The 225,313-nt window shown below is 67.9% G+C and carries 200 protein-coding genes, 1 other RNA gene and 9 pseudogenes (2 of these 210 cut by a window edge); 89 read left to right on the top strand and 121 right to left on the bottom strand.

Going from position 1 to position 225,313, the window contains the following annotated elements:
* The 5 genes from AC1RRV_RS01320 to AC1RRV_RS01300 all read right to left on the bottom strand — a co-directional run.
* Window positions 1-1,160, bottom strand: partial view of a hypothetical protein gene (locus AC1RRV_RS01320; protein ID WP_492857774.1) — the 5' portion only. The gene continues 232 nt to the left of window position 1, outside the view; 1,160 of the gene's 1,392 nt are visible here — the first part of the coding sequence; its start codon is at window positions 1,158-1,160; the stop codon falls past the left edge of the window.
* Between the two features lie 200 nt (window positions 1,161-1,360).
* A complete protein-coding gene (locus AC1RRV_RS01315; RefSeq protein ID WP_492857773.1) occupies window positions 1,361-4,306 on the bottom strand; it encodes a TonB-dependent receptor in 2,946 nt (981 codons plus the stop codon).
* A 581-nt stretch (window positions 4,307-4,887) separates the two neighbouring features.
* Window positions 4,888-5,991, bottom strand: coding sequence for a hypothetical protein (locus tag AC1RRV_RS01310; RefSeq protein ID WP_492857772.1), 1,104 nt, complete (start codon window positions 5,989-5,991; stop codon window positions 4,888-4,890).
* A gap of 197 nt (window positions 5,992-6,188) precedes the next feature.
* On the bottom strand, window positions 6,189-6,614 hold the full coding sequence (locus tag AC1RRV_RS01305) for a response regulator transcription factor (protein WP_492857771.1): 426 nt from the start codon (window positions 6,612-6,614) through the stop codon (window positions 6,189-6,191).
* Between the two features lie 13 nt (window positions 6,615-6,627).
* Window positions 6,628-9,483, bottom strand: a complete 2,856-nt coding sequence (locus AC1RRV_RS01300) for a PAS domain S-box protein (protein WP_492857770.1) — start codon at window positions 9,481-9,483, stop codon at window positions 6,628-6,630.
* A gap of 165 nt (window positions 9,484-9,648) precedes the next feature.
* Here AC1RRV_RS01300 and AC1RRV_RS01295 point away from each other — a divergent pair, with 165 nt between their 5' ends.
* A complete protein-coding gene (locus AC1RRV_RS01295) occupies window positions 9,649-10,029 on the top strand; it encodes a response regulator transcription factor (protein WP_492857769.1) in 381 nt (126 codons plus the stop codon).
* A gap of 9 nt (window positions 10,030-10,038) precedes the next feature.
* On the opposite strand, the gene nagE is transcribed toward AC1RRV_RS01295, so the two are convergent.
* The 4 genes from nagE to AC1RRV_RS01275 form a co-directional block, all read right to left on the bottom strand.
* Window positions 10,039-11,814 (bottom strand): N-acetylglucosamine-specific PTS transporter subunit IIBC, encoded by a 1,776-nt coding sequence (nagE, locus tag AC1RRV_RS01290; RefSeq protein WP_492857768.1) that lies wholly within the window; start codon window positions 11,812-11,814, stop codon window positions 10,039-10,041.
* A gap of 5 nt (window positions 11,815-11,819) precedes the next feature.
* A complete protein-coding gene (gene ptsP, locus AC1RRV_RS01285; protein ID WP_492857767.1) occupies window positions 11,820-14,354 on the bottom strand; it encodes a phosphoenolpyruvate--protein phosphotransferase in 2,535 nt (844 codons plus the stop codon).
* A gap of 25 nt (window positions 14,355-14,379) precedes the next feature.
* Window positions 14,380-16,680, bottom strand: a complete 2,301-nt coding sequence (locus tag AC1RRV_RS01280; RefSeq protein ID WP_492857766.1) for a family 20 glycosylhydrolase — start codon at window positions 16,678-16,680, stop codon at window positions 14,380-14,382.
* A gap of 223 nt (window positions 16,681-16,903) precedes the next feature.
* On the bottom strand, window positions 16,904-19,570 hold the full coding sequence (locus AC1RRV_RS01275) for a TonB-dependent receptor (protein ID WP_492857765.1): 2,667 nt from the start codon (window positions 19,568-19,570) through the stop codon (window positions 16,904-16,906).
* 268 nt (window positions 19,571-19,838) lie between these two features.
* Here AC1RRV_RS01275 and AC1RRV_RS01270 point away from each other — a divergent pair, with 268 nt between their 5' ends.
* The 3 genes from AC1RRV_RS01270 to nagA are packed head-to-tail and all read left to right on the top strand — an operon-like array spanning window position 19,839 to window position 22,814.
* Window positions 19,839-20,582, top strand: a complete 744-nt coding sequence (locus tag AC1RRV_RS01270; protein WP_492857764.1) for a GntR family transcriptional regulator — start codon at window positions 19,839-19,841, stop codon at window positions 20,580-20,582.
* A gap of 19 nt (window positions 20,583-20,601) precedes the next feature.
* Window positions 20,602-21,678: an SIS domain-containing protein gene (locus AC1RRV_RS01265; RefSeq protein WP_492857763.1), complete on the top strand. Its 1,077-nt coding sequence runs from the start codon at window positions 20,602-20,604 to the stop codon at window positions 21,676-21,678.
* A complete protein-coding gene (gene nagA, locus AC1RRV_RS01260; RefSeq protein ID WP_492857762.1) occupies window positions 21,678-22,814 on the top strand; it encodes an N-acetylglucosamine-6-phosphate deacetylase in 1,137 nt (378 codons plus the stop codon). Before AC1RRV_RS01265 ends, nagA begins: the two co-directional genes overlap by 1 nt.
* Window positions 22,815-22,899: 85 nt before the next feature.
* On the opposite strand, the gene AC1RRV_RS01255 is transcribed toward nagA, so the two are convergent.
* The 13 genes and pseudogenes from AC1RRV_RS01255 to AC1RRV_RS01195 form a co-directional block, all read right to left on the bottom strand.
* Complete coding sequence (locus tag AC1RRV_RS01255; protein WP_492857761.1) at window positions 22,900-25,947, bottom strand: TonB-dependent receptor; 3,048 nt, start codon at window positions 25,945-25,947, stop codon at window positions 22,900-22,902.
* Window positions 25,948-26,220: 273 nt separating this feature from the next.
* Window positions 26,221-26,691 (bottom strand): chemotaxis protein CheE, encoded by a 471-nt coding sequence (locus AC1RRV_RS01250; RefSeq protein ID WP_492857760.1) that lies wholly within the window; start codon window positions 26,689-26,691, stop codon window positions 26,221-26,223.
* Complete coding sequence (locus AC1RRV_RS01245; RefSeq protein ID WP_492857759.1) at window positions 26,688-27,290, bottom strand: response regulator; 603 nt, start codon at window positions 27,288-27,290, stop codon at window positions 26,688-26,690. The genes AC1RRV_RS01250 and AC1RRV_RS01245 overlap by 4 nt, the downstream gene beginning before the upstream one ends.
* A gap of 7 nt (window positions 27,291-27,297) precedes the next feature.
* Entirely contained in the window at window positions 27,298-27,681 is a 384-nt protein-coding gene (locus tag AC1RRV_RS01240; protein ID WP_492857758.1) for a DUF8776 family protein, read from the bottom strand.
* A 5-nt stretch (window positions 27,682-27,686) separates the two neighbouring features.
* Entirely contained in the window at window positions 27,687-28,253 is a 567-nt protein-coding gene (locus AC1RRV_RS01235) for a chemotaxis protein CheD (RefSeq protein ID WP_492857757.1), read from the bottom strand.
* Window positions 28,250-28,639, bottom strand: coding sequence for a response regulator (locus tag AC1RRV_RS01230; RefSeq protein WP_047403396.1), 390 nt, complete (start codon window positions 28,637-28,639; stop codon window positions 28,250-28,252). Before AC1RRV_RS01230 ends, AC1RRV_RS01235 begins: the two co-directional genes overlap by 4 nt.
* A 4-nt stretch (window positions 28,640-28,643) precedes the next feature.
* The gene (locus tag AC1RRV_RS01225; protein ID WP_492857756.1) at window positions 28,644-29,678 is read right to left on the bottom strand and encodes a protein-glutamate methylesterase/protein-glutamine glutaminase; all 1,035 of its coding nucleotides are present in this window, start codon (window positions 29,676-29,678) and stop codon (window positions 28,644-28,646) included.
* A complete protein-coding gene (locus AC1RRV_RS01220; protein ID WP_492857755.1) occupies window positions 29,678-30,559 on the bottom strand; it encodes a CheR family methyltransferase in 882 nt (293 codons plus the stop codon). The genes AC1RRV_RS01225 and AC1RRV_RS01220 overlap by 1 nt, the downstream gene beginning before the upstream one ends.
* The gene (locus tag AC1RRV_RS01215; RefSeq protein ID WP_492857754.1) at window positions 30,559-31,026 is read right to left on the bottom strand and encodes a chemotaxis protein CheW; all 468 of its coding nucleotides are present in this window, start codon (window positions 31,024-31,026) and stop codon (window positions 30,559-30,561) included. Before AC1RRV_RS01215 ends, AC1RRV_RS01220 begins: the two co-directional genes overlap by 1 nt.
* A gap of 3 nt (window positions 31,027-31,029) precedes the next feature.
* Complete coding sequence (locus AC1RRV_RS01210; protein WP_492857753.1) at window positions 31,030-33,282, bottom strand: chemotaxis protein CheA; 2,253 nt, start codon at window positions 33,280-33,282, stop codon at window positions 31,030-31,032.
* Window positions 33,283-33,346: 64 nt separating this feature from the next.
* Window positions 33,347-33,712: a response regulator gene (locus tag AC1RRV_RS01205; protein ID WP_099581620.1), complete on the bottom strand. Its 366-nt coding sequence runs from the start codon at window positions 33,710-33,712 to the stop codon at window positions 33,347-33,349.
* Window positions 33,709-33,996: an STAS domain-containing protein gene (locus AC1RRV_RS01200; protein WP_492858095.1), complete on the bottom strand. Its 288-nt coding sequence runs from the start codon at window positions 33,994-33,996 to the stop codon at window positions 33,709-33,711. Before AC1RRV_RS01200 ends, AC1RRV_RS01205 begins: the two co-directional genes overlap by 4 nt.
* Window positions 33,996-36,016, bottom strand: a pseudogene (locus AC1RRV_RS01195) (methyl-accepting chemotaxis protein). The gene AC1RRV_RS01200 and the pseudogene AC1RRV_RS01195 overlap by 1 nt, the downstream one beginning before the upstream one ends.
* A gap of 296 nt (window positions 36,017-36,312) precedes the next feature.
* Here AC1RRV_RS01195 and AC1RRV_RS01190 point away from each other — a divergent pair.
* Window positions 36,313-36,624 carry a hypothetical protein gene (locus AC1RRV_RS01190; RefSeq protein ID WP_492857752.1) on the top strand — a complete coding sequence of 104 codons (312 nt, stop codon included), beginning with the start codon at window positions 36,313-36,315 and terminating at the stop codon, window positions 36,622-36,624.
* An 88-nt stretch (window positions 36,625-36,712) separates the two neighbouring features.
* Here AC1RRV_RS01190 and AC1RRV_RS01185 read toward each other — a convergent pair whose 3' ends face one another.
* From AC1RRV_RS01185 to AC1RRV_RS01170, 4 genes are all read right to left on the bottom strand, one after another.
* Window positions 36,713-37,861: an acyl-CoA dehydrogenase family protein gene (locus tag AC1RRV_RS01185; protein WP_492857751.1), complete on the bottom strand. Its 1,149-nt coding sequence runs from the start codon at window positions 37,859-37,861 to the stop codon at window positions 36,713-36,715.
* Window positions 37,862-37,931: 70 nt separating this feature from the next.
* Window positions 37,932-39,401: an amino acid permease gene (locus tag AC1RRV_RS01180; RefSeq protein WP_492857750.1), complete on the bottom strand. Its 1,470-nt coding sequence runs from the start codon at window positions 39,399-39,401 to the stop codon at window positions 37,932-37,934.
* A gap of 33 nt (window positions 39,402-39,434) precedes the next feature.
* Window positions 39,435-40,436, bottom strand: coding sequence for a putative sulfate exporter family transporter (locus tag AC1RRV_RS01175; RefSeq protein WP_492857749.1), 1,002 nt, complete (start codon window positions 40,434-40,436; stop codon window positions 39,435-39,437).
* Window positions 40,433-40,690: a DUF6356 family protein gene (locus AC1RRV_RS01170; protein WP_492857748.1), complete on the bottom strand. Its 258-nt coding sequence runs from the start codon at window positions 40,688-40,690 to the stop codon at window positions 40,433-40,435. Before AC1RRV_RS01170 ends, AC1RRV_RS01175 begins: the two co-directional genes overlap by 4 nt.
* 122 nt (window positions 40,691-40,812) lie before the next feature.
* Here AC1RRV_RS01170 and AC1RRV_RS01165 point away from each other — a divergent pair, with 122 nt between their 5' ends.
* From AC1RRV_RS01165 to AC1RRV_RS01155, 3 genes are all read left to right on the top strand, one after another.
* Complete coding sequence (locus AC1RRV_RS01165; RefSeq protein WP_492857747.1) at window positions 40,813-41,280, top strand: Lrp/AsnC family transcriptional regulator; 468 nt, start codon at window positions 40,813-40,815, stop codon at window positions 41,278-41,280.
* Between the two features lie 114 nt (window positions 41,281-41,394).
* Window positions 41,395-42,339 (top strand): hypothetical protein, encoded by a 945-nt coding sequence (locus AC1RRV_RS01160; RefSeq protein ID WP_492857746.1) that lies wholly within the window; start codon window positions 41,395-41,397, stop codon window positions 42,337-42,339.
* A gap of 724 nt (window positions 42,340-43,063) precedes the next feature.
* Window positions 43,064-45,040: a putative bifunctional diguanylate cyclase/phosphodiesterase gene (locus AC1RRV_RS01155; protein ID WP_492857745.1), complete on the top strand. Its 1,977-nt coding sequence runs from the start codon at window positions 43,064-43,066 to the stop codon at window positions 45,038-45,040.
* A gap of 82 nt (window positions 45,041-45,122) precedes the next feature.
* Here AC1RRV_RS01155 and AC1RRV_RS01150 read toward each other — a convergent pair whose 3' ends face one another.
* The gene (locus tag AC1RRV_RS01150) at window positions 45,123-45,752 is read right to left on the bottom strand and encodes a TetR/AcrR family transcriptional regulator (protein ID WP_492857744.1); all 630 of its coding nucleotides are present in this window, start codon (window positions 45,750-45,752) and stop codon (window positions 45,123-45,125) included.
* 262 nt (window positions 45,753-46,014) lie between these two features.
* On the opposite strand from AC1RRV_RS01150, the gene AC1RRV_RS01145 reads away from it, so the two are divergent.
* Window positions 46,015-46,857, top strand: a complete 843-nt coding sequence (locus AC1RRV_RS01145) for a UDP-2,3-diacylglucosamine diphosphatase (protein ID WP_492857743.1) — start codon at window positions 46,015-46,017, stop codon at window positions 46,855-46,857.
* On the top strand, window positions 46,857-47,948 hold the full coding sequence (locus AC1RRV_RS01140; RefSeq protein WP_492857742.1) for a glycosyltransferase family 4 protein: 1,092 nt from the start codon (window positions 46,857-46,859) through the stop codon (window positions 47,946-47,948). The genes AC1RRV_RS01145 and AC1RRV_RS01140 overlap by 1 nt, the downstream gene beginning before the upstream one ends.
* Here AC1RRV_RS01140 and AC1RRV_RS01135 read toward each other — a convergent pair.
* The 5 genes from AC1RRV_RS01135 to AC1RRV_RS01115 all read right to left on the bottom strand — a co-directional run bounded on the left by AC1RRV_RS01135 (window position 47,945) and on the right by AC1RRV_RS01115 (window position 53,162).
* On the bottom strand, window positions 47,945-48,625 hold the full coding sequence (locus tag AC1RRV_RS01135) for an HTTM domain-containing protein (protein WP_492857741.1): 681 nt from the start codon (window positions 48,623-48,625) through the stop codon (window positions 47,945-47,947). The two genes, AC1RRV_RS01140 and AC1RRV_RS01135, sit on opposite strands and share 4 nt — an antisense overlap.
* On the bottom strand, window positions 48,622-49,086 hold the full coding sequence (locus AC1RRV_RS01130) for a hypothetical protein (protein ID WP_492857740.1): 465 nt from the start codon (window positions 49,084-49,086) through the stop codon (window positions 48,622-48,624). Before AC1RRV_RS01130 ends, AC1RRV_RS01135 begins: the two co-directional genes overlap by 4 nt.
* 231 nt (window positions 49,087-49,317) lie before the next feature.
* Entirely contained in the window at window positions 49,318-50,631 is a 1,314-nt protein-coding gene (locus AC1RRV_RS01125) for a hemolysin family protein (RefSeq protein WP_492857739.1), read from the bottom strand.
* A gap of 153 nt (window positions 50,632-50,784) precedes the next feature.
* Window positions 50,785-51,828 carry a substrate-binding domain-containing protein gene (locus AC1RRV_RS01120; protein WP_492857738.1) on the bottom strand — a complete coding sequence of 348 codons (1,044 nt, stop codon included), beginning with the start codon at window positions 51,826-51,828 and terminating at the stop codon, window positions 50,785-50,787.
* 77 nt (window positions 51,829-51,905) lie between these two features.
* Complete coding sequence (locus tag AC1RRV_RS01115; protein WP_492857737.1) at window positions 51,906-53,162, bottom strand: OprO/OprP family phosphate-selective porin; 1,257 nt, start codon at window positions 53,160-53,162, stop codon at window positions 51,906-51,908.
* Between the two features lie 271 nt (window positions 53,163-53,433).
* Between AC1RRV_RS01115 and AC1RRV_RS01110 the strand changes: the two are divergent.
* Window positions 53,434-53,505 (top strand): annotated as a pseudogene (locus tag AC1RRV_RS01110) (hypothetical protein); the annotation flags it as partial.
* A 73-nt stretch (window positions 53,506-53,578) separates the two neighbouring features.
* Here AC1RRV_RS01110 and phnE read toward each other — a convergent pair.
* From phnE to phnC, 3 genes are read right to left on the bottom strand one after another with little or no spacing between them, the layout of a single operon-like run.
* Window positions 53,579-54,409 carry a phosphonate ABC transporter, permease protein PhnE gene (gene phnE / locus AC1RRV_RS01105; protein ID WP_492857736.1) on the bottom strand — a complete coding sequence of 277 codons (831 nt, stop codon included), beginning with the start codon at window positions 54,407-54,409 and terminating at the stop codon, window positions 53,579-53,581.
* Window positions 54,410-54,417: 8 nt separating this feature from the next.
* Window positions 54,418-55,449, bottom strand: coding sequence for a phosphate/phosphite/phosphonate ABC transporter substrate-binding protein (gene phnD, locus AC1RRV_RS01100; protein WP_492857735.1), 1,032 nt, complete (start codon window positions 55,447-55,449; stop codon window positions 54,418-54,420).
* Window positions 55,446-56,240, bottom strand: a complete 795-nt coding sequence (gene phnC / locus AC1RRV_RS01095; RefSeq protein WP_492857734.1) for a phosphonate ABC transporter ATP-binding protein — start codon at window positions 56,238-56,240, stop codon at window positions 55,446-55,448. Before phnC ends, phnD begins: the two co-directional genes overlap by 4 nt.
* Window positions 56,241-56,465: 225 nt before the next feature.
* On the opposite strand from phnC, the gene AC1RRV_RS01090 reads away from it, so the two are divergent.
* From AC1RRV_RS01090 to AC1RRV_RS01065, 6 genes are all read left to right on the top strand, one after another.
* Window positions 56,466-57,725: a type III PLP-dependent enzyme gene (locus tag AC1RRV_RS01090; RefSeq protein WP_492857733.1), complete on the top strand. Its 1,260-nt coding sequence runs from the start codon at window positions 56,466-56,468 to the stop codon at window positions 57,723-57,725.
* A gap of 164 nt (window positions 57,726-57,889) precedes the next feature.
* Window positions 57,890-58,942 (top strand): 1,9-bis(guanidino)-5-aza-nonane synthase, encoded by a 1,053-nt coding sequence (locus tag AC1RRV_RS01085; protein ID WP_492857732.1) that lies wholly within the window; start codon window positions 57,890-57,892, stop codon window positions 58,940-58,942.
* A 76-nt stretch (window positions 58,943-59,018) separates the two neighbouring features.
* Window positions 59,019-59,795: an acid phosphatase gene (locus AC1RRV_RS01080; RefSeq protein ID WP_492857731.1), complete on the top strand. Its 777-nt coding sequence runs from the start codon at window positions 59,019-59,021 to the stop codon at window positions 59,793-59,795.
* 36 nt (window positions 59,796-59,831) lie between these two features.
* The gene (locus AC1RRV_RS01075; protein ID WP_492857730.1) at window positions 59,832-60,320 is read left to right on the top strand and encodes a transcriptional repressor; all 489 of its coding nucleotides are present in this window, start codon (window positions 59,832-59,834) and stop codon (window positions 60,318-60,320) included.
* A gap of 52 nt (window positions 60,321-60,372) precedes the next feature.
* The gene (locus AC1RRV_RS01070; protein ID WP_492857729.1) at window positions 60,373-60,546 is read left to right on the top strand and encodes a hypothetical protein; all 174 of its coding nucleotides are present in this window, start codon (window positions 60,373-60,375) and stop codon (window positions 60,544-60,546) included.
* A gap of 71 nt (window positions 60,547-60,617) precedes the next feature.
* A complete protein-coding gene (locus AC1RRV_RS01065; protein WP_492857728.1) occupies window positions 60,618-61,565 on the top strand; it encodes a thioesterase family protein in 948 nt (315 codons plus the stop codon).
* Here the strand turns inward: AC1RRV_RS01065 and AC1RRV_RS01060 are convergent.
* The gene (locus AC1RRV_RS01060) at window positions 61,554-61,682 is read right to left on the bottom strand and encodes a hypothetical protein (RefSeq protein ID WP_492858094.1); all 129 of its coding nucleotides are present in this window, start codon (window positions 61,680-61,682) and stop codon (window positions 61,554-61,556) included. The two genes, AC1RRV_RS01065 and AC1RRV_RS01060, sit on opposite strands and share 12 nt — an antisense overlap.
* Before the next feature lie 8 nt (window positions 61,683-61,690).
* A complete protein-coding gene (locus AC1RRV_RS01055; RefSeq protein WP_492857727.1) occupies window positions 61,691-62,584 on the bottom strand; it encodes an alpha/beta fold hydrolase in 894 nt (297 codons plus the stop codon).
* Window positions 62,585-62,664: 80 nt separating this feature from the next.
* Here AC1RRV_RS01055 and AC1RRV_RS01050 point away from each other — a divergent pair, with 80 nt between their 5' ends.
* Entirely contained in the window at window positions 62,665-63,099 is a 435-nt protein-coding gene (locus AC1RRV_RS01050; protein WP_492857726.1) for a DUF488 domain-containing protein, read from the top strand.
* Between the two features lie 85 nt (window positions 63,100-63,184).
* Here the strand turns inward: AC1RRV_RS01050 and AC1RRV_RS01045 are convergent, their stop codons facing one another.
* Window positions 63,185-63,502 (bottom strand): antibiotic biosynthesis monooxygenase family protein, encoded by a 318-nt coding sequence (locus AC1RRV_RS01045; protein ID WP_492857725.1) that lies wholly within the window; start codon window positions 63,500-63,502, stop codon window positions 63,185-63,187.
* A gap of 53 nt (window positions 63,503-63,555) precedes the next feature.
* Window positions 63,556-64,344 (bottom strand): SH3 domain-containing protein, encoded by a 789-nt coding sequence (locus tag AC1RRV_RS01040; RefSeq protein ID WP_492857724.1) that lies wholly within the window; start codon window positions 64,342-64,344, stop codon window positions 63,556-63,558.
* Between the two features lie 88 nt (window positions 64,345-64,432).
* Here AC1RRV_RS01040 and AC1RRV_RS01035 point away from each other — a divergent pair, with 88 nt between their 5' ends.
* Window positions 64,433-65,293 (top strand): crotonase/enoyl-CoA hydratase family protein, encoded by an 861-nt coding sequence (locus AC1RRV_RS01035; protein WP_492857723.1) that lies wholly within the window; start codon window positions 64,433-64,435, stop codon window positions 65,291-65,293.
* 37 nt (window positions 65,294-65,330) lie between these two features.
* Here AC1RRV_RS01035 and AC1RRV_RS01030 read toward each other — a convergent pair whose 3' ends face one another.
* From AC1RRV_RS01030 to AC1RRV_RS01010, 5 genes are all read right to left on the bottom strand, one after another.
* Complete coding sequence (locus AC1RRV_RS01030; protein ID WP_492857722.1) at window positions 65,331-66,770, bottom strand: alpha/beta hydrolase; 1,440 nt, start codon at window positions 66,768-66,770, stop codon at window positions 65,331-65,333.
* 76 nt (window positions 66,771-66,846) lie between these two features.
* Complete coding sequence (locus AC1RRV_RS01025) at window positions 66,847-68,082, bottom strand: pentapeptide repeat-containing protein (RefSeq protein WP_492857721.1); 1,236 nt, start codon at window positions 68,080-68,082, stop codon at window positions 66,847-66,849.
* Between the two features lie 135 nt (window positions 68,083-68,217).
* Complete coding sequence (locus AC1RRV_RS01020) at window positions 68,218-69,177, bottom strand: magnesium transporter CorA family protein (RefSeq protein WP_492857720.1); 960 nt, start codon at window positions 69,175-69,177, stop codon at window positions 68,218-68,220.
* Window positions 69,178-69,239: 62 nt separating this feature from the next.
* On the bottom strand, window positions 69,240-69,947 hold the full coding sequence (locus AC1RRV_RS01015; RefSeq protein WP_492857719.1) for a CHAP domain-containing protein: 708 nt from the start codon (window positions 69,945-69,947) through the stop codon (window positions 69,240-69,242).
* A 69-nt stretch (window positions 69,948-70,016) separates the two neighbouring features.
* Window positions 70,017-71,111: an acyltransferase family protein gene (locus AC1RRV_RS01010; protein ID WP_492857718.1), complete on the bottom strand. Its 1,095-nt coding sequence runs from the start codon at window positions 71,109-71,111 to the stop codon at window positions 70,017-70,019.
* 124 nt (window positions 71,112-71,235) lie between these two features.
* On the opposite strand from AC1RRV_RS01010, the gene AC1RRV_RS01005 reads away from it, so the two are divergent.
* The gene (locus tag AC1RRV_RS01005) at window positions 71,236-72,024 is read left to right on the top strand and encodes a TerC family protein (protein WP_492857717.1); all 789 of its coding nucleotides are present in this window, start codon (window positions 71,236-71,238) and stop codon (window positions 72,022-72,024) included.
* Window positions 72,025-72,103: 79 nt separating this feature from the next.
* Here AC1RRV_RS01005 and AC1RRV_RS01000 read toward each other — a convergent pair.
* Window positions 72,104-72,178 (bottom strand): annotated as a pseudogene (locus AC1RRV_RS01000) (hypothetical protein); the annotation flags it as partial.
* A gap of 111 nt (window positions 72,179-72,289) precedes the next feature.
* Here AC1RRV_RS01000 and AC1RRV_RS00995 point away from each other — a divergent pair.
* Window positions 72,290-73,873: an MDR family MFS transporter gene (locus AC1RRV_RS00995; protein WP_492857716.1), complete on the top strand. Its 1,584-nt coding sequence runs from the start codon at window positions 72,290-72,292 to the stop codon at window positions 73,871-73,873.
* Between the two features lie 10 nt (window positions 73,874-73,883).
* On the opposite strand, the gene AC1RRV_RS00990 is transcribed toward AC1RRV_RS00995, so the two are convergent.
* Window positions 73,884-76,043, bottom strand: a complete 2,160-nt coding sequence (locus tag AC1RRV_RS00990; RefSeq protein WP_492857715.1) for a primosomal protein N' — start codon at window positions 76,041-76,043, stop codon at window positions 73,884-73,886.
* 125 nt (window positions 76,044-76,168) lie between these two features.
* Between AC1RRV_RS00990 and AC1RRV_RS00985 the strand changes: the two genes are divergently transcribed.
* The 4 genes from AC1RRV_RS00985 to AC1RRV_RS00970 all read left to right on the top strand — a co-directional run bounded on the left by AC1RRV_RS00985 (window position 76,169) and on the right by AC1RRV_RS00970 (window position 80,283).
* Complete coding sequence (locus AC1RRV_RS00985) at window positions 76,169-76,846, top strand: DUF484 family protein (RefSeq protein ID WP_492857714.1); 678 nt, start codon at window positions 76,169-76,171, stop codon at window positions 76,844-76,846.
* Complete coding sequence (locus AC1RRV_RS00980; RefSeq protein WP_492857713.1) at window positions 76,843-77,757, top strand: tyrosine recombinase XerC; 915 nt, start codon at window positions 76,843-76,845, stop codon at window positions 77,755-77,757. The genes AC1RRV_RS00985 and AC1RRV_RS00980 overlap by 4 nt, the downstream gene beginning before the upstream one ends.
* Window positions 77,758-77,912: 155 nt before the next feature.
* Window positions 77,913-79,904 (top strand): methyl-accepting chemotaxis protein, encoded by a 1,992-nt coding sequence (locus AC1RRV_RS00975; RefSeq protein ID WP_492857712.1) that lies wholly within the window; start codon window positions 77,913-77,915, stop codon window positions 79,902-79,904.
* Window positions 79,905-80,085: 181 nt separating this feature from the next.
* A complete protein-coding gene (locus AC1RRV_RS00970; protein WP_492857711.1) occupies window positions 80,086-80,283 on the top strand; it encodes a hypothetical protein in 198 nt (65 codons plus the stop codon).
* A 205-nt stretch (window positions 80,284-80,488) separates the two neighbouring features.
* On the opposite strand, the gene AC1RRV_RS00965 is transcribed toward AC1RRV_RS00970, so the two are convergent.
* Together AC1RRV_RS00965 and lpdA are read right to left on the bottom strand one after the other, a co-directional pair.
* Window positions 80,489-80,926, bottom strand: a complete 438-nt coding sequence (locus tag AC1RRV_RS00965; RefSeq protein WP_492857710.1) for a hypothetical protein — start codon at window positions 80,924-80,926, stop codon at window positions 80,489-80,491.
* A gap of 91 nt (window positions 80,927-81,017) precedes the next feature.
* Window positions 81,018-82,418, bottom strand: coding sequence for a dihydrolipoyl dehydrogenase (gene lpdA, locus AC1RRV_RS00960; RefSeq protein WP_492857709.1), 1,401 nt, complete (start codon window positions 82,416-82,418; stop codon window positions 81,018-81,020).
* 242 nt (window positions 82,419-82,660) lie between these two features.
* On the opposite strand from lpdA, the gene AC1RRV_RS00955 reads away from it, so the two are divergent.
* Window positions 82,661-83,497, top strand: a complete 837-nt coding sequence (locus tag AC1RRV_RS00955; protein ID WP_492857708.1) for an alpha/beta hydrolase — start codon at window positions 82,661-82,663, stop codon at window positions 83,495-83,497.
* 36 nt (window positions 83,498-83,533) lie between these two features.
* Window positions 83,534-84,238, top strand: coding sequence for an AcvB/VirJ family lysyl-phosphatidylglycerol hydrolase (locus tag AC1RRV_RS00950; RefSeq protein ID WP_492857707.1), 705 nt, complete (start codon window positions 83,534-83,536; stop codon window positions 84,236-84,238).
* Here the strand turns inward: AC1RRV_RS00950 and AC1RRV_RS00945 are convergent, their stop codons facing one another.
* The 13 genes from AC1RRV_RS00945 to AC1RRV_RS00885 form a co-directional block, all read right to left on the bottom strand.
* Window positions 84,239-84,586, bottom strand: a complete 348-nt coding sequence (locus AC1RRV_RS00945; protein WP_492857706.1) for a DUF3088 family protein — start codon at window positions 84,584-84,586, stop codon at window positions 84,239-84,241.
* 97 nt (window positions 84,587-84,683) lie between these two features.
* Window positions 84,684-85,910 (bottom strand): 2-oxoglutarate dehydrogenase complex dihydrolipoyllysine-residue succinyltransferase, encoded by a 1,227-nt coding sequence (odhB, locus tag AC1RRV_RS00940; protein ID WP_492857705.1) that lies wholly within the window; start codon window positions 85,908-85,910, stop codon window positions 84,684-84,686.
* 56 nt (window positions 85,911-85,966) lie between these two features.
* Complete coding sequence (locus tag AC1RRV_RS00935) at window positions 85,967-88,930, bottom strand: 2-oxoglutarate dehydrogenase E1 component (protein ID WP_492857704.1); 2,964 nt, start codon at window positions 88,928-88,930, stop codon at window positions 85,967-85,969.
* A 175-nt stretch (window positions 88,931-89,105) separates the two neighbouring features.
* On the bottom strand, window positions 89,106-89,990 hold the full coding sequence (sucD, locus tag AC1RRV_RS00930) for a succinate--CoA ligase subunit alpha (protein WP_492857703.1): 885 nt from the start codon (window positions 89,988-89,990) through the stop codon (window positions 89,106-89,108).
* Window positions 89,991-91,190, bottom strand: a complete 1,200-nt coding sequence (gene sucC, locus AC1RRV_RS00925; protein ID WP_492857702.1) for an ADP-forming succinate--CoA ligase subunit beta — start codon at window positions 91,188-91,190, stop codon at window positions 89,991-89,993.
* Window positions 91,191-91,435: 245 nt separating this feature from the next.
* The gene (locus AC1RRV_RS00920) at window positions 91,436-92,143 is read right to left on the bottom strand and encodes a hypothetical protein (RefSeq protein WP_492857701.1); all 708 of its coding nucleotides are present in this window, start codon (window positions 92,141-92,143) and stop codon (window positions 91,436-91,438) included.
* A 56-nt stretch (window positions 92,144-92,199) separates the two neighbouring features.
* Window positions 92,200-95,556 (bottom strand): glycosyltransferase, encoded by a 3,357-nt coding sequence (locus AC1RRV_RS00915; protein ID WP_492857700.1) that lies wholly within the window; start codon window positions 95,554-95,556, stop codon window positions 92,200-92,202.
* Window positions 95,557-95,653: 97 nt separating this feature from the next.
* On the bottom strand, window positions 95,654-96,994 hold the full coding sequence (locus tag AC1RRV_RS00910) for a spinster family MFS transporter (protein WP_492857699.1): 1,341 nt from the start codon (window positions 96,992-96,994) through the stop codon (window positions 95,654-95,656).
* Window positions 96,995-97,082: 88 nt separating this feature from the next.
* A complete protein-coding gene (locus AC1RRV_RS00905) occupies window positions 97,083-99,323 on the bottom strand; it encodes a TonB-dependent receptor (RefSeq protein WP_492857698.1) in 2,241 nt (746 codons plus the stop codon).
* Window positions 99,324-99,495: 172 nt separating this feature from the next.
* Window positions 99,496-100,206 carry a TetR/AcrR family transcriptional regulator gene (locus AC1RRV_RS00900; RefSeq protein ID WP_492857697.1) on the bottom strand — a complete coding sequence of 237 codons (711 nt, stop codon included), beginning with the start codon at window positions 100,204-100,206 and terminating at the stop codon, window positions 99,496-99,498.
* An 89-nt stretch (window positions 100,207-100,295) separates the two neighbouring features.
* A complete protein-coding gene (locus AC1RRV_RS00895; protein WP_492857696.1) occupies window positions 100,296-101,759 on the bottom strand; it encodes a carotenoid oxygenase family protein in 1,464 nt (487 codons plus the stop codon).
* An 11-nt stretch (window positions 101,760-101,770) separates the two neighbouring features.
* Window positions 101,771-102,208 (bottom strand): DUF2141 domain-containing protein, encoded by a 438-nt coding sequence (locus AC1RRV_RS00890; protein WP_492857695.1) that lies wholly within the window; start codon window positions 102,206-102,208, stop codon window positions 101,771-101,773.
* A 38-nt stretch (window positions 102,209-102,246) separates the two neighbouring features.
* On the bottom strand, window positions 102,247-102,810 hold the full coding sequence (locus AC1RRV_RS00885) for a DUF2306 domain-containing protein (protein ID WP_492857694.1): 564 nt from the start codon (window positions 102,808-102,810) through the stop codon (window positions 102,247-102,249).
* Between the two features lie 61 nt (window positions 102,811-102,871).
* Here AC1RRV_RS00885 and AC1RRV_RS00880 point away from each other — a divergent pair, with 61 nt between their 5' ends.
* On the top strand, window positions 102,872-103,699 hold the full coding sequence (locus AC1RRV_RS00880; protein WP_492858093.1) for a LytTR family DNA-binding domain-containing protein: 828 nt from the start codon (window positions 102,872-102,874) through the stop codon (window positions 103,697-103,699).
* A 358-nt stretch (window positions 103,700-104,057) separates the two neighbouring features.
* Here AC1RRV_RS00880 and AC1RRV_RS00875 read toward each other — a convergent pair.
* The 5 genes and pseudogenes from AC1RRV_RS00875 to AC1RRV_RS00855 all read right to left on the bottom strand — a co-directional run.
* Window positions 104,058-104,678, bottom strand: a pseudogene (locus AC1RRV_RS00875) (methyl-accepting chemotaxis protein); the annotation flags it as partial.
* Window positions 104,679-105,071: 393 nt separating this feature from the next.
* Window positions 105,072-105,824 (bottom strand): annotated as a pseudogene (locus AC1RRV_RS00870) (MCP four helix bundle domain-containing protein); the annotation flags it as partial.
* A gap of 309 nt (window positions 105,825-106,133) precedes the next feature.
* On the bottom strand, window positions 106,134-107,543 hold the full coding sequence (locus tag AC1RRV_RS00865) for an efflux transporter outer membrane subunit (protein WP_492857693.1): 1,410 nt from the start codon (window positions 107,541-107,543) through the stop codon (window positions 106,134-106,136).
* Window positions 107,543-110,725: an efflux RND transporter permease subunit gene (locus AC1RRV_RS00860; RefSeq protein WP_492857692.1), complete on the bottom strand. Its 3,183-nt coding sequence runs from the start codon at window positions 110,723-110,725 to the stop codon at window positions 107,543-107,545. The genes AC1RRV_RS00865 and AC1RRV_RS00860 overlap by 1 nt, the downstream gene beginning before the upstream one ends.
* A gap of 155 nt (window positions 110,726-110,880) precedes the next feature.
* Entirely contained in the window at window positions 110,881-112,062 is a 1,182-nt protein-coding gene (locus AC1RRV_RS00855; RefSeq protein ID WP_492857690.1) for an efflux RND transporter periplasmic adaptor subunit, read from the bottom strand.
* A 408-nt stretch (window positions 112,063-112,470) separates the two neighbouring features.
* Here AC1RRV_RS00855 and AC1RRV_RS00850 point away from each other — a divergent pair, with 408 nt between their 5' ends.
* Window positions 112,471-113,106, top strand: coding sequence for a TetR/AcrR family transcriptional regulator (locus AC1RRV_RS00850; RefSeq protein ID WP_492857689.1), 636 nt, complete (start codon window positions 112,471-112,473; stop codon window positions 113,104-113,106).
* Between the two features lie 49 nt (window positions 113,107-113,155).
* Here AC1RRV_RS00850 and AC1RRV_RS00845 read toward each other — a convergent pair.
* Window positions 113,156-113,243 (bottom strand): annotated as a pseudogene (locus AC1RRV_RS00845) (hypothetical protein); the annotation flags it as partial.
* A gap of 21 nt (window positions 113,244-113,264) precedes the next feature.
* Entirely contained in the window at window positions 113,265-114,011 is a 747-nt protein-coding gene (locus AC1RRV_RS00840) for a helix-turn-helix transcriptional regulator (RefSeq protein WP_492857687.1), read from the bottom strand.
* A 93-nt stretch (window positions 114,012-114,104) separates the two neighbouring features.
* Here AC1RRV_RS00840 and AC1RRV_RS00835 point away from each other — a divergent pair, with 93 nt between their 5' ends.
* Window positions 114,105-115,289 carry an acyl-CoA dehydrogenase family protein gene (locus AC1RRV_RS00835; protein ID WP_492857686.1) on the top strand — a complete coding sequence of 395 codons (1,185 nt, stop codon included), beginning with the start codon at window positions 114,105-114,107 and terminating at the stop codon, window positions 115,287-115,289.
* 108 nt (window positions 115,290-115,397) lie between these two features.
* A complete protein-coding gene (locus tag AC1RRV_RS00830) occupies window positions 115,398-117,833 on the top strand; it encodes a TonB-dependent receptor (RefSeq protein WP_492857685.1) in 2,436 nt (811 codons plus the stop codon).
* A 71-nt stretch (window positions 117,834-117,904) separates the two neighbouring features.
* On the opposite strand, the gene modB is transcribed toward AC1RRV_RS00830, so the two are convergent.
* Window positions 117,905-118,579, bottom strand: coding sequence for a molybdate ABC transporter permease subunit (gene modB / locus AC1RRV_RS00825; protein ID WP_492857684.1), 675 nt, complete (start codon window positions 118,577-118,579; stop codon window positions 117,905-117,907).
* Window positions 118,580-118,581: 2 nt separating this feature from the next.
* Window positions 118,582-119,337 (bottom strand): molybdate ABC transporter substrate-binding protein, encoded by a 756-nt coding sequence (gene modA / locus AC1RRV_RS00820; RefSeq protein ID WP_492857683.1) that lies wholly within the window; start codon window positions 119,335-119,337, stop codon window positions 118,582-118,584.
* Window positions 119,338-119,406: 69 nt separating this feature from the next.
* Here modA and AC1RRV_RS00815 point away from each other — a divergent pair, with 69 nt between their 5' ends.
* Together AC1RRV_RS00815 and AC1RRV_RS00810 are read left to right on the top strand one after the other, a co-directional pair.
* A complete protein-coding gene (locus AC1RRV_RS00815; RefSeq protein WP_492857682.1) occupies window positions 119,407-120,177 on the top strand; it encodes a TOBE domain-containing protein in 771 nt (256 codons plus the stop codon).
* 21 nt (window positions 120,178-120,198) lie between these two features.
* Window positions 120,199-120,270 (top strand): annotated as a pseudogene (locus tag AC1RRV_RS00810) (hypothetical protein); the annotation flags it as partial.
* 61 nt (window positions 120,271-120,331) lie between these two features.
* Here AC1RRV_RS00810 and AC1RRV_RS00805 read toward each other — a convergent pair.
* Window positions 120,332-120,775: a MarR family winged helix-turn-helix transcriptional regulator gene (locus AC1RRV_RS00805; RefSeq protein WP_492857681.1), complete on the bottom strand. Its 444-nt coding sequence runs from the start codon at window positions 120,773-120,775 to the stop codon at window positions 120,332-120,334.
* Window positions 120,776-120,840: 65 nt separating this feature from the next.
* On the opposite strand from AC1RRV_RS00805, the gene AC1RRV_RS00800 reads away from it, so the two are divergent.
* The gene (locus tag AC1RRV_RS00800) at window positions 120,841-121,593 is read left to right on the top strand and encodes a DUF899 domain-containing protein (RefSeq protein ID WP_492857680.1); all 753 of its coding nucleotides are present in this window, start codon (window positions 120,841-120,843) and stop codon (window positions 121,591-121,593) included.
* A 106-nt stretch (window positions 121,594-121,699) separates the two neighbouring features.
* On the top strand, window positions 121,700-122,446 hold the full coding sequence (locus AC1RRV_RS00795) for a VOC family protein (protein WP_492857679.1): 747 nt from the start codon (window positions 121,700-121,702) through the stop codon (window positions 122,444-122,446).
* Here AC1RRV_RS00795 and AC1RRV_RS00790 read toward each other — a convergent pair.
* The 3 genes from AC1RRV_RS00790 to mtgA form a co-directional block, all read right to left on the bottom strand.
* Complete coding sequence (locus tag AC1RRV_RS00790) at window positions 122,443-122,853, bottom strand: Ros/MucR family transcriptional regulator (protein ID WP_492857677.1); 411 nt, start codon at window positions 122,851-122,853, stop codon at window positions 122,443-122,445. The two genes, AC1RRV_RS00795 and AC1RRV_RS00790, sit on opposite strands and share 4 nt — an antisense overlap.
* 105 nt (window positions 122,854-122,958) lie before the next feature.
* Window positions 122,959-123,507, bottom strand: coding sequence for a GNAT family N-acetyltransferase (locus tag AC1RRV_RS00785; RefSeq protein WP_492857676.1), 549 nt, complete (start codon window positions 123,505-123,507; stop codon window positions 122,959-122,961).
* 24 nt (window positions 123,508-123,531) lie between these two features.
* Window positions 123,532-124,221 carry a monofunctional biosynthetic peptidoglycan transglycosylase gene (gene mtgA, locus AC1RRV_RS00780; RefSeq protein ID WP_492858092.1) on the bottom strand — a complete coding sequence of 230 codons (690 nt, stop codon included), beginning with the start codon at window positions 124,219-124,221 and terminating at the stop codon, window positions 123,532-123,534.
* A 92-nt stretch (window positions 124,222-124,313) separates the two neighbouring features.
* Between mtgA and AC1RRV_RS00775 the strand changes: the two genes are divergently transcribed.
* The gene (locus tag AC1RRV_RS00775; RefSeq protein WP_492857675.1) at window positions 124,314-124,976 is read left to right on the top strand and encodes a nitroreductase; all 663 of its coding nucleotides are present in this window, start codon (window positions 124,314-124,316) and stop codon (window positions 124,974-124,976) included.
* On the opposite strand, the gene AC1RRV_RS00770 is transcribed toward AC1RRV_RS00775, so the two are convergent.
* Window positions 124,973-125,452, bottom strand: a complete 480-nt coding sequence (locus AC1RRV_RS00770; protein WP_492857673.1) for an SRPBCC domain-containing protein — start codon at window positions 125,450-125,452, stop codon at window positions 124,973-124,975. The two genes, AC1RRV_RS00775 and AC1RRV_RS00770, sit on opposite strands and share 4 nt — an antisense overlap.
* Before the next feature lie 13 nt (window positions 125,453-125,465).
* The gene (locus tag AC1RRV_RS00765) at window positions 125,466-126,497 is read right to left on the bottom strand and encodes a WD40 repeat domain-containing protein (protein ID WP_492857672.1); all 1,032 of its coding nucleotides are present in this window, start codon (window positions 126,495-126,497) and stop codon (window positions 125,466-125,468) included.
* A 262-nt stretch (window positions 126,498-126,759) separates the two neighbouring features.
* Here AC1RRV_RS00765 and AC1RRV_RS00760 point away from each other — a divergent pair, with 262 nt between their 5' ends.
* The gene (locus AC1RRV_RS00760; protein WP_492857671.1) at window positions 126,760-127,209 is read left to right on the top strand and encodes a biopolymer transporter ExbD; all 450 of its coding nucleotides are present in this window, start codon (window positions 126,760-126,762) and stop codon (window positions 127,207-127,209) included.
* A gap of 144 nt (window positions 127,210-127,353) precedes the next feature.
* The gene (locus AC1RRV_RS00755) at window positions 127,354-127,788 is read left to right on the top strand and encodes an ExbD/TolR family protein (protein ID WP_492857670.1); all 435 of its coding nucleotides are present in this window, start codon (window positions 127,354-127,356) and stop codon (window positions 127,786-127,788) included.
* Between the two features lie 104 nt (window positions 127,789-127,892).
* On the opposite strand, the gene AC1RRV_RS00750 is transcribed toward AC1RRV_RS00755, so the two are convergent.
* Window positions 127,893-129,014 (bottom strand): CobW family GTP-binding protein, encoded by a 1,122-nt coding sequence (locus AC1RRV_RS00750; protein WP_492857669.1) that lies wholly within the window; start codon window positions 129,012-129,014, stop codon window positions 127,893-127,895.
* Between the two features lie 46 nt (window positions 129,015-129,060).
* A complete protein-coding gene (locus tag AC1RRV_RS00745) occupies window positions 129,061-129,690 on the bottom strand; it encodes a hypothetical protein (RefSeq protein ID WP_492857668.1) in 630 nt (209 codons plus the stop codon).
* Between the two features lie 202 nt (window positions 129,691-129,892).
* Here AC1RRV_RS00745 and rplU point away from each other — a divergent pair, with 202 nt between their 5' ends.
* The 4 genes from rplU (at window position 129,893) to AC1RRV_RS00725 (ending at window position 132,545) form a co-directional block, all read left to right on the top strand.
* Window positions 129,893-130,459 carry a 50S ribosomal protein L21 gene (gene rplU / locus AC1RRV_RS00740; RefSeq protein ID WP_492857667.1) on the top strand — a complete coding sequence of 189 codons (567 nt, stop codon included), beginning with the start codon at window positions 129,893-129,895 and terminating at the stop codon, window positions 130,457-130,459.
* Window positions 130,460-130,490: 31 nt separating this feature from the next.
* Entirely contained in the window at window positions 130,491-130,760 is a 270-nt protein-coding gene (gene rpmA / locus AC1RRV_RS00735; protein WP_492857665.1) for a 50S ribosomal protein L27, read from the top strand.
* 190 nt (window positions 130,761-130,950) lie between these two features.
* Window positions 130,951-131,484 carry a GNAT family N-acetyltransferase gene (locus tag AC1RRV_RS00730; protein WP_492857663.1) on the top strand — a complete coding sequence of 178 codons (534 nt, stop codon included), beginning with the start codon at window positions 130,951-130,953 and terminating at the stop codon, window positions 131,482-131,484.
* A gap of 65 nt (window positions 131,485-131,549) precedes the next feature.
* Window positions 131,550-132,545: a glycoside hydrolase family 43 gene (locus AC1RRV_RS00725; protein ID WP_492857662.1), complete on the top strand. Its 996-nt coding sequence runs from the start codon at window positions 131,550-131,552 to the stop codon at window positions 132,543-132,545.
* 6 nt (window positions 132,546-132,551) lie between these two features.
* Here AC1RRV_RS00725 and AC1RRV_RS00720 read toward each other — a convergent pair whose 3' ends face one another.
* Window positions 132,552-133,454: a hypothetical protein gene (locus AC1RRV_RS00720; protein ID WP_492857661.1), complete on the bottom strand. Its 903-nt coding sequence runs from the start codon at window positions 133,452-133,454 to the stop codon at window positions 132,552-132,554.
* 311 nt (window positions 133,455-133,765) lie between these two features.
* On the opposite strand from AC1RRV_RS00720, the gene obgE reads away from it, so the two are divergent.
* The 10 genes from obgE (at window position 133,766) to AC1RRV_RS00670 (ending at window position 143,737) form a co-directional block, all read left to right on the top strand.
* Window positions 133,766-134,830, top strand: coding sequence for a GTPase ObgE (obgE, locus tag AC1RRV_RS00715; RefSeq protein ID WP_492857660.1), 1,065 nt, complete (start codon window positions 133,766-133,768; stop codon window positions 134,828-134,830).
* 2 nt (window positions 134,831-134,832) lie between these two features.
* Entirely contained in the window at window positions 134,833-135,975 is a 1,143-nt protein-coding gene (gene proB / locus AC1RRV_RS00710) for a glutamate 5-kinase (protein WP_492858091.1), read from the top strand.
* Between the two features lie 19 nt (window positions 135,976-135,994).
* Complete coding sequence (locus tag AC1RRV_RS00705) at window positions 135,995-137,524, top strand: UbiD family decarboxylase (RefSeq protein WP_492857659.1); 1,530 nt, start codon at window positions 135,995-135,997, stop codon at window positions 137,522-137,524.
* Window positions 137,525-137,542: 18 nt separating this feature from the next.
* Window positions 137,543-138,253: a S1 family peptidase gene (locus tag AC1RRV_RS00700; protein ID WP_492857658.1), complete on the top strand. Its 711-nt coding sequence runs from the start codon at window positions 137,543-137,545 to the stop codon at window positions 138,251-138,253.
* A gap of 131 nt (window positions 138,254-138,384) precedes the next feature.
* Window positions 138,385-138,951, top strand: coding sequence for a hypothetical protein (locus tag AC1RRV_RS00695; protein WP_492857657.1), 567 nt, complete (start codon window positions 138,385-138,387; stop codon window positions 138,949-138,951).
* 107 nt (window positions 138,952-139,058) lie between these two features.
* Window positions 139,059-140,843, top strand: a complete 1,785-nt coding sequence (locus tag AC1RRV_RS00690; protein WP_492857656.1) for a M14 family metallopeptidase — start codon at window positions 139,059-139,061, stop codon at window positions 140,841-140,843.
* A gap of 82 nt (window positions 140,844-140,925) precedes the next feature.
* Complete coding sequence (locus tag AC1RRV_RS00685) at window positions 140,926-141,327, top strand: MAPEG family protein (protein ID WP_492857655.1); 402 nt, start codon at window positions 140,926-140,928, stop codon at window positions 141,325-141,327.
* Between the two features lie 45 nt (window positions 141,328-141,372).
* Window positions 141,373-142,704, top strand: coding sequence for a TldD/PmbA family protein (locus AC1RRV_RS00680; protein ID WP_492857654.1), 1,332 nt, complete (start codon window positions 141,373-141,375; stop codon window positions 142,702-142,704).
* Entirely contained in the window at window positions 142,701-143,480 is a 780-nt protein-coding gene (locus AC1RRV_RS00675; RefSeq protein WP_492857653.1) for a 3'(2'),5'-bisphosphate nucleotidase CysQ, read from the top strand. The genes AC1RRV_RS00680 and AC1RRV_RS00675 overlap by 4 nt, the downstream gene beginning before the upstream one ends.
* Window positions 143,481-143,500: 20 nt before the next feature.
* Complete coding sequence (locus AC1RRV_RS00670) at window positions 143,501-143,737, top strand: DUF4170 domain-containing protein (RefSeq protein WP_492857652.1); 237 nt, start codon at window positions 143,501-143,503, stop codon at window positions 143,735-143,737.
* 130 nt (window positions 143,738-143,867) lie between these two features.
* Here the strand turns inward: AC1RRV_RS00670 and AC1RRV_RS00665 are convergent, their stop codons facing one another.
* Window positions 143,868-144,533 carry a fused DSP-PTPase phosphatase/NAD kinase-like protein gene (locus AC1RRV_RS00665; protein WP_492857651.1) on the bottom strand — a complete coding sequence of 222 codons (666 nt, stop codon included), beginning with the start codon at window positions 144,531-144,533 and terminating at the stop codon, window positions 143,868-143,870.
* A gap of 155 nt (window positions 144,534-144,688) precedes the next feature.
* Between AC1RRV_RS00665 and AC1RRV_RS00660 the strand changes: the two genes are divergently transcribed.
* The 5 genes from AC1RRV_RS00660 to lpxK are packed head-to-tail and all read left to right on the top strand — an operon-like array spanning window position 144,689 to window position 150,503.
* On the top strand, window positions 144,689-146,512 hold the full coding sequence (locus AC1RRV_RS00660) for an ABC transporter ATP-binding protein (RefSeq protein ID WP_492857650.1): 1,824 nt from the start codon (window positions 144,689-144,691) through the stop codon (window positions 146,510-146,512).
* Window positions 146,509-147,222 (top strand): lysophospholipid acyltransferase family protein, encoded by a 714-nt coding sequence (locus tag AC1RRV_RS00655; RefSeq protein ID WP_492857649.1) that lies wholly within the window; start codon window positions 146,509-146,511, stop codon window positions 147,220-147,222. Before AC1RRV_RS00660 ends, AC1RRV_RS00655 begins: the two co-directional genes overlap by 4 nt.
* Window positions 147,223-147,253: 31 nt before the next feature.
* Window positions 147,254-148,243 (top strand): cation diffusion facilitator family transporter, encoded by a 990-nt coding sequence (locus AC1RRV_RS00650; protein WP_492857648.1) that lies wholly within the window; start codon window positions 147,254-147,256, stop codon window positions 148,241-148,243.
* Window positions 148,240-149,499: a 3-deoxy-D-manno-octulosonic acid transferase gene (locus AC1RRV_RS00645; RefSeq protein ID WP_492857647.1), complete on the top strand. Its 1,260-nt coding sequence runs from the start codon at window positions 148,240-148,242 to the stop codon at window positions 149,497-149,499. Before AC1RRV_RS00650 ends, AC1RRV_RS00645 begins: the two co-directional genes overlap by 4 nt.
* Window positions 149,496-150,503 (top strand): tetraacyldisaccharide 4'-kinase, encoded by a 1,008-nt coding sequence (gene lpxK, locus AC1RRV_RS00640; protein WP_492857646.1) that lies wholly within the window; start codon window positions 149,496-149,498, stop codon window positions 150,501-150,503. The genes AC1RRV_RS00645 and lpxK overlap by 4 nt, the downstream gene beginning before the upstream one ends.
* A gap of 138 nt (window positions 150,504-150,641) precedes the next feature.
* Here the strand turns inward: lpxK and AC1RRV_RS00635 are convergent, their stop codons facing one another.
* The 3 genes from AC1RRV_RS00635 to purD form a co-directional block, all read right to left on the bottom strand.
* On the bottom strand, window positions 150,642-151,928 hold the full coding sequence (locus AC1RRV_RS00635; RefSeq protein WP_492857645.1) for a metal-dependent hydrolase family protein: 1,287 nt from the start codon (window positions 151,926-151,928) through the stop codon (window positions 150,642-150,644).
* An 8-nt stretch (window positions 151,929-151,936) separates the two neighbouring features.
* Window positions 151,937-153,019: a phosphotransferase family protein gene (locus tag AC1RRV_RS00630; protein ID WP_492857644.1), complete on the bottom strand. Its 1,083-nt coding sequence runs from the start codon at window positions 153,017-153,019 to the stop codon at window positions 151,937-151,939.
* A 69-nt stretch (window positions 153,020-153,088) separates the two neighbouring features.
* The gene (gene purD, locus AC1RRV_RS00625; protein ID WP_492857643.1) at window positions 153,089-154,372 is read right to left on the bottom strand and encodes a phosphoribosylamine--glycine ligase; all 1,284 of its coding nucleotides are present in this window, start codon (window positions 154,370-154,372) and stop codon (window positions 153,089-153,091) included.
* 116 nt (window positions 154,373-154,488) lie between these two features.
* Between purD and AC1RRV_RS00620 the strand changes: the two genes are divergently transcribed.
* The 3 genes from AC1RRV_RS00620 to AC1RRV_RS00610 all read left to right on the top strand — a co-directional run bounded on the left by AC1RRV_RS00620 (window position 154,489) and on the right by AC1RRV_RS00610 (window position 157,813).
* Window positions 154,489-155,169 carry a DUF2306 domain-containing protein gene (locus AC1RRV_RS00620; RefSeq protein ID WP_492857641.1) on the top strand — a complete coding sequence of 227 codons (681 nt, stop codon included), beginning with the start codon at window positions 154,489-154,491 and terminating at the stop codon, window positions 155,167-155,169.
* A gap of 119 nt (window positions 155,170-155,288) precedes the next feature.
* Window positions 155,289-155,999, top strand: coding sequence for a LytTR family DNA-binding domain-containing protein (locus tag AC1RRV_RS00615; protein ID WP_492857640.1), 711 nt, complete (start codon window positions 155,289-155,291; stop codon window positions 155,997-155,999).
* A 161-nt stretch (window positions 156,000-156,160) separates the two neighbouring features.
* The gene (locus AC1RRV_RS00610; protein ID WP_492857639.1) at window positions 156,161-157,813 is read left to right on the top strand and encodes a PAS domain-containing sensor histidine kinase; all 1,653 of its coding nucleotides are present in this window, start codon (window positions 156,161-156,163) and stop codon (window positions 157,811-157,813) included.
* A 3-nt stretch (window positions 157,814-157,816) separates the two neighbouring features.
* Here the strand turns inward: AC1RRV_RS00610 and phoB are convergent, their stop codons facing one another.
* From phoB to AC1RRV_RS00580, 6 genes are all read right to left on the bottom strand, one after another.
* On the bottom strand, window positions 157,817-158,509 hold the full coding sequence (phoB, locus tag AC1RRV_RS00605; protein ID WP_492857637.1) for a phosphate regulon transcriptional regulator PhoB: 693 nt from the start codon (window positions 158,507-158,509) through the stop codon (window positions 157,817-157,819).
* 19 nt (window positions 158,510-158,528) lie between these two features.
* A complete protein-coding gene (gene phoU / locus AC1RRV_RS00600) occupies window positions 158,529-159,221 on the bottom strand; it encodes a phosphate signaling complex protein PhoU (protein WP_492857635.1) in 693 nt (230 codons plus the stop codon).
* A 22-nt stretch (window positions 159,222-159,243) separates the two neighbouring features.
* A complete protein-coding gene (pstB, locus tag AC1RRV_RS00595) occupies window positions 159,244-160,086 on the bottom strand; it encodes a phosphate ABC transporter ATP-binding protein PstB (RefSeq protein ID WP_492857634.1) in 843 nt (280 codons plus the stop codon).
* Window positions 160,087-160,144: 58 nt separating this feature from the next.
* On the bottom strand, window positions 160,145-161,443 hold the full coding sequence (pstA, locus tag AC1RRV_RS00590) for a phosphate ABC transporter permease PstA (protein WP_492857633.1): 1,299 nt from the start codon (window positions 161,441-161,443) through the stop codon (window positions 160,145-160,147).
* Window positions 161,436-162,869, bottom strand: a complete 1,434-nt coding sequence (gene pstC, locus AC1RRV_RS00585) for a phosphate ABC transporter permease subunit PstC (protein WP_492857632.1) — start codon at window positions 162,867-162,869, stop codon at window positions 161,436-161,438. Before pstC ends, pstA begins: the two co-directional genes overlap by 8 nt.
* A gap of 154 nt (window positions 162,870-163,023) precedes the next feature.
* Entirely contained in the window at window positions 163,024-164,439 is a 1,416-nt protein-coding gene (locus tag AC1RRV_RS00580; RefSeq protein WP_492857631.1) for a sensor histidine kinase, read from the bottom strand.
* 163 nt (window positions 164,440-164,602) lie between these two features.
* Between AC1RRV_RS00580 and AC1RRV_RS00575 the strand changes: the two genes are divergently transcribed.
* The 11 genes from AC1RRV_RS00575 (at window position 164,603) to AC1RRV_RS00525 (ending at window position 176,332) form a co-directional block, all read left to right on the top strand.
* A complete protein-coding gene (locus AC1RRV_RS00575; protein WP_492858090.1) occupies window positions 164,603-167,860 on the top strand; it encodes an autotransporter family protein in 3,258 nt (1,085 codons plus the stop codon).
* A gap of 261 nt (window positions 167,861-168,121) precedes the next feature.
* Window positions 168,122-169,582 carry an OprO/OprP family phosphate-selective porin gene (locus tag AC1RRV_RS00570; RefSeq protein ID WP_492857630.1) on the top strand — a complete coding sequence of 487 codons (1,461 nt, stop codon included), beginning with the start codon at window positions 168,122-168,124 and terminating at the stop codon, window positions 169,580-169,582.
* A 128-nt stretch (window positions 169,583-169,710) separates the two neighbouring features.
* Complete coding sequence (locus tag AC1RRV_RS00565; RefSeq protein ID WP_492857629.1) at window positions 169,711-170,760, top strand: sulfate ABC transporter substrate-binding protein; 1,050 nt, start codon at window positions 169,711-169,713, stop codon at window positions 170,758-170,760.
* A 221-nt stretch (window positions 170,761-170,981) separates the two neighbouring features.
* On the top strand, window positions 170,982-172,088 hold the full coding sequence (lovK, locus tag AC1RRV_RS00560) for a photosensory histidine protein kinase LovK (RefSeq protein ID WP_492857628.1): 1,107 nt from the start codon (window positions 170,982-170,984) through the stop codon (window positions 172,086-172,088).
* Between the two features lie 19 nt (window positions 172,089-172,107).
* The gene (locus AC1RRV_RS00555; RefSeq protein ID WP_492857627.1) at window positions 172,108-172,575 is read left to right on the top strand and encodes a response regulator; all 468 of its coding nucleotides are present in this window, start codon (window positions 172,108-172,110) and stop codon (window positions 172,573-172,575) included.
* The gene (locus AC1RRV_RS00550; protein WP_492857626.1) at window positions 172,575-172,850 is read left to right on the top strand and encodes a SemiSWEET family sugar transporter; all 276 of its coding nucleotides are present in this window, start codon (window positions 172,575-172,577) and stop codon (window positions 172,848-172,850) included. The genes AC1RRV_RS00555 and AC1RRV_RS00550 overlap by 1 nt, the downstream gene beginning before the upstream one ends.
* 105 nt (window positions 172,851-172,955) lie before the next feature.
* On the top strand, window positions 172,956-173,312 hold the full coding sequence (locus AC1RRV_RS00545; RefSeq protein ID WP_492857625.1) for a hypothetical protein: 357 nt from the start codon (window positions 172,956-172,958) through the stop codon (window positions 173,310-173,312).
* Window positions 173,313-173,403: 91 nt separating this feature from the next.
* Entirely contained in the window at window positions 173,404-174,318 is a 915-nt protein-coding gene (gene argB / locus AC1RRV_RS00540) for an acetylglutamate kinase (RefSeq protein ID WP_492857624.1), read from the top strand.
* Window positions 174,315-174,980, top strand: a complete 666-nt coding sequence (locus AC1RRV_RS00535; protein WP_492857623.1) for a pyrimidine 5'-nucleotidase — start codon at window positions 174,315-174,317, stop codon at window positions 174,978-174,980. Before argB ends, AC1RRV_RS00535 begins: the two co-directional genes overlap by 4 nt.
* On the top strand, window positions 174,977-175,837 hold the full coding sequence (gene dapD, locus AC1RRV_RS00530) for a 2,3,4,5-tetrahydropyridine-2,6-dicarboxylate N-succinyltransferase (protein WP_492857622.1): 861 nt from the start codon (window positions 174,977-174,979) through the stop codon (window positions 175,835-175,837). The genes AC1RRV_RS00535 and dapD overlap by 4 nt, the downstream gene beginning before the upstream one ends.
* Before the next feature lie 51 nt (window positions 175,838-175,888).
* Window positions 175,889-176,332: a DUF805 domain-containing protein gene (locus AC1RRV_RS00525; protein ID WP_492857620.1), complete on the top strand. Its 444-nt coding sequence runs from the start codon at window positions 175,889-175,891 to the stop codon at window positions 176,330-176,332.
* Window positions 176,333-176,336: 4 nt separating this feature from the next.
* Here AC1RRV_RS00525 and AC1RRV_RS00520 read toward each other — a convergent pair whose 3' ends face one another.
* Window positions 176,337-176,693, bottom strand: coding sequence for a cell surface protein (locus AC1RRV_RS00520; protein ID WP_492857618.1), 357 nt, complete (start codon window positions 176,691-176,693; stop codon window positions 176,337-176,339).
* Window positions 176,694-176,800: 107 nt separating this feature from the next.
* On the opposite strand from AC1RRV_RS00520, the gene fmt reads away from it, so the two are divergent.
* Complete coding sequence (fmt, locus tag AC1RRV_RS00515; RefSeq protein WP_492857617.1) at window positions 176,801-177,739, top strand: methionyl-tRNA formyltransferase; 939 nt, start codon at window positions 176,801-176,803, stop codon at window positions 177,737-177,739.
* The gene (truA, locus tag AC1RRV_RS00510; RefSeq protein ID WP_492857616.1) at window positions 177,739-178,482 is read left to right on the top strand and encodes a tRNA pseudouridine(38-40) synthase TruA; all 744 of its coding nucleotides are present in this window, start codon (window positions 177,739-177,741) and stop codon (window positions 178,480-178,482) included. The genes fmt and truA overlap by 1 nt, the downstream gene beginning before the upstream one ends.
* Here truA and AC1RRV_RS00505 read toward each other — a convergent pair.
* The 3 genes from AC1RRV_RS00505 to dapE are packed head-to-tail and all read right to left on the bottom strand — an operon-like array spanning window position 178,479 to window position 181,026.
* Window positions 178,479-178,871, bottom strand: coding sequence for a DUF3597 domain-containing protein (locus AC1RRV_RS00505; protein WP_492857615.1), 393 nt, complete (start codon window positions 178,869-178,871; stop codon window positions 178,479-178,481). The genes truA and AC1RRV_RS00505 overlap by 4 nt on opposite strands.
* A 55-nt stretch (window positions 178,872-178,926) precedes the next feature.
* Window positions 178,927-179,847 carry a glutaminase gene (locus AC1RRV_RS00500; protein WP_492857614.1) on the bottom strand — a complete coding sequence of 307 codons (921 nt, stop codon included), beginning with the start codon at window positions 179,845-179,847 and terminating at the stop codon, window positions 178,927-178,929.
* Window positions 179,848-179,865: 18 nt separating this feature from the next.
* Complete coding sequence (dapE, locus tag AC1RRV_RS00495; RefSeq protein WP_492857613.1) at window positions 179,866-181,026, bottom strand: succinyl-diaminopimelate desuccinylase; 1,161 nt, start codon at window positions 181,024-181,026, stop codon at window positions 179,866-179,868.
* Window positions 181,027-181,090: 64 nt separating this feature from the next.
* Here dapE and AC1RRV_RS00490 point away from each other — a divergent pair, with 64 nt between their 5' ends.
* Together AC1RRV_RS00490 and AC1RRV_RS00485 are read left to right on the top strand one after the other, a co-directional pair.
* Window positions 181,091-181,570, top strand: a complete 480-nt coding sequence (locus AC1RRV_RS00490) for a cupin domain-containing protein (RefSeq protein ID WP_492857612.1) — start codon at window positions 181,091-181,093, stop codon at window positions 181,568-181,570.
* Window positions 181,567-181,956, top strand: coding sequence for a bleomycin resistance protein (locus AC1RRV_RS00485; RefSeq protein ID WP_492857610.1), 390 nt, complete (start codon window positions 181,567-181,569; stop codon window positions 181,954-181,956). The genes AC1RRV_RS00490 and AC1RRV_RS00485 overlap by 4 nt, the downstream gene beginning before the upstream one ends.
* On the opposite strand, the gene def is transcribed toward AC1RRV_RS00485, so the two are convergent.
* From def to ffs, 8 genes are all read right to left on the bottom strand, one after another.
* On the bottom strand, window positions 181,953-182,474 hold the full coding sequence (gene def, locus AC1RRV_RS00480) for a peptide deformylase (protein ID WP_492857608.1): 522 nt from the start codon (window positions 182,472-182,474) through the stop codon (window positions 181,953-181,955). The two genes, AC1RRV_RS00485 and def, sit on opposite strands and share 4 nt — an antisense overlap.
* An 8-nt stretch (window positions 182,475-182,482) precedes the next feature.
* The gene (locus tag AC1RRV_RS00475; RefSeq protein ID WP_492857606.1) at window positions 182,483-183,784 is read right to left on the bottom strand and encodes a DNA recombination protein RmuC; all 1,302 of its coding nucleotides are present in this window, start codon (window positions 183,782-183,784) and stop codon (window positions 182,483-182,485) included.
* A gap of 171 nt (window positions 183,785-183,955) precedes the next feature.
* Window positions 183,956-184,105 carry a hypothetical protein gene (locus AC1RRV_RS00470; RefSeq protein WP_492857605.1) on the bottom strand — a complete coding sequence of 50 codons (150 nt, stop codon included), beginning with the start codon at window positions 184,103-184,105 and terminating at the stop codon, window positions 183,956-183,958.
* A 112-nt stretch (window positions 184,106-184,217) separates the two neighbouring features.
* A complete protein-coding gene (gene recR, locus AC1RRV_RS00465; protein WP_492857604.1) occupies window positions 184,218-184,820 on the bottom strand; it encodes a recombination mediator RecR in 603 nt (200 codons plus the stop codon).
* Window positions 184,820-185,263, bottom strand: coding sequence for a nuclear transport factor 2 family protein (locus tag AC1RRV_RS00460; RefSeq protein WP_492857603.1), 444 nt, complete (start codon window positions 185,261-185,263; stop codon window positions 184,820-184,822). Before AC1RRV_RS00460 ends, recR begins: the two co-directional genes overlap by 1 nt.
* Before the next feature lie 35 nt (window positions 185,264-185,298).
* Entirely contained in the window at window positions 185,299-185,628 is a 330-nt protein-coding gene (locus tag AC1RRV_RS00455; protein ID WP_492857602.1) for a YbaB/EbfC family nucleoid-associated protein, read from the bottom strand.
* A 33-nt stretch (window positions 185,629-185,661) separates the two neighbouring features.
* Window positions 185,662-187,509, bottom strand: coding sequence for a DNA polymerase III subunit gamma/tau (locus tag AC1RRV_RS00450; protein ID WP_492858089.1), 1,848 nt, complete (start codon window positions 187,507-187,509; stop codon window positions 185,662-185,664).
* Window positions 187,510-187,596: 87 nt separating this feature from the next.
* An RNA gene (gene ffs, locus AC1RRV_RS00445) (signal recognition particle sRNA small type) lies at window positions 187,597-187,697 on the bottom strand.
* A gap of 91 nt (window positions 187,698-187,788) precedes the next feature.
* On the opposite strand from ffs, the gene nudC reads away from it, so the two are divergent.
* On the top strand, window positions 187,789-188,727 hold the full coding sequence (gene nudC, locus AC1RRV_RS00440; protein ID WP_492857601.1) for an NAD(+) diphosphatase: 939 nt from the start codon (window positions 187,789-187,791) through the stop codon (window positions 188,725-188,727).
* 139 nt (window positions 188,728-188,866) lie between these two features.
* Here the strand turns inward: nudC and AC1RRV_RS00435 are convergent, their stop codons facing one another.
* Entirely contained in the window at window positions 188,867-190,321 is a 1,455-nt protein-coding gene (locus AC1RRV_RS00435) for an AMP nucleosidase (RefSeq protein ID WP_492857599.1), read from the bottom strand.
* A 162-nt stretch (window positions 190,322-190,483) separates the two neighbouring features.
* On the opposite strand from AC1RRV_RS00435, the gene AC1RRV_RS00430 reads away from it, so the two are divergent.
* The 3 genes from AC1RRV_RS00430 (at window position 190,484) to AC1RRV_RS00420 (ending at window position 194,440) form a co-directional block, all read left to right on the top strand.
* Entirely contained in the window at window positions 190,484-192,382 is a 1,899-nt protein-coding gene (locus AC1RRV_RS00430; RefSeq protein WP_492857598.1) for a hypothetical protein, read from the top strand.
* A 193-nt stretch (window positions 192,383-192,575) separates the two neighbouring features.
* Window positions 192,576-193,835 carry a dicarboxylate/amino acid:cation symporter gene (locus AC1RRV_RS00425; protein WP_492857597.1) on the top strand — a complete coding sequence of 420 codons (1,260 nt, stop codon included), beginning with the start codon at window positions 192,576-192,578 and terminating at the stop codon, window positions 193,833-193,835.
* Between the two features lie 158 nt (window positions 193,836-193,993).
* A complete protein-coding gene (locus AC1RRV_RS00420; RefSeq protein WP_492857596.1) occupies window positions 193,994-194,440 on the top strand; it encodes a DUF6491 family protein in 447 nt (148 codons plus the stop codon).
* Window positions 194,441-194,498: 58 nt separating this feature from the next.
* On the opposite strand, the gene AC1RRV_RS00415 is transcribed toward AC1RRV_RS00420, so the two are convergent.
* The 4 genes from AC1RRV_RS00415 to AC1RRV_RS00400 form a co-directional block, all read right to left on the bottom strand.
* Complete coding sequence (locus AC1RRV_RS00415) at window positions 194,499-195,371, bottom strand: 2-dehydropantoate 2-reductase (RefSeq protein WP_492857595.1); 873 nt, start codon at window positions 195,369-195,371, stop codon at window positions 194,499-194,501.
* A gap of 112 nt (window positions 195,372-195,483) precedes the next feature.
* Entirely contained in the window at window positions 195,484-196,233 is a 750-nt protein-coding gene (locus AC1RRV_RS00410; protein WP_492857593.1) for an EF-hand domain-containing protein, read from the bottom strand.
* Between the two features lie 138 nt (window positions 196,234-196,371).
* Entirely contained in the window at window positions 196,372-197,091 is a 720-nt protein-coding gene (locus tag AC1RRV_RS00405) for a hypothetical protein (protein ID WP_492857591.1), read from the bottom strand.
* 159 nt (window positions 197,092-197,250) lie between these two features.
* Complete coding sequence (locus tag AC1RRV_RS00400) at window positions 197,251-198,288, bottom strand: ribonucleotide-diphosphate reductase subunit beta (RefSeq protein ID WP_492857590.1); 1,038 nt, start codon at window positions 198,286-198,288, stop codon at window positions 197,251-197,253.
* 155 nt (window positions 198,289-198,443) lie between these two features.
* On the opposite strand from AC1RRV_RS00400, the gene AC1RRV_RS00395 reads away from it, so the two are divergent.
* The 3 genes from AC1RRV_RS00395 (at window position 198,444) to AC1RRV_RS00385 (ending at window position 201,690) form a co-directional block, all read left to right on the top strand.
* Entirely contained in the window at window positions 198,444-199,112 is a 669-nt protein-coding gene (locus tag AC1RRV_RS00395) for a glutathione S-transferase family protein (protein WP_492858088.1), read from the top strand.
* Window positions 199,113-199,123: 11 nt separating this feature from the next.
* Window positions 199,124-200,314 (top strand): sialidase family protein, encoded by a 1,191-nt coding sequence (locus tag AC1RRV_RS00390; RefSeq protein WP_492857589.1) that lies wholly within the window; start codon window positions 199,124-199,126, stop codon window positions 200,312-200,314.
* 329 nt (window positions 200,315-200,643) lie between these two features.
* Entirely contained in the window at window positions 200,644-201,690 is a 1,047-nt protein-coding gene (locus tag AC1RRV_RS00385; RefSeq protein WP_492857588.1) for an aspartate-semialdehyde dehydrogenase, read from the top strand.
* Window positions 201,691-201,707: 17 nt separating this feature from the next.
* On the opposite strand, the gene AC1RRV_RS00380 is transcribed toward AC1RRV_RS00385, so the two are convergent.
* Window positions 201,708-202,634, bottom strand: a complete 927-nt coding sequence (locus AC1RRV_RS00380) for a LysR family transcriptional regulator (protein WP_492857587.1) — start codon at window positions 202,632-202,634, stop codon at window positions 201,708-201,710.
* A 107-nt stretch (window positions 202,635-202,741) separates the two neighbouring features.
* On the opposite strand from AC1RRV_RS00380, the pseudogene AC1RRV_RS00375 reads away from it, so the two are divergent.
* Together AC1RRV_RS00375 and AC1RRV_RS00370 are read left to right on the top strand one after the other, a co-directional pair.
* Window positions 202,742-203,910, top strand: a pseudogene (locus AC1RRV_RS00375) (MFS transporter).
* 26 nt (window positions 203,911-203,936) lie between these two features.
* On the top strand, window positions 203,937-204,971 hold the full coding sequence (locus AC1RRV_RS00370; RefSeq protein WP_492857585.1) for an aldo/keto reductase: 1,035 nt from the start codon (window positions 203,937-203,939) through the stop codon (window positions 204,969-204,971).
* On the opposite strand, the pseudogene AC1RRV_RS00365 reads toward AC1RRV_RS00370, so the two are convergent.
* Window positions 204,968-205,081, bottom strand: a pseudogene (locus AC1RRV_RS00365) (hypothetical protein); the annotation flags it as partial. The gene AC1RRV_RS00370 and the pseudogene AC1RRV_RS00365 overlap by 4 nt on opposite strands.
* A gap of 72 nt (window positions 205,082-205,153) precedes the next feature.
* Between AC1RRV_RS00365 and AC1RRV_RS00360 the strand changes: the two are divergent.
* The 3 genes from AC1RRV_RS00360 to AC1RRV_RS00350 all read left to right on the top strand — a co-directional run bounded on the left by AC1RRV_RS00360 (window position 205,154) and on the right by AC1RRV_RS00350 (window position 208,011).
* Window positions 205,154-205,924, top strand: a complete 771-nt coding sequence (locus tag AC1RRV_RS00360; RefSeq protein ID WP_492858087.1) for a sulfite exporter TauE/SafE family protein — start codon at window positions 205,154-205,156, stop codon at window positions 205,922-205,924.
* Window positions 205,925-206,039: 115 nt separating this feature from the next.
* Entirely contained in the window at window positions 206,040-206,726 is a 687-nt protein-coding gene (gene trhA, locus AC1RRV_RS00355) for a PAQR family membrane homeostasis protein TrhA (protein WP_492857584.1), read from the top strand.
* A 13-nt stretch (window positions 206,727-206,739) separates the two neighbouring features.
* Window positions 206,740-208,011, top strand: a complete 1,272-nt coding sequence (locus tag AC1RRV_RS00350) for a patatin-like phospholipase family protein (protein WP_492857583.1) — start codon at window positions 206,740-206,742, stop codon at window positions 208,009-208,011.
* Between the two features lie 114 nt (window positions 208,012-208,125).
* Here AC1RRV_RS00350 and AC1RRV_RS00345 read toward each other — a convergent pair whose 3' ends face one another.
* The 9 genes from AC1RRV_RS00345 to AC1RRV_RS00305 all read right to left on the bottom strand — a co-directional run bounded on the left by AC1RRV_RS00345 (window position 208,126) and on the right by AC1RRV_RS00305 (window position 218,282).
* Window positions 208,126-208,464: a hypothetical protein gene (locus AC1RRV_RS00345; protein WP_492857582.1), complete on the bottom strand. Its 339-nt coding sequence runs from the start codon at window positions 208,462-208,464 to the stop codon at window positions 208,126-208,128.
* 80 nt (window positions 208,465-208,544) lie between these two features.
* The gene (locus AC1RRV_RS00340; protein WP_492857581.1) at window positions 208,545-209,555 is read right to left on the bottom strand and encodes a lipid A-modifier LpxR family protein; all 1,011 of its coding nucleotides are present in this window, start codon (window positions 209,553-209,555) and stop codon (window positions 208,545-208,547) included.
* A 207-nt stretch (window positions 209,556-209,762) separates the two neighbouring features.
* A complete protein-coding gene (locus AC1RRV_RS00335; RefSeq protein WP_492858086.1) occupies window positions 209,763-211,643 on the bottom strand; it encodes a ribonucleoside-diphosphate reductase subunit alpha in 1,881 nt (626 codons plus the stop codon).
* Window positions 211,644-212,120: 477 nt separating this feature from the next.
* Window positions 212,121-213,329, bottom strand: coding sequence for an OmpA family protein (locus tag AC1RRV_RS00330; RefSeq protein ID WP_492857580.1), 1,209 nt, complete (start codon window positions 213,327-213,329; stop codon window positions 212,121-212,123).
* Window positions 213,330-213,663: 334 nt separating this feature from the next.
* Entirely contained in the window at window positions 213,664-214,803 is a 1,140-nt protein-coding gene (locus tag AC1RRV_RS00325) for an ABC transporter permease (protein ID WP_492857579.1), read from the bottom strand.
* Window positions 214,800-215,720, bottom strand: a complete 921-nt coding sequence (locus tag AC1RRV_RS00320; protein ID WP_492857577.1) for an ABC transporter ATP-binding protein — start codon at window positions 215,718-215,720, stop codon at window positions 214,800-214,802. Before AC1RRV_RS00320 ends, AC1RRV_RS00325 begins: the two co-directional genes overlap by 4 nt.
* Window positions 215,717-216,700: an HlyD family secretion protein gene (locus tag AC1RRV_RS00315; RefSeq protein WP_492857575.1), complete on the bottom strand. Its 984-nt coding sequence runs from the start codon at window positions 216,698-216,700 to the stop codon at window positions 215,717-215,719. The genes AC1RRV_RS00320 and AC1RRV_RS00315 overlap by 4 nt, the downstream gene beginning before the upstream one ends.
* Window positions 216,697-217,338 (bottom strand): TetR/AcrR family transcriptional regulator, encoded by a 642-nt coding sequence (locus tag AC1RRV_RS00310; RefSeq protein WP_492857574.1) that lies wholly within the window; start codon window positions 217,336-217,338, stop codon window positions 216,697-216,699. Before AC1RRV_RS00310 ends, AC1RRV_RS00315 begins: the two co-directional genes overlap by 4 nt.
* An 83-nt stretch (window positions 217,339-217,421) precedes the next feature.
* Complete coding sequence (locus AC1RRV_RS00305) at window positions 217,422-218,282, bottom strand: class I SAM-dependent methyltransferase (RefSeq protein WP_492857573.1); 861 nt, start codon at window positions 218,280-218,282, stop codon at window positions 217,422-217,424.
* Window positions 218,283-218,327: 45 nt separating this feature from the next.
* Here AC1RRV_RS00305 and AC1RRV_RS00300 point away from each other — a divergent pair, with 45 nt between their 5' ends.
* Window positions 218,328-218,753, top strand: coding sequence for a helix-turn-helix domain-containing protein (locus AC1RRV_RS00300; protein WP_492857572.1), 426 nt, complete (start codon window positions 218,328-218,330; stop codon window positions 218,751-218,753).
* A 12-nt stretch (window positions 218,754-218,765) separates the two neighbouring features.
* Here AC1RRV_RS00300 and AC1RRV_RS00295 read toward each other — a convergent pair whose 3' ends face one another.
* The 3 genes from AC1RRV_RS00295 to AC1RRV_RS00285 all read right to left on the bottom strand — a co-directional run bounded on the left by AC1RRV_RS00295 (window position 218,766) and on the right by AC1RRV_RS00285 (window position 221,983).
* On the bottom strand, window positions 218,766-219,650 hold the full coding sequence (locus AC1RRV_RS00295; protein ID WP_492857571.1) for an alpha/beta fold hydrolase: 885 nt from the start codon (window positions 219,648-219,650) through the stop codon (window positions 218,766-218,768).
* Between the two features lie 209 nt (window positions 219,651-219,859).
* Entirely contained in the window at window positions 219,860-221,650 is a 1,791-nt protein-coding gene (locus AC1RRV_RS00290; protein WP_492857570.1) for a cation:proton antiporter domain-containing protein, read from the bottom strand.
* Between the two features lie 84 nt (window positions 221,651-221,734).
* Entirely contained in the window at window positions 221,735-221,983 is a 249-nt protein-coding gene (locus AC1RRV_RS00285) for a helix-turn-helix domain-containing protein (protein WP_492857569.1), read from the bottom strand.
* A 71-nt stretch (window positions 221,984-222,054) separates the two neighbouring features.
* Here AC1RRV_RS00285 and ybaL point away from each other — a divergent pair, with 71 nt between their 5' ends.
* On the top strand, window positions 222,055-223,716 hold the full coding sequence (ybaL, locus tag AC1RRV_RS00280; protein WP_492857568.1) for a YbaL family putative K(+) efflux transporter: 1,662 nt from the start codon (window positions 222,055-222,057) through the stop codon (window positions 223,714-223,716).
* A 44-nt stretch (window positions 223,717-223,760) separates the two neighbouring features.
* Here the strand turns inward: ybaL and AC1RRV_RS00275 are convergent, their stop codons facing one another.
* Window positions 223,761-225,313, bottom strand: partial view of a hypothetical protein gene (locus AC1RRV_RS00275; protein WP_492857567.1) — the 3' portion only. Its footprint extends 97 nt past the window's final position; the window shows 1,553 of its 1,650 coding nt (coding positions 98-1,650); the start codon falls outside the window, past its right edge; the stop codon is at window positions 223,761-223,763.

Raw genomic sequence — 225,313 nt, 5'->3', positions numbered from 1 at the left:
GAGACCCGGGTCGTGTTGGCCAGGGTGGCCGAGCCGGGCGCGGCGTTGGTCTTGTCCAGCAGATCCGGAACCAGCCGCTCGCTGAACCCGGCCAGGAAGCCCGCCATCAGCACGCTCAATATGTCGCTGGCGTCCAGCTTGGCCGTACCGATGGCGATCTGGGCGACGTCGAGCTTCAGCAGCAGGTTCAGCACCCCGCCGGCGATGAAGCCGATGGTGATCCGCAGGGCGGCGTCCATCAGGTTGGAGGTGCGCAGCAGGTCCGGCAGCACCGTGCGTCCCCGGATGCCCAGCGCGATGGAGAAAAACGCGCCGACCGCCCCGCCCGCCGCGCCGCACCACAGCAGGGCGGCGGAGTCGAAGCCCGGGGCGAAATCCCGCTTCGTCAGGTCGATGGACATCGGCGTCAGCAGCATGGCCGTCACCGGGATCGCGAAGAAGGCGAGGACCAGCAGGTTCAGCATCGCCCGGCGCCCGATCCGCAGCTTGGCGAAATCGACACCCAGCCATCGCTTGGGCGCGGGGTCCGCATCGCCGTCGACGACCTCGCCGGATCGGGTCACGGTGAAGCCGATCGCGATCACCAGGGCCATCAGCAGGACCACGACGCCGACACCCTGGACCCGCCACGGCTCTGACACCCCGACCGGCGGCGTGGCCTTGGTCACCAGAGGATAGGCCGTCGTCACCAGCCAGGAGACGAACATCGAGCACAGCGCCGCGACGAAGGCGGCGATCAGGTATTCGAAGCGCGCGCTGGCCACGCGTTCGTTCAGGATCTCCTGCTTGATCGCCTCGAGGATGCTCGCCGCACCGGGAACGTCGCCTTCCAGGGCCATGACCAGGGCGTCGGCGACGCGTCGATCATAGCGGTTGGCCTTGTTCATCAGCTGGGCCGACTGGCCGATCCGACCACCGCCCGTTCCCTGTCGCCACCCGTCGATCAGGCCGTCGATCTCGCCGCGCAGCGGGGCCAGCGGCGAGAGATCGCGGCGCTGCTGCTGCGCCTTGTCGCCCTGGCTGCCGTCGGCGTAGCAGATCATCACCCGCCGCGCCGCTCGATAGACCGAGTACAGGGGGGCCTTGCGGGCGTAGAGACAGGTGATCTCCTGTCCCAGGCCGTCGTTCTTGCCGATCTCGAGGTCCGCTACGTTAGCCATCGTCGCCCCACCCAAAACGCAACGCTTGGTAGTATAACAAGCGCCAACGCGGATGGCGCGTCAAGACGGATAACGACGTTCTCCGTACATCGCGGGCGGACCGTGGCCGTGGGCCAGACGACAGACCAAAGAAGGCGCCACACAAAGAAAAGGGGGCGCGTCGAAACGCGCCCCGAGGGTCTGCCTAGAAGGGATCTGATTTAGAAACGCAGGGTGGCGCCGAACGAGATGTTCCGGCCGGCCCGCAGCTGGAACAGCGTGTCCTGCCGCTTGCTGTCGACATAGAGCCGGTTCTGCTCGTCGGTGAGGTTCTGGACCTCGAGGATGAACTTCACCCTGTCGTTCAGGCTGTAGGAGGCCGAGGCGTCGACATAGATCGTGTCGTCGTTGCCCTGCAGATCGCTGCCCGGCGAGGCCGGGATGCCGCGAATGAAGCGGTCGCGATAGTTGGCCGTGGCGCGGGCGCTGAACTTCTTGTCTTCGTAGTAGAGCGTCGCCGAGGCGGTGTTCTTCGACAGACCCACCAGGTCGGCCGTGGTCGTCGCGGTCGGCACGCCGCCGGCGCTGGCCAGGATGTAGTCGATCTGCGAGGTCACCCGGGTGTAGTTGGCCAGGACGCCGAAGTTGCTGAACAGGCCCGGCAGGAAGCTCAGCGGCGCCTGGACGTTGAACTCCACGCCCTTCAGCGGACCGCCGGGGGTGTTGAACGGCGTCGACACCGTGAACAGCTCTTCGGGCGTGGTGTTGGTGCCGATCAGCAGTTCGTTGGGCAGGCCCAGCTGGTTATACGGGATCTGCGTGTTGACCCGTTGGATGTAGGTGTTGATGTCCTTATAGAAGAACGCCGCCGAGACCAGGGCGCCGGGGGCGAAGTACCATTCCACGGCCGCGTCGAAGGTCTTGGCGCGGATCGGATCCAGGAACGGGTTGTTGACGGTGCCGGTGCGGGTGATCGCGTTGACGCCGCTGGTGGGCGTCAGGGTGCCCAGTTCCGGCCGCGTCATCACCTTGGCCGCCGCGAAGCGCAGCAGCAGGTCCGGCGTGGTCTCGACCACCAGGTTCGCCGACGGCAGCCAGTCGTTATAGGTCCGGGTGACCTCGCCATAGCGGCCCACCAGGCCCGTGGGCGAGGCGGCCGACGAGACCGCGACATTGCCCGAGCTCATCTGGTCGGTGTGGACGTAGCGGATCCCGACATCGCCGCGCACGCCGACGCCGTGGACGTCTTCCAGATTGAACTCGCCCATCACGTAGCCGGCGGAGACCTTCTCGCGGATGCGCGCGTCGGCATGGCCGCAATTGACGGCGCACACGCGGGACTGGCCCAGCTTCAGCGTGTCATAGACCTTCTTCCAGTCGAGCGCGGCCCAGGTCGAGGGCGCGCCGTGACCCCAGAGGCTGTCCAGGCCGGTGATCTGCTTGGACAGGCTGGTGGTCGAGACGCCGGCGGGCAGGGCCGTCACCAGGGTGTCGGCCGTATAGTAGCGCGTCTCGAAGCCCTTCTGCTCGGCCCGGCGGAACTGACCGCCGGCGCGGATCTTCAGGGCGTCGTTCACGGCCCAGTCGAGATTGAGCTCGGTCTTCATGCCGAAGGTCTTCGAACCGGCCGGCTTGCCCTGCATGCTGAAGCCACCCAGCACCGTGCCGTCTGCGAGGCCGGGCGCATAGGTGAAGTTGGCCGGGTTGGAGACGTCGAAGCCATACTTCAGCACCGGCGTGCTGGCGCCGTCGCGATAGTCGATCGAGTAGCCGTCGACGTCGATCGCATCCATGAAGGTCTGCAGGCGCAGCTTGTCTTCCCAGATGGACTTGTTGACGCCGACCATGCCCGACACGGTCAGGCGGTCGGTCAGAGCGTGCTTGAAGTTGAGACTGGCCTGCTTGTAGGTCGTGACGAACTCGGAGTGCAGGCCCTCGGAGCGGATGTCGACGCCGTCGAACAGCGCGTACTGCACCGAGCCATTGGCGGCCAGCTTCACCTCGCGGGGCGACATCATCGGCTGGCCGTTGTTCGAGGCGCTGCGGGCCAGCGAGATCGCCTCGATGTACTGGTCGTTACGCGTGACTTCGAAGCGCGTGTAGATCAGGTCCAGCGAGACGTCGGTCCGGTCGTCCGGCTGATACTGCAGCGACGCCGCGCCGCCGGTGCGCTTCTGGGTCTGTTCCGAGTTGGTGTAGCGCGGGATGCGCGGGAAGAAGGCGCCGCTGCCGGGCGTCGCCGCCGCGTCGGCGCGACGGGCGTCGAAGATGGTCTGGTAGGCGGCCAGATTGGCGGTGCGCGGATTGCCGGTGCTGCAGTTGGCCGCGTCGGTGCCCTTGGCCGCGTTGAAGGCGGGGTTCGGGGTCGCGTAGCCGACCGGCGAGCAGAACAGGCCGTTGGTGTTGGCCGACAGGATGTCGACGGCCGAATAGCCAGCCTCGCGCAGGTGGCGCTTCTGGTAGCTGAGGGCGCCCAGGACGCCGATCTTGCCGTCGGCGAACTTCTTGGAGGCCAGGGCCGAGATGCGCGGGTCGATCTCCTTGGCCAGAGCGTTGCGAGTGCCGCGCGCGGTCAGGGTGAACACCTGGTCGCTTCCCCGCTGGTCCAGCGGTCGCGGCGCCGAAAGGTCGACCGTCGCGCCCAGCGAGCCTTCCTCGACATCGGCCGAGGTGGTCTTGCGCACGGTCAGGGCCGAGAAGATGTCGGTCGGGAAGACGTTGAAGTCGAACGAGCGCCCGCTGTTGCCGGCGCTGTAGATGTCGGAGGCGCCGGTCTGGGACGCGCCTTCCATGCCGTTGACGCGCACGCGGGTGAAGCCGGCGCCGAGGCCGCGGACGCTGATGTTGCGCCCCTCGCCGCCGTCGCCGCGAGCCAGGGCGACGCCCGGGATCCGCTGCATCGATTCCGCCAGGTTGGCGTCGGGGAACTTGCCGATGTCCTCGGCGACGATCGTGTCGATAGCGGCGGTTTCAGCGCGCTTGTCGATCAGGGCCTTGTCCAGCGAGGCGCGGAAGCCCGAGACGACGATGGTCTCGACCTCGGTGCTTTCCTGCGCGGGCGCGGGCGCCGTCTGGGCCTGGGCCGCCATGCCGGGTCCGACCGCGGCCGCCAGAGCCAGCAGCGACACCGCGACGATCCGCTGGCGACGCGTGATGATGCGTTCCATCAAATTCCTCCCTTTTTGGCCTTTCGCGATCGCCCGAGGGTCGTCGCCAAGCTTCTTGATGAACTCAGAACCGAAGGCGCCGCCCGATCCGACCGCGCGGCGCCAGCTACGCAATGGCGGTCATCCCGAACTGGTGGGGCCGCCCGATCCCATAATAAGGATATTAATCCCACAATTTGGAATTGCGCACCTTATCCCATAGGTGAGACTCATGCGCAAGAAAGTTGTCCGACAAATTGACCGTAAGGCGCGAGGGAGACCCGGCGGGCGGGCGGGCGCAAAGGCCTTCTGCAACTGAATCAGCGGCGGATATCGACGACGCGGCGAGCGTGCGGCCGCAGGCGTTGGCCAACGACACGCGCTCAGCTTCGATTTATGTCTGAGTTTATGGGTCGCCCCGGTCGCGACAATTGAGGGCGGCCGGACGACGAGGGCGAGGCGCGCCTTGGATCGAAGCCAAGGGCGGTCGGGAGCGGCGCCGTCAGCCTGGGGCTGACCTCCCCATCCCCGCTCTCCATGCACGGAAAAGCCCGAACGCCGGCAGGCGCTCGGGCTTCACTAAGCTCGCCGACTGAGGGTCGTCAGACCATCATGCCGCCGCCGTCAGCGCTGTGGTCGGGGACGGCGATCAGGCCGACCGGCTCGATCGGGGCCTTGGCGCTGACGACCAGATCGGCGCCATAGGTCGCCGTGCCGTCATAGGCCTTGGTCAGGAAGGCCTTCACCGATTCCGCGTAGAGGCCGATATTGGCTTCCAGCCCCTTGGACATCAGGAAGCCGGCGACGGCCGCCTTGGCCCCCAGCGCGTCATGGCCATAGGCCTCGAAGTACTTCTGCTGCGAGACGATGTAGTCCAGCGCGGCCGAGACGTTGATGCCGGCGGCGACCGCCTTGGTGTTGCCGATGATCGCGTCATAGATCTTGGCCGCCGCCTCGCGGAACGCCAGGCCGTTATAGGCGTCCTTGAAGGTCAGGGCGCCCGTGCCGCTCATCGCCTGATTGACCGCGAACTCGATGTATTTGTTCTCGGTGTTGTAGATGGCGTAGGCGTAGTCGGTCAGGTCGGTGGTGTTGGTCGCGCTGTCGATCAGCTCGGCCAGGGCCGCCGCCGACGGCGTCTTGCCCGTGAAGAAGTTCACCGCCTGCAGGGCCAGGGCCGAGGTGTCGGCCGAGAACTTGATCATCGTGTCCAGGAACGCGGCCTTGGTGAGCGAGCCGGCCAGGACGTCGGCCTGCAACTTCACCAGCTGCTGCATCTCGGCATAGAGGGCGTTGACCACCTTCTCGCCATTGGGGCCGGTCAGATATTCCGACAGGGCCTTGGACGAGGTCGCGGCGATACCCGCCAGCGCCTTGTAGGCGTCCTTGATCTGGACGTCCGTCAGGACAATGGGCGTGGTCGTCGTGCCCCCGCCCGTCCCGCCGCCGCTGGTGATCCCGAAGGCCACGCTGAGCGTGGTGTCGAGCGGCCACTTGGTCAGGGCGTCCTTCAGGGTCTGGATGCCGATATTGATCAGGGCCGGATTGGACTCGACGAGGCCCAGGGCGACGTCCACCTCGGGCGTCAGGGCGCCGAAGCTCTTCAGCAGCGCACGCATGTCGCTGAACTTGAAGCTGGCCTGGATCAGCCCGGTGTCGAGCAGTTGAATCAGAAATTGAAAATCGCGAAGTGTCGGTTCCGCCATGACATGCTCCCTCAAAGGAGCCACTCGACAGCAACCACGCGTCACCTCTTGGCCCCGCGCGAGTTGTAAAACCCGAGGCTGTGTCCCCGACATCCCCGGAACAGGGGATGGTGAACGCTGATACGCGAAGCGACGGGAGGCTTTCGGGGCGCAGCGCCCCGCTGACGGCGCCCGACAACCCTTATCTCAGCTGACGGTCAGTCCAACTCGACGGGCGGCCGCGTCTCGGTTTCCTTGGCGGCGCGGAACTTGTCGGGGTTCAGCATGGCCTCGACCCGCTTGAGCAGGTCCTGCGGTCCGAAGGGCTTGACCAGATAACCGTCGGCCCCGGTCTCCATCGACTCGCGCACGGCGCCGGCGTCGCTACGCGAGGTCATCATCATCACCGCCGCCTTGACCCGCTGGTACTTGCGCAGCAGGCGCAGAACCTCCAGCCCGGTCATCTCGGGCATGTTGATGTCCAGCAGGACGAGGTCCCAGTGCGAGGTCTGGAGGGCCTTGATGCCCATCTCGGCGGTCGCCGCGGACGAGACGTTGTAGCCGGCCTGGCTCAGCACCAGTTCGACGAACTGGCGTACGACGGCGTCGTCATCAATGACCAGGACGGATTGGGACGCGGGCACGAAAGCTCCTGACCTAGGCGACTTGCTGGACCTGGCCCGCCAGTTCGACGGCCCAGCGCTCGGCGACGCCGATGGTTCGGCGGATCGCGCGGCGTGTCAAATCCGCGGCGGCTCGATGGTCCTCGCCGGCCAGGATCAGCGCCTCGAGATCACGGCATGCGCGCGACAGCTCCACGAACCCCATCATGCCCGCCGCCCCGGCCAAGGCGTGAGCCTCCTCGCGCACCGCGTCCGGCGAGGCCCGCTCGTCCGTGAGGCGGGTCTCCAGCTGGGCCCGCAGGATGGTGAGCAGCGAGGTCACCGCGGCCACGCCCAGCGCTGAGACGAGTTCGCGGCGAGTCCGCGCCTCGTCTTCCTGGGCCGGAGTCACGGTCGCGACCGGCGCGGCCTCCCGGAACATGAAGCCCAGCACGCGCTCCAGCGCGCCGGGATTGAGCGGCTTGGTCAGATGATCGTTCATGCCGGCCGCCTCACAACGCGCCAGGTGCTCGGGCTGGGCGCTGGCGGTCAGGGCCACGATCGGCAGTTCGGCCCAGGGCTCGCCGCTCGCGCGGATCGCCTCGGTGGCCGCGAAGCCGTCCATGACGGGCATCTGGCAGTCCATCAAGACGAGGTCGAACGGGCAGGCGCGCAGCATGGTGATCGCCTCGGCTCCGTCGCTGGCCAGGCCGATCTCGCAGCCGTAGCGTGACAGCAGGGCCAGCATCAGTTCGCGGTTCAGCTCGACGTCGTCGACCACCAGGATCTTCCGGCCGGCCAGGTTCGACGGCGCGCCCGCGGCCTTGGTCCGCTGGCTTTCAGTGGTCTGGGCGGCCGGCAGGGCCAGTTCGAACCAGAAGGTCGAGCCCTCGCGCCCCGTGCTGTCGACGCCGATGTCGCCGCCCATCAGGGCGATCAGCTGGCGTGAAATGGCCAGCCCCAGACCCGTACCGCCGTAATGGGCCGAGACCGAAGACCCGGCCTGGACGAAGCGGTTGAAGATCCCGTCCTGCTTGCTCTCGGCAATACCCGAACCCGTGTCGGTGATCGCGACCCGCAGCCGAGGCGCGGCCTCGGTCCCGCCGACACGCGTCAGTCTGGCCGTCACGCCGCCTTGGGAGGTGAACTTCACGGCGTTGGAAAGCAGGTTCAGGAGCACCTGCCGCACGCGCCCCACGTCGCCGATCACGCTGACCGGCGCATCGGCGTCGATCATCGTCTTCAGGTAAAGATCCTTGGCCGCCGCCTGGGGCTCCATCAACGCCACGGTCTGTCGCAGCAATTCGACCGGATCGAACGGCGCCTTGTGCAGGTCGAGCGCGGACGCCTCGAGCTTGGAGAAGTCGAGCACGTTATCGATCACCGCGTGCAGAGCCTGGCCGGCCCCGTGCACCAGCTCTACCCGCCGCTGATCCTCGGAGCACAATCCCTGGCTCTCGGTCAGCAGGCGGGAGAAGCCGATGATGCTGTTCAGCGGCGTGCGCAGTTCGTGGCTCATATTGGCCAGGAAGTCGGCCTTCGATCGCATGGCCGCCTCGGCGTCCAGGCGCGCCTGGGCCAGAGCGTCTTCTTGCAGCTTCTGGGCGGTGACGTCGCGGATCACGTCCAGGAAGCCGGTTGGCTGGCCGGTGACCTCGTCACGCATCAGCACGGGGTTGGATTCGACCCAGACCCAGTTGCCATCCTTATGCTGGGCGCGCCAGCGGACCCGGCCCGCGGTCTTGCCCTTCAGCAGGTTCTTGAAGGCCGCATAGAGCATCGGCGTGTCGTCGGGGTGGCTGATCGGCTTGGGCGAGAAACCCATCCGCTCCTCGGGCTTGTAGCCCGTGACCACCTCACTGGCGGGCGAGACGAAGGTCGCCACGCCGTTCAGATCGCTGATGACGATGACGTCGGTCGCGTTCTCGGCCATCAGCCGGTAGCGGTTCTCGATCGCCCGGGTCTCGGTGAGGTCCTGGATCTGGGCGATAAAGTGCTTCGGCGCCCCGTGCTTCTCGCGCACAAGCGACACTGACAGCCTCACCCAGATCACCTCGCCGTCCTTGCGAACGTAGCGCTTCTCCATCTGGTAGCTGGGGATCTGCCCCGCCATCAGTTGGTTGAGCGAGGTCATGTCCGCGTTCAGGTCGTCGGCGTGGGTGATCGCCTGGAAGTCCAGCGCCAGGGCCTCATGCTCCGGATAGCCGATGATGTCGCTATAGTGTTGGTTGAGCTTCAGGAAACGCCCGTTCAGCCCCACCAGCGCCATGCCGATCGGGGCATGATGGAAGGCGGTCTCGAACAGCTCTTCCTGCTCCGCGCGCTGCTGGGCTTCCCAGGCGGCGCACTCCAGGGCTTGGGTCTTTTCGGCCAGCAAGATCTCGCGCTGCTGGAAAGCCAGCTGCCGCGACATCTGCGCGCCCAGCATGCCGGCCAGCACCCGCAGGATGTCAATGTCGTCGTCGCCGAAGGCGCTGGCCTCGCCCGAGAACACCTTCAGCACGCCCAGGGCCTCGGTCGCGTGCATCAGGGGCGCGCAGACCATCGAGCCGACCCCGACCCGGACGCAGGCCTCGCGATCGACTCGGTCGTCGGTTAGAGCATCGTCGCAGACCAGCACCTCGGTCGAGTTCACGCACAGGCCCGAGAAACTGTTGTCGCGCTTGAGGCGCGTGCCAATCAGGCGCTTGTCGCTGGCCGCGCGGTAGACGAGGTCATCGCCGTCGACCAACTCGACGATCGCCCCCTTGGCGCCCGTCAGGTCGGCCAGTTGCTCGACGATCGCCTGCATGAAGGCGTCCAGGTCAAGGTCCGCTTCGGATAGGGAGGCTTGGGCGGCGGCCAGTCTCGTCATGCGGTCGAGCCGAGCGCGCAGGATCGCGACGTCCGTTTCGGCGGTCTCGACGGTCATGACTCACTTTCGCTTCGCCCCGGAAAAGGCGGGTCCATATCGGTGCCCCAAAAGCATGAAGGGTGGGTTATCCACGCAGCGTACAACTTGCGGCCGCTTGATCGCGCCAGGCCTCCCGGCAAGTCTGGATCGACGCCTAAGCGGTGTCGCAAGCAGGATGGACCAATGCCGCCACTCACCAGCGCGCCTTCGATCTATGTCGTCGACGACGATCCGCTGGTTCTGGCGTTCCTGCAGGCCGCCCTGGCCCCGCAGGGCTTCTCCGTAGAGCTGTTCGAGACCGGCGAGCACATGCTGGGCAAGGTCCGGACAGCGGTTCCGGCCCTGTTCGTGATCGACGTGCGCCTCCCAACAACCGACGGAATCGAGCTGGTCCGGACCCTGCGTACAGTCGACAAATGCGCCGACACGCCGATCCTGATGCTGACCGGCGAGGGACGCTTGGACCGCATCGTCCTGGCCATGCAGGCGGGCGCCAGCGGCTATCTGATGAAGCCGTTCTCGCCCGAGCAGATCGTCGCCAAGGTTCGGGACCTAGTCGGCTAGCGGCCGCGCCTAGGCCAGCAGGTAGCCGCGGACCGCCTCGCCGATGCGTTCGGCGTCGGGGCCCAGCACGACGTGGACCGTGCGCTCGCCGATCCGGACGACGCCGCGCGCGCCCAGGGCCCGGAGCGCCGCCTCGTCGACCCCCGCCTGGTCGGCCACCACCAGCCGCAGGCGGCTCGAGCAGGTTCCGACGGTCCTGAGATTGGCCGCGCCGCCCAGGGCGCTGACCAGGGCCTCGGCCTTGCGATCATCCTCGATCGTCGGCAGCGCGGAGGGCGCCGCCTTGGCGACAACGACAGGCTTGGCGGCAAGAGCTGACGCCCCCCCGAGGCCTTGACTGAGCGCCGCGCGGATCTCGCCGGCGACTTCATCGGCGATCGGGCCCAGCACCACCTGCAGCGCCTTGTCGGACGGCTTGACGACGCCGCGCGCGCCCAGGGCCTTCAGCGCCGGTTCGCTGACCGCGCCCTGGTCGGCGACGATCAGGCGCAGGCGGGTGGTGCAGGCGTCGACGCTGGTCAGGTTGGCCGCGCCGCCGAGCGCCGCCACGAAGTCCGCGCCGCGTCCGCCACCCATGGAAAGAGTCTTGGCGACGGTCTCGGCCGCCGCCAGGTCGTCGGTCTCCCGGCCGGGGGTCTTCAGGTCGAACTTCTGGATGAAGAACCGGAACAGACCGTAATAGACCGCGCCATAGACCGCTCCCAGCGGCAGCAGCCACAGCGGATGGGTCGCCTTGCCGAAGTTCAGCACATAGTCGAACAGGCCCGCCGAGAAGGTGAAGCCCAGCTTGATGTCGAGGGCGTTCATCACGGCCATGGCCACGCCCGTCAGCACCGCGTGCACCGCGTAGAGCACGGGCGCCAGGAACATGAAGCTGAACTCGATCGGTTCGGTCACCCCGGTCAGGAACGAGGTCAGGGCCAGCGAGAACAGCATGCCGCCGACGGCTTTCTTCTTCGCGGGAAGCGCCGTGTGATACATGGCCAGACAGGCGGCCGGCAGACCGAACATCATGACCGGGAAGAAGCCGCTCATGAACGCCCCGGCGCTGGGGTCGTCGGCGAAGAAGCGGCGGAGATCCCCGGTCGCGCCGTGGAAGTCGCCGATCACGAACCAGGCGATGTTGTTCAGGATGTGGTGCAGGCCGGTGACGATCAGGATCCGGTTCAGGAAGCCGTAGATCAGGAGGCCGAACTCGCCCGAGCCGACGATCGCGCGGCTGGCCGCGTCGACGCCGCCGTTGATGGCGTCGTAGCCGAAACCGATCAGCACGGCCATCAGGAGGCCGGCCACGCCCGAGACGATCGGCACGAAGCGGCGGCCGCTGAAGAAGGCCAGGTATTCCGGCAGCTTGAAGGTCGAGAAGCGATTGTAGAACAGTCCGCCGACCACGCCCGAGATGATGCCGATCGGCACGCTCAGCTTGGCCAGCGCCTTGGCCTTGTAGGCCGCTCCGGCCAGATCGGCATGAGCCTTGATCAGGCCCGTCGCGAGGTCGGCCGGCGCGTGTAGCAAGGTCTTGGCCCCCTCGGTGGCGATCAGGAAGCAGACGACGCCCGCGAGGCCGGCGGCGCCGTTGTTCTCCCTGGCCAGGCCCACGGCGACGCCGATGGCGAACAGCAGGCCCAGGTTTGAGAAGATCGCGTCGCCCGCCGAGGCGATGAAGGCGATGTCCAGCAGGTCGGGCTGACCCAGGCGCAGCATCAAGCCGGCCACCGGCAGCACCGCGATCGGCAGCATCAGGGCTCGGCCCAGGGGCTGGAGGATCTCGAGCGGAGACTTCATGGGCGTCAGACTCCGAAGGATTTCGAAAGGGCCCGGACCGCCTCGGGCGAGGTCTGGTTGAGGGCCTGGGCCGCGAGACTACGGCAGGCGTCGAGGGAAAGGCTACGGACGCGGGCCTTCACCTCCGGCGCGATCGACGCCGTGGTCGAAAGCTCGGTGACGCCCAGGCCCAGCAGGATCGGCGTGGCGGCGATGTCGGAGGCCAGTCCGCCGCAGACGCCGACCCAGCGATGGTGCTTGGCCGCGCCCTTGCAGGTCAGGTCGATCATCCGCAGCACCGCCGGATGCAGGGCGTCGATGCGGGCGGCCAGCTCGGGATTGCCCCGGTCCATGGCCAGAACGTACTGGGTCAGGTCATTGGTGCCGATCGACAGGAAGTCGGCCTCGGCGGCGATCAGGTCGGCGGTCATGGCCGCGGCCGGGGTCTCGATCATCACCCCGAGCTCGATCCTCTCGACCACGCCCATCTCGCGCTTGGCCTCGTCCAGCACGGCGCGGACGGCGCGCAGCTCGTCGAGGCTGGCGACCATGGGGACCATGATCTTGCACTGGCCCAGCGGCTTGACCCGCAGGATGGCGCGCAGCTGGGTCTTGAGCAGATGCGGCCGCCACAGGCTGACGCGGACCCCGCGCAGGCCCAGGGCCGGGTTCTCCTCGGCCGGGATCGGCAGATAGGGCGCGGCCTTGTCGCCGCCGACGTCCAGGGTGCGGATGATCAGCGGCTTGCCGTCCAGGGCCGAGGCGATGGCCTGGTACTGGCGAGCCTGCTCGTCCTCGTCGGGCGGGGTCTCGCGGTCGAGGAACAGGAATTCGGTGCGCAGCAGGCCCGAGCCCTCGGCCCCGTTAGCCACTGCGGCCAGGGCGTCGTTCAGCGAGCCGGTGTTGGCGAAGACCTCGATCCGCGTTCCGTCCAGGGTCACGCACGGATCATGGGCCGCGGCCTTGGCGGCGGCCTTGCGCTCCTGGCGCTGGGCCAGGGCGGTCTGGGCCGCTTCCAGCGCCTTGGCGTCGGGGGCGACGCGCAGGGTTCCGCCGTCGGCGTCCAGGATCAGCGCCGCGCCATCCTCGACGCTCAACACCCCCCCGCCGACGGCGACCAGGGCCGGGATGCCCATGGCGGCCGCGAGAATGGCCACGTGCGAGGTCGGGCCCCCGCGCGCGGTGGCGAAGCCGGCCACCACGCCGGGATCCACGCCCATCAGTTGCGACGGCAGAAGTTCGTCGGCCAACAGGATCGAGCCCGGCGGCAGGATCGCGCCGTCTTCCTCTTCGCCGGTCAGGGCCCGGAGCACCTGGCGCTCGAGATCAACGAGATCGTCGACCCGTTCGGCCAGGCGACGGTCGCCCAGGCCGCGCAGGGCCTCGACATAGCCGCCGACCGCCTTGCGCCAAGCATAGCCGGCGCTCTTGCCCTCGCCGATCAGACGGCGGGCGCCGGCGGAGAGTTCGGGGTCTTCCAGGAAGGCCAGGTGCGCGCCCAGGATCGCCTTGCGGGCCTTGTCGCCTTTGGCGGCCGACAGCTCGATGCGAGCGCGGACCTTGTCGATGGCGGCGGCCAGGGCGGCTTCCTCATGCGCCACCCCTTCGCCGGCCTCGCGCACGATGATGTCGGCCGAAGCCAGCCGGACGGCCTTGCCGATGGCCAGGCCCGGCGCGGCCAGCACGCCCCTCAGCACACCGTCGCGGGGCAGGTCGACCGGGCCGGTCGGCTCGGGCGTGAACAATGCGGCGGGCGTCGAGGCCTGGCCCTTGGCCGGGACCGGACCGCCCTCGCCCATGCCGCCTTCGATCAGTTCGACCACGGCCAGGATCGCCGCCTCGGCGTCCAGGCCGGACGCCACGACCTGGACGGTGTCGCCGTGGCGCACGGCCAAGGACATGACGCCGACCGGGCTCTTGGCGCTGGCGCGGCGGTTGACGGCGACCAGGGCGACCTCGGCCACGAACTTGCGAGCCGTCTCGGCGATACGGGCGGCGGGACGGGCGTGGATGCCGTGGACCAGCGGCACGACGACGTCGCGCGAAGCCTCGCCGGCGTTCACCGGGCCGGCCACGCTTCCGCTAGCGCCCCTCGCAAGATTGGCCGGGGCCAGCTCCATCAGGAAGTCACCGACGGCGGTCTCGCGATCCTGGTCCCGGCGGACAATCTCGAAGGCGTCCAGATTGGTGATGACGATCGGGGTGATCAGGCTGCGGGCCCGCTGAGCCAGCAGGTCGAGGTCGAAGCCCAGCAGCTTGTCGCCGGTGCTCACCGCCTGGCCTTCCTTGACGAAGACGGTGAAGCCCTCGCCGTTCAAGGCCACGGTCTCCAGGCCCACATGCATCAGGATCTCGGCCCCGTTGGCCGCCCGCAGGGTGACGGCGTGGCGCGCCCGGTGGACGGTGATCACCGTCGCGTCGCACGGCGCGTGCAGCGTCGAGCCCAGCGGATCGATGGCCAGGCCGTCGCCCAGCATGCGCTCGGCGAACACCGCGTCGGGCGTCTCGTCGAGCGATGCGATCCAGCCCTTCAGCGGCGCGGAAAGTACGAGATTGGACACAGGGCTCTACGACTCTTTTCGAGGACTAGTTCGGGTTCAGGGTCACGCGGTCGATGGCCCAGTAGGGATCGATGCTCTTGGCCGTGAAGGTGAAGCACAGATCGACCTTACCCGCCTGGGCGGGCAGGCGGCCGGTGATCGTCGAGACCGCCGGATTGCGCGCCGCCTGGCCCAGCGGAAGGACGGCGATGCGCGGGCCGGTGCAGGCCCCCGCTTGAGCAAGCCGCACTTCCAGCTCGCCCTCGGGCGTCGCCGGGGCGCGCAGCGGAATGTTGTCGCGATCCTTGCCGACCTGGAAATTGAACGGCAGCTGGCCGACCCGGGCGCTGAGCACCGCGCCCTTCGACAGGTCGGCGCCGTCCCAGATCCAGCAGGGATTGAAGATGTCGACGTCGAACATCGCCCTCTTCTCGAACGCGGCGGGCGCGTCGTCGATCATCAGCAGCGGCACGTGGCTGGTGCAGCGCTTCAGCTGGCCGCTGGCGCGGGTGCGCGGCGCGGCCGGGTCGATGGTGACCACGCGTTCGCGGCCCAGGGCCTGGCCGTCGACGAAGGTGCGGGCCTTGACGACCGTTCCCGTCGAGAGCTCCAGGGCGCCGGCATAGGCGCTGGAGGCCGCCGTCGGGGCCTCGCCGTCGGTGGTGTAGCGGACCTGGCCCAGGCCCAGCGGCGAGGACAGGGCCAGCCGGGTCTTGCCGCCCTCGCCTTCCGACTGGGCCGGCTGAGGCTCGAACGGTACGGTGTTTGCGGCGACGCCCAGCACCTTCAACCGCGCCATCTCGGCGGGCAGGCGGCGAGCGAAGTCGTCCCAGCTCACCCGGTCCTCCGGCGTCCAGCCGCGCTCGGCCAGGGCCACGGCGCGGGGGAAGGCCATCAGCATCATGCGTTGGTCGGTCTGCATGTGCTCGGTCCAGACATTGGCCTGGAGGCCCAGGATGTGCTTGCGCTCATCCGGGCTCATCTGGGCCGGCGCCGGATCGAAGGCGTAGACGTCCTTCAGGGTGACGATCAGGCCGCGGCCGGTCGGCTCGTCGGCCGACGCGCTCTGGCGATGGTCGAGATAGAGGGTCGGATGCGGTGACAGCACCGTGTCGTGCCCGGCCTTGGCGGCGGCGATCGCCCCGTCCAAACCGCGCCACGACATCACCGTGGCGTTGGGCGCCAGGCCGCCTTCGAGGATCTCGTCCCAGCCGATCAGGCGACGGCCGCGCTTGTCCAGGCTCTTGCCGACGCGCTGGATGAACCAGCTCTGCAGCTCGTGCTCGTCCTTCAGGCCGAGCTCCTTCATCTTGGCCTGGATCTTGGCGCTGGCCTTCCACTGGTCCTTGACCGCCTCGTCGCCGCCGACGTGGATGAAGGGCGAGGGGAAGATATCCATCACCTCGTTCAGCACATCGTCGAGGAAGGCGAAGGTCGCGTCGTCGGTGTTGTAGAGCCAGGGGAACACGCCCCAGTCGCCCAGCTTGGTCGCGTCCGGCGCGGCCGTGCCCAGCGACGGATAGGCGACGATCGGCGCCAGGGCGTGACCCGGGGTCTCGATCTCGGGCACGACGGTGATGTTGCGGGCGGCGGCGTAGGCGACGAGGTCGCGGGCCTGGTCCTGGGTATAGAAGCCGCCGTACTTCGGCCCCTTGCTGGCCGCGCCGGGGTCGAGACGCCAGGCGCCGACCGCCGTCAGTTTCGGATACTTCTTGATCTCCAGCCGCCAACCCTGGTCGTCGACCAGGTGCCAGTGGAAGGTGTTGAGCTTGTGGGCCGCCATGGCGTCGATAACCGCCTTCAGCGTGTCGATCGACTGGAAGTGTCGGGCGCTATCGACCATCAGGCCGCGCCAGGCGAAGCGCGGAGCGTCCTCGATCGCGGCGGCGGGAACGGCGACCGGGCCCTTGGCCGCGTCCGGCGTCGCCAGCTGCCACAGCGACATGGCGCCGTAGAACAGGCCGGCGCGCTTGGCGGCGGCGATGGTCACGCGCCTGGGACCGATGTCGAGCTTATAGGCTTCGCCTGCGGGACCCTCGCGGGTCAGGACGATGGCGGCCGCGTCCGCGGCCGGCGCCCCCTCGATAACCAGAGGACGGAAGCCGCGCGAGCGCTGGATCAGGTCCGCCAGATAGGTCGCCACGCCCTTGGCCTCGACATCGCCCTTGGCGACGTGGATGCGAATGGCGGCGGAAAGCGCGAAAGTCCCCTCGCCGGCGACCATCCGAGCCGGTGCTGGGGTCAGGGTGAGGCCGGCGGAAGCCTGTGCGCTAGCGGTCGAGGCGCCGAGCGCGGCGACCAGGGCGAGCGCCGAAACGGCGATGGTGCGGAGCGGGGTCATGATCACGCGGCCTCGCGAAGAAAGGGGCGACTGGCGAGCAGGCGGCAAAAAGTGGGCGGGACAGCCGTGCTGCCCCGCCCCAGCTCCATGCTTGCAGTCAGGAGGGGTAGAGTGCGCGACGGCGGGTCTCGATGGATCATCGGGCGATCCTGGACCAAGCCGCGCGCGAAGAGAAATCGCTGCATGACGGAGACTCCGAAATGGCTCGGAGCCTCCGCCGCCGAACGTCCTAGAACGCGACGTTCAGAGTAGCTTGCAGCTTGCGACCCGTGCGGTAGACGCCGCGCGGCAGGGCCGTGGTGTTGGCGTAGGCGTAGTACTCGCTGTCCAGCAGGTTCTGGCCCGAGACCGACATCGTGATGTTCTTGTTCACGGCGTAGCCGACGGTGGCGTCCAGGGTCTTGGCGGCCTTGACGAACATGTTGTCGCCGCGGTCGACGCCGGTGAAGTACTTCGACCGCCAGGTGAAGGTCGCCCGGGCCGAGAACGGACCGGCTTCGTAGAACGGGCTCAGATTGACCTGGTGCTTGGAGCTGTAGGGCAGCGGCGCGCCGCCCGTCGCCGAAGCATCGGCGTAGGTGTAGTTGGCCAGCAGACCGAAGCCGTGGGCGTAGTTCTGCTGATAGGCGACCGCCACACCCTTCACCTCGGCCGAACCCGCGTTGAACGGACGGCTGATCTGATAGGTCGTGACCTTGCCCTGCGACTGGTTGAAGTACGCTTCCGGCTGGGTCTTCTGCAGGATGTAGTTGCCGATGTCCTTGTAGAAGACTTCGGCCGACAGGATGGCCTGGGGCTGGAAGTACCATTCGGCCGAGGCGTTGACGTTGCTCGACTTGTAGGGCTCCAGCGCCGGGTTACCGCCGCCGCCGGTCAGGATGCCGTCAGACAGCCAGAAGAAGTTGGTCATGTCGGCATAGTTCGGGCGGGCGATCACCTGGGCCGCCGCGAAGCGCAGGACCAGGTCCTCGCGGGCGTCGACGATGATGTTCACGCTGGGCAGGACGTTGTCGTAGCTCTTCTTGGTGACCTGCCAGCTCCAGTCGGCGGCGGCGTTGCAGGCCGCGCCGGGCTTGCAGACGTAGCCGGCGCTGTCGACCGAGGTCTTCACATAGCGGACGCCGAAGTTGCCGCGCACGTTCTCGGCCTTGAAGTTGGCCTGGGCGTACAGGGCGTCGATGTTCTCCTGGATAGTCCAGTTGCCGGCCGTGAACTCGGCGGCGGCGAAGATCGACGGCTTGGGCATGGCGGCGCCCGCGGCCAGCCATTTGCCGCTCTCGACGTACGACAGCATCGTGTTTCCGTCGATGCGGAACCGGTTCTTCATCTGGTCGCCGACGCCGTCGAAGCCCTTCAGATAGTTGCCGGGTACGGTGGCGGGAGCGAACAGCGAGGCCGGGGCGGCGATGCCGTTGATGGCGATGCCGGCATATTGCTGGCTGGTCTCGTGCTCACGGCGCTTGTAGCCGATCTGGACGCGCTGGATCACGCCCTCAAAGTCGTGGCCGAGGTCGACCTGGGCGTACTTCTCTTCATCCGAGGTCGGCTTGGAGACGATGTTGCCGCTCCAGCCCGGATCGGTCGCGAAGGCGGCCGGGTTGCCCATCACGTTGCTCGTGTAGGACAGGTTGCCGGGGCTCTTGGGCGCGCCGCTGATGTCGACGGTGTAGTTGGCCCAGTTCAGGAACTCGAGGAAGACCTGACGCTTGGTGCCGCCGTCGGCGGTGGACTTGCCGATCTCGCCGCTCAGATCCCAGCCGTCGGCCTTGTACTGGCCCTTCAGGTGGAAGGTGTCGGAGTTCAGCTCGGCCTCGCGATACTGGACGTCGAGCACGCTCAGCGCGTTGACGAACGTGGCCTTGCTGACGACGCCGTTCTTGACCTCGAGACCCGTCAGGGCGCCCAGGCTGTTCCAGGTGTTGCCCTGGAAGGCGTACATCGACTGGTTGGTGTTGTCGTAGGTGGCCTTGATCTTCAGCCAGTTGAAGTCGAACGACAGCTGGTCGGTCGGCTTCCATTGCAGCGCCGTGGTGTAGGTCGTGCGGACGCGGCCCTGCTCGAAGAAGTGCGTGCCGAACGCGTTCGGGCTGCGGGCGTTGAGGTTGGCCGTCAGGGTGGTGGCGCAAGAGCCGGTGCAGCCGCGAGTCCGCGAGTCGACCGGGTTGTCGGGATTGCCGCCGGCCCACTGGTTGGCCGCGATCGTGCCGTAGCTCTCGATGCCGTCGCGACGCAGCTGGTCCTCGGCGCGCTGCACCGCGAAGCTGGCGCCGAAGGTGTTGTCGGCGTTTTTCCAGCTGGCCAGCAGCGAGCCCTGCAGATCGCCCTTCTTGGAGCGGTCGGTGTAGAGGTAGCTCACCGCGCCGGCGATGGTGCCGGACTTCAGGTCCAGCGGCTTGCGGGTGTTGACGATGACCGTGCCGCCGATGCTGCCTTCATCGATGCGCGGCTCGGGCGACTTGTAGACCTCGACGCGGCCGACGATCTGCGGCGCCAGCAGGGCGTAGTTGAAGGTGCGGCCCGGAGTATCCAGGATGAACCAGTCGGCCGAGGCGACGGTCTGGCCATTCAGCAGGGTGCGGTTTAGCGCCGGGTCGGTGCCCAGGATGCTGACCTTTTCACCTTGACCGAAGGCGCGATCGACGGTGACGCCTGGAACGATGGTCAGGGCTTCGGCGACGTTGGCGCTCGGAAACTTGCCCACGTCCTCGGCGGTGACGACGTCGACGATGGCGTCGGCCTTGCGCTTGGATTCGATGGACTGCAGCAGCGAGGCGCGGATGCCGGTGACGACGACTTCCTCGACGGTGCTGCTGTCCTGGGCCAAGGCCGGAGCAGCGACCATGACCACCATGGCGCTGGCCGACGCGGCCAATACGGATTTACGGAAATTCTTCATAACTCGGCTTCTCCCCATTATGCCGGGCCAATCGGACCGGAGCCGAACCCCAAGCCCAATTTGATACCAATCTCTCTGGGAGGTTCCGCAGAAAGTGGTACTTCTCAGGCCTCGGGAGGGAACTGTGACGAAAATTTTGCGAATGACAAGGCCAAAAAGAAACCAATTGCAGACCATGTTCTTATTGGTATGAAAATGGTCATATGCTATCGAGACCAGCAGGGGCGCCGCCGATTTGCGCGGCCGGGTTCACGGGGGAGGGCTGTAAATGACGTTTGCTGAACGGATTGGGCGGCTCGACGCCAAGGACGATCACGCTCCGCTTTACAAGCAGCTGCAGCGCGCCTTGCGCGAGGCCATCCAGACCAAGGTGCTGGCGCCCGATGACGCCCTGCCCGCCGAGCGGGACCTGGCCGACGAGTTCAGCATCTCGCGCATCACGGTGCGCAAGGCGCTGGACGGCCTGGTCAGCGAGGGCCTGCTGACCCGTCGCCAAGGCGCGGGCACCTTCGTCGCCGCGCGTGTCGAGAAGAGCTTCTCCAAGCTGTCGTCCTTCACCGAGGACATGATCTCGCGCGGCCGCGTGCCGCGCAGCGAATGGATCAGCCGCGCCGAGGGTCAGGTGACTCCGGAGGAATCGCTGACCCTGGGCCTGTCGCCCGGCACGCCGGTCTATCGCTTCGCCCGCATCCGCTACGCGGACGGCGCGCCGATGGCCGTCGAATACACCACCATCGCCGCCTTCGCCCTGCCCTCGACCGAAGTGGTCGGAACCTCACTTTATGAGGCCCTGGAACAGACGGGCCACCGGCCGGTGCGCGCCCTGCAAAGGCTGCGCGCGGTGCTGTTCGCCGGCGAACAGGCCGACCTGCTGGGCGTTCCCGTCAAGGACGCCGGCCTGCTGATCGAGCGGCGCGGCTTCCTGAAGGACGGCCGGGCGGTGGAAGTGACCCAATCGTACTACCGCGGCGATGCGTACGACTTCGTCGCGGAACTGAACGCCCTGTCCTGATCGGCGGTAGGAGTAGAGCTTGGAGGCGACTGTCTTGACCCGTCCTGAGGCCCCCGCGCCCGCGCGGCCGTCGCCCGAGTCGACGCGCATGTTCCTCGAGGCCGGCCAGGCCTCGGCCGTCGCCGCCGCCCAGCTGACCGCCAATGCCCGCAAGATTCAGGCCCTGGCCGAGCGCCTGCGCGCCAACCCACCGCGCGTCGTCGTCACCTGCGCCCGGGGCAGCAGCGATCACGCCGCCACCTTCGCCCGCTATCTGATCGAGACCAAGGCCGGGGTCCTGACCTCTTCGGCGGGCTTGTCGGTCAGTTCGGTCTACGACGCCTCGCCCAATCTGGAGGGCGCCCTGGTCCTGGCCATCTCGCAGTCGGGCAAGAGCCCGGACCTGCTGGCCTCGGTGAAGGCGGCCAAGGCCGCCGGCGCCTATGCCGTGGCCCTGGTCAATGTGGTCGACTCGCCGCTGGCCGAACTGGCCGACGAGGTGATCCCGCTGCACGCCGGGCCCGAGCTCAGCGTCGCGGCCACCAAGTCCTACATCGCCGCCCTCGTGGCCATCACCCAGCTGATCGCCGCCTGGACGGAAGACGAAGATCTGTCGAAGGCCCTGTCGGCGCTGCCGACCGCCCTGGCCGAGGCCTGGACTCTGGACTGGTCGCCGGCCGTCGAACGCCTGAAGCTGGCCCGCAACCTCTACGTCCTCGGCCGCGGCGTCGGCTTCGGCGTCGCTCTGGAGGCGGCCCTGAAGTTCAAGGAGACCTGCGGCCTGCACGCCGAGGCCTTCAGCGCCGCCGAGGTGCTCCATGGGCCCATGGCGTTGGTGAAGGATGGCTTCCCTGCCCTGGTCTTCGCCCAGAACGACGAGAGCCGCGCCAGCGTTGACGAGATGGCCAGGGGCCTGCGCGCGCGCGGCGCCGATGTGCTGATGGCCGGCTCCGCCGAGGACGGCCCGGGCGCCCTGCCGACCCTGTCGAGTCATCCGGTGCTAGAGCCGATCCTGATGATCCAGAGCTTCTACCGAATGGCCAATGCGCTTTCGGTCGCGCGCGGCTACGATCCCGACAGCCCGCCCCATCTCAACAAGGTGACCGAAACCGTCTGATGCTGGCTGCTCTCGTAAATGGCCGCGTCCTGACGGAAACCGGCGTCGTCGACGGCAAGGCCGTCCTGGTCGAGAACGGCGTCATCGCCGCGATCGTCGAGGCGCGCGCGGTTCCGGCCGACGCCGAGCGCCGCGACCTGGCCGGCGGCCTGCTGGTTCCGGGCTTCATCGACACCCAGGTCAATGGCGGCGGCGGGATCCTGTTCAACGACTCCCCGACCGTCGAGGCGATCGCCGCGATCGGCGCGGCCCACCGCCCTTATGGCACCACCGGCTTCCTGCCGACCCTGATCAGCGACGACCTCTCGGTCGTCGACCAGGCGATGCGCGCCACCGAGGCGGCCATCGCCCAGGGCGTGCCCGGCGTGCTTGGCGTGCACATCGAGGGCCCATTCCTCAATCCGAAGCGCAAGGGCATCCACGACGCCGACAAGTTCCGCGTCATCGACGACGAGGCCCTGGCCCTGCTGACCTCGCTGAAGGTCGGCAAGACCCTGGTCACCCTGGCCCCCGAACGCACGACGCCCGAGATGATCCGGCGCCTGGCCGACGCCGGGGTGAAGGTCGCTGCCGGTCACACCAACGCGCTCTACAAGACCATGCGCCAGTCCCTGGACCATGGGCTGACGGGCTTCACTCACCTGTTCAACGCCATGTCGCCGCTGACCAGCCGCGAGCCCGGCGCGGTCGGGGCCGCCCTGGAAAGCCAGACCGCCTGGTGCGGGCTGATCGTCGACGGCCGCCACGTGGATCCGGCGACCTTGCGGATCGCCCTTCGCACCCGGCCGCTGGACCGCTTCATGCTGGTCACGGACGCCATGCCGACGGTGGGCATGGTCGACAAGAGCTTCAACCTGCAGGGCCGCCACATCCGCGTGGTCGACGGCGTCTGCGTCGACGACCACGGCACCCTGGCCGGCTCGGACCTCGACATGGCCGGCGCGGTGCGCAATGCGATCGCGATGCTGAACCTGTCGCTGGACGATGCGGTGACGATCGCCTCGGCCGCCCCCGCCGCCTTCCTGGGCCTCGAAGGACAGCGCGGCCGGATCGCGCCGGGTCAGGCGGCGGACTTCTGCCTGCTGGATGAGCGGCTGAACGTTCTGGCCACCTGGATCGGCGGGGCCGAGGCCTAAGCCTTCCACTCGCGCTCCGGGCAAGAAAAAGGGCGCTGACCTCGCGGTCAGCGCCCCCTCTCTTAGGCGGAAGCCCCCTGGAAGCTTAGAACTTCCACTTCACGCCGAGATAGAATTGACGGCCGTAGTGCACGTACTCTTCCGAGATCATGCGGGTCGAGTCGTCAAGCTTGCTGTCTTCCTGGTCGGTCAGGTTGATGCCTTCCAGAGTGACCGTGAAGTTCTTGAAGTTGTAGCTGACCTGAGTGTCGATGTTCATGGTCTTTTCTTTGATACGAACATCGTTGTTGTTGGTCGCCGACGGGGCGACCTGGATCAGGTACGGGTCGCGGTACGAGGCCGAGACGCGGGCCTTGAACGGACCCTTTTCGTAGTAGAGCGTCGCGTTGTAGGCGTCCGGCGACAGGTTCACCAGCGGCTGGGTCAGCATCACGGCCGGCGTCGTCAGGACGCGCGGCGTGCCCGAATAGACCGGGTTGGCGATCACGTACTGAATGTCGCTGGTGACGTGCGTGTAGTTCACGATGCCGCCGAAGCCGTCGAACGGCGCCGGCAGGAAGGTGAACGGACGCTGCAGCGAGATCTCGTAGCCCTTCAGCTCGCCGCCGGGGGTGTTGATTTGCGTCGTGACCGTGAACAGCGTGTTGCCGGTATTGCCGTTGCTCAGCAGGCTGTCCGCCAGCTCGGTTTCCGACCACGGCATGGTGACGGCCGAGGTTTGGATGAAGGACTTGATGTCCTTGTAGAACAGGCCGACCGAGAACAGGGTTTCCTTGTCCGGATACCACTCGAAGCTGAGGTCCAGGTTCTTGGACATCATCGGATTGAGGTCCGGATTGCCGCGCGTCAGGGTCTGGTTGGCCTGGCTGATGGCGGTGTAGCCCGGGGTCAGGTTCTGCAGCTGCGGGCGAGTCATCGCCTTGGCGGCCGCGAAGCGGACGAAGAAGTTCTCGAACGGTTGGGCCGAGACGTTCAGCGACGGCAGGGTCTTGGCGTATTCACGCGACGTCGTCTGGACGCCGTCGGTGGGAACGGTCGTCGAGATCGTGCCGAAGGGCGTCGACACCGGCGTGGTCACGCTGCCGGTGTTGTAGTGGCCAAGCGCGCTCTGATCGGTCTTCACATAACGGACGCCGACATTGCCGCGCACCGGGATGTTGGCGATGTCGTAGTCGAAGTCGCCCTGGATGTAGAAGGAGATGTCCTTCTCTTGGATCTGACGAACCGCGCCCAGCTGGTTGACGACGCTCAGGCGGAAGTCGCCGTTGGCGTTGATGCAGTTACAGTCATAGCCTAGGCGGGCCTTCAGCTTGGCGAGGTCGGGAGCCAGCCACGAGGTCGGCACGCCGGCCGGCAGGTCCAGGCCGCGACCGAAGCCGGTGATCACGCGCGAGACGTCGGCGACCGTGGTGCCCGCGGGCAGGCCGAAGGCGGCTTCGGCGGTGAAGGTCGTGCCGGTGGTCGCCAGGTTGCGGTTGTAGAGGCGCTTTTCCCACGAGCTGAAGCCGTACTTCTTGTACACGCCGCCGTAGCGGAGCTTGAAGCCGTCCAGGATCTGGTAGTCGACGTCGGCGCGGAAGGTCTTGAAGGTGTTGACCGCCTTGCTGGGACGCAGACGCAGCAGCGACGCATCGCCGAGGGCGTTGCTGGCGCTGTACTGGAAGTTGGCCGGATTGGTCGGATCGAAGCCGTAGTTGAAGTTCGGCAGCTTGTCGTTGGCCGAGTAATCGTAGCTGTAGTTGTCGCTGTCATAGCGATCGAACGAGAAGGTCGTCTGGACCGGGTTGTCCTGGATCGAGCGCGACTGGCCGTAGACCACGTTCAGGTGGCCGGCTTCGCCGAACTTGGTGTCGTAGGTCAGGACGAACTGGTTGAACTCGGTCTTCAGGTCGTCGTGGCGATACTCGACCCGGGCGTCGACGTCGTCGAACGTGCCCTTGATCAGGGTGCCCTTGCTGTCGGCCGTGAAGTTCACGACGTCCGTCTGGGGCACGCCCGCGCCGCTACGGCTGAACGAGATGATTTCCAGATAGGTTTCGTCGCGGTTGTTGGTGAACTTGGCCAGCAGCGCGTCGAGGGTCAGGGTCGAGCGGTCGGTCGGACGCCATTGCAGCGAACCGGTCACGCCCAGGCGCTTTTGATCGTAGTCCAGGCGGCCATAGCGCGGAATCCGCGGGTGCCACAGGTTGTTGGCGGTGCCGGCGGCGGCGAGCGTGGTCGGCGTGGTGCCGCCGACGACCGTGCCGATGGTGTTACAGGCCGGCGAGGTGGCGGTGGTCGCGCCACCCACGGCGGCGCCGGCCGTCGACGGATTGTAGGCCGGGGTCGTGCAGGGGAACGCCGTCGCCGAGTTGAAGCGGACCGAGGGGTTTTCCCAGCGACCGGTCGACGAGCCTTCTTCGCGCTGGGCGCGGGTGGCGTAGGCGACCGACAGCAGGGCGCCGACTTCACCGATCCCGGTGTCCCAGCGGTTGCTGACCAGGAAGGTGTAGCGCGGGTCGCTCTTCCGCGAGAGGTCGTTCCAGCCCACCTTGGCGCCGGCGCTCATGGTGAACTTGCTGAAGTCGAACGGGCGGGCGGCCTGCATGTCGATGATGGCGCCCAGCGAACCTTCTTCGTTGCTGGCCGAGTTCGACTTGCGCACGGTGACGCTGTTGAACAGTTCCGAAGCGAAGATCGAGAAGTCGAACTGACGGCTGCGGTTAGCGCCGCCCGAACCGTCCTTGCCGCCCGTGGTCGCGATCGCTTCCAGGCCGTTCAGGCGCACGACGGTGAAGTCGGCGTTCAGGCCGCGGACGGTGATGGTGCGGCCTTCGCCGCCGTCACGGTCGATCGACACGCCCGGCACGCGCTGCAGCGACTCGGCCAGGTTCAGGTCGGGGAAGTCGGCGATATCTTGCGCCTTGATGACGTCGACGAGGTCGTTTTCACGACGCTTGACGTCCAGAGCGTTGGCGAGCGAGGCGCGGAAGCCCGTCACAACGACGGCTTCGACGGTTTCATCGGCCGGTGCGGCCGCCGCCGGAGCGGTTTGAGCCGACGCGCCGCCGGCGAACGCCATCGCCAGGGCCAGTGCGCCGCCGGAAACGCCGTAGTGCAGAGCGCGCACGCGCCCCGTGGTTTTCTTGGACATAGAACCTCCTCCCGTATCGACCATTGGACGACGGCGTGAACCGCCGCCTTGGCCTTCGTTCAACTCCGCGTCCTTCCCGCGAAATCGCCCCCGGCCTTTTTTAAGTCTTCGTTTTTGCCACCGGTGTCAGAAGCGAACTCTGGTTTTTGACACCGGTATCAGAGTGCTAACAAAGCCCGCGACGGCCGACAAGGCCACAAAGCGGTCACAACCCCCGAGACTCATACCGCCGTTGCCATTCCGACACAGAGCGGCGTTCTGTCACAGGAGGCGTCAGGCCTCATCAGGGCGGTAGTGACTGACCCGATAGAGCCCTTGCAACATGGCGTCGCGCTGTTCGGCGGGCAGCTCGGCCCCCATGGCGCGCAGGAGCTTCAGGGCGTTGAGGTGCACGTCCACGGCGTCCCAACGCCAGGCCCCCGCCTCGGCGCAGCTGTCGGCCAGGCCGCACAGCGACGTCGCCGCCTTGTCCACGCCTGCGTCGGTCGCGAAGCCGCTGACGTCGATCGCCTTCGAAGCCAGCAGATACAGGGCCTCGCACGATTCCGACTCCCGATCCGGCGCGGCCTTGCCGAAGCGCCGCTCGATCTCGGCCAGCAGCTCGTCCAGCGCGGCCATGGTGGCGTCGCGCAGGGTCTCGACCCCGGCCTCGGCGGCGGCGACGGCGTCCTTGGCCAGCACGCCGCCACGATCCTTGATCATGCCGGCGAGGCGGTTGGGCGGACGGAACTTGCGGACGGTCATATCTGCACCTTCGCTGGGCGCATCAGGTTGCTGATCTCATCTTCCGACATATTGGGCATATGCGCGTCGCCCACCTCCGCCGGGAGGTCGTCCTTACGCCTGCCGTCCGTACCTGGGGGCGGACCCTCGTGCTTGAAGCGCCGGTCGGGCCCGATGAACGTATCACATTCGATGAAGGATCGCTCCTCGCGCGCCACCCAGAAGATCCGCTCCAGCAGCACCTTGGGGGTGATTGGCTTGGCCACGACATAGTTCGAGCCGGCGTCGCGCAGCTTGAAGATCTGCGAGGTGCGCGTGTGGCCGGTGACCAGGATGACCGGGACGTAGCGGTTGGTCTCGCCCCCGTCCCTGCGCAGCCACTCGATGAACTCGATGCCGTCGGTGACGGGCATCTGCACGTCGCTGATGATCAGGTCGAAGGTCTTGGTGTTGATCAGCGCCTGGGCGTCCATGACGCTCTCGGCCCGGTGCAATTGCTTGACCCCGAAGCCGGAGACCACCTGCGAGAGGATGTCCAGCGACGCGCCGTTGTCATCCAGGACGAGCACCGTCGCCCGCTCGAGATTGATCCGCGTCGAGGGAAGCAGCGCGTCGGCCATAGGCGCTCTAGAAGAAGTCCAGCTCGCCGGCCTCGGCCGTCCAGTCGGCGGCTTCGCTGGCCCGCAGGCGGACGACTAGGTCGGCCAACCCCAGGCCTTCCAGCAGGGGCTCGATCGACATGCTCCATTCGCCCGAGGCGTGCTGGCCGATCCGCTGCAGCACCGCCGACAGGCCGTGCAGGCGTTGGCTCAGTTCATCAAGCGCCTGAAGCCGGCTGAGATTGGCCAGCGCCGCGCCGCCCTCGGCGAGATCGCCGACGATGTGCTCGCAGTCCTGGCAGATGGCCGCGGCCGAAGCCAGCTCCACCGACAGACGACGCGACAGCTCTCCGACCAGGAGATGTTCCCCGGTCGGTTCGTTCGGCGGCGTCTGGAGCGGCAAAGCAGGCATGGGCGTCAGAACAGATCCACATCGCCGCTGGAGGCGGCGGGCATCGGGGCGGGGGTCGGACGGCGGACGTCCTGCGGCGCGTTGTCGACCGCGACCAGGCGCTGGCGCACCCGGCCCGAGGCCGGCCAGAACTCGACGCGACGGGCCGAGACCCCGCCAGTGCTGGACGAAACGATCGGGATGCCTTCGTCGCGCAGGAAGCGCTCGGCGAAGGCCGAGTTGCTGGCGCCGACGTCGGACAGGCCGTCGAACAGCTTGGCGCCGCCGAAGATCTTGGCTTCCAGCCGCTCGCGGCGGGCGCCCTTCTTCAGCAGCTCGTTGATCAGCAGTTCCATGGCGTAGGCGCCGTAGCGAACGGCGTCGCCGTCGCGACGGTTGTCGCCCGAGTCCGGCAGCAGGAAGTGGTTCATCCCACCCACGCCCGATTGCGGGTCGCGGATACACGCGGCGATGCACGAGCCCAGCACCGTGGTCATGACCACATTGGGATCGGCCGCCACGTGGCTTTCGCCCTGCGTGACGTGCACCTTGATCGCGCGTTCAGGATCTTCGGGTTGATTGAATGGCGTCATGTCAGCTGCCCGAACACCTGTTCGATCTTCTCCCGCAGGCCCTGAACGGTGAAGGGCTTGACGCAGTAGTTGTTGACGCCGAACTGCACGGCGCGCTGGACCAGTTCACGGTCGGCGCGGCCCGTCAGCATGACGAAGGCGGTCTGGCGGATCGGCGGGTGCGAGCGGACCGCTCGCAGCAGGGCCAGGCCATCCATCTTCGGCATGTTGAAATCGGAGATGACGAGGTTGGCCGGCTTGGCCAGGAGGTTCTTCAGAGCCTCCTCGCCGTCGGGCGCCTCACGGATATCCTTGAAGCCGATCTGCTGCAGCGCATTGCGGATCAGGGCCCGCATGGTCAGCTGGTCGTCGACCACCAGAACGGAAATGGTGCTTGCTTGGGGCATGGGTCTATCGCCTCGCGGAGGCTAGATCGAGAATGGACTGGCCCATGGAGGACAGGGAAACCTGCTTCTCCACCGCGCCAATTTCGAAGGCCGAGCGGGGCATGCCGTAGACGACACAGCTCTGCTCGTCCTGTCCGAGGGTCTTGGCCCCCGCCTTACGCATAGCCAGAAGGCCCTGGGCCCCGTCGCGGCCCATGCCGGTCAGGATCGCCCCGACCGCCTTGTCGCCGACGGCGTTGGCCACCGATTTGAAGAGCACGTCTACCGACGGGCGGTGGCCGCTGACCGGGTCGCCCTGGACGAGGCGGCAACGCAGGCCGGCCGAGCGGACGACTTCCAGGTGCGTGGCGCCGCCAGGGGCGACATAGACCTTGCCGGGCTCCAGCAGGGCGCCGTCCGTGGCTTCCTGCACCTTGGCCCCGCTGGCGCGGTCGAGGCGCGCGGCGAAGCTGGCGGTGAAGGTGGCCGGCATGTGCTGGGTGATGACGGTCGGCGGGCAGGTGTCGGGGAAGAGGGTCAGGATCGACAGCAGGGCTTCCACCCCGCCGGTCGACGAACCGATCGCCACGATGTCGCCCGAGGGCATGAAGTCCTTGCGACGCGTCGGCGCCGCCGCCGGCGCGGCGCCGGCGTTGGTGCGAACCGCGGCGCGCGCCGCGATCTTCACCTTGGCGACGATCTCGGCCAGGGCTTCCTGGGTGCCGGTGGCGTCGGTGGGCTTGCCCACGCAGTCGATCGCGCCCAGTTCCAGGGCCCGCAGCGTCATTTCGGCGCCGGCCTGGGTCAGGGTCGAGACCATGACCACCGGCATCGGCCGCAGGCGCATGATCTTCTCGAGGAACTCGATGCCGTTCATGTTCGGCATCTCGATGTCGAGGGTGACGACGTCGGGGTTCAGGGTCTTGATCATGCCGCGAGCCTCGAACGGGTCGCCGGCGCCGCCGACCACCTCGATCTCGGGATCACGATTGAGGGCCGCCGTGATCAGGCTCCGCATGGTGGCGGAGTCGTCGACGACGAGAACGCGGATCTTAGGCATCAGCGGCTCACCTTTCGGTAGGCGGTGAGGCCGCAGCTCTCGAACGCGGTCACCGAGGCGCCGACACGTTCCGAGTGGCCGACATACAGACGGCCGCCAGGCGCGATGAGCGGCGCGAAGCGGCTCCAGACGCGTTCCTGGGTGGGTTCATCGAAATAGATCACGACATTCCGACAGAAGATGGCGTCGAACGGGCCCTTCATAGGCCAGGACGGACCGTTGAGATTTAGTTCCCGGAACGCGACCAGGCTGCGCGCGGCTTCGCAGACGCGGAAGGCGCGGCGGTCCGCAGGATCGCGTTCGAAATACTGGTTGCGCGCTGCGGCGGGGATGCCCTCCAGCAGGCTTTCGTCGTAGGACGCGGCCCGGCCGGTCGCCAGCACGTTGGTGTCGATGTCCGTGCCCAGGATCCGGATGTCCAGGTCCGCGGCGTTCGGCCATACCGACAGCACCGTGAAGGCCATCGAATAGGGCTCCTGGCCCGAGGAGCTGGCGGCGGACCACAGGCGCAGCCGGCCCCCGGCGCGCACCTTGTCAGCGACCGGCTCCAGGATGTTGGCGCGCAGGTCGTCGAAATGGTGCGGCTCGCGGAAGAAGCGCGTGACGTTGGTGGTCAACGCCCGGAGCATCTCCTGGCTCTCGTCGTGGCCCTTGTCGCTGGCGACGAAGGCGCAGTACTCGGTGAACGAACGCAGGCCCAGGAAGCGCAGGCGCTTGGCCAGGCGCGAATAGACCAGCGTCGCCTTGCTGTCGGGCAGGCTGATGCCCGCCAGGTCGTACAGCAGCGCGGCGATGCGCTTGAAGTCCTGGGTCGTGAACGCGAACTCGCCATCGACGATGGCCTCGCGGCGTTCCATGGAAGAAGCGGAAGCGGTGGTCATCAGGCGGCCAGAGCCTCGCGTTCAGGCAGGATACGGTCCAGCGAGATCTCGCTGATCATCCGTCCCTCGATGGAGATGATGCCGCGCACGAAGCTGCGAACGGTGTCGCAGGCCATGTCCGGCGTCGGCTGGATCATGTCGTCATTGATCGAGAGGATGTCCGACACCGCGTCGACCAGAAGGCCGACGGTGCGGTCGCCCGCCTTGACCACGATGAAGACGCTGCGGACGGTCGGCTCGATCACCGGCATGCCCAGACGGCAGGCCAGGTCCATGATCGGCAGCACCGCGCCGCGCAGATTGATGACGCCGCGCATGAAGCCGGGCGTCTGCGGAAGCGTCGTCGCCGGGCTCCAGCCGCGGATCTCGCGGACGGCCATGATGTCGACGCAGTACTCCTGGTCCCCCACGCGGAAGGAGATCAGCTCCCGACGGTCGCTGCTCGAGGCGGTGGCATGATCTGTCATGACTTACTCCGCTGCGATGAGGGTGGGTTCTGTGGGGCGAGGCGCGCCGCCTTCACGGCGACGCATGGCGATGGTGGCGTCGACGTCGAGGATCAGGGCCACGCGGCCGTCGCCCAGGATGGTCGCGGCGGCGACGCCCTCGACCTGCTGGTAGTTCTGTTCCAGCGACTTGATGACGACCTGGCGCTGACCATGGATGGCGTCGGCCACCAGGGCGGCGCGCGAGCCGTCCTCGCCTTCGACCAGCAGCACGACGCCGTCGGTCGGGTGCGGGGAGTGCGTGCGGTAGCCGAGCGCTTGGCCGACGTCGATCAGCGGCACGAAGCTGTCACGGACGGCCAGCACCGAGCCGACCGGGCCCAGCGGACGAACTTCTTCCGGCTTGGGACGCAGGCTCTCGACGATGGCGGCCAGCGGCACGACCAGGGTCTCGCCGGCGACGTCGACCACCATGCCGTCCAGGACGGCCAGGGTCAGCGGCAGGCTCAGGGTGAAGGTCGAGCCAAGGCCCGGACGCGAGGTGATCGAGATCCGACCGCCCAGAGCCTGGACCGAACGCTTGACCACGTCCATGCCGACGCCGCGGCCCGACACGTCCGAGATCTTGTCGGCGGTCGAGAAGCCCGGGAGGAAGATCAGGTTGTCGATCTCTTCGTCGGTCAGTTGCAGGTCGGGGGCGATCAGCCCCTTCTTGACCGCGATCGAGAGGACCCGCTCGCGATTGATGCCCTTGCCGTCGTCCGAGACCTCGATGACGATCCGGCCGCTGCGGTGCAGGGCGGCCAGACGCACGACGCCTTCGGGATTCTTGCCGGCCGCCTTGCGCTCCTCGGGCGTTTCCAGCCCGTGGTCGATGGCGTTGCGCAGCATGTGGGTGATCGGGTCGGACAGACGCTCGATGACCGTCTTGTCGACTTCGGTGTTCTCGCCGTCCATGACCAGGCGAGCCTGCTTGTGCGTCATGTTGGCGACTTCGCGGACCAGGCGCGGCATGCGCTGGAACACCGACTTCACCGGCTGGGCGCGGATAGCCATGACGCTGTCCTGGATCTCGCGGGTGAGCTGTTCCAGCTCGTCGAGACCCATGGCCAGGTTGGAGGACGGGGCGATGCCATATTCGCCGACGCGTTGCGCCAGCATGGCCTGATTGATGACCAGCTCGCCGACCAGGTCGATCAGGCGATCGATACGCTCGGGATCGACGCGGATGACCGATTGGCCGGGACCCGGGACTTCGACCTGGGTGGCCTTCGGAGTCGGCGCGGCCGGAGCGGCGGGCTTGGCGGCCTCGACCGCTGCGGGCGCGATCGGGATGATTTCAGCGACGGGCGGGGGCACGATCTCGACCGGAGCCGGCGCGGCCGGCTCGACGATCGGCGGCGCCTCGGCCACGGTCAGCAGCGCGGCCAGGGCGTCCTCGACGGCGGCTTCGCCACGGGTGATTTCAAGGTCGCAGTCGCCGTCGACGAATTCGAAGACTTCGCGGATGGCGCTCTCGTCCTCGTCGGTCTCCAGACGCACGCTCCACATGACGTAGGCGGCTTCCGGATCCAGGTCTTCCAGGGCCGGCATGGCGCTGTCGTCCAGCGTCGCGGTGATCGGACCCAGGCGGTTGAGCTCGCGCAGCAGCAGCGCCGTCTCGTTGGCCTTGCGGTAGAGGTCCGACTTGGGACGGATCGACACCGTCCAGACGTTGGAGGGGATCAGGTCGGTATCGGCGGCCTGGTCCTCGACCGAGATGGTCTGCGGCACGAACACGAAGCCGAGATCGTCGTCGTCCATCGCTTCGTCAGCGGCGACGACGGGCGCGCTCATCGGGGCCGGAGTGAATTCCTCGACCACGACCGGCGCGGCGGCGGCCGGCGAGGCGTTCGGATCGGTCCAGGTTTCCAGCTCGGCGGCCATGGCGGCCGATGCGCCCATGTCGACGTCGCCAAGGCCGCGAGCGGCGCTGACGTGGTCGGCCAGGATGTCGGAAGCGCGCAGCAGGACGGCGGCCAGCTCGACCGTGTTGGGCACGGAGCCCGCCCGCACGGCGTCCAGCAGGGTCTCGAACACGTGGGCGAAGCGCACCAGCGGCTCGAGGCCGAAGGCGCCGGCGCCACCCTTGATCGAGTGGACGGCCCGGAACACGGCGTTGACCGTCTCGGAGTCGCCGGCCCCCTCTTCCATAGCCAGGAGACCGCCCTCGAGATCTGCGAGGAGCTCCTCGCATTCCTGGAAGAAGGTAACCTTGATGGCCTCTAGCTCGTCCATATCCCGTACGTCCTAATTCGCGTCTAGCAACGGGTACTCAAAGAAACTGGGTACTGAAACTGGATCAGGCCGCGACGCGACGAATGGCGTCGACGAGCTTTTCCGGGTTGAACGGCTTGACGATCCAACCCGTCGCGCCGGCTTCGCGAGCCCGCTGCTTCTTGGCCGGGTCGCTTTCCGTGGTCAGGACCAGGATCGGGATGGCGCGATAGTCGTCGTCGACCCGCACCGCCTCGATGAAGCCGAAGCCGTCCAGCTTGGGCATGTTGATGTCGGTGATGATGATGTCCGGGCGATGGGCGGAGAGAACCTCCAGACCATGCTCGCCGTCGACAGCCTCGACCACATTGAACCCAGCGCCGACCAGAGCCATGCGCAGCATGTCCCGCATGGTCCGGGAATCATCGACCGTGAGAACCGTACGCGTCACGATTCAGCTCCTTGGAATTCCGCCGAAAGGAGCGCCCTTTCGGCGCCGAATAGACGGGTGGTTTCAACGAAGGCCTCCGAAGGCCCCTTGATCGAAAAGAGTTGGCCGTCCTGATCCCAGGCCTTGCGGGCCGCCAGCAGAACCTGCAGGCAAAGACCGCCGAGGCGACGAACCTGATCGGCTTCCACCGTGATCGCCGCGCCGCGGCGTTCGAGGAGGGCGGCCTTGAGTGGGGCCGCGGCCTTCAAGTCCAGGGTTTCAGGCAGCGCTATCGCGGCAGCCATCAGAATTCCTCCCAACCATCCGTAGCAGGAGCTTGAGCGACCGCCGCCGAACCACTGCTCCGGCCCGGACGGGCGAAGGTGTTCAGGCGAGCCTGTTGCTCAGCCACCGGGTTGCGCGCCGGAGCGTGCTGCGTCGTGTCGGCCATGGCCGGACGCGCGTAAGACGAAGAACTCGAACCCACTTGGAAGCGAGCCATCAGGCGGACCAGTTCGCCGGTTTCACCCTTCAGCGAGTGCGTCGCGGCGGTCGATTGCTCGACCATGGCGGCGTTCTGCTGCGTGACCTGATCCATCTGGTTCACGGCCGTGTTCACTTCGTTCAGACCGGTCGCCTGCTCCGCGGCGGAGGCCGCGATCTCGGTGACCAGCGCATCGATCTCGCCGACCTTGGCGACGATCCGCTGCAGGGCCTCGCCCGTCTGGCCGACCAGGCTGACGCCTTGGCTAACCTGCTGGGTCGACGAGGAGATCAGAGCCTTGATCTCCTTGGCCGCTTCGGCGGAACGCTGGGCCAGGGCCCGGACTTCCTGGGCGACGACCGCGAAGCCGCGGCCCGCTTCGCCAGCCCGCGCGGCTTCGACGCCGGCGTTCAGGGCCAGGAGGTTGGTCTGGAAGGCGATTTCGTCGATCACGCCGATAATCTGGCTGATCTGCTTGGACGAGTTTTCGATCTCGCCCATGGCCGACACTGCCTGATGGACAACCTGGCCGCTATGCGTCGCTTCGCCACGGGTGGTGGAGACGACGTCCGAGGCCTGACGGGCGCCCGAGGCCGTGCGGCGCACGGTGGCGGTCAGTTCGTCGAGGGCGGCGGCGGTCTGTTCCAGGCTGGCGGCCTGTTGTTCGGTGCGGCGCGACAGATCGTCCGAGGCGTGGGCGATTTCGTCGGCGCCGGTGCGCAGGCCGTCCGTCGAGGCGGCGATGACCTTCATCGTCTCCTGCAGCGAGCCCATGGCGCCGTTGAAGTCGTCCTTCAGCTTGCGATAGTCGCCGGGGAAGTCGGCGGTCACGCGGAAGGTCAGATCGCCCACGGCCAGCTTTTCCAGGCCTTCGGCCAGGCTGCTGACGACCAGGGAGCTCTCCTGAGCGGCGGTGGCGGCGGCGGCTTCCTTGGCGCGGCGTTCGTCGGCCGTGAGGGCGGCGGACTTTTCCTGCTCGGCGCGCAGCTGCTCGAGGTGCAGTTGGTTGTCACGGAAGACCTTCAGCGAGCGGACGATGGCGCCCAGCTCGTCGCCGCGGGTCATCTTTTCCAGGTCGATGCTGTTGTCGCCTTTCGAGAGCTTCTCGGTGGCGCCGGCGATGTCGCCGATCGACTTGCGGGTGGTCATGACCGTGAGGAACGCCAGGGCGCCGACGGCGCCGAGGGTGACCAGCGACATCACGATCGTGGCGCTCATCGCGGCGGTGGCCTCGGCCTGACGCTTCTTGGTCTCGGTCTCGGTGCGCGTGTTGGCGGCGGCGATGACCTGGTCGAGCTGGCCGGTCATCTTGGCGTATTGTTCTTCGAAGGGCGCGATGAAGCCCGCGGCCATGCCGAAGTCGACGCCGATCATCCCACTGACCGTGTCGATGGCGCTGCGGCACTCGTCGAGCGACTTGATCAGCTCGGCGATCTTCGGCTGCTCGGCGACCGGCAGCTTGCTCTTCAGCGCCGTCAGATCCTTCTTGACCGCGTCGGTCTCGGCCAGGACGGCGGCCATGCGAGCGTCGTTCTTGTCGACCTCGATGTTGCCGGCCTTGTGGGTCATCACGACGAACAGCTCGCCGTTGATGTTCGAAATGCGCTTGGAGATCTGTTGGATCTCCATGTTTTGGCGCATGTCGCTTTCCACGACCTGCTTCAGAGCGGCCGACTGGCTCTTCTGAACAACGATCGCGCCGCCGGCCATCAAAGCCAGCATGAGCAGCGCGAAAGCCGGCGCGAAGCCGATTTTTATGATCAACGGCAGATCGACGAGACGAATCCGTTTCATCGCAGGTCCCCTCCAACCAGCGTTCCGCGCAGACGGATCGCCAACATGAGGGGGGATAATCCCCATAGATTCCTAACAGACTCTGACTTGGTTAAAGCCAATTCGACATAACCCGTCCCAAACTGAGCCAATTGGTCGTTTGGTCGCAGGTCGCCGGGGCCGGAATCTATAAAGAGGGTTCGCGTAACGGGAGTCTCGGAAGAGACCAGCCATGGTTACCGACCAGTAAACCTCGAATATTCTTTGCCGACTCAGATTCTCTTAACTCGCACCTGCGAAATTAGGCCTGCGTCCGGTTGGCGCGTCGTCCACAGGACGTGTATTCATTACTAGGAGCAGCGGGATGAAATATCCGATCGCTATTGCCGCGGGAATCGCTGGCAGCTTTTTCGTCGCTCAGGCCGCTACGGCCGCTGGCGGTTTCGAAGACCAAATGGGCCGTTGCCTGCAGCAGTACGCGAACACCCGCGACGCCGCGCAAGTGATGCTCGAGTGCACCGCTGACGGCGGCAAGCTCTCGGACTGCAAGGTCGTCGACAACAGCGCGGCCGGCAAGGGCTTCGACAAGGCCGCCATGTGCATCGCCGAGAAGCTTCCGATGGGCGCCAAGACCGGCACCGTGAAGGTTCCGTTCCGCTTCCCGGGCGGCGCGTAAGCGTCAAACCCGCTCGGAGGGAACAAAACGCCCCCGTCGACTTGGTCGACGGGGGCGTTCTGCTGTCTGGCCCATGGGGCGCTCGCCCCTAGCCGCCTCGCTTCAAGGTCTCGCGAGCAATGACCAGCTGCTGGATCTGACTGGTGCCTTCGTAGATCCGGAAGATCCGCACGTCGCGATACAGGCGCTCGATGCCGTAGTCGGCGACGTAGCCGGCCCCGCCGAACACCTGCACGGCCCGGTCGGCCACCCGGCCCACCATTTCCGAGGCGAACAGCTTGGAGGCCGCCGCCTCCAGCGTGACATTGGCGCCCGCGTCCCGCTTCCGCGCCGTATCCAGAACCAGGGCCTTCGCCGCTAGGGCCTCGGTCTTGCTGTCGGCGATCATCGCCTGGATCAGCTGGAAGCTGGCGATCGGCTGGCCGAACTGCTTGCGCTCCGAGGCATAGGCCACGCAGTCGGCGATCAGCCGCTCGGCGACGCCGACGCAGACGGCCGAGATGTGCAGGCGGCCCCGGTCCAGGACCTGCATGGCGACCTTGAAGCCCTCGCCCTCCTCGCCCAGGCGGTTCCAGGCCGGCACGCGGACATTGTCGAAGGTGACGTCGTGGATGTGGGCGCCCTGCTGGCCCATCTTCTTCTCGGGCTTGCTGACCGACAGGCCCGGCAGGTCGCGCGGCACCAGGAAGGCCGAGACGCCTGAACCGCCCTTGGTCTCGGGATTGGTGCGGGCCATCACCGTGAACAGCGAGGCCTTGCCGGCATTGGTGATGTAGCGCTTTGAGCCGTTCAGAACGTAATGGTCGCCGTCCAGCGTGGCGCGGGTCTGGACGGCGGCGCTGTCGGAACCGGCCTCGGGCTCGGTCAGGGCGAAGGAGGTGATGATCTCGCCGGACGCGATGCCCTCCAGCCATTTGGCCTTCTGGGCGTCGTTGCCGAACATCACCAGCCCCTGGCTGCCGATGCCGACATTGGTGCCGAACACCGAGCGGAAGGCCGGCGAGGCGCGGCCCAGCTCGATCGCCACCAGCGCCTCTTCCTCCATGTTGAGGCCCAGGCCGCCGAACTCTTCGGGGATCGACAGGCCGAACAGGCCCAGCGCCTTCATCTCCTCGACGACGTCGTCCGGCACGGCGTCGTTCTCGGCCACCTGGGCCTCGATCGGGCGCAAGCGTTCGGCCACGAAGCGCGCGACCGTCTCGATCAGCTGCTCGCGGGTTTCCAGATCGAGGGCCATGCGCTTTCCTCCAAAGTCAAACACTTGTTTTGACGCGGACTGTAGCGATGGCCCCCGAGAATGGAAGGGTCTAGCTCGAAGCCTTTTCAGCCTGAGCCAGCACGCTCTTGTGCATGCCGTAGCCGAGATAGACCAAGGCCCCGATCGCGTGGGCGATCAGGAAGTAGATCTGGGTCTTGGCCGGCAGGCTGTAGAACAGATAGAGGCAGCCCAGGATGCCGGCCGGGGCGACGATCTGCCAGGCCGGCGTCGAGAAGATGCGCGGACGGCCGGGCTCGCGGCGACGCAGCACGATCACCGACAGGCCCACGGCGATGAACGCCGCCAGGGTGCCGGCATTGGCCAGCTCGGCGATGTCCTTCAGCGACAGGAAGCCCGAAAGCACCGCCGACAAGGCGCCGGTCAGCAGGGTCATGACCACCGGCGTGCCGGTCTTGGCGTTGACCTTCGACAGGGCGCGCGGCAGCAGGCCGTCGCGGGCCATGACGAAGAAGATCCGGCTCTGACCGTACATGAAGGCCAGGATCACGGTCGGCAGGGCGACGACGGCGGCCAGGGCCACCAACTGCGCCATCTTGCCGTGCTGCAGGCTCTCCAGGATGAACACCAGCGGCGCTTCGCTCTTGGAGAACACCTCGGTGCGCGAGGCGCCGATCGAGGCGGCGGCGACGATCATGTAGATCGCCGTGCAGGCGGCCATCGAGCCGACGATGCCGATGGTCAGGTCGCGCTTGGGGTTCTTGGTCTCCTCCGCGGCGGTCGAGACCGCGTCGAAGCCGTAGAAGGCGAAGAAGATCAGGCTGGCCGCGGCCATGACCCCGATCTTGGCGGCGCCCGGCGCGGCGCCTTCCGGCACATGGGCCGAGAAGCCGTTCGGCATGAACGGCGTGAAATGGCTGGCGTCGAACACCGGCAGGCACAGGACCACGAAGATGATCAGGGCGATGATCTTCACGAAGACCAGCACCATGTTGACCGTGGCGCTCTCGCGGGTGCCCAGGGCCAACAGACCCGCCACCGCCATCGAGATGATCACGGCCGGCAGGTTGACCACGCCGCCCGCATGGGGGCCGGCCAGCAGGAAATCGGGGAAGCCCGCCGCCTTGAAGAGACCGTGAGCGTGGGCCGACCAGCCGACGGCGACGGCCGCGCAGACCAGGGTGTATTCGAGGATCAGGCTCCAGCCGACGAACCAGGCGACCGGCTCGCCCATCGCCGCGTAGCTGTAGGTGTAGGCGCTGCCCGCCGCCGGCATCATGGTCGACAGCTCGGCGTAGCAGAGCGCCGCGCAGGCGCAGACCGCCCCGGCGATCAGGAACGACAGGATGACGCCCGGCCCCGCGAGGCCAGCGCCCACGCCGGTCAGGGTGTAGATGCCGGTGCCGACGATGGCCCCGACGCCCAGGGCCACCAGATGGTACCAGCTCAGGGTCTTCTTCAGTTGGTGGCTGTCCGCGTGTCCCGCGGTGATGGTGTCGATGGCCTTGCGGCGCGTCCAGATGCTCACTCTAGGGTCCCTCCGACTCGTGGAGGCGACCATGAAGCGGGTTTCGTGCCCAGCCAAGGCTTGTTTCTAGAAGAAAATCCTCGTCAGGGCGTAGGCCAGGACCCCGACCGCGATTGTGACCGTTCCCAGCATGATCGCCAGCTTCGGCTTGACCTCCAGCAGGGCCTTCGGACCCAGCTTGGCCGAGATCGCGCCGACGCCGGCCAGCAGCAGGAAGCTGGAGCAGGTCATCAGCAGCGGGACCAAGGTCGCGGGGATCAGGTTCAGGCCACGGGCGGCGGCGAGCGCCGCGAAACCTAGGACGAACAGCGGGGGCGCCTTCAGGCCTCCCACGACGCCGCCTTCCTTGCTGCGGGTCAGGACCAGGCCGATCAGGATCACCGCCGGGCCCAGCCACATGATGCGGGCCAGCTTGGCCAGGGCCGCGGTGCTGGCGGTCTCGGGCGAGACCGAGGCCCCGGCGCCGGCGACCTGGGCCACGTCGTGGATCGACAGACCGAAGAACACGCCGGCCTGGTGCGCGGTCAGGCCCAGCAGGTTGGCCAGCGGCGGATAGGCCAGCATGGCCACGGTCGAGAGCAGGTTGACCCCGACGATGACCAGGGCCGTGGTCCGCTGGTTGGCCGGGCTGGCGGGAGCGGCTTGCGAGGCGGCCAGGGCGGCGGACGCCCCGCAGATCGAGCAGGCGGCGGCGGCGATCAGGGCCTCGGCGATCGGCAGGCCCAGGGCCACGCCGGCGGCCGCGCCGATGGCCAGGCCGCCCAGCACGACGGCGCCGCTGGCCAGGACGGCCGGACCGCCCAGGGCGGCGAACTCGACCCAGCTGATCTGGGCGCCCATCATGGCCACGCCGAGACGCAGGCCCGGCTTGGCGAAGATATCAAGGCCCGCGCCCAGCTGGGCCTGCAGACCCATGGCGCCGAGCATCATGCCCAGGATCACCGCGACCAGCGGGGCCGGGGCGTGCAGGCTCTGGGACAGCAGCTTGGCCAGCACCGCCAGCAGCAGGCCGGCGACCAGGCCAGGACCGAGGCGACTGGCGCTGATCCTCAGCGCGGCGGCGGTCATCCGTGGACGGTCTCGCCGGAGATCGGAGCGCCGGCCGAGTGGCTGTCGGCCTTGGCGCAGCGGTTCGACAGGCGCTCGTTCAGGCGGCGGACCGTCTGGCTGCCGGTGCGCTCGAAGGCGAAGGGCAGGATGCCGTGGACGATGCAGGCCAGGCCCGCGCCCAGCAGGGTGAAGCCGAAGCTCCAGGCCACGCCCATGTGCTGGCCATAGCTCTCGCCGACGGCCTTCGGATGACGGGTGAACGACGCGAACATTGGCAGGCCCCTGCTTTGCCGAGGCTTCCCATCATGGCGACGATTCGAAGAAACGCATTACTGGATTGCCCGCCGATCCCGGCGTAGAGAGAATTTCATTCCTCGATAGCGGAGCTTCGGAGATGATTGATCTCGATCAAATCGATCGGCGCATCCTCGCCATCCTGCAGGAGGACGCCACGGTCGCGATCGCCGACATGGCCGAACGGGTCGGCCTGACCCAGACCCCGTGCTGGAAACGGGTCAAGCGCCTGCAGGACGCCGGGGTCATCACCGCCCGCGTCGCCCTGCTGGACCGCGAGGCCCTGGACCTGGGCCTGACCGTCTTCGTGGCCGTCAAGACCGGCCGCCACGACGAGGACTGGCTGACCACCTTCGCGGCCGGCGCCAAGTCCCTGCCCGAGGTCGTCGAGTTCTACCGGATGAGCGGCGAGGTCGATTACCTGCTCAAGGTCGTGGTCCGCGACATCGCCGCCTATGACCGCTTCTACAAGCGCCTGATCGCCACCGCCCCGCTGACCGACGTCTCGTCCAGCTTCGCGATGGAGCAGATCAAGTTCACCACGGCCCTGCCGATCTGCCCGACCTGAAGGGCGGCGGAACGCCGGCGTCACCCCCCGGATTGGGGTGATGGCAACCCCCGCGCGTTCGGCTAACGCTGTTCGACGCCGCGCGACCGCGCGGTGCGGGGATCTCGAAACACCATGATGAAGCTCGTGAAACTCGTCGGCCTGGTGGCCGCCCTCTCGCTGCCCGCCGCCGGCGCCGTCGCCCAGACGTTCCCGATCAAGATGGCCAGCTACAACAAGGGCTATTTCAAGGGCTTCAACGCCGTCATCCTGCCCAGCTACAACGTGACCTTCATCACCGCCACCCAGGCCACGGCGGTGGGCGGCGGCGCCCGCGCCCGCCTCACCAAGGTGATGGTCGGCGTCAACGAGGCGACGATGCGCAAGCTGGCCGACGAGGCCCATGCCGACCTGCGCGCCCAGTTCACGGCGGCGGGGATTCCCGTGGCCAGCGACGAAACCGCGGCGGCGATGATCGCCGCCAACACCATTCCCGTGCATCCCGGCAATCTTGACGTGGTCAACGCCTCGGGCGGCGTCACGGTCAACAAGAGCGTGCGCCAGAGCTACGTCACCGTGGGTCCGAAGGCCGCGCCGTTGCTGACGCCCTACAAGCCCGACCTGGGCGGCATGGGCAGCATGAACATGATCCAGTTCAACAACCGGCTTGTCAAAGGCCAGCCCGAAGGGATGATGGCGGTCATCCCGACCCTGGTTCTCGACTTCGCCAATGTCGGCGCCAGCACCTCCAGCAACATGCGGGGCAATTCGGCCAGCGCGGGCGGCGGGGCGGCCTTCGCCATTCGCGGCGTGGCCTCCGGCATCATCTTCGCCAAGGCGATCCAACGCGGCTACGTGTTCCCCTTCTTCATCCGGCCTGAAAGCGACTCCGGCGTCGCCACGCCGTTCTCCGTCGACGTCGCCGGCGCGGCCAATGTCGCCCCGGTCTCGGTCATGGGTGAATCCGTGGCGCGCGGCGACGCGGTGATCGTCAATGTGCCGGTCTGGGAAGGCCTCGTCCGCGAAGCCTACAAGTCCTACAACGGCGCGATCGTCGCCGCGGCGCTGAAGGGCAAGTAGTCGACGCACGGCTTCGCCGCTTCACGCGGCGAGCCGCTGAAGGCGTGGGGAGGCGGCGGAGCGTCCGGGCCGGGCCCGGATGAGGTTTTGAGGAGTACCGTTTCGGCCAGGGCCGGAGCGCTCCGCGCGATCGTTATCCGATGAGCCCTCGGGGCGCGGGGTCTTAACCCGCTCCCAAGAGAGGCCCCCGGCGGGCGGAGGGGCAGCGACCCCGTCCGGACCGCGCGAGCGATTTCAGCCCGCGCCCAGTCCCGCTCGACCACCCCCACCGCACGCAGGTCGCCGGCCGACGCCCTCCCCCGCGATGGGGCGAGGAGAAGTATGAGGGTGGTTTCGGACGCGGATCATTCGCGACGGCGTAAAAGTGGGAAGGGATTGATTTCGTGGGGTTCTGGACCGCGAACTCCGAGGATTGAGCGCGGCCAATCCTCATCAGTCCCTCTCTCAGAGAGAGGGACTGGCCCATCGCAAAGCGATGGGAGGGTGAGAGGCTACACCCCTGGTCGACACCCCCTCCCCGTCATCCCGCGCTTCATGCGGGGGACCCAGGGTTCAGCTTCCACGTGAGAAGACCATTCCTCACCGCGCCTGCGGCGGGCAAGCGTCGACCGGGCGGCTCGTGATCGGGCGCGTCAAGACGCCGCAGCCGGTAGCGCCGGGCGACCACCCGCCATTAAAAGTTATGCGTCAAAAACAAGGTCTTGTTCGCCTGCGAGACCCGTCCTTGTTCCGGTTCAAGACGCCAGTCCCCAATCCCGAGCTGCGCCGCGCCCAGGTCCAGGCCTTCGCGCGGCTCGTGCCGTTGATGTACGCGATGGTGCTGGTCAACACGATCGCCCTGGCCAGCACCCATTGGCATAGCGCGCCGCTCAGCCTGACGCTCGGCTTCCCGGGCCTGCTGGCCGTGATCAGCATCGCGCGCATGCTGATCTGGTGGCGCGCCCGACGTCGTGAGATCGACGAGGCCCGCGTCCAGGGCATGTTGCGCCAGACCCTGGTGTTCGCCGGCCTACTGGGCTGCGGTTTCACCTTCTGGTCGTTCGGCCTCTTCCCCTATGGCGACACCTTCGCCCAGGCCCACGTCATGTTCTACATGGCGATCACCTCGATCGGCTGCGTCTTTTGCCTGATGCACATGCGCGCGGCCGCGTTTCTGCTGACCGGCCTGGTGGTCGGTCCGATCACCGTGTTCCTGATCTCCAGCGGCAATCCGGTCCTCTCGGCCATCGGCCTGAACCTGGCCCTGGTGGCCGTGACGATGATCGTCATCCTGCTGATCGCCAATCGCGACTTCGCCAATCTGGTGGGGTCGCGCCGCGACCTGCAGGCGCGTCAGGCCGAGGTCCAGCAGCTGAGCGACGGCTATCTGCGCCTGGCGAATCTGGACGGTCTGACGGGCCTGCCCAATCGCCGGCAGTTCTTCGAGCACCTGGGCGAGACGATCCGGACGGCCAGCGACGCCGATCGCGGCTTCGCCGTCGGGGTCATCGACCTGGACGGCTTCAAACCGGTCAATGACGCCTATGGCCACGCGGTCGGCGACAAGGTGCTGATCGAGGCCGGCGCAAGGCTAGGCCGCGACCATGGCGCACCGCTGTTCGTGGCCCGCCTGGGCGGCGACGAGTTTGGGCTGATCGTGGCCGCCGATCTCGACCATGACGGCCTGCAACGCCTGGGCGCTTCGCTGTGCGAGGCGCTGGGCGCGCCATACTGCCTGCCCGGCGTGACGGCCCAGGTCTCCGGCTCGGTCGGGTTCGCGCTCTTCCCCCACGCCGGCGCCACGCCCGAGCTGCTCTACGAGCGGGCCGACTATGCGCTCTATCACGCCAAGCAGAACCTGCGCGGGACCACGGTGGTGTTCTCCAGCGACCACGAAACCGCCATCCGCCGCGCCAGCCGGATCGAGCAGGGCCTGCGCCACGCCGACATGGAGCGCGAATTTAACCTAGTCTTCCAGCCCCTGGTCGACATCCGCCAGGGTCGCACCATCGGCTTCGAGGCCTTGGCTCGCTGGACGAGCCCGACCCTGGGCGCGGTGTCGCCCGGCGACTTCATACCGGTCGCCGAACGGTCGGGACTGATCGCCCAGCTTTCGCCCGTCCTGCTGGAATGGGCCCTGCGCGCGGCGGCGGCCTGGCCGGACGACCTGCGCCTGTCGTTCAACCTCTCGGGCCGCGACGTGGTCTCGCCCCAGCAGATCGCCCGCATCGTCGAGGTCATCAAGGCCAGCGGCGTGGATCCCGCGCGGATCGACCTGGAAGTGACCGAGACGGCGGTCATGCGCGACCTGGCCCAGGCCGGGCGCGCCCTCAACACGCTAAAGGCCCTGGGCGTGAGCATCGCCCTGGACGACTTCGGCGCGGGCTATTCCAGTCTCAGCCATGTGGATCTGCTGCCGATCGACAAGCTGAAGATCGACGGCAGCTTCATGCGCGGCCTGACCGACACCAGCAAGCGCCGCGCTATCGTCAAGACCATCCTGGACATGTGCCGCAACCTGGAACTGGACTGCGTGGTCGAGGGCGTGGAGTCCGCCGCCGAACTGGCCCTGCTGCTGCCCCTGGGCTGCCAAGTGGCGCAGGGCTACCTGTTCTCGCGTCCGATGAGCGGCGAAGCGGTTGAGGGCTACCTCGCCGCCGAGCGGGCGGTCATCGATAACCAAAGCGGCCAGCCCGCCCTGGACTTGAAAGCCCGCGCCTAGGCGCGGGATTCAGGCTTTCGCCCGGAGCGCGCTAAGCCAGCTTCCGCCCGGCCCTGGCCGGGCTGCAGCCGCAACTAGCCCCCTACTCAGGCCACAGATCCTGCACGTCGCCCTTGCGGTTCAGCATGTGCGTGGCCCGCTTGATCAGCATCAGCAGGCGGTCCTTCCGGCCGTCCTTGTCGTAGGTCAGGGTCGTCCTCGCCAACCCCTCCAGCATGAACCGCGCGAGGTCGCGGCTGGCCTGGAACCTCGGGCCAGCGCCGGCGTGGAGGATCTTCAGGAAGTGGTCGCCGGCCTGGGCGCGGTCGAACTCGGCCTGGGCCGGGGCCAGCAGGGCGTGGATGGCCGGGTCGGTGCGGCCGGCGGCTTCCATCTCGGCGAAGGCGGTGAAGGGCGTGCTGTGCAGCAGGTCCCAGTAGCTGTCGATCGCGTGCTCGGTGACGTCGGCGCCGGGCGGCAGGCTGTCGGCGGCGGCGCGGAACAGGGTCGAGCGCTCGGCCTGGATATGGGCCACGGCGGCCTCGACTAGGGCCTCGCGGGTCGGGAAGTGGTAGAGCATCGCCCCGCGCGTCAGGCCGGCCGCGTCGGCGATCGCCGGGTTGGTGGCGGCGTGATAGCCGATCTCGGCGATCAGGTTCATCGCGCAGTCCAGAATCCGCGCGCGGGTCTTCTGAGACTTCGGGGTGTCCTTGGCGAGGCGGGCGGCGTCCATCGAGGTGATCTAGTGCGGCCGATGTTGCACCGCAACAGCCGGTGTACGGCTAAGCTGTGAAAGGGCCGGCGTTTGCGCGGGATTTTTGACGGATGCGTTGAAACTGCGCATTTGGCGGGCTGACGCAAGGGAAGGCCGCGCGTTCCGCCGCACCGCCATTTCATCAAAGCGACATGCAATCAGCTTAATCGCCAGCCGTTGGCCGCCATCGCTCCGCTCCGGGGACGGACTGAAATCGCGGCATTACAACGGGGGTTCGACCATGAGCGCCGACGTCGCCGTTCGCCGCTACCGTTCCGTCTTCATCAGCGACCTGCACCTGGGCACGCGGGGGTGCCAGGCCGAGCTGCTGCTGGACTTCATCCGCCACATCGAGTGCGACAAGCTCTATCTGGTGGGCGACATCATCGACGGCTGGAAGCTGCGCAGCGGCTGGTTCTGGCCTCAGGCCCACAACGACGTGGTCCAGAAGATCCTGCGCATGGCCCGCAAGGGCACCGAGGTCATCTACGTCCCCGGCAATCACGACGACCGCGTGCGCGACTTTTGCGGCGTCCACTTCGGCGGGGTGATCGTGGCGCGCGACGTGATCCACGAGGCCGCCGACGGCAAGCGCTACCTGGTTGTCCACGGCGACGAGTTCGACGGCGTCGTCCAGCACGCCAAGTGGCTCGCCTTCCTCGGGGATTGGTCCTATAGAACCATCCTCATGCTGAACACCCTGGTGAATCGCCTGCGGCGCCGCCTGGGTTTCGGCTACTGGAGTCTCTCGGCCTATTTGAAGGTCAAGGTGAAGAACGCGTTGCAGTTCATCGAGAACTTCGAGGCCGCCGTGGCCGACGAAGCTCGACGTCGGGGGGTCGACGGCGTGATCTGTGGTCACATCCACAAGGCCGAGATGCGCGATATCGACGGCATCCGCTACATCAATGACGGCGACTGGGTCGAGAGCTGCACGGCGCTCGCCGAGCACGCCGACGGTCGCCTCGAAATCCTGGAGTGGGCCAAGCTGCGCTCGTGGTCGGTGATCGACCGCGCCAGCACGCTGCCCCCCCTCCTTGGTGATTCTATCGACGAGCCCCTACCGGAGCCGGCCGCCGCCTGATGCGAATTCTGCTAGCTACCGATGCGTGGGAACCTCAGGTCAACGGGGTGGTGCGCACCCTGAGCCGGGTGACCGAGGAACTGCGCGCCCTGGGTCACGAGGTCGACGTCGTCAGCCCCGAACAGTTCCCGACCTTCCCGCTGCCGACCTATCCCGAGATCAAGCTGGCCATCGGCGCCTACGAGCCGGTGCAGGAGCGCTTCAAGTCGTTCGAGCCCGAAGCGATCCACATCGCCACCGAGGGTCCGATCGGCCTGGCCGCGCGCCGCATCTGCCTGGAATGGAAGCTGCCGTTCACGACCAGCTACCACACCAAGTTCCCGGAATATGTCTCGGCCCGCCTGCCGCTGCCGCTGGCGGCCGGCTACACCTACATGCGCTGGTTCCACAAGCCGTCGGGCCGCCTGATGGTGGCCACGCCGACCATGCGCGACGAGCTGGCCAAGCACGGCTTCCGCAACCTCTCGCCCTGGTCGCGGGGCGTGGACACCGACATCTTCAAGCCGCGCGCCGAGGGCGAACCCGACGTGTTCGAGGGCCTGCCGCGCCCGATCTTCCTCAATGTCGGCCGCGTGGCCGTCGAGAAGAACATCGAGGCTTTCGCCAGTCTCGACCTGCCGGGCACCAAGGTCGTCATCGGCGACGGCCCCCAGCGCGAGGAGCTGGCCGAGAAATATCCCGAGGTGAAGTTCCTGGGCGCCAAGTTCGGCGACGAGCTGGCCCGCTACTTCGGCGGCGCGGACGTCTTCTGTTTCCCGTCCCTGACCGACACCTTCGGCCTGGTGATCCTGGAGGCCATGGCCGCCGGCGTGCCGGTGGCGGCGTTCTCGGCCCCCGGGCCCGTGGACATCATCCCGGGCTCCAACGCCGGGGTCCTGGCGCCGGGCCAGACCGACGGGCTGAAGGACGCCTGCCTGGCCTGCCTGGACCTCGACCGCGTGGTGGTCCGCAAGTTCGCCGAGAAGTTCTCATGGCGCTCCTGCGCCGAGGAGTTCTTCCGCAACCTGCAGCCCTATCCCGAGCCGGAGAAGACCCGGTTCTGGCGGCGACTGCGCCGCCTGGCCCGCCTGCGCAAGAAGACGGCCGCCTAGAACAGCCGCGCCTGCAGCCACAGTATGGCCGGATAGGCCGCCAGCCAGGTCCAGAAGAAGCGGTTCAGGCCGAACAGGCAGGCATTGGCCAGGTGGAAGCTCGCCGCGACCGCGAGGCCGGCGATCAGGGCCGGCTTCCACAGCAGGGTGAGCGGGAAGACCAGCTCGAACCCCATGACCGCCCACGACATGGCCAGCAGCACGCTCGGCCGCCCCGCCCACTGGCGCAACTCTTGGGCCACCGGATAGGCCGAGAACTGGAAGACGTCGGCCAGGGCCCGGCCCGAACGCCAGTCCGGGTTCACGATCTTCACGCCGCCGGAGATGACGTAGGACAGGACGAGCTGTGCGCCGAGATAGCCGAAAGCCAGCTCCTTCAGGGCCGGCGGCGGCAGCAGGCGGCAAAGCACCAGGCACCACAGCGTCAGCAGGCCCATGCGGTCGCTGCCGCCGTTGTAGGGCCCTTGGAAGCGGTGGAGGATCAGCAGCGACAGCCCCGCCAGCCCGACCAGCGGCCAGGGCGCGGCGACGCCCGCCAGGACCAGCGCGCAGAGCCCGATCCGCGCGGCGAACAGCCGCCGCTCGTCCCGCGAACCGCGCAGGTGCTCCAGGCTCTGCTGGACCAGGGCCAGGGCCAGCAGGATCTCGGTTAGGCGGGCGGCGGTCTCCAGGGTCATCGGACCGCGATGTCCTCGAGCCGGCGCGGCGCGGGCTGGAACATCACATCCTCGGTCAGCGCCTCGCCGTCGCGGCTGACGAAGACCAGTCGGAAGCACAGCCACGGGCGCTCGGGGTCGCGAGAGGCGCGCGCCAGGTCCGCGGCGATGCGCCTGAAGATCTCGGCCTCGCTGTGGGCGGGCGTGCGGTCCTCGACCAGGCGCTCGGCGCAACTGGCCACGAACAGGGTCTCGTTCCAGCGCGGGTTCCAGGCGAGGCGCGCCAGCATGGCTCCGACCGACACCCGCTCGGGCCGGGGCCGGAACTCGCGCCATTCCCCCGAGGCGTCGGCGGGCGAAGCCAGCAGGGCGTATTCGACGCGCGGCGCGGGGGCGATCACGTCGAAGAAGTTCCACGACGGGATCAGGGCCGGCAGCAGGAGTTTGAGGGGTTCGACCAGGGTCGCGGCTTTGATCGTCATGCTCCGCCCCTCCCCCCAAAACCCGATCACCACAAAACCCGCCTTCCTAGGCCTTGTGCCTAGGACCCAGCGTTCCGAACGCGTTGACCCAATCGGGTACGCTCCCACGCAATCGGATTCCTTGGAAAGTTCAAGCCCAGCTCCGCCATGGGTCCTAGGCACAAGGCCTAGGAAGGCGGACCCGAGGGCGGATCGTCGGCTTGGATCCCCGGGATGACCGGATGACGCCCCCTACCCTTCCGGGACGTCCTTCTTCCGCTTGCACGGCTTGAGGATGACCTTGTCGATGCGCGAGCCGTCCATGTCGACGATCTCGAGGTCGAAGGCGCCGATCTCGACGTGCTCGCCCTCGTCGGGGATGCGGCCCAGGCGATCCAGGATCAGGCCGGCCACGGTGTGGTAGCCGCCTTCGGCGACGAAGTTCTCGCCCAGGTGATCATTCAGTTCCTGGATGTCGAGGCGGGCGTCGATCAGCCAGCTGCCGTCCTCGCGACGAATGATGCGCTTCTCGTCGTCTTCATGGTCCTCGGGGAAGTCGCCGGCGATCATTTCCAGCAGGTCCAGGGGCGTGATCGCGCCCTGCAGCGAGCCGAACTCGTCGACGACCAGAGCCATGTGCAGGCTGGTCGACTTGAAGACCGCCAGGGCCTTGAGCAGCGACATGGTCTCGGGGATGGCCACCGGCTGCTGCACGTGGGCCCGGAGGTCCAGGGGCACCCCCGACAGGCAGGCGTCCAGCAGGTCCTTCTTCAGCACCACGCCGATGTCGCCGTCGAGGTCGCCCTCGGTGGCGACCACGATGCGCGAGTGGGCGCTGGCGCGGATCTCGCTGAGCACGGTCTCGGGACTGTCGGCCAGCGACACCCAGAAGAGGTCGCGACGCGGAGTCATGGCCACGCGGACGGGTCGATCGCCCAGGCGCAGCACCTCGTTGATCATCGCCCGCTCCTCGGGCTCGATCAGGCCGGCGTCGGCGCCCTCGGCCAGGACGGCCTCCATCTCCTCGGTGGTGACGCCGTTGTTGCGCTCGTCGCGCACGCCCATCAGCTTCAGCACGGCGGCGGTCGAGACGGTCAGCAGGGTTACGAACGGGCGCAGCACCATGGCCACAATGGCCAGGAACGGGGCCATGCGGCGGGCGATGGCGTCCGGGAACATCAGGGCCAGGCGCTTGGGCACCAACTCGCCCAGGATCACCGAGACGTAGGTCAGGCCGATGACCACGATCGTGGTGGCGATGCCTTCCGAATACTTGGCGAGCGGCGGGACGGAGGTCTCCAGCCAGTGGTCCAGCGCGCCGGCGATGGTCGCCTGGCCGTAGGCGCCGGCGAAGATGCCGATCAGGGTGATGCCGACCTGCACGGCCGAGAGGAACCGGGTCGGATGCTCGGCCATGGCCAGGGCCAGCTTGGCGCCCTTGTCGCCTCGCTCGGCGAAGCCCTGGAGCCGCGCCTTGCGGGCGGAGACCACCGCCAGTTCGGACATGGAGAAGACCCCGTTCAGCAGAACGAGGAGAAAGACGACGACGAGCGCGACGAGGATCATGGCCCTTTGGGGTCGGGGACTTGGGGGGTCGGGGACGCGCCGCCGGACGGCGACCACGGCGCGGGCGTGGGGAGACCCGGCGAGGGCACTATACAAAGAAAAACGCCGCGGCCCATAGAGCCGCGGCGTCGTTCCTAAACCATTGATCGCCGATTAGGCGGCCGGACGGCCCATGGTGGTCTTGCTGTTCACAACACCCTTCTGGGCGTCGTGCTGGCCGGGGGGCAGCGGGATCAGGCCACGGCCCTGCAGATAGCCGCCCCGACCGGTGGCGGCGTCCGAGGTGAATTCCTTCAGGAAGTCTTCCAGGCCCGGCGTGACGCCGATGTTGGCCTTCTTGACGTAGATGTAGAGCGAACGCGACAGCGGGTAGCTGCCGTCCGAGATGGTCTGGGGCGAAGGACGCACGCCGTTGACGGTCGCGCCCTTCACCTTGTCCATGTTCTCTTCGAGGAACGACCAGCCGAACACGCCGACGGCGCCCGGGGTCTTGGTCAGGGTGCCGACGATGGCGTTGTCGTTCTCACCGGCGTCGATCCAGCCGTCGCCGCGCAGCGGGTCGACCAGGGTCTTGAACTTCTTTTCGTTGTCCGAGCGGATGGCGTCCAGGGTCGGATACTTGCGAGCGCCGGCCTCGATGGCCAGTTCGACGAAGGCGTCGCGGGTGCCCGAGGTCGGCGGCGGGCCATACACCTGGATGCGGTTGCCCGGCAGGCCACCGGCCACGTCGTCCCAGTTCTTGTTCGGGTTCGGCACGAACTGGCCGCCCTTCAGAACGACCTTCGAGAGACCCATGTAGAGGTTCTCGGTCTTGAAGTTGTAGTCGGCGCCGTCCTTGTCGGTGGCCACGACGATGCCGTCGAAGCCGATCTTGATCTGGATGATGTCCTTCACGCCCTTGCTGGCGCAGGCGTCGAATTCGGCCTTCTTCATCGGACGCGAGGCGTTGGCGATGTCCGGGAAGCCCTCGCCGTTACCCGAGCAGAACAGCTTGATGCCGCCGCCGGTGCCCAGCGATTCGACCTTCGGGGCCTTCTTGCCGGACTTCTTGGCGAAGTTCTCGGCCACCCGGGTCGAGAACGGGAACACGGTCGAGGAGCCGGCGGCCCAGACATAGTCGCGGGCGGCGTGGGCGGGGGCGGCGGCCAGGCCCGACAGGGCGACGGCGGCGGCCGCGCAGGACAGAAGCTTCTTCATGGCGAACTCCTAGAGGAGACGAGTTTGGGGAAGCGGGCGAGCCGTCGACGGCCCGCCCGAGAAACGGTGGCTTCGGCTTAGAAGTCGAGCTGAGCGCGCAGCTGGAACTGCTTGATGTCGTAGTCCTGGTTCAGGCCGATGTTGTCGGACTTGCCGTCCGTGTAGTTGGCCTGGAAGCGGACGTACGAGGTCGGGTAGTAGTTCACGCCCAAGGTCCAGCTGGTGTACTTGCCGGCCTGCGAGGTGGCCGGCTTGACCTTCAGGGTGTCGTAGGCGTCGCCCAGGTCGACGTAGTCGTAGCGCGCGGCCAGTTCCAAGCCGCCGAAGCCGCCGGCCGTGACCGGGTTCAGGATCTTCGGACGCTTGAACTCGCCGGCGGCCGCGTCGTAGTTGCGCATCTCGCCGGTCGGCCAGAACGACACGAAGGCGTAGCCCACCTTGACCTTCGGATCGGCGCCGACGTTGGCGCCGCCCTGCCGGGTGATGTCGATGTTCGAGTACTCGCCCTGCACCGAGAACGGGCCGTGCACGAAGGCGGCTTCGGCGGCCAGCGTCTTGTCGCGGTTGCCGATGGCGCCCGTCTGATAGAGCGTCTGGGTGCTGTAGGCGCTGGTCGTGCGGCCCGTGTAGTTGAAGGCCGCTTCGTCGCCGCGGTTGCGGTAGCGGTACGACAGGGCCAGGTGCAGCTTGTCGGTGTCGGTGTTGACCGGGGCGTAGTGGCCGCGCGCCGTGAGGCCGAAGCGCTCCTTGGAGTCGGCGCCGGCGTTGGCGACGTCGGCGGTGTTGATGCTGTTGCCCTGCACGGCGAAGGTCGCCGAGTAGTTATAGCCCTGGTACTTGGCCACGGCGCTCAGCAGGTAGCTGTCGACGCCGAAGTCACCGTACGGACCCCGATCCATGAACGTGGTGAAGCGGGTCGAGGTCAGGTTCTCCAGGCCGGCGGCCTTGATGTTCCCGAACAGCAGCGAGACCTGTTCGTTCGGCTTGTACTCGATGACCACGTCGTCCCACGAGGCCGCGCCGCCGTTCACCCAGCCGCCTTCGGCCTTGTAGGCGAAGTAGTTGTTCAGCTTGCCTTCGACGCCCAGGAATACCTGGCGACCGCGCCAGTTGCTGGTCTTGAAGTCGCCGCCGGGACCGGCGCGCTCGACGTCCTGGTTGACGTAATCCACCAGGATCCGACCACGGAATTTGAACGAGGTGTCGTCGTTCGAGAATTGCGGAGCGCCGCTCCACTTGTAGCTCATGTCCTGGGCTTGGGCGGCGACGCCCAGGCCGAGCGCGAGCGCGACGCCCAGCGCCGAACCGGCCACCAGCGAGGTCTTGGTGCTCATCGTGAGATATCCCCTTGAAAGGCGCCCCCTGTCCTCTCGCTCGGTCGTGAGCGGGATCAGGTTGATCGGGGGCTTACCGGGGGCTCGTGACGGTTCCGCCACCGATTTGTGACACCCCGACGACAAGTGTTTTCAAGCGGTTAGGCTGTGTCGTTCGGGCAACAAGGCGCGCCGCCAAACGGCGAGGAAATATCCGTTCACCGACGGGTCTGGGGCGTTTGGCGGGGGAGACGCAGCCTTGATGAGCTTGGGAGTTCTCCCATTTCCTCGTCATCCCGGCCGTAGCGAAGCGGAGAGCCGGGACCCAGGGGCCAGCGCAATGCAGCTGCCCCTGGGTCCCGGATAGCCTCTCCGAGGCTTCCGGGATGACGAGGTTAGGCGTGGCTCAGAGGTCGCCGACCGAAGCCGGTCGCCTTCTACAGCAACCGAGTGCGGATGATCTGCGACAGCAGGTCGATCATCGACACCGCGACCACGATCACCAGAACGATGCAGCCGGTCTGGTCGTATTGGAACGCATTGACCGAATCGAGCAGCACCTGGCCCACCCCGCCGGCGCCGATCAGGCCCAGGACGGTGGCCGCGCGGCTCGAGGATTCGAAGCGATAGAGCGCGTAGCTGGTCCACAGCGGAGCCACCTGGGGGATCACCCCCCAGACGATTTCCTGCAGCTTGACCGCGCCGGTGGCGCGCACGCCCTCGACCGGACCCTTGTCGATCGACTCGACCGCCTCGGCGAACAGCTTGGCCAGCACGCCGCCGGTGTTGAAGGTCAGGGCCATGACGCCGGCGAAGGGCCCAAGGCCCACGGCGGTGATGAAGATCAGGGCCACGACCAGGTCGGGAATCGACCGGATCAGGTCCAGCAGGCGACGCACCGGCTGCTGGATCCACACCGGCGTGATGTTGCTCGCGCCCAGCAGGCCCAACGGGATGGCGACGATGATGGCCAGGAAGGTGCCCCACAGCGCCATCTGGATCGTCTGCCACATCTTGCCGACATAGAGCCCCCAGTCGGCTGCCATGAACGCCGCGGGATCGGTGAACGGCGAGAAGAAGCCGTGCGCAAACTCCCGCATCCGCCCCGCCTCGGTGAACAGCTGCGGGAACTTGTCGATCTCGGCCGGCTTGAAGCTGATGATCAGCAGCATGGCCACGCCGCCCCAGATCAGGGCGTCGAAGACCAGCGCCGTGGTCGAGCGCTTGGGCGGGGTGAGAGGGGGCGGGGCCGGAATGGTCTCGCTCATGAAACGGCTCAGTTGGCGACGGGAGCGGCGGGCGCGGCGAGACCGGCCTTGCCCTCGGCGGCGACGCGTTCGGCCTTGATGCCGTCGAGGTTCTTCTGGGCCGCGGCGATCTTGCCCTGATCGCCGGTTTCCCGGGCCAGACCCAGGCCCTCCAGGGCCTCCATCTCACGCACGACCAGCAGGTGGCTGTTGTCGGCCGGCCGGAAGCCGCCCATCGACAGCCGTTCCAGATTGGCGCGCTGCTGGGCCGCCTCGGGCGTGTCGCCCTGGCCGTAGGTTAGGAAGAACTGGCGCAGCTTTTCCTTGATCGCCGGATCCAGGTCCTTGCGCCAGACGATCGGATCTTCCGGCAGGGTCGGCGATTCCCAGATCACCTTGACCTTGGCCGACTTGTTGTCGGAGCGCTCGGCGTTCAGGCGCAGGGCCGTCGAGTTGTTGGTCGAGGCGTCCAGCTTGTGGTTGGCCACGGCCGCCAGGTTGGCGTCATGGCTGGCGCTGAGCACGGTCTTGAAGCAGTTCTCGGGCTTCTTGCCGGCGGGGATGAAGACGTAGGTCATCGGGGCCAGGGTGCCCGAGGTCGACTTCTTGTCGCCGATGCCGAAGTTCAGGGTCTTGTCGCACTTCAGCAGGCCTTCCAGGGTCAGCTTGCTGTCGGCCGGGACGATGATCACCGACTTGTAGCCGTCGGTGCCCGACGGGTCGAAGGTGCGGGCGAACACCTCGCCGCCCGAACGGCGCACGGCTTCCAGGCCCGACTGGTTCGAGAACCAGCCCAGGTCGGTCTGCTTGGCGCCCATGGCCACGATCAGCGACGAGTAGTTGGACGAGAAGAACGGCTTCACCTTGAGGCCGGTCTGCTTCTCCATGTCGGCCAGGATGGGCTTCCAGTAGCCCTCCATGTTCTGGGCGGACTCGGTCGACAGGATCGAGAAGGTGACCGTGTCCTTGGCGGCCGGGGTCGAAGGCGCCTTGCCGCACGAGGCCAGGGCCAGGGCCGACAAACCGGCCGCGAAGACGAGAGCCGAGCGACGGCTGATCATTGTGGAGCTCCTTCCCAGAATACGTCCTCGAATTCCGGGCCGTAGATATCGATGAGTTGTTCGCGTTTCAGGCCTTCGGCCGGGCCGTCATAGACCTTCTGGCCGGCCTTGAGGGCCACGACCCGGTCGCAATAGCGCAGGGCGTAATCCACCTGGTGCAGGGTGACGACGACCGTCAGCCCGTCCGTCTTGTTGAGGTCGCGGAGAATCTCCATGACCTTGCGCGCCGAGACGGGGTCGAGCGAGGCGACCGGCTCGTCGGCGAGAATGATCTTGGCTTTCTGGACCAGGGCCCGGGCGATGGCGCCGCGCTGCTGCTGGCCGCCCGACAAGGTGTTGGCGCGCTGGCCGGCATAGTCGGCGACGCCCACGCGATGCAGGGCCGCCATGGCCGCCTCGCGTGTTTCCTGCGGCCACGCGCCGAGCAGGCCGCGCATGAGCGGGATTCGCCCCAGCGAGCCCAGCGCCACATTGCTGAACAGCGACAGACGGCCGACCAGATTGAACTGCTGGGCGATGAAGCCGATGCGGACGCGCGCCTTGCGGACCTGGTCGGAGACCTTGCCCTTGGCCTGAACCGGACCGCCGAACGCGGTGATCGTCCCGGCGCCCTCGTCGATCGTCTGCAAGCCGTCGATGGAGCGCAGAAGCGTGGATTTGCCCGAGCCCGAAGGCCCGATAAGCGCGATCATCTCGCCCCGAGCGACGTCGAGGGAGACGGTGTCCAGCGCGCGCCGCGACCCGAAGGTCTTGGAGGCGGCTTGGATCGAAAGAACTGGGTCCGACGTCATGGTCGGGGCGAATCCTTAACGTGGTTTCATAGGTTGGGAAATGCGTTCTCCGGTTTGGGGGAGCTACGCAATGGATTTGTGACGATCCGCCCCAAACCGGGGCCACAAAAGACTCTTTACAACCCCGCACAATGCCCCTATTTCGCACGGCTCCGGCGGACCCGAAGTCCTCTAAACGCTGCTAACGCCGGCCTGGGTTTAACTTCCAACAGGGGGTTACGTGAATTGCGCACGTACCATTCACCCCTGGACCTGGTCCGTGAGCGGTCACCGGAACGTCCCGTCGCACTCGTGCGGCCCGACGCGGTTTCCGTAGCTGCGCGCTGGTTCCAGTCCGAATTTAAAGGCGACGTCTTCTATGCGGTGAAGGCCAATCCTTCGCCGTGGGTGATCCGTGAGCTGGCTCAAGCCGGCGTGCGATCCTTCGACGTCGCCTCGTTGAACGAAATCGAACTCGTGGCTCAAGAGGCCCCGGGCTCGCGCATGGCCTTCATGCACCCGGTCAAGAGCCGCGCCGCCATCTCGGCCGCGTACTTCGACCACGGCGTGAAAACCTTCTCGTTCGACACCCACGAAGAACTGGCCAAGATCCTGGATTCCACGGGCCAGGCCAAGGACCTCAACCTGATCGTCCGCATGGGCGTGCAGGCCGAGGGTGCGGCCTACAGCCTGTCGGGCAAGTTCGGCGTCGAGGCGCACGCCGCTCCGGCCCTGCTGCTGGCCGCCCGTCGCGCCACCCAGGACCTGATGGGCGTCAGCTTCCACGTCGGCAGCCAGTGCATGCGCCCGACCGCCTATCAAGCCGCCATGGCCCAGGCCTCGCGGGCCCTGGTCCGCGCCGGCGTGCTGGCCGATGTCGTCGACGTCGGCGGCGGCTTCCCGTCGATCTATCCGGGCATGGTCCCGCCGGAACTCTCCGAGTACCTGGCGGCCATCGACCGCGGCTTCTCGGAGATGATGGTCCACGAGACCACCGAGCTCTGGTGCGAACCCGGCCGGGCCCTGGTGGCCGAGGCCTCGTCGCTGCTGGTCAAGGTCGAGCTGAAGAAGGGCGACGCGCTCTATCTGAACGACGGCTCGTATGGCTCGCTGTTCGACGCCGCGCACATGAAATGGCCGTTCCCGGTCAAGCTGTACCGCAAGAACGGCGAAGTGGTGGAAGAGGGCCTGCGCCCGTTCCGCTTCTACGGTCCGACCTGCGACAGCGTCGATCACATGCCCGGCCCGTTCTACCTGCCGGAAAGCGTCGACGAGGGCGACTATATCGAGATCGGCATGCTGGGCGCCTATGGCGTGGCGATGTCGACCCGCTTCAACGGCTTCGGCGAGACCGACACCGCCGAGGTGCAGGACGCCCCGATGGCCTCGATGTACGGCCTGGCCAAGCGCTCGATTCCGGCGGTCCGCCAGGAGAATGAAGAGCGCAAGATCGTCCGCTTCTCGCGCCCGAAAGGCGCGGCCGGCAAGCGCAAGCGCCGTCGCTAAATCGACGTCGTTCGCCAGTAGATCGTTTCTGAGTTAAACCGCGCGCCGCGCCCGACGTTATGAGACGTCGGGTGCGGTTCGCATTTCCCGCTTTCGTCGGTCGCTCCGTCCCGGCGAAGGTTCTGTTTCAACGACGGGCGTCCAAAGTCAGGGAAACCGAAGCGATGAACGCTCCCGTTCCGAACAACACCAAGGCCGAGCTCCTTCAGAACGTCGTCGAGCATATCGACATCACCTCGTTCGACGCCCGCCCGATCATCGACTCGATGCGCAAGATGTCGTTCTCGAGCCGCGACACGGCCCGCGCCGCCGACATCTTCAACATGGCCCTGGCCGACAAGGGCTGCTCGCCCTGGCTGATCCTGGCCGGCTCGACCTCGGCCGGCGGCTGCATGCACGTGTACCGCGACATGGTGAAGAACGGCATGATCGACGCCGTGGTCGCCACCGGCGCCTCGATCGTCGACATGGATTTCTTCGAGGCCCTGGGCTTCAAGCACTACCAGGCCGCCGGCCCGGTCGACGACAACGTGCTGCGCGACAACTACATCGACCGCATCTACGACACCTATATCGACGAGGAAGAGCTCCAGAACTGCGATCACACGATCCTGGAGATCTGCAACCTGCTGGAGCCGCGCGCCTACTCGTCGCGCGAATTCATCTGGGAAATGGGCAAGTGGCTGTCGGAAGGCAACGCCAAGAAGCCCGGCTCGCTGATCCAGACCGCCTATGAAGAAGGCGTGCCGATCTTCTGCCCGGCCTTCGTCGACAGCTCGGCCGGTTTCGGTCTGGTCAAGCACCAGAAGGAACGCATCGCGGCGGGCAAGCCCTATCTGATGATCGACGCGGTCGCGGACTTCCGCGAACTGACCGACATCAAGATCGCGGCCGGCACCACGGGCCTGTTCATGGTCGGCGGCGGCGTCCCGAAGAACTTCGCCCAGGACACCGTCGTCTGCGCCGAGATCCTCGGCGTCGAGGCCGACATGCACAAGTACGCCATCCAGATCACGGTCGCCGACGTCCGCGACGGCGCCTGCTCGTCGTCGACGCTCAAGGAAGCCGCTTCGTGGGGCAAGGTCGACACCACCTACGAACAGATGGTCTTCGCCGAAGCCACCACGGTCGTGCCGCTGATCGCGTCGGACGCCTATCACCGCGAAGCCTGGAAGGGCCGCGAGAAGCCGCGCTGGAACAAGCTGTTCGGCAAGTGAGCTGACGTTCCGGCGGGCTTGATCCGCCGGACCTGAAAATGCAGGGTCCCCGGACTTCGGTTCGGGGACCTTTTTCATGCGCGCTTCTTGGATCTTCGGCGTCGCCGTCCTGGCGCTCGCCGGCTGCGCCAGCCTGAGCGGCGACGCTCCGACCGACCGCTACCTGGCCAAGGGCGCGTTCGACGCCAAGGCCCTGCTGCCGCCCCCGCCCGCCAAGGGCGCGCCGGCCGAGCTGCGCGACCGCGAGATCTTCCGCGCCACCCGCGCCCTCAAGGACACGCCGCGCTGGTCGTTGGCCCAGGCCGACAACATCGAGGAGAAGGTGCTCGACGGCTATGCCTGCGCCCTGGGCGTGACGCCGACGCTGGAACGCAATCCCAAGCTGGCCGCGACCCTGCTGCGGATGAGCCGTGACGTCCGCCCAGCCGTCAGCGGGCCCAAGCTGAAGTACCGCCGTCCGCGCCCCTACCTGTCCGAGCCGGGGCCGATCTGCGTGAAGAAGAGCCTGGGGCTCTCGATCGCCCCCGACTACCCCTCGGGCCATTCGACCTGGGGCTGGTCGGTCGGCCTGCTGCTCGCCGAGATCGCGCCCGACCGAGCCCAAGCGATCCTGGCCCGCGCCAAGGCATTCGGCGAAAGCCGGGTGGTCTGCGGCGTGCACAACGCCAGCTCGGTGGAAGCGGGCCGCCAGAACGCCGAGAACCTGTTCGCGGCCCTGCGCCAATCCCCGGCCTTCCAGGCCGACCTCGCCGCCGCGCGGGCCGAGCTCGACGCCACGCGCGCGGCGGGCCTGGCGCCTGACCCAGCCCGATGCGAGGCCGACGCCGCGGTGCTGGCCAGGCCGCTCCTCTAGCTTGCGCCGAAGGGGCCCGACCTCTACCTCTTGGGCATGGCCCATGCCTCCACCTGCGGACACGATCATCACAATCACGGCGTCGCCGGCGCCGCCCTCGCGGCCGAGCTGGCGGCGGCCGAGACGCGCTGTGCCGCCGCCGAGCAGCGCCTGACCGCGCCGCGCCGCCGGGTCCTGGAACTGCTGCTGCAGGCCGGCCAGCCGGTGAAGGCCTACGACCTGATCTCGACCTTTGGCGGCGAGGGCCCGCCGGCCAAGCCGCCGACGGTCTATCGCGCCCTCGACTTCCTGGAGAAGCAGGGTTTCGCCCACAGGATCGAGAGCCTCAACGCCTATGTCGCCTGCCGCAAGGAGGCCGACGGCCACGCCGCCGCGTTCCTGATCTGCGACTGCTGCGGCGCGACCCGTGAGATCGAGCCCAAAGCCAGCGCCGAGATCATCGCCGCCGGCGCCGCGGCCGGCTACGCCCTGACCGCCGTGACCATCGAGGCCCACGGGCTCTGCGCCGACTGCCAGGGCGGCTGACGGAACCTCGCCCGGCCCCTCCGGTTCTCCTCTGAGAACGAGGAGATCCGCCATGGCGCAGCAACCCAACACCGAAGGCCGTAAGAAGAACGAGGCCGAGCCGCTGGGCGATTTCACCGCCCTCGGCGGCAAGAAGGCCGTCCAGAAGACCGGCGAGGAGTCGCGCAGGCGCGCGGGTCCGGATGGTCCCGACGCCAAGGAAATCGGCGACACCTTCAAGCAGTAGCACCGCGATTGCGGAGCTCGACGGAACCCCGCTAGACTCGAACGACCGTTCACCCCCGTTCGAGAGACGCCATGACGACCGCAGAGCCGCTCCCTGGCGTCGAGATCTGGCGAGGAGGCGTGAACACCTGGGACTGCGACGAGATGGGGCACATGAACGTGCGCCACTACCTCGTGCGCGCGCAGGAGGGCCTGGTCGGCCTCGCCGCCGAGCTGGGCCTGGCCCACGCCTTCTCGCCCTACGCCAACGCCACCCTGTTGGTGAAGGAGCACCACATCCGCTTCCTGCGCGAAGCCCACCCCGGCGCGCCGCTCTACATGCTGGGCGGGGTGATCGAGATGGGCCAGAGCGAGGCCAAGCTCCTGCAGCTCCTGATCCACCCGGCCTCGGGCGAGCTGGCGGCGACCTTCCAGACCACGGTGATCCACGCCACGCCCCGCGATGGCCAGCCGTTCCCCTGGCCGCAGGTGGCCCGCGATCGCGCCGAGGCCTTGAAGATCGAGGTTCCGGAGAAGGCCCGGGCGCGCAGCATCGACCTGTCGCCCTTCACCCCGACCGCCAGCCTGGCGCGCGCCGATGAGCTGGGCCTGAGCCGCATCGGCCTGGGCGGCCTCCTGCCCTCCGATTGCGACGTGTTCGGACGGATGCGGGCCGAGCAGTTCATCGGCCGGGTCTCGGACGGCATCGGCGCCTTCATCCATCCGTTCCGCGATGTCGTGGTCGAGCACGCCGATCCCAAGCCCGCCCGCACCGGCGGCGCGGTCCTGGAGTACCGCATCGTCTATCTGGCCTGGCCCCGCGCCGGCGACCGAGTGGACATCCGCTCGGGCCTGATTGGAACCGACGCGAGGACCATGCGCGTGGCGCACTGGATGCTGGACCCGGCGACGGGCCAGCCTTGGGGAACCTCGGAAGCGGTGGCGATCACCTTCGACCTCGACGCCCGCAAGGTCGTGCCGGTGTCGGACGCGGCGCGGAAGGCGCTGGGCAAGCATGAGATCGAAGCCCTAGCCCTCTAGCGATCTTTTCCGTGTCATCCCGGGCGGCGTAGCCGACCCGGGACCCAGGGGCCGGCGCATTGCGGTCGCCCCTGGGTCCCGGCTCTTCGCTTCGCTACGGCCGGGATGACACGCCAGTTTTGCTTCTAGGACCCCGTCGCCATGTCGAACAGCGCGTCGCGCACCAGGTCGGGGCGCTCCATCGGCAGGAAGTGGCTGGTTCCCGCGACCGTCTCGATCCGCACGTTCTTGCCTCGCCGCGCGAAGCTGTCGCCGGCCCGGCAGGTGGAGTGCTTCTCGGCCTTGAGGATGCGCACCGGCGCCTTGACCTGGCGCACCGCGCGCCACGGGTCGTGGGCCTGGGCGGCGTAGTTGGAGGCCTCCCAGGCGGGCGCGCAGGCCAGCTCGACCTGGCCATCCTCGCGCTCGTGGAAACCGCCGGCGACATAGTCGGCCAGCATGGTCTCGGGCCAGGACTTGAAGGCCCCTCGCCCCTTGTAGCCGGCGAACACCGCCTCGCGGCTGTCGAACACCGCCCGGCGGCGCAGGGCCGACTGGACCAGCGGCATGTGCTTCCACAGCCGCCCCGAGGTCCACGGCGCCTTGGCGTAGAGATTGGCCAGCCAGGGCATGATCACGGGGTCGAGCAGGACCAGGCCCTTGACCCGCTCCGGACGCTCGGCGGCCGCCAACAGGCTGACCGTGCCCCCCATCGAGTGCCCGGCCAGCACCACGGGCGGACCGTCCAGGGCGTCGAGCAGGCTCACCAGGTCGTCGCGCAGGTCGCGCCACGAGCGGCGACCATCGGGATTGGCCGGCAGGGTCGTCTCGCCATGGCCGCGCTGGTCGATGGCCAGCAGACGCAGACCCGCCGCCAGGGGGGAAAGCAGCACACGGTAGGTCTGGGCGTTGAAACCGTTGGCGTGGACGAAGACCACATCGATCGGCCGATCCTCGGGCCCGAACTCCAGGACCGCGATCTCCCCGCCGGCCACCGCCACGGCGCGCTTGCGGGGTTCGCGAAAGACGGCCGCGTCCATCAGCGTGGCTCCTGTTACCGGCTAAGATCTAAGGTAGGCTCGCAAAGACCGCCCGTCCATGGAGCCCGAAAGCGATGGGGATGAATAAGCTGGCCACCATCGGCTACGAGACCGACACTCAAGCCGGCATGATCAACCGCCTGAAGGCCGCCGATGTCGAGCTGGTCGTCGACGTGCGCGCGGTCGCCAGCTCGCGGAAAGCCGGCTTCTCCAAGACGCTGCTGGGAAACAGCCTGAAGGCCGAGGGCATCGACTATCTGCATCTGCGACCGCTGGGCACGCCCAAGGCGGGTCGCGACGCCGCCCGCGCCGGCCGGACGGACGAGATGCGCCAGATCTTCAACGCCCATCTGGAAGAGCCCGACGCCCAGCTGGCCCTGGCCCAGGCGACCGAGCTGGCGGGGCAAAAGCGGATCGCCCTGCTCTGCTACGAGGACGATCCCAACTGCTGCCACCGCCAGATCGTGGCCCAGCGGATCCGCCAGACGCTGAAGTGCGAGGTGGTGGACCTCTAAGAGTTGGCTTCCAACTATCCGCCCCTCATCTCGTCATCCCGGATAACCTCTTCGAGGCTTCCGGGATGACGAGGATTTTGAGCTTTTAGTGTTGAGCCAAGCCCTCGCCCACCGCCTCGTAGTGACGGACGGTCGGCTCCATCTCCAGCAGATAGTCGGCGTCGAAGTCGTAGTACTTGGCCCGCTCGACGTCCTCGCCGGCGAAGGCGCGGATAGCCTCGAAGCTGGCCCAGAAGGTCAGCATCTCGACGTGGACGATGTCGCCATCCGGTCGGCTCAGCGCCCAGGCGCCGAGGTTGCCGGGCGTCTTGCGATAGTCGGGAATGGCCACGTCGCGCATCAGGTCGAGATAGGCGGCGGCCTTGGCGGCCGGCACGCGGCCATGCCAGTTGCGGACGATCATGAAAACCTCTCAAGAGCGCGCCGGGCCATTCCGGCGCGCTCCCGAAAGATGGGTCAGGCCTGGGTCAGTTGCCACTCGCCGCGCGTATCGCGGCAGGCGCTGTAGCGCTGGTTCGTCGCGCCCTGGCCGCCGCCCGACATCGAGGCGTCGATCACCCGGCAGCTGGCGAGGCTCTGGCCGCTGGGACGGACCAGCGAGGCGGCCGCGTAGCCGACGCCGTAGCCGCTGCGGCCCACCAGGACCCAGCCGCCCGTCGGGGCCAGGCCCAGAGCGTCGAAGGTCTCGCCGGCGGCCAGCTTGCCGACCACCGCGGCCTTGGTCGACGGACCGGCGCGCAGGTTGACGGTCGAGCCCGCCGTATAGGCGCCGCCCGTGGCTTCGTAGCTGGGCAGGCTCTGGACGCCCTTGGCGTAGCGGATGTTGCGGCCGTCGATCGGCGGGCCGTAGCTGGACGAGACGACGTTGATGCGGCCCGAATTACCCGTGCGGTTGTTGGTCCAGGTCTGGGCGACGCCGGTCTCCAGCGCCTTCTTGGTCGCCTGCTCGGCCAGGGCCGCGTCGGTCGACTGCATGCGGCAGCCGATATAGGCCCCCGCCGCCGCGCCGGCGGCCGCGCCGACCAGGGCGCCGATGGTCTTCTCGTTCTTGGCGACCTTGCTGCCGAGCAGCGCGCCGGCCGCCGCGCCGATCAGGGCGCCGCCTTCCTGCTTCTTGCCCGAGCCCTCGCACGAGAAGACGCCGCCCAGCGGCTTTGACTGAGCCAACGCGGGAGCGGGCGCGACCAGGCTGGAGGCCGTCACGGCGGCGATGGCCAGGGCGGTGCAGGTCTTGCTCGTGTTCATGGTGGGTTTTCCCTCTTCCGTCGGGTCAGTGTTGTCCCCGCCAACGCCCCGGCCGATAGTCTCAGGACTAACGATAAGGGAGGCCGGCATGAGCAACCACGATCAGGCGGACTATAGCTGTTTCAAGGTCGAGATCGAGGCTGGCGTCGCGCATATCCAGTTGAAGCGGCCCGAAGCCATGAACACCATGACACGGCCGTTCTGGAACGAGCTTCCCGCAATTGTAAAACATATTGACGACAACGCCCTGGCTCGCTGCGTCGTCATCTCCTCGACCGGAAAGCACTTCAGCGCCGGCATGGACCTTTCGGTGTTCACCGACGGCGAGGGCGTCACCGCCGCCAAGGAGGGTGACCGCTGGGTGGCGGCCGAGAGCTTCCGCCGCTTCGTGCATGTGCTCCAGGATAGTTTCACCTGCCTGGACAAGGCCCGCATGCCGGTGATCGTCGCCATCCAGGGCGGCTGCATCGGCGGGGCGGTCGACTTCGTCAGCGCCTGCGATATCCGCTACGCCAGCGCCGACGCCTTCTTCCAGATCCAGGAGATCAACATCGGCATGACCGCCGACGTCGGCACCTTCCCGCGCCTCTGCAAGCTGATCCCCGAAGGCTGGGTGCGAGAGCTGGCCTATACGGGTCGCCGCCTGCCCGCCCAGCGCGCCAAGGAGATCGGCCTGGTCAACGAGGTGTTCGACACCCACGAGGCTCTGGTCGACCACGCCCTGGCCACGGCGCGCGAGATCGCCGAGAAGTCGCCCCTGGCCGTGGCCGGCAGCAAGGTGATGATCAACTACGCCCGCGACCACACCATCGCCGACGGCCTGGACTATATCGCCACCTGGCAGACCGGCATGTTCTCGGGTCCGCACATGGCCGAGGCGTTCACGGCGAAGGCCCAGAAGCGCGAGGCGGTCTATCCGGACCTGCTGCCGCTGAAGAAATCGATGTAACGGTCTCCCTTCTCCCGCGAGGGGGAAGGGAAACGGGTCACTCGTAGGTGAACTTCATCGGCGTATCGGCCGCCGGCAGGCAGCTGCGGTCCACCGGCTTGGTGGGGTCGGCGAAGAACGACCGGATCATCTTGCGTACGCAGGGGCTGCCGCGGCTGACGCCGTGGGTGGCGTTGGTGACGATCACCACCTGCGAGCCCTGATAGCCCTTGGAGGCGGCGCGGGTCAGGTCCGGCGGGCAGCCGGGATCGATCTCGGCGGCCAGGAACAGGGTCGGGATGGCGGTCTTCACCACGGCCTGCTCGACCTTGGAGATCGGGCCCACGTCGATGGCCTTGCAGACGTCGTGGATGCGCTGCATCGACACCACCATCAGGCGGGCGACCGCGTCGTTCTCCGTGCCCTGGGCGACGTCGGCGCGGGCCTCGAATGGGATCTCTTCCTTGCACAGGTGGGTCATGAACTGGCCCTCGCTGTAGTAGTCGCGGCTCTCGACGAACTCCTGCACGGGCGAGACGTCGCCCTGGATGATCTTCCAGAGGTCGCGTGGCAGCACGCCAGCGGTGAAATAGCTGGCGTCCATCAGATAGCCGCCCAGGTCGTCGGCCGTGTAGGTCTTGCCATTGATGGTCTGGGGACCCGCGAGCCAGCGTTCGGCGACCGTGGCCAGCTTGGCCTTCAGGTCCGGATAGCGCTTGGCGCACTCAGCCACGACCGCGCACTTGGCCATGACGATGTCGATCGAGCTGGAGACCATGGCCGGGCCGCCGACGGTCCAGTCGGCCTCGGGCGGCCAGGGCGAGTCCTGCACCACCGCGCGGACGCTCTGCGGGACATGGGTCTGGATCGCCGCCTCGATGCGCGTGCCGTAGGAGCCGCCGAACAGATCGATCAGCGGCAGCTTCAGCACCTTGCGCAGGTCCTGGACGTCCTTGGCCACCTCTACGGCGTTGTAGCGCGACAGGTCCGCGCCCTTGGCCTGGAAGGCCTTCAGGCAGGCGACGATGCCCTGGGCGTCCTTGTCGGAGGGTGGGCCGGCGTCGGTCAGGTTCGTGCCCGGGCAGTCCAGGTTCGGGCTCGACTGCCCGCCACCGCGCTGATCGATGAAGATCCAGTCCTGGTCGACGGCGACGTATTCGCGCGAGGCCTTGCTCTTCAACAGGCGCGGCAGGTTGGCGAGCGCCGAGCCGCCCGGGCCACCGTGCAGATAGACCACCGGCGGCAGCCCGGCCTTGCGCTCGGAAGCGCGGACAATGGCCACGGCCACCGTGATGCGCCGGCTCTTGGGGTCGCCCCGCGTCTCGTCGACGATCAAATTGCCGCAATCGACCTTGAGGCCGCTGTCCTTGTAGTCGCCGACGCAGGCCGTGGGCTTGAACCGCGGCGCGGCGGCGTGGGCGCTCGCCCCCACCCCGGAAAGGCTCAGGGCCGAGAAGGCCAATACGCCGGCAGCGGCGATCCAGAACAGGCGCGACATCGAAGACTCCAGCGGTTCGCGCGCATCAACACCAAGGTTAATGCCCACCGCAAGGCTTCGTTGGAACAGCGAGGCTCTAGGGGACCGGATTCGAGGGCATTTCGGCCCCGGTCAGGTCGCAACCGTCCAGCTTGGCGCGGGCCAGGTCCGCCTCGACGAAGCGAGCGCGCTGGGCGCTGGCGCCCTTCAGAATGGCGCCGCGCAGGATGGCGCGGGTCAGGTCGGTGCGGATGACCCGGTCCTCACCGATCTTCAGGGGACCGAGTTTGGCGTCGGTCAGGTCCGCGCGGGTCAGCTGGGCGTCCACCAGCCGCGCGCCGCGCAGGTCGGCGCCCTTGAGCTTGGCCCCCCGCAGGTCCGCGCCCGCGAGATTGGCGCCCTGCAGTTGCGCGCCTTCCAGGTCCATGCCGAAGAACACGGCCTTGGGCGCGGAGAGGCCGCTCAGGCGGCGCCCCTTCAGGCGGCGCAGCGGGCGGAAGTCCACCTCGGCCAGATTGCCGACCTTGCCCTCGCGACCGTCGGTCTTGCAGAACAGCTCGTGGGCTTCCAGGACGTCGTTCAGCGGCAGGTCGTCGACATAGATGATCGGCGGCGGCGCGCGCAGCACCTCGGTCATGTCAGCGTCGGTCAGGTCCGCGCCGCTGACGTCGACGCCCACCATCACGGCCCGGCGCAGCGAGACGTGGGCCATGGCGGCGTTGTGCAGGTTGGCGCCCGACAGGTTCGCCCCATCCATGCAGGCGTTGGTCAGCTTGGCGCCCTGGAGGGTGACGTTCGACAGGTCGGCGTCGGTGAAGTCGGCCTTGCGGGCGAAGGCTCCGGACATCTGGGCGCCGGTCAGGTTGGCGCCCTGCAACATGGCGTAGTCCAGCTCGCCGGGGCGCTTGAAATGTTCCAGGATCCGAAGACCCTTGTCCTCGTCCTGTACGGCGGTGATGCCCTCGCGCAGATCGCAGTTGGCCAGGTTGGCCCCACCGAGATTGGCGCCGCGCAGGCAGGCCCCGCGCATGTCGCAGCGGGAGAGGTCGGCGTCGCGCAGGTCGGAGTCGCGCAGGTCGGTGCCGTAGAGGACGGCGCGCGTCAGCTTGGCCCCGCGCAGCGAGGCTCCGCCGAGCAGGGCGCCGGTCAGGTCGGCCTCGGACAGGTCGACGCCGTCCAGCTCGTAATTGTTCAGATTGACGTACTGCAGCACCGCGCGGCGGCCACCCGGAACGCCCTTCAGAAAGCGAGCATGCGCCTCCACGGCCTCGCGCACCACGGAGGCGTGCAGGTTGCGGATCAGGCTCGGCCTTGATGAGGCGGCTGGTGGCATGGTGAGCGGTCGGAGGACGCCTTGCGCGTTGGAAACGGGAATATCCGTCCACCATGCCCCGATCAGCTTTAAGCAATCGTTCAAACCGCGACGGAAAGTCGCGGAACGCCGTCATGCGGGGCGCGAATTGGCGAGCTACAGCCAGCCCTTACGCCGAAACCACAGCAGCGGCGCGGCGGCGGCCAGGATCATCAGGCCGATCGCCATCGGATAGCCCTTCATCCACTGCAGCTCGGGCATGTGCACGAAGTTCATGCCGTAGATCCCGGCGACCAGGGTCGGCGGCAGGAACATCACCGAGAAGACCGAGAACACCTTGAAGATCGAGTTCTGCTCGATGTTGATCAAGCCCAGGGCCGCGTCGAGCAGGAAGGTGACATTGCCGGCCAGGTAGCTGGAGTGGTCGGTGATCGACTGGACGTCGCGCTGCAGCGACTTCAGGTGATCGCGCAGCTCCTTCTGACCGTCGAACTGGTCGGCCAGGGCGGCGAAGCTGAGCAGGCGGGCCAGGCTGACCAAGCTGTCGCGGGCCTTGGAATTGATGTTCTGGGCCCGCCCCAGACGGTTCAGGATCTGCTCGAAGGCCACGCCGCGCGGCCGGCTGAAGATGGCGCGCGACTGCGCCTCGACCTCGGCGGCCGTGCGCTCGAGAATGTCGGCGGTGCGGTCGACGATGGCGTCCAGCAAGCCCAGGAAGGTCTGGGGACCGTTGGGGCAAAGGCTGGGCTGGCGCTCGGCCTGGGCGGCGAAGGCCGAGAACGATCGCGGCTCGACATAGCGGATGGTGACCAGCCGCATTCCGGCCAGGACGAATGTCACCGGGGCCACGGTCGGCAGGTCGCCATCGGCGTTCACCAGCACCGTGGCGGTCATGAACGTGCCGCCGTCCTCCTGGTAGAGGCGCGAGGACGCCTCGATCTCGGCCATCTCCTCGCGCGTGGGCAGCAGCAGGCCGATCGACTGCTCGACGGCGACTTCCTCGGCGCGGGTGGGGTCGACCAGCTCGATCCAGACGGCGTCGGCTGGCACGCGCCAATCAGGCGACAAGCCACCGGCTTCGAAGCCGGGAGCGCCGTGACGGAGAATTCTGAGCATAGTCGCGTCCTAGCTACAGGCTGGGTTTGCCCCGGCCCAAGCTTCAGGTCAACGCGCTCAAATCAACGCGGCGCGGCTTGCTTGTTGCTGGTGTCGTTCGACGGCGACGCGCCACCGCTGGCGGCGGCTTCGATCAGGGCGGCGATACGATCGGTCGAGTCGGCGGCCTGGCCGATGATGTCCAGCGGCGAGGAGCGAACCGAAGCGGCGACCTGGTTGGCGGCCTGCTTGGCGGCCGAGACCACGGCGTTCTGGGCCATGGCGATCTTGCTGGTGGCCATGGCGATCTTGGTCGCCTGGGCGTCCTGGTAGATGAAACCGTTGGTCGGATAGACACTGGTGCCGAGATCACGGATCGGATCGTACCAGACCTTGACCTGCGTCCAGTCGCCGTTGGCCGAGACGTCGACGACCGTGACGTCCTTTTCGATCTGGCCGCGATCGCCCTCGATGATCGACCAGTTGGCGTGGGTGACCTGGATGACCCGGTCGGTGAGCACCTGGCTCACGAAGGCCACGTGGCCGAGGTTCATGCGGGCGGTGGGCTTGAAGGAGAGGACCGAGCCGATCTTCGGGGTCGACCCCGTGTCGTACTTGCCGGCGGCTTGCGACCACCACGTGCGGGCGTCGCCGAAAATCTGGATGCCCGACATCAGACGTGCAAACGGTACGCACTGCCAATAGCCGTCAGCATTGGCCGTCACCGGCGCAAAGCTGATCATGGCGGCAGCGGCCAGGGAACCCAGAAGGGCCCTCGTCCGTTTCGTCATGCTGTGGGTACTCCCCCGCGTCACTGGGTAAGCGATAACCTTGCCAGTCACGTATGAAAAGAGTGTTTATTAGGCGCCGGCCAGGGCCAAGCGCCGCTGTTGCCAGGCCTTAGCCCAAGCTTTCATGCGCTCCCGACACGGATTTTCTATGACGTGGAAGGAGATAGCCGACAATGGGATCAGGGCGGCGACAATCGCGACCCAGATCAGCAGCGGCAACTTGTCGCCCCCGATATTGAACAGCTTGGCGGCCGCATTGATGGCCAGGATCTTCCACGGGATACAGATCATATAGGTCGAATAGCTGATCTCGCCGAGATAGACGAAGACTGCCTGTCCAGCAAACTGGTAACCGGCCGAAGCGAGGCTTGCGAGCATGAAAATAAGCCCGCCCAAAAGCATCACAATGATCAAATCCGGGGCGCCGAACTGCACGGCGGCAAGCGCGGCCACGCCAAAGAAAGCGGCGCCGTAGCCACTGAGTCGGCCCGGGAATCGGCCGGAGCGCCACAGAGCGTGCAGGGCGCAGCCGAAGGCGAAGCACGGGACGATGCGCAGCGCGCCCCACTGGATGGTCGCGTCGGTCAGCGAAAAGCCGGCCAGGGCCTGGAAGGCCGGATAGAGCACGGCGATGAAGGCCAGGGCGCCCAGCACGGCCGCCACGGGGCGCTCGCGCAGCTTCCACGCCGCGAAGGCGAAGGCCGGAAAGGTCAGGTAGGCGAACCACTCGGCCGAGATCGACCACGAGGCGTGGTTCCAGCCCGACACCGGCGCGAAGCCCCAGGCGTGGACCAGCAGCAGATTGGCCGGCAGGGCCTTCCACGAAAGGATGTTGGGATCGATCGCCATTCCGGCGACCGTGGCCGCCATGGCCATGGCCCCGACGCCGACCAGGGTCGCCAGGTGCAGCGGATAGACCCGCGCCAGCCGGTTCCACAGGAAGTCGCCATAGCGGAAGCGGCCTTCGCCGAAGCCGCTCAGATAGACGTGGCAGAGAATGAAGCCCGACAGGGTGAAGAAGGCCTCGACGCCCAGATAGCCTTTGCTCGCGATGGCCGGCGTGAAGCCGACATCCAGCTTGGGCCAGTAGTGGAACAGCACCACCCAGAAGGCGGCGAAGAACCGAAGGGCCGTCAGGGGCTTTACGTGCGCGGCGTCGGGCAAGGTTTGTCCTCCTGCACCGCCTTTCGGACCCTAAGGGGTCTCGACAAGGACGGCGTTTGCACCCCATCTCACCGTTTCACGGTTTCGAGCGGGGAGGCTTGGAGCCAAAATCTAGTGATAACCGATGAACGAACTCCTTAACCTCGTGGCCGACCCAGCCGCCTGGGCCGCCTTGATCACGCTTGTCGTGATGGAAGTGGTCCTCGGCATCGACAACCTGGTCTTCATTTCCATTCTGTCGAACAAGCTGCCGCCCGAGCATCGCACGCGGGTGCGCCGGATCGGCATTTCGCTGGCGCTGATCATGCGCCTGGTCCTGCTCTCGACCATCGCCTTCATCGTCGGCCTGACCGCCCCGGTCTTCAACTTGGGGCTAGTCGGTCCCGTCGGCGCGCATGGCGAGCCGGGCTTCGAGACCGCCTTCTCGTGGCGCGACCTGATCCTGATCGCCGGCGGCGTCTTCCTGATCTGGAAGGCGACCAAGGAGATCCACCACACCGTCGACCCCGCCAAGGGCGACGAAATGCTGGAGAAGGACAAAGCGACCGTCGTGATCTCCAACGTCGGCGCGGCGATCTTCCAGATCATCCTGCTGGACCTGGTGTTCTCGATCGACTCGATCCTGACCGCCGTCGGCATGACCGATCACCTGCCGATCATGGTCGCCGCCGTGATCATCGCCGTGGCCGCCATGCTGCTGGCGGCCGATCCTCTGGCCAACTTCATCAACGACAACCCGACCGTGGTCATGCTCGCCCTGGGCTTCCTGCTGATGATCGGCACCGTGCTGATCGCCGAGGGCTTCGGCGCCCACGTGCCCAAGGGCTACATCTACACCGCCATGGCGTTCTCGGGCGGGGTCGAGGGCCTGAACATGCTGGCCCGCAAACGCGGCGCGAAGAAAGACCACTAGGACTGAATTGGCGGCAGCTGCGCGCCAAGGAAATCAAAGTCCTAATAATCGTGTCATCCCGGAAGCCTTGAAGAGGCTATCCGGGACCCAGGGGCCGACGCAGTGCGGTCGCCCCTGGGTCCCGGCTCTTCGCTGCGCTACGGCCGGGATGACACTGAAATTGCTTTCTTGGCGAGGAGGCCTTCCAAGGCCGAAACGAGCCACTACTTCCGGCGTTGGGGCCGTGATAGTCCGGCCCACTTCCGGCTATCACGCTTCAAGGCCCATGACTCCTCAGACCTTCACCGACGCCGAGCGCCGTCTGACCCTGACGGCGCTGATGATCGTGTTCCTGCTCAGCGCCCTGGACCAGACCATCGTCTCCACGGCCATGCCGCGGATCATCTCCGAACTGAATGGCCTGAACCTCTATTCGTGGGTGACGACGGCCTACCTGCTGACCTCGACGGTGATGGTGCCGATCTGGGGCAAGCTGGGCGACATCTTCGGCCGCAAGCCGGTGCTGATCACCGGCATCACCATCTTCCTCGCCGGCTCGTGGCTGTCGGGCATTTCGGGCGAGTTCGGGACCATCCTCGGCGTGCCCGGCATGGTGCAGCTGATCATCTTCCGCGCCCTGCAGGGCATCGGCGGCGGGGCCCTGTTCACCACCGCCTTCGCGATCATCGCCGACCTCTATCCGCCGCGCGAGCGGGGCAAGTTCGCCGGCATCTTCGGCTCGGTGTTCGGCCTGGCCAGCGTGCTCGGCCCCATCATCGGCGGCTATTTCACTGACCACGGCACGGTGCAGATCGGAACCCATACGGTCGCCGGCTGGCGCTGGGTGTTCTACGTCAACCTGCCCCTGTCCTTGCTCTCCCTCTTCATGGTCATCGTGAAGATGCCGCCGCTTGAGCACCGCCGCTCGGGCAAGATCGACTTCCTGGGCGCGGCCCTGCTGATCGCCGCCTTCGTGCCGCTGCTGCTGGCGCTGAGCCTGGGCGGGCACAGCTTCGCCTGGACCTCGCCCCAGAGCCTCTCGCTATTCGCCCTGGCCGTCGTTTCGCTGGCCCTGTTCGTGTGGGTGGAGACCAAGGTCTCCAACCCGATCGTGCCGATGCACCTGTTCAAGAACCGGGTGTTCACCACCGCAAACCTGGCCGGCTTCCTGATCTCCATGGCCTTCATGGGCGTGGTGATGTTCCTGCCGCTGTTCCTGCAGCTGGGCCGGGGCGTGCCGGCCACGATCAGCGGCATGACCATGCTGCCGCTGATGGGCGGTCTGATCATCGGCAGCACGATCGCCGGCCAACTGGTCAGCAAGACCGGCAAGTACAAGCCGCTGATGATCGTCGGGGCCTCGACCCTGCTGATCGGCGTCTTCCTGCTGCACGACCTGTCGAAGATCCACGGCCTCGGCTTGCTGTGCGGGCTGCTGGCCTTGGTCGGCTTGGGCCTGGGGCCGGGCCAGAGCCTGTTCAACATCGCCACCCAGAACGCCGTCGACCCGCGCGACATCGGCGTGGCCACCAGCTCGAACCAGTTCTTCCGCCAGATCGGCTCGACCGTCGGCGCGGCCCTGGCCGGGACCCTGCTGACCGCGCGCCTGGCTAGCCTGCCCGGTGGCGGCCTGGATCTTGGCAAGCTCGAAGGCATGGCCGTGAAGGCCGCCGCGACGGGCCAAGCGGCGCACGCCGATCCGGTGCTTCAGGCCGCCCTGGTCAATGCGGTGAGCGGGGTGATGGTCGCATCCCTGTTCGTGGTCGCGGCGGGGCTCGTCACGATCCTGTTCATCCCCGCCCTGCCCCTGCGCTCGCACCAGCCGCAACCGGCGCCCGTGCTGGACAAGGCCGAGCCGACGAACAGCTAGAAGAGGCCGGCTAAAGGAATGAGTACGGATCCACGTCGATCACCACCCGGACCGAGTTCGGGACCTTGGCCCGCGCCCGCCAGGCGGCCATGAAGCCTTGCAGGTCGACATTGCGGTCGGCCCGAACCAGGAACCGCTTGCGGCGACGGCCACGCACCAGCGACAGCGGCGCGTCGGCGGGGCCGAACACCTCGACCCCCTCGGCATTGGGGATCACGGCGGCCAGGGCCTCGACATAGGCCTCCAGCGCCGCCGCATCGGGCCCAGAGGCGATCACCGCCGCCAGGCGTCCGAACGGCGGCAGGCCGGCGTCCTGCCGCATGCCCATCTCGGCCTCGATGAAGGCGTCGCGGTCCTGGGCCTTCAGGGCCTGCATCACCGCATGGTCGGGCGAATAGGTCTGCAGCAGCGCCCGGCCCGGCTTCTCGTGGCGGCCCGCGCGACCCGCCGCCTGGGCCAGCAGCTGGAACGTCCGCTCCCCGGCCCGCAGGTCCCCGCCCCTGAGAGACAGGTCGGCGTCGACCACGCCCACCAGGGTCAGGTTCGGGAAGTTGTGGCCCTTGGCCGCCGCCTGGGTGGCGACGAGAATGTCGATCTCGCCGGCCGCCATGCTCGCCACCAGGGTCCGCGCGGCTTCGGCGTCCATCACCGTGTCGGACGAGAACACCGCCACCCGCGCATCGGGGAAGATGTGCCGCGCCTCCTCCTCGACCCGCTCCACCCCGGGGCCGATCGAGACCAGGCTGTCCTTGGCCCCGCAGTGCGGGCAGGCCTCGGGCTTCTTCATCGAGAAGCCCGTCAGGTGGCAGACCAGGCGGCCGGTGTAGCGATGCTCGACCAGCCAGCTGTCGGTGTCGGGCGACTTCATCTTCTCGCCGCAGGCCCGGCAGAGGACCAGCGGCGCATAGCCCCGCCGGTTCAGGAACAGCATGGCCTGCTCGCCGCGCTGCAGCGTGACCGCCATGGCCTTGATCAGGGGCGGCGACAGCCAGCGGCCGGGCTCCGGCGGGGTCAGTCGCATGTCGACCAGGTCGATGTCGGGCAACTGCGCCGCGCCGTGGCGGGCCGACAGGCGCAGCCAGCGGTAGCGGCCGGCCTGGGCGTTGAACAGACTCTCCAGCGATGGCGTCGCTGACGCGAGAAGCACGGAAGCGCCCTCGATCTTGGCGCGGGCCACGGCCAGGTCGCGGGCCTGGTAGATGAAGCCCTCTTCCTGCTTGAACGAGCTGTCGTGCTCTTCGTCGACCACGATCAGTCGCAGCTTCTTGAACGGCAGGAACAGGGCCGAGCGGGCCCCGACCACGATCCGCGCATTGCCACTGGCGACCGTCTCCCAGACCTGGCGCCGGCGGGGCGGCGAGACGCCGGAGTGCCATTCGGCCGGGATGGCCCCGAACCGCTGCTCGAAGCGCGCCAGCACCGCCTGGGTCAGGGCGATCTCGGGCAGCAGGACCAGCACCTGGGCGTCCGGATCGGTCAGGGCGGCGGCTACGGCCTCCAAATAGACCTCGGTCTTGCCCGAGCCGGTCACGCCGTCCAACAGGGCGGCCTGGAAACCGCCGGCGTCCAGCATCTCGGCCATCACCGCGACGCAGGCGGCCTGGCCGGGGTTCAGTTCGCGCGGCGGCAGGGAAAGGTCGGGCTGTGGCAGGCCGCGTTCGGGTTCCACGAAGTCGACGGCCAGCGCGCCCTCGTCGACCAGGCCCTTCACGACGCCGGCCGAGACGCCGGCGGCCGAGGCCAGGGCGGCGCCGGACAGCTTCACGCCCTCGGCGGCGGCCAACACCTTCAGGCGCGCCGGCGTCATGCGGGCGGGCTGGGTCCCCGTGAGCACCAGCACCTTGTCCGGCTTGGGCGGCGGATGGCGAAGGCCGCGCAGGGCCATGGCCAGTGGCCAGCCGGGCAGGTCGACCGAATAGCGGGCCGCCCATTCGATGAAGGTCAGCACATTTGGCGGCAGCGGCGGATCGTCTAGCCGCTCCAGTACCGGCTTCAGAGGCCGGTTGCCGCCGATCCCGTCGCGCAGGGCCATGACCACGCCCCGAATCACGCGCGGCCCCAGGGGCACCGTCACGTGGTCGCCGAGATTGAGGCCCAGCCCCTCCGGCTCGGCGTAGTCGAAGGCCTCCGGCAACGGCATCGGCAGCAGGACGGAAGCGATACGCGGCATGGTTCGAAGCTTCTGCCGCGAAACCGTCCCCAGGTCGAGAGGACCAAAGACGAACGTCATCAAGCGGGCGTTAACCCACTTGCCGCTTCATCTGGGCCCCTGAGTCTATTGCCGGTGGGGACGACATGAGCGACGCGACGCGAGCGACCAAGAAGGCCGTCGATGCGGAGAGCGTTCGCGCCTTCCTCCGCACCGAGCCCGAGTTCCTCCGCGAGGACGAACACCTGCTGGGCGAGCTGGGCCTGAAGGTCGCCGGCGACAACGTCATCGATTTCGGTCCCAAGGCCCTGGCCCGCGCCGCCGCCGCCCACAAGCGCGAGGCCAGCGTCCGCCAGGCGATCGAGGCCAACGCCCGCGCCAATTTCTCGGCCCAGGCCCAGACCCACGCGGCGGTGATCGACCTGCTCGACGCCCGCAACCATTCGGACCTGGCCCGCCGCGTCGACGAGATGTCGATGCTGCGCTTCGGTCTCGCCGCCGGCGTCATGGCGCTGGAAGGCCCCACCCGCGTCCCGGCCGGCTGGTACGCCCTGGCCGAGGGTCAGGTCGACATGCTGGCCGGCGAGGCGCCCATCGCCCGCATGGGCTTCTTCGCCCCGGCCCTGCCGCTGTTCGGCGACAGGATGGAGACCATCCGCAGCATGGCCCTGGTGCGCATGGCCCTCTGGGAGCCGCGCCGCGAAGCCCTGCTGGCTTTCGGCTCGACCGATCCCGAGGGCTTCACGCCCGACATGGGCATCGAGCTGGTCAATTTCCTGGCCCGCGTGGTCGAGCGCACCGCCGAACGCTGGCCGGTCCTGTGAGCGCCCGCCAGGCCTACGCCGCCTGGCTGGACTATCTGACGCTGGAGCGCCGGGCCTCGCCGCGTACGGTGCGGGCTTATGGCGACAACGTCCTGGCCTATCTGAACTTCATCGAGCGACACAACGGCGAGGCGCTGACCCTTACCGCCATGGGTCAGGTCTCGGCCGCCGACCTGCGCGGCTACCTGGCCTTCCGCCGGCAGGGCGAGGACGCCCTGGCGCCGCGCTCGATCTCCCAGGCCCTGTCGTCGATCCGCGCCTTTCACCGCTATCTCGACCAGCGCCATGGCGTGGCCAACGCCGCGGTCGAGCTGGTCCGCGGCCCGCGCCTGAAGGTCGGCCTGCCCCGCCCGGTCTCGGAGGACCAGGCCCGCGACCTGATCACCGAGGCCGCCGAGGACACCGAGCGTGATCCCTGGGAGACCGCCCGCGACGAGGCGGTGCTGACCCTGCTGTGGGGCTGTGGCCTGCGGATCTCCGAGGCCCTGTCGCTGAAGTTCTCCGATGCGCCGCTGGGCGCGGCGCTGCGGATCACCGGCAAGGGCGGCAAGACCCGGATCGCGCCGGTGCTGGACGCCGTGCGCGAGGCCGTCGACGTCTATCTGGATGAGCTGCCGTTCGTCCTGTCGCCCGACGAGCCGCTGTTCCGCGCCAAGCGGGGCGGGCCGCTGTCGCCGCGCCACGTCCAGGCCCTGGTCCAGACCCTGCGCGGACGCCTGGGCCTGTCGGACCGGGTGACGCCGCATGCCTTCCGCCACGCCTTCGCCACCCACCTGTTGGGGGCGGGGGCGGATCTGCGGGCGATCCAGGACCTGCTGGGCCACGCCTCGCTGTCGACGACCCAGCGCTATACCCAGGTCGACGCCGCCGGCCTGCTGGCCGCCTACCAGGCCGCGCATCCCAAGGCCTGAACCCGGGCGCGACGGCCGACCTGCGACGGAGTGTCGCGAAAGTCCCGAAAAGCCTGGCCATTAACCGCGATTTTACGGCGCTGAGCGATCCTCTTGGCTTGAAACCGCACGCTTTCCGCTGAGCGCGTGAGCCGCGCCCGCTGAATGAGGCCCCGATGAAATTCGACGACCTGAAGATCTCCACCAAGGTGGCTTTGCCCGCCATCATCCTGACCGTGGTCGCCTTGGTGATCGTCGGCCTAGGCGCGTGGCAAGCCCGCAAGGTCGAGGCCAACACCAAGATCCTGGTGGAACAGCGCGCTCCGGCCGAGCTGGAATCGGCGCGCTTCAATCGCCGCGTCACCGCGATCGGCTACGCCGTCTACCGCACGGTGGCCTATGAAGGGACCTCGCCCGAGGCGCAGACCGCCAGCGAAGAGCTGGACTCGGCGTACAAGGAAGCCAAGACGCGCCTGAAGGACATCCAGAAGGCCGACCCGTCTTCGGCCAAGCAGATGGCCGACTTCGGCGCTCGCCTCGACAAGATCTATTCCAGCGCCCGCAACGGCGCGGACATGGGCCTGCAGAACATCGACGATGCGGCCAAGATGATGCTGACCGGCATCGATCCCGAGATCGAAGCCCTGAGCAAGGACGTCAGCAAGTTCACCAACGGCCACTCGGCCGAAACGAAGGCGATGGTCGAGAAGGCTTCCAAGGAAGCCGCCGCGGGCACCGTGTTCTCGATCCTGTTCGGCCTGATCGCCGCTGGCGGCGCCCTGCTGCTGGCCCTGTGGATCGGCTCCAAGAAGATCGCCGCCCCGCTGATCAACACCTCCAAGACCATGGAAGTGCTGGCCCAGGGTTCGGTCGACGTCGAGGTCAAGGGCGCGGATCGCAAGGACGAAGTCGGCGCCATGGCCCGCTCGGTCCAGGTGTTCAAGGACAACGCCGTCGCCCTGCGCACCGCCGAGGCCGCCCAACAGCGCGCCAGCGCCGAGACGGAAGCCGAGCGCCGCCGCAACCAGGAAGTCGCCGAAGCCTCCGCCAAGGAGCAGGCCTTCGTCATGGAAGCCATCGCCGGCGGCCTGGCCCGCCTGTCGGACGGCGACCTGACCTATCGCCTCGAGCAAGAATTCCCGGACGCCTACAAGCGTCTGCGCATGGACTTCAACGGCGCCATCGCCCAGCTGGAAGAGGCCATGGGCACGATCGTCCACGCCGCCAGCAGCATCGGCGCCGGCTCGGATGAAATCGCCTCGGCCGCCGACGACCTGTCGCGCCGCAGCGAGCAGCAGGCCGCCAGCCTGGAAGAAACCGCCGCCGCCCTCGACGAGATCACCGCCACGGTGAAGCGCTCGTCGGCCGGCGCGCTCGAAGCGGCCAAGGTGGTCGGCTCGACCCGTTCGGACGCCGAGCGCTCCAGCGTCGTGGTCCGCAACGCCGTCGACGCCATGAACCAGATCGAGAAGTCGTCGCAGTCGATCAGCCAGATCATCGGCGTCATCGACGAAATCGCCTTCCAGACCAACCTTCTGGCCCTGAACGCCGGGGTGGAGGCCGCTCGCGCCGGTGACGCCGGCCGTGGCTTCGCCGTCGTCGCCCAGGAAGTGCGGGCCCTGGCCCAGCGCTCGGCCGACGCCGCCAAGGAAATCAAGACCCTGATCTCGACCTCGTCGCAGCAGGTCAACCAAGGCGTCAGCATGGTCGGCCAGACCGGCGAAGCCCTGCAGGCCATCGTCGTCAAGGTCGGCGAGATCGACGCCCTGGTCGGCGAGATCGCCGCCTCGGGCCAGGAGCAGGCCACCGGCCTCAACCAGGTCAACGCCGCCGTCAACCAGATGGACCAGACCGTCCAGCAGAACGCCGCCATGGTCGAGCAATCGACCGCTGCCTCTCACGCCCTGAAGGGCGAGGCCGGCAACCTGATGCAGATGATCCAACGCTTCCGCGTCAACGGCAGCTCGGCCAGCGTCTCGACGCCCAGCCGCTCGTCGCACCGTCCGGCCGCTCCGGCTCCGGCGCGCTCGGCGGCTCCGGCGCCGTCACGTGGCCCGTCGCTGGCCGGTTCGGCCCATCGCCCCGGCGCCAACCCTGTCGCGGCTGCCCAAGCCAAGCTGGCGAAAGCTGTCGGCGCCCCGTCGAGCGACGACTGGGAAGAATTCTGATCACCGCCCCGGCGGTGTGAGTTTCAGTAAGCGTAGCCCCGTCCAGCCGGCGGGGTCCTCCCCTCGAAAGCGACTGGCCCCGTCCCCTCAAGGCGGGGCCATTTTTCTATCCGGGAACCCCAAGTGGGAACCTGAGCGCGCACGGCGGCGCTTCTTCCATAGCTATCAACGGATGCCAGCCGTGCCCCGCCTCGCCAAAGCCCTCGCCGCCTCTTCCCGCACGACGCTGTCGCTCGGCTCGACAGTGGTGGATTGGCTGACCCTGGGCGTGCTCGGCGCGGCGACCGTGGCCCTAGCGGTCACGACCCTGCGGCCGCCGGTGAAGAAGGCCGCAACTCAGGACAGCCCGCGTAGAAGCGTCTCTCGGCGAAAGGCCTAGCGGGTCGACCTTCAACCGAACCCACAATCCCCCCTTCCTGGGCCTTGTGCCCAGGACCCATGGTTCAGATGCGAGGGAATAGGGGCCGAGTTCATGGTCTTTCGGCTGCGCGAAGCCGATATGTCCGCACCTGCCTCGAACATGGGTCCTGGGCACAAGGCCCAGGAAGGCAGCGGATTGGATAGCGCCTAGAGGAAATCTGGCTCTAGCGAACCGGACCGTTGGAAGCGACCAGCACGGCCACGGGGCAGCCGTCGACCGTCCGAGCCACGGCGTACTCGGTGCGCGCCATCGGCATCTTCGACAGCGGCTGACGCATCAGCCCGTCGGTATTGGCGACATGCTCCGGCTTGATCGTCTTGCAGGGGGTAGGACCCAGAGCGAACTGCTTCTTGCGCGCCTGAGGCGGCTTGAACTTCTTGGGCGGCTGTATCCGCAGATTGCCCACCGAGCCCAGGGTGCGCGCCTCTTCCGGCGTGTAACGACGCGAGGGCGCAACGAAGGGACCGCCCTTCTTCTCCAGCGGCTTGCTCAGATCGAACGGCTCCTGCTGCAGCAGGTAGCCCTTCTGGCCGACAGGCGCGGGGGGTGCAGCAGACGCGGCTTGCAGCAGGGCGACGAGGGTCAGCGCGGACAAAAGCATGGCGGGGCTCCAGAGGAACCCCGCCACTCTACGTCCGATTGACCGGACGCCAACATTAACTATCGGACAGGAAGGACCTGTCCGACGAGCTTTACGCTTGCATCGTCCAGCCTTCGACGCCCATGGCCGCCTGGCGGATGGCTTCCGAGCGGGTCGGGTGCGGGTGGCAGGTGCGGGCGATGTCTTCCGAGGCGCCGCCGAACTCCATGGCCACGCAGACCTCGGCGATCATGTCGCCGACGTTCGGACCCACGGCGTGGGCGCCCAGGATGCGGTCGGTCTTGGCGTCGGCCAGGATCTTCACGAAGCCGTCGCCCTCGTGGTTGATCTTGGCGCGGCTGTTGGCCAGGAACGGGAACTTGCCGACCTTGTAGGCGATACCAGCGGCCTTCAGATCTTCCTCGGTCTTACCGACCGTGGCGACTTCCGGCTTGGTGTAGATGACGCCCGGAATGATGTCGTAGTTCATGTGGCCGGCCTTGCCCGCGATCAGTTCAATGCAGGCCACGGCCTCGTCCTCGGCCTTGTGGGCCAGCATCGGACCCGAGGTCACGTCACCGATGACCCAGACGCCATCGACGCCGGTCTTGTAGTGATCGTTGGCGATGACGCCGCGCTTGTCCGGCGTGATGCCGACGCTCTCCAGGCCCAGGCCTTGGGTGAAGGGGCGACGGCCGATGGCGACCAGCACGTAGTCGGCCTCGATCGTCGTGGCCGCGCCGCCCGCGACCGGCTCGTGGGTCAGCTTGACGCCCTTGGCCGAGGCCTCGGCGCCGGTGACCTTGGCGCCCAGCTGGAACTTGAAGCCCTGCTTGGTCAGGATCTTCTGGAAGGCGTTGGCCACTTCCAGGTCGGTGCCCGGCAGGATGCGGTCCAGGAACTCGACGACGGTGACTTCGGCGCCCAGGCGCTTCCACACCGAGCCCAGCTCCAGGCCGATGACGCCGGCGCCGACGACGACCAGGCTCTTGGGCACTTCCGGCAGCGACAGGGCGCCGGTCGAGTCGATGATGCGGCTGTTGTCGATCGTCACGCCCGGCAGCGGGGTCGGCTCCGAGCCAGTGGCGATGACGATGTTCTTGGTCTCGAGCACGGTTTCCGAACCGTCCTCGGCCTTGACCACGACCTTACCGGCGCCGTCGATGCGGCCCCAGCCCTTCACGTAGTCGACCTTGTTCTTCTTCATCAGGAACTCGACGCCCTTGGTCAGGGCTTCGACGCTCTCGGCCTTCTGGGCCATCATCTGGGGCAGGTTCAGCTTCGGCTTGACCTCGATGCCCAGCTTGGCGAACTCGCCGCCGGCCGCCGCTTCGTAATATTCCGAAGCGTGCAGAAGCGCCTTCGAGGGCATGCAGCCGACGTTCAGGCAGGTGCCGCCCAGCTTGCCGCGGCCTTCGACGATCGCGGTCTTCAGACCCAGCTGACCGGCGCGGATGGCGGCGTTGTAGCCACCGGGACCGCCACCGATGATGACGACGTCGTACTGAGCCATGGGTCTTTCGCCTTCAGGACGCGCCGAAAGCGGCGCCGGACAAAATATGGGGCCTCGCCGGCCCTATTGTCAGACCTCTGGAGGCGCGTGTTCCTTAGAGGCAACAGGGCGAAAACGGAACCCGCTTTCGACGTTCGCGCCTTTGAAAATCAAGGAGAATGAGCAGTTTCTCTAAACCCGCGCCTCTTTCCCATGACGCGCGACGCGGCCTAGTCTTTCCAGCTCATCGGAGAGAGCTTCGCATGGTCCTGAAATCCGCCGCCCTGGCCCTCGCTGTCCTTTGCCTGGCCGCCGCGCCCGCGCACACCGAGAGTCTGGAGGGGACGCCGATCGTCATCGGCCAGTCCCTGACCCTGGAATCGAAGATCCTCGCCCAGACCCGGCGGATCAATGTCCACCTGCCGGCCGGCTACGCGGCCTCGGGCAAGACCTATCCGGTGCTCTACCTGATGGACGGCGGCGAGAAGGAGGACTTCCCGCACATCGCGGGCCTGGCGCAACTGGGCGAGCTGTCCTGGACCTATCGCGAGATGATCGTCGTCGGAATCGAGGGCATCGATCGCCGCCACGACCTGACCCATCCGACCTCGGTGGCCAAGGAGAAGGCCGACTTCCCGACCACCGGCGGCTCGGCCGCCTATCGCCGCTTCCTGGCCGACGAACTGAAGCCCTGGGTCGCGGCCCGCTATCGGACCAGCGGCGAGAGCGCGATCATCGGCGAGAGCCTGGCCGGCCTGTTCGTGGTCGAGACCCTGCTGAAGCAACCGACCCTGTTCGACGCCTATATCGCCGCCAGCCCCAGCCTGTGGTGGAGCGACCAGGCCCTGGCGCGCGGCGCGGCGGCGGACCTGGCGACCTGGCCGGCGACGGGCCCTCGCAAGCTGTATCTGACGATCGGCGACGAGGGGACGACCATGCAGGAGGGCGTTGACAAGGTCGTGGCGGCGATCGAAGCGGCCAGGCCGGCCGGCCTCACCTTGGTCTACGACCCGATGCATCAGGAGCATCACAGCACGGTCTATCATCCAGCGGCGCTGAAGGCCTTCCGCACCGTCTGGCCGGGGCCGCGTCCGAACTAGGTCACAAGCGCGACAAGAGCCGGCCCCGAGACGGCCATGTCCTGGGCGCTTGATGTCGGCATGACCCCGCGCGTCCGCCTCGCCGCCGCCCTCTTGATCCTGGCCTTGGCCGGAGCCGCCGCTTGGTCCGCGCCCGCCAAGACCGTGATCCCGATCGCCAGCCACAAGGCCGGCGACACCCTGGCGGTGTTCTATTCGGGCGACGGCGGCTGGCGCGCCATCGACCAGAACGTGGCCCGACATCTGGCGGACAACGGGGTTCCGACGGTCGGCTTCGATTCCCTGACCTATTTCCGCACCAGGCGCTCGCCCGATGGGGCCGCCCGCGATCTGGCCGCCGCGCTGCGCGACTACGAGGCCCAGTGGGGTCGGCGCAAAGTGGTGCTGATCGGCTATTCGTTCGGCGCCGACGCCTTGCCGGCCATCATCCCACGCCTGCCTGAGGATCTGCGCGGCCAGGTCAGCCGCCTGGTGTTGATCGGAGCCGGTCCTCGAGGCGACCTGCAGTTCCATCCCGCCAGCTGGCTGAACCTGGCCAGTCGTGACTCCTTCCCGGTCCGCCCGACCATCGACGCGCTAAAGGGCGTGAGGATCACCTGCGTCTATGGCGACCAGGAACGGGCCGACATCTGCCCCACCCTGCCCGACACCGAGGCGACCAAGATCCGCCTGCCCGGCGACCACCACTTCAATCGCGACTACGCCGCTCTTGGCGACGCGGTGCTGAAGGCCAGCCGCTAGCTACGGATGCGGCCCCGGCGTGCCGTGCTTGTCGGCGAGGTAGCGGGTGATCGGGCGGGCGTCGGACAGGAAGCTCAAGCCATTGGCCGACTGAATCTCGCCGTGCGGACCCGCGTCCGGCGCGGGCTGCGCCAGGATCAGGGTCGGGGCGTTCTGATGCGCCTCGCCCAGGCGCTCGAACAGGCCCGCGCGCGGCCGGGCGTAGCCGACATAGACGATGTCCAGAAGCTCGCGCAGGTGCGGGTAGTAGGCCAGGTAGCCTTCCATCATCGCGCAGTCGGGACAGACCCAGGGCTTGTCCATGTCCTGGAAGCCGGCCTCCAGCAGATAGAGGGTGTCCTTGGCCATCGCGCGCGAACTCCAGAAAAGCAAACGGCCCCGGCGCGGAACGCACGGGGCCGAGGAAGCAGGGAAGCCGCCGGGTGAGGCGGGCTTCTCGAAGGTCTTAGAGGTCCAGCAGCAGGCGCTGCGGATCTTCCAGGGCTTCCTTGACCTTGACCAGGAAGGTCACGGCGCCGGCGCCGTCGACCACGCGGTGGTCGTAGGACAGGGCAAGGTACATCATCGGGCGGATCTCGATCTTGCCGCCCACGACCATCGGACGTTCCTTGATGGCGTGCATGCCCAGGATGCCCGACTGCGGCGCGTTGAGGATCGGCGTCGACATCAGCGAACCGTAGATGCCGCCGTTGGTGATCGTGAAGGTGCCGCCTTGCATGTCCTCGATGGACAGCTGGCCGTCGCGGGCCTTCTTGCCCAGAGCGCCGATGGCCTTTTCGATCTCGGCCAGGTTCAGCGCGTCGGCGTCACGGACGACCGGAACCACCAGACCCTTGTCGGTGCCGACGGCGACGCCGATGTCGTAGTGGTTCTTGTAGACGATGTCCGTGCCGTCGATCTCGGCATTGACGTCCGGAACCGACTTCAGGGCGGCGACGACGGCCTTGGTGAAGAAGGACATGAAGCCCAGCTTCACGCCGTGGCGCTTTTCGAAGACGTCCTTGTACTGGCCGCGCAGCGCCATCACCGCGGTCATGTCGACCTCGTTGAAGGTGGTCAGCATGGCGGCGGTGTTCTGGGCTTCCTTCAGGCGACGGGCGATCGTCTGACGCAGGCGCGTCATCTTCACGCGTTCCTCGCGCTCGTGCAGGGCGCGCGGAGCCGACGGGGCGGCGGCGGGAGCCGGAGCAGCGGCGCGGGCTTCCAGGGCGGCGAGGGCGTCGCCCTTGGTCACGCGGCCGTCCTTGCCCGAGCCCGCGACCTTCGACAGGTCGAGGTTGTTCTCGGCGGCGATACGGGCCGGAGCCGGGCTGACCGGGGCGGCGGCCGAAGTCGCCACAGGAGCGGCGGCAGGCGCCGGAGCCGGGGTCGGGGTCGGCGCGGGGGCCGGAGCAGCAGCCTTAGGCGCGGCGGCGGCCGGAGCGGCCGAGGCGGTCGCGCCTTCGGTCACCACGCCCAGGACCGTACCCGGAACGACCGTCGCGCCTTCCTCGGCGCCGATGGCCGAGAGCACGCCGTCGGCGGGCGAGGCCACTTCGAGGCTGACCTTGTCGGTTTCCAGCTCGACGAGGATCTCGTCCTTCTTCACGGCCTCCCCGGCCTTCTTGGTCCAGCGAGCGACCGTCGCTTCCGTGACGGATTCGCCGAGGGCGGGGGTCATGATGTCGGCCATGGGGCTTTCCGATGTCTCTTGTTTGGTCCGGCGGGATTAGATCGAAGGCGCGACGCTTACGCGAAGGCCTCGTTGAGGAAGGTCTCGAGCTCTTTCAGGTGGCGGCTCATCAAGCCGGCGGCCGTCGAGGCCGAGGCGGGACGACCCACGTACTTGGCGCGCTTGGCCTTCACGTCCAGCTTGTCGAGCGTCAGCTCGATCCACGGATCGACGAAGGTCCAGCCGCCCATGTTCTTGGGCTCTTCCTGACACCAGATCAGGTCGGCGTTCTTGAAGCGACCCAGCACCTGCATCAGCGACTTCATCGGCCACGGATAGAACTGCTCCAGACGCAGCAGATAGACGTCGTCGCGGCCCAGCTTGGCGCGCTGGTCGACCAGGTCGAAGTAGACCTTGCCCGAGCAGACGATGACGCGCTTGATCTGATCGTCGCTCTTCAGCGTGATCCCGCCGACGTCGCAGCCGGCCTCGGCGCCGTCCACCATCACGCGGTGGAAGGTCGAGCCTTCGGTGAAGTCGGAGAGGTTCGAGACGGCGCGCTTGTGGCGCAGCAGGCTCTTGGGGGCCATCACGATCAGCGGCTTGCGGAACTCGCGGTTCATCTGGCGACGCAGGGCGTGGAAGTAGTTGGCCGGCGTCGTGCAGTTGATGACCTGCATGTTGTCCTCGGCGCACGACTGCAGGAAGCGCTCCAGGCGCGCCGAGCTGTGCTCGGGGCCCTGGCCTTCGTAGCCGTGCGGCAGCAGCATGACGAGGCCGCTCATCCGCAGCCACTTGCGCTCGCCCGAGCTGATGAACTGGTCGATGACCACCTGGGCGCCGTTCACGAAGTCGCCGAACTGGCCTTCCCACAGGGTCAGGGTGTTCGGGTCGGCCAGCGAGAAGCCGTATTCGAAGCCCAGGACCGCCTCTTCCGACAGGGCCGAGTCGATCACTTCGTAGTGGGCCTGGCCGGCGCGGATGTTGTTCAGCGGCGTGTAGTGCTCCTCGGTCGTCTGGTCGATGACGTCCGAGTGGCGCTGGGTGAAGGTGCCGCGCACCGAGTCCTGGCCCGACAGGCGGACCGGGAAGCCCTCGTCGAGCAGGGTGCCGAAGGCCAGGTGCTCGGCGGTGCCCCAGTCGATGCCCTCGCCCTTCTCGATCGCGTCGCGGCGGTTCTCGATCGCGCGGCGGACGGTCTTGTGGGCGTTGATGCGGTCCGGGATCGTGGTGATCTGGCGGCCGATCTCCAGCAGGCGGGTCTTGGGATAGGCGGTCTTGCCGCGACGGTCCTCGTCGCCCGGCAGGGCCAGGCCGGCCCACTTGCCATCCAGCCAGTCGGCCTTGTTGGCCTTGTAGCTCTTGCCGGCGTCGAACTCGCTGTCGAGGAAGGCCTCGAACTCGCTGACCCAGCCGTCGGATTCGGCCTGGGTGATCACACCCTGGCTGATCAGGCGGTTCGAATAGAGTTCGCGGGTCGGGGGGTGACCCTTGATCTTCGCGTACATCAACGGCGACGTCATGGTCGGGTCGTCGCCTTCGTTGTGACCGAAGCGACGGTAGCAGACCATGTCGATGACCACGTCCTTGCCGAACATCTGGCGATATTCGGTCGCGACCTTGGCCGCGAAGACCACGGCTTCGGGGTCGTCGCCGTTCACGTGGAAGATCGGGGCCTCGACCATCAGGGCCATGTCGCTGGGATACGGCGACGAGCGCGAGTAGCGCGGGCTGGTGGTGAAGCCGATCTGGTTGTTGACGATGAAGTGGATGGTGCCGCCCGTGCGGTAGCCCTTCAGGCCCGACAGGGTGAAGCACTCGGCCACCACGCCCTGGCCGGCGAAGGCCGCGTCGCCGTGCAGCAGCAGCGGCAGCACATGGCCGCGGCCGGCGTCCGGCTGGTCGCGCAGCATGAAGGCCTGCTTGGCGCGGGCCTTGCCGATCACGACCGGGTTGACGATTTCCAGGTGCGACGGGTTGGCGGTGAGCGACAGGTGGACCTTGTTGTCGTCGAACTCACGGTCCGACGAGGCGCCCATGTGATATTTGACATCGCCCGAGCCCTCGATGTCCGAGGGGACCGACGAGCCGCCTTGGAACTCGTGGAAGATCACGTGATAGGGCTTGCCCATCACGGCGGCCAGCACGTTCAGGCGGCCACGGTGCGGCATGCCCAGGACGATGTCCTTCACGCCCAGCGCGCCGCCGCGCTTGATGATCTGCTCCATGGCCGGGACCATGGCTTCGCCGCCGTCGAGGCCGAAGCGCTTGGTGCCGGGGAAGCGCTTGTGCAGGAAGCGCTCGAAGCCCTCGGCCTCGATCAGCTTCTTCAGGATGGCGACCTTGCCCTCCTTGGAGAAGACGATCTCCTTGTCGCGACCCTCGATGCGCTCCTGCAGCCAGGCCTTCTCGGCCGGGTCGGAGATGTGCATGTACTGGATGCCGACGTTGTCGCAGTAGGTGCGGCGGACGATCGACAGGATCTCGCGGATCGAGGCGGTCTCGAGACCCAGCACGAAGTCGAGGAAGATCGGACGGTCGTAATCGGCCTCGGCGAAGCCGTAGGTGGCCGGATCCAGTTCCGGGGCCGGCTTCGGCGGTTCCAGACCCAGCGGGTCGAGGTTGGCGGCGAGGTGGCCGCGCATCCGGTAGGCCCGGATCATCATGATGGCGCGCAGGCTGTCCAGCGTGGCGGCCCGGACCGCTTCGGCGGAGGAGCCGGGAGCCTTGCCCTCGATGGCCTTGGCGACCTTGGCCTCGACAGCCGGGGCGACGCTGGCCCACTGGCCGTCCAGGGCCGACAGCCAGTCGGGGCGAACCGACGGCACCTTCCTGGGGGTCCAGGCCGGATCCTGGGCAGCGCGCTTAACGTTGTCGGCCTGCTCCTGCAGGCTGGCGAAGAAGGCATTCCACGAGGGATCGACCGATCCAGGGTTCTCCGCCCACTGGGCGTAGAGGTCTTCCACGAAGGCCGCGTTGGCGCCGTAGAGGAAGCTGGTCTCGGTCAAGACCTGGTTGATGATGCCTGCGTCGTCCGCCATCGTTCTTCGCCTTAGATCCGCTGCTTACGGGGCAGCGCTACCGCAAGCCCGTAAATATAGTCTCTCAATCACCCAGGCGCCCGTCGCTTGACGGGGCCCAGGTGATTTTTTCGGATCGTCGACTGGCGGTCGCAAAAAACCTGGGCCCCGCGCGGGGCGGGGTTTCGGTGTCTAGTTAGCCCTTCAGGACCTCAAGCAGGGTTTCGCCCAGCTTGGCCGGCGACGGCGAGACGCGGATGCCCGCCTCTTCCATCGCCGCGATCTTGTCCTCGGCGCCGCCCTTGCCGCCCGACACGATCGCGCCGGCGTGGCCCATGTGACGGCCGGGAGGAGCCGTGCGGCCGGCGATGAAGCCGACCATGGGCTTGCTGCGGCCGCGCTTGGCTTCGTCCTTGATGAACTGAGCGGCTTCTTCTTCGGCCGCGCCGCCGATTTCACCGATCATGACGATCGACTTGGTGGCTTCGTCGGCCAGGAACAGTTCCAGCACGTCGATGAACTCGGTGCCCTTGACCGGGTCGCCGCCGATGCCGACGGCCGTGGTCTGGCCGAGACCGGCGTTGGTCGTCTGGAACACGGCTTCGTAGGTCAGGGTGCCCGAACGCGACACGACGCCGACCGAGCCTTCCGAGAAGATGCCGCCCGGCATGATGCCGATCTTGCACTGGTTGGGCGTCAGGACGCCCGGGCAGTTCGGGCCGATCAGGCGCGAACGCGAACCTTGCAGGGCCTTCTTGACCTTGACCATGTCCAGCACCGGGATGCCCTCGGTGATGCAGATGATCAGCGGGATCTCGGCGTCGATGGCTTCCAGGATCGAGTCGGCCGCGAAGGGCGGCGGGACGTAGATCACCGAGGCGTCAGCGCCGGTGCGGTCCTTGGCTTCGGCGACGGTGTCGAACACCGGCAGGCCGATGTGGGTCTGGCCGCCCTTACCGGGCGTGACGCCGCCGACCATCTTGGTGCCGTAGGCGATGGCTTGTTCGGAGTGGAACGTGCCCTGGGCGCCGGTGATGCCCTGGCAGATGACCTTGGTGTGGGAACCGATCAGAACCGACATTTAGCGGGCGCCCTTCACAGCGGCGACGATCTTCTCGGCGCCGTCAGACAGATCGTTGGCGGCGATGACGTTCAGGCCGCTTTCCGAGATGATTTTCTTGCCGAGTTCGACGTTGGTGCCTTCCAGGCGAACGACCAGCGGGACCTGCAGCCCCACTTCCTTCACGGCGGCGATGACGCCTTCCGCGATGATGTCGCAGCGCATGATGCCGCCGAAGATGTTGACCAAGATGCCCTTCACGGCCGGATCGGCGGTGATGATCTTGAAGGCCGCGGTGACCTTCTCCTTCGAGGCGCCGCCGCCGACATCCAGGAAGTTGGCCGGCTCGGCGCCGTACAGCTTGATGATGTCCATGGTGGCCATGGCCAGGCCCGCGCCGTTGACCATGCAGCCGATTTCGCCGTCGAGGGCGATGTAGGCCAGGTCGTACTTCGAGGCTTCGATTTCCTTGGGGTCTTCTTCGGTCTCGTCGCGCAGCGCCTTGATGTCGGCGTGGCGGAACAGCGAGTTGCCGTCGAACGACAGCTTGGCGTCCAGGACCTTCAGGTGATCATCCGCCGTCACGATCAGCGGGTTGATCTCCAGCATGGCCATGTCCTTGGCCATGAACGCCGTATAGAGCTGGTTCAGCAGCGAGGCGGCTTCCTTGGCCAGGGCGCCGGTCAGGCCGAGGGCCTTGGCCAGAGCGCGGGCGTGGGTCGGCCACACGCCGGTCGCCGGGTCGATGGTGAAGGTGTGGATCTTCTCGGGCGTCGAGTGCGCGACGTCCTCGATGTCCATGCCGCCTTCGGTCGAAGCGACCACCGAGACCTTGCTCGAGGCGCGGTCAACGAGAAGCGACAGGTAGAATTCCTTGGCGATCGCCGCGCCCTCTTCGATGTAGAGGCGGTTGACCTGCTTGCCCTTGGGGCCGGTCTGGTGCGTCACCAGCACGCGGCCGAGCATTTCCTCGGCGTTGAGGCGGACCTCTTCGACCGACTTGACGACGCGGACGCCGCCCTTGGCGTCGGGGCCCAGGCCCTCGAACTTGCCCTTGCCACGGCCACCGGCGTGGATCTGGCTCTTCACGACGAAGACCGACGTGCCGAGCTTCTCGGCGGCGGCGGCGGCTTCATCGGGCGTGAAGGCGGCGAAGCCGCGCGGCACGGGAGCGCCGAACTCGGCGAGTACGGCTTTGGCTTGATGTTCGTGGATGTTCATGAGGGCCCGGTCTCGACGACGGCTTTCTGAAATGTGGCCGGGTTATAGGAGCGCTATTTCGCAGGCGCAACCGCGTCCGGACGATAAGGTGAAGGCTTGCGCGCTTATCTTATCGGGTAGGACGCTCGCGCCACGGATTTTGGCGGGCGCGGCAAGGGAAGCCTTTGACCCTGCGGAATTGTTACCGGTCACACCCCTGAATGCCAAAAATGGCGCCACCGGTGTCAGGACCAAGCTCCAGGATGTCAGCGTTGTCGGCCCGGGTCCTGGAAGAACATCAGGATCAGCGCCAACACCGCGGCCGCGTCGCGATCGGGGCCGGGCTTGGTCGGCAGGTAGGCGGTCCCCAAGCCGATCGAGGTCATGCGGTTGAGGTCCACCGCGCCGATGTCGACGCCGTCGCGGCTGAAGACATAGCCGATGACCGCGCCGCCCCCGGCGGTGGGCATGCCTCCCACCTGCTGGGTCTGGACGCGGACGCTGACGTCGCCGAAGCGAAGCTCGCCGGCCCGCTGGGGTTGCTGCAGGCTCTTCAGGAAACTGGACCCCCGCGCCCAGGCCAGGCCGAAGCTCGCATCCTCGCCCGCGCCGGGACCCGAGATCGTGCAGACATATTGCAGCTTGTCGCGATCGAAGGTGATCCAGCCCAGGCCCAGCCGGCTCTGGCCGCCGCCGCAGGCGATCGCGATGGGCCCCAGGCCGGGACGGCCGACCGTCAGCTCGACGCTGGCCTTCTCGCTCTCGAAGATGCCGGTGACCGAGCTCTTGGTCGTGCGGACACTGCTATAGCCCTCGTACTCGGCCAGCTGGTAGCCGGGCTTGAACAGGCTCGGCCCCTTCTTGCCGGTCAGCTTGACCTTCTCGGTGGTCTGGGTGATCGGCGCGGCGGCGTCAGCCGGCAAAGCCAGCGCGAGGCCGGCGGCGAGCGCGAGAGCAACGGCGACGAATTTCATGGCGAGTCCTTCCCCGACAGGAGTCGCGGCGGAGCTTGCCACGGATCGGCGTTATCTCAACCCTTGGAGGTGACCGTCGCGCGGCGCTCCAGCTTGCCCCAGCCGACCCGCCCGCCGCGAATGGCCATGACCACGGACTTCACGACGACGTAGTACATCAGCTGGCGATATCCGAACCGCTGCACCGGCAGGAACGGCAGGTCGCTCCAGGGCGCGCGCTTCTCCAGGGCCATCCCCAGGGCGCCGGCCGCCAGATCGACGCCGATGAACACCGCCCAATAGGCCAGGCCCAGCAGCATGTCGTCGGGCCGCCACTCCACCGGATGGGCCACAGCGCCGTAGAGGCCGGCGACCAGGCTCCAGACCACCGCCAGGTCGACCAGCGGCGCGGCGACGGCGAGCAGGATCTGGAACAGCCAGATCTGCGGCAGGGCCACAAAGCCCAACACGGGGGTCTTGGCGCTGAACATCGCCCTGCGGTGCTTCCAGACGCACTGCAGCGTGCCGAACGACCAGCGGAAGCGCTGCTTCAGCAGGCCGCCCACGGTGTCGGGCGCTTCGGTATAGGCGCGGGCCTCGGGATCGAAGGCGACTTTCCAGCCGGCGCGCTGGCAGGCGATGGTCAGGTCCTGGTCCTCGGCCAGGGTGTCGGCCGGATAGCCGCCCAGGGCGTCCAGCACGCTCTTGCGCCAGGCCCCGACAGCGCCGGGCACCACGGTGACCGCGCCCAGGGCCGATAGCGCTCGCCGCTCAAGGTTCTGGGCGGTGACATATTCCAGGGCCTGCCAGCGGGTGACGATGTTCAGGCGGTTGCCGACGATGGCGTTGCCGGCCACGGCGCCGACGTCTGGATCCTGGAACCAGCGGGCCAGGCGGCCGATCGTTTCGGGCGGGAACAGGGTGTCGGCGTCCAGGGCCACGACGAACTCGCCCTTGGCCACGGCCAGGCCCCGGTTCACGGCCCGCGCCTTGCCGCCGTTCTCGAAGCTGAGCAGCGTTACGCGCGGATCATCCGCGAAATGCGCGCGGACCTCGTCGGCGGTGCGGTCCTTGGAGCCGTCGTCCAGGACCAGGACCTCGAGGTTCGTCCAGTCCGACTCCAGGATCCGCGCCACGGAGGCGGCGATCACCTTCTCCTCGTTGAAACAGGGGATCAGGACGCTGACCAAGGGACCGCTCGCCGGGTCGAGATCGGCGGGCTCCTCGTGGGTCCAGAAGCGATGGACCAGAGCCAGGCTCGCCAGGAACACCAGCCGCGCCACGCCCAGGAAGATCGCCGCCACGAACAGCCAGGTCATCGCCGCCTGGGTCCAGCGGAAGAAGTCGAAGCCCAGGCGATCGACGGCTAGGTCCAGCCCGGTGCGCGAGGTCGCCGGCATGACCTGCTGCGGCGTCATCCCCGCCAGTTCGCCGACCGTGACCAGGCGATAGCCGCGCGCCCGGATGGCGTCGATCAGGCCGGGCAAGGCGGCCACCGTGCGGCTGCGGTCGCCGCCGGCGTCGTGCAGCAGCACCACTTGGCCGGGATTGCTCCCCGGATTGTCGAGGCGGTCGAGCGTGCGGTCGATGATCTGTCGGGGCGTGGGCTTCTGCCAGTCGTCTGGATCGATCCGCAGCCCGACGGTCATGTAGCCAAGCGTCTGGGCGATCACGAGCGGAGCGACCTCGTGCGGCGTCGACGGCTCGGCGTCGCCGAAGAACGGCGGACGGAACAGGCGCATCGAGCGGCCGGTGATCACCTCGAACAGACGCTGCGTCGCGTTCAGCTCGACCTGCACCTGGGCCAGGGGCGTCTCGGCGATGTTGGGGTGGGTCCAGCTGTGACCGCCGACATCGTGCCCCTCGTCGACCTCGCGCTGCACGAGGTCGGGGCGACGCTGCATGTTCTGGCCGATCACGAAGAAGGTGGCCGGGGCCCGCTTCCGCTTGAGGATATCCAGGATCCTTGGCGTCCAGCGGCCGTCGGGACCGTCGTCGAAAGTCAGGGCCACGACGCCCCTCTTCTGACCGTAGCGTTCGATGATATAGCTGCTGGGGATGACATCGTAGGTCTCGCCGGAGATCAGGCCGGTGTCGGGATCGAACTCCAGGCCGCGTTTGCCGGGCGTCGGCAATTGCGCCACCCGCAGCACCTCGCCGCCGCCGTCGAAGTCGACGCCTTGGCCGTTGTGCAGCGCGGTCAGCCCCGTCGACGACACCTGGCCGTACGGCTTGCCCAGCAACGACCAGACGCCCGGATCCTCCATGCCCATCCGCCACAGGCCGTAGCCACGCGGCTTCCAGGGATCGGAGACCTTGACCTCGTTGAACAGGGTCACCGCGTCCAGGAACCAGACGGCATGGTCGTCGCCCGCGTCGTCGGTGTAGCTGACGGTCGGGTTCAGGGCGTCGTCGTCCATGCGGATCGTCGCGTCCGCGTCCTGGGCGTTGCGCATGGCCTCATGGAAGGTGGACGCGGCCCCTGATGCGCGAGAGCCGTCCTTGTTCAGCGTCCAGTCGTAGCCGTAGGCCCCCAGGGCCAGAACCGTGTGATTCGGATCGAGATGGGCGAAGCGTTTTTCCAGCTCGGTCTCGTACCAGTCCTGGCCGGCGTTGGGGCCGGGGTCGCCGAGGGCGTAGTGCTGGTCGTAGGCCATCAGGACCAGGGTGTCGGACGCCTGCTGCAGGCGCTTCAGCGGCCAGCCCTCCTCGTCGAACGGCGCGGTGACCCAGACCTCGCGGCCGGCGCCCTTGAAGGCGGCGCGGGCCTCGTCGAGGAACGCCGGATAGGCGGCCAGGCCCTTGGCCGACAGCGCCTCGAAGTCGAAGACGTAGCCGCCATAGCCCCGCTGGGTCGCCAGGGTCACAAGGTTGGCGATCAGCTTGGCGCGCGCCGCTGGGTCGACCAGCAGGGCGTCGGCCATGGGGCCGTTGAAGGCGGCGTTGGCCGAGTTGTGGACCAGCGGCAAGACGGCCGGCTTGTTCGGCGCGCTGGCGATGCGGGCCACGCCTTCGGGATCGTCGACGAGGCTGATGTCGCCCTTGGCGCCGTTGATCGCGACCCATTGGGGCGAGACCACGTCCAGCTTGTCGATGTTGCGGCGCAGAGACTCGCGGCTGTCCTCGTCCCACGAGACGTAGAAGCCGACCGACAGCGGACGCTGGGCGGCGTCGGCGGAGACGGTTTTGGGCCGGGGCACGCGACGCCAGGACTTCACCGCCCTGGTCCTGCGCGGCGTTTCCTGATGCAGCGACGTCAGGATATGCGGATCCTTCAGCGGCGCGTCCGGCAGGCGCGGGGCGAAGGCCAGGGTGGCGGCGAAGCCGGCCACGATCGCGGCGATGATCGAGATGACGATCCCGAGCGCCAGCCTCGCTCGCCGCTCACGCTTGCCCGTGGGGTCGTGGAAGACATGACGATCTTCGGGGGTCATGGCGGCGCTCGCGTTTCGCGCGGCTCATGATCCCCGATCTTGACCGAAGCGTGGCAGTGGGAAGGCCTTGCCAAGCCCCTTCCGCCAAGGGTTTTCCTCAGTCCACCCAGTCGCGGTCCAGCCGGCGCGAGGCCAGGAAGAACAGCAGCGCCGCCAGCAGGTAGAAGCCCATGCCGGTATAGATCGCCCAGCGCAGCGACTCCGCGCCGAACACCGGCTTCAGCACGTCCGACACCTTGCCGAAATAGTAGATGCCGACGGCGATGCCGAGGAGGTTGTTGATCAGCAGGAAGAGCGCCGACGCCGTCGTCCGCATCGGGGCCGGGGCCAGGTGCTGCACGGCGGCCGTGATCGGTCCCAGCCAGGCCAGGTTCAGACCGGTGGGGATCAGGAAGATCACGAAGGCCAGGGTCAGTGACGCCTGCCCACCCAGGCCGCCGACCAGCGAGCCGCTGTTCATCGCCAGAAGGAAACAGGGCACCGAGATCAGGAAGGCCACGGCCGGGGTCAGCGGATAGCCGGCCTTGGACTTCGCGCCCAGCCGATCGGCCATCACCCCGCCCATCCAGATGCCCGCGACACCGCCCAGGAAGGCGATGCCGGAGTAATACCAGGCCGTCTGGCTGAGGGTCAGGCCCAGGCTGCGCATGAAGAACGACGGCAACCAGGCCGCGACGCCGTAGCCGCAGACCGACGACGAAGCCGCGCCCAGGGCCAGCAGCCAGAAGCTGGGCTTCCTGGCCAGCAGCCGAACCACCTCGCCCAGCGGCGCGGCCGGGGCCGGAGCGACCGGCGGCGCGCCCGCGACGCGATCGGCGCCGCCGCGCGCGGGGTCGCGCATCACCAGGCGGAAGATCGGGGCCAGCAGCACGCCCAGCAGGCCGACGACGATGAAGGCCGTCCGCCAGCCGTAGTGCACGGCCAGCAGGCCGCCGACCAGGGTGCCGGCCGCGGTGCCCAGCGGGATGCCGAAGGCGTAGGCCGCCAGGGCGCGGGCCCGCTGGTGCTTGGGGAAATAGTCCGAGATCAGCGAATAGGCCGGGGCCACGCCGCCCGCCTCGCCGATGCCCACGCCCATCCGGGCCATGAACAGGTGGCTGAAACTGCCGACCATGCCGCACAGGGCGGTGAAGCCGCTCCACAGCGTCAGGGCGGCCGTCATGATCCAGACGCGGCTGAAGCGGTCGGCCAGCCAGGCGATCGGAATGGCCAGGGTCGTATAGAGCAAGGCGAACGCCAGGCCGCCCATCAGGCCGAACTGGGCGTCGGTCAGGCCGAACTCGTCCTTGATCGGCTTGGCCAGGATGCCGAGGATCTGCCGGTCCAGGAAGTTGAAGGTGTAGGCGAGGATCAGCATCGCCAGGACCAGGTAGCGATAGTTCGCACCCTGGACTTTCGCCCCGGTCTTCACCGGCGCCTCGATCCGTTCTTCGCTCATGCCTTCGCCCCCGTTACGCGACCACGCACATACAAAAAGGGCGGGGCCTGTTGCAGCAAGCCCCGCCCAAACTAGTCGCCTAGATTTCTTAGAACGCCACCTCGATCGAGCCGGCGAAGGTGCGCGGCGGGCCGTAGAAGCCGATCACCGAGTTGTTGTAGGTGGCCCCGGCGAAGTTGTAGCCGCCGGTGCGGTACTTCTCGTTGGTCAGGTTCTTGCCGGTCAGGGCCAGCTTGTACTTGCCGCCCGGCGCGGTCCAGATCGCCGTCAGGTCCACCAGGGTGAAGGCCTTCTGGTCGAGCTGCGGCAGAGGCAGTTCAAACTGCTGGTAGGCGTCGCGGTAGCTGACCATCGGGGTGATCGCCAGGGCGCCGCCCGCCAGATCGCCGCGCCAGGTCAGGCTGACATTGCCCGTCCATTCCGGCGTGTTCTGGAAGCCGTACAGGTCGGCGACGTTGATCACCTGGCCCGTCGCCAGCACGGTCGACGGGTTCAGCGGGTTCGGCGCGCCGGCCGGCACGAAGCGGTTGAAGCTGTCGTACTTGGCGTGGATGTAGCCGAGGGCGACATTGGCCGACAGTTGCGGAGTCAGCTTGGCGTTGGCTTCGAACTCGACGCCGTACAGGGTCGAGGCGCCGGCGTTGTCGACCGAGCTGGCGATGCCCGAGGGCACGACCACCTGGGTCGTGACCTGCTGGTCGGTATATTTCGACAGGAAGGCCGCCGACGAGAACGAAACCCGGCGCTCCATCAGATAGCCCTTCAGGCCGGCCTCGTAGGTCTTCACGACTTCCGGCTTGTAGCCCTGGGTCGTCTGCGGGGTGATGAACGCGTCGCCGCGCATGTCCCAGCCGCCCGACTTGTAGCCCTTCGAGAACGAGGCGTAGGTCGTCAGGTCGTCGTTCAGCTCGTACGAGGCCGAGATGCGCGGCGTGAACTGTTCGAAGGTCTTCTGGGCGTCGTAGTTCGTCCGCACCTGCAGGATCGGACGCAGCGCGCCGCCCTGGTAGGGGGTCGGCGTCGCGCCGAGATAGAAGAAGCGATAGACGTTGGCGCGCTTGTGGTCGCGGGTGGCGCGGGCGCCCAGCGAGACCTTGAAGCGGTCGGTCAGGTTGGCGCTGAAGTCGAAGAACGCCGCGAAGCTCTGGGTGTTGACCTTGCCGCCGTCGGCGATGGCCACGCCCAGATTGCCGGCGATGGTGTCGAACTCGCCCGAGGCCTGGCTGTTCATATAGTACAGGCCGAAGACGCCCTGGACGTTGTCGTCCGAATAGACGACCTGCAGTTCCTGCGAGAACGAGCGGTCGTCATAGGTGGCCGGGATGTCCAGCGTCGGCAGCGGCGTGCCGTCGAAGTCGATCACCGTCTTGGTGTGACCGCGGCGATTGGCCGTGATCGACTTCAGGCTGACCTTGTCGGTGGCGTCCCACTGGCCCGTCAGCGACAGGCCCTTGGTCATCACGTGGTTCTTGTCACCCAGGCCGGCCTGGGTGTCGTAGGTGTCGAGGATCGGATAGCTGCCGGCGGTCGGCAGGGTCTCGCGGTGGCCGTGACGCGGGTTCGAGTCGTCCTCGACCCGATCATAGGCCAGGCGGAAGAACAGGTCCTCGGTCGGCCGGTACTCGGCGCTCAGGCGATAGGCCTCGACGTCCTTGTTGTAGTGCTCGGCGCCCGTCGTCAGGTTCTTGCCGTAACCATCGCGCTTGTAGAGGGCGTAGGCCCCGCCGATCGACAGGCCGCCGGCGATCGGCGTCTGGGCCGAGACCAGCAGGTCGGTCTGGTTGTAGCTGCCATAGGTCGCCTTGATCTTGGCGCCGGCCTCGTCGCCGAGGCGCTTGGTCACGTACTTGATGGCGCCGCCGATGGTGTTGCGGCCGTACAGCGTGCCCTGCGGGCCGCGCAGCACTTCGATGCGTTCGACGTCGAAGATGTCGAGCACCGCGCCCTGCGGGCGATAGATGTAGACGTCGTCGACATAGAGACCGACGCCGGGCTCGAAGCCCCACAGCGGATCCTGCTGGCCGACGCCGCGGATGTAGCTGATCAGGGTCGAGTTCGAACCGCGAGCGGTCTGCACCGTGATGTTCGGGGTGGTCTGCGACAGGACGGTGATGTCCGTGCCGCCCGAGCGCTCCAGCTTCTCGGCCGAGAAGGCGGAGACGGCGACCGGGACGTCCTTGAGGTTTTCCTCGCGACGACGGGCGGTGACGACCACCTCGTCCACCGAGGCCGTATTGTCAGCAACCGGAGCCTGTTGCGCCGACGCGGCGCCGGCGATCGTGCTCCACGCCGCGCCAGCCAGCAGCGCGGCCTTCCACATCGAAGTCATGGGGTTCCCCCTCCCTTGCGTTCCGCCCGTCCGAGCCGGTTCCGTCTTTGGCGGACGCGCGCTCGGGGTTCGCCATTTCATCGAACAGCGAATTGCGATCACAATCGCCCGAACCGGCGTCGGACGCCAGCACTTTTTCACCAAGTGATGAAAATGGGCCGCGGGCGGAAGGTCAGCCGGAGGACGAAGCCTTGCGCTGCTTGGCGATCACGGCCTCGAAGCCGGCCGCGCAGTACGAGAACAGGCGCTGGCGAACCGCCTCCAGATCGCTCGAATGACACTCGCCTTCCGACAGCGAGTCGATCCGTCCGGTCTCGGACAGGGCCAGCATCATCGATCCGGTCAGGAACTGATAGCACCAGTAGAGGTCGCGATACTCGGCCTGGGGACAGACGCTCTTCAGCGTCTCTACCAGGCGATGAACGACGGGGTCGAAGAACCGGGCCATGGTCTCGCCGCCCCAGGCCGGGGTGTTGTTCACCTGGGCCACCAGGGCGAAATAGCTCTTCCAGCCGGGACCGCCGTCCTGGGAAATGCGCAGCAGCGGATCGATGAAGGCCTCGATCACGCCTTCGACGGTCATGGTCCCGGTATGGGTCTTCAGATAGGCGTCCATCGACGCCTCGCGGGCCTGGTTCAGGATCTCGGCCCGGCGCAGGAACACCGAGTCGAACAGCTCGCGCTTGGCCCCGAAGTAGTAGTGGATCAGGGCGGTGTCGACGCCGGCCTCGGCCGCGACCTGACGGGTCGTCACGCCATAGAAGCCGTGGCGGGCGAACAGGCCCTCGGCCGCGTCGAGGATGGTCTCCTTCAGGTCCAGGCCCTTGGCCTTGGACGGACGGCCCCGCCCGCCGGAACGGGCGCGAGGTTTGGCTGCGGTCATGAGGACGGGCCCGCCGTGGTTGCGCTCCGTCCTCGGATAGGCGCATCCACGGCGCGCTGGCAAGGACCAGCGTTGTGTCAGGCATCGTCTCACGCCTGGGCGAACACCCCGTGGAAGGTCACCGGCAAGGCCACGGGCGCCCGCCAGGCCGCGATCGGCCCCTGCTGGACACGACGCGCATCGAACACGTGAAGCTCGGTGGCCTTGGCGTCCAGATTGACCGTCGTGCCGACCAGCCAGCCGTCGAATTCCTCGTTCGAGCCGGGGCGCGGAACGAACACCATCTCCTCGACCAGATGCCGCGGGCCGAAGTCGAAGACCTGGTCGCTGTCCTTCTTCCAGTCGCGCACCGCCACGCTCTGGAACAGCGGACGATCGGGCCGCTCGTTGGTCACGTGGACGGAATAGCGGCGCGGCTGGCCGGCGAAGCGCGGGTCCGAGCGCGGGAACTCGGCGCTGACCGCCTCCTTGGCGAACTCGCCCTTGCCGTCGGCCCGCAGGGTGATCAGAGCCCGGCGCGGCGGAGCGCTCCGGACGGTCTGGCCGCGCAACAGCGCGCCTGCGTTGACCGCCGTGCCCGACGGGTCGTTGTCGACACAGGCGTCGAAGCGGATGGTCCCGTCGCGCTCTTCCCAGGCGTCGCCCAGGTGGAAGAAGAAGAACGGCGGCAGGTCGAAGACCCGGCGCTTGGACAGGTCGTCCTTGTCCAGCACCAGCACCTGGGTTCCCAACTCCGGTTTCCAGGCCATGGCGTTGGCGACCGGCATCACGAACCGCTCCTGCACCCAGGGCTGGAGCACCAGCACCAGATGGCGAGCCGTCGCCGTGAAGTCGTGCATGTAGCTGGCGCGCGGCAGGCCGATCATCTCGGCCTTGAGCAAGGCACCGTCCGGGGCCAGCTTCCAGACCACCGCCTGCTTGCCGCCCAGGCCGATGTTCCAGATCGTCCCGTCGGGCTGGACGCGCGGATGCGCCAGGAACGGCATGGCCTTGAGGTCCGGCCGCAGGGTCTTGCAGCCGCGCGTTTCCAGGGTGGCGGGGTCGAGGACGGTCGGCGAACCGCCCTCCCACAGGGCCCACAGTTCGCCGCCGGCCATCAGCACCGAGGTGTTGGCGGCGTTGGCGTCGTCGGGGCCGGTGATCACCGAGCCGGGCCCGGCGGCGGTGCCGTAGCCGGGCGTGATCACGGCATTGGCGGCGCTGTCGTTGCGGCGCTTCACGGTGTCGACGAAGCGGGCGCTCATCCGCGCTTGCCCGTCGGCGATCTGGAACTTGCGGACCATGCCGTCGCCATCGAACCAGTGGCCGACCGAGCGACCCGGACGGTGGAACTTGGCCGGGCCGTTGCGGAACAGGGTTCCCGTCAGCTCGGCCGGGGCGCGGCCATGCAGACGAGCCATAGCGGTCGGCGCGACGTCGGCCTCCACATCGGCCAGGCCCAGAGCCCAATCCGCGGCCTTGGCGTTCGCTGCCGCCGCCCAGACCGCCTCCGGGGTGAGCAGGGAGGCGCCGCCCATCAGGGCCGCGCCGCGCAGGAAGTCGCGTCGATCCATGGTCCCCGCCCCTACTTCAGATGAATGGCTTGGGTGTTGGCGCCGGCCCTCACCTCGAAGGCGGCGGCGTCGAACGTCGGCGGCCCCATGTTGGGCTGGGCGTCGCGGGAGAAGCCGTAGGGCTCGACCGGCAGGCCGAACGGGTTCGTGCCCATCTTGCCGTTGTCGTCGACGTCCTGGAACGCACGGACCGCATAGGTCCCGGGCGGAAGGGCGACGACCTTGGCGGCGGCCGGCGTGTCTGCGGCCGAGGCCATGGCGACGCGGGCCGGCTTGCCCGAGGCCCAGCCCTGGGCGCTGTCGAACACGGCGATCATCACCTTGCCTTGGGTCGACTTGAGCGCCGGAAAGGTCAGGGTCAGGTCGCCGAAGGCTTCCTGGGCGTGGGCGGCCGAGCCCAGGGCAGCGGCGGCGATCAGCGCGAGGCCGAAGGTGCGGAAGATGGTCATGACGAAGTCCTTGTTGTGGATTTGAAAGGGATGGGGGATCAGCCCAGGAACACGGTCCAGAGCAGGCGTCCGGGGATGAAGGCGAACAGGCCGGCCAGAAGCAGACCGCCCACGAACATGCCGGTCATGGCCCGGCGATGGGTCGCGACCTTGCCGCGCTTGATCGCGTAGACCGCGCCTGGCAGGCCGACGATGGTCCAGCCCGACAGCAGGTGGATGAAGCTGAAGGCGCCGTGATTGATCTCGCGGATGAACAGCGAGCTGACCGCCGTCGCGCCCATGGCCAGCACCCAGGTCCAGCCCAGCAGCTTGTGCAGGGCCGTGCCCTTCACCCGCATCATCAGCACGATACCGATGCAGAGGGCGGTGAGGGCCGAGGTCAGGTGGACTTGGACGACCAGCGGCGCGGCCGCGATCCGCGACAGGTCCGGGGCGTGGGGCTGGAAATGAACTCGCTCGGCGAACGCCGCGATGGTCGCGGACAACGTGGGCGACGCCAGGGCGACGATCAGGACGGCCGCCCCGACACCGAAAGCGGCGTTGCGCAGGCCAGCCCCACGTTCTGAAGCGCCTTGCGAAATTGACTTGCCGTCCACGGCCATCTTCCTTCACTCCGGTTCGGGCGGGGCGGTAGATCGCCTCGCCGTCGAAAACCTGAGTGGAGTGGGCGGGCCCGTGTCTCAATCGTCGTTGCGTCAGTCGCCGGCTTCGTTTCGCGAATGGCTGGCCGACGCCGTTCACGCTTCGCGAATGGTCATGACCACCAAGGAGAGCCTGCGGGGTTTCGCGGTGTCGGCGGCGGCCGGCGTGTTCCTGGCCCTGATCGGCGCCTTCGGCACCACCGAAGTGCCGGTGGTCCTCCGCCTGGCCTATTGGACCGGCCTGTGCCTGGCGGGGGCGGTCGTCGGCACGGGGGTCAGCCACTTCATTGGCCGCGAGGGTCGGGCGGACGCGCGGCCGTGGCTTTATGGCGCGGTGACGGCGCTGGGGGTGACCTTGCCGTTCACGGTGGTGGTATGGCTGGTCAGCGAGCTGACCTTCATCGGCCACCTGCGCCCCAGGGCCCTGCCGCTCTATCTGGGGCCGGTGTTTATCGTCTCGGTGGCGATGACGGCCCTGAACTTCTTGGTCCAGCGACGGCCGGTCGAGACTCATGCCGCCGCGGCGGGCGCGCCGGCGCCGCGTTTCCTGGACCGACTGCCGGCCAAGCTGCGCGGGGCCGAGCTCTACGCCGTCGAGGCCGAAGACCACTATCTGCGCCTGCACACCTCGCGGGGGCAGGACCTGATCCTGATGCGCCTGTCCGACGCCGTGGCCGAGCTGGAGGGGATCGAAGGCGCCCAGACCCACCGCTCGTGGTGGGTGGCCAAGACGGCGGTCGAGGGCGCCCAGCGCGGTGACGGCCGGGCGACGTTGCGCCTGAAGGGCCACATCGAGGCGCCGGTCAGCCGGGCCTATGCGAAGGCGTTGCGCGAGGCGGGGTGGTTCTGAGGGACGAGTTCAGACACCTCCGGAACGATCAAAATACCCGCCTTCCTGGGCCTTGTGCCCAGGACCCATGCGTCCGCTCGCGCTGACTGGCCGCACGCACGACCACGCTGGCGGAGCGCACTGATCACCTCATTATCTGGCCCAACCATGTCTTCCTGGGCGCAAGGCCCAGGAAGACATGGATTGGAGCGGTGAAGGATAGTGCTCCTTAGAACTCTTCCCACTCGTCGATCTTCGGCGCGGCTGAGCCCGGACGGGCGGCGACGCGCGGCGCGGGCCGATAGGCCGTCGGGGCCGGCCTCGGCGCGGGCGAGCGCGAGGCGACGGCCGAACCCGCTGGGGCGGTTGCGCGCTCCTGGCCGACGGTGAACTGGCCCATCAGCTGGGTCAGGTTGTCGGCCTCGCGCGACAGGGCGTGGCTGGCGGCCGTGCTCTGTTCGACCATGGCGGCGTTCTGTTGGGTGGCCTGGTCCATCTGGTTCACGGCCACATTGACCTGCTCCAGACCGGTGGCCTGCTCCTGGGCCGAGGCGGCGATTTCGGCGACGACGCTGTTGATCTGGCCGACTTGGGCGACGATCCGCTCGAGGGCCTCCCCGGTCTTGCCGACCAGGTCCACGCCGGAGCCGACCTGCTGGCTCGAGGCGTTGATCAGGGCCTTGATCTCCTTGGCCGCTTCGGCCGAGCGCTGGGCCAGGGCCCGGACTTCCTGGGCGACGACGGCGAAGCCACGGCCGGCCTCACCGGCGCGAGCGGCCTCGACCCCGGCGTTCAGCGCCAGCAGATTGGTCTGGAAGGCGATCTCGTCGATGACGCCGATAATGTTGCCGATCTGGGCCGAGGACTTCTCGATCTCGCCCATGGCCGCGACGGCTTCGGCGACAACCTGGCCGCCGCTCTCGGCGTCGGTCTTGGCCGCGCCGACCACGCGGCGGGCTTCCTTGGCGCCTTCGGCGGTGCGCTTGACGGTCGAGGTGATCTCTTCCAGCGCCGCCGCCGTCTCTTCCAGACCGGCGGCCTGCTGCTCGGTGCGGCGAGCCATGTCGTCGGAGGCGTTGGTGATCTCGCGGCTGCCGGCGCGGATGCCGTCGGCATTGCCGACGATCACCTTCATGGTGTCCTGCAGCTTGGTCAGGGCGGCGTTGAAGTCGTCCCGCAGCTTTTGATACTCGACCGGCAGGTCCTCGTTGACGCGATAGGTCAGGTCGCCCTGGGCCAAGCGGTCGAGGCCGACGCCGAACGACTGCACGACCAGTTCCTGCTGCTCGGCGATGGCCTTGGCGGCGATGGCCTGGCGCTCGGCTTCCGAGCGCGCCTTGGCCTCGGCGGCCTCGGCGTCGGCGCGCAGCTTGGCGATGGCGTTTTCCTTGAACACCTGGACGGCCCCGGCCATCAGGCCCAGCTCGTCCTTCTGCCCAACGGCGGGAATGGCGACACTGTTGTCGCCGTCGGCCAGGCGACGCATGGCGCCGGTCATGGCCTGCAGCGGCGCGGAAACCTTGCGAATGACGACATTGGTGGCGAAGGCCATCAGGCCGGCGGCGATCAGGGCGATGACGCCCATGACAGCCGTGGCGATCGCGCCAGCGGTCTTGGCGGCCGCGCCTTCCTCGTGGGCGACCCGCGTCTGCAGGTCGACCAAGGCGCCGACATTGGCGGTGACCGGATCGATGGTCGGATAGAGCTTGGCGTCGACGAAGGCCTGCAGGCCGGCGGCGTCATTGGCCTTCAACAGGCCCTGCAGCGTCTCGATCGTGGAATCGGCGGCGGGCAAGGCGGCGGTGACCTGATCGGCCAGCGCCTTCTCTTCGTCCGTCATCTTGGTGGCGGCATAGGCCTGCCAGTTCTTCGAGATGACCGACTTGGCGGCTTCGACATTCTCGGCGGCCTTGGCCATTGGCAGCTCGCCCGACCGCGCCTTGTGGGCGGAGTCGACGATGTTGACGGCGTACATGTCGCTGACGGCCTTCAGCTGCTGCATCGGCTCGACGCGGTCGGCGATCACCGACTGCATGCGCTGGTTGGCGACGCCATTGGCCACGAAGCCCGAAAGCCCGATCGCCACCATGCCGACGCCCAGCGCGGCCAAGCAGGCCAGAAGTCTCGCCTTGATAGTCCAGGTCATGGAAATCCCCCGCGGATGACCTCGACGGGAACGCCCCATGCCCGGGCGCTCTAACGTCGTTCATCGTGAAGAAGACCTGTGATTATTAACCAAAACCTTCACCGCAACCGCGCGTAGGGCGCCTGTTCCTGCAAGGATTTGCAGCTGCCTAAATGTTGCGCAGGCCTATGGAAAAATTCTCCCCTTAACCAAGAGTGGCGTTCGACGAACTGTCGAAGACCGCCGGGGGAAGGAGGAAATATCACCGCGGAAACCGGTGGTATTTCCTCCTGTGCGACAGGGTGACGCACTCATCCTGAAGTCGCCGGATCAAGCCTTCCAGCCGCCGCCCAACGCCTTGTAGATCGCCACGACATCGGTGTTGACGCCGGTCTCGGCGACGCTGAGGGCGTCCTCGGCCGCAAGTAGAGTGCGCTCGGCGTCGAGCAACACCAGGAAGTCGATGCCGCCTTCCTTGTATTGGATCCTGGCCAGCTCGGCCGCGCGGCGCGAGGCGGCCGCCTGGTCGGTCAGACTGTTCAGCTGGGCCTGCTGCTGGCGGTAGGAGACCAGGGCGTTCTCCAGGTCTTCCAGAGCGCGCAGCACCGTCTGGTCGTAGTTGGCCAAGGCCGCGTCGTCGCGCGCCTTGGCCGCGCGGAGGCGAGCGTGGGCGCTGCCCAGGTCCAGGGCCGGCCAGCTGACCGAAGGCGCCACCGACCAGGCCTTGCTGGCGCCGGCGCCGAAGCCCGCCGAGGTTCCCGACAGGAAACCGACGAAGCCGGTCACCGAGACGCGCGGGAAGAGATCGGCCGTCGCCACCCCCACCTGGGCGGTCTGGGCGGCCAGGCGACGCTCGGCCGCCTGCACGTCCGGACGCCGGCGCAGCAGGTCGCCGGCCTCGCCGATCGGCAGGGCGGTGACCAACGGGCGGGTGTCGACATCACGCGCAACAAGCAGCGCATCCAGCGCGCCGGGTCGCTGGCCGGTCAGGACGGCGAGCCGGTAGTTGGCGCGCTTCTCGGCCGTGATCAGGACTGGGATCGCCGCCTCGGTGGCGTTGAGGCGGGCTTGCGCCGACGCCACGTCGATCGGGCTGCCCGCCCCGGCGTCGAACCGAACCTTGGTCAGACGGACGGTCTCGCGCTGGGTCTCGAGATTGCGGGTGGCGACCTTGAGGCGGGCCTGGGCGCCGCGCAGTTCGAGGTAATTTCGAGCGACTTCCGCCGCGACCGTGACCTGGGCGTCGCGCAGCTCGGCCTGGGCCGCGCCGGCTTCGGCGCCCGCCGCCTCCACGCCGCGACGAACACGGCCGAAGAGGTCGATCTCCCAGCCGGCGTCGAAGCCGGCCTGGTAGGTCTGGCTCTCGACGCGCCGGCCGTTCGAGCCGGGCTGCTGCTGGTCGCTCTTCACATAGGTCCCATCGGCCGTGACGTGCGGCAGCAGGTCCAGCTTCTGCTCGCTGAACAGGGCGCGGGCCTCGGCGACGTGAGCGACCGCGATCTTCAGGTCGAGATTGGCCGAAAAGGCCTGGCCGACCAGCTGGTCCAGCACCGGGTCGCCGAACGCCTTCCACCATTCCGCCTCGGGATTGGCGGCGGTGAAGACGGCCGGGTCGGCGTTTTGGAAGGCCGCCGGCGGGGTCGCCGGCGCCTTGTAGTCCGGGCCCACCGCGCAAGCGGCGGCCGTCAGGGAGACGCCGGCGATCAGCGCGGCGCGCAGGGTGTGCTTGAGCAGAGACATTAGTGAGCCTCCACGGCCGGAGCCGCCGAATTGGCCGCCTTGGTCGCGGCCTTGCGGGCCGTGAAGCGACGGATGACGTAGTAGAAGACGGGCGTCAGGATCAGACCGAAGACGGTCACGCCCAGCATCCCCGAGAACACGGCCACGCCCATGGCGCGGCGCATCTCGGCCCCGGCCCCGTGCGACACCACCAGGGGATAGACCCCCATGATGAAGGCGATCGAGGTCATCAGGATCGGACGCAGGCGCAGGCGGCAGGCCTCCAGGACCGCCTGGAGCGGGCTGTCGCCGTGCTCCTCGCGCTCCTTGGCGAACTCGACGATCAGGATGGCGTTCTTACACGCCAGCCCCACCAGCACGATCAGGCCGATCTGGGTGAAGATGTTGTTGTCACCCTTGGTCAGCAGCACGCCCGCCAGGGCCGACAGCAGAGTCATCGGCACGATCAGGATGACGACCAGCGGCAAGCTCCAGCTTTCGTACTGGGCGACCAGCACCAGGAAGGCCAGCAGCACGCAGAGCGGGAAGATGTAGATCGCCGTGTTGCCCGCCAGGATCTGCTGGTAGGTCAGCTCGGTCCACTCGTAGCCCATGCCGTTCGGCAGCTCGGACTTGGCGATGTCCTCCAGAGCCTTCTGGGCCTGGCCGGTCGAGAAGCCCGTCGCCGGGCCGCCGTTGATCTCGGCGGTCAGCAAGCCGTTGTAGTGGCTCTCGCGGTCGGGGCCCGTCGCCTCCTTGAACGACACGAAGGCGCCCAGCGGGATCATCTGGCCCGCACCGTTGCGAGTCTGCAGGCGCAGCATCTGCTCGGGTTGCAGACGGAAGCTCTGATCGGCCTGGACGTTGACCTGGTAGGTGTGGCCGAAGCGGTTGAAGTCGTTGACGTACAGCGAGCCCAGATAGACCTGCATGGTCTCGAACAGATCGGTCAGGGACACACCCTGGGCCCGGGCCTTCTCGCGGTCGATATCGGCCTGGATCTTCGGCACGCTCACTTGATAGCTGGAGAAGATCCCCGCCAGGGCCGGGTCCTTCTGGGCCTTGGCGATGACGTTCTGGGTAGCCTTGTAGAGCTCTTCCTGGCCGAGACCCGCCTTGTCGACGATCTGCATCCGGAAGCCGCCGATGGTGCCCAGGCCCTGCACGGACGGCGGCGGGAAGACCGCGATCTGGGCGTCGGGGATACCGGCGAACTTCTGGTTCAGCTCACCGACGATGGCCGTGGCCGACATCGTCTCGCCGCGACGGTTCTTGAAGTCGTCGAGCGGGAAGAACACGGCGCCGGCGTTCGGGGCGTTGATGAAGCCGTTGGCCGACAGGCCGGGGAAGGCCACCGAGTGTTTGATGCCCGGCACCTTCATGGCGATGTCGCCCATCTGACGGATCACCGCCTCGGTGCGATCCAGCGAGGCCGCGTCGGGCAGTTGCACGACGGCGACCACATAGGCCTTGTCCTGCTGGGGCACGAAGCCGCCCGGGGTGCGGGCGAAGGCGAACACCGTCAGGATCAGCAGGCCGCCATATAGCGCCAGGGCGGCGGTCGAGCGGCCCAGGGTCTTGGCGACGCCGCTGACATAGCCGTTCGAGGCCTTGGCGAAGAAGCGGTTGAACGGGTTGAACAGCCAGCTCAGCGAGGCGTCGATCAGCCTCTGGAAGCGGTCCTTCGGCGCGTCGTGCGAGCGGAGCAGGACGGCGGCCAGGGCCGGCGACAGGGTCAGGGAGTTGATGGCCGAGATCACCGTCGAGATGGCGATGGTCAGGGCGAACTGACGGTAGAACTGGCCCGACAGGCCGCTGATGAAGGCGGTCGGAATGAACACCGCGCACAGCACCAGAGCCGTGGAGATGATCGGTCCGGTCACCTCGGTCATGGCCTTGCGGGTGGCGGCGGCCGGTTCGAGCCCGTTGGTGATGTTGCGCTCGACGTTCTCGACCACGACGATGGCGTCGTCGACGACGATGCCGATGGCCAGGACCAGGCCGAACAGTGTCAGGGCGTTGAGGCCGAAACCCAGCATCAGCAGGATCGCGAAGGTGCCGACCAGCGACACGGGCACGGCGATCAGCGGAATGATCGAGGCGCGCCAGCCCTGCAGGAACAGCACCACTACCAGCACGACCAGGATGATCGCCTCGATCAGGGTGTGGACCACCGAGTCGATGCTCTCCTGCACGAAGGCCGTGGTGTCGTAGATGATCTCGTAGTCGACGCCTTCGGGGAACTCCTTCTTGAGCTCCTTCATCGTCTTCTTGACCTCGGCCGCCATCTCCAGGGCGTTGGAGCCCGGGCGCTGGAACACCGGCACGGCGACGGCGGACTTGTTGTCGAGCAGCGAGCGCAGGGCGTAGTTGTCGGCCCCCAGCTCCACACGAGCCACCTCGCCCAGGCGGGTGATCTGGCCGTCCTCACCCGAGCGGACGATCACGTCGCGGAACTGCTCCTCGTCGGTCAAGCGCCCGGGGGCGTTGACCGAGAGCTGGAAGTCGGCGCCCGAGCCCGCATTGGGCGGCGCGCCCAGCTGGCCGGCGGCGACCTGGACGTTCTGCTCGCGCAGGGCCCGCACGACATCGCCGGCGGTCATTTGCAGGGCGGCCAGCTTTTCCGGGTCCAGCCACACGCGCATCGAATAGGAGCCCGCGCCGAAGATCTGCACGTCGCCGACGCCGTCGATCCGCTTCAGCCGATCGCGCACGTTCAGCTGCGCGTAGTTGCTCAGATAGAGCATGTCGTAGCGGTTGTTCGGCGAGATCATGTGCACGACCAGGGTCAGGTCGGGCGAGGCCTTGTTGGTCGTCACGCCGATGCGCTGGACCTCCTGCGGCAGCTTGGGCAGGGCCTGGGCCACTCGGTTCTGCACCTGCACCTGGGCCTTATCCAGGTCGGTGCCGAGCGCGAAGGTGACGGTCAGGATCATCGCCCCGTCGGAGGCCGACTGGGACGACTGGTAGATCATCCCCTCGACGCCGTTGATGGCCTGCTCCAGGGGCGCGGCCACCGTCTCGCCGATGACGGACGGGTTGGCGCCGGGATAGGCCGCGCGCACCACCACGGTGGGCGGCACGACCTCGGGATATTCGCTGATCGGCAGGCGCGGCAGCGACACGATGCCGGCGATGAAGATGATGATGGAGAGCACGGCCGCGAAGCGCGGTCGGTTCACGAAGAACTTGGAGAAATTCATGGCGAGCGCCTTTGAAAGGCAGATTGGGGGAGGAGCGGAAACGGGTACGCGTCGGATGCAAACAGCCCCTCCCCGCCATCCGGCGGACGACAGGGACCGTTCGAACCTGGAAAAAGACGCCCGGCTCGACATGCGAGCCGGGCGCTACGCTTCAGTTAGTTCTGGCCGATGGCTCGGCCGGCCTGCGCGACTTGGCGGCCGACGACCTCCAGTTGCGAGAGGTCGGCGAGGTCGGCCTTGACCCTGACCGGGGCGACGGTGTCGCCCGGCTTGACCTTCTGCAGGCCGCCGACGACCACCCGGTCGCCGGGCTTCAGGCCCTGGCGGATGATGCGGAGGTTGCCGGCCAGCGGCCCGATCTCGACCGGGCGGTATTCGGCCTTGTTGGCGCTGTTGACGACGATGACGTAGCGCTTGCCCAGGTCGGTCGCGATGGCGCGGTCGGGGGCCAGGGCCACCTCCTTCGTCTCGGCGCTGACCAGGCGGATGCGGGCGAACAGGCCCGGCGTGAAGCGGCCGTCAGCGTTGGCGAAGATCGCCCGGCCATTGATCGTGCCGCTCTTGGCGTCCAGGGCGTTGTCGATGAAGGACAGCTTGCCGACGTGCGGATAACCGTCCTCGGTCATCAGGCCCATATAGACCGGACCATTCTTGCCGCGCTCCGCCGAGGCGTACTTCAGGAAGGTCTGCTCATCCGCGTTGAACTCGGCATAGATCGGGGTGTCGGAGACCACCGTGGTCAGCAGGCTGGCCTGGGTGACCAGGTTGCCGCGGGTGATGATCACCTTGGAGACCCGGCCGTCGATCGGCGAGGTCACCCGGGTCCATTCCAGGTTCAGACGAGCGGTCTGGTAGGCGGCTTGGGCGGCCGAGACATTGGCCTGGGCGGCGCGCTCTTCCGACGACAGCCGGTCGAATTCGCTCTGGGCCAGGGCGTTCTGCTCGATCAGGCGGCGGCCGCGTTCGCGGTTGATGGTCGCCAGGTCCAGCTGGGCCTTGGCGCGCGACACCTCGGCGGCGGCGCGGTCGGCTTCTGCCTTGTAGGGGCGCGGATCGATCTGGAAGAGCACCTGGCCCTTGGAGACGCGCGCGCCCTCGGCGAACTGGGCGCCGTCGACATAGCCCGAGACCCGCGGACGGATCTCGACGGTGTCGACGGGCTCAAGGCGACCGGTGAAGTCGTCCCATTGGCGGAGCGACTTGAAGGCGACGTCGGTGACGGTGACCTGCACGGGCGGCGGGGCGGCGGCTTCCTGCTTGGCCTGGGCCGAGCAAGCGGCCAGCACGGCCACGGCGGCCAGGCCGGCGAAAGACGTGATGACGGGTTGGATACGCATGGGGGAGGACCCTGTCAGGCGGTGAAGCGTTAAGGCGGGGAGGATTTTGTTGTTATTCCCAGACGGGCCGCCGAGCGGAGCGTCGGGTGTTCGAAGGCCAGGTATCGCCGAGCGCGCGGACGGTCGCTTGGCCGATCCAGCGTCGGCTAGGGCCGGCTTGAGGCTTGAGGAAACCCAGAAAACCCTTGGAAGACTTGGTCTGGGGCGCGGCGGCGATGTCGCTGCTTTGAGGGGGCATTGGCGCGCGCTCCGTTTTTAGGGTTTAAGAACTGAAATGTCGCAGGGGCTGTTACTTGACCCGGGCGACCGGAAGGACGATTTAGGATGTGACGGGACCGTTCGGTATCATCGCTCCATGGCGGAGAGATACTGACCGGTAACTCGCACGTCAAGGAGAGGTCTGCCAAAATGGCGACAAGAAATTCTGGGGACGCTATCGGGGGCGACACGGAAACGGCGGCGGTCTGCGCGCCCGTGTCCAAGCGTCCGGCGCGTGACCGGATCTTCGAGACCGCCCGCGAGCTGTTCTACCAACACGGCATCCGGGCCGTCGGCGTCGAGACGATCGCGTCCGAAGCCGACGCCACCAAGATGACGCTCTATCGGAACTTCCCGTCCAAGGACGAGCTGGTCGCCGAGGTGCTGCGCGAGCAGGAGCGGGAGTACTGGGCCTGGTGGGAAGGCGTGACATCCTGCTGCTGCACCGACCCGCGCAAGCAGCTTGAGGCGATCTTCGACGCCTTCGAGACCAAGGCCTGCAACGCCGACATCCACGGCTGCCCGCTCTCGAACGCGGCGATCGAACTGCACGAGGAGAACCACCCGGCCCAGGTGGTCTCGGTCAACTATAAGAAGGAGCTGTACCGGCGCCTCAAGGAGTTGACCCGCAACGCCGGCGCCAAGGACGAGGATCTGGCGGACGCGCTGATGCTGCTGATGGAGGGCGCTTCAGGCGTACGGGTAACGCTCGGCGCCGGCGGACCGGTTCGCGCCGTGGCGCGGTCGGCGAAGGCGCTGATCAAGTACCATCTGGATGGGTGCTGAGGGTTCCCACCGCTCTAAAGCTAGGAACTCTCGTCATCCCGGGCGGCGAAGCCGACCCGGGACCCAGGGGCCACGCGCAGAGTGGCTGCCCCTGGGTCCCGGCTCTCCGCTTCGCTGCGGCCGGGATGACGATAGAATTTTGCGGGTAGGGACGCGCCCTAAGCCCCCGCCCCGATATAGCCCAGGCCCGCCGCCCGGTGGATCGCCTGGGCTCGGCCCGCCACCCGCAACTTCAACGCCGCGTTCTGGACGTGGAAGCGCACGGTCGGTCCTGAAATTCCGATGATTTGGGCGATGTCGGCGTCGGTCTTGCCGGCCGCCGCCCACTTCAGGCACTGGATCTCGCGCTTGGTCAGCCGCACGGGCGGTGCGTCGTCGTCCTGGCCGTCGCGATAGGCGCAAACCAGCCGCAGCGCCGCGCCATGCAGCTCGTCCGCCCGCGCCGCGTAGAGCGCAGGCAGCTCGGCCAACGGCTCGGACGCGGCCCACACCACAGCGCCGATCACGCCGCCGGTCAGATAGGCCGGCGCGATGATCGCCGACCGCACGCCGAACGCCTCGGCCGCCTCGCGAACCTCGATGGCTTCAAGGCGAGGCAACGGCCGCCAGCTGGAAAAGCGCCCCTGCTGGAAGAAGAACGGTTCGGCCGTGTAGCGGGCCGCCAGGATGAAGGGCGCACGCAAGGCGAAGGCGCGGTCGCGCCAGTAGCGCAGCGAGCTGTCCAGCCACTCGAACGTCGTCTCGGCCAGCGGCTTGCCGTCCGCGCCCAGCATCGGCTCGGGGCTGGAGATATCGGCGCTGGCGGCGACGTAGGGCAAGCCGATCTCGCGACCCAGGTCGCGAACCCGTTCGGCCAGGATCGTGACCCGCGCCAGGCGCTCGCCGTCGTCCGCCCTGCACAACATGGAGACGCCTTCCCTATCGGTTCCGATAGCTTGCGCGCCGCCCCCGCGTTTTCGCAAGTTTCCCCGACGACGCTGAAAGGGAGGAATGCGCCGGTGGATCTCGAACTATCGGCGGATGACCTGGCCTTTCGCGACGAGGTGCGCGCGTTTCTCGACGCGAACCTGACGCCCGCGCTGCGCGAGGCTGGCCAGCGGATGACCAGCGTCTTCTGCGACAAGGCCCACAGCCTGGCCTGGCAGAGGATCCTGCACGCCCGCGGCTGGGCCGCCCCGACCTGGCCCGTCGAGTACGGCGGCCCCGGCTGGAGCGACATCCAGCGCCATGTCTTCTTCGCCGAATGCGCCCGGGCCGGCGCCCCGAACCTGGCGCCGATGGGCCTGCGCATGGTGGCTCCCGCGATCATGGCGTTCGGCACGGCCGAGCAGAAGGCCCGCTACCTGCCGCGCATCCTGTCGGGCGAGGACTACTGGTGTCAGGGCTACTCCGAGCCGGGATCGGGCTCGGACCTCGCCTCGCTGCGGATGCGAGCGACACCCGACGGCGATGATTACGTCCTGAACGGCTCGAAGATCTGGACCACCCACGCCCACTGGGCGACCCACATGTTCTGCCTGGTCCGCACCGCGACCGAAGGCAAGCCGCAGGCCGGCATCACCTTCCTGCTGGTCGAGATGGACCGGCCGGGGATCCGGGTCGACCCGATCGTCACCCTGGCCGGTGAGCACGAGGTCAACCAGGTGTTCTTCGACGACGTCCGCACTCCCCGGGCCGACCGGCTGGGCGCCGAGAACCAGGGCTGGACCGTCGCCAAGCACCTGCTGGAATTCGAACGCGGCGGCGGCTACGCGGCTGGGCTGCACGCGGGGCTGGAGCGGTTGCGCGGGATGGCCGAGGCCGAAGACCTCCTTGATGATCCCCACTATCGCCGCCGCCTGGCCGAGGCCGAGATCGGCGCCCTGGCCATCGACATGACCGAACGCCGGGTGCTCAGCGCCCTGGCCGCCGGCGGCAAGCCAGGCCCCGCCTCGTCGATCCTAAAGACCCAAGGCTCGGAGCAGCTTCAGCGGCTCGACGAACTGGCCGCAGAGGCCATCGGGATCTACCTCGCTCCGCACCAGCCCAAGGCCCGCGAGGCCGGCTCGAACGAGACGCCGATCGGCCCAGAGCACGGCCTGACGACCATGGCCCGCTACCTGAACAACCGCGCTGCCTCGATCTATGGCGGCTCCAACGAGATCCAGCGCGACATCATCGCCAAGCTGGTCCTGGGGCTCTAGCGCCCACCTCACCTATCGATTCCGATAGCTTGTTACGCGAGTGGCCCAACCGCACGCTCCCGTCAGAGCTCGCGTCCAATGCAGGCGCGGCCAGAGGGAGGTAAACGCATGCCAGGACCTACGCGCCTGACCTTGACCCTGAGCGTGTCGGCGCTCGCCTTGCTGATGGCGGCCCCCGCCTTGGCGCAGACCCAGCCGGCGAAGCCGGACGAAGCCCTGACGATCGACACCTTGGTGGTGACGGCCCAACGCCGCGAAGAGACCGCCAACAGCGTCGGCATGCCGATCCAGGCGTTCAGCGGCGAGGCCCTGCAGCAACTGCGGGTCACCGATCCCAAGGATCTCTCGACCGTCGCGCCCAGCTTCACGGTCAGCCAGAGCTACCAGGGCGTGCCGACCTATACGCTGCGCGGCATCGGCTTCAACACCATCAACCTGTCGGCCACCTCGACGGTCGGCACCTATTGGGACGAGGTCGCCTACGCCTATCCGTTCATGAACACCGGCCCGATCTTCGACCTGGAGCGGGTCGAGGTGCTGAAGGGGCCGCAAGGCACGCTCTATGGCCGCAACACCACCGCCGGCCTGATCGACTTCGTCACCAACAAGCCGACCGAGCAGTTCGAGGGCTCCCTCACCGCCGAGGCCGGCAACTACAAGACCTACAATCTGGAAGGTTTCGTCAGCGGCGCCTTCGGCCCGCGCGTCCAAGGCCGCGCGGCCTTCCGCAGCGAGAACAGCGACAAGGGCTGGCAGGTCAGCAACACCCGCGGCGAGCGCCAGGGCAAGATCGATCGCGACGGCTGGCGGCTGTCCCTGGCCATGCAGCCGACCGACACGATCGAGGTCGAGGCCAGCTATTCCGGCTGGCGCAACAAGTCCGACACCGTGGTGGCCCAGGGCATCGGCTTCACGCCCGCCACCGCCGCCAGTCCGTTCAACGCGCCGGGCATCGTCAGCTACATCGCCGCCAACGCGCCGACCAAAGCCTCGCAAGGCGACTGGGCCCCGCTGTCGACGCGCGGCGTCGATGTCGGCGTCGGCAAGGGCATCAGCGATCCGCTGCGCGAGAACGACCAGTTCCACGCCGGCAAGCTGCGGGTGAGCTGGGACCTTTCCGACAAGGTCCGGATGGTCTCGCTGACCAGCCTGAACCGCCTGACCCGCAAGGCCGTGTTCGACTGGAGCGGCGCGCCCTACGAGGTGCTGATCCAGAAGGCCCATGGCGACATCAAGTCGGCCGCCGAAGAGCTGCACTTCGAGGGCTCGACCGACAAGGGTTCGTGGCTGGTCGGGGCTTATGTCGCCCACGACAAGATCTATGACAGCAACCGCACCCTGCTGGGCCAGAACGCCAATGTCGGCACGATCCGCTATGTCGGCTCGACCCTGCTGGCCTCGCCGTTCAACAGCTTCGGCTACACGGCCCTGCAGATGAGCCAGGCGTTCCGCACCTATGAGGACGTCGGCAATATCTCGACCGACACCTGGAGCGTGTTCGCCAACGCCGACCACCAGCTGACCGACGCCCTGAAGCTGACCCTCGGGATCCGCTACAGCCAGGACAAGCAGGACTATGTCGGCTGCTCGCGCGACTCCGGCGGCTCGATGCTGCCCAACGTCAATGTCGTGAACCGGGCGCTGTTCGCCGCCGCCTACGGCCTGGTCGCGCCGATCAGCCAGGGCGGCTGCAACACCTTCGACCCGGTCAAGAAGAGCTTCGGCTTCGTCTCGTCGAAACTGGACGAGAACAATATCGCCTGGCGCGCGGCCCTGGACTGGAAGGCCTCCGACGACGTGCTGGTGTTCGGCTCGATCTCGCGCGGGGCCAAGGCCGGCGCCACGCCGATCAACGCCGCCAACATCTCGACCCAGAACGCCCCGGCGCGGCAGGAAATGCTGACCGCCTACGAGCTGGGCGTGAAGGCGGGGCTGTTCAATCGCCGCGTCCAGGCCAATGTCAGCGCCTTCTACTACGACTACACCGACAAGCAGCTGTCGGTGTACTTCGCCGACCCAATCTACACAGCCCTCTCGCGGCTGGCCAACGTGCCGGAAGGCGAGGCGTACGGGCTCGATGGCGACATAACCTGGCGCGCCAGCCGCGCCCTGACCTTCATCGCCTCGGCCACCTGGCTGCACACCGAGGTCAAGGGCTACACCGGCATCAATTCCGCCGGGAAATCGCAGAGCTTCGACGGCGCGCCGTTCCTCTACAGCCCCAAGTTCCAGGGCGGGCTGACGGCCCTGTTCCACCAACCGGTGGGCGATGGCCTGGAGCTGAACGCGGCCCTGAACGGCCGCTGGCAGGAGAAGTCCCACGCAGACCTGGAGGGCAATCCGCTGTTCGTGATCGACAGCTACGGCCTGCTCAACGCCAGCATCGGCATCGGCGCGCCTGACAAGGGCTGGGACCTGTCGATCTGGGGCCGCAACATCACCAACGAATATTATTGGAGCGCCGTCAGCAGCAACGCCAACGTCGTGGTCCGTTTCCCGGGCAAGCCCACGACCTACGGCGCGTCGCTCACCTGGAAGTTCTAGTCCGCGTTTTCCCTAACTCGGTAGACTGGAGCGCGGCGTCCCCGCGCTCCTCTTTTTTGGGCGCTCCTTCTTTATGAGCGGGTGCGCAGCAGGATCTTGGAACGCGCCTCCAGGGCCAGCAGGGCAAATAGCACCGCGAAGGCGAAGGCCAGCAGCAGCAGCGACAGGCGGTGCGCCTCGCCCCATTCAAGCCCTTCCACGAGACGGTAGATTTCGGTCGACAGCACCGTGGTCTCGCCGGGGATATTGCCGCCCAGCATCATCACCACCCCGAACTCGCCGACCGTATGGGCGAAGGTCAGGATGGCGGCGGCGACATAGCCCGGCAGGGCCAGCGGCAGCGCCACCCGCCAGAAACTCTGCCACCGCGAGGCGCCGAGGCTGGACGCCGCCTCCAGCGGTTCGTCGCCGATGGCCAGGAACGCGTTGCGCAGCGGCTGCACGGCGAACGGCAACGAATAGATCAGCGAGCCGATCACCAATCCCTCGAAGGTGAAGGCCAGGGTCCGCACCCCGAACGGCTGCATCAGGAGCATCAGCGGGCTCTTCGGTCCCAGGGCGATCAGCAGGTAGAAGCCCAGCACCGTCGGCGGCAGCACGATCGGTAGGGCGACCAGGGCGGTCACGGGCGTTCTCAGGGCCGAGCGCCCCCGCGCCAGCCACCAGGACAGCGGCGTGGCCACGACCAGCAGCAGGATCGTGGTGATCCCCGCCAGCTTGGCCGTGAGCCACAGGACGTCCGTCATGCTCAGCGAACCTCGTAGCCGTAGCGCTTGATGATCGTCTTGGCCTCACCGCTCTTCAAGAACTTCAGGAAGGCCTTGGCCGCCTCGCTGTCCGCGCCGGTTTTCAGCAGCACGGCTTGTTGCTCGATCGGCGTGTGGTTGGCGGCCGGCACGATCCAGCGCGAACCGCCCTTCTCGTCCACGACCTGCGACAGCGCCACGAAGCCAAGCTCGGCCGCGCCGGTGTGGACGTACTGATAGGCCTGGGTGATCGACGAGCCCGTGACGATCTTCGGCTTCAGGGCGTCGTACAGCTTCAGCTTGGTCAGGGTCTCGACCGCCGCCTGGCCGTAGGGCGCGGCCTTGGGATCGGCGATCGCCAGCTTCTCGAACTTGCCGCCCGAGAGCACCTTGCCCTTCGCGTCCACCAAGCCCGGCGTCTTGCTGAACAGGACGAGGCGGCCGGTGGCGTAGGTGAAGCGCGAACCCGGAACCGCCAGACCCTCGGCCTCGGCCTTTTGCGGGCGCTCGACATCCGCCGACAGGAAGACCTCGAACGGCGCGCCATTGGCGATCTGGGTGTAGAACTGGCCCGACGAGCCGAAGCTGAGCGTCGCGTCGTGCCCCGTCCTGGCCTTGAACTTGGCGGCGATTTCCTTGGCGGCTTCCGTGAAGTTGGCCGCGACGGCTACCTTGGTCTCGCCGGCGAAGGCCGCGCCGCCCAGCAACGACAAGGCGCCGGAAAGCGCGGCGATCAGCATCGGACGGCGGGCGATCATCTGGTAATCCTAGCTCGCTGCTACGGTTATGCAGTTCAACTACATAACGATGAAATCGAGACCCGACCAGTGAGTGACGACTCCGACTTCAGCGCCTCCCTGATCCTCAAGCGCGGCGGCCTCGCCCGCGTGGGCCTGGAGCGCATCGCCCTGCTGGAAGCCGTAGCGCGCCTGGGCTCGATCAGCGCCGCCGCCAAGCAGGTCGGGCTATCGTACAAGGGCGCCTGGGACGGGGTGCAGGCGCTGAACAACCTGTTCGACGAGGCCCTGGTCAGCGCCGCCCCAGGCGGCAAGAGCGGCGGGGCCGCTGAGGTCACGCCGCGCGGCCAGGCGGTGATCCGCGCCTTCCGCGCCGCCGAGCGCGAGGTGGGCGCGGCGTTCGCACGCTTGGAAGCGGACCTCTCGGGTGACGCCGAGATGCTGTGGAGCTTGGGCCTGCGGACCAGCGCCCGCAACGCGCTGCGCGGTGCGGTCACGGCGGTCGAGGGCGACGGCGTGACGGCCGTGGTGACCCTGTCGCTGGGCGAAGGCCTGTCGCTGCGCTCGTCGATCACGCGGCGCAGCGTCGAGGACCTGGGTCTCGCGCCTGGCCGTCCGGTGATCGCTCTGATCAAGTCCAGCTTCGTCCGACTTGGGGACGGAGACGGCGACAATCGGCTAGCGGGCGAGATCGTCGACCGTGAGGCCGGCGAGGCCTCCGCCGAGGTGACCATCGCCCTGGCCGCCGGGAAGTCGCTGGTGGCGACGTTGAAGCCGGATGACGCTGGATGGGCGCTGGAGGTTGGATCGCACCTGGAAGTGCGCGTCGCTTCTTCCGACATCATCTTGGCCGTGGACTAGAGATAGCCAACCCAATCTCGTCATCCCGGCCGCAGCGAAGCGGAGAGCCGGGACCCAGGGGCCAATGCAGTGCGGTTACCCCTGGGTCCCGGATAGCCTCTGCGAGGCTTCCGGGATGACGAGGGGTTTATGGCTGAGGGGGAGTCAGAGGCCCCTAGGCGATCGTTCGCAGCCCGGTCCGTAGCGCTTCGGCCTCACCGTCCAACTCCTCGTCCACCTTCCCATGCTCCCGCGCCCAGATCGGCAGGGCCTGGGCGAGCACGGCGCGGCCGTCGGGGGTCAGGCTCAACACCCGGGCGCGGCCGTCCTTGGGGTCGGGCGCGATGGTCAGCAGGCCGCGCCGCTCCAGCGGCTTCAGCGCCGCGGTCAGGGTGGTGCGGTCCATGGCCAGCAGGTTGGCGACCCCGCCCAGCCCCGCGGGCTCGGGCCGGTTCAGCGACATCAGCAGCGAGAACTGGCCGTTGGTCAGGCCGACCGGCCGCAGGGCCTCGTCGAACCGGCGGGCCAGGGCCCGGGCGGCGCGCTGAACGTGCAGGCACAGGCACGTATCGCGGACATGGAGCGTCGTCTCGAAGGGAATCGCGACCGGCTTTGACATGGCCAAATTATGTTGATATCAACTTAAAAAGTCAAGTCGAAGTTGCTCAGCTTACGGAGGATGTGATGTCGCCCGCCCCAGAAAAGCATGCGGTTGTTTCGCGCGAGGACTGGCTGGACGCCCGCCGCGCCCTGCTGCTCAAGGAAAAGGCCCACACCCGCGCCCGCGACGCCCTCAACGCCGAGCGCATGGCCCTGCCCTGGGTGAAGCTCGACAAGGACTACGTCTTCGATACGCCGACCGGAAAGAAGACCCTGTCCGAGCTGTTCGCCGGCCGCAGCCAGCTGCTGACCTACCACTTCATGCTGGGCCCCGACTGGGAGGCCGGCTGTCCCGGCTGCTCGTTCATGGCCGACCACTTCGACGGCATGCTGCCGCACCTGAACCACCACGACGTCACCCTGGTCGCCGTCGCGCGCGCGCCGCTGGACAAGATCCAGGCGTATCAGCGCCGCATGGGCTGGCGCTTCCCATGGGTGTCGGCGTTCGAGAGCGACTTCAACACCGACTTCCATGTCTCGTTCTCGGCCGACGAGCTGGCCGGCGAGACGATCAACTACAACTTCATCGACCTGCCGGCCTCACAGGGGAACGACGAGTTGCCCGGCCTGTCGGCCTTCTATCGCGACGCCGACGGCCAAGTGTTCCACACCTATTCGAGCTATGCCCGCGGGGCGGAAGAACTGCTCGGCACGCTGATGATCCTCGACCGCGCGCCGCTGGGCCGCAACGAGGACTCCACGATGAACTTCGTGCGTCGCCACGACGAGTACGACGACACACCCAAGTCCGCCTGCTGCGCCGGGGCCGCTGCCTGAATCTGTCAGCATGATCCGGTCCTGGAGTGCTTTCGTCGAGACGGTGTCGTGGCCTGAGCCTAGCCTCGCGCCCGACCCTCAAACCCCATTTTCCACGGAGGCCCTCATGGTCAACGACTTCGTCTGGTTCGAGCTCGTCACCTCCGACGCCAAGGCGGCGGGTGACTTCTACAAGACGGTCATAGGCTGGAACTCGGAGATGTCCTCCGGCCCCGAGGGCCCCTACACGATCTTCAAGGCTGGCGAGATCCCTGTCGGCGGCATGCTGGAGATGCAGGGCGTTCCGCCCGGCTGGCTGGGCTATATCGGCGTCGACGACGTGGACGGCTTCGCGGGCAAGGTCGAGGCCGGCGGCGGCCAGATCCACAAGGCGCCGCGGGACATCCCCAATGTCGGTCGCTTCGCCGTGGTCGCCGACCCGCAGGGCGCGATGTTCGTGCTGTTCAAGGGCTCGCTGGACGAGGCCCCGCCTCGCCCCGCCCCGATGTCGCCGGGCTCGCTGGGCTGGTCGGAGCTGAATACGTCCGACTGGGAGAAGGCCTTCGACTTCTATTCAGGCTTGTTCGGCTGGGTGAAGCACGACGCCGTGCCGATGGGCGAGATGGGCGTCTACCAGACGTTCGGCGGGCCCGACGCGGCGTTCGGCGGCATGATGACCGGGCACAAGCCCGCGCCCGGCCCCTACTGGCTCTACTACTTCGGCGTCGACGGCGTGGACTCGGCTCTCGAGCGCGTGAAGGCCAACGGCGGCGAGATCCTGATGGGGCCGATGGAAGTCCCCGGCGGGGCCTTCGTGGTCAACGCCAAGGACCCGCAAGGCGGGTTCTTCGCCTTCCTCGGAATGCGCGGCTAGCTCTTGGAGGTTCGCGATCGCCCCAACCCCGAGGCCTTGGCCATGGCGCTGCGGCGGTCGCGGTATTCCGCCGCCGTCATCGGATAGTCGTCGGGCAGGCCAAAGCGCAGGCGATAGTCGCCCTCGCTGACGCCATGCCCACGAAGGTGGCGGCGCAGGGTCTTGTAGGCCTTCCCGTCCAGAAAACTGACCAGGGCGTCGGGGCGGATGCTGCGCCGGATCTGGACCGAGGTCGGCTTGGCGGCCTCGGCGACGACGCGCCCGGGGCCACGCGCGGCGCCGTTCAGCACATCGTGCACGGTGCGGATCAGCATGGGCAGATCGGCGGTGGCCAGTCGGTTGGACGAGACATAGGCGCTGATGATCCGGGCGGTCGGGCCCAGGGTAGGCGGGGCGGGCTGGTCCATGATGTCATTCCCTGGCGACGGCGAGGCGTTTGCCTTAGCCGCGCGAGGGAAATCGAACGCGGGGAATATTGCCGCCGCACCGACAATGCGACGAAACCGGACGGATCAACGACCGGGGCGGGTCCGCCACTGGGCCGCCGTCTGTCCCCAGATCTCGACCAGGTGATCCTCGAACGGCGGCGGCAGCTTGCCCGGCCCGCCATTGGTCGAGCCCAGGCGCTGGGCGACCTTCTGGGAGGGCGTATTCTCCGGGTCGATGCAGTGGATCACCTCGGTCCAGCCCAAGTGGTCGAAGACCCAGTCGATCGTGGCCTCGGCCGCCTCGACCGCATAGCCCTTGCCCCAGGCCGAGGGATGCAGACCCCAGCCGACCTCGGTTCCCGGCCAGCCATCCGGCCGCCACGGCCCGATCCGGCCCAGCCACTGGCCGCTGGACTTCTCGATCACCGAGAACATGCCAAAGCCGTTCAGCGCCCACGAACCGGCCATGGTCGCCATGAACCGCCAGGCGACCGCGCGCGGCTGCTGGCCGCCGATGTAACGCGAGGCCACGGGGTCGGCCATCATCCGCGCCCAGCCGTCCAGATCGGCGTCGGCGGGCGGACGCAGGATCAGGCGTTCGGTTTCCAGCGTCGGTCCCGGCGCGACTCGCATGGCGTCCTCCCCGTTTCTTGTCTGCTAGCTCACGCAGTCCGCCAGGCCGTCGCGACGCACCGCGCCCGAGGCCTTGCCGATCTTCTTGCTGCGCTTGGCCACGTACCGTCCCGGCTTGATCACCTTCCACTTCAGCGGACTGGGCAGGATGGCCGCCAGGCGCGAGGCCTGGGCCGGGGTCAGCTTGTCGGCCCCCACCCCGAAATAGCGCCGCGAGGCGGCTTCCGCCCCATAGATGCCCGGGCCGTATTCAATGGAGTTCATATAGACCTCCATGATCCGCTTCTTGCCCCAGATCGTCTCGATCAGGACGGTGAACCAGGCCTCCAGCCCCTTGCGGACATAGGACCGCCCCGGCCACAGGAAAACGTTCTTGGCCGTCTGCTGGCTGATGGTCGAGCCGCCGCGGATCTTCCGGCCCTTCTCGTTATTGGCATAGGCCTTCTGCAGGGCGTCGAAGTCGAAGCCGCGATGGTCGCAGAACTTGGCGTCCTCGGCGGCGATCAGGGCGCGCGGCAGGGCCGGGGCGACCGTGTCGATCGACCGCCAGCGATGATCCAGCCCCCGCCCCTCGACCGCGCGGATCACCATCAGCGGCGTCACCGGCGGCGGGATGAAGCGGTACAGGATCACGGCGACGACCGGTCCGGCCACCAGCACGATGAACAGAGCCAGCGCGATGTTACGCAGAAGCCGCCGCACGAACGCCCCCAATCCACACTTGTCTTGACGCAGCGGACGGATGCTAACCACACGAAACGCCGCTGTCGCGCGGGATAAAGCGCGCCGGGTTAAGGGAGCCTTCGATGGACGTGATCGACGCCGTCAACCGCCGCATGTCGGTCCGAGCCTTCAAGCCCGATCCGGTGGACGGCGCCGTGGTGCGCGAGCTTTTGGAGGCCGCCGCCCGCGCGCCCTCCGGCGGCAATCTCCAGCCCTGGCGGGTCCAGGCGGTGGCGGGCGAGCCGCTGAAGGCGCTGATGGCGACCATGCTCCAGCGCGTGGCGTCGCCGGACGAGCCCGAATACGCCGTCTATCCGCCCAACCTGTGGGAGCCGCTGCGCAGCCGCCGCTTCCAGGTCGGCGAGGACATGTACGGGGCGCTGGGCATCCCGCGCGAGGACAAGCTGGCCCGGCTGCAATGGTTCTCGACCAACGGCCAGGGCTTCGGCGCGCCCGTGCAGCTGTTCTTCTCGATCGATCGCCGCTGCGGCCCGCCGCAGTGGAGCGACGTCGGCATGTTCATGCAGACCTTCATGCTGCTGGCCGTCGAGCGGGGCCTGGACACCTGCCCGCAGGAGTTCTGGTCGCACTACAATAAGGTGGTCGACAGCCATGTCGGCCTGCCCGAGGGGCACATGCTGTTTTCCGGCATGGCCCTGGGCTACCGCGACGAAGCCTCGCCGGTGAACAATTTCCGTTCGCAACGTGACCCGTTCGAGGCCTGGGGGGAACTGAAGGGGTTCTAGCCCGCGAACCGCGCCGCCAACTGGTCGAGCGACAGGCGCGCGCCATCGTCGTTGTCCTTGGGGTTCAGGCCTGGCGGAAGCGCCTCGAACAACAAGGTGACCCGCGTGCCCTCCGCGACGGGCGCGAGGGTCGCGGTCATGATCATCGTCCCCTTCAGCGACGGCTCATCGGCCACGAAGTCGATCGCCTCGACCAGGCGATGCGGCGGGTCGAGTTCGGTGAAGCGCACTACGACGACGTCCTCCCGATCGGCCGTCTTGCCGGCGAAGGCGTCTTCGCCCTCCGGATAGTAGAGCGACATGCGGTAGCCGCCGCCCACCCGACCATCGAAACTGTGGATGCGGCCGGTCATGTCCGCCGGCGGCAGCCACTCGACCAGGACCGCCGGATCCATGAAGGCGGCCCATACCGCTTCCGGCGGGGCGCTCACCACGACCGACGTGCGAGTCCAGGGACTCCTCAAGGCGTCGGCCATGGTCTCGTCTCCTCTATCCCACGAATTGGCGCGGACCGCTGAGGTCCGGGATTTCCAGCACGCCCGCCTCGCCGCTCTCGTCGCCCCAGGCCAGCAGCTTGCCGTCGGCGCTGGTGGTCAGGGCGCTGATCGGGGCGCCCTTCTCGGCCTTCACGGTTTCGATGCGGCCGTTGCGCATGTGAGCCGCCCAGATCTTGCCGTTGTCCTGCCCGGCGAAGCACACCGGATGGGCGTCGATCCCCGCCACCCGCACCACCGTCGAATCGCGGGAGAAGCCGATCTCGGCGGCCTCCTTGCCCATCGGCCCGTTGGCGCCGGCGAACGGCCAAATAACCGCGCCGCTGGCCCCGGCCGTGGCCAGCAGGTTGCCCTTGTCGAAGAAGGCCACGCTCTTGATCTTGGACGGATAGCCGCCCATCCGCATGTCCTTGCCGTCCGACAGGCGCCAGCCGTGCAGCTGGTTTTCCTGCATCGACGAGATCAGGAACTTGCCGTCCGGGCTGAAAGTCGCGGCGATGTGGCTGCCGGCCCACTTGAGCAGGGTCGGCTTCTGGTCGGCGATCCGCGCGTACCACAGCTGGGCCCCGCCATAGGTGGCCGAGGCCAGGCGCCGACCCTTGGGCTCGAAGGCCAGGCCCGACACCGTCTTCTCGTGCGTGAAGGTGCGGGCGAAGGTCGGGTCGGCGACGTCGCGGACGTGGACCTCCTTGCCGGCCGTGAAGGCGATCAGGCCCGAGGCGGCGCTGGTCGCGACGTGCTCGATCCACTTGTTCTTCACCTCGGCGATCACCGTGGCGACCACCTCGTTCTGCTCGATTCGGCTCCAGACCACCTTGCCGTCGTCGCCGCCGGTGACGAGGCCATTGCCGCTGGGGTGCACCGCCGCCGCCAGCACCGCGCCCCCCATCGGACCGCCGTGGGCCTCGATGGTGACGAATCCGCCCTCGGTCTGCAGGCGGACAGTGCCGTCCCCCAGCGCGAAGGCGGCGCGGCCGGAGCGGTCGAACAGGGCGTCGGTGACGAAGGCGTCGAAAGAAAAGATCATGCGCGCGAGATAAGCCACGAGGCGCGCGACGACCAGACTCTTTCAGAAAGCCCCGCCGGCGCGCGCGTTTCGCGCCTTACGCGAAGCCATACCCCGCAAGGCGCCCGTTCGAACGGCGTTCGGCAAAAAAGACTCGAAAAGGGGTTGCCATTGCGGCGCGTCGTCGGGCTTTACTTCCGCGCCCGTCTGCGCCAGACGTGGCTAGGTAACGACATTTCAGGCGCGCCCCAAGCGGCGCGACCTACTGGGAGACAGTCAGGCTATGGCGGCTAAACTTGCTGGCGGCGGCGGTGGCCGTTATTCGCTGGGCCAGAATTCCGAAATCAACGTCACGCCCTTCGTGGACATTCTGCTGGTTCTGCTGATCATCTTCATGGTCGCGGTTCCGATGGCCGTGACCTCCATCAAGATCGATCTGCCGCCGGCTTCGCCGCCGCCGCCGAACGCTCCGAAGCCCAAGGAGCCGGTCTTCATCTCGATCCAAAAGTCGGGCGCGATCTTCATCGCCGACAAGCAGAGCAGCCTCGACAACCTCGAGTATGACCTGAACGCCAAGTTCGCCGCGACCGACCAAGCCGGTCCGAAGGACGATCAGCGCGTCATGATCCGCGCCGACGCCGACGTGCTGTACGCCGACTTCATGGGCGTGCTGAACCAGCTGCAGACCGCTGGCTGGTACAAGGTCGGCCTGATCAACGAAGACATCCACTAAGGATCGTCCTCGGCGACAGCCGGAAAAATCAGGGGCCGTGCGGCGACGCACGGCCCTTTTTTCGCGCCCCGACTCTTCGGCTTTACAACTGTAGAAAAGAGAGCAATCTACATTTGTAACTTCACGACGAGAAAGGGTTGCGAAATGGCGGCGAAACTCTCGGGCGGCGGCGGGCGCTATGCGGTGCGCCAGAACGCGGACATCAATGTCACGCCCTTCGTGGACATCCTGATGGTGCTGCTGGTCATCTTCATGGTCGCCGTGCCGACGGCCGTGACCTCGATCAAGCTGGACATGCCGCTGGCTTCAAACGCCGTACCGCCAGGCAAGCCGGTCGCCATCGCGATCCAGACCTCGGGCGCGCTGTTCCTGGCCGGCCAAGCGACGCGGCTGGACACTCTGGCCGGCGACCTGAGCGCCCGGTTCGCGGCCGACGGCCAGACCGGAAAGCGCGGCGACCAGAGAGTCATGATCAGCGCCCAGGCCGACGTGCCCTACGAGATCCTGATGGGGGTCATCAACGAGGTCCACAAGAACGGCTGGTCCAGAGTCGGGATCATCAATGAGGACCTCCACTGAGGAACACCCTCGGCGACGGCCAAGAACACGAAGCCCCGGAGCGCAGGCTCCGGGGCTTTCTGTTTGTCGGCCTCGATCCTTCCCGTGGGAGAGGATCTGGAACCCTATGCCGCAGTGGCTTCGAACCCCTTGCGCAGTTCGGCCTCGTCGAGATCGCGGCCGATGAACACCATGCGGCTGTAGCGTTTGTCCTTGTCGGTCCACGCGCGCTGGAAGTCGCCTTCCAGGATCATGTGCACCGCCTGGAAGACCAGGCGCTTGTCCTCGCCCTTCACGTCGATGATGCCCTTGGCGCGCAGGATGTCCGGACCGCGCTTGGCCAGCAGGTCGTTGAGCCAGGCGGTGATCTTCTGGCCGTCGACAGGCTTGTCCAGGGTCAGGGAGATGCCCTTCACGCCGTCGTCGTGAATGGCGCTCGCGTGCCCATGGTCGTGCCCGTGATCGTGGTGATGGTCATGACCGCAGTGCTCGTCATGCACATGGCCATGATCATGGCCATGGTCGTGATGATGATGGTCGTGGCCGCAGTGCTCGTCGTGGACGTGGCCGGCCTCGCCGTGGGCCGGGTTCAGGAACGACGGCTCCAGCTCGGTGATCCGCTCCAGGTCGAAACTGTGCTTGCCCAGGATGGCGTCCAGCGGAACGTTCGAGCGCTGGGCGCGATGGATCGGAGCCAGCGGGTTGATCCTGCGGATACGGGCCTCGACGTGGCGCAGGTCGTCTTCCGAGACCAGGTCGGTCTTGTTCAGCACGATCTGGTCGGCGAAGGCGATCTGCTCGACCGCTTCCTTGCTGTCGGAGAGGCGCAGCATGATGTGCTTGGCGTCGACCACGGCGGTGACCGAGTCCAGCGCCGTGCGGGCCTTGACGTCGTCGTCGACGAAGAAGGTCTGGGCCACCGGGCCGGGATCGGCCAGGCCCGTGGTCTCGACGATGATCGCGTCGAAGCCGCCCTTGCGCTTCATCAAGCCCTGAAGAACCCGGATCAGGTCGCCGCGCACCGTGCAGCAGACGCAGCCGTTGTTCATTTCGAACACTTCCTCGTCGGCCCCGACCACCAGGTCGTTGTCGATGCCGACCTCGCCGAACTCGTTGACGATCACGGCGTAGCGCTTGCCGTGCTCCTCGGTGAGGATGCGGTTGAGCAGGGTGGTCTTGCCGGCGCCGAGATAGCCGGTCAGCACGGTGACGGGGATCTTGCCGGGAGCGGGAGAGGCTTGGGTCATGGGCGCTATTTAGGGCCTCGCCCCGCCAAACAAAAGCGGGGGGTCGTTACAGTTCGAGGAAAGCCACGCCCGCGCCCATCGCGATCAGGGCCAGCCCCAGGATCGTCGACTCGTAGCGGGCGATCTTCTCCAGCCCCAGCCGCTTCACGCCGGCCAGGCTGAGGGTGGTGAACAGCAGCATGCCCGCCGCCGTGGCGGCCATCAGCACCGCGCTCAAGGCCATGAAACCTGTCCAGCCGTGCTTCACGCCGGCCAGATAGACCGGCAGAAAGGCCTCGCAGGGGGACAGGGTCAGCAGCACCACCAGGGCGATGATCGCCGCCCGGTCGGAGGCGTAGCGGCGGGTCTGGACCTCGGCCTCGCCGTGATCGTGTCGACCGCGCCAGAGATAGAAGAGACCCAGAGCCACCATCAGCGCCCCGACCACCCAGCCGAACAGGTCGCCCATGCGGGGCTGTACGGCCAGGCCGGCGCCGACCAGAACCAGGCCCAGCAAGATGGTGAAGGCCACATGGCCCAGCCCCGCCAGGGCGGTGACGCCCAGGGTTTTTCCCGCCGACCAATGCTGGCCGCGCCCGACCAGCACGAAGGGCAGCCAGTGCGTCGGCAAGGCCGCGTGCAGGAAGGCGACCGTAAAGCCGGTGACGGCGATGGGGGCGAGAAGTGTCGGGTTCACCTAGCGGCGTATAGCGTGTTATAAAGTAACACACCAGGGGGTTCTTGCGATCTTGCAACGCCTCGGGAAAACGGCCGTGGTTTCCGCCGCTACGGCGTTGACTCTCAGGCTTTGGGCTGTATAAGTCGCGCCCTCTTCGCCCGCCGGGTTTCCGAGCGGGCGTTCCCTATTTTGCGAACGCACGTTTTTAAGGCGCTAACCTATGTACGCGGTGATCAAAACCGGCGGCAAGCAGTACCGGGTTCAAGCCGGCGACCTGCTGGTTGTCGAAAAGCTCGAAGGTGAACCCGGCGCTGCCGTGGCCTTCGGTGAAGTCCTGATGCTTGGCGAAGGCGAGGCCGTGACGGTCGGCGCCCCCACCGTGGACGGCGCTGTCGTCTCCGGAACCCTGCTCGAAACCCGCAAGGGTGAGAAGGTGAAGATCTTCAAGAAGATCCGTCGCCAGGGCTACCGCCGCACCCGCGGTCACCGCCAGTTCGAATCCGTCGTGCGCGTCACGTCGGTCGTCGGCGCTGGCCTGGAAGCCAAGTGGGACGGCGCGATCGACCTGACCCCGAAGGTCATCCTGAACGCCCGCGCCCGTGGCCTCGGCGACGCCGCCGTTCCGGCGACGATCCCGACCGCTTCGGAAGCTGCTCCGGCCGCTCCGAAGAAGGCCGCCAAGGCTCCGAAGGCTGAAGTCGCCGCCGAGCCGGCCGCCGAAGCCGCCCCGAAGAAAAAGGCCGCCCCTAAGAAGGCAGCCGCCAAGACGGAGGAAGGCGAAGCCTAACGGCGACGCCTTCTAAAGGTAGGAGAGCACAATGGCTCACAAGAAATCAGGCGGCTCGTCCAGCAACGGTCGCGACTCAGAGTCGAAGCGCCTTGGCGTGAAGAAGTTCGGCGGCGAGAAAGTTCTCGCCGGCAACATCCTCGTGCGTCAGCGCGGTACGAAGTTCTATCCGGGCCGCAATGTCGGCATCGGCAAGGACCACACCCTCTTTGCCCTCGTGCAAGGCGCTGTGGGCTTCGTGACCAAGAAGCATGACCGCACGTACGTGACGGTGACCCCGGCCGCTCAACCGGCCGAGTAAGCACGAACCAGAGTTTTTCGGATCGTGCTTCTCTTGAAGAAGACGATCCGGACAGACGATCTCTAGCGGGGAGTCCGGAACGCCGGGCTCCCCGCTTTTGTTTTGTCTCGCCGCCTTCCGAAGACAGCTTCGCCATGGCGGCGTCACGGTCCCGCTTCAATGAGGACCGGAGGAACTCTGGGAGGCGCCGATGTGCGTCATTGAAGAAAGACCCGTCATCGAAACCCAGCGGCTGACGCTGCGCGTTCCGGCCACGGCCGATGTCGAACGCGTGGCGGCCTTCTGCACCGATCATGACGTGGCGCGGATGACCACGCGCATGCCCTCGCCCTATACCCGCGGCCATGCCGAGGACTTCGTCGCGCGTTGCGGGACGCAGGACCGGTCGCGCGACAACACCTTCGCCGTCGAACTGGCCGAAGAAGGCCTGATCGGGGTCGTCGGCCTGTTCACCCCGCCAGAGGGCGGGATCGAGCTGGGCTACTGGATCGGCCGACCGTACTGGGGTCGCGGCTATGCCACCGAGGCGACCAAGGCCGCCCTCGACTGGACCCGCAACGCCTGGAAGAAGCGCTACGTCACGGCCGGACACTTCGCGGACAACGAGGCCTCGGGCCGGGTCCTGGTCAAGGCCGGCTTCCTCTACACCGGGGTCGTCGAGCACAAGCCTTCCGTCGCGCGCGGCGAACCGGCCGCCACGCGGATGATGGTCTGGCTGGCCTAAATCAAGCTGTGCTGTAGAGAGGGGCGTGGCGGGCCGTGACCGCCGTGTCCCCTCTCGGAGCCGCCATGCGCCGTTTGGCCCTGTCCCTCGTCCTCGCCGCGCTGCTGCCCGGCGCCGCTCTCGCTCAAGCGCCCAAACCGCTCTATCGCGATCCCGTCTTCGATGGCGCGGCCGACGTCTCGATCGTCCGCGACCGGGTCGGCAAGCAGTGGCGGATGTTTTACACCAACCGCCGCGCCACGGTGCGCCTGCCCGATCCGAAGGACGTGGCCTGGCTGCACGAGACGGCGATCGGCGTGGCGGTCTCCAAGGACGGCCTGTCCTGGCGCTACGAGGGCACGGCCAACATCCCCGCCGCCTGCACCGGCGCGACCCTATGGGCGCCGGAGGTCTTCGCCGAGGCTGGCGTCTACCACATGTGGCTGACCGTGGTGCCGGGGACCTTCCACCGCTGGGGCCTTCCCGAGGCCACCGCCAGGATCGTCCACCTGACCAGCAAGGACCTCAAGGCTTGGACCTGCGCCGATGCCCTGGATCTCGGCTCAAACCGGGTGATCGACGCCGGGGTGATCAAGAAGCCCGGCGGCGGCTATCGCCTGTGGTTCAAGGACGAGCGGGCCAACAGCCGGATCTTCGCCGCCGACAGCACCGATCTGAAAACCTGGACGCGTCAGCCCGCGCCCATCGGCGACTTCGCGGCCGAAGGCGCCAAGGCGTTCTTCTTCCAGGGCTCGTGGTGGATGATCGTCGACGGCTGGAAAGGCCTGATCGCCCTGAAGTCGGACGACACCCAGGCCTGGACGCGCCAGACGCGCTTGCTGCTGGACAAGCCGGGCAGCCGCCTGACCGATCTCGATCTCGGCCATCATGCCGACGTCGTCGTCAACGACGGGCGGGCCTATCTCTACTATTTCGTTCAGCAGGGTCGCGAGCCGCAAGCCAAGGCGGATCCGACCTGGAGCCAGCGTTCGGTGATCCAGGTCGCCGAGCTGAAGCTGGTCAATGGCGAACTGTGGACCGACCGCGACGCGATCGTGCGCACGCCCCTGAAGTGGCCCTGACGCGAATTAAGCCGCGCGGTGGGTGTGGATCACCTTCTGCGGACCTTCGCGGAAGCGCTTCTCGGCCGTGACGATCCGTTCGCACAGGGCGTCCAGGTCGCTGAGCAGCGAATAGGTGGCGTAGATCGGGATTTCCATCAGCGCCACCTGGGCGCGCGGCATGAATTCCGTGTACTTCTTCCACGAGAGGTGACCGTCACGGGCGGCCATGGCCCGCTGGCCCAGCGGGTTCCACAGATCCAGGTCCATCAGCTCGTCGCGGCACTGCTTCATGACCGGCAGGGCGATGTAGAGGAACAGGAACGTCGGGGTGGCGGCGCGGCCGAACTGCGGCTGCACCTGCAGGTGCCAGATGCGGTAGGCCTCGAAGAAACCCTGCTTGCGAACCGGGTCCGGCGGCAGCCAGGTGGCGTTCTCATTGATCAGTTCGTTGGCCGCGCCCGAGCGCTTGACCAGTTCGTCGGCCGTCGTGCCGGCCGGCATGGTCTTGGAGAGCGCGGCGACGGGGATGGCCAGTTTCTTGGCGACGTCGGTATAGGCCACCTGCCTGCCGGCCATCGGCGTCCATTGGCCGAACGACGGGGCGCCCGGCGAGCTGGCGCGCTTGGCGGCGGCGGTCTTGTGCATGATCAGCTGCTCTTCGCGCTGCTTTTCGGCGCGAAGGCGGTCGAATTCGATTTCGTGCGCCGCCTGTTCCTCGGCGGTCATCCACTTGGCGCGACCGGGGCCGTAGGTGCGCTCGTAGCGATTCACCAGAACGAGGCTGTGATCGGGCGACGGCTTGACGCCGACCTCGGCCAGGAAGGCCTTGAACTCGCGCCATTGCGGCGCGATGCCGGTGCCGCGACCGATCAACATATTGCGGTGCGTCGACGCCTCGGCGCTATACTTGCGACACAACTCCTGCATCGAAAGATCGCGGAGATCCTTCGCCAGGTTTGGGTCGCCTTCAACTGCCGTCGCCAAGGTCAGCCTCCCGTTCCGCCGAAAAGAAATGGCGGTTTTGCTGCCAAGACACTTTGTCGCACTATCGGGTTTAACATTTCGTCACAGCGGCGACGCCCGTCCGGCCTCCCCCACGTGACCAAGCGTCACAGCCTCGAAAACCATACCGTTTCGCTGAAAATCGGGCGTTCCGGCGCGGCCTTTCCCAAGGGCCCAGGACGGTTCCGAAGGCGTTTGGGCTCGACGCGCGGGACGCCTTGGGACAAAAGGGCCCCATGAAATTCTTGGACCAATGCAAGATCTATATCCGCTCCGGCAACGGCGGCGGCGGATCGGTGTCGTTCCGCCGCGAGAAGTACATCGAGTACGGCGGTCCGGACGGTGGCGATGGCGGTCGCGGCGGCGACGTGTGGATCGAGGCCGTCGAAGGCCTCAACACCCTGATCGACTATCGCTACCAGCAGCACTTCAAGGCCGGCACGGGCGTGCACGGCATGGGTCGCGCGCGCCACGGCGCCGCCGGCGAGGACGTACTGCTGAAGGTTCCGGTCGGCACCGAGATCCTCGAAGAGGACAAGGAAACCCTGATCGCCGACCTCGACCATGCGGGCGCGCGCCTGCTGTTGGCCAAGGGCGGCAACGGCGGCTGGGGCAACCTGCACTTCAAGGGCCCGGTCAATCAGGCCCCGAAATACGCCAATCCCGGCCAGGAAGGCGAGGAACGCTGGATCTGGATGCGGCTGAAGCTGATCGCCGACGTCGGCCTGGTCGGCCTGCCCAACGCGGGCAAGTCGACCTTCCTGGCCGCCGCCAGCGCCGCCAAGCCGAAGATCGCCGACTATCCCTTCACCACCCTGACCCCGAACCTCGGCGTCGTGGACCTGTCGACCGACGAGCGCTTCGTCATCGCCGACATTCCCGGCCTGATCGAGGGCGCGTCGGAAGGGGCGGGCCTGGGCACCCGTTTCCTGGGTCACGTCGAGCGCTCGGCTACCCTGATCCACCTGATCGACGGCACGCAGGATGATATCGCCGGCGCCTGGACCACGATCCGGGGTGAGCTGGAAGCCTATGGCGATGACTTGGCCGACAAGTCCGAGATCCTGGCCCTGAACAAGATCGACGCCCTCGACGAGGAAACCCTCGCCGAGAAGATCGCCGAGCTGACCAAAGTGTCCGGCATCAAGCCGTTCCTGGTCTCGGGCGTCTCGGGTCAGGGCGTCACCGAACTGCTGCGCGCCGCCTACAAGCAGGTTCGCATCCGTCGCGGCGACCTCGAGGCCGATATCGAGGAAGACGAAGACCACGTCGAGGAGACCCCCGGGGGCTGGACCCCGTGAGTCTGGCTTCCCCCAGGGACAGCAAGCACGCCTTCGCGGCCGCCCGGCGCATCGTGTTCAAGGTCGGCTCGGCCCTGCTGGTCGACGCCGAGACCGGCGCGGCCAACCGCGCCTGGCTGGACGCTTTCTGCGCCGACGCCGCCGCCCTGCGCGCCCAGGGCAAGCAGGTGCTGGTGGTGTCGTCGGGCGCCGTCGCCCTGGGTCGCCGCCGCCTGGGCCTGGTCGGCCGCAAGACGACCTTGCCGGAAAAGCAGGCCTCGGCCGCCGCCGGCCAGTCCCTGCTGATGCACGCCTGGGAGCAGGCCTTCGCGCCGCACGACATCGGCGTCGCCCAGATCCTGCTCACCCGCGACGACACCGAGATGCGGCGCCGCTGGCTGAACGCCCGCGCCACGACCGAGACCCTGATGGGCCTGGGCGTCGTGCCCGTGGTCAATGAGAACGACACCGTCGTGACCGAGGAAATCCGCTACGGCGACAACGACCGCCTGGCCGCCCGCGTGGCCCAGATGGCCGGCGCCGACCTGCTGGTGCTGCTCTCCGACATCGACGGCCTCTACACCGCCGATCCGCGCAAGAACCCCAAGGCCCAGCACATCCCGCTGGTCAGCGAAATCACGCCCGAGATCGCCGGCATGGCCGAGGGCGCCAACGCCGCCGCGGGCGTCGGCACGGGCGGCATGGCGACCAAGATCGCCGCCGCCCGCATCGCCCGCGCCGCCGGCTGCGCCACCCTGATCACCCTGGGCTCACGCCCCCATCCGCTCGCGGCCATCGCGGCCGGCGAGAAGGCCACCCTGATCGAGGCCGGCGGCAGCCCCGCCGCCGCCTACAAGGCCTGGATCGCCGGCTCCCTCGCGCCGCAAGGCTGGGTGACGATCGACGCCGGCGCCGCCAAGGCCCTGGCCTCGGGCAAGAGCCTGCTGGCCGCCGGGGTCCGCGCCATCGAGGGCCCGTTCGACAAGGGCGACGCCGTTCGCGTCCGCGACGAGACCGGCCGCGAGGTCGCGCGCGGTCTCGTCCGCTACGACAGCGCCGACGCCCACCGCATCGCCGGCCTGCGCTCCGACGCCATCGAGGCCGAGCTGGGCTTCACCGAAGGTCCGATGATCCACGCCGACGACCTGGCCGTGGCCGCCAACTAGAACACCCGCGAGAGTTCCCATGGCCTACCGCTCCCTCCGCGAATTCATCGACGTCCTGGAGGCCAAGGGCGAGCTGGTTCGCGTCAAGGAACCGGTATCCAGCGTGCTGGAGATGACCGAGATCCAGACGCGCCTGCTGGCGACCGGCGGACCGGCGGTGCTGTTCGAACACGTCCTGCTGCCCGACGGCTCGCGCTCCTCGATGCCCGCCCTGGCCAACCTGTTCGGTACGGTGAAACGCGTGGCCATGGGCGTCACCCTGGGCGGTGAGCCGCGCACCACCGCCGGCGAGCTGCGGGAGGTGGGCGAACTCCTGGCCTTCCTGCGCCAGCCCCAGCCGCCCAAGGGCCTGAAGGACGCGTGGGACATGCTGCCCCTGGCCAAGACGGTCATGAGCATGCGCCCCGGGACGGTGAAGAAGGCGCCCGTGCAGGAGGTCGTCCTGACCGGCGACCAGATCGATCTCACCAAGCTGCCGGTCCAGACCTGCTGGCCGGGCGAGCCGGCCCCGCTGATCACCTGGCCGCTGGTCGTCACCAAGGGTCCGGGCAAGGACCGCGAGGACGACTTCAACCTCGGCATCTACCGCATGCAGGTGCTGGGCAAGGACAAGTGCATCATGCGCTGGCTGGCCCATCGCGGCGGGGCCCAGCACTACGCCCGCCACAAGAAGGCGGGCAACAAGGATCCCCTGCCCGCCTGCGCCGTGCTGGGGGCCGACCCCGGCACCATCCTGGCCGCCGTGACGCCGGTGCCCGACACCTTGTCGGAGTACCAGTTCGCCGGCCTGCTGCGCGGGGCCAAGGTCGACCTCGTGCCGGCCAAGACCGTGCCGCTGATGGTCCCGGCCCACGCCGAGATTGTCATCGAGGGCCACGTCCTGCTCGACGAGTACGAGGATGAGGGCCCCTACGGCGACCACACCGGCTACTACAACAGCGTCGAGAAGTTCCCGGTCTTCCAGGTGACGGCGATCACCATGCGCAAGGACCCGATCTATCTCACCACCTTCACCGGCCGGCCGCCGGACGAGCCCAGCGTGCTGGGCGAGGCGCTGAACGAGGTGTTCATCCCGCTGATCCGCCAGCAGTTCCCCGAGATCGTCGACTTCTGGCTGCCGCCCGAGGGCTGCAGCTACCGCATCGCCGTGGTCTCGATGAAGAAGGCCTATCCCGGCCACGCCAAGCGCGTGATGCTGGGGGTGTGGAGCTATCTGCGCCAGTTCATGTACACCAAGTGGGTGATCGTCGTGGACCACGACATCAACGCCCGCGACTGGAAGGACGTGATGTGGGCGATCAGCACCAAGATGGACCCGGCGCGGGACATCACGGTGATCGAGCACACGCCTATCGACTATCTCGACTTCGCCAGCCCCGAGAGCGGCCTCGGCTCCAAGATCGGCCTCGACGCCACCGACAAGTGGCCGCCCGAGACCAAGCGCGAATGGGGCGAGGAGATCCGCATGGACCAATCGGTGGTGGAGGCGGTGACCGAAAAGTGGGCCCGGCTGGGACTTCCCGGTGACGGAACCCCGATCTGGAAGTAGCTAGAGAGAGGCAATGCAATGCGTCTCACGCCGCGCGAAATAGATAGTTGCTTTAAGATAAATTTTTGCGGAAGTATCGGCACGGCGTTTCTTAGATTTTCCGCCGGGGGATCGTATTTCGTTACCGCAGCCCATAATTTCACAAACACTAAAGTTGGCGATAACGTTCTAATCGATGCTTTTGGCGCCTCGCGCCCGCATCGTGTTCTAGAACTTCAAAAACACCCTGACGGGTATGACGTCGCCCTTTTCATATTGGAGGGGATGTCAACGGGGCCGGCACCAAGACCCTACTCCAGGTTCGAAGCCAATCTTGGAGAGGATCTCCTATTCCTGGGATTCCCCCACGGGCTAGAAAACACCTACCCTGGGAACGGCTTTCCAACACCCTTGGTTCGTGGCGCGAAGTTTAGCGGCGTCGCAAAGATAGATAGCAAAGATATCGCCATACTCGACGGATTCAACAACCCAGGGTATTCTGGGTCCCCAGTTTTCTGTAAAGGGAAATCTGGATCGCCGTCTCTATTTGGACTTATATCCGGATACAGATACGAGCGTAGATCTCACGCATCAATTTATACAATTGATGAAGAAGGTATCGAGACCAAGGAAAATCGGTACTACACTAAGCCAAATAGCGGAATGATATACTGCGTCGGAGTTGGACACATAGATTTTATGGAGTCGACGTTCGTATCCAGACACCCAATTATGCCAAGACCACAATAGAGGCCAGAAACACAGTAAATAGTTGAAATATTTTCTTCCGCACGTGAGGCGAGAGATCTCGCAGCCCGGAATCGCTGGATGACGGAACGTCGATCTGGAAGTAGCGTGATCGGATTGGCGCTGGGGAACTGATGGACGCGATCGAAGTCTTGTTCGCCTTTTACGGCGCTTTGCTGGCCCTCGCGGCCGGCAAGCTGCTGTCGGGCGTGGTGCGGCTGCTGAAGCATCGCGGCGCCGTCCGCATCGGCTGGATGACGCCGCTGCTCAGCCTGCTGCTGCTGTTCGACCTGGTCGCCTGCGCGACCAATGGCTGGCGGACCCTTGGCTCGGCCGACATGAGCCTGCGCCTGGTGTTCGTGTGCACCTTGGCGGCGGGCGCCTACTACATGGCCGCCTCGCTCGTGATCCCCGACAGCCTCGCGGACGAGACAGACCTCGACGACTGGTACCGGGACAACAAGCGCTATGTCGTTGGCGGCATGCTGGCGGGCAACATCCTCGGCTTCGAGGTGCTGCAAGCGATCATCAAAGGTCTCGGCGAGGCGGTCGCCACGCGCTGGACCGGCTTCACGGCGCTGATGAACGTGATGTTCTACCTGCTGCTCGTCGTGCTGCTGCTGATCCGCAACCGGGCGACGGACCTCGTCATGCTGGTGGTGCTGAACGCGCTGTATTTGATCGCCATCCTCACGTTCTGACGACCGTCCCTCCCTCTTGCCAGGGGCGCACTGAGGGCCGACGACAGCGGCCATAGGCCGCCCACGGTTCTTCGCCTCGGCCCTGTTTGCTTTTTGGAGCCCCCGTCATGGCCCAGACCCCTTCCTCTCCCTCCGGCAAGGCTCCTTGGGATCAGCCGTTCCTGCCGCCCGCCCCGCACTGGCAGGGCGCCAGCCAGGCCCTGATCCGTGACAAGGCCGATCCGTGGGTGACGCCGTTCGAGGCCGACGCCGAGCACGACTTCTCGCCGAACTACGTCGACACCCGGGCCTGGTTCGACAAGCTGGATGAAGCCTCCAGCCTGATCCGCATCGAGGACTTCGGCGTCTCGCCGCAGGGCCGGACCATCTACGCCGTGATCGCTTCGAAAGACGGCGCGACGCTCGATCCCAAGAAGCCGCTGCTGCTGGTCCAATGCGGCATCCACCCCGGCGAGATCGACGGCAAGGACGCCGGCATGATGCTGCTGCGGGACATGGCTTTTCACGGCAAGGACGGCTTGCTCGACAAGGTCAACCTGGTCCTGATCCCGATCCTGTCGGTCGACGGCCACGAGCGGGCCAGCGCCTATTCGCGCCCCAACCAACGCGGCCCCCGTATCCAGGGCTGGCGCAACACCGCCACCAACCAGAACCTCAACCGCGACTTCATGAAGCTGGACCAGCCGGAGATGCAGGCCCTCAAGCGGTTGCAGGCCAAGTACCACGCCGATCTCTATGTCGACGTCCACGTGACCGACGGCATGGATTACCAGTACGACGTCACCTACGGCTTCAACGGCGAGAACGGCGTCTGGAACCGCTCGCCGGCCATCGCCCAATGGCTCGACAGCTTTCTGAAGCCCGTCATGAACCAGGGGCTGGAGGCCGAAGGCCACATTCCAGGCGAGCTGGTCTTCGGTATCGACGAGCACGATCCCAAGGCCGGCTTCAACGATGGCGGCCTGGCCGAGCGCTATTCGAACGGCTGGGGCGCGGCGGCCCACGTCCCGACCATCCTGATCGAGAACCATAGCCTCAAGCCCCACGCCCAGCGGGTGCTGGGGACCTATGTCTTCATCGAGACGGCCCTGAAGCTGCTGGCCGACAAGGGCGACGACCTGCGCGCCGCCATCGCCGCCGACAGCGCCCTGCGCCCGGCCGAGATCCCGGCCAACTTCGTGTCCGACCCCAGGCCGGCCTACACGCGCGCGTTCAAGGGCATCAAGTACGAGTACTATGACAGCCCCGCCTCGGGCCGGCAGGAAGTGCGGTGGCTGGGCCAGGCCGATCCGGAGATCTGGAAGACGCCCTTCTATGGCTCAAAGCCGAGCCTGATCCTCAAGCGCCCCGTCGCCTACTACGTCCCCAGCTACCGCGCCGACCTGATCGAGCGGCTAAAGTTGCACGGCGTGACGCTGGAGACCCTGGCGACGGACAAGGCCATCAAGGTCGAGATGATCCGCTTGGTCGAGCCCAAGTTGGCGTCCAGCGCCAACGAGGGCCACGTCCAGATCAGCGTCGACAAGGTCACGACCGAGACCCGCGACTGGACCTTCCCGAAGGGCTCGGTCCGTGTGCCGACCGACCAGCCGCTGGGCGACCTCGTCGTGCTGCTGCTGGAACCGCAGTCCGGCGAGAGCTTCTTCGCCTGGGGTATGGTCCCCGAGGTGCTGAGCCGCGTGGAATATATCGAGTCCTACGCCATCGCCCCGCTGGCCGAGAAGATGCTGGCGGCCGATCCGAAGCTGAAGGCCGCGTTCGAGGCCAAGCTCGCCGCCGAGCCCAAGTTCGCCGCCGATCCCGACGCCCGCCTCGCCTGGTTCTACGAGCGCACGCCGTTCTACGACGACCACCACCTGCTCTATCCGATCGCCCGCGAGATCGCCCGTTAGGAGGGTCGACTTGCCGACCCCGGGCGGAAGGCCTCATATGGCCCACCGCTCGGGGGGAGCGTGAGTACTAAGGTTTGATTTGATGGACACGATCGCTTCTGGCCACGCCGCGGCGCTGTGGGCCGGCCTTCACCTGTTTCTGCTGCTGGTCCTGTCGCTGCTGGTCGTGCGTCTGCGCCAGAAGCACAAGGTGGCTCTGGGCGACGAAGGCATCCCGGAACTGGCCCGCGCCATCCGCGCCTTCGGCAACGCCACCGAATACGTGCCCACCGGCCTCGCGGCCCTGGCCGTTCTGGCCGTGGCCGGCGCCTCGCCGCTGGCCATCCATGTGGTCGGCTTCGTGCTGTTCGCGGGCCGGGTGGTTCACGCCGTCGGCCTGTCCAACAGCGGCGGCGCCTCGATCCCACGCGCCATCGGCATGGTCGCCACCTGGCTGGCCTACATCTTCGCGGGCGTCGCGCTGCTGGTGTCGGCCATCGGCTGAACGCCCGCGCTTGCCCCGGCGGGGCGGCCTCGTCCATAAGACCGCATGGACGATAATCTGCTGCATGACGTGGTCGCCGCCGCGCGCAAAGCCGGGGCCGACGCGGCCGAAGCTGTCTTCGCCGAGCGCCAATCGCTCTCCGTTTCCGTCCGCCTGGGCGAACTGGAAGAGGTCGAGCGCGAGGAGGCCCGCGATCTGGGCCTGCGCGTCTTCATCGGCCAGCGCAGCGCTACCGTCTCCGGGTCCGCCGTCTCCAGCGATGCGCGCGCCAAGCTGGTCGAGCGCGCCGTCGCCATGGCCCGCCTGGCGCCGGAAGATCCCTATGCCAGCCTCGCGCCGCACGATCGGCTGGCCAAGGGCCCCTTCCCCGAGCTTGACCTGATCGACGGCTACGAGCCGACGGCCGAGATGCTGGAAACCCAGGCCCGCACCGCCGAGGAGCACGCCCGGGCGGTCAAGGGCGTCACCAATTCCGACGGCGGCTCGGCCAGCTGGTCCTCGTCCAGGTGGAGCCTGGTCACCACCGCCGGCTTCCACGGAACCCATGCGGCCACCGGCCACTCGATCTCGGCCTCGGCCATCGCCGGCGAGGGCGCGGGCATGGAGCGGGGCGGCGAAGGTCGCTCCACGCGCCACTTCGGCGACCTGCCGGCCGCCGGCGACATCGGCATGGAGGCCGGTCGCCTGGCGGTCGCGCGCCTGAACCCGCGCAAGATCGCCTCGACCACCGCTCCAGTGATCTTCGAGAACCGCCTGGCCATGTCGTTGATCGGCCCGCTGCTGGGCGCGATCTCGGGCCCCTCGATCGCCCGCGGCACTTCGTTCCTGAAAGACAAGCTGGGTGCGCGCATCTTCGCGCCGGGCGTCCGCCTGCTCGAAGATCCGCACCGTGTGCGCGGCCTGGGCTCGGCGCCGTTCGACGACGAGGGCGTGACGACGGAAGCCCGCGCCCTGATCGACGACGGCGTCCTGACCACCTGGCTGCTCAACACCAGCTCCGCAAAACAACTGGGCCTGGTCACCACCGGCCACGCCTCGCGCGGCCTGGCGGGCCCTTCCGGCGTTTCGACCCACAACCTGACGCTCCAGCCGGGCGCACAGGATCTGGCCGGTCTTATGAAGGACGCCGGGACGGGCCTGCTGGTCACCTCGATGTTCGGTCCCTCGCTGAACGGCAATACCGGCGACTGGTCGGTGGGCTGCTCGGGCGTCTGGTTCGAGAACGGCGAGAGCACGGGTCCGGTCACCGAGATCACCGTGGCCGGCAACCTGATCGACATCTACGCCCGTCTCATCCCCGGCTCGGACCTGCAATTCCGAGGAGCCAGCAACAGCCCCTCCATCCTGGTCGACGCCCTGGCGATCGCGGGCAAATGAACGACCTGGACCTGATCTTTCAGGCCGCTCATGAGGCCGGCGAGCTGGCGCTCGCGGCGCGCGAAAGCGGCCTGAAGATCTGGTCCAAGGACGGTGGCTCACCCGTCACCGACGCCGACCTCGCCGTCGACGCCCTGTTGAAGACCGAGCTGAAGGCCGCGCGCCCCGACTACGGCTGGCTGTCGGAGGAGACCGCCGACGACCCGGCCCGTCTTTCGACCACCCGCCAGTTCGTCGTCGACCCGATCGACGGCACCGTGGCCTTCATGAAGAACAAGCCGTGGTTCGCGGTCTCGATCGCCGTGGTCGAGAACGGCCGGCCCATCGCCGGCGTCGTCCACGCCCCGGCGCTGGACGAGACCTACGCGGCCACCGCCGATGGCCCCGCCACGCTGAATGGCCGGCCGATCACCCCGAGCGCGACGGACGACCTGCTCGGCGCGGCCATGCTGGGCGACGCCAAGATGTTCGCCCATCCGGCCTGGCGCGAGCCCTGGCCCGAGATGCGGATCGAGAGCCGCAACTCCATCGCCTATCGCATGTGCCTGGTCGCCGCCGGGACCTTCGACGCGGCCGTGGCCCTGTCGCCGAAGAGCGAGTGGGACGTCGCGGCCGCCGACCTGATCTGCCGCCGGGCCGGCGCGTTGCTCAGCGATCACAAAGGCCGCGAATTCGCCTATAATCGCCCTGTTCCGCTGGTTCCGAACCTGGTTTGCGCCAATCGGGCGCTTCACCCGTTGATCCTGTCACGCGTCGGGCATATCGAGCTGCCATAAACAAAATTCCTCGCAGGAACTTGCTCCAAATGGCTGAAAAACAGCTTCTCCATATCGTCGTCGGCGGTGAGCTGAAGGACGTCGCCGGCATCGAATTCCGCGACCTCGGCAAGGTCGAGTTCGTCGGCGCCTATCCGAATTACGAAGAGGCCCACAAGGCCTGGAAGGCCAAGGCCCAGGCGACGGTGGACAACGCCCACGCCCGCTACTTCATCATCCACGCCCACAAGCTGCTGGATCCGAGCAGCGAGGGCTGAAGCCCGAGCGTTCCTCCCCCTCTGGGGGAGGTGGCCCGGAGGGCCGGAGGGGGCATCGCGGTCCAGGCCGCGCTAGCCCCCTCAGTCGCTCCGCGACAGCTCCCCCAGGGGGGAGCATCTCGTTACCCGCCTACTCCCGCCGTAGAACCTTATCCACCAGCACCTTCCCCAGCATGTTCGCCCGGAAGGTCTTCTTCATCGCGACCGGGTCGTAGTCATCGCTCTCGACCCATTCGCTGAAGGTCAGCCCCTTGGGTTCGCCGACTTCCAGATACTGCTCGAACACGTAGTCCAGCACCCCGGTGTTGCCGTGCTTGATGTGCAGGTAGCGTGGGCCCAGCTGCTGCATGGCCTCGCGGATCGGCAGGCCCAGGCGGTAGTGGGCGTAGAACACGCTCATGATCCCCGCCCGGTCCGCGCCTGACTTGCAGTGCAGGAGCGCCGGATACTCGATCGTCTCGAACAGCGCTTTCGCGCCGCGCACCCGCTCCCGGATCGGGACCTCGCGCGAGGTGATGGTGAAGTCGACGAAGTTCAGGCCCAGACGCTCGCAGGCGTCCTTTTCCAGCGCGTAGAAGCTGCCGTCGAAGCCGCCGCGCAGGTTCACGATGGTCTTGATGCCCTGCTTCTTCCACCAGGCCAGCTGGAACGGCCAGGGCTGATTGGCGCGGACCAGTTCGGGACTGATCCAGTGGGCGTTCGAGAAGCCCAGCCGCAGATAGGCGTGGTCGTTCCACAGATAGTGGAGATAGGTCTTGAACCGGCCCCAGGGCGTGGTGAGGTCGAATTGGGCCAAACGCGGGGGTCCTTTGGGGAATTCCGGGCTTAAGTAGGGGTATCGGCCCCGAAAGGCAAAATCCGACGACACTCCGCCCTCATGGCGTCGCTTTTCCCGACGAGTGCGTCCCTCAAGCCATTGACAGCCCCCTCCCGACATCCGACCCCTCCCGCATGACCGCACAGGACAGTCCGCAGCCCTCGAACCGCGCCCTGATGGGCCGGATGTGGCGCGAGTTCCTGAAGCCGCGCTGGAAGGGCTTCCTGGTCTCGATGATCAGCGCGGTGATCGTCGCCCGCCTGACCGTCATGCTGGGCGAGTATGTGCAGCCCGCCGTCGACCAGCTGATCGTCAGACCCCAGCCCGGGGCGCTGATCTGGGTTCCCCTGACCATCGCCGGCCTGGCGGTGGCGCGCGGGGTGTTCCAGGTCATCCAGGCCAGCCTGATCAACCGCATCGGCAACGGCGTCGTCGGCGACATGCAGACCCGCCTGTTCGGCCGCCTGGTCCGGGCCGACCTGGCGCGACTGCGCGGCGCGCACTCGGGCTCCTATGTCGCCTCGGTGCTCTATGACGCCGGCCTGATCCGCGAAGCGGCCACGACCGGGATCATCAACTACGTCCGTGAAGGCCTGACCGTCGCCATCACCCTGTGGGCCCTGCTGCAGGCCGACCCGATCCTGGCGGCCGGCGTCCTGATCATCGTCCCGGGCGTCAGCGGCATCATCCGCAACTTCTCGCGCCGCACGACCAAGGCCGCCAAGGGCGCGATGGGCGAGACCTCCAATCTCTCGACCGCGATCATGGAGAGCCTGGACGGGGTCAAGATCGTCAAGATGGAGAACCGCGAGGCCTATGAGGAGGGCCGCGTCGCCGCCGTGGTCGAACGCCGCCAACATCACCTGATCAAGGGCAGCAACGCCCGCGCCATGGCCGCGCCCGCCACGGAACTGTTCTCGCAACTCGTCATCGCCGCGGTCTTCGCCTACGCCGGCTGGCGCGCCATCACCGGCGCCGTGGTCGTCGGTCCCTTCACCCTGCCGCCGATCACCGCCGGCGGCTTCCTGTCCTTCGTCATCCTGCTCGGCATCGCCGCCCAGTCGCTGCGCCAGGTCGCCAACCTGCAGACCGTGTTCAGCGAGGGCCTGACCGCCGCCCGCCGTCTGTTCGAGGCCCTGGACGTCGCCCCGACCATCGTCGATCCCGCCGACGCCAAGGCCCTTCCGGCCGGGGAGAGCACGATCGCCCTGGACCACGTCACCTTCTCGTACGGCGCGGACATTCCGGCCCTGTCGAACGTCTCCCTCGAAGCCCGCAAGGGCGAGACCGTCGCCCTGGTCGGCCCCTCGGGCGGCGGCAAAAGCTCGATCCTGAACCTGATCCCGCGCTTCTATGACGTGACGGTCGGAGCGGTGACCATCGACGGCCACGACGTGCGCTCGGTGACCCTGGCCTCCCTGCGCGACCGCATCGCGCTGGTCACCCAGGAGCCGTTCCTGTTCGACGACAGCATCCGCGCCAACATCGCCTATGCCCGTCCCGGCGCCAGCCAGCTGGAGATCGAGGCCGCCGCGCGTCAGGCCGCCGCCCACGACTTCATCCTGGAACTGCCCGAGGGCTACGACACCGCCGTCGGCGAGGCCGGGGCCCGCCTGTCCGGCGGCCAGCGCCAGCGCATCGCCATCGCCCGCGCCTTCCTCAAGGACGCCCCGATCCTCCTGCTGGACGAGGCCACCAGCGCCCTGGACACCGAGAGCGAGGCCCAGGTCCAGGCCGCCCTGGAACGGCTGATGGCCGGCCGCACCACGATCCTGATCGCCCACCGCCTGTCGACGGTGAAGAACGCCGACCGCATCTACGTGATCGAGAAGGGCCGCGTGGTCGAGATCGGGAGCCACACCGAACTGGTCCACGCCGGCGGCCTCTACGCGCGCCTGGCCAAGGCCCAGGACCTGGACCATGCGCCCTCAAGCGAAGTCGGGGAGGCTTCCGCTTGAAGCCCCTGCGTTCGCCGTGGGTCATGCGCGTGATGACTCGCCTATTCGCCGGCTATATCGCCGCGACCTACCGGACCCTGCGCTGGACCCGCGAGGGCCAGGAGATCGCCAGCCGCGTCCAGGCGGAGGCGCTGGCGAGCGGCGGCGGGGCCATCCTGGCGCTCTGGCACTCGCGTGTCCCGGTCGGACCGGCGACCTGGCCGCAAGGTCCCGACAAGCCGGAGATCCGCGTCCTGGTCAGCCAGTCGCGCGACGGCGAGTTCATCGCTCGGGTGATCGCGCGCCTTGGCCTGCCCTCGATCCGCGGCTCGTCCCTGAAGAAGACCGACACCCACAAGAACAAGGGCGGCGAGCAGGCCTTCCGCGACATGGTCAAGTGGGTGAAGGACGGCGGCGCCATGGCCATCACCCCAGACGGCCCGCGCGGCCCGGTCGAGGTCATGCAGAAGGGCGCGGTCGCCCTGGCCCGGGTCAGCGGCGCGCCCGTGCTGTTCGTGGGCGTGGCGGTGAAGCCCTGTATCCGGCTGAACACCTGGGACCGCACCATCATCCCCCTGCCCTTCGCCAAGGCGGCCATGGTCTGGGACGGCCCGGTTCTGGCTGGTCGCGACGCCGATCCGGATGCGCTGGCCGAAGCCTGGGGCGCACGCCTGTCGGCCGTCTCGCGCCGCGCCGAAGCCATCGTCGGCGAAACGACTCCCGAAGATTGATCCGCCTCGCCCTTGGTGGGATGTAGAGCCCATGCCGCACGATCACTCCGGACACGATCACAGCCACGACCACGACCATCACGGTCATGATCACGCGCACGGCCATCACCATGGCCATGGTCACCACGGCCACAGCCATGCGCCCAAGGACTTCGGCCGCGCCTTCGCGGTCGGGGTGGCGCTGAACCTGGGCTTCGTGCTGGTCGAGGCGGGCGCCGGCCTGATCACCGGATCGCTGGCCCTGCTGGCCGACGCCGGCCACAACCTGTCGGACGTCCTCGGCCTGCTGCTGGCCTGGGGCGCGGTCGTGCTGGCCAAGCGCGCGCCCAGCGCCCGCCGCACCTACGGTCTGCGCAAGGGCACCATCCTGGCTTCGCTGGGCAACGCCGCCCTGCTGTTGATCGCGGTCGGCGCCATCGCCTGGGAGGCGGTTCGCCGCTTCGCCACGCCCGAGCCGATCCAGACCGGCCCGGTGATGATCGTCGCCGCCATCGGCATCGTCATCAACACCGCCACGGCCCTGATGTTCATGAAAGGCGGCAAGGACGACCTGAACGTCCGCGGGGCCTTCCTGCACATGGCCGCCGACGCCGCCGTCTCGGCTGGCGTGGTGGTCGCGGCCCTGGCCATGGCCATTACCGGCTGGTTGTGGCTGGATCCCGTGGTCAGCCTGGCCATCGTCGCCGTCATCGTGCTGGGCACCTGGGGCCTGCTGCGCGACTCGCTGGACCTGGCCCTGGACGCCGCGCCGCGTGGCGTCGATCCCGCCCGCGTCCGCGACTGGCTGGCCGCCCGTCCCGGCGTCAGCGAAGTCCACGACCTGCACATCTGGGCGATGAGCACGACCGAGACGGCTCTAACGGCTCACGTTGTCCGTCCGCTGGACGGCGATCACGACAAGTTCCTGCACGAGGCCTGCTCGGAATTGGCCAGCAAGTTCAACATCGGCCACGTGACCATCCAGGTCGAGTCCAGCAGCGGCGCGCACAGCTGCCGTCTGGCGCCGGAAGGCGTCGTTTGATCCGGCCCGACGCGCTCAAGCTCTACCGGGTCGCCACGGGCCTTCTCGAACCGTTCGCCCCGGCTCTGCTGACCAACCGCGCCCGCAAGGGCAAGGAGGATCCCGGACGGATCGCCGAGCGCCTCGCGAGAGCCCCGACCCTCCGCCCGGACGGCCCGCTCGTCTGGCTGCACGGCGCCAGCGTCGGCGAGAGCCTGTCGATCCTGCCGCTCGTTGAGCGGTTGCGAGCGGAACGTCCCAAGACAACCGTCCTGGTCACCTCGGGCACGACGACCTCGGCCGCCCTGCTGGCCAAGCGTTTGCCGAGCGGCGCGATCCACCAATATATCCCGGTCGATGCTCCTGGCGCGGCCAAGCGCTTCATCGCCCGCTGGAAGCCCGACCTCGCCGTCTTCGTCGAGAGCGAGCTGTGGCCCAACCTCCTGCTGGAGGCCAAGGCCGCCGGGACGCGGCTGGCGCTGGTCTCGGCCAAGCTGTCTGACCGCAGCTTCGCCAGCTGGCAAAAGCGCCCCGACGCCGCGCGCCATCTGCTGTCGAACTTCGACCTGATCCTGGCCCAGGACGCCCGCGCCCACGAGCGGCTTGAGGCCCTGGGCGGCAGGGTGGCCGGCGAGGCCGACCTGAAGTTCGGCGCCGCGCCGCTGCCGGTCGACGAGGCTGAGTTGGCGAAGCAGCGCGCGATCTTCGCCGGCAAGCCGGTCTTGGTCGCGGCCAGCACCCACCCGGGAGAGGACGAGCTAGTGCTCGCGGCCCAGGCCGCGCTTGAGGACGAGGCTCCCAACCTGATTATCGTGCCCCGCCACATCGAGAGGGGCCCGGCCATCGTAGAGATGGCGCGCAAGCGTGGCCTGAAGGCCCATCTCCGCAGTTCAGGCGTGGAGGCGGCCATGCCATCGATCCTCGTTGCAGATACGCTCGGCGAACTCGGTCTCTGGTACCGCGTCGCCGACCTTGCGCTCATCTGCGGCAGCCTGCTTCCCAACATTGGCGGTCACAATCCCCTGGAAGCTGCACGTCTATCCTGCCCATTCGCGCGGGGCGGCCATGTCGAGAACTGGCAGAGCGCCTATGATGCGCTGGCCATCGCGAGCGGCGGCGGCGCTGACATCGGCCCGACGCTTGACGTCGGCATCGCCGAAGGGCTCGACATGCTCGATCAACTCCGCGAACGCGCTGCCCAGGCCCGCGCCTTCGTCGACGCCCGCGACGCCGAGGCCCGCGCCGGCCTTTCCCGCATTCTCGAGCTGGTCCCATGAAACTCGGCACGCCCCGCTGGTGGTACGTGAGAAGCGGCGGCCCCGCCCTGCTGACCCGCGCCCTGCTGACCCCGATCTCGTGGCTCTGGTCCGACGCGACCCGCCGACGCATCGCCCGCACCACCCCCTCGATCATCGGCGCGCCGGTGATCTGCATCGGCAATGTCACCATGGGCGGGGCTGGCAAGACTCCGATCGTCCGCGAGCTGCTCCTGCTGCTGAACCGCAATGGCGTCGAGGCTCACGGCCTGTCGCGCGGCTATGGCGGCAGGCTGAAGGGACCGGTCCAGGTCGACACCGCCCGTCACACCGCCGCCGACATCGGCGACGAGCCGCTGATGCTGGCCCAGGACTTTCCGATGTGGGTGTCGGTCGACCGCGCCGCTGGCGCCCGCGCCGCCGCTCGGGCCGGGGCCCAGGCTATCGTCATGGACGACGGTCACCAGAACCCGACCGTCAAGAAGGCGCTTTCGCTGGTCGTGGTCGATGGCGAGACCCGGAGCGGCGAGTGGCCGTTCGGCGACGGTCGCGTCTTCCCCGCCGGCCCGATGCGCGAGCCCCTGAAGGTGGGATTGTCACGCGCCGACGCCGTCGTACTGCTGCTGCCGGTCGACATGGAAACGGCCGATCCGGAACTGCTGGCCGAGTTTGGCGACACGCCCGTGCTGATCGCCCGCCTGGAGCCGGCCGCCCCCGTGCCGAAGGGGCCGCAGGTCGGCTTCGCCGGCATCGGCAAACCCTGGAAGGTCGAGAAGGCCCTGACCGCCGCCGGCTGCCAACTGGTCGACTTCGCCCCGTTCCCGGACCACGGCGAATATACCGAAGCGACGCTGACCCTGCTCGCCGATCGGGCCCAGGTCTACGAGGCCGGTTTGGTCACCACCGAAAAGGACTGGGTGCGCCTGCCGCCGAAATGGCGCGAAAAGGTCACGCCCTGGCCCGTGCGGGCGCGCTTCGACGACGAGGCGGCGGTGGAGAAGCTGCTGGCGAGCGTGGGACTGTAGGAACGCCCGTAGATGCTCCCGCGTTGGGGGAGCTGTCGCGGAGCGACTGAGGGGGCCTCTGGGGCTTAGGCCGAGCTGCCCCCTCCGGCCCTCTGGGCCACCTCCCCCAGCGGGGGAGGATCTCCGCCGCGCCGCCGCCTACTTGTAGACCACCCCGCCCTTGATCACCGACGTCACGCGCAGGAGCTCCGTGACGTCCTTCAGCGGGTCGCCCTTCACAGCGATCAGGTCCGCGGCCTTGCCAGGCGCCAGGCTGCCGATCTCGCCCGACATCGAGAAGTGGTCGGCCGCGTTGACCGTCGCCGTCTGGATGGCTTCCAGCGGGGTCAGGCCCGCCTTGACCAGCAGGCCAAACTCGCCGGCGTTGTCGCCGTGGGCCGAGACGCCGGTGTCGGTGCCGAAGGCGATCTTCACCCCGCCCTCGTGGGCGCGGCGGGCCATGGCCAGCATCTTCGGGCCAGCGTCCAGGGCCTTGGCGGTCTGGGCCGGGGTCAGGAAGTTGTTCGGCCCCGTGGCCACCCGATAGACGAAGTCGCCGGCCATAAGGGTCGGCACCAGATAGGCGCCGTTCTTCTTGAAGGCCGCGACGCTCTCGGCGTCCAGGAAGGTGCCGTGCTCGATCGAGTCGCCGCCGGCTTTCAGGAAGCTGTTGATGCCGTCGACGCCGTGGGCGTGGGCGGTGACCTTGCGGCCCATGCGGTGCGCGGTCTCGACGATGGCCGCCAGCTCGGGGTCCGAGAACTGCTGGGCCAGGCCCGCGGCGGTGTTGGAGAGCACCCCGCCCGTGGCGGTGATCTTGATGATGTCCGCGCCCAGCCACACCTGCTCACGCACCGCGCGGCGGCAGTCGTCGGGACCCGAGCACACCGAGGTCGGCCGCAGCACGTGCATGACCTCCTCGCTGTAGCCGTTGACGTCGCCGTGGCCGCCGTGGACCGACACGGCCGAGCCGGAGGCAATGACGCGCGGGCCCGGGACGTCGCCACGCTTGATGCCGTCGCGCAGGGCGAAGATCGCCTTGTTGTCGGCCCCAAGGTCCGCGACGGTCGTGAAGCCCGCCATCAGGGTCTTGCGAGCGAAACCGGCCCCGACCAGGGCGTCGTCGGCCGCCGAGCGGGTCACCGCCTGCAGCCGGCCGTTCGGGTTCTGCTCGTGGGTCAGGTGGACGTGGCTGTCGATCAGGCCCGGCAGGACGAAGCTGTCCTTCAGGTCGACAATCTTGCCGCCAGGCTCGGACACATAGCCGTCGACGATCCGGGCGACCTTGCCGTTCTCCAGCACCAGCGTCTTGGCGGTCTCGACCTTGCCCGTCGCCGGGTCAGCCAGCAGGCGGCCCGCCTGGACGAATACGGTTTCCGCGCACGCGACGCCGCTCAGCGTCCCAGCCATGGCCAGGGCGCAGGCGCCCACCAGAAATTTCTGCATTTAGACCCTTACGCCCCTGCCTTCTGCGCGAAGGCCCGGGCTCCCTTGGCCAGGACCGGCACGCGCGCCTCCATCAGCTGCGCATGGGCGCTGGCGGCGGTGCCGTCACGGACGCGGCCGACGATGCCCTGGCAGATGCCGGCCAGTCTGAAGAGGTTGTACGAGAAATACCAGTCCAGCTCGGGCAGGCCGTCGCGGCCGGTGGCCTTGCAGTAACGCTCCACGGCCTGCGGGATGGTCGGCACGCCGTAGGCCTCCAGGTCCTGGATGTCCGAAAGGCCGCCGCGCTGATCGGACGGCATCACCCAGTTCATCAGGAAGTAGCTGAAATCGGCCAGCGGATTGCCCAGGGTCGACAGCTCCCAGTCCAGCACCGCCACCACGCGCGGCTCGGTGGCGTGCAGGATCATATTGTCGAGGCGATAGTCGCCATGGACGATCGAGGTCTTGTCGTCGACCGGGCAGCTCTTGGGCAGCCAGTCGATCAGCTTGTCCATGTCGTCGATCTTGGCGGTCTCGGACGCCCGGTACTGCTTGGTCCAGCGGTCGATCTGGCGGGCGAAATAGTTGCCGGGCTTGCCGTAGTCGGCCAGGCCCACGGCCGCGTAGTCGACATTGTGCAGCGCCGCCAAGGTGTCGATCTCGGCCTCGTAGATCGCCCGGCGTTCGGCTGGCTGGTAGTCGGGCAAGGTCCCGTCCCACAGGATCCGGCCTTCGACATTGTCCATCACGTAGAAGATCGTGCCGATGACCTCCTCGTCCATGCACAGGGCATAGGCCTTGGCGACCGGAAAGTCGGCCTTGTTCAGCCCCGAGATCACCTTGAATTCGCGGTCGACGGCGTGGGCGCTGGGCAGCAGCTTGCCCGGCGGCTTGCGGCGCAGGACGTACTTCTTGGCCGGCGTGACCAGCTGATAGGTCGGGTTCGACTGGCCGCCCTTGAACTGGCGAACCTCCAGCGGACCAGCATAGCCCTCGACATTGGTCTCCAGCCAGGCCGCCAGCTTGGCCTCGTCGATCACGTGGCGCGGGTCGACCGGCTTGGTGCCCGAGTTCAGGTCCTGGGCGGACTGTTCGGCGGCTTCGGCCATGCGCGTCTACTCCCCAACGCTTGTTTGAATGGGGAGTTTAGAGAGTGAGGCGCGCGGCGCAACCCACCACTAACGCGGCTGCAGCGCCCGCCAGCCGATGTCGGTGCGGTAGAAGCCGCCTTCCAGCGAGATCGTCCCCAGCGCGGCGTAGGCCACGTCGCGGGCCTCGTGCAGGGTCGCGCCCAGGGCGCAAACGTTCAGCACCCGACCGCCCGAAGCCACGAGACGTCCCTCGAACTCGCGGGTGGTGCCGGCGTGGAAGACCACCGCCTCGCCGCCGAAATCGGCGTCCGCGCCCTGGATCCGGCCCCCGGTCTTGGGCGCGTCGGGATAACCTTCGGCGGCCAGGACGACGCAGATCGCCGCCTCCTCGCGCCACTTTGGCGGCGCGGCCGAGGCCAGTTCGCCCTTGGCGGCGGCCAGCAGGATCGGGACGATGTCGCTTTCCAGCCGCAGCATGAGGGTCTGGCACTCGGGATCGCCGAAGCGGGCGTTGTATTCGACGAGCTTGGGACCGGTCGGGGTCAGCATCAGCCCGGCATAGAGCACGCCGACATACGGATTACCCTCGACGGCCATGCCCTCGACGGTCGGGACGATCAGCTCGCGCCAGGCCTGGTCGACCAGCGCCTCGGTCAGGACCGGCGGCGGCGAATAGGTGCCCATGCCGCCGGTGTTGGGCCCCTCGTCGCCGTCATAGGCGCGCTTGTGATCCTGGGCCGCGCCGAACAGCATCGCGGTCTTGCCGTCGGACAGGGCGAACAGCGAGGCCTCCTCGCCGTGCATGAACTCCTCGATGACCACCCGCGCGCCGGCCGAGCCGAAGCGGCCGCCCAGCATGTCGACGACAGCGGCGTCGGCCTCGGCCCGGGTCGCGGCGATGACCACGCCCTTGCCGGCCGCCAGACCGTCGGCCTTGATGACGAACGGTGCTTCCAGGGTGTCGAGGAAGGTCCCGGCCGAAGCCGCGTCCTCGAACACGCCATAGGCCGCCGTCGGCAGGCCGTGGCGTTGGCAGAAGTCCTTGGTGAAGGCCTTGGAGGTTTCCAGCTGGGCGGCGCGCTGGCTGCCGCCGAAGCAGGGGATGCCGACCTCGGCGAGCTTGTCGGCCAAGCCGACTTCCAGCGCCGATTCCGGGCCGACCACCACCAGGTCCGCGCCAATCTCCTTCGCCAGGGCCACCAGGGCGTCAGCGTCAGTCACCTTGACCGCTCGCAGCTCGGCGACGGTTTCGATGCCGGGATTGCCCGGAGCGGCGACGAGGCGGCCGCACAGCGGCGACTGGGCGATCTTCCAGGCCAGGGCGTGCTCGCGCCCGCCGGACCCGACGAGGAGGATGGTCAGCTTTTCCATGAGGCCGGGGTGTGACGCGCGGTAGGCGGTGGGTCAAGCCATGCTCTCGCCCCAGCCTCCCGTCATTCGCCCCAGCGCGCTGGCGAGACTGGCTTGGCGCGACCAGCCTAACCGCCATGGACAAGCTCTTCTCTCCCACCCTGGCCCTGCACATCGGCTGCGGCTTCGCCCTGGTCGCCGCCGGCCTGATCCCGATCCTGACCCGCAAGGGCTCACGCCTCCATCGCTGGGCGGGCCGCGCCTTCGTGATCCTGATGAGCGTGCTACTGGCCGCCGCGTGGGTGATGACGGCGCTGCACTTCAGCGCCTATTTCGCGGCCCTGTCGGCGGCCGCGACGATCACGGTCTTCTCCGGAACACGGGTGCTGGGACGCAAACGGCCCGACCTTGATCCGCGCCAGCGCGCCAAACCCCTGGACTGGATCGTGACCCTGGGGCTGGTCGGCATCGGCGCATGGATCCTGATCCTGGTCGTCACCGGCCGCACGGGCGACAAGGCGGCCGTCTCCATCGCCCTGGTCTACGCCGCTTTCACCTACGGGGGCTGGGACCTCTGGCGCTTCGCCCGTCCCACCGACTGGCCGTTCTCGCCGAACCTCTGGACCTACGAGCACCTTGTGAAGATGCTGAGCGCCTATGGCGCGGTGCTCAGCGCCTTCTCGGGCAACTTCCTGACCTTCCTGCCGACCCCATGGAGCCAGCTCTGGCCGACCCTGCTGTTCCAACCGATGGCCGCGATCTGGATCGCCGTGCTGGTCATGCGCGGCCGACGTCGCCGGGCCTTGTCGCCCGCCTGAGGACCGCACCGACGGCTGCCTGGGTCTGGGCGTTCACCGCCTATAGCTGGAGCGCCACAACGCTCTGCGCCGCCTGGTTCGGCCGACGCTACTCGGCGGCGCGCGGCGTTGAACTGAGCGTGGCCAATTCCCTGTTGTGGCAAGGCGCGGTCTATGCCGCCTGGCTGCCCGCGGCGGGGATCGTGTGGTGGATCTTCCGCCGCTTCGGGGCTGGCGCGCGCGGTGTCGCGATGACGTTCGCGGCCGGCGTGGCGGTCGTGCCGCTTGAAGCCCTGGCCTCCAGCCTGATCGACCAGGCCTTTGTCGGGGAAAGCGCCCTGGCCGGCCGCGTGCTGGGCCGGGCGCCGGTCTGCATCCTCCTCTACACGGCGATCGTCGCGGTCGGCCTGGCCGCCGTGCAGCACCGCCGGGCGGCCGAGGCTCGCGCCCGCACCGCCTTGCTGGAAGCCGCCCTCGCCGAGGCCCGGGCCGTCCCGCCCCTTCCCCAGGCCGAGCGACTGATGGTGATGACCGGCGCCCGCCGCGCGCCGGTCGAGGTCGCGGCGGTCGAGTGGTTCGCCGCCGCCGACAACTATGTCGTGGTCCACTGGGCCAATCACGAGGGAGAGAGCCGCGAAGGCCTGTTGCGCGCGACGCTGCAAAGCCTGGAGGCCCGGCTCGACCCCCGCGTCTTCGCCCGCGCCCACCGCTCGGTCCTGGTGAACCTGGCCCATGTCGAGGAAGCCCAGCCCCTGTCGGACGGCTCCTGGCGACTGACAATGGAGAGCGGCGCCGAGGTGGTGACCAGCCGCACCTATCGCGACGACGTGCTCAAACGGCTCGGCCGCTAGCGCCATCCCGAGCCGGGCCGTGGTGCGTCGTATCGTCCCGGTTGACCGAATGCGACGTCGGCGCGCTTGTCAGACTCGGCGACACACGCCTCAATACGATTTGAGTTCACGCATCCATTCAAAGCCTTAGAGCCCGGAACGGGTCAGGAACGACGCCGCGCATGGCCGCTGACGAACGAGATCGCCCGCTGGACCAGGCCTCGACGGCCGCCGCCGAGGCTTCACATCCGACAAAGGCGCTGCATTCGCGCGCCTTTCTTGACGCCGTGGTCGAGAGCGTGCCGGCCATGCTGGTCGTCAAGAACGGCCGCGACGGCCGGTTCGTCCTGATCAACCGGACGGGCGAGGAACTGCTGGGCGTGCCCCGCGAGGCGATGATCGGCCGCAACGACGCCGACTTCTTCCCCGCCGAGCAGGCGGCCGCCTTCGCCGAGATGGATCGCAAGGTCCTGGAGAGCAACCGCCTCTGGGTCATCGACGAAGAGCCGCTGAAGACTCCGCACAACGGCGACCGTTGGCTGCAGACCAAGAAGATCGCCATTCCCGGCGAGAACGACGAAAAGCTGCTGCTGATCATCAGCGAAGACATCACCGAGCGGAAGAAGTCGGCCGTCGCGCTCGAGGCCGCCCTGCAGAGCGCCCAGGCCGCCAGCATCGCCAAGTCGGAATTCCTGGCCAATATGAGCCACGAGATCCGCACGCCCCTGAACGGCGTGCTGGGCATGGCCCAGGTGCTGGCCCAGACCGACCTGACCGACCGCCAGCGCGAGATGATGGACGTGATCCTCAACTCCGGACGGGTGTTGAACGCCCTGCTCAGCGACATCCTGGACCTGGCCAAGGTCGAGGCCGGCGAGGTCGAGCTGGAGACGGCGCCGTTCAACCTGCGCGCCGGCCTGACGGCCGCGGCCGCGACCTTCGAGGGCCTGGCCCACCAGAAGGGTCTGACTTTCTCGCTCGATTTCGCCGACGGCTTCCACGACCGCGCGACCGGCGACGCCCTGAAGATCGGCCAGATCGTCAACAACCTAGTCAGCAACGCGGTGAAGTTCACCTGCGAGGGCTCGGTCACCGTGCGGGCCGCCACGCGCGAGGCCGAGGACGGCGCGATTGTGCTGGACGTGGACGTCGAGGACACCGGCGCGGGCTTCGCGCCGGAATTCCGCGACAGCCTGTTCGAGCGCTTCGTGCAGGGCGACGGCTCGATCACCCGCCGCTTCGGCGGCTCGGGCCTGGGCCTGGCCATCGCCTTGCGGTTCGCCAAGCTGATGCACGGCGACATCAGCTGCGATTCCGTCCTGGGCGAAGGCGCCCGCTTCCATTTCACGGCCCGTCTCGCGCCCGCCGAGGCCGAGGAGCCCGCGCCAGCCCGCCGCCCTGCGCCGGCGCCGTCGTCGCAGCGCCTGCGTGTGCTGTTGGCCGAGGATCACCCGACCAACCAGCGCGTGGTCGAACTGATGCTGGGGGAGATGGCCGACCTGGTGGTGGTCGAGAACGGCGCGGCCGCGCTCGACGCCTTCGACAGCCAGCCTTTCGACGTGGTGCTGATGGACACCCAGATGCCCGTGATGGACGGGCTGACGGCGATCCGAGCCATCCGCGAGCGGGAAGAGGACATCAATCGTGGCCGCATCCCGATCATCTCGCTGACCGCCAACGCCATGCCGCATCAGGTCGAGGCGTGCCTGGCCGCCGGCGCGGACCTGCATCTGGCCAAGCCGGTCACCGTGACGGCGCTGTTCGAGAGCATCGCGGCGGCCGCCGACCTTGCCGCCGACGCCGAGGAAGCCCTGGAACGGGCGGCGCGCTCCTAGGGCTTAAGCCGCGTCGAGATCCAGCGAGTAGCCGGCCGAGCGGACCGTACGGATCGGATCGCCATCGTCCGTGCCGTTCAGCGCCTTGCGCAAGCGGCCGATGTGGACGTCGACCGTGCGAGCCTCGACATAGACGTCCGAACCCCAGACGGCGTCCAGCAGCTGTTCGCGGCTGAACACCCGGCCCGGATGCTGCATCAGATAGTCCAGCAGACGGAACTCGGTCGGGCCCAGGTGGATCTCCTTGCCGCCCCGTTTTACGCGATGGGCGACCCGGTCGATGATGATGTCGCCGACGGTGATGCGGTCGTCGGCCAGGCCCGGCCGGATCCGGCGCAGCACGGCGCGGACGCGGGCGGTCAGCTCGACCATCGAGAACGGCTTGACCACATAGTCGTCGGCGCCGGTGTCGAGGCCGCGGATGCGATCCGTCTCCTCGCCGCGCGCCGTCAGCATGATGATCGGCACGTTGCGGGTCTCGGCCCGGCCGCGCAGGCGGCGGCAGACCTCGATGCCCGAGACCTTGGGCAACATCCAGTCGAGGATGACCAGGTCCGGGGCCCGCTCATTGGCCATGATCAGGGCTTCCTCGCCGTCGCCAGCGACGCCGACGCGGTAGCCCTCCTTGTCGAGATTGTAGTGCAGCAGGGTGGCCAGGGCGTCTTCGTCTTCCACCACCAGAACGTAGGGAGTCACTTCAGGTCGCCTCTATCGATTACTGCGTCACGACGTCGAGCTTGGGACGCTGGGAAACCAGTTCGTCGCCGGTCAGCTCGAAGTGGATGATCTCGGCGATGTTGGTGGCGTGGTCGCCGATCCGCTCGAGGTTCTTGGCTACGAACAGCAGATGGGCGCAGGCGTTGATCGTGCGCGGGTCGCCCATCATGTAGGTGAGCAGCTCGCGGAAGATCGAGTTGTAGTGCTCGTCGACTTCCTCATCGCGGCTCCAGACGCCGATGGCGCGCTGCAGGTCCGAGGTCGTGTAGGCGTCCAGGACGTCCTTCAGCCGGCTCTGCACCAGCTTGCCCATGCGCTCGATCGAGCGGGTCAGGGCCGTCATCGGGTCGGCCTCGGTCAGGATGAAGGCGCGCTTGCCGATGTTCTTGGCCATGTCGCCGCAGCGCTCGAGGCTCATCGAGATCTTCAAGGCGGCGACGGCGTGGCGCAGATCCACGGCCATCGGCTGGCGCAGGGCGATCAGACGGAAGGCCTTGCGCTCGATCTCGCCCTGCAGGGCGTCCAGGCGCTCGTCGCCGGCGACCACGGCCTGGGCCAAAGGCCCGTCACGGCGGGCGATGGCGGCGATGCAGTCGGCGACCTGCGACTCGGCGATGCCGCCCATGCGGGTGACTTCGGCCGTGAGGTGGGCCAGCTCTTCGCCGTACGACTTGACGGTATGTTCGGTCATCTCGGTGTCTCTTTCCGCCGGATCAGCCGAAGCGGCCGGTGATGTAGTCCTGGGTGCGGCTGTCGCGAGGATTGGTGAACATCTCCTCGGTCGGCCCGCTCTCGACCAGCTTGCCGAGGTGGAAGAAGGCCGTGCGCTGCGAGACGCGGGCGGCCTGGGCCATCGAGTGGGTGACGATGACGATGCAGAACTGGCTGCGCAGCTCGTCGATCAGCTCCTCGATCTTGGCGGTGGCGATCGGGTCCAGGGCCGAGCAGGGCTCGTCCATCAGGATCACTTCCGGCGACACGGCGATCGCGCGGGCGATGACCAGGCGCTGCTGTTGACCGCCCGACAGGCCCGTGCCCGGCTGGTGCAGGCGATCCGCGACCTCGTTCCAGAGGCCGGCCTTCTTCAGGCTGCTTTCGACGACGGCCTCGAGCTCGGCCTTGCCGGTCGCCAGGCCGTGGATGCGCGGGCCGTAGGCGACGTTCTCGAAGATGGTCTTGGGGAAGGGGTTCGGCTTCTGGAACACCATGCCGACGCGCGAGCGCAGCACCACCGGGTCGACGCTCTTGGCGTTGACGTCCGAACCGTCGATCTCGATCACGCCTTCGACCCGGGCCGAGGGAATGGTGTCGTTCATGCGGTTGATGCAGCGCAGGAAGGTCGACTTGCCGCAGCCCGACGGGCCGATGAAGGCGGTGACCGACTTGGCCGGGATGTCGAGGTCGACGTCGAACAGCGCCTGCTTGTCGCCGTAGAAGACCTTGACGTTGCGCGCCTTGATCTTGGCCTCGCCGACCGGAGCGGTCGCGTGGGCGTGCGGGACGGTGGTGTGGATCACCGGCGTGTGGGCGGTGTCGTCGGGGCTTTGCACGGGCATGGCGTGTCCCTGGAGAAGGGGCGAAGCGAGAGGGTTCAGGATCTGGGTCATGGGAACCTTACCAGCGGCGCTCGAAGCGGCGGCGCAGGATGACGGCCGCGGCGTTCATGACGATCATGAAGACGAGAAGGACGATGATGGCGGCGGCGGTGCGCTCGTGGAAGGCGCGCTCGGAAGCGTTCTCCCAGATGAACACCTGAACCGGCAGGACCGTGGCGGCGCCGGTGAAGCCTTCCGGCACGCCGGGTACGAACGAGACCATGCCGATCATCAGCAGCGGCGCCGTCTCGCCCAGGGCGTGGGCCAGTGACAGGATGGCGCCGGTCATCACGCCGGGCATGGCCAGCGGCAGCACGTGGTGGAAGACGGTCTGGGTCTTCGACGCGCCGACGCCCAGGGCGGCTTCGCGGATCGAGGGCGGCACGGCCTTCAGCGCTGAGCGGGTAGCGATGATCACGGTCGGCAGGGCCATCAGGGCCAGCACCAGGCCGCCGACCAGGGGCGAGGACCGCGGCACGTTCAGCCAGTTGATGAACAGCGCCAGGCCCAGCAGGCCGTAGACGATGGAGGGCACGGCCGCGAGGTTGTTGATGTTGACCTCGATGATGTCCGTCCAGCGGTTCTTCGGGGCGAACTCTTCGAGATAGGTCGCCGCCAGCACGCCCACGGGCACCGCGATCAGGGCGGTGATGATCAGCATCATGGCCGAGCCGACCACCGCGCCCAGCACGCCGGCCTGCTCCGGCTCGGTCGAGTCTGAGTTGGTGAAGAAGGCGAAGTTGAAGCCCGACTTGATCGCGCCGGCCTTCTGGAGCTGGTCCAGCCAGTCGAGCTGCTGGTTGTCCAGCTTCCGGTCGCCCTCGGCGGTCGCGCGCTCGATCTCGCCCTTGAAGTACAGGTCGGCGTCGGCCTTCAGCGAGCCGGAGACGTCGACCGTCTTGCCGATCAGCGACGGGTCGGCCTTGAGCTTGTTCAGCAGCTGGAAGCCGAAGTCGCGCGACACCAGGTCCTGGACCTTGGTCGAGACCGTGCCCAGATCGTCGTCCTGGACGCCCAGCTTCTTCATCACCGCCTCGGCGACGATGTAGTCGTAGTTGACGCCGCTGAGGTCGGACGTGTCGATGCGCTCGGGGTTCAGATAGACCGGCACACTGAGGGTGTGGCTCTCGAACGTCGTGTAGCCCTGGCTCACGATCCGGCCGACCAGCACGACGAGGAAGACCAGGGCGACGATGATCGCGGCCAGGCCCTGGGCCTTGAACCGGCGCTCGGCCTGGTGGCGCTTCTTCAGCCGGGCTTCCATGGCCGTCGAGGCGGCGGAGCGCGGGGCGGCCGCGCCGAGGGTCGCGTCAGTCATATTGTTCCCGGTACTTCTGGACGATGCGCAGGGCGACGATGTTCAGGCACAGGGTCACCACGAACAGGGTGAGGCCCAGGCCGAAGGCCGACAGCGTCTTCGGGCTGTCGAACTCCTGGTCGCCGGTGAGCAGGGTCACGATCTGGACGGTCACGGTGGTGACGGTGTCGAGCGGGTTGACCGTCAGCTTGGCCTGCAGGCCGGCGGCCATGGTCACGATCATGGTCTCGCCGACGGCGCGCGACACGGCCAGCAGCATGGCGGCCATGATGCCCGGCAGGGCGGCCGGCAGGACGACTTTCTTAACCGTCTCCGACTTGGTCGCGCCCATGGCGTAGCTGCCGTCGCGCAGGGACTGCGGCACGGCGTTGATGATGTCGTCCGACAGCGAGGAGACGAACGGGATCAGCATGATCCCCATCACCACCCCGGCCACCAAGGCCATCTGGTTCTGGACTTCCATCAGGTAGGTCGCCAGCGGGCCGGGCGGCAGGGCCGCGCCGATGGCGTTGAAGCCGGCGCGGAAGATCGGGCCCACCGTCAGGGCGGCGAAGAAGCCGTAGACCACGGTCGGCACGCCGGCCAGGATCTCCAGCAGCGGCTTCACCACGCCGCGCACCGTGCGGTTGGCGTATTCCGAGAGATAGATGGCCGAGTAGAGGCCGACCGGCGCGGCCACGGCCATGGCGATCAGCATGATCAGGAAGGTGCCGGCGAACAGCGGCACGGCCCCGAACGCGCCCGCCGAGGCGACCTGGTCGGACCGCATGGCGATCTGCGGGCTCCACTCGGTCCCGAACAGGAACGACAGCGGATTGACGCTCTGGAAGAAGCGCCAGCTTTCCCAGACTAGCGAAAGCACAATGCCCAGGGTGGTCAGCACGGCCGCGACCGAGCAGCCGATCAGCAGCACGCTGATCCAGCCCTCGACCCGGTTGCGGGCGCGGAATTCCGTGGAGATGCGCGGGAAGGCGACCAGGAACCCCGCCAGGGCCAGCACCGCGGCGGCGGCCAGCATGCCGATGTTCAGCAGGGTCTGAATGCGCTTGGCCTCGGCGACCTTGGCGTCCAGCGCGACCTTGATCTCGCCTTCGTAGGTCACCTCGCTGGGCGCCTGCCCAGCGGCGATCGCGTGGGCGTCGCTGTAGAAGACGGCCTGGCGGTCAAGCTCCAGGGCCTGGACGGCCGCCGGGCGCGTGGACTGCAGCATCGCGTCCTCGACGCGCCCCCCGAACATGGCGCCCAACAGCAGCAGCAGCGCCGCCGGCACACCGGCCCAGAGGGCCGCGTAGGTCCCGTAGTAGCTCGGCAGGGAGTGAAGGACGCGCTTGCGGCCTCCGGTGGCGGTCACGGCGCGGCGGCGGCCAGCCACGAAGGCTCCACCGGAGAACAGCGCCAGGACGAGAAGCGAGAGCCAGGTCAGCATGCGTGAAGCTAATCTTGCGCCAAGTTGTCGAAGGCCCCGCAGGATCGCGAGCCTTCCCCCGGCCCGATCTATGCCGGGCGGGCGCTGTGCTTATGCGACACTTACATGACAGTTTGACGACAGTGGCCGGGAAGGCCTCGAAGGCCTTGTAGAATCAGGCCTCGGCCGTCGTGGGCGGCGACGTCGCCGGCTCCGCGCCGACCTTGGCCATCGGCAGGTAGACGCCGAAGGTCGCGCCCTCGCCTTGAACGCTCTCGACCGTCAGCCCGCCCCGGTGGCGGTTCATAATGTGCTTGACGATGGCAAGGCCCAGGCCGGTGCCCGAACGGTCGCCGCTCTTCTGGCCCTCGACGCGATAGAAGCGCTCGGTCAGGCGCGGCAGGTGCTCGCGGGCCAGGCCCGGTCCCTTGTCGCTGACGCGCAGTACGGCGTAGCGCTCGGCCAGGTCGTGGTCGGGGGTCAGCAGCGACATGCGCGAGGCGGCGGGATCGCGGGCGGCGGCGGCGGCCTCGGCGGCCAGGCCGGGGAAGATCTCGACCCGCACCACCCCGTCCCGGGGCGTGTACTTGATGGCGTTGTCGACCAGGTTCTGGATCACCTGGATGATCTGGTCGCGGTCGCCCTCGACCACGGCCCCGCCGCGCGGGGGCAGGACGGGATCGAAGCTCACGGCCTTCTCTCGGGCCTGGGGTGCCAGGGCGTCGATAACGTCGATCGCGGCCATCGACAGGTCCACCCGGCCCAGCGGCGCGATGTGCTCGTTCAGCTCGATGCGCGACAGGCTCATCAGGTCGTCGATCAGGCGAGACATCCGCTCGGCCTGGGCCAGCATGATCCCCAGGAAACGGTCGCGGGCTCCCGGATCGTCCTTGGCGTGGCCGCGCAGCGTTTCGATAAAGCCCGACAACGACGCCAGCGGCGTGCGCAGCTCGTGGCTGGCGTTGGCCAGGAAGTCGGCGCGCGTGCGCTCGCTGCGGCGGGCGTCGGTCTCGTCACGCAAAGCCAGGAGGGCGAGGCGCGAGCGGCCCGCGCTTTCCTTCAGGGGTCGGGCGTAGGCCAGCCAGGTCCGTCCCTGGGTCCCGCCGGTCTCGAACTCGACCATGCCCTCTATATTGCCAAACAGCGCCTCATCGACGGCCTCGAGAACCCTGGGATTGCGCACGGCGGTGATCAGCAGGCCGCCCTGGGGTTGGATCTTGAACAGCTCGCGCGCGGCGGCGTTGGCGAACAGGAAGCGCCGGCCAGTCAGGTCGTCGGCCTCCTCGGCGGCGATGACCATCAGCGGATCGGGCAGACGATCGAGAATCGCGGCGAAGGGCGGGGCCTCCACGACCGAGGCGGCGGGCGCGAGGCCCGCTCCCGAGGTCGGCGAGGCGGTCGCGGCGCTCAAGGGCCGCGTGAACCACCAGCCCACCCCGGCCGCCGCCAGGGCTACGACAAAGGCGGGACCCGGCTGGGCCATGCCCAGAACCGCCAGGACCAGAATCGCGGCCGGCCCGATCATGATCAGCCAGAATGCGCTCGCGGCGCGGCTTTCCGGACCGTCCGGGGGCGTGTTCGCCAGCGGCATGGAGGGGCTCACCGATTCAAGCGAGGGGCGATTCGTCGATCCAGATATGGCGCCCCGCCAAGCCATGCGATAGACGGTTGGCGCCTTAGTACGTGTCGTCGGCGGGACTCACCGCATTTTCGCCGCAACGTGACCCGAATTAATGGCGCCGGTTTATTTCGAGGTGTCGTTCGTAATGCAGCGCAAGGTCCTGGTCGCGACGGTCGCGGCCGCTCCTCTCTTGGCCATGGGTTTCGCCGCTTCGGCCGAAACCTCGGTCTCCACCGCGCGGACGACGCCGATCGCCACCAGCACGGCTACGGGCACGGCCGCGGACGATATCAAGATCACGGCGGAAGGCTCGATCAAGCTGACCACGGCCGGTCCGATCGTCACGATCGACAGCAACAACAAGGTCACCAACCTCGGGACCATCGGCACGACCGGCGTCAATGACGGCGTGGGCGTGCTGATCATCGGCGGCCGCACCGGGTCGCTGACCAACTCGGCGACGATTTCGCTGCTGGAAGACTACACCGCCACCGATAGCGATTCGGACGGCGACCTCGACGGCGCCTTCGCCCAGGGCGCCAACCGCTACGGCGTGCGCCTGACGAACGCCGGGACGTTCACCGGCGACATCATCAACGAAACGACCGGTGTCATCAGCATCGAGGGCAACAACTCCGCCGGCATGCTGCTGGAAGGCCCGGTGGTCGGCAACATCACCAATCTGGGCAGCATCAGCGTCACCGGCGACAACGCCTATGGCCTGCGGATCGCCGCGCCGGTCACCGGCAACGTGAAGCTGGGCGGCGCGATCAACGTCCAGGGCGTGGGCGCCGTCGCCCAGGCCATCGATTCGAACATCACCGGCGCTCTGGTCCTGCAAGGCAGCACCAGCTCGACCGGCTATCGCTACACCTCGCGTCCGCAGACGTTGGACGCGATGAACAAGCTGGACGCCGACGACCTGCTGCAAGGCGGTTCGGCCGTGCGCATCGCCGGCGACGTGACCGGCGGCGTGCTGCTGCAAGGCGTCAACAACTCGACCAAGGTCGGTACGGACGGCACGACCACCAATACGACGATCACCTCCAGCACCAGCAACTCGTCCAGCATCAGCGTCTTCGGCTCGGCCCCGGCGCTGCAGATCGGATCGGCCAGCCAGAACGTGACCCTCGGCGCGGTCGGTACGGCCGACAACGCCTATGGCCTGGTGGCCAAGGGCGTGATCGGCGCGGCCGGCGTCTATAACGGCGTCTCCGCGACGGGTATCTCGATCGGCGCCGGCGGCGGCCGCACCACCACCGTCACCGGCGGCGTGCGCAACGACGGCCAGATCTCGGCCACGACCTATGAAGCCGATGCGACCGGCGTGGTCCTGAACACAGGCGCGATCGCCAACGAGATCCTCAACCGCGGCGCCATCCTCGCCAATTCGTCGTCGTACGCCGCCTCGGGCGTCACGGCCAGCGCGCGGGGCCTGGTGCTGGGCGCCGGCTCGACCACGACCAGCGTGCGCAACACCGGCGCCATCAGCGCCACGCGCACCGGCGAGACCGGCGACGCGGTCGCCATCCTCGACCAGGCCGGCACGCTGAAGACCATCACCAACACCGGCGCCATCCGCACCAGCCTCGCCGCGCCGGTCTACAAGGCCGACGGGACCGTCGCCACGGTCACGGCCGCCGGCAGAGCGATCGCCCTCGACCTGAGGGCCAACAATTCTGGCGTGACCTACACCCAGTCGACCCCAACCGACTTCACCTCGACCACCACCTATCCCAGCACCGACACGGTCACCAGCGCCGACACCGTCACCACCAGCGTAGCGCCCAGCACCGTCGGCGACGTGCTGTTCGGCGGCGGCGCCGACACCCTGAACCTGTGGAGCGGCACGCTGCTGGGCGAGATGTCGTTCGGCGCGGGCCAGGACCGCCTGTCGGTCGACGGCGGCGCCGTGGGCCTGGGCAAGCTGTACGACAGCGACGGCAAGCTGGACGTCTCGATCACCAACGGCAGCCTCGGCATCGTCAACACCGACACGATCAGCATCTCCAGCCTGACGGTCGGCGCCAAGGCCAAGCTGCTGTTCTCGGCCGACCCGGCCGCCGGCGTGAACACCAAGCTGGCCGTCGCCGGCCCGGTCAACATCGCCACCGGAGCCGAGCTGGGCATCCGCCTGGCCAACCTGGTCAAGCAGCCGACCAGCTTCACGGTCATCCAGGGCGCCAACATCAATGTCGGCACGATCGGCAACGGTCTGCTGGCCGAGTCGCCGTACCTGTACGTGGCCACCAGCCGCGCCGACGCCAACAACGTCTATATCGACGTCCGCCGCCGGAGCGCGGCCGAGATCGGCTTCACCAAGGCCGAGACGTCCGCCTACGACGCCGTCTTCGCCGCCCTGGGCGCAGATTCGACCCTGGCGGCCAACTTCCTGGGCCAGAACACCCGCGACGGCTTCCGCGACCTCTACGACCAGATGCTGCCCGACCAGGGCGAGGGTCTGTTCTCCGCCCTGCAGTCGATCAACCAGCAGATCTCGGCCGCCACCATGTTCCGCCCCGATCCGGGCGACCGCTATGGCCCCGACAGCGTGTGGATGCAGGAGATCAACTCGCTGACCCGCCGCGACAGCGACCAGACCCTGGGTTCCGACACCCAGGCGTTCGGCTTCGTCGGCGGCTATGAGGCCATGGGCGACGCGGGCGGGGCCCTGGGCCTGACCCTGGCCTATGCCAGCATCGAAGAGCACGACATCGTCGCCAAGGTCGGCGAGCAGACCACCGCCTCGTTCGTCCAGGCCGGCGCCTACTGGCGTCGTTCGGTGGGCGGCTGGCGCTTCAACGCCGGCGGCGGCGGCGGCTACGGCTTCTTCCAGGGCGACCGCCGCTTCATCGCGCCGGACACCAATGGCGACGGCGTGGCCGATCTGAGCCTGCAGAACACCGCCGACTGGAACGGCATGATGGCCAACGCCTATGCCGGCGCGGCCTACGAGGCCAAGTTCGGCCGCTTCTTCACCCGCCCCGAAGCCCGCCTGGACTATGTCTGGCTGCGTGAAGGCAAGCGCGCCGAGACGGGCGGCGGCGATGGTTTCGACCTGACGGTCGACAAGCGCACCTCCAGCAATCTCAGCGGCGAGCTGGGCGTCGTCCTCGGCGCCGATTTCGGCAAGAACGTCTGGTGGCGTCCGGAAGTGCGGGTCGGCTATCGCCAGACCCTGGCCGGCTCGGTCGGCGACACGGTCGCCCGCTTCAAGAACGGCAACCCCTTCACCCTGGCCGCGCTGGACGACAAGGACGGCGCCATCACCGCCGGCTTCGCCCTGCGGGCCGGCACGCCGATGTCGTACCTGGCGGTGGAAGGCGGCGTCGAGGCCACCAAGAAGCAGAAGCGCTACAACCTGCGCCTCGCTGGCCGCGCGATGTTCTAGGGGCCAGAAACCCCTCACTTTCTCAGCGAAAATGTCGAAAAGCCGTCACGGGAAACCGTGGCGGCTTTTTCCGTGAACGGAACGTTTACCGTTTAAGCGCCTGATATGGCTGAAGATTCGCAGCGTTTTCCGCGACACTTCGCCGCGCCTCCAGAAAAACTCAAGGCCGGTTTTCCTAATCTCTATTTCGCAGCTAGGAATAATGATCTTCCTTAGCTCGGCAGGTCGGCCCCGCACAGCGGCGCCGAGAGGGGACTACACATGACCAAGACCAGAACCGCCTTTCGCGCCGCGCTGATCGCCGGCGTTTCCCTGCTGGCCACGGCCGGCGCCGCATCGGCTCAGACCGCGCCTGCCTCGTCCGACGAGGCCGCCGCGCGCATCGCCGCGCTAGAAGCCCAACTGAACGTCCTGCAGCAGCAGGTGGCCGACCTGAAGGCCGCCACCGCCGCCAGCCTCAAGGACGTCCGCGCCGCCCAGAGCGCCACCACCGTCAGCATCGCCAGCGCCAAGCCGACGATCGCCTCGGGTGACGGCGCCTACAGCGCCACGCTGCACGGCGTGATGCAGCTGGACGCCGCCCAGTACTTCCAGGACAAGGGCCTGCCCGCCGTGATCGGCAACGGCCGCGACCTGAACAACGGCACCAACTTCCGCCGCGCCCGCCTGGGCGTCGACGGCAAGTTCGCCAAGAACTTCGACTATTCGATCCTGCTGGATTTCGGCGGCGCGGGCACCGACGGCGCCGGCCAGCTGCAGGAACTGTTCGTCCAGTACAACTACGCCCCGTTCAAGATCCGGGTCGGCGCCTACGCCCCGAACCTGGGCCTGGAAGACGCCGCCTCGACGAACGGCTCGCTGTTCCCCGAGCGTCCGTCCTCGGCCGAAGCCGCCCGCAGCCTCGCCGGCGCCGACCGCCGGATCGCCCTGCAGGGCCAGGTCGTGCAGGAGCGCTGGCTGCTGTCGGGCGCGGTCACGGGCGCGAAGGCCGGCGACGGCCAGACCTTCGATGAGCAACTCGGCTATCTGGGCCGCTTCGCCTTCATCCCGGCCAAGGGCCTCGACTGGCTGTTCCATGTCGGCGCCAACGCCAGCGTCGTGGCCACTCCGGCCCAGACCACGGCTCTGACCGGCGCCTATGGCGTCACCCTGCAGGACCGCCCGGAACTGCGCGTCGACGGCCAGCAGCTGATCACCACCGGCGCCATCGACGCCAAGGGCGCGCGCCACTACGGCCTGGAACTGGCCGCCCAGAAGAAGAACCTGCTGATCCAGGGCGAGGTGTTCAACTACAAGATCGACCGCCGCAACCCCGCCGCCAGCGTCACCGATCCCAAGTTCAAGGGCTGGTACGTGGAAGGCGGTTGGGTGCTGACGGGCGAGGCCCGTAAGTACAACGTCAGCAACTTCGCCTTCGACGCCCCGACGATCGCCAATCCCTTCGACCCGAAGGCCGGCAAGTGGGGCGCCTGGGAACTGGCGGCGCGTTACTCGGTTCTGGATCTGAACCACCACGAGAACGCCACCCTCGCGGGCGACCGCGTGCGCGGCGGCGAACAAACCATCTGGACGGCCGGCCTGAACTGGTTCCCCAATTCGGTGACCAAGTTCTCGCTCGACTATCTCGACGTCGAAGTCGACCGCAAGGACCCGGCCGGCGGCGTGATCCCGCTGAGCCAGAGCTACCAGGCGATCAACATCCGCAGCCAGTTCGCGTTCTAGTTCGAGTTCCCAAGGCCGCCCGCCTCGAAGGCTGAAGTCACCGGGCCGGGCGGCCCCACCTCTTCCAATCCCATGACCACCGCGCGCGAAACGCCGCCTCGAAAAGACCCTCCAGAAAGGACCGTCCCATGAGCGACATCATCAAGGCCCCGACCCGCCGTGGAATGCTGGCTGGCGCCGGCGCGGGCGCAGCGGCCCTGGCGGCGGGCGTCGCCCCCAACTTGGCTCAGGCCCAGGCCGGCAAGACCATCACCCTGCTCAATGTCAGCTACGACCCGACGCGTGAGCTCTACAAGGACATCAACGCCGCCTACGCCAAGTACTGGAAGGAAAAGGTCGGCCAGGCCCTGGTGATCAACCAGAGCCACGGCGGCTCGGGCAAGCAGGCCCGCTCGGTGATCGACGGCCTGCAGGCCGACGTCGTCACCCTGGCCCTGGCCTACGACATCGACGAAATCGCCCAGCGCGCCAAGCTGCTGCCGGCCAACTGGCAGTCGCGCCTGCCGCAGAATTCCACGCCCTATACCTCGACGATCGTGTTCCTGGTCCGCAAGGGCAACCCTTGGAAGATCAAGGACTGGGGCGACCTGGTGAAGCCGGGGATCGACGTGATCACCCCCAATCCGAAGACGTCGGGCGGCGCGCGCTGGAACTACCTGGCCGCCTGGGCCTGGGCCCTGAAGCAGCCGGGCGGCAATCCGGCCAAGGCCGAGGCCTTCGTCAAGTCGCTGTTCGAGCACGTGCCCATCCTGGACACCGGCGCTCGCGGCGCCACGACCACCTTCACCCAGCGCGGCATCGGCGACGTGCTTCTGGCCTGGGAGAACGAGGCCTACCTCGCTCAGGACGAGCTGCCGGGCAAGTTCGACATCGTCTATCCGTCGCTGTCGATCCTCGCCGAGCCGCCGGTGGCGATCGTCGACAAGAACGTCGACCGCCACAAGACCCGCACCATCGCCGAGGGCTATCTGAACTTCCTGTACAGCCCGCTGGCCCAGGAGCTGATCGCCAAGAACTACTACCGTCCGCGCAACGCCGCCGTGGCGGCGAAGTACGCCGGCAAGTTCAAGCAGATCCCGCTGGTCACGATCGACGACACCTTCGGCGGCTGGAAAAAGGCCCAGGCCACGCACTTCAACGACGGCGGCCTGTTCGACAAGATCTACCAGCCCAAGTAGCCCTTTCGAGGCTCGCCCGCTCCGGGAAGCGCGGGTGGTCCTTCGAATAGCGCGGCAGCCAGCCTTAAACGGCTGTTCCTCCCCAGGTTCGCCGCGTTCGACGGCGGGGACCCCAGCCGGGTCCCCGCCGTTTCCAGTTTTTGCGGCCAAGGTATGTTGGGAACCCGACACGATCGGGTACGTTGAGCGTTCCACGGGGAGGTGGGAGCTTGGCCTCAGGTATGGACGACTATTCGGAATCGCGGCGCGCCGGTGACAGACTCGCCGCCGGCCATGGCGTCGACGATCCGTTCGCGGCGGCGATCCGCGCGACCCGCATGGCGATGATCGTCACCGACCCGACCCAGGCCGAGAACCCGATCATCTTCGCCAACGAGGCCTTTCTGACCTTGACCGGCTATGGCCGCGACGAGGTCATCGGTCGCAACTGCCGCTTCCTGCAAGGTCCCGACACCGCCCCTGACGCCGTGGCGGCCATGCACCAGGCGATCGCCGGGGGCGAGGACATCGCCCTCGACCTGCTGAACTATCGCAAGGACGGCTCGGCCTTCTGGAACGCCCTGTATCTATCGCCGGTGCGCAACGACGCCGGGGAAGTCGTCTATTTCTTCGGCTCTCTCCTGGACATCACGGAGCGGAAGGCCGCCGAGCTGCAGGTTCGCGACCGCCACACCGACCTGGAACAGCTGATCGAAAACCGCACGCGGGAGCTGACCCAGGCCCTCGAACAGAAGACCGCTCTGCTCCACGAGGTGGACCACCGGGTGAAGAACAATCTTCAGCTCATCTCCAGCCTGCTGCTGCTGCAGAACCGCCGCGTGGCGGATCCGGCGCTCAAGGCCTCGCTGAAGGGCATGCTGGGCCGGGTCAACGCCATCGCCACTGTCCACCGGCGCCTGTTCCAGAGCGAGGACGTCGAGCGCTTCGACGTCTCGGCCTTCATCCGCGACATGGTCGCCGACTTGATGGGTTCGGCCATGCGCGAGGACATCGAGGTGCAGCTGGACCTTGAGCGCGTCGAGATCCCGGCCGCCAAGGCCGCGCCCTTCGCCCTGGTCGTCAACGAGCTGCTGACCAACGCCCTGAGCCACGGCTTTCCGGCAGGCCGAGGCGGCCGGATCTTCATCGGCGTCAGTCGCCTGAACGGGGAATTCCGGATCGAAATCGCCGACAACGGCGTTGGCTTTGACAAGGACACCCGGGTTTCCGGCTTCGGCCTCACGATTGTCCAACTGCTCTGCCAGCAGTTGAAAGCCAAGAGCGAGACCACCGATGCGGAACCTGGCACTCGCGTAACCGTTCTGCTGCCCGTGAATGGGGCACACTAGGAAAGGTAGAGTTTTCGGTATGAGTGGGCGTTCGCTCGATGTGCTGATTGTCGAAGACGAGATGCTTCTCGCCATCGAACTCGAGCATCTGGTCGAGGAGGTCGGCTGCCACTCGCTCGGCTGCGCCATGAGTTCGGACGAAGCCGTGGACCTCGCCGAAAGACTGCATCCCGATCTGGCCCTGGTCGACGTCCATCTCAGTGACGGGCCGACCGGCGTCGAGGTGGCCCGCAAGATCTCGCAGGATTGCGGTGGCGTGGCCCTCTTCATGACCGCCAACGTCAAGCGCCTGCCCGACGACTTCGCCGGCGCCTGCGGCGTCATCGGCAAGCCTTATTCCGAGCATGGGGTGAAGACCGCTCTTTCGTACCTCGCCTACTGCCTGCAGGAAGGCCATGCGCCGGGCCCCGTGCCCATCGGCCTCACCCTGGCGCCGGCTTATGCCACGCTCTGGGGCCTGGACGCCATATTGCCCCGGATCGCCTGATGGCCGCGCCGCCGGCCGCCGTCGCGGTCGGCACGGCCGCCGCCTTGTTGTCGATCACCAGCTTCGCCCCGCAGATCGTCAAGATCTGGAAGGAGAAGGACGCCTCGGCGGTCTCCTTGCGCACCTATGTGGTCACCGTAGCCGGCTTCTCATGCTGGATCGCGTACGGGATCCTCCTCCACGCCTGGCCGGTGATCGCCTCCAACCTGGCCTGCCTGCTGATGTCCGGCGCGGTGCTGGTCATGAAATGGCGATTCAGCCGCCACTCAACTTAAAGAACGCCGTTACTTGAAAGAGATCCGTACGCGGCGCAGTTTCGTCCCGACGGCTCCGCGACCCTCCTGGCCACTCAGCCGCCTCTGGTCCCTCAGGAGAGTCCCATGCTGAAATCTATCGTGCGGACGGTCGCCTTGGCCGCGTTGCTGTACACCCCCGCCCTGGCCCAGACGGCCACCACGAAGTCTCCCAGCGCGTGCACGGCGACGCCCCAGTGCTCAAGCCGCACCGACTGTCCCGCCGACAGCAAGCCGATGATGATGGACTCGTGGACCACCTCGCACGCGCGCTCGTCCAGCTACAGCTTTGGCGCCACCCAAAGCTCGTCTTCCAGCTCGAGCATGGGAGCGGGAAAGAGCGCGGGGTCCAGCTGCACCTGCACCTGCCAGCCCTCGCTGAGCGTCGACAAGAGCAGCCCCGCTCTCGCCTCGCCGCCCATGTCCGGGAGCAAGCCCCACTAGGGCTTCAAACGCGCGAGGCGTCCGTTTTTGATGACAGGGGGGGCGGGGTCCGCTATCGAGGCGCCGCCTTATCCCCTTCGAGGACAGCCGCTTGACCGACGCCGCCGAGGAAGCCGGCTGGGCCACCGCCAAGACCCTGGCCGAGGCCCTGCCCTATATCCAGATCTACGACCGCGAAACGGTCGTGATCAAATACGGCGGCCACGCCATGGGCCAGGAAGACGTGGCGAAGGTGTTCGCCGCCGACGCGGTGCTGCTGAAGCTCCTGGGCGTCCACCCGGTGGTCGTGCACGGCGGCGGTCCTCAGATCAGCCGCATGCTGGACAAGGCCGGCGTCAAGTCGACCTTCGTGGATGGCTTGCGCGTCACCGACGAGGCCACCATGGAAGTGGCCGAGATGGTCCTGTCCGGCGCGATCAACAAGGAAATCGCCAACTGGATCACCCTGGCCGGGGCCGAGGCTGACGTGCGCGGCGTGGGCCTGTCGGGCAAGGACGCCCGGATGATCACCGCCGAGAAGGTCACCCGCACCAAGAAGGACCCGGACAGCAATATCGAGCAGGCCGTTGACCTTGGTTTCGTGGGCGAGCCGACCAAGATCGACCCCCATATCATCCAGGCCTTGCTGACCTCCGAGACCGACTACATCCCGGTGATCGCCCCGATCGGCGTGTCCACCGCGGGCCAGACCTACAACATCAACGCCGACACCGTGGCCGGCGCCCTGGCGGGCGCGCTGAAGGCCAAGCGGATGCTGATGCTCACCGACATCAAGGGCGTGCTCGACGCCAATGGCGAGCTGATCCGCCAGATGACGCTGGAAGAAGCCCGCGCGCTGATCGACACTGGCGTGGCCACCGGCGGCATGATCCCCAAGCTGGAAAACGCCATCCACGCCGTGGAATCGGGCGTCGAGGCCGTGGTCATCCTAGACGGCCGCCGCCCGCACGCCATGCTGGTCGAGCTGTTCAGCGAACACGGCGCGGGCACGCTCATCTCGCGATGAGCGCCGATCTCACACACGTCGACACCTGGCTGTTCGACCTCGACAACACCCTGTACCCGCTGGAAAGCGAGTTCATGGGCCTGATCGAGGCCAAGATGACCGACTTCGTGGCGCGGGAGACCGGTCTGCCGCGCGACGAGGCCCGGGTGCTACAGCACAGCTATTTCAGCGAGCACGGCACCACCCTGGCCGGGCTGATGACCAACCACGGCATCGAACCCAAGCGCTTCCTGGACGAGGTGCATGACGTCTCGATGGACCGGCTGACGCCCGACCCCGCGCTACGCGAGGCCATCGCGCGTTTGCCCGGCCGCCGGCTGATCTTCACCAACGGCTCGGTCGGCCACGCCGAGCGCGTGCTGGCCCACCTGAACCTGCGTGACCTGTTCTCCGAGATCTTCGCCATCGAGACGGCCGACTATGTGCCGAAACCCTCGCTGAGCACCTTCGACAAGATCTGCAAGCTGCACGCCATCGACCCGCCGATGACCGCCTTCTTCGAGGACAGCGAGAAGAACCTCGTCCCGGCGGCGCGTCTGGGCATGACCACCATCCTGGTCGGCGCCCACGCCGCGGCCTCGACCTCCGAACACGTCCATTTCCGCACCAACGACCTGCCTGAGTTCCTGAACTCGGCCCGCCTGCAAGGAAGCCAAGCATGACCGCCGTGAGCCCCCCTTCCATTTCTTTGGCCGACCTCCAGACCGAGATCGAAGCCGCCTGGGAAGCCCGCGCCGACGTCTCGACCGCCACCACGGGTCCGGTCCGCACCGCCGTCGAAGAGTCCCTGCTGCTGCTCGACAGCGGCAAGGCCCGCGTCTCGGAGAAGGTCGACGGCGAGTGGGTCACCCACCAGTGGCTGAAGAAGGCCGTGCTTCTGTCGTTCCGCCTGAACCCCAACACCGTCATGCGCGCCGGCTCGCTCGGCGGCGGCGTCGGTCCGTGGTGGGACAAGGTGCCGAACAAGTTCGACGGCTGGGACGCCCCGCAGTTCGAGGCCGGCGGCTTCCGCGCCGTGCCCGGCGCCATCGTCCGCCGCGGCGCCCACATCGGCAAGAACGTCATCCTGATGCCGTCGTTCGTGAACATCGGCGGCTATGTCGACGAAGGCACGATGGTCGACACCTGGGTGACCGTCGGCTCGTGCGCCCAGATCGGCAAGAACGTCCACCTGTCGGGCGGCGTCGGCATCGGCGGCGTGCTGGAACCCCTGCAGGCCAACCCGACCATCATCGAAGACAACTGCTTCATCGGCGCCCGCTCGGAAGTCGTCGAAGGCGTGATCGTCGGCGAGGGCTCGGTCCTGTCGATGGGTGTGTTCATCAGCGCCTCGACCAAGATCGTCGACCGCAAGACCGGCGAGATCCACATCGGCAAGGTGCCGCCCTACAGCGTCGTCGTCCCGGGCAACCTGCCCGATCCGAAGGGCGGCCCGGGCCTCTACTGCGCCGTCATCGTCAAGACCGTGGACGCCCAGACGCGCTCGAAGACGTCGATCAACGACCTGCTGCGGGACTAGTCGATCACCATGACCGACCCTAAGGTTGTCCTCGGTGGGCGGGGACGACCGATGGACTACCTGAAGAAGCTTTTGACGCTGCGTGGCCGCTTGTCGCCGCTGCAGTACTGGCGGCTGCAGGTCCGTCTCAGCTGGGCGGCGGCGGCCGTGTTCGCGCTCACCGCCTTCGCCACCATCTTCGGCGGCTGGCTGGGCGCCGTTCCGTTCGTGCTGATGATCCCGCTGATCGCCATCGGCGTCTGTATCGGCGTGCGGAGGCTGCACGACCGGGGCAAGAACGCCGCCTGGCTACCTCTCTTCACCTTCGGCCCCATCGCCCTGATCGCGCCGACGCAACTGCTGAAGTCGGGCGCCTCGCCCGGCCTGATGCTGGGCGCGCTGGCGTTGGCGCTCGTCGGCGTCGGCGTCTGGCTGTGGGGCTGGATCGAGATCGGCTTCCTGCGCGGCCAGAAGGGTCCGAACCGCTACGGCCCAGACCCGAAGGCGAGCGCCTAGGGCCCTAGTTCGTCGCCTTGTCGAGCTGCTTCTTGCTCTCGGCCGCGCCTTCCTTGGCGTCCTTCTTGAGGTCCGCCCCGGCTTCCTTGGCTTTTTCGCCGGCCTTGGCGCCCAGTTCCTGAGCCTTGTCGGTGGCCTCGCCGGCGGCTTCCTTCAGCTCGGCGCCGGTTTCCTTGGCGCTTTCCTTGATCGCCGTGCCGGCTTCCTTGACGTCGGGGTCGTTGGCGATCGTGTGAGCGGCGTCCTTGATGTCGGAGGCGGCCGCCTGGGCGCCTTCCTTGACCTGGGTGGCGTGCTCCTGCGAGCAGCCGGCCAGGGTCAGGGCCACGGCGCAGCCGGCGATGAACAGGATCGAACGCATGGTCGTGCTCCCAAAAGTCTCTGATAGGTCGGCTGCATAACGAAGCGGCCACGGCCAAGGTTCCGACTCCGCTTTTCGGAACGGCTCAGGGCGTCTAAACCCCCGCCATGCGCATCGCCTTCCTCGGCACCCCCGATTTCGCCGTCACGTGCCTCGCCGAGCTCGTCGCCTCGGGCCACGAGATCGTCGCCGTCTATTCCCAGCCCCCGGCCCCGCGCGGGCGCGGCCAGGAACTGAAGCCTTCGCCGATCCACGCCTTCGCCGAAGGCCTGGGCTTGCCCGTCCGCACGCCGGCCTCGATGAAGACGCCCGAGGAGATCGAAGCCTTCCAGGCCCTGGACCTCGACGCCGCCGTGGTCGTCGCCTTCGGCCAGATCCTGGTGAAGGCGGTGCTCGACGCGCCGCGATACGGCTGTTTCAACCTGCACGCCTCGCTTCTGCCGCGCTGGCGCGGCGCGGCCCCGATCCAGCGGGCGATCATGGCCGGCGACCCGGTCACCGGCGTCCAGGTCATGCGGATGAGCGAGGGTCTCGACGAAGGTCCGATCCTGATGTCCGAGCAGGTCGCCATCGCCGACGACGACACCGTCGCCACCCTGCACGACAAGCTGGCCGCCACCGGCGCGCGCCTGCTGCCGGTCGCCCTCGGCGCCATCGAACGCGGCGCGCTCCGCGAGACGCCGCAGGCCTTGGATGGAGTGAGTTACGCCAAGAAGATCAAGTCGGCCGAGGCCCGCATCGACTGGACCCGCCCCGCCGCCGAGGTCGACCGCCACATCCGGGGCCTGTCGCCCTTCCCCGGCGCCTGGTTCGAGGCGCCGCCAGAAAGGGGAAGCGATAAGGGGCCGACGCGGGTGAAGGCCCTGCTGTCGCGCGTAGAGGCGGGTTCAGGCGCGCCTGGGACGGCAATGGACGACGCCCTGCTGATCGCCTGCGGAGAAGGCTCCGTGCGCCTCCTGAGGGCCCAGCGCGAGGGCAAGGGCGTCCAGGACGCCGAGACCTTCACGCGCGGCTTCCCGATCGCGACCGGGACGCTGCTGGCCTGATGCCCCGCTACCGCCTCCTCGTCGAGTATGACGGCCGCCCCTACAGCGGCTTCCAGGCCCAGGCCGTGCTGCCGTCGGTGCAGGGCGCGATCGAGGCGGCCGTGAAAGCTTTCAGCGGCCAGGACGTGCGCATCGCCGCCGCCGGCCGCACTGACACCGGCGTCCACGCCACCGGCCAGGTGGTCCATGTCGACCTCGAGCGCGACTGGCCGGCCCAGACCGTGCTCAACGCCCTCAACGCCCACCTGATGCGCGAGGCGGTGTCGATCCTGTCGGCGGAAGTCGCCGAGGGCGACTGGCACGCCCGCTTCTCGGCCAATGAGCGCCGCTATCTCTACCGGATCCTCAACCGCCGCGCCCCGCCGGCCCTCGACAAGGGCAAGGTCTGGCATGTGAAGAAGGGCCTGGACCACGAGGCCATGCACGTCGCCGCCCAGCATCTGGTCGGCCTGCACGATTTCACGACCTTCCGCGACATGCACTGCCAGGCCAAGAGCCCGTTGAAGACCCTCGACGTCGCCCGGGTGCGGCGTGTGGGGGAAGAAATCCACCTCGACTTCGAGGCGCGGTCCTTCCTGCATCGCCAGGTGCGGTCGATGACCGGGACGCTGGCCGAGGTCGGAGCCGGACGCTGGTCGCCGGACGACGTGAAGGCGGCGCTGGACGCCAGGGACCGCCGCGAGTGCGGTCCCGTCGCGCCGGCGGATGGGCTGTATCTGGTGGGCGTGGGGTACGGGGCTTAGTCCACCAGCTCGGCCGGCACCTTGCCGCCGTTCTCGGACAGCTTCTTGATCACCTGTTTGTGCAGCCAGATGTTCATCGAAGCGCTGTCGCCCTTGTCGCCCGTGAAGCCCAGTTCGTCGGCCAGCTCCTTCCGCTCGGCCAGGCTGCTCTCCATGCCGACCAGCTTCATCAGGTCGACGATCGAATGGCGCCAGTCCAGCTTCTGCGAGCTATCGGCCGCCAGATCATCCAGCACGGCCGTCACATCGACCGCCTGCGTCGGAGGCGCCGCCGGCGCGACGGCGGTCGCGGTGGCAGGCGTCGGGGTCGGCTGCGCCGCCGTGGTCGTGGGGGCCGCCTTCGGCTTGTGGCCGAAGATCTTGCTCATGATGTTGCTGAAAATGCCCATGTCGCGCTCCTGAGGTTGGACGCGATCAACGCCGGGCGGAGTCGATGGTTCGAAGCTAGAGCACCGAACAGTTGGTGATCTGACTGAACGCCTCGAGGGCTACCGTTCCGACCACGGATGTTCCGAACCGATCCAGCTCCGGCGACCACACCGCCACCGTGGCCTTGCCGGGGATCACCGCGACGATACCGCCGCCCACGCCGCTCTTGGCGGGCAGGCCCACCCGATAGGCGAAGTTGCCGACGCTGTCGTAGATCCCACAGGTCAGCAGCAGGGCGTTCAGCCGCCGGGTCAGGCGCTCGGGAAACACCGTCTCCTGGGCCACCGGCGAAAAGCCGCCCGCCGCCAGGGGCAGGAAGGCGCGCGCCAGCTGGCGGCAGCTCATGGTCAGGGCGCACTGGCGGCAATAGGCGGCGACCACGGCCTCGGGCTCGTGATGCAGCGTGCCCTTGCCGCGCATCAGGCTGGCGATGGCGCGGTTCTGCCAGGCGTTGGCCAGCTCCGACGCCGCCACGGTCGGATCGATCTCCAGCCGCTCGTCACAGAGGAAACCCGCGAAGTCGCGGACCAGGGCGGCCGGATCGCGGGTGACGTCCATCAGGACATCGGTGACCGCCAAGGCCCCGGCGTTGATGAACGGATTGCGCGGCACGCCCTGCTCGGCTTCCAGCAGGGACAGGTGATTGAACGGCGTGCCGGAAGGCTCCTTGCCCACGCGCGTCCAGATCTCGTCGCCCAGGCGGTTCAAAGCCAGGCCCAGGGCAAAGACCTTGGTGATGCTCTGGACCGAGAAACCCTCGTCGGCGTCGCCGATCACGTGCTCGCCGCCGTCGACCGTGCGCACGGCCATGCCGAACTTGGTCCCCGGCACATTGGCGAGTTCTGGAATGTAGTCGGCCGCCCGTCCCTTGCCGAAGTACGGCTTCACCAGCACCGCGACTTCCGCCAGCACGTCGGGGATCGAGAGCGCCTTCATCGCCGACGCCTCCGGTCTCTAAGCGAACGCCGCGAAGTAGCGATTGATCAGCGCCTCATAGGCATTGGCGAGGTGACGGATCTCCTCGACCGGCACCCGTTCGTCGACCTGGTGCATGGTCGAGCCGACCAGACCGAACTCGACCACCGGGCAGAGGCTGCGGATGAAGCGGGCGTCGCTGGTGCCGCCGGTCGTCGAGAGTTCCGGGACCCGGCCGGTGGCGTCGCCCACGGCGGCCACGATCACGTCGGTGAAGGCGCCCGGCTCGGTCAGGAAAGCCTCGCCGCTGATCTTGCACAGCGCCTCGACCCGGCCCGAGAAGCCTTCGGCGGCCTCGCGGCACTCAGCTTCGATCCAGGCGGCCAGGTCCTTGCCCTTGTGCGCCGGGTTGAAGCGGATGTTCACCCGGGCCTTGGCCGAGGCGGGAATGACGTTGGTGGCGGTGTTGCCGACGTCCACCGTGGTCACCTCCAGGTTCGACGGCTGGAAGCCGGTATAGCCCTCGTCCAGGATCCGGCTCTGCAGACGCGACAGGATGTCGACCAGCACGGGGATCGGATTGGCCGCCCGGTGCGGATAGGCCACGTGCCCCTGTTTGCCGTCGACCGCGATCCAGGCGTTGATGCTGCCGCGCCGGCCGATCTTGACCATGTCGCCCAGCAGATTGGCCGAGGTCGGCTCACCGACGATGCAGTGGTCGATGATCTCGCCCTCGGCGGCCAGGGCCTGGACGACCTTGACGGTGCCGTCCTCGGCCACGCCCTCCTCGTCGCCGGTGATCAGGAAGCTGATGGAGCCGGCGTGCTCGGGGACCTGGGCCACGGCGGCGACGAAGGCGGCGATGGCGCTCTTCATGTCGACCGCGCCGCGGCCGTACAGGATCCCATCCTTGATCTCGGCCTCGAACGGTCCGGCCGTCCAGGCTGCGTCGTCGCCAACCGGCACGACGTCAGTATGGCCGGCGAAGCAGAGGTTGGGCCGCGCCGTCCCGCGCCGGGCGTAGAGGTTCTCGATCTCGCCGAACTTCATTCGGCGGCAGTTGAACCCCAGGCTCTCCAGCTGGCGCTGAAGGGTGTCCATCGCGCCCTCGTCGGCCGGGGTCACCGAGGGTCGGCGGATCAGGGCTTGAGCAAGCTCGACCGGGTCGATGCTGACGGAAACGGGCGCGGGGCTGGTCATGGTCCTGCCTTTAGGCTTCCCTTTCTCCCGACGCAAACCCGGCAAAACCGTTCCAAGGTCGTCCATGCCCAAGATCGATATCGCCTCGGCTCCGACCCGCGTAGGCACGGCCTATCCCGCGCCATTCGACGCGCCCTGCCTGAACCGCCACCGCACCAAGCTGGGCGACGCGGTCGGGCTCGACCAGTTCGGCGTGAATCTGCTGCGCCTGGCGCCGGGCGTCTGGTCCAGCCAGCGCCACTGGCACACAGCCGAGGACGAGTTCACCTGGGTCGTCGAGGGCGAGGTGGTTCTCGTGGACGACGACGGGGAGACGGTGCTGCGGGCCGGAGACTGCGCGGGCTTCAAGGCGGGGGTGGCGAACGGCCACCACTTCCAGAACCGCTCGGACAAGGAGGCGCTTCTGCTAGAGATCGGCTCACGCAGGCCCGACGTAGACGGCTGCGACTATCCCGACATCGACCTGGTCCTGCGCGAGGGCGAAGAGACCTACCGGCATCGCGACGGCACGCCGTACGAGAGCGACCAGGGCCGCAGGCGATGACCCGTCTGGCCTGCGCCACGCCAATCCTGTTCGTCCGCGACGTGACGGCGTCGGCGCGATTCTACGCGGACACGCTGGGCTTCTCGATCGACTTCCTGCATGGCGAGCCGCCCTTCTACGGCGCGGTCGGCCGCGACGGCGCCCGCCTGCATCTGCGGCATGTCCATCAGACGAACTTCGCGGAACTGGCGGAGCGGGAGGTCTCGCTGATCCTGGCCATGATCGAGACCTCCGACGTCCGGGCGCTGTTCGCGGAGTACGAGGCGGCCGGCGCGGACTTCGTCCAACGGCTGGTCCAGCAGCCCTGGGGCGGCCTTGACTTCCAGGTCCGCGACCCGGACGGCAACAGGATTTCGTTCGTGGAGCTTGGAGACGTCGAGGCTTAAGCCGCGCGGCGCGCCTTCTTCACCTTGGCCATGGCGCGATCCCGGCGCAGGCGCGAGAGGTGGTCGATGAACAGGACACCTTGCAGGTGGTCCATCTCGTGCTGGATGCAGACGGCGAACAGGCCTTCGGCTTCCTCGACGACGGTCTCGCCCTGATAGTTCATGTAGCGGATGGAAACCTTCGACGGGCGCTCGACCTCGTCGAAATATTCCGGCACCGACAGGCAGCCTTCCTCGTAGCCGAGGGTCTCTTCCGAGGTCGACAGGATCTCAGGATTGACGAAGTAGCGCGGGGCTGGCTCCTCGCCCTCGCGGGCCAGGTCCATGACGATGATGCGCACGGGCTCTCCGACCTGCACGGCGGCCAGGCCGATGCCCGGGGCGTCGTACATGGTCTCCAGCATGTCATCCATCAGCGTGCGCAGCGCGTCGGTGACGGTCTCCACCGGAGTGGAGATCTTCTTCAGCGTCGCCAGGTCGGCGGCGTTATCGACGGTGAGGATGCGACGGATAGCCATGATGATGGTCAGGTAGGCGTCTCATTTCCGAGCGTCAAGGTGGGAGATTGTCCCACGCCCGCCTGGGTCGCTCCCAACTTCGTGAGCGGGCGAACCCCCTGTTCCACCATCGCGGGCTCGGCGATGTCCTTGCCCTCGTGGTCGACCGACAGCTCCTCGAAGCGCCGGGCCTGGGTCAGGACCTGGCTCTCCAGCGAGCCGACGAACTGGTTGTACTTGCCCACGGCGCTCTCCAGCGCCTTGCCCATGGCCCCGGCGTGGGCGCCCATGACCGAGACGCGCTTGTAGAGCTCACGGCCGACCTCGACGATGCGGGCGGCGTTCTTGGCCTGGTCCTCGGCCCGCCAGCCATAGGCCACGGCCTTGCAGAGCGCGAACAGGGTGGTCGGGGTGACCAGCACCACCCGGCGATCCATGGCCTCGGCCATCAGCTCCGGCAGGCGGTCGAGGGCGGCGGCCAGGAAGCCGTCGCCGGGCACGAACATGGCCACGAAGTCGGGCGAGCCCTCGCCCGCGAACTGGTCCCAATAGGTCTTGGACGACAGGCCCTGCATGTGAGCGCGGACGCTGGCGGCGTGGCGGACCATGGCGGCCTCACGCAGCACCTCGTCGGTCGCCTCCTGCGACTCCAGGAAGGCGTTCAGCGAGCACTTGGCGTCGATCACGAACACCCCGCCGCCTGGCAGGGTGACCTTGACGTCGGGACGGCGACGGCCCTCCTCGGTGTCGACGCTGAACTGCTCCTGGAAGTCGAAGCGATTGTTGAGGCCAGCGGCCTCGAGAACGTTGCGCAAGGTTTGCTCGCCCCAGCGGCCTTGCACGCCAGCGCCGCGACGCAGGGCGGCCGACAGCTTGCGGGTCTCGGTCTGGGTGGCGGTCGAGGCCTCCAGCAGGGCGGCGATCTGGGCCTTGAGCCCGCCGGACTCCTCGGCGCGCGCCTTTTCGACGGCGGTCACCTGTGCCTCGAACTTGGCCAGGGTCTCGGCCACCGGCTTCAGCTGGGCCTCGAGGCGGGCCTGGGTCAGCTGGTCACGGCTCTTGGCGTTCTCGTCGGCGCGCTTGATCAGCTGTTCGGCCACGGCGTTGGCGCTTTGGGCGGCCTGGGCCTTGATCAGCTCGATCTGGGTGGCGGTCTGGTCTTCGAGAAGACGCGAGCGCTCTTCGGCCTGGGCCACGCGCTCGTTCAGCATCCAGGCCTGGGCCTCGGCCTTGGCGGCGCGACGTTGACTGGCGACCGCCCACAGGGCGCAGGCGATGGCCACCAGCGCGAAGACGACGGCCAGGATCAGAAACGGGTCGGAAAAGTTCATGCTCCGTTCTTAGACGGAGTCGGGTCCATGAGGAAGTTCCCCTTCTCCCCTTGCGGGAGAAGGTGTCGCCGCGGGCGACGGATGAGGGGTCGCACGGATAGATCGGCGAAACCCCTCACCCGGCCCTTCGGGCCACCCTCTCCTGCAAGGGGAGAGGGCTATTGGACCTTACTAGGCGTCGCCGTCCGCGAGGTCGGCGATCAGGCCGTTGATCGGCTCGTCGTTGAAGCTGGTGACGTTGTGGCCCTTGTCCACCACGCCGACCTTGGCGACGTGCGGGGCTTCGGCTTCGGTTTCCGGGGTCTTGTCTTCGGCGCTCATGAAATCGGTCCCTCTTCTGGCGATCGGCGGTCGCCGAACGCGGCTGCGCGGACCTTCGCTCGGGAAAGCGTGGCTGTCAGCCTGGATTCCGGCGCCGTCCCCAGGATTCGCCTCAGGCTGGACGCCGCGCGCGCAGGGCCTGGGCGATGGTGCCGTCGTCAAGCCAGTCGAGGTCGCCGCCGACGGGTACGCCGCGCGCCAGCATGGTCACCGGTACGCTGGTGGGCGCGAGGCGATCGGCGAGGTAGTGGGCGGTCGTCTGGCCGTCGACCGTGGCCGGCAGGGCCAGGATCACCTCCGACACCCGACCATCGCCAACACGAGCGACGAGCTCACCGATCCGCAGCGACTCCGGTCCGACCCCGTCCAGGGCCGACAGCAGACCGCCCAGCACGTGATAGCGGCCCTTGAACGAACCGCCGCGCTCCATGGCCCAAACCGAGCCGACCTCTTCCACCACGCAGATCAGGCGGCCGTCGCGGGTCGCGTCGGCGCAGATCGCGCAAGGATCGGTGACGTCCAGCGAGCCGCAGGTCGAGCAGGTCCGGACCTTCTCCTGGGCGTCCGCCAGGGCGGCAGCCAGCGGGGCCAGCAGGGTGTCGCGCTTCTTCAACAGGGCCAGGGCCGCCCGCCGGCCCGAGCGCGGTCCCAACCCCGGCAGCTTGGACAGCAGGGCGATCAGGCGCTCGATCTCGGGTCCGGCGGAGGCGCCCATCAGGGTTTGGCCACCCGCGTGACCTGGCTGTAGACCACCCGCCATTGGCCGTCGCGCTTGGCCCAGGTGTCGACGAAGCGGACCACGAGAGCGAAGCGCTGGCCGCCGTCCGTACCGGTCATGTTGACCCGCCCGCCCAGGATGGCGGTGTCGCCCAACACCTTCTCGACCGGCGCCTCGATCGTGAACGGATCAAGCTTGAAGCCGGGCGCCATGTAGTCGCGGATCAGGTCGGCCTTGGACTGAACGACGCCCGCGCCGTTGACCAGCACATAGTCGTCGGCGACCAGCCGCTCGAGCGCCGCGCGGTCAGAATTGACCTGCGCGGCGTCATAGGCATGGGCGGCCGCCGCCAGGTCGGGCGGCAGGGTCTCGGCCAGGACGGCGACGGGCGCGGTCACCAGGACCAAGGCCAGGGCCACGAGCAGCGAACGGACCTTCATGCGCGGGCTCCTCCCCAGGCGGCCGGGTGGGACGATCAGAACTTCATCCCGGGCATGCCGCCCATCAGGCCGGCCATCGGACCGGCGGCTTCCTGCATCATCTGGGCCTGCTTGGCGTCGAGCTTCCTCTTGGCGTCAGCGTGGGCGGCGACGATCAGGTCAGCGATCACCTCGCCCTCGCCTGGCTCGATCAAGCTCTCGTCCAGCGTCACCTTGGCCAGCTCGCCCGTGCCCTTCAGCACCACCGTGACCATGCCGCCGCCCGAGGTCCCCTCGACGGCGCTCTCGGCCAGACGCGCCTGAGCGTCCGCGAGCTTCTGTTGCATGGCCTGAGCCTGCTTCATCAGGCCGCCGAGGTCTTTCATGTCGTAACTCCAGTCAAAAACGGTGGGCTGCTGTCAGCCCTCTTCCTCGTCCGGCTCCAGAGGCGGCGCCTCGGGGGTGAGGAGCTTGCGGATCTCGACGATCTCGGCGCCAGGGAAGGCCGACAGCACCGAGGCGACGAACGGATCCTTCTTGATCTGCTCCAGCGCCTCGCGCTCCTCGCGCTTCTGGCGCTCCAGCAGGCTCTCGCCGCCGCCGCCGCCTTCAGCGGCCACGAGCCAGGGCTGGCCGGTCCACTCCTTCAGGGCGCGGACAAGGCGGCCGGCGAGATTGCCAGGCGCGCCGGGCGCGGCTTCGTAAGTGATGGCGCCGGGCCGAAAACTGATCGGACGGACATACTGCTCGACGTCCAGGCGCAGGCCGATATCGCGCCGGGCGGCGATCAGGGCCAGGACGTCGTCGAACGAGGCCAGGACCGGCATGGCCTGAGCCGCCGGCGCGGCCATGCTCACGGCCTGGGCCGAGACCCCACCGCCGGACGAACCTCCGCCCATCGACACGCCGCCGCCGGAACCGCCGCCGCCCAGTCCGCCTGGGGGCGCGCCGTCGCGCAGGGCCTTCAGCGCTTCCTCCGGACCGGGCAGGTCGGCGGCATAGCACAGGCGGATCAGCGCCATCTCGGCCGCGGCCATGGCGTCGGGGGCGCGGCGCACCTCCTCATGGGCCTTGAGCAGCATCTGCCACAGGCGCGACAGCGTGCCGGCCGAGGTATGGGCCCCGATAGCCGCCAAGCGGGCGGCCTGCTCCTTGGGCAAGGAAAGCGCGTCCGGCCCGAGGGCCTTGGAGACCGCCGAACCGTGGCAGTGGTCCAGCACGTCCAGCATCACCACCGCCGGGTCGGCGCCGAAGCCCCACAGGGCCCGGAAGCCCTCCAACGCGTCTTTGGTCTTGCCCGCCATGACGTTTTCGAACAGGGCGATGGTCTGGCCGCGATCGGCCAGGCCCAGCATGTCGCGGACGACGGCGGTCGTGACCGTGGCGCCGCGGTCGGTCTGGACGATGGCCTGGTCCAGCAGCGAGAGACCGTCACGCACCGAGCCCTCGGCCGCGCGGGCGATCAGGGCCAGCGCGTCCATCTCGATCCGCGCGCCCTCCTTGGCCGAGATCCGGTCGAAGTGCTTAACCAGAACGTCCGGCTCGACCCGGCGCAGGTCGAAGCGCTGGGTGCGGGACAGGATGGTCACCGGCACCTTGCGGATCTCGGTGGTGGCGAAGATGAACTTGGCGTGCGGCGGCGGCTCTTCCAGCGTCTTCAGCAGGGCGTTGAACGCAGCCGTCGACAGCATGTGCACTTCGTCGATGATGTAGACCTTGTAGCGCGCCTCTACCGGGGCGTAGCGCACCCCGTCCAGCAGCTCGCGCATCTCGTCGACCTTGGTGCGCGAGGCGGCGTCCAGCTCCAGCACGTCCATGTGCCGGCCCTCGATGATCGAGCGGCAGTGGTAGCCTTCGGTGGTCAGGTCGACCGAGGGGCCTTTGACCGTGTCGGTCTCATAGTTCAGGGCGCGAGCCAGCAGGCGCGCCGTCGTCGTCTTGCCGACCCCCCGGACGCCGGTGAGCATGAAGGCGTGGGCGATGCGGCCGGTCGAGAACGCATTCGCCAGGGTGCGGACCATGGCCTCCTGGCCGATCAGGTCCTCGAAGGTGCGCGGGCGGTATTTCCGCGCCAGCACGGTATAGGCGTCGCCCTTCTCGTTCTCAGGCGGGTCTTCGACCACGGGACGCGCCGCCTCAACAGCGACGGGCGCGGGCGCCTCGCCAAAGATGTCGGCGGTGTTCTCGTCCCGCTCGGGCAGGTCCTCGGCGGGCGGTTCGTCCCACGGCGGCGAGGAATCGGGCGAGAGGTCGTCGTGGTCGGCCATGAGGTGAGTGTAGTGGCGCGCGACGCGCAGCAAAAGCCTCGCCCCGACCGGAGCGCGCATCTGCTGACAGATTTTAGGGGAATAGAGCTAGGTGGAGACCGGCAGCGACCCAGAGCGGATCTCGTTGTGGCTGCTGCCTCTCGGCCCTGACCAGGTTGGCGAGGACTCCGTCCGCACCGATCTCCAAGGCCTATATCGCGACTCATCGCGGCGGATGCAAGGCGCATGACTCATCCGCGACGTCGTGACGAGCGATCATACCCGCGCTAGACAGTCGAAATGCCTCTCTCGATCATCACCAACACCTTCGCCGGCAACCCCTTGAACCGCGACAGCGAGCGTCGTGGGGACGAGGCCTGGCTGGCCGAAAAGCTGGCCGACGCCGAGTCGCTGGCCGTGGCGCTGTGGAACGGCAAGCCGCTGGTCGAGGACGTGCTCGGCGAGGACGGCCAGCCGAGCGGTGTCCAGATCGCCTATCTGCGCGCCGACATGGCCCAGGACCTGGCGGGCAGCCCCGAGAAGCTGCTGTATCTGGGCCTATGGAAGGACATCGCGGTCTTCGCCGTCGATATCGAGGGCGCGGCCGACCCGGCCGAGGGGCCGCTGCAGGGGCTGGGCCGGTTCGAGGAGTTGCGCGGCGTCGCCGCCACCATGCCGCCGGCCGACGCCGGCATCCTGGCCACCGCCAAGTCGATGTTCGAATGGCGCCGCCGCCACCGCTGGTGCAGCGCCTGTGGCCAGAAGACCGAAGTGTCGGACGGCGGCTGGAAGCGCGTCTGCCCGGCTTGCGAGGCCGAGCACTTCCCGCGCACCGATCCGGTGGCGATCATGCTGGCCATCCATGACGGCAAATGCCTGCTGGGTCGCCAGGCGGCCTGGCCCGCGGGCATGTTCTCGGCGCTCGCCGGCTTCATCGAGCCCGGCGAGACCATCGAAGAGGCCTGCGCGCGCGAGCTGCACGAAGAGGCGGGGCTGAAGGCGACCGCCGTCCGCTACCACTCCAGCCAGCCTTGGCCGTGGCCCTCGTCGCTGATGATGGGCCTGATGGCCGACGTCGACAGCGCCGACGCCGCCCCGGACCAGACCGAGCTGGAAGAGGTCCGCTGGTTCACCAAGGACGAGGCCGCCCTGCTGCTGAAGGGCGAGCTGGAAGGCCTGTTCATGCCCCCGCCCCTGGCGATCGCGCACCAGCTGATCAAGGCCTGGGCGGAGGAGTAGGCGGCCGAGAGATGCTCCCCCGCGAGCGGGGGAGCTGTCGCGGAGCGACTGAGGGGGCTAATGCGGCATTCGCACAGCCTGCCCCCTCCGGCCCTCTGGGCCACCTCCCCCGCAACGCGGGGGAGGAGCTAGAAACACATCACCTGAACGGCGGCTCGTCGAAGGCCCGCAGTTTCCGCGAGTGCAGGTTCGGCCCCTCGGCGTGCAGCAGTTTGCAGGCCATGATGCCGATCTGCAGGTGCTGGCTGATCGCCCGCTCGTAGAAGGCGTTGGCCTGGCCGGGCAGCTTGATCTCGCCGTGCAGCGGCTTGTCCGACACGCACAGCAGCGTCCCGTAGGGCACTCGGAAGCGATAGCCCTGGGCCGAGATCGTCGCCGACTCCATGTCGATGGCCACGGCCCGGCTCTGGTTGAAGCGCAGGGCCGAGAGGCTGTGGCGCAGTTCCCAGTTGCGGTCGTCGGTGGTGACCACGGTGCCCGTGCGCAGGCGCTTCTTCAGCTGGTCGCCGCTGTCGCCGCTGATCGCCTTGGCCGCGTCGTAGAGGGCGCGCTGCACCTCGGCGATCGACGGCACCGGAATCTCCGGCGGCAACACGGCGTCCAGCACATGGTCGTCGCGCAGATAAGCATGGGCCAGGACGTAGTCGCCGATCGTCTGGGTGTCGCGAAGACCGCCGCAGTGACCGATCATCAGCCAGGCCTGGGGACGCAGCACGGCCAGGTGGTCGCAGATGGTCTTGGCGTTCGACGGGCCGACGCCGATGTTCAGCAGGGTCACGCCCGAGCCACCGGGGGCCATCAGGTGGTAGGCCGGCATCTGGTGCTTGCGCCAGCTCGACTCCGCCACCGCCAGTTCCGGATTGACGGTGTTGGCGGTGATGGTCAGTCCGCCCGAGCAGGACAGCGCCGTATAGGGGCTGTCGGGCGCCTTGAGCTGCTCGATGCCCCAGCGGACGAACTCATCGACATAGCGATGGTAGTTCGTGAACAGGATGAACTGCTGCACGTCCTCGGCCGGAGCGCCGGTGTAGTGCTTCAGGCGCGCCAGCGAAAAGTCGGTGCGCAGGCCGTCGAACAGCGACAGCGGCCGGGTCTCTTCCAGCGCCGGATTCCAGACCCCGTCGGCGATCTCGTCGCCGATGAAAGCCAGGTCCGTGGTCGGGAAGAAGCGGGCGATGTCCTCGCTGCGCACGTCGGCCTGGTTCAGGTCGATGGTGGCGTCCAGCACATAGGGATACGGGATCTCCTGGTTGGAGCGCTCGACCTCGATCTCGACCTCGAAGTCATCCATCAGCAGGGTCAGCTGCTCGACCAGATAGTCGCGGAACTGGGCCGGCTTGGTGACCGTGGCCGAATAGACGCCGGGACGGCTGACGCGGGCGTACGAACGGGCCAGCTTGGGCGGCAGGGCCTCGGGATCATAGGTCAGGCGCAGCTCGGGATAGGCGAAGGTCCCGTCGAACCGCTGCTGCGGGTCAGGACGCGTTCCGTGTTCCAGATAGGCCTTGAGGGCGGTCCGAAGGGCGCCGACGGCGCGTTCGTATTCGTCATTCAGCCGTTCGACGACGGCGATTGCTTTTTCTTGGTTTGACATGGGTCCTTATAACGACGTTTCGCGACATTGGCGAGACATCGGGCCCGGAAATGAGAATGATTTATTACTTGCTCGCGATGAAGGCGCCGGCGCCCAAGATGGCAACTTCCCGCACCCGCCCCATCTGATACCGTTGTTACGGGGAACTCAGGGGGCTCTCGCATGACCGACGCCGCGACGCCGGCGGGCCGCAAACGCGCCCGCCGCAAGGCCAGCGCCGCCCCGCCGACCACGCCCGACGCGATCGAAATCGCCATGGAGACCGAAGCGTCCGGCAAGGTCCCAACCAGCGCCGCCCGGCGGGTCCTGGAACGACAGGCTCAGTTGATCGGCTGGCAAATCGCCAGCGAGCGCGCCAGCTTCGTCCTGAAGATGCTGACCGGGCTGGCCGGTATTGTCGCCGCCGGAGCGGTCATCACGGTTCTCTGGATGGCCGGGCAGTATCGCGGCGTGACGGTCCAACCCTTTTCGACGCCGCCGGACTTGCAGGCCCAAGGCCTGACCGGCGCCACGATCGCCAGCCGGCTGCTGGATAAGCTGACCGCCCTGCAGGCTGACACCCTGTCCATGCGGGCAGCCAACAGTTTCGCCAACAGTTGGAGCGACGACATCCAGGTCGAGATCCCGCGGACCGGCGTGTCGGCCGGCGAGCTGTGGCGTTTCCTGCGGGGCTGGCTGGGCGAAGAGGTCACGATCAGCGGCGAGGTGATCCGCACCCCGTCCGGCCTGCGAGTCAACGCCCGCGCGGGCGGGCAGTCGACGCCCCTGATCACGGGCTCCGAAGCCGAGCTGGAGGCCATGCTCGACCAGGTCGCCGAGGCCATCTACGCCAAGACCCAGCCCTACCGATACTCGATCTATCTGAGCCGCAGAGGCCGCAACGAAGAGGCGCTCAAGGCCTTGGAGGCGCTGACGCGGACGGGCGACGCCACGGACCGCAAATGGGCCAATGCCGGCTGGGCGTTGACACTGACCGGGGCCGGGCGCGCCGAGGAGAGCATCGAGAAGGCCAATGCGAGCCTGGCCATCGATCCCAAGTTTGGCCTGGCCCACGCCAATCGCAGCGGCGCCGAAGTGCTCCTGGGCTGGGCGGAACAGGCCTATCTCGACAACAAGACCAGCGTCCAAAACCTGCGCGACGGCCGCGATGTCGATAGCCTGCTCGCCGCCCCGTTCTTGATCCAACAACGCGCCGCGGTCAGCGCCGCCGAGCATGACTACGCCTCCGCCGCGACGCTCTCGCACCAGGCCGCCGCCCAGGACGCCGTCATGGCCCGAGGCGCGTGGATATACGAGGTGTTCGCGAGGCTAGGCCTGCACGATCCTTCCGGAGCCCGGCGGCTGGTGCGCGGCAAGTTCCTGAGCCCCGGAGAAGCCCAGCTTTGGCGCGATGAGATCGACTATCGCACGGCCCTGGCGCTTGAGGATTGGCCAGCGGCGGCCCAGGCCATGCGGCGCGCCGATGCGACCTACGCCAAGTCGAAGGCGCTCTTCTACCAACGCTTTCGACGGCGCGTGGCCCAGCCGCAGCTGGCCCTGGCCTTGGCGCGGACCGGCGACCTGGACGGCGCCAAGGCGGCGCTCGCCGGCGCGCCCACGGATTCGTACTGGGTGGTGATCGCCAAGGGCCAGGTCGCCGGTCTGTCCGGCGACGTCCTCGCATCAGAGCGCTGGTTCGCCAAGGCCGCGGCCCAAGCGCCAAGCCTGGCCGACGCCGAGCAGGCCTGGGGCCGGGCCAGACTGGATCGCCGCGACGCGGCCGGCGCCATCGCGCAATTCAAGGCCGCTCACCGCAAGGCGCCGCTCTGGGCCGACCCCTTGAAGCTTTGGGGCGACGCCTTGGCGCTCCAGGGCGACCATCGCGCCGCCGCGCGAAAATACGCCGAGGCCGCCAAGCGGGCGCCGCGCTGGGGCGCGCTCCACCTAGCCTGGGGTCGCGCCCTGCTCGCTCAAGGACGACACGCTGAGGCCGAGGCCAAACTCCGCCTCGCCGCCTCGCTCGACCTGTCGCCCAAGGACCGCGCCGCCATCGACCGGTTGCTGATCGCGAAGGCGTCTTAGGTGTCTCGTTCTCGCCGACCAGCGCGAAGGGCATGGACGAACCCGCGTTCGTCGGCCACAAGGAACGGAAAATGCCATGATGCGGGCAAATGGCGGCGAGCGGGGTCTCGTCCGTCATCCAAGCATCGGGGCGCGTCGTAGAAAACTCGCGTCGACATAAGGACGTCGCGCCAATGGCGCTCGAGGGGACCTCATGAACAAGCGTTTCGCTTTGCTTATCATCGCGGCCATGGTGCTGGGCGTCGCGGTCGGCTGGGGCATCAACCAGACGATGGACCCGGTCGCCGCCAAGGCCGCCGCCGGCAACCTGTCGCTGATCACCGACATCTTCCTGCGCCTGATCAAGATGATCATCGCGCCGCTGGTCTTCACCACCCTGGTGGCCGGCATCGCCCACATGGAAGACGCCGCCGCCGTCGGCCGCATCGGCGCCAAGACCATGGTGTGGTTCATCAGCGCCTCGGCCGTGTCGCTGCTGCTGGGCCTGCTGATGGTCCACCTGCTGCATCCGGGCGCCGGCCTGAACCTGACCGAGATGTCGACCTCGGCCGCGCCCGCCGCGACCACCGAAGCCTTCACCCTGAAGGGCTTCATCACCCACCTGGTGCCGGTCTCTATCTTCGACGCCATGGCCAAGAACGAGATCCTGCAGATCGTCGTCTTCTCGCTGTTCGTCGGCACGGCCGTCGCCTCGCTGGACAACAAGGCGCCGCAGATCCTGGAACTGGCCGAGCAGGCCGCCTCGGTGATGCTGAAGGTCACCAACTTCGTCATGAAGCTGGCCCCGCTGGCCATCTTCGCGGCCCTGGCCTCGACCATCGCCACCCAGGGCCTGTCGATGCTGGCCGTCTACGGCAAGTTCGTGCTGGGCTTCTACGCCACCATGGGCACGCTGTGGCTGATCCTGTTCGCCGCCGGCGCCCTGGTGCTGGGCAAGCGCGTGATCCCGCTGTTCGGCATCATCCGCGACCCGGCCCTGCTGGCCTTCTCGACCGCCTCGTCGGAAGCCGCCTATCCGCGCATCCTCGACAGCCTGCCCAAGGTGGGCGTGCGCCGCCGCATCGTCTCGTTCGTCCTGCCGTTGGGCTATTCGTTCAATCTCGACGGCTCGATGCTCTACTGCACCTTCGCCACCATGTTCATCATGCAGGCCCATGGCGTGCACCTGTCGATCCAGCAGCAGATCTTCATGCTGCTGCTGCTGATGGTGACTTCCAAGGGCATCGCCGGCGTGCCGCGCGCCTCGCTGGTGGTGATCATGGCCACCCTGACCTATTTCGGCCTGCCGGAAGGCTGGATCGCGCTGGTCCTCGGCGTCGACCACCTGCTGGACATGGGCCGCTCGGCCACCAACGTCGTCGGCAACAGCGTCGCCGCCGCCGTGGTCGCCAAGTGGGAGGGCGAACTGGACGATATCGTCCCGGACGAAGAGGCCGAGCCCGCCAAGGCCTAGCGCCGGCCTGAAACCCTTAGCCCGCAAGGGCTGGACGAGAGCCCGCCTCCACCTCGGAGGCGGGCTTTTTCGTGTACAGTTTCAAATGTACAGTAAAAACTTGACAAGCCCCGGGAGAGGTCCAATCTCTTGATGCGAGGGACTATTAGGACGACGTCATGAGCAAGATCACCCACATCGCGCGCGCAGCGCTGATCGGGCTCGCCATCGCGGGCCCCATGGCGCTTGGGGGGGCCAACTTCGCTTCGGCCCAGGGCTCGGCCCCGGCCGCCGAGAGCACGGCCAAGCCGGCTAAGGCGCCCCGCCAATGCTTCTACCTGTCCGACTGGCGCGGCTGGACCGCTCCGGACAAGGACACCCTGTACATGAAGGTCCGTGGTCGCGACGTCTATCGCGTCGACCTGGCCTACGGCTCCAACCAGCTGACCTGGCCGGGCACGCACCTGGTCTCGGTGATCCGCGGTCCCGACAGCGTCTGCCACCCGCTGGACCTGGACTTGCGCGTCTCGGACGGCTTCGGCATGCCCATCCCGATCCGGGCCAAGACCATTACCAAGCTGACCCCGGAAGAGATCAAGGCGCTGCCCAAGAAGTACCAGCCCTAAACGCTGGCGCTCTCGAAAACCTGAAGCGGCCGCGCTCCCGAGCGCGGCCGTTTTCGTATCAGCCCGCCGCCGCGTTCAGCAGGGCCACGATCATGGCGTTGGCCGGGGTGGCGATCCCGTGCGCCGCGCCCTTGCGGACGATCACGCCGTTGCGGGCGTCCAGCTCCATCGGCCGGCCGGCGGCGCGGTCGGCGTGCAGGGAGTTCATCGAGTCCGGCGCGTGCGTGCGGTAGCCGGCGATCACCTGGTCAGCCAGGTCGTCCGAGAGATCCGCCCCCTCGGCCCGCCCCACCGCCACGCACTCGCGCACCAGGGCTCGCATGACCTCCGCCGCGCCCTCGTCGTGGGCGACCTTGGCCGGCTGCAGGGTCAGGGCGTTGACCGCCCCGGCGCAATTCAGGGCCAGCTTCTTCCAGGCCTCGGTGGTGAAGTTGGTCACCACCTGGATCTCGATCGGCGTGGGGGCGAACAGGGCGGCGAAGGCCTCCCCCGCCGCGCCGGCCGGGACCTTGATCCACCCGTTGCGCCGCTGCAGCACGCGCCCTGGGGCCGAGCGCTCGGCCGGGATGTCGACCACCGCCGGGACGAGGTTCTCGGCCGCGACTTTCCCTTCGAAGGGGACGGTGTGCTCGACGCCGTTGCGGAGGATCGCCACCCGCGTGCCGGGCCCGACGAGGACATTGAGCCAGGCCCAGGTCGCGTCGGTGTGATAGGTCTTGGTCGCCACCAGCACCCAATCGGCGGGTTCAAGACCCGCTGGCGAGGTCGCCACGCGCGGGGCGGCCGTGATCGGCCCCTCGGGCGTCTCGACCGCCAGGCTCTCGAAGGGTGTGCGGACGCAGACCGTCACCGCGTGAGCGGGGTTCTGGGCCAGCCACGCGGCCACCGTGCCGCCGACGGCGCCCGGGCCGATCACCGCGATGGTCGTCATAGTGGAGCTCCGTCCTTGCGTCGGCCTCTCCTAGAGCGCCATCGCGACGGGGTCACGAACTTCGTGGACCGACCAGACCGGGCGGAGGGGGGACCGCCGCCCGGCGCCTTCGTCAGGCGGGCGTCATCTCCTCGACCGTGAGGAAGCCGTCGCGATCGACGTCCAGCCCCTCGAAGCGATCGCTGGCCTTCTTGCGCATCCCCGCTACGGCCGCGTCGACGACGGCATCCGGCGCCTTGGTCTTCATCTGGGCCAGGGCCGCGTCTGGGATCGTCGAGCCCTCGACGTACTCGGCCCGGGTCAGGCGCTTGTCGGCGTCGCGGTCGCCCATCCGGACGATGGCCATGGCCGCGCCGACCCGCATCACCCGATATTCCTGGAAGCTCAGCTTGCCGTCGCCATCGCTGTCGAGCCGGCCGAACACCTCGGCGTCGCCACCCTTGGCCAGCCGCCAGCCTTTGGCTGCGGGCTTGGGCTCCGAGGATCCCATCCGCATCGAATAGATCACCCCGTCGTCGGGGCGCTTGAATTCCTTGAGGACGACGACGCCATCCTTGTCGGCGTCCATGGCCGCGAAGTCGCCGCGCAGGCTGGTCGCCTGGCTGGCCTGCGGCGTCAGGGTCACGGCGAGGCCCAGCAGGGCGGCGGCCGCGACGGTGGGATAGACGAAGGTTCTGCGGATCATGACGGCTCTTTCCGATGTGAGGATTTCCACCGGACGCGCCAGATAGCTTTCGATGAAGTCGCGCAGGACGTCGCTCGCCGGCCGGTTCTCGTCCTCGCACCGCCGCATGAAGTCGCGCTTCATGCCGTGGGGGAGACGCACCTGCAGGGTTTCCGATTTCTTGGGCTTGCGGTTCATCGTGACAAAGGTTTCTGGCGTTCCGGAGCCCCAGGCAAGCCCCGATCGCCGCCGACCGAAACAAGGAAGCCGTCCTGACGCCAGCGCGAATTTGTACGTACACGCGATTGCGGGCCCGCGCGGTCACCGCCGCGCCGGTTAGCGCTTGTGGACGCTGGCCTCGGGCGTGAAGAAGCTGCCCTGCAACGGCACATAGCAAGGCGTCTTGCCCAGACGCACCATGCCCTGGCGATCCTTCTCCTTGCGGCCGGCCCCGAACGAGACCGAGCAGTTCAGTCCCCGGAAATAGGCTACGCCGCCCGGGGTCACGGCCGCCGGCTGCGGATCGCCATAGGAGCGCCCCGAAGCCCCCGCCGCCGCGACCTCCGCGTAATAGGCCCGTTTCCCGGGATCCATGGGCGCGGCGTAGCTGGGCGCGTTGGCGTCCAGCTTGCCCAGCCGCTCCTCGCAGGCCTCGCGTTCCTGGCGGGTCCGAGACGCCGCCCGCGTGCAGCCAGCGCCGGCCCGAAGCGCGGCGCGCAGGTTCTCCGGGGCAGGCGCGCCGGACCCGCTAGTCGGCGGCATGGGGATCGGCCCAACGCCTTCGGGCGAAGGCGGGAGGGACCGAGCATCGTTCTCGACCCGGCGCGGCGCGGGCGCGACAACGCCAGCGGCGGTCGGACGCGCGCCGAGCTTCGGGAGCTTGAGACGCTCCGGCGTCGCGGGCTTGATCAGCGCGACGGACATCGAGGAAGGATCGGGACCATTGGCGAACAGGTTCGGCTCAACGGGCCGGGCCAGCCAGCCCAACAGGGCCGCGTGCAGCGCCAACGAAAGCGCTGCGATCAGCCCTAGCCGTCGCCGTCGAATGACCGCCATCCCGTCGCCCCAACCCGAAGCTGCGAGACTGCTCTTTCAGTTGTGTCCGAAGCGGGGCCGCACCAAGGCGACGGTCAGGCCACCGCCCCGAAACGACGAAGGGCGAGACCCGGCTTCCGCCAAGTCCCGCCCTTCACCTACGCCCACAAGAAAGGGCTCTTATTCCGCCGGCAGGTTCTCGCCGCGCTTGGCCAGCATCTGGTCGAAGCTGGACCAGACGCCCTCGCCGCCGTGCCACTGACCCTTGGTCGCGGCCTTCGAGTACTCGGTCGCCCGGGCCTCGAAGAAGTTGGCGTGCTCGACGCCCGACAGCAGCGACTGCAGCCAGGGCAGCGGGTTTTCCTTCACGCCATACACTTCCGGCAGGTGCAGCTGGCGCAGGCGCCAGTCGGCGATGAAGCGGATGTACTTCTTGATGTCGTCCGGGGTCATGCCCTGGATCTCGCCGGCCTCGAAGGCCAGGTCGATGAAGTTGTCTTCCATGGTGACCACGGTCTTGCAGCAGTCGACGATGTCGTCGGCCACGGCCTTGGTCACGCACTTCGTCTCGGCGTTGAACGCGTGGTAGAGCTTGATGATGCCTTCGCAGTGCAGGCTCTCGTCGCGGATCGACCACGAGACGATCTGGCCCATGCCCTTCATCTTGTTGAAGCGCGGGAAGTTCATCAGCATCGCGAACGAGGCGAACAGCTGCAGGCCTTCGGTGAAGCCGCCGAACATGGCCAGGGTGCGGGCGATGTCGGCATTGGTCTCAACGCCAAACTTCTGCATGAAGTCGTGCTTGTCGCGCATGGCCTGGTATTCCATGAACGCGCCGAACTCGCTTTCCGGCATGCCGATGGTCTCAAGCAGCAGCGCGTAGGCCGCGATATGGATGGTCTCCATATTGGCGAACGACGACAGCATCATCTTCACTTCGGTCGGTTTGAACACCCGGCCGTAGCGTTCCATGTAGTTGTCGGCGACCTCGATGTCCGACTGGGTGAAGAAGCGGAAGATCTGCGTCAGCAGGTTCCGTTCCTTGTCGTTCAGCTTGACGGCCCAGTCCTTGAGGTCCTCGCCCAGCGGCACCTCTTCGGGCATCCAGTGGACCTGCTGCTGCTTCTTCCAGAAGTCGTAGGCCCACGGATAGCGGAACGGCTTGTAGGCGCCGGAGGGGGTCAGGAGGCCGGGCGTGGTGATCAGCTTGGCGGACATGAGCGAACCCTGGAGGCGAGACTGGTGGGCCAGAATCGTGGAGCGACGATAAGCTCATTCACACTAGCAAAGCCCTCGGGTTCATCTAGTGGTCCTGGTGTCGCAGTCACACAAGATGTTGTGAGTGTGGTGTGGATAAGTCGGAGAGCTCGACCATGACGGCCTATCGGATTTTCAGCGCTCTGGGCTCCGGCGGCGTGCCTGTCGAGGCCGCTATGTCCTTGATCGGCCTACCCTATGAGGTGGTCGAGGCTCCGACCTGGGAGGGCGAGGCGCAGCAGGCCAAGGTCGCCGTGGTCAACCCGCTGAAGCAGATCCCGGCCCTGGTCACGCCCGAGGGCGAGACCATCACCGAGAGCGCCGCCATGCTGATCTGGCTGGCCGACAGGTTCCCCGAGGCCAAGCTCGGTCCGGCCATTGAGGCCCCCGAGCGCGCCCAGTTCCTGCGCTGGATGACGTTCATCCCGGCCTCGATCTATTCGCTGTTCTGGGTGCGCGACGATCCCTCGCGCCTGGGCGGGCCCGATCCCGAGGTCCAGGCCCGGATCAAGGCCGCCACCGCCGAGCGCGTCCTCGATTGCTGGGCGATGATGGAGAGCCAGCTCACCCCCGGCCGCTACCTCCTCGGTGACGAGCTGAGCGTGCTCGACCTCTATGTCACCGTCGTCAGCCGCTGGGGCCCGCGCCGGGTGCGATTCTACGAGGTCGCCCCGCGCATGGGCGAGGTGGTCAAGCGCGTCGACGCCGACCCGCGCCTGGCGGACTTCTGGTCCAAACGCTTTCCGTTCTTCGAGGGCTGGGAACGGCTGGGGCAGCAGGCCTAGTGACCGCCCTCATGCTGAAGACGATCGTGATCAGGAGCCTGGCGGCCGGGGCGGCGATGCTCCTCATGGGCGCGGCCCAGACGCAGGACGCGCCCTATGCGGTGGCGCCAAGCCTGTTCCAGCCGAACCTTCCGGACCTTGGCCTGAAGCCGGCGCCGGGCGCGGAGACCTTCACCGTCTTCGCGCCGACCGCGACGACGGACCGGTTCAGCAACGGCGTCGTGCTGATCCCGTTCAAGGGCCGTCTCTACGCCCAGTGGCAGAGCTCGGCGCGCGACGAGGATTCCGCCGACACCTGGGTGGCCTACAGCGTCAGCGGCAACGGCCAGACCTGGAGCGCCCCGAAGGCCCTGGCCCCAGCCGGCGAACGCGGGCTGATGCGGTCCAGCGGCGGCTGGTGGACGGACGGCAAGACCCTGGTCGCCTACGCCAATGTCTGGCCGGAGGGCTTCCAGTCGGGCGCCGGCGGCTATGCCGAATATCGCACCAGCCGCGACGGCCGGACCTGGAGCGCGCCGCGCCGGGTGATGGGCGCGGACGGCCGCTCGGTCGAGGGCGTCATCGAGCAGGACCCGCATCGGATCGACGGCCGGGTGCTGACCGCCTTCCACCTGCGCCCCGGCATGATCGCCAAGCCGTTCTTCACCGACGATCCCCTGGGCGTCGCCGGCTGGACCGAGGGGCGGATGACCAACCTGCCGCGCGATGCGGCCAATGCCGCCGCGCCGCACGAGCGCCGGCTCAGCCGCGAGATCGAGCCCAGCCTGTTCCGCCGCGCCGACGGCTGCCTGGTCATGGTGTTCCGCGACGAACAGCTGAGCTTCCGCCAGCTGGCGGCGGAAAGCTGCGACCGGGGCGTGACCTGGACCACGCCCGCCCTGACCGCGATGCCGGACGCCCGGGCCAAGCAGTCCGCCGGCAACCTGCCCGGCGGGGCGGCCTATCTGGTCAACACGCCCAACAGCGACCGCCCGCGCATGCCCCTGGCGGTGACCCTCAGCCCGGACGGGCGCCTCTTCGATCGCAGCTGGCTGCTCCGCGGCCAAGGCGACCTGCAGCCCCTGCGGTTCGAGGGCAAGTACAAGCGGCCAGGCTACCACTACCCCAAGAGCGTGATCTGGAACGGCCACCTCTACATCGGCTACGCGGCCAACAAGGAGGACGTCCAGGTGACGCGGGTTCCGGTCGGGTCGCTACGGTGAGAGGCGGACTCCTTCTCGGTGAGAAGGCGGACCATTTCGACAGGTCAGGGCACGTTGTTGCCCCGGCAAGCGCCCCTGGCTGGTCGCGGACGCATCATTATTCCCCGCCCCGCCCCTTTACGCGCGCCCGCTCCCCCGCTAAAAGCCCCGCCGATGCAGTTTCGCGCCACCACGATTATTACCCCGAAAACGACCCGCTGCGGCGGGGCGTGGTCGGGTGTGCGCGCGAACTAGCGAGCATCCCACCAGCCCCGCCGATGCGCGGGGCGGCTCTCACACCAAGAGACCTCTAGCTCCCGCGCCTCCGCACTTTCAGGAGACGTAGACCCGTGAGCTTCAAGTTTTCCCGAACCAATCCGCCGCGTGTCGGCGTCGTCGGCGCCACCGGCCTGGTCGGCGGCATGATGCGCGAGCTGCTGGCCGAGCGGGACTTCCCGCTGGCGCAACTGCGCCTGTTCGCCTCGGCCCGCTCGGCCGGGACCAAGGTCGAGTTCAAGGGGACGCAGGTCGTGGTCGAGGACGCCTCGACCGCCGACTTCGCCGGCCTGGACATCGTGTTCTTCTCGGCAGGCGGCGACACCTCGCGCGTGCTGGCTCCCAAGGCCGCCGCGGCCGGGGCCGTGGTGATCGACAACTCGTCGGCCTGGCGCAGCGATCCCGACGTCCCGCTGGTGGTGGCCGAGGTCAATCCGCACGCTCTGGCCAACATCCCCAAGGGCATCGTCGCCAACCCCAACTGCACCACCATGGCCGCCATGCCGGCCCTGAAGCCGCTGCATGACAAGGCGGGCCTGAAGCGCCTGACCGTCAGCACCTACCAGGCCGCCTCCGGCGGCGGGGTCGAGGGCATCCAGGTACTGTCCGAGCAGCTGCGAGCTGGCGCCGCCGGCGACCTGGACGGCCTAGCCCAGTCGCCCGACGCCGCGCCCCTGCCCGCCCCCCGCAAGTGGGCCGTGCCGCTGGCCTACAACGTCGTGCCGCTGAACTACGTGCTGGGCGAGGACGGCTACACCGAGGAAGAGCTGAAGCTGCGCGACGAGAGCCGCAAGATCCTCGAGATCCCCGGCCTGCCGGTCAGCGGCACCTGCGTGCGCGTGCCGGTCTTCACCGGCCACTCGCTGTCGATCAACGCCGAGTTCGAGCGCCCGCTGTCCGTGGCCGAGGCGACCGCGCTGCTGGCCGCCGCGCCGGGCGTGGTGCTGGACGATGTGCCCAACCCGCTGGCCGCCACCGGCCAGGATCCGGTGTTCGTCGGCCGCATCCGCCCCGACCCCACCGTGGCCCACGGCCTGGCGCTGTTCGTGGTCGGCGACAACCTGCGCAAGGGGGCGGCTCTGAACGCGGTGCAGATCGCGGAAGTGATGCTGGACGCTTAAATGTCGAAGGGCGGGCGCTACGGCGTCCGCCCCATCGGCCAATCCACGTCGACCTCCGCCGCCAGGAAGTCGATGAACGCCCGCACCCGCGCCGGCAGCGGCCCGGCGTGCCCCACATAGACGGCGCTGATCGTCTCGACGTCGCCGGAGTTGAAGTCCTCCAGCACCGGAACCAGCCGCCCCGCCGCGATGTCGTCCGCGATGTGAAACATGGAAAGCCGCGTGATCCCCTGCCCCGCCAGGGCCAGCCGCGCGGCGCTCTCGCCGTCGCCGACCATGGCCCGGCCGTGGGCCGGATAGCAGACCCTCAGCCCCTCGACCGTGAACGGCCACTCGTCGCAATGGCGGGCGAAGTTGAAGACGATCAGGTCGTGGCCGGCCAGGTCGTCGGGATGGGCCGGCGTCCCACGCCGCGCCAGATAGTCGGGCGAGGCGACCAGCGCCATGCGGCTGTCGCCCAGCTTTTTCGCCACCAGCTGCGAGGGCCGCAGCGGCCCGACCCGGATCGCCAGCTCGGCCCGTTCGTCCAAGAGATCGATGACCTGGTCCGTGAGAGTGACATCGACCTGCACCTCGGGATTGGCCGCCGTGAACCTCGGGATCAGGGCCAGCAGGTGATGCAGGCCGAACGGGACGTTGGAATTGATCCGCAGCCGCCCCTTGGGCACGGCGCAGGCGGCGACCGAGCGCTCGGCCTCGTCCAGGTCGGCCAGCACCCGCAGCGCCCGCTCGTGGAAGGTCATGCCCTCGGCGGTGAGCTGCAGCTTGCGGGTCGAGCGCACGACGAGGCGCGAGCCCAGCCGGGCCTCCAGCCGGGCCACCAGCTTGCTGACCGCCGACGGACTCATCGACAGCGCCTTGGCGGCGGCGGTGAAGCCGCCCTCCTCCACGACCCGGGCGAAGACCTCCATCTCGCCGGAGCGGTTGATGTCCGAGCGCGCCATCGTGCCCTCAAGTCACAAGTGAAGTTCCTGACGGCAATCTAATTCATCGAAGGACCAGGCGCCATCTGACAGCTCGACACCTCAACGAGAGCCGCCCGAGCGCCATCATGCCCCTCGCCCTCTATGCCCTGACCGTCGGCGCCTTCGGCATCGGCGTCACCGAATTCATCATCATGGGCCTGCTGATCCAGGTCTCCGCCGACCTCGGCGTCTCGATCCCCGCCGCCGGCCTGTTGATGACCGGCTACGCCCTGGGCGTCTTCGTCGGCGCGCCGATCCTGACGCTGGCGACCCGCCGCCTGCCGCGCAAGACCACCCTACTGGTGCTGATGGCGATCTTCACCCTGGGCAATGTCCTGGCCGCCATCGCCCCGACCTACGGGGTGCTGATGGGCGCGCGGCTGGTCACGGCCCTGGCCCACGGGACCTTCTTCGGCGTCGGGTCGCTGGTCGCCGTCTCCCTCGTGCCGCCCGAGCGCAAGGCCTCGGCCATCTCGATCATGTTCACCGGCCTGACCATCGCCACCCTGCTGGGCGGCCGTTCGGGGCCTGGCTAGGCCTGGCGTTCGGCTGGCGCGCGGCATTCTGGGCCGTGGCGGGCGTGGGCCTGCTGGCCTTCGCGGTCCTGGCCGCCCTGGTTCCCAGCGCCCAGGACAAGATCGAACCGGCGCCCCTGCGCGAGGAATTCGCCGTCCTGGCCCGTCCGCAGGTGCAGCTGGGACTGCTGATGACCGTGCTCGGCTTCGGCGGCGTCTTCGCGGTCTTCACCTACATCCAGCCGATCCTCACGGAATTGGCCGGCTTCTCGAAGGAAGCCGTCTCGCCGATCCTGCTGGTGTTCGGCGCGGGGCTGGTGGTCGGCAACCTGGTCGGCGGGCGCTGGGCCGACAAGGGCCTGAACGCGGCTCTGGTCGGGACCCTGGTTCTGCTGACCGTGGTCATGGGCGGCTCGGCCTTCGCCTTCCACAGCCAGGCCGGGGCGGTGATCGTCGCCTTCCTGCTGGGCGCGGCCGCCTTCGCCACCGTCGCGCCGCTGCAGATGCGCGTGCTGTCGCAAGCCGGCGGCGCGGGCCAGGGCCTGGCGTCCAGCCTGAACATCGCCGCCTTCAACCTCGGCAACGCCTTCGGCGCCTGGCTGGGCGGGGCGGTGATCGCCCAGGGCCCGGGCCTCTCGGCCGTGCCGCTGATCGCCGCCGCCGTTCCGGCCTCGGCCCTGCTTCTCGCTGTCTTCAGCCTGAGCCTCGAACGCCGCGCCGCCCGCCTCGCGATCGCCTGATCCCTGTCTTCCCAAGGAGAATTCCCATGGAATACCGCACGCTGGGCCGCTCCGGCCTGAAGGTCCCCGCCTTGAGCTTTGGCGCCGGCACGTTCGGCGGCCAGGGCCCGTTGTTCAGCGCCTGGGGCGACACCGACATCGCCGGCGCCCGCCGGATGATCGACATCTCGCTCGAGGCCGGCCTGACCCTGTTCGACACCGCCGACGTCTATTCGAACGGCGCGTCGGAGGAGATTCTGGGCGCCGCCCTCGAAGGCCGCCGCGACCAGGCGCTGATCTCGACCAAGCTGGGCCTGCCGATGGGCGATGGTCCGCAGGACGCCGGCAGCTCGCGCCACCGCCTGATACGCGGCGTCGAGGATGCCTTGACCCGTCTGAAGACCGACCGCATCGACCTGCTGCAACTGCACGCCTTCGACGGGACGACGCCGGTCGAGGAGACCCTGGCCGCCCTCGACGACCTCGTCCGCGCCGGCAAGGTCCTGTACGTCGGCGCCTCCAACTTCTCCGGCTGGGAACTGATGAAGTCGCTGGCCGCCGCCGACCGCCACGGCTGGCCGCGCTATGTCGCTCACCAGGCCTATTATTCGCTGGTCGGGCGCGACTACGAGTGGGAGCTGATGCCGCTGGCCGCCGACCAGGGCGTCGGGGCCATGGTCTGGAGCCCGCTGGGCTGGGGCCGCCTGACCGGCAAGATCCGCCGTGGCCAGCCTTTGCCGCAGACCAGTCGCCTGCACGAAACCGCCGACTTCGGTCCGCCCGTGGACGACGAGCGCCTCTATCGCGTGGTCGACGCCCTCGACGCCATCGCCGCCGAGACCGAGAAGACCATCCCCCAGGTCGCCATCAACTGGCTGCTACGCCGCCCCACGGTCTCCAGCGTCATCATCGGCGCTCGCACCGAAGAACAGCTGCGCCAGAACCTGGGCGCGGTCGGTTGGAGCCTGACGCCCGAGCAGGTCGCTCGGCTGGACGCCGCCAGCGCCGTGACCCCGGCCTATCCCTATTATCCCTACTGGCGCGAAGGCGGCTTTCGGCAGGTGAACCCGCCGTTGGTTTAGGGCTCCGAACACTCGTCATCCCGGGCGGCGTAGCCGACCCGGGACCCAGGGGCCAAGCGCAATGCGGTTGCCCCTGGGTCCCGGCTCTCCGCTTCGCTGCGGCCGGGATGACGAGGAGGGGTTTGGCGAAAGACCAACCGATCCGCTCGCCAAGCGCGACTTTGGCGCTTATGCCTCGCCCCATGCTGACCGATCCGTTCTTCTACGCGGTGGCCATCCCGGCCGTGATCCTGCTGGGCCTGGCCAAGGGCGGGTTCGCCGGGATCGGGGTGGTGGCGGTGCCGATGATGGCCCTGGCCGTCTCTCCGGTCATGGCCGCCTCGGTCGTCCTGCCGATCCTGCTGGTCCAGGACGTGGTCAGCGTCTGGGCCTTCCGGAAGAGCTGGGACAAGGGCCTGTTGATCCTGATGCTGCCCGCGGCGGCGGTCGGCATCTTCCTGGGCTGGGCCCTGGCCGCCTTCGTCAAGGAGGCGGCGGTCGAGCTGGCGGTCGGCGTGATCTCGGTCGCCTTCGCCCTGCAGCGCCTATGGGCCGAGCGGGCGGTCAAGGCCGCCCAGCAGGTAGAGGCCGGACCGGGTCGTCCGTGGCTCGGCGCCCTGTGCGGGGCGGCGGCCGGCTTCACCAGCCAGATCGCCCACGCCGGGGGCCCGCCGTTCCAGATCTATGTCCTGCCCCGGCGCCTGGCGCGGGATACGTTCATCGGCACCAGCGCCATCTTCTTCGCGGTCGTGAATTGGATGAAGGTCCCGGCCTATGTCGCCCTGGGCCAGTTCACCCCCAAGGTGCTGCTGACCGCCGGCGTCTTTCTGCCATTGGCCATCGCCTCGACCTGGGCCGGGGTCTGGCTGGTGCGTCGCGTGCCGGCAGAAGGCTTCTACAAGGTCATCTACGTGCTGCTGGTCGTCGTGGGCGGCAAGCTGGTCTTCGATGGCGCGCGCGGGTTGGTCTTCTAGAGTCGTTTTCGCCGCGGCGTGTCGCAATCGCCCTTTCGCGGCCACGATGATCGACGCTTATATGTCATGGAACGGACCTAGGTTCGAACCTAGGCGCCATACCAGCGGGCGGGCCATGACTGAGACCACCACGACCCAGATCGTCGTCGACAAGCCGCCGACGCACTATCCGACCCCCGGCGCCAAGTGCGCCGACCTGGTGGTGCACCTGGCCGGCCTGGCCTGCGCTCTTCTGGGCGGCGGGATCCTGCTGGGCCTGGCCTTCGGGCTGGGCGACATCAAGCAAGTGGCCGCGATCAGCGTCTACACGGTGGGCCTGATCCTGATGCTGTCGCTGTCGACGGCCTACAACTTCGCCAAGGCTCGTTGGCGGCCGCTGCTGCGCCGCTTCGACCACGCCGGCATCTTCGTGATGATCGCCGCCTCTTACACGCCCTTCACCACCCAGAACCTGACCGGCTGGTGGGCGATCGGCATGACCACGGCGGTCTGGACGGTGGCGGGGATCGGCATCGCGGCCAAGCTGTTCCTGCCCGGCCTGGATAAGCGCTTCTGGGTCGGCCTGTACCTGGCCCTGGGCTGGCTGGTCCTGGTCGCGGTCAAGCCGATGATCGAGGGCCTGTCTTGGGTGGCCCTGCTGCTGCTGGCCATCGGCGGCCTGGTCTATTCGACCGGAACCATCTTCTATCTCATGCGTCGTCTGAAATTCCGCCGCGCCATCTGGCACGGCCATGTGATCGGCGGCGCCGGTCTGCACTACGCGGCCGTCCTGGTGGGCGTGGTGCTGACCAGTTCCCACTAGTTTCGAGGTGGACTTGGACAAGGATCCCGCTGGCAAGATCAGCCTCCAGGGCTTCTTCAAGGACTGGAAATCCAACGATCCGCTGCGCGGCAAGCGCCTGCCGACCCCGCCCGCCGACCGGCAGGTGCAGGCGGTGGGCTTTCCCGGCGTGCGGCTGACCGTCGACCAGGCCGAGGACGCCCTCAGGCAGGCCGCCGACCGCCTGGCGCCGCTGCGCTCGCTGATCGGGCGCGACGAGTTCAACATCCTGGCCCTGTCCGGCGGCGCGGCGGGCGGCGCCTATGGCGCGGGCGTGCTGACGGGCCTGAGCAAGGCCGGGCGGCGGCCCGACTTCGCCATCGTCACCGGGGTCAGCACCGGCGCGCTGATCGCCCCCCTGGCCTTCCTGGGCTCGGCCTGGGACGAGCGCCTGACCGACGCCTATGTCGGCGGTCACGCGACCGAGCTGCTCAGCCTGCGCCGCCTGGCCCCCGCCCTGGGTCCCAGCATCTTCAAGGGCGACTCCCTCGAGGCCATCGTCGAGACCTTCGTCGATCAGGAGATGGTCGAGGCGGTCGCGGTCGAGCACGCCAAGGGCCGCCGCCTGCTGATCGCCACCACCAATCTCGACAGCCAGCGCGCCGTGGTCTGGGACATGGGCGAGATCGCCACCCACGGCGGCGAGGAAGCGCTAAAGCTGTTCCGCACCCTGCTGGTCGCCTCATCCTCGGTGCCGGGGATCTTTCCGCCCAAGCTGATCGACGTCGAGGTCGACGGTCAGATCTATCAGGAAATGCACGTCGACGGCGGTGTCGCCGCGCCGCTGTTCCTGATGCCCGACGCCCTGCTGCACTGGCGCAACCTCGGGTCCCGCTTCCGGCGCGGCCGGGTGCACGTGATCGTCAACACCGTGCTGGACCCCTCCAGCCAGTCGACCCCGCCCGGCGTGGCCTCGATCATGAGCCGCAGCTTCGACACCATGCTGCGGTTCTCGTATCGCCAGGCGCTGAGCCTGGCCGCCGGCTTCTGCTCGCGTCACAACCTGCCGCTCTCGGTGGCCTCGATCCCCAACAGCTTCGAAGGCATGAACTTGCTGAAGTTCGAGACCGACCTGATGCGGCGGATCCACGACGCCGGCGTCGAGAACGCGATGGCCGGCTTGGTCTGGACCAACGCCGTCGAGGAACAGAGCTTGTGGCGGGGGCTGTTCAAAAGGCCGCCGGCCGCCTCGCCCGTGGCGGGAACGGGCGTGATGATCCGCGAGGAGCCTGACGCGCTCGGCCTCGAGGCGCCGCTGGAGCCCTAAGCGGGGGCGACGGCGCGGCTCATCGCGGGCTGGACGCGCACGAGGACGCTGAACGGGAAGAACCCGCCATGGCCACCGCCTGACCAACGCGGCCTGAGCGAAGGGTCCGGCTCTCTAAGCCTTCTTCAGCCAGCGCGCGCGCAGCTTCTCGACGTTCGGCGGGTCGCCACGAAAGTCGGAGGCCAGGCCCAGGCGGGCGTTGCACGACGGACAGCGGACCGACTCCTCGTCGGGCAGGTCGGCGGGCGGGTCGAAGCGCGTACCGCACGGCTTGCACTTCCAGTCGCCCACGGCCGGAGGCGGCGGGGGCGGCGGCGGCGCGGCCTGGGGCGTGACGAACACCGTACGCCCCGCCGGCTTGACCATGCGCTCGAGCGGCGGCGGGCCGCCAGGCGCGGCGACGCCGCTCTTGAGGCTCAGGGTCTTGCGGCGCGGGGGCTCGCTCTCGCTCATGATCTCGCGGGGCCTATGGACAGATCGGCGCTAGCTGCATGAAAGCGGCCGGAAACACAAGCTTTTAGGGGCGCGGAGCCCTACCAGTGCGGCTTCAGGCTGAAGGACAGGGCCACCACGTCATCCTTCTGGGTGGCGAGGCCCATGATGCCTTCCTTGGCGCGGATCTCGCGGTGGATGTAGCCGAACGAGGCCTGCATCGGGCCCTTGCGCCAGGCGACACCGGCCTGGCTGTCGCCGATCAGGCGGCTGGTGGCGTCCTGAGTGAAGCCCGCGCGGCTCCAGTCGCCATTCTGGCCACGCAGCATGTTCAGGCCCACGGCCCGACCGCTGGCGGCGGCATAGATGTACCAGCGACCGCGGCCGCCGAAAGCCTCATCGCCCTCGCGCACGTTGAGGGCGTCGTTCACCCGGTCGCCCACGTTCCGCTTCTTGCCCAGGCGCACGGTCGCCCCGGCCTCCGCCGACCCGCCGGCCCCGCCGAAGCCCACGCCCGCGTGCGGCGTGACGTCGAGGGCGTATTTGCGGCCCGCCAAGGCGACGGCCGAGGGCCAGCCGCGCGTGACGGTGACGTCGACGTCCTGAACCTCGTAGGCCTCGCTGTCGGGACGAACCAGGCTCAGGGGCGCGATCCCGGCGTTCCGGGCCACGCCGGCGACTGAGACCCGCACCTGATTGATCGGACCACCGGCCACGCCTTGGTAGGCGAAAGCGTTGGAGCGCCAGGTCACGGGACCCGCGCCATCGTAATAGCGGTCGGCGTCGAGGATGCGGGCGTCGCCGGTCACGGCGGCGGGCGATAGGGCGAAGCCGCCTTCGATCTGGGCTTCGGGCGAGGCCGCGTCACGGGCGGCGAAGCCGGTCTGGCTGGCCGACAGGTCCAGCGGGGTGGCGGCCTCGGGCCGCACCTGGAATGAAATCTTGGCGGGGGCGCTGGCGGCCGCCTTGTTTGGGGCCTGCGCCGTCTTATCTGCTGGCTTGGCGCTCTTGCCGGCCTTCGGGGCCGCGCAGGCCGTTGTGGTATGGGCGCCCGCGACGGCCACGATCATGGCCGCTACGCAGAAGACGGTACGCTTCTCGTTCGCCCGCATCGCGGACTCCCCAATCCCAACCCGATTCCCAGCCTACGTGCCTGCCGTCGTCTGTCTATCGTGACGAAAGAGCACAGGCCTTGAACCAACTCTGCGCGTTCAGGGTTCCCGGAATGTGAAGACGGCGGCGCGATTGCTCGCGCCGCCGTCGATTCAGGGATCACATCCCCGGCATTACTCGGTCAGCCGGGCCTACCGGTAGGTCAATTACTGGCAGGCGAGGCACTCGTCGTAGTCGGTCTTGGCCGGAGCGTCGAAGCCGCCCGTGATCTCGGCCTTCTCGCCCGCGCCGGCGTAGGACGCGCGCTGCACCGACTTGGAGCGTAGGTAGTAGAGGCTCTTCACGCCGCGCTCCCAGGCCTGCCAGTGCAGCATGTGGAGGTCCCACTTGTCCACGTCGCCGGGCAGGAAGATGTTCACCGACTGGCTCTGGCAGATTTCCGGCGTGCGGTCGGCGGCCAGCTCGACCACCCAGCGCTGGTCCAGTTCGAAGGCGGTCTTGAAGACGTCCTTGTCGTCCTGGCTGAGGAAATCCAGGTGCTGGACCGAGCCCTCGTGCTCCAGGATCGAACCCCACACCGCGTCGGTGTTGTGGCCCTTCTCCTCAAGCAGCTTCTCCAGATAGGGGTTCTTCACCGCGAACGAGCCCGACAGGGTCTTGTGGGTGTAGATATTGGCCGGGATCGGCTCGATGCCGGCCGAGGTGCCGCCACAGATGATCGAGATCGAGGCGGTCGGGGCGATGGCCAGCTTGTGCGAGAAGCGCTCCGTGGAGCCGCGATCGGCGGCGTCCGGGCACGGGCCCTTTTCCTCGCCCAGCGCCAGGCTGGCCTTGTCGGCCTCGCGGCGCAGGTGCTTGAACATCCGCATGTTCCAGCTCTTGGCCAGGGCGCTCTCGAACGGAACGTTCTGGCTTTGCAGGAAGCTGTGGAAGCCCATCAGGCCTAGCCCCACCGAACGCTCGCGCATGGCGGCGTAGGCGGCGGTCGAGGCCGCGTCCGGGGCGCGGTCGATGAAGTCCTGCAGGACGTTGTCGAGGAAACGCATGACGTCCTCGATGAACGTCGGATGGTCGCGCCATTCCAGATAGGTCTCGGCGTTGACCGACGACAGGCAGCAGACGGCGGTGCGCTCCTGGCCGAGGTGGTCGGTGCCGGTGTGCAGCATGATCTCGCTGCACAGGTTCGACTGACGGACCTTCAGGCCCAGCTCACGCTGGAACGAGGGCATGGCCCGGTTCACCGTGTCGGAGAAGATCAGATAGGGCTCGCCGGTCTGCAGGCGCAGCTCCAGAACCTTCTGCCACAGGGCGCGGGCGTCGACCTCGCGCAGCACTTCGTTGGTCTTGGGCGAGCGCAGGCCGAACTTGGTCCCGTCGCGCACGGCGAACATGAACTCGTCGGTGATGGAGAGGCCGTGGTGCAGGTTCAGGGACTTGCGGTTGAAGTCGCCCGACGGCTTGCGGATCTCGAGGAACTCCTCGATCTCGGGGTGGTGGATGTCGAGATAGACGGCGGCCGAGCCGCGACGCAGAGAGCCTTGGCTGATGGCCAGGGTCAGCGAATCCATCACGCGGATGAAGGGGATGATGCCCGAGGTCTGGCCCTGGCCCTTCACCTTCTCGCCGATGGAGCGGACGCCGCCCCAGTAGGTGCCGATGCCGCCGCCGTTGGCCGCCAGCCAGACGTTCTCGTTCCAGACGCCCAGGATGCCGTCGAGGCTGTCGTTGACGGCGTTGAGGAAGCAGCTGATCGGCAAGCCGCGGTCGGCGCCGCCGTTCGACAGCACAGGTGTGGCCGGCATGAACCACAGGCGGCTCATATAGTCGTAGACCCGCTGGGCGTGCTCGGCGTCGTCGGCGAAGGCCGTCGACACGCGGGCGAACATGTCCTGATAGGACTCGCCGGGCAGCAGGTAGCGGTCTTCCAGGGTGGTCTTGCCGAAGTCGGTCAGCAGGGCGTCGCGCGAGCGATCGACCTGGACCTTCTGCACCAGCGCCAGCTGCGGGCGCTTGGCGGGCTTGATCGCGGCCAGGCGGGCCTCGTTCCGGATGTTCGTCTTCGCCGCTTCACTGCCGTTCATGACCAAATCCATTGCTCAATCAGCGTGTTCCGGTGAAGGGAAAGTCCCAACCAGCCGCTATATCTTGTGGCTGAGGAGCCCCCTCAACCCACATATGGGGCCACAGTGGTGAATGACTCGTCAACGGTGTGGGCCTGAGTTTTTCGTTAACAACCTGTGAACGCCCAGAACTTGTGAGGCAGGATCAAGGGGTTGCCTCCACGAACTTTTTTCACCCGCGACAGACCGCCGCAAGACGTCCCGGGACATCCGCCCCCGGACAACGTTGTTCGCTCACAGGATGACCACAAGGGATAGTAGGCGGCGGTGGATGGGACCGCCGGAGCGGGTCCGGCGCGCACCTCGGCGGAAGGCCCGGAAACCGGGGGTTTCGCCGATCAGGCCCTCGCGTGGAGGGCGCCCAGCCGGACGAAAGCGGTCCGGACAAAGAGAAAGGGCCCGGCGTTTCCGCCGGGCCCTCCCAATCGTGCAGTCGATTCGATCTTAGAAGTTGATCGAGATCGTCGAACGGCGGTTCAGCGGTTCCTTGACACCATCGCCAGTGGCGACGGCCGGAGCGCTTTCACCCTTCCAGTCGACGCCCAGGACGTTCTGCGGAACGCCTTGCGAGACCAGAGCGTCGGCGACGGCGCGAGCGCGACGTTCCGAGAGCTTCACGTTGTAGTTCGGCGAACCCGAGGTATCGGCGTGGCCGACGACAACGATCTTGGTCGAGTGACCGTCGTTGGCGTACTTCGCGGCTTCCGAAACCACCGTTTGGGCTTCCGGCGTCAGGACCGATTGGTCGAACGGGAAGTAAACGATGAACTCGCGGGCCTCATACTGCGGCGGCGGAGGCGGAGGCGGCGGCGGCGGCGGGGGAGGCGGCGGAGGCGGAGGCGGCGGGGGAGGCGGCGGCGGGGGCGGCGGCGGCGGAGGCGGCGACGCGAACGAGTAGCGCAGACCCACGGTCAGCGACTGGTCGCGATACTGGCCTTCGAAGTTGCCGGCCTGCAGCAGGCCCGAACCGGTCGTCTGCCACGTGTGGTCGGCGCCGGTCAGATAGCGGTAGGTGAAGTCGATCTTCAGCTTGTCGGTCGCCTTGATCGACGCGCCGAGGATGGCCTGCCAGGCCACCGCCAGATCGTTGTCGTCGGCGGTCAGGTTCTGGACAGCCACGTTGGTCGCGGTGACCGTGCCGACGCCGCTGAATTGACCCAGCGTCTTAACGTCGATGCGGTTCAGACCGATGCCGAGACCGGCGTAGGGGTTCAGCCATGCGTCCGGAGCGAAGTCATAGATGACGTTTGCCATCAGGCTCCACGAGTCGATCGAACCGTCGGGACGACCGCAGGTCTGGGCCGCCGAGGTACGCGTGACGCCCGGGGTGCAGAGAGCGACCGGCTGTTGGCGCACGGCGCTGCCGTGGACGCTGTCCAGGTCGCCGGGGCGGTAGCCGCCTTCGACTTCAGCACGCCAGTGCGGGTTGAATTGGTAACCGAGGCGCACAAAGCCGGTCCAGTCGTTCTGCGACTTCCAGGCCCAGTGATAGTGCGCGCCGTCCGGAGCGTTGGTGTCCGACTCGGTCTTGATGCTCTGCGGCCAGTGATAGCCGAGGTCGACCGCGCCGTACCAGCCGGTCTCTTGGGCCGAAACGCCCGACGCGGCGAACACCGCGGCCAGAGCAGCTCCCGCCAGGAGGTTGAGTTTCATCGTTGAAGAGCCCTCTATTGCCCTGCCCAGGCCGGAGACCGACCGAGCATCGTTATACCAAGGCAGACGCCACGGGAAAGTGTCAGCAAAGACACACTCGTCAGGTTTCGCCCCCTGCCCATTGCTCAGGAAAGCTAAACAAGACCGCCCCTCAGAATCAACTTCCGAGCGTGCCCGCCGACATCCACGGAAGATTAGCGTCAGCTTAGCTGGGTTCGCACGTGAGCCGTTTGCACGCAAGGGCTTGCGGCCATGAAATGGCCAAGCATTCGTCAAACACCACCGAATTTCCGCATCGTGTGGCGGTTTCCGTCAGGTCCTCGACCAACAACGTCTAGTCCAGGGTGGTGCGGTAGCGGGCCATGGCCAGGCCGGAGATCACGACGACGAACAGTCCGAGCGCCGAGAGACTTGGCCATAGCTCGACAACGCCGAGCCCTTTCAGGAGCGCGCCTCGAACGACTCTCAGGAAGTGTGTCACCGGTATCACGGTGCCAAGCGACTGCGCCCAGCCCGGCATGCCCCGGAACGGGAACATGAAACCCGACAGCAGGATCGAGGGCATGATGTAGAAAAACGACATCTGCATCGCCTGCAGCTGGGTCCTCGCCACGGTCGAAATCAGGAAGCCCAGGGCCAGCGAGCCGATGATGAACAGAAGCACGCCCAGCGACAGCGCCCCCCACCCTCCGGCCATCGGCACGGCGAACAGCGCTCTGGCCAGCACCAGGATCACGACCGTCTGGATCACCCCCACCGCCACATAGGGCGTCAGCTTGCCGATCATCACCTCGATCGGCCGGGCGGGCGTGGCCAGCAGGCTCTCCATGGTGCCGCGCTCGTACTCGCGGGTGACCCCCAGCGAGGTCATCATCACCAGCGTCATCGACAGGATCACGCCCAGCAGCCCCGGCACGATATTGTAGGCGGTGATGGCCTCGGGATTGTAGCGGCGGTGGATCACCACCTCGAACGGATCGCCGCCCTGGGGCCGGGCCACGGCGCCGACCAGATCGCGGGTCAGGGCCGTGCGCGGCAGATTGGCTAGCGCCGCGATCGCGCCGCCGGTGGCGGCCGGGTCGGAAGCGTCGGCCTCGACCAGGATCTGGGCCGAGTCGCCGCGCACCACGCGGCGGGTGAAATCGGCGGGAATGGTCAGGGCGAACTGCACCTCGCCCCGCGCCACCGCTTCGTCGAGCTCGGCCGGTGAAGACACGGTGCGGACGATCTCGAAATAGCCGCTGTTCATTAGGGCCGAGAGGGTCGAACGCGCCATCGGGCTATGGTCCTGCACCAGGACCGCCGTCGGCAGGTGTCGCGGATCGTTGTTGATGGCGTAGCCGAAGAGCATCAGCTGCACGATCGGCATGACCAGGATCATGGCGTAGGTCAGCCGGTCTCGGGTGAGCTGGATGAACTCCTTGATCAGCACCGCCAGGATGCGGGCGCCGGACAGGCGGGTTCGCGGGCTCATTGAAAATTGTCCGAAGACTGGCTCATCAGCCGGATGAACACGTCCTCCAGCGTGGGCTGGACCTCGGTCCACTCCAGGGGCGGCTTGCGATAGGGGGCTATGGCCGCCTCAAGCGCCGCGCGGTCCGCGCCGCTGACATGCAGGGCCGCGCCGAAGGGAGCGGCCATGGTCACGCCGGGCCGGGCGGAGAGCTCCCGGGCGAGGCGATCCGCCCCCTGCCCTTCGGCCCGGAAGGTCACCAGGCCCGATCGCTCGATGACCTCGTCGGCCGTGCCGCGCGCCATCAGCCTGCCATAGGCGATGTAGGCGATGTCATGGCAGCGCTCGGCCTCGTCCATGTAGTGGGTCGAGACCATCACGGTCAGGCCCTCGGCCGACAGGGCGTGGATCTCGTCCCAGAACTCGCGCCGCGCCTTGGGATCGACGCCGGCGGTGGGCTCGTCGAGCAGCAGCAGCCGAGGTCCGTGCATGATGCTGGCGGCCAGGGCGAGGCGCTGCTTCCAGCCGCCCGACAGACTGCCGGCCAGCTGTTTCTTGCGGGCGGTCAGGCCCAGGCGATCCAGGCTTTCCCTCACCCGCTCGCGGCGGCGGTCCAACTCGTGGACGCGGGCCACGAAGTCGAGGTTCTCCTCGATCGACAGGTCCTCGTAGAGCGAAAACTTCTGGGTCATGTAGCCGGTCTGGCGCTTGACCGCTTCGGCGTCCTTGCGGAAGTCCAGGCCCAGCACCTCGCCCTCGCCGCTATCGGGAGTCAGCAGGCCGCACAGCATCCGCAGTGTGGTGGTCTTGCCCGAGCCGTTGGGACCGAGAAAGCCGGTGATCCGGCCCTTCTCGACCTGGATCGAGACGTCCTGCACCACGTGGCGCGGACCGAAGCTCTTGTTCAGCCCTCGGACGTCGACCGCCAGCTCGCTCACCGTTCGCCCTCCAGCGGGACGATGTCGACCGGTTGGCCAGGGGCCAGCGGCCTTCCGGGGTCGGGCCTGGCCTCGACCAGGAACACGAGGCGCTGACGGGCGTCGCGGCTGTAGATCACCGGCGGGGTGAACTCAGACCGGGGGCTGACATAGTTGATCCGGGCGGACCGCTCGGCCCCGCAGCCGTCGCACGAGAAGCGGACGGTCATGCCGGTCCGATACCGCGCAACCTCGCCCTCCGGCACGAAGAAGCGCAGCCGCACCCGGTCGTCGGCCAGCAAGGCCACGACCGGCTGGTTGGCCGCCGTCCATTCGCCGGGCTGGAAGAAGACGTCCTGCACCCGGGCCGCCGCCGGGGCGCGCGGGCTGATCTGGTCGAGGCGATCCTGGGCGGCGGCCAGGGTCTCGCGGGCGGAGGCGACGGCGGAGCGGGCGGCGCTGACCGCGTCGGGCCGCGCGCCCAGGGTCCCGACGTCCTTGCGGCGCGCGACCGCGGCGGCGTTGGCGCGGGCGGTGTCGAGGGCGGCCTTGATCTGGTCCAGCCGAGCGGGAGCGTAGATGCCCTTCTTCACCAGCGGCGCGATGCGATTGAAGTCGGCCTGGGCCTGGCGCACCTGGGCCTCGGCGGCGGCGCGCTCGGCGTCGTACACGGCCAGCTCCTGCGGGCGCTGGCCTTTCTCGGCGTCGCGCAACTGAGCCTCGGCGATCGCCACCTGGGCGACGGCCTGATCGCGGGCGGCGGTCAGCTGGCCGGCGTCCAGAGCAAACAGCGGCTGGCCCGGCCTGACCCGATCGCCGCGCTGCACGGCGACGGTGCTGACCAGGCCCGCATTCGCGGCTCCGACATAGAGGGTCTCACCCTCGACATAGCCCGACAACCGCTGCGGCCGGTGGGCGTCGGGACCCAGCAGGCGCCAGCCCAGGAAACCGACGAGGCCGATCGCGGCCGCCGCGACGACGATGCGGACGCGCGAGTTCATGGCAGGATCACCACCCGTGACGCCAGGCCGGTCAGCACCGTCTCGCAGTGCTGCAAGGCCAGGGCCTCGAGGTCGATGGTCGGCGCGCCGACCGGGGCGAAGGTCTCCTGCCAGATCACGCCCATCAGGACCGGCCCGACGATGCTGAAGGCCTGGAGGCGCGGATCGCCCGGACGGATGTCGCCGCGCTCCTGGGCTCTTTCAAGCGCGCCGCTCATCGCCCCGAGCGCGCGACTGACCACCTCGTCGTGCCAGACGCGGGCCAGCTCCGGAAAGTTGCGCGACTCGCCGATGACCAGCTTGGCCACCGCCCCCAGGCGCGAGGTCCCGATGACCTTGACGATGCGACCGACCGCCAGGCGCAGCAGGTCCGGGAAAGGCAGGGTCGCCTGGGCCAGCATGGCCTCGACCACGTCGAGATTGGGGGCCACCGCCTCGCGGACCACCGCGCGGAAGATGTCCTCCTTGGTCTCGAAATAGAGATAGAGCGCGCCCTTCGAGACGCCCGCCTTGGCGGCGATCTCGTCCAGCTTCGCTCCGGCGAAGCCCTTTTCCGCGAACACCTCGAGCGCCGCCTGGACGATCTCGCCCGGCCGCGCCTCGCTGCGCCGCCGCCATTTGGGGGAACCGGCCTGCATTGTCGTGATCCAATATATAACTGACTGGTCGGTTATATATTGGATCTGTGGATAATTCAAGCCGTCCTGGATGGCGCGGTCGATCAGGCCTCCGCGGTCACCAACCAGCAGGCCGAGGTCATCTGGGCCATGCCGCTCTTGGCGTAGGGCTCCAGCGCCTGGGCCACCGCCTCGCGGACTTGGCCGCGCACGGTCTCGTCCTCCTGGGCCAGGATCGGGTTCAGCGGCCCGACCTTGAGGCTCATGGTCATCAGCTCCTCGAAGCTGAGGGGACTGGCGAGGTCCAGCGGCGCGATCGCGATCTTGGACCAGCCGCTCTCCTCCAGGATCCCGCTTACGCGGTCGGGATCGGCGAAGGCGAAGCGACCGGGCGCATCCTTTTCGAACGTCGGCACGGTCGACAGGAATGGCGCGGCGGCGCGCAACGGGACCAGCGACAGCGGATTCTCCTCCGGTCCGCGCCAGGCGGCGAAGGCCAGCTTCCCGCCCGGCTTGGCCGCCCGCCGCAGATTGGCGAAAGCCGCGACCGGGTCGGGGAAGAACATCACCCCGAAGCGCGACACGATGGCGTCGAACGGGGTCGCGAAGACATGGGTCTGGGCGTCGGCCAACAGGAACTCCGCGCTCTCGATCCCCTCCTCGCCCGCGCGCCGCCGGGCCAGCTCGACCAGCGCGCCGGAGATGTCGACCCCGACCGCCCTGCCCGTGGGTCCCACTCGCCAGGCCGCCGCGAAGGTCGTCGCGCCCGAGCCGCAGCCGACGTCCAGCACGCGCTCGCCGTTCACCGGACCGGCGGCGTCGACCACCGCCTCGGCGATCGGAGCCATGATCCGGTCCAGCAGCGCCTGCTGCTCGACCCAGACCCGGCTGGCGCGGTCCCAGTAGGCGGCCATGTCGCGATCGGCGGTCGTGTTCATCGTCATCTCCGTCATTGCGAGGATCACCCTCGCCGCGCATCCTGCAAGTTTAAGCGCACTTGAGGTCAAGCCGTGTTCGACATCGATATTTCCGAACTGGCCAAACGGTCAGGCGCCCGCGCCTCGACCCTGCGGTTCTACGAGGAGAAGGGCTTGATCGCCTCGACCGGGCGACGGGGCCTCAAGCGCCTGTTCGCGCCGGACACCGCCGAGCGCCTGGCCCTGATCGCCCTGGGCCGCGCCTCGGGCTTCTCACTGGACGAGATCGCCGGGATGCTGAGCGGCTCCAACAAGCATGGGCCCGACATCGACCGGGACCGCCTGCGCGCCAAGGCCGCCGAGCTCGACCGCAAGATCGAGACCCTGACCCGCATGCGCGACGGCCTGCGCCACGCGGCCGACTGCCGCCAGCCCACCCTGATGGGCTGCCCGCACTTCCTGCGGATCGTGAAGGTGGCGGGCCACCCCCGCCGGCGGTTCAGGGCGGAGGCGGTTTAGGGGGCGCCCTCTTCAGTGTTCCGACAAGAATTCGATGAGAACCGGCGCGATGGCCTCCGGACGGGCGTTGTGGCCCTGACCTTCGAGGGTGCTGCGTCGTGCGTTCGGGATGATCTTGGCGATCCTGTCGGCCGAGACGCGCATGAAAGGCATGGTCTCGGCGCTCGCGCCGCCGTCCATCACCAGGGTGCTCGCGCGAATCTTGGCGGCCCGCTCGACGGGAACCGAACGATCGTCGCCAAGCGCGGCCACGTCATAGGCCAGCGTCGGCGCCATCGCTTCCATGCCGGCCCAGGCGGGCGAGCTTTTCATCTCGGCGACCGCGGCGTCGGGTATCCCGACGAACCTCATGTGGTGCAGCACCGCTTCGCCGCGACGCCCCTCGGCGAGCAGGTCGGCCTGCTCGGACCTATAGGCTCTCCATTTGGCCTCGGCGCCGACCGACTCGTCATATGGCGCTTCGTAGATAGCCAGCTTGCCGACCTTGGGGCCCAGAGCGCTCGCCGCTTCCAGAGCCAGCGCGGCGCCCGAAGAGAAGCCGACCAGATGGGCGGTTCCGCCGGCCGCCTCGATCAGCGCCGCGATATCTTCGATCTCGCGTTCAACGGCGCGAGGTCGAGCGTCGCCGCTACTTCCCCGTCCCCGCCGATCATAGCTGTAGACCGAAAAGCGCTCCGCCAGCAGCTTGGCGATCCCCGCTCCAGCCTCCCGCCCGGCCAAGGCGCCATTCACCAGGATGACGGGAGCGCCAGCCCCCTGCTTGTCGTAGACGATCCTGGTGCCGTCGCTTGAAATGACCGCCTGCATCTTGTTGACCGCCTCCACGGAATGCGCCGGTGAGCGATCCTGCCTTCGCCCGTCCTCGGCGCCGCATCCGGTCAGCGTCGCGGCGACCACGAGGCAAGCCGCCCCGATGATCGATGGCCGCGCCATCCGGCTTCGAGAAGGCTCGGCGGGTCGGCGCCGGGTGGCCGGGTCGGGTCGTGCGTGCGAGTTGGGCGTCATGGCGTGGTCGCTTCGGCCGAGGTCCTCGTTGGCCCTGCCTTAGGCCCCGGCCGCCGCGATCGCTTGGGGGAAATTGCGCATAGAGCGGCGGCCCTTACAGACTACCGCAGACTCGCGTCCCGCAGCCTGCGCCGCCGGCCGCCCAGTGCGTCTGGGCGGTTCAGCACCTTGCGGTACTCGTCGCGGCGCTCGTGGATCGAGGCGATGACCAGGCCCATGGGGACGCCGATGTCGACCAGAACGGCTTCGGACAGCTGCAGGCTGGCCTCGATGGTCTCGGGGACCGCGTCGGTGGCGCCCAGTTCGTAGAGTCTGGCGGCGTGGCGGGCGTCGCGGGCGCGGACCACGATCGGCACGTCCGGTCGCGCGCCGCGCGCCGAGGCGACCACGGCTTCAGCGGCCTCGGGCGCGTCCATGGTGATGACCACCGCCCGGGCCGTGGCCAGGCCGCAGCGCTCCAGCAGCTCCAGCCGCGAGGCGTCGCCGTAGTAGATCCGGTCGCCGTTCCGCCGCCCTTGCTCCACCAGGCGGGCGTCGCGCTCGACGGCTATCCAGGGCAGGTCGTGGCGGCCCAGCATGTCGCCGACCAGCTTGCCGACCCGGCCGAAGCCGACCACCAGCACCTGGCCGGCCGGCTCGGGACCGACGCGGTCGGGACCGCCAACCGGCGCCTCGGAGGTCAGGGGCGCGTTGGACTTGCGGCCCAGATGGCCGCCCAGGGCCGCAAGGCCCGGGATCAGGAACATGGTCAGGGTCGCCGAGACCAGCACCGCCTGGCCGATGGCCGGGGTCACGACCTCGGCGCTCATGGCGTTGTCGAGCAGCACGAAGGCGAACTCGCCGCCGGCCGCCAGGATCAGGGCCGCCTCGGTCGCGGCCTTGCGGCCCAGGCCCATGACCACGCCGATGCCGAACACCACCGCCGCCTTGACGACCAGCAGACCCAGGGCCGTGGCCAGGATCACCCCAGGCTGGGCGACCAGCAGGGAGAGGTCCAGCCGGATACCCAGCGACACGAAGAACAGGCTGAGCAGCAGACCCTTGAACGGCTCGATCTTGACCTCGACCTCGTGGCGGTACTCGGTCTCGGCCAGCAGGATGCCGGCCACGAAGGCGCCCAGGGCCATCGACAGGCCCGACATCTGGCTGACCATGCCCGCGCCGATGATCACCAGCAGGCAGGCGGCCATGAACATCTCTTCGCTCTTGGCCTTGGCGACGGACTTCAGCATCGGCCGCAGGGCCAAGCGACCGACCAGGACGATGCCGCCCAGGCCCAGGGCGGCGGGGGCCAGGGCCAGCAGGTCCTTCATCTGGAACGTGCCGTTGCCGCGCCCCAGGATCGCCAGGGTGATCAGGATCGGGGCGACGGCCAGGTCCTGGAACAGCAGCACCGAGAAGGTCGCGCGCCCCGCTTCCGAGTGCAGCCGCCGCCGCTCGGCCAGCACGGGCACGGCGATGGCGGTCGAGGACAGGGTCAGGGCCGCGCCGATAGTCAGGGCCGCCACGGGATCCTGGCCCAGCAGCATGGCGCCGCCGCCCAGGGCCAGCGAGCAGGCGATCACCTGCACCGCGCCCAGGCCGAACACCAGCCTGCGCATCAGGCGCAGACGCTCCCAAGAGAGCTCGAGCCCGATCATGAACAGCAGGAAGACCACCCCGAACTCGGCCAGCTGGGCGATTTCGTCGGGATTGTCGACGGTGACGTAGTCGAGCCAGGGCGCGGCGTGGATGAACCGGCCCAGGCCGAACGGACCCAGGATCACCCCGGCCAGCAGGTAGCCCAGGATCGGATTGATCTTCAGGCGCTTGAACAGCGGCGCGACGATGCCGGCGGTCGCCAGAAACAGGACCAGGTCCTTGTAGCTCTCTGGTGAAACCTCGTGCGCCACGCGCCCTCCTTACTTTGCTTCCTTTGCTTCAGCGCGCATCCGGGCGGCGAACCGCCCACACTTCGCCTGATGCGCTTGCCGCCCTTAGCCCGGCCGCTTGAACCGCACGCCTGCCCCCGCCTCGTCGGCGATGATCAGCGACACCCCGCCAGCCTCGATCGCGTCGATCAGGAGACGTTCGGTGCTATGATGCAAGGCATGTCGCTCGGTCTCGAAGTCCTTGACCGTGCTGCGCGACACACCCGCCCGATCGGCGAGCTCGCCCTGGGACCAATTGATCAGTCCGCGAGCGGCCCGACATTGCGCCGGCAGGAGAATTTTTGCGTGTGGCATCTAGTGCATCCGGGCCTAGTCACCCATATTGGTTGAGTACGCCCGAAAAAGCTGATCGTCAAGGAGAGCCTTTGCACCATACCTCGCTGATCGCCACCATCGTCGCGGGCCTGGGCCTGGCCTTCGTCTTCGGCGCCATCGCCAACCGGCTGAAGCTGCCGGTGCTGGTCGGCTACCTGCTGGCCGGGGTGCTGGTCGGGCCGTTCACCCCCGGCTACGTCGCCGACCAGGAGCTGGCCCCGCAACTGGCCGAGATCGGCGTGATCCTCCTGATGTTCGGCGTCGGCCTGCACTTCTCGCTGAAGGACCTGATGGCGGTGCGCAAGATCGCCATCCCTGGCGCGGTCGTGCAGATCGCGGCGGCGACGGCGATGGGCCTGGGTCTGGCGATCGTCCTGGGCTGGAGCGCCGGGGCGGGCCTGGTCTTCGGCCTGGCCCTGTCGGTCGCCTCGACCGTGGTGCTGCTGCGCGCCCTGCAGGAGCGGCGGCTGATCGAGACCAAGCGCGGCAAGATCGCGGTCGGCTGGCTGATCGTCGAGGACCTGGCCATGGTGCTGGCCCTGGTCCTGCTGCCGGCCTTCTCGGTCATGCTGGGCGGCGAGGCGCCGGCGCACGCGGTGGGCGGCGGGGTCCTGATGGCCTTCGCCATCACCATCGGCAAGGTCGTGGCCTTCGTCGCCTTCATGCTGATCGTCGGCCGGCGGGTGATCCCCTGGATCCTGCACCGCGTCGCCCATACCGGCTCGCGGGAGCTGTTCCGCCTGGGCGTGCTGGCCATAGCGCTGGGCGTGGCCTTCGGCTCGGCCGCCCTGTTCGGCGTGTCGTTCGCCCTGGGCGCCTTCTTCGCCGGCATGATCATGGCCGAAAGCGAGCTGTCCCAGCAGGCCGCCAACGAGACCCTGCCCCTGCGCGACGCCTTCGCGGTGCTGTTCTTCGTCTCGATCGGCATGCTGTTCGACCCGATGGTGCTGCTGCGCGAGCCGGTCGCGGTGCTGGCCACCCTGGCCATCATCGTGGTCGGCAAGTCGATCGCCGCCCTGATCATCGTCCTGGCCTTCCGTCGCCCGATGAGCACGGCCCTGACCATCTCGGCCAGCCTGGCCCAGATCGGCGAGTTCTCGTTCATCCTGGCCGGCCTGGGCGTCTCGCTGAAGCTGCTGCCGCCCGAGGGGCGCGACCTGATCCTGGCCGGCGCCATCCTGTCGATCCTGGTCAATCCGCTGCTGTTCGTCGTGCTGGACAAGATCCTGCCGAAGATGATCGCCAAGGAGCGCGCGGCCGCCGGCGAAGCGCCCATCCTGGCCGCCGCCAAGCCTCACGCCCTGCTGGTCGGCTACGGCCGGGTCGGCAAGCTGGTCGCCGAGGGGCTGAAGGGCCGCACGCCGCTGGTGGTCATCGAGGACGACCCCGAGCGCGCCGCCGAACTGAAGGCCGCCGGCTTCGAGACGATCGGCGGCAACGCGGTCAAGCCCGAGGTGCTGCTGAAGGCCGGCCTCGACAAGGCCACCCATCTATTTGTCGCCGTCCCCAGCCCGTTCGAGGCCGCCCGGATCATCGAGCAGGCCCGCGCCGCCAATCCGGGCGCCGAGATCATCGCCCGCGCCTATACCGACGCCGACGTCCTGCTGCTCAAGCAGATGGGCGCCACCCACGCCCTGATCGGCGAGGAAGAGATCGCCAAGGGCATGCTGGCCCGCGCGCCGAGGAAGAAGGCGGCGGCGACGCATCACTGAGGGGAAACTGAAGAGGCCGACGACGGACGGATTGGGGCGAAGCCTCAATCGCTTACGTATAACGAGCGCTCGACCGGCGCCGCGCTCTTGATCCTTCCGGTCACACCGTACTGCCACGCCACGACCGTCACCTTGATCGGACGTCTGGCCGAGCGGGGTATCGGCGTAAACCGCAGCCTGTCGCCATCGACCTCGGCCGGCCCTTGCCTGACGTAATAGCGCACCGGCAAGCCACTGTCGGAAACGCCCTTCAACGGCAGCGAGCCGCCTGACTTTTTGACAACCAGGCTCGGCGGCAGGGAGAAGGTGATCGCCTGGTCCTTCCCGGTGGTGTTGACGAGCGGGACGCGCAGATAGGCCTGCTGCACGGCGCTCTTGTAGCGATCGTCACCGGCTTGGGTCGCCACGAACCAGACATCTCCAGAGCGGCGAGAATTGGCGAAGCCAACCCGGTTGAACGCCAGGGTCCAGGTATCGGGCCCGGTCTGGACGACGGGCCCCGTCTGCCTCGCGATAGTGATCGGGCCATCGCCGTGCCCGATCGGCGCACTGGCGGGCAAGCCGGTCCATTGCCCGGGACGCGGGTTCCCGTCCGGCACGTGGTCCAGATAGGTCGCCTGGAGTTTGAACGTGACGCCATCGGCGAGCGGCCTGAACGCAAGCTCGACCTGGGCGTGGCCCGGCCTTTGCGGGACCACGCCCCCGTCCTGCACGAAGCCCAGCAGCTGTGGCTGCTTGCCCGCCGCCCGCGCATAGAGCTGTTCCACGCTCTTCGCCATCTGGCGGTCGAAGTACCAGAACGACTCCGGGCGAGGCCCCCGGTAGCTGGCGGTCGGGGCCGGTGGGGCAAGCCGCCGTCCCGTTGGACGCCAGCGGTCGGCGCGCCAGCCAAGGCTGGGGTCGACAGCCTTGAGTACGATTGGCCCGCGTCGTGGCGGCGAGCCGCTCGGCAGCCGGGCGTCCGCCGCCTTCTTGATGAAGAGACCGATATATCGCGCGAGTTCGTCGGAGAGGTCGAAGTGCCCATGCCCCGCGTCGGCGTAGAGGGAGATCAGCGCTTCGGGATGGGCCGCCTGATAGCTAAGCGCCGGCTCCAGCCGCGGCTCGAGCCACTCGTACTCGCCCATGACCATCAAGGACGGGACGCCTTCGAGAGTTCGAGCGCCCCACGCCGGATTCGGCTTTCCACTGCCGGTCAGCGCGGTCAGGGGCGCGTCCCCCTTGAGCGAGACCAGGGCCAAGGTGCGCTCGGGAGCCCAGGCCGCGAAGTTCCAGGGAAAGCTGGCGGCGGCCGAGTGGCCGATCGGCACGATGGGCGCGGTCGACAGCTCGTCATAGCCCGACTCCTTGGCCAGGGCCTTCATCATGGCGTCGACCCTGTCTCCCGCGCCGTTCGGGAAATCGAATACGGGGTCGAACATCGGGGTCACCCAGACCACCCCGATACAGGCGCTGGAGAGCGCCCTTCGAAACGTCTTCGACTCGAAGAGCGGCTCTTCGAGAAGGTTGTGCTGGCCCAGGACGACGGCCCTGACCGCACGGCAATGCGGCGGGATCCACAGAAAGGCCTCAGGAGCGGCCTTGGTCTCCGAAGAGA

The organism is Caulobacter sp. GW821-FHT11E10 (genome assembly GCF_058808375.1).
This window is presented reverse-complemented; position numbering and strand designations above follow the sequence as displayed.

Bases quoted from the DNA above. Each gene is read 5' to 3' on its own strand.
- AC1RRV_RS01315 (WP_492857773.1), bottom strand. From the start codon at position 4,306: ATGGAACGCATCATCACGCGTCGCCAGCGGATCGTCGCGGTGTCGCTG.
- AC1RRV_RS01310 (WP_492857772.1), bottom strand. From the start codon at position 5,991: ATGGCGGAACCGACACTTCGCGATTTTCAATTTCTGATTCAACTGCTC.
- AC1RRV_RS01300 (WP_492857770.1), bottom strand. From the start codon at position 9,483: ATGACCGTCGAGACCGCCGAAACGGACGTCGCGATCCTGCGCGCTCGG.
- AC1RRV_RS01295 (WP_492857769.1), top strand. From the start codon at position 9,649: ATGCCGCCACTCACCAGCGCGCCTTCGATCTATGTCGTCGACGACGAT.
- nagE (WP_492857768.1), bottom strand. From the start codon at position 11,814: ATGAAGTCTCCGCTCGAGATCCTCCAGCCCCTGGGCCGAGCCCTGATG.
- AC1RRV_RS01275 (WP_492857765.1), bottom strand. From the start codon at position 19,570: ATGAAGAATTTCCGTAAATCCGTATTGGCCGCGTCGGCCAGCGCCATG.
- AC1RRV_RS01270 (WP_492857764.1), top strand. From the start codon at position 19,839: ATGACGTTTGCTGAACGGATTGGGCGGCTCGACGCCAAGGACGATCAC.
- nagA (WP_492857762.1), top strand. From the start codon at position 21,678: ATGCTGGCTGCTCTCGTAAATGGCCGCGTCCTGACGGAAACCGGCGTC.
- AC1RRV_RS01255 (WP_492857761.1), bottom strand. From the start codon at position 25,947: ATGTCCAAGAAAACCACGGGGCGCGTGCGCGCTCTGCACTACGGCGTT.
- AC1RRV_RS01250 (WP_492857760.1), bottom strand. From the start codon at position 26,691: ATGACCGTCCGCAAGTTCCGTCCGCCCAACCGCCTCGCCGGCATGATC.
- AC1RRV_RS01245 (WP_492857759.1), bottom strand. From the start codon at position 27,290: ATGGCCGACGCGCTGCTTCCCTCGACGCGGATCAATCTCGAGCGGGCG.
- AC1RRV_RS01240 (WP_492857758.1), bottom strand. From the start codon at position 27,681: ATGCCTGCTTTGCCGCTCCAGACGCCGCCGAACGAACCGACCGGGGAA.
- AC1RRV_RS01235 (WP_492857757.1), bottom strand. From the start codon at position 28,253: ATGACGCCATTCAATCAACCCGAAGATCCTGAACGCGCGATCAAGGTG.
- AC1RRV_RS01230 (WP_047403396.1), bottom strand. From the start codon at position 28,639: ATGCCCCAAGCAAGCACCATTTCCGTTCTGGTGGTCGACGACCAGCTG.
- AC1RRV_RS01225 (WP_492857756.1), bottom strand. From the start codon at position 29,678: ATGCCTAAGATCCGCGTTCTCGTCGTCGACGACTCCGCCACCATGCGG.
- AC1RRV_RS01220 (WP_492857755.1), bottom strand. From the start codon at position 30,559: ATGACCACCGCTTCCGCTTCTTCCATGGAACGCCGCGAGGCCATCGTC.
- AC1RRV_RS01215 (WP_492857754.1), bottom strand. From the start codon at position 31,026: ATGACAGATCATGCCACCGCCTCGAGCAGCGACCGTCGGGAGCTGATC.
- AC1RRV_RS01210 (WP_492857753.1), bottom strand. From the start codon at position 33,282: ATGGACGAGCTAGAGGCCATCAAGGTTACCTTCTTCCAGGAATGCGAG.
- AC1RRV_RS01200 (WP_492858095.1), bottom strand. From the start codon at position 33,996: ATGGCTGCCGCGATAGCGCTGCCTGAAACCCTGGACTTGAAGGCCGCG.
- AC1RRV_RS01190 (WP_492857752.1), top strand. From the start codon at position 36,313: ATGAAATATCCGATCGCTATTGCCGCGGGAATCGCTGGCAGCTTTTTC.
- AC1RRV_RS01185 (WP_492857751.1), bottom strand. From the start codon at position 37,861: ATGGCCCTCGATCTGGAAACCCGCGAGCAGCTGATCGAGACGGTCGCG.
- AC1RRV_RS01180 (WP_492857750.1), bottom strand. From the start codon at position 39,401: ATGGTCGCCTCCACGAGTCGGAGGGACCCTAGAGTGAGCATCTGGACG.
- AC1RRV_RS01175 (WP_492857749.1), bottom strand. From the start codon at position 40,436: ATGACCGCCGCCGCGCTGAGGATCAGCGCCAGTCGCCTCGGTCCTGGC.
- AC1RRV_RS01170 (WP_492857748.1), bottom strand. From the start codon at position 40,690: ATGTTCGCGTCGTTCACCCGTCATCCGAAGGCCGTCGGCGAGAGCTAT.
- AC1RRV_RS01165 (WP_492857747.1), top strand. From the start codon at position 40,813: ATGATTGATCTCGATCAAATCGATCGGCGCATCCTCGCCATCCTGCAG.
- AC1RRV_RS01160 (WP_492857746.1), top strand. From the start codon at position 41,395: ATGATGAAGCTCGTGAAACTCGTCGGCCTGGTGGCCGCCCTCTCGCTG.
- AC1RRV_RS01150 (WP_492857744.1), bottom strand. From the start codon at position 45,752: ATGGACGCCGCCCGCCTCGCCAAGGACACCCCGAAGTCTCAGAAGACC.
- AC1RRV_RS01145 (WP_492857743.1), top strand. From the start codon at position 46,015: ATGAGCGCCGACGTCGCCGTTCGCCGCTACCGTTCCGTCTTCATCAGC.
- AC1RRV_RS01140 (WP_492857742.1), top strand. From the start codon at position 46,857: ATGCGAATTCTGCTAGCTACCGATGCGTGGGAACCTCAGGTCAACGGG.
- AC1RRV_RS01135 (WP_492857741.1), bottom strand. From the start codon at position 48,625: ATGACCCTGGAGACCGCCGCCCGCCTAACCGAGATCCTGCTGGCCCTG.
- AC1RRV_RS01130 (WP_492857740.1), bottom strand. From the start codon at position 49,086: ATGACGATCAAAGCCGCGACCCTGGTCGAACCCCTCAAACTCCTGCTG.
- AC1RRV_RS01125 (WP_492857739.1), bottom strand. From the start codon at position 50,631: ATGATCCTCGTCGCGCTCGTCGTCGTCTTTCTCCTCGTTCTGCTGAAC.
- AC1RRV_RS01120 (WP_492857738.1), bottom strand. From the start codon at position 51,828: ATGAAGAAGCTTCTGTCCTGCGCGGCCGCCGCCGTCGCCCTGTCGGGC.
- AC1RRV_RS01115 (WP_492857737.1), bottom strand. From the start codon at position 53,162: ATGAGCACCAAGACCTCGCTGGTGGCCGGTTCGGCGCTGGGCGTCGCG.
- phnE (WP_492857736.1), bottom strand. From the start codon at position 54,409: ATGAGCGAGACCATTCCGGCCCCGCCCCCTCTCACCCCGCCCAAGCGC.
- phnD (WP_492857735.1), bottom strand. From the start codon at position 55,449: ATGATCAGCCGTCGCTCGGCTCTCGTCTTCGCGGCCGGTTTGTCGGCC.
- phnC (WP_492857734.1), bottom strand. From the start codon at position 56,240: ATGACGTCGGACCCAGTTCTTTCGATCCAAGCCGCCTCCAAGACCTTC.
- AC1RRV_RS01085 (WP_492857732.1), top strand. From the start codon at position 57,890: ATGAACGCTCCCGTTCCGAACAACACCAAGGCCGAGCTCCTTCAGAAC.
- AC1RRV_RS01080 (WP_492857731.1), top strand. From the start codon at position 59,019: ATGCGCGCTTCTTGGATCTTCGGCGTCGCCGTCCTGGCGCTCGCCGGC.
- AC1RRV_RS01075 (WP_492857730.1), top strand. From the start codon at position 59,832: ATGGCCCATGCCTCCACCTGCGGACACGATCATCACAATCACGGCGTC.
- AC1RRV_RS01070 (WP_492857729.1), top strand. From the start codon at position 60,373: ATGGCGCAGCAACCCAACACCGAAGGCCGTAAGAAGAACGAGGCCGAG.
- AC1RRV_RS01065 (WP_492857728.1), top strand. From the start codon at position 60,618: ATGACGACCGCAGAGCCGCTCCCTGGCGTCGAGATCTGGCGAGGAGGC.
- AC1RRV_RS01055 (WP_492857727.1), bottom strand. From the start codon at position 62,584: ATGGACGCGGCCGTCTTTCGCGAACCCCGCAAGCGCGCCGTGGCGGTG.
- AC1RRV_RS01050 (WP_492857726.1), top strand. From the start codon at position 62,665: ATGAATAAGCTGGCCACCATCGGCTACGAGACCGACACTCAAGCCGGC.
- AC1RRV_RS01045 (WP_492857725.1), bottom strand. From the start codon at position 63,502: ATGATCGTCCGCAACTGGCATGGCCGCGTGCCGGCCGCCAAGGCCGCC.
- AC1RRV_RS01040 (WP_492857724.1), bottom strand. From the start codon at position 64,344: ATGAACACGAGCAAGACCTGCACCGCCCTGGCCATCGCCGCCGTGACG.
- AC1RRV_RS01035 (WP_492857723.1), top strand. From the start codon at position 64,433: ATGAGCAACCACGATCAGGCGGACTATAGCTGTTTCAAGGTCGAGATC.
- AC1RRV_RS01030 (WP_492857722.1), bottom strand. From the start codon at position 66,770: ATGTCGCGCCTGTTCTGGATCGCCGCTGCCGGCGTATTGGCCTTCTCG.
- AC1RRV_RS01025 (WP_492857721.1), bottom strand. From the start codon at position 68,082: ATGCCACCAGCCGCCTCATCAAGGCCGAGCCTGATCCGCAACCTGCAC.
- AC1RRV_RS01020 (WP_492857720.1), bottom strand. From the start codon at position 69,177: ATGCTCAGAATTCTCCGTCACGGCGCTCCCGGCTTCGAAGCCGGTGGC.
- AC1RRV_RS01015 (WP_492857719.1), bottom strand. From the start codon at position 69,947: ATGACGAAACGGACGAGGGCCCTTCTGGGTTCCCTGGCCGCTGCCGCC.
- AC1RRV_RS01005 (WP_492857717.1), top strand. From the start codon at position 71,236: ATGAACGAACTCCTTAACCTCGTGGCCGACCCAGCCGCCTGGGCCGCC.
- AC1RRV_RS00995 (WP_492857716.1), top strand. From the start codon at position 72,290: ATGACTCCTCAGACCTTCACCGACGCCGAGCGCCGTCTGACCCTGACG.
- AC1RRV_RS00990 (WP_492857715.1), bottom strand. From the start codon at position 76,043: ATGCCGCGTATCGCTTCCGTCCTGCTGCCGATGCCGTTGCCGGAGGCC.
- AC1RRV_RS00985 (WP_492857714.1), top strand. From the start codon at position 76,169: ATGAGCGACGCGACGCGAGCGACCAAGAAGGCCGTCGATGCGGAGAGC.
- AC1RRV_RS00975 (WP_492857712.1), top strand. From the start codon at position 77,913: ATGAAATTCGACGACCTGAAGATCTCCACCAAGGTGGCTTTGCCCGCC.
- AC1RRV_RS00965 (WP_492857710.1), bottom strand. From the start codon at position 80,926: ATGCTTTTGTCCGCGCTGACCCTCGTCGCCCTGCTGCAAGCCGCGTCT.
- lpdA (WP_492857709.1), bottom strand. From the start codon at position 82,418: ATGGCTCAGTACGACGTCGTCATCATCGGTGGCGGTCCCGGTGGCTAC.
- AC1RRV_RS00955 (WP_492857708.1), top strand. From the start codon at position 82,661: ATGGTCCTGAAATCCGCCGCCCTGGCCCTCGCTGTCCTTTGCCTGGCC.
- AC1RRV_RS00950 (WP_492857707.1), top strand. From the start codon at position 83,534: ATGTCCTGGGCGCTTGATGTCGGCATGACCCCGCGCGTCCGCCTCGCC.
- AC1RRV_RS00945 (WP_492857706.1), bottom strand. From the start codon at position 84,586: ATGGCCAAGGACACCCTCTATCTGCTGGAGGCCGGCTTCCAGGACATG.
- odhB (WP_492857705.1), bottom strand. From the start codon at position 85,910: ATGGCCGACATCATGACCCCCGCCCTCGGCGAATCCGTCACGGAAGCG.
- AC1RRV_RS00935 (WP_492857704.1), bottom strand. From the start codon at position 88,930: ATGGCGGACGACGCAGGCATCATCAACCAGGTCTTGACCGAGACCAGC.
- sucD (WP_492857703.1), bottom strand. From the start codon at position 89,990: ATGTCGGTTCTGATCGGTTCCCACACCAAGGTCATCTGCCAGGGCATC.
- sucC (WP_492857702.1), bottom strand. From the start codon at position 91,190: ATGAACATCCACGAACATCAAGCCAAAGCCGTACTCGCCGAGTTCGGC.
- AC1RRV_RS00920 (WP_492857701.1), bottom strand. From the start codon at position 92,143: ATGAAATTCGTCGCCGTTGCTCTCGCGCTCGCCGCCGGCCTCGCGCTG.
- AC1RRV_RS00915 (WP_492857700.1), bottom strand. From the start codon at position 95,556: ATGACCCCCGAAGATCGTCATGTCTTCCACGACCCCACGGGCAAGCGT.
- AC1RRV_RS00910 (WP_492857699.1), bottom strand. From the start codon at position 96,994: ATGAGCGAAGAACGGATCGAGGCGCCGGTGAAGACCGGGGCGAAAGTC.
- AC1RRV_RS00905 (WP_492857698.1), bottom strand. From the start codon at position 99,323: ATGACTTCGATGTGGAAGGCCGCGCTGCTGGCTGGCGCGGCGTGGAGC.
- AC1RRV_RS00900 (WP_492857697.1), bottom strand. From the start codon at position 100,206: ATGACCGCAGCCAAACCTCGCGCCCGTTCCGGCGGGCGGGGCCGTCCG.
- AC1RRV_RS00895 (WP_492857696.1), bottom strand. From the start codon at position 101,759: ATGGATCGACGCGACTTCCTGCGCGGCGCGGCCCTGATGGGCGGCGCC.
- AC1RRV_RS00890 (WP_492857695.1), bottom strand. From the start codon at position 102,208: ATGACCATCTTCCGCACCTTCGGCCTCGCGCTGATCGCCGCCGCTGCC.
- AC1RRV_RS00885 (WP_492857694.1), bottom strand. From the start codon at position 102,810: ATGGCCGTGGACGGCAAGTCAATTTCGCAAGGCGCTTCAGAACGTGGG.
- AC1RRV_RS00865 (WP_492857693.1), bottom strand. From the start codon at position 107,543: ATGTCTCTGCTCAAGCACACCCTGCGCGCCGCGCTGATCGCCGGCGTC.
- AC1RRV_RS00860 (WP_492857692.1), bottom strand. From the start codon at position 110,725: ATGAATTTCTCCAAGTTCTTCGTGAACCGACCGCGCTTCGCGGCCGTG.
- AC1RRV_RS00855 (WP_492857690.1), bottom strand. From the start codon at position 112,062: ATGCGTATCCAACCCGTCATCACGTCTTTCGCCGGCCTGGCCGCCGTG.
- AC1RRV_RS00850 (WP_492857689.1), top strand. From the start codon at position 112,471: ATGGCGACAAGAAATTCTGGGGACGCTATCGGGGGCGACACGGAAACG.
- AC1RRV_RS00840 (WP_492857687.1), bottom strand. From the start codon at position 114,011: ATGTTGTGCAGGGCGGACGACGGCGAGCGCCTGGCGCGGGTCACGATC.
- AC1RRV_RS00830 (WP_492857685.1), top strand. From the start codon at position 115,398: ATGCCAGGACCTACGCGCCTGACCTTGACCCTGAGCGTGTCGGCGCTC.
- modB (WP_492857684.1), bottom strand. From the start codon at position 118,579: ATGACGGACGTCCTGTGGCTCACGGCCAAGCTGGCGGGGATCACCACG.
- modA (WP_492857683.1), bottom strand. From the start codon at position 119,337: ATGATCGCCCGCCGTCCGATGCTGATCGCCGCGCTTTCCGGCGCCTTG.
- AC1RRV_RS00805 (WP_492857681.1), bottom strand. From the start codon at position 120,775: ATGTCAAAGCCGGTCGCGATTCCCTTCGAGACGACGCTCCATGTCCGC.
- AC1RRV_RS00800 (WP_492857680.1), top strand. From the start codon at position 120,841: ATGTCGCCCGCCCCAGAAAAGCATGCGGTTGTTTCGCGCGAGGACTGG.
- AC1RRV_RS00795 (WP_492857679.1), top strand. From the start codon at position 121,700: ATGGTCAACGACTTCGTCTGGTTCGAGCTCGTCACCTCCGACGCCAAG.
- AC1RRV_RS00790 (WP_492857677.1), bottom strand. From the start codon at position 122,853: ATGGACCAGCCCGCCCCGCCTACCCTGGGCCCGACCGCCCGGATCATC.
- AC1RRV_RS00785 (WP_492857676.1), bottom strand. From the start codon at position 123,507: ATGCGAGTCGCGCCGGGACCGACGCTGGAAACCGAACGCCTGATCCTG.
- AC1RRV_RS00775 (WP_492857675.1), top strand. From the start codon at position 124,314: ATGGACGTGATCGACGCCGTCAACCGCCGCATGTCGGTCCGAGCCTTC.
- AC1RRV_RS00770 (WP_492857673.1), bottom strand. From the start codon at position 125,452: ATGGCCGACGCCTTGAGGAGTCCCTGGACTCGCACGTCGGTCGTGGTG.
- AC1RRV_RS00765 (WP_492857672.1), bottom strand. From the start codon at position 126,497: ATGATCTTTTCTTTCGACGCCTTCGTCACCGACGCCCTGTTCGACCGC.
- AC1RRV_RS00760 (WP_492857671.1), top strand. From the start codon at position 126,760: ATGGCGGCTAAACTTGCTGGCGGCGGCGGTGGCCGTTATTCGCTGGGC.
- AC1RRV_RS00755 (WP_492857670.1), top strand. From the start codon at position 127,354: ATGGCGGCGAAACTCTCGGGCGGCGGCGGGCGCTATGCGGTGCGCCAG.
- AC1RRV_RS00750 (WP_492857669.1), bottom strand. From the start codon at position 129,014: ATGACCCAAGCCTCTCCCGCTCCCGGCAAGATCCCCGTCACCGTGCTG.
- rplU (WP_492857667.1), top strand. From the start codon at position 129,893: ATGTACGCGGTGATCAAAACCGGCGGCAAGCAGTACCGGGTTCAAGCC.
- rpmA (WP_492857665.1), top strand. From the start codon at position 130,491: ATGGCTCACAAGAAATCAGGCGGCTCGTCCAGCAACGGTCGCGACTCA.
- AC1RRV_RS00730 (WP_492857663.1), top strand. From the start codon at position 130,951: ATGTGCGTCATTGAAGAAAGACCCGTCATCGAAACCCAGCGGCTGACG.
- AC1RRV_RS00725 (WP_492857662.1), top strand. From the start codon at position 131,550: ATGCGCCGTTTGGCCCTGTCCCTCGTCCTCGCCGCGCTGCTGCCCGGC.
- AC1RRV_RS00720 (WP_492857661.1), bottom strand. From the start codon at position 133,454: ATGCAGGAGTTGTGTCGCAAGTATAGCGCCGAGGCGTCGACGCACCGC.
- obgE (WP_492857660.1), top strand. From the start codon at position 133,766: ATGAAATTCTTGGACCAATGCAAGATCTATATCCGCTCCGGCAACGGC.
- AC1RRV_RS00705 (WP_492857659.1), top strand. From the start codon at position 135,995: ATGGCCTACCGCTCCCTCCGCGAATTCATCGACGTCCTGGAGGCCAAG.
- AC1RRV_RS00700 (WP_492857658.1), top strand. From the start codon at position 137,543: ATGCGTCTCACGCCGCGCGAAATAGATAGTTGCTTTAAGATAAATTTT.
- AC1RRV_RS00695 (WP_492857657.1), top strand. From the start codon at position 138,385: ATGGACGCGATCGAAGTCTTGTTCGCCTTTTACGGCGCTTTGCTGGCC.
- AC1RRV_RS00690 (WP_492857656.1), top strand. From the start codon at position 139,059: ATGGCCCAGACCCCTTCCTCTCCCTCCGGCAAGGCTCCTTGGGATCAG.
- AC1RRV_RS00685 (WP_492857655.1), top strand. From the start codon at position 140,926: ATGGACACGATCGCTTCTGGCCACGCCGCGGCGCTGTGGGCCGGCCTT.
- AC1RRV_RS00680 (WP_492857654.1), top strand. From the start codon at position 141,373: ATGGACGATAATCTGCTGCATGACGTGGTCGCCGCCGCGCGCAAAGCC.
- AC1RRV_RS00675 (WP_492857653.1), top strand. From the start codon at position 142,701: ATGAACGACCTGGACCTGATCTTTCAGGCCGCTCATGAGGCCGGCGAG.
- AC1RRV_RS00660 (WP_492857650.1), top strand. From the start codon at position 144,689: ATGACCGCACAGGACAGTCCGCAGCCCTCGAACCGCGCCCTGATGGGC.
- AC1RRV_RS00650 (WP_492857648.1), top strand. From the start codon at position 147,254: ATGCCGCACGATCACTCCGGACACGATCACAGCCACGACCACGACCAT.
- lpxK (WP_492857646.1), top strand. From the start codon at position 149,496: ATGAAACTCGGCACGCCCCGCTGGTGGTACGTGAGAAGCGGCGGCCCC.
- AC1RRV_RS00635 (WP_492857645.1), bottom strand. From the start codon at position 151,928: ATGCAGAAATTTCTGGTGGGCGCCTGCGCCCTGGCCATGGCTGGGACG.
- AC1RRV_RS00630 (WP_492857644.1), bottom strand. From the start codon at position 153,019: ATGGCCGAAGCCGCCGAACAGTCCGCCCAGGACCTGAACTCGGGCACC.
- purD (WP_492857643.1), bottom strand. From the start codon at position 154,372: ATGGAAAAGCTGACCATCCTCCTCGTCGGGTCCGGCGGGCGCGAGCAC.
- AC1RRV_RS00620 (WP_492857641.1), top strand. From the start codon at position 154,489: ATGGACAAGCTCTTCTCTCCCACCCTGGCCCTGCACATCGGCTGCGGC.
- AC1RRV_RS00610 (WP_492857639.1), top strand. From the start codon at position 156,161: ATGGCCGCTGACGAACGAGATCGCCCGCTGGACCAGGCCTCGACGGCC.
- phoU (WP_492857635.1), bottom strand. From the start codon at position 159,221: ATGACCGAACATACCGTCAAGTCGTACGGCGAAGAGCTGGCCCACCTC.
- pstB (WP_492857634.1), bottom strand. From the start codon at position 160,086: ATGCCCGTGCAAAGCCCCGACGACACCGCCCACACGCCGGTGATCCAC.
- pstA (WP_492857633.1), bottom strand. From the start codon at position 161,443: ATGACTGACGCGACCCTCGGCGCGGCCGCCCCGCGCTCCGCCGCCTCG.
- pstC (WP_492857632.1), bottom strand. From the start codon at position 162,869: ATGCTGACCTGGCTCTCGCTTCTCGTCCTGGCGCTGTTCTCCGGTGGA.
- AC1RRV_RS00580 (WP_492857631.1), bottom strand. From the start codon at position 164,439: ATGCCGCTGGCGAACACGCCCCCGGACGGTCCGGAAAGCCGCGCCGCG.
- AC1RRV_RS00570 (WP_492857630.1), top strand. From the start codon at position 168,122: ATGACCAAGACCAGAACCGCCTTTCGCGCCGCGCTGATCGCCGGCGTT.
- AC1RRV_RS00565 (WP_492857629.1), top strand. From the start codon at position 169,711: ATGAGCGACATCATCAAGGCCCCGACCCGCCGTGGAATGCTGGCTGGC.
- lovK (WP_492857628.1), top strand. From the start codon at position 170,982: ATGGACGACTATTCGGAATCGCGGCGCGCCGGTGACAGACTCGCCGCC.
- AC1RRV_RS00555 (WP_492857627.1), top strand. From the start codon at position 172,108: ATGAGTGGGCGTTCGCTCGATGTGCTGATTGTCGAAGACGAGATGCTT.
- AC1RRV_RS00550 (WP_492857626.1), top strand. From the start codon at position 172,575: ATGGCCGCGCCGCCGGCCGCCGTCGCGGTCGGCACGGCCGCCGCCTTG.
- AC1RRV_RS00545 (WP_492857625.1), top strand. From the start codon at position 172,956: ATGCTGAAATCTATCGTGCGGACGGTCGCCTTGGCCGCGTTGCTGTAC.
- AC1RRV_RS00535 (WP_492857623.1), top strand. From the start codon at position 174,315: ATGAGCGCCGATCTCACACACGTCGACACCTGGCTGTTCGACCTCGAC.
- dapD (WP_492857622.1), top strand. From the start codon at position 174,977: ATGACCGCCGTGAGCCCCCCTTCCATTTCTTTGGCCGACCTCCAGACC.
- AC1RRV_RS00525 (WP_492857620.1), top strand. From the start codon at position 175,889: ATGGACTACCTGAAGAAGCTTTTGACGCTGCGTGGCCGCTTGTCGCCG.
- AC1RRV_RS00520 (WP_492857618.1), bottom strand. From the start codon at position 176,693: ATGCGTTCGATCCTGTTCATCGCCGGCTGCGCCGTGGCCCTGACCCTG.
- fmt (WP_492857617.1), top strand. From the start codon at position 176,801: ATGCGCATCGCCTTCCTCGGCACCCCCGATTTCGCCGTCACGTGCCTC.
- truA (WP_492857616.1), top strand. From the start codon at position 177,739: ATGCCCCGCTACCGCCTCCTCGTCGAGTATGACGGCCGCCCCTACAGC.
- AC1RRV_RS00505 (WP_492857615.1), bottom strand. From the start codon at position 178,871: ATGGGCATTTTCAGCAACATCATGAGCAAGATCTTCGGCCACAAGCCG.
- AC1RRV_RS00500 (WP_492857614.1), bottom strand. From the start codon at position 179,847: ATGAAGGCGCTCTCGATCCCCGACGTGCTGGCGGAAGTCGCGGTGCTG.
- dapE (WP_492857613.1), bottom strand. From the start codon at position 181,026: ATGACCAGCCCCGCGCCCGTTTCCGTCAGCATCGACCCGGTCGAGCTT.
- AC1RRV_RS00490 (WP_492857612.1), top strand. From the start codon at position 181,091: ATGCCCAAGATCGATATCGCCTCGGCTCCGACCCGCGTAGGCACGGCC.
- AC1RRV_RS00485 (WP_492857610.1), top strand. From the start codon at position 181,567: ATGACCCGTCTGGCCTGCGCCACGCCAATCCTGTTCGTCCGCGACGTG.
- def (WP_492857608.1), bottom strand. From the start codon at position 182,474: ATGGCTATCCGTCGCATCCTCACCGTCGATAACGCCGCCGACCTGGCG.
- AC1RRV_RS00475 (WP_492857606.1), bottom strand. From the start codon at position 183,784: ATGAACTTTTCCGACCCGTTTCTGATCCTGGCCGTCGTCTTCGCGCTG.
- AC1RRV_RS00470 (WP_492857605.1), bottom strand. From the start codon at position 184,105: ATGAGCGCCGAAGACAAGACCCCGGAAACCGAAGCCGAAGCCCCGCAC.
- recR (WP_492857604.1), bottom strand. From the start codon at position 184,820: ATGGGCGCCTCCGCCGGACCCGAGATCGAGCGCCTGATCGCCCTGCTG.
- AC1RRV_RS00460 (WP_492857603.1), bottom strand. From the start codon at position 185,263: ATGAAGGTCCGTTCGCTGCTCGTGGCCCTGGCCTTGGTCCTGGTGACC.
- AC1RRV_RS00455 (WP_492857602.1), bottom strand. From the start codon at position 185,628: ATGAAAGACCTCGGCGGCCTGATGAAGCAGGCTCAGGCCATGCAACAG.
- AC1RRV_RS00450 (WP_492858089.1), bottom strand. From the start codon at position 187,509: ATGGCCGACCACGACGACCTCTCGCCCGATTCCTCGCCGCCGTGGGAC.
- nudC (WP_492857601.1), top strand. From the start codon at position 187,789: ATGCCTCTCTCGATCATCACCAACACCTTCGCCGGCAACCCCTTGAAC.
- AC1RRV_RS00435 (WP_492857599.1), bottom strand. From the start codon at position 190,321: ATGTCAAACCAAGAAAAAGCAATCGCCGTCGTCGAACGGCTGAATGAC.
- AC1RRV_RS00430 (WP_492857598.1), top strand. From the start codon at position 190,484: ATGACCGACGCCGCGACGCCGGCGGGCCGCAAACGCGCCCGCCGCAAG.
- AC1RRV_RS00425 (WP_492857597.1), top strand. From the start codon at position 192,576: ATGAACAAGCGTTTCGCTTTGCTTATCATCGCGGCCATGGTGCTGGGC.
- AC1RRV_RS00420 (WP_492857596.1), top strand. From the start codon at position 193,994: ATGAGCAAGATCACCCACATCGCGCGCGCAGCGCTGATCGGGCTCGCC.
- AC1RRV_RS00415 (WP_492857595.1), bottom strand. From the start codon at position 195,371: ATGACGACCATCGCGGTGATCGGCCCGGGCGCCGTCGGCGGCACGGTG.
- AC1RRV_RS00410 (WP_492857593.1), bottom strand. From the start codon at position 196,233: ATGAACCGCAAGCCCAAGAAATCGGAAACCCTGCAGGTGCGTCTCCCC.
- AC1RRV_RS00405 (WP_492857591.1), bottom strand. From the start codon at position 197,091: ATGGCGGTCATTCGACGGCGACGGCTAGGGCTGATCGCAGCGCTTTCG.
- AC1RRV_RS00400 (WP_492857590.1), bottom strand. From the start codon at position 198,288: ATGTCCGCCAAGCTGATCACCACGCCCGGCCTCCTGACCCCCTCCGGC.
- AC1RRV_RS00395 (WP_492858088.1), top strand. From the start codon at position 198,444: ATGACGGCCTATCGGATTTTCAGCGCTCTGGGCTCCGGCGGCGTGCCT.
- AC1RRV_RS00390 (WP_492857589.1), top strand. From the start codon at position 199,124: ATGCTGAAGACGATCGTGATCAGGAGCCTGGCGGCCGGGGCGGCGATG.
- AC1RRV_RS00380 (WP_492857587.1), bottom strand. From the start codon at position 202,634: ATGGCGCGCTCGGACATCAACCGCTCCGGCGAGATGGAGGTCTTCGCC.
- AC1RRV_RS00370 (WP_492857585.1), top strand. From the start codon at position 203,937: ATGGAATACCGCACGCTGGGCCGCTCCGGCCTGAAGGTCCCCGCCTTG.
- AC1RRV_RS00360 (WP_492858087.1), top strand. From the start codon at position 205,154: ATGCTGACCGATCCGTTCTTCTACGCGGTGGCCATCCCGGCCGTGATC.
- trhA (WP_492857584.1), top strand. From the start codon at position 206,040: ATGACTGAGACCACCACGACCCAGATCGTCGTCGACAAGCCGCCGACG.
- AC1RRV_RS00345 (WP_492857582.1), bottom strand. From the start codon at position 208,464: ATGAGCGAGAGCGAGCCCCCGCGCCGCAAGACCCTGAGCCTCAAGAGC.
- AC1RRV_RS00340 (WP_492857581.1), bottom strand. From the start codon at position 209,555: ATGCGGGCGAACGAGAAGCGTACCGTCTTCTGCGTAGCGGCCATGATC.
- AC1RRV_RS00330 (WP_492857580.1), bottom strand. From the start codon at position 213,329: ATGAAACTCAACCTCCTGGCGGGAGCTGCTCTGGCCGCGGTGTTCGCC.
- AC1RRV_RS00325 (WP_492857579.1), bottom strand. From the start codon at position 214,803: ATGAGCCCGCGAACCCGCCTGTCCGGCGCCCGCATCCTGGCGGTGCTG.
- AC1RRV_RS00315 (WP_492857575.1), bottom strand. From the start codon at position 216,700: ATGAACTCGCGCGTCCGCATCGTCGTCGCGGCGGCCGCGATCGGCCTC.
- AC1RRV_RS00310 (WP_492857574.1), bottom strand. From the start codon at position 217,338: ATGCAGGCCGGTTCCCCCAAATGGCGGCGGCGCAGCGAGGCGCGGCCG.
- AC1RRV_RS00285 (WP_492857569.1), bottom strand. From the start codon at position 221,983: ATGCCACACGCAAAAATTCTCCTGCCGGCGCAATGTCGGGCCGCTCGC.